This is a genomic window from Mycobacterium sp. DL, assembly GCF_039729195.1.
GTDB classification, from domain to species: domain Bacteria; phylum Actinomycetota; class Actinomycetes; order Mycobacteriales; family Mycobacteriaceae; genus Mycobacterium; species Mycobacterium hippocampi_A.
This window is the reverse complement of the sequence record NZ_CP155796.1, coordinates 2,681,327-2,912,012: the sequence shown is the minus strand read 5'-3', so window position 1 is coordinate 2,912,012 and position 230,686 is coordinate 2,681,327. Positions and strand designations below refer to the sequence as shown.

The following is a 230,686-nucleotide window of genomic DNA, read 5'->3' as shown; positions in this document are numbered from 1 at the left end:
ATGTAAATCGTGCGACCGGTCGAGCGCTTCTGCAGTTCGGACGCCAGCTTGACGCGCTGCGCCTCACCACCGGACAGGGTCGGTGCCGGCTGGCCCAGCCGGACGTACCCGAGCCCGACGTCGACCAGCGTCTGCAGGTAGCGGTGGATCGACGTGATCGGTGCGAAGAACTCGGCTGCCTCCTCGATGGACATGTCGAGCACCTCGGCGATGGTCTTGCCCTTGTAGTGCACCTCGAGGGTTTCGCGGTTGTAGCGCGCGCCCTGGCAGACCTCGCACGGCACATACACATCCGGAAGGAAGTTCATCTCGATCTTGATCGTGCCGTCACCGGAGCACGCCTCGCACCGGCCGCCCTTGACGTTGAAGGAGAACCGGCCGGGCTGATAGCCACGGACCTTGGCTTCGGTGGTCGCGGCGAACAGGGTGCGGATCTTGTCGAACACCCCGGTGTAGGTCGCCGGATTCGACCGCGGCGTCCTGCCGATGGGCGACTGATCGACCCGGACCAGCTTGTCGAGTTGGTCGACGCCGTTGACCCGGGTGTGGCGCCCCGGAACCTGACGGGCGCCGTTGAGTTTGTTCGCCAGCACCGATGCCAGGATGTCGTTGACCAGTGTCGACTTGCCCGAACCGGAGACGCCGGTCACGGCGGTCAGCAGTCCGAGCGGAAACGAGACGTCGATCTCGCGCAGGTTGTGCTCGCGCGCGCCCACCACCGTGAGCTGACGCTTCTTGTCGGCGACGCGGCGCAGCAGGGGCACCTCGATCTGCTCTTTGCCCGAGAGATATGCGCCGGTGATCGAATCCGGATTCTTCAGGAGGTCGGCATAGGTGCCGCTGTGAACGATCTGGCCACCGTGTTCGCCTGCGGCAGGGCCGATGTCGACTACCCAGTCTGCGTGGGCGATGGTGTCGAGATCGTGTTCGACGACGATGAGGGTGTTGCCGAGATCGCGTAGCCGCACCAGCGTGTCGATCAACCGGCGGTTGTCGCGCTGGTGCAGCCCGATCGACGGTTCATCGAGCACGTAGAGGACACCGACCAGGCCGGACCCGATCTGGGTCGCGAGCCTGATGCGTTGCGCCTCACCACCGGACAGCGTTCCGGCCGCACGGGACAGCGACAGGTACTCGAGCCCGACATCGAGCAGGAATCCGAGCCGCGACTGGATCTCTTTGAGGACCTGCCCGGCGATCGCCTGCTCCCGGCTACCCAGGGTGAGCGCATTGAGGAACTCCGCACACTCGGCGATCGACAGCGCGGAGACCTGCGCGATGGACTTCGGCCCGAAACTGCCCGCGGTCATCGTGACCGCCAGGATCTCCGGCTTGAGTCGGGTGCCGTCACATTCGGGACAGGGCACGTCGCGCATGAAACCCTCGAGACGCTCCTTGGTCTGCTCGGAGTCCGTCTGCTCCATCCGACGGTGCAGGAAGGCCATCACGCCTTCGAAGTCCGCGTAGTAGGACCGCGTCCTGCCGTAACGGTTCTTGTACCGCACGTGTACCTGCTCGTCGCAACCTTCGAGAATCGCCTTGCGCGCCTTGGCGGGAAGCTTCTTCCACGGGGTGTCGACGTCGAACCCCAATTGGTCACCCAGCCCGGACAGCATCCGGGTGAAGTACTCCGAGGTGTGCCCCATGGACCAGGGTGCGATGGCGCCTTCCGCCAGCGTCAGATCGGGGTCGGGCACCACGAGGTCGGGGTCGACCTCCTTCTTGATGCCCAGGCCGACACACTCCGGGCAGGCACCGTAGGGCGAGTTGAACGAGAACGACCGCGGCTCGAGATCGTCGACGGCCAGTGGGTGGCCGTTGGGGCAGGCGAGCTTCTCGGAGAATCGCTGCTCGCGGTGCGGATGGTCGTCGTCCCGATCGACGAACTCCAGGACCAGGATGCCGTCGGCGAGGTTCAGCGCTGTCTCCACCGAATCGGTGAGCCGCTGCTTGGAGCTCGCCTTGACGGTCAGGCGGTCCACGACCACCTCGATGTCGTGCTTCTCCTGCTTCTTCAGCTTCGGCGGGTCGGTCAGGGAGTGCACCACCCCGTCGACACGCACCCTGCTGTAGCCCTGGGTGTTGAGCTTCTCGAACAGATCGACGAACTCGCCCTTGCGGGTGCGGACCACCGGGGCGAGGACCTGGAATCGCAGGCCCTCGTCCATGGCGAGAACCTGGTCGACGATCTGCTGGGGCGTCTGGCGGGCGATCCGCTCTCCGCACACCGGGCAGTGCGGCGTCCCGGCCCTGGCATAGAGCAGACGCAGGTAGTCGTAGACCTCGGTGATGGTGCCCACGGTCGAGCGCGGGTTGCGGTTGGTGGACTTCTGGTCGATGGACACCGCGGGTGAGAGCCCCTCGATGAAGTCGACGTCGGGTTTGTCCATCTGCCCGAGGAACTGGCGCGCGTACGCCGACAACGACTCCACGTACCTCCGCTGGCCCTCAGCGAAGATCGTGTCGAACGCCAGCGACGACTTACCGGAGCCCGAGAGCCCGGTGAACACGATCATCGCGTCGCGCGGCAGGTCGAGGTCGACACCCCGCAGATTGTGCTCACGGGCACCCTTGACGATCAGGCGGTCAGCCAACGATGTCCCTTTCGAGTTCTTTCTGACGACACTCACGGAAGTCCAGCTTCGTGCGACAGACGCAGTACAGGCCCATGCTAAGTGCGCCCCCTGACAAGTTTGATCGACGGTCGCGTTACCACCCGGTCGCCGGTCAGTAACGTGGGTCACCATGACCGACGTCGAGGACAACTACACAGGTCACGTCGAACCCCGCGCAGCGGCTCGACGAACCCTTCCGGGTGCGTCGATCGTGAAGGTGTCCGTCGGACCTATGGACAACAACGCCTACCTCGTGACCTGTTCCCGGACCGGCGAGACTCTACTCATCGACGCGGCAAATGACTCCGCGGTGCTTCTGGATCTGATCGAGCAGTGCGCGCCGAAGCTGTCGCTGATCGTGACCAGCCACCAGCACCAGGACCATTGGATGGCGCTCTCGGAGGTCGCCGCCGCCACCGGCGCCCCCACCGCGGCCCACCGACTCGACGCCGGACCGCTGCCGGTGACCCCCGATCAGCTGCTGGCGGGCGGCGACACCATCAACGTCGGCGACCTGCGATTCGAGGTGATCCACCTGCGCGGCCACACGCCGGGCTCCGTAGCGCTCGCGTTGAGCGGACCGCCCACCGGAGACACGGTGCAGTTGTTCAGCGGTGACTGCCTGTTCCCCGGTGGTGTGGGCAAGACCTGGAAAGACGGCGACTTCGAACAACTCCTGGGTGATGTGTCCAGCCGGGTTTTCGACGTCTTCGCAGATCAGACAGTCGTGTATCCGGGGCACGGCGACGACACGACGCTCGGGACCGAACGCCCGCATCTGGGCGAATGGCGCGAGCGCGGTTGGTGACACAGGAGGTACGGGAAAAGAAGATGAGCAGCGATCAGTTCGACAAGGCGCAGAGCGGCGCCGGGTTCATCGCGGCGCTGGATCAGAGCGGCGGCAGCACGCCCAAGGCGTTGACGCTCTACGGCATCGCCGAGGACGCGTACTCCGACGATGCACAGATGTTCGACCTGGTGCACGAGATGCGGACCCGCATCATCACCAGTCCGAGTTTCGACGGCGATCGCATCCTCGGAGCGATCCTTTTCGAAGACACCATGGACCGCGAGATCGATGGGCGATCCACCCCGGACTATCTGTGGAATGTCCGGCAGATCGTGCCATTCCTCAAGGTCGACAAGGGCTTGGCCGACGAGCGGGACGGCGCTCAGCTCATGAAGCCGATCCCCAACCTCGACGAGCTGCTGTCACGGGCGCGTGACAAAGGTGTCTTCGGTACCAAGATGCGGTCCGTCATCAAGCTGCCGGGCGCCGGACTTAGCGCCGTCGTCGACCAGCAGTTCGCGATCGGTCGCCAGATTCTGGCCGCCGGCCTGATCCCGATCATCGAACCCGAGATCGACATCCACAGCCCGGAGAAGAGCAAAGCCGAGGAACAGCTCAAGAGTGCGCTGCTCGACGGCGTCGACAGTCTCGACGACGGTCAGTTCGTCATGCTGAAGCTCACACTCCCCGATGTCGACGATCTGTACCGGGAGCTTGTCGACCACCCCAAGGTGCTGCGTGTGGTGGCCTTGTCGGGCGGTTACGGACGCGACGAGGCCTGCGCGAAGCTCGCCAGGAACCACGGAGTGATCGCCAGCTTCTCGCGAGCACTCACCGAGGGGCTGACCGCACAGCAGAGCGACGACGAATTCAATGCGGCACTGGACACTGCGATCGGGAGCATCGCGAAGGCATCCCGCACGTGACAGCGGTGAACCCGGGCCGGCACCGTGCCGGCCCGGGTTCACCGGAACGTCTGCTCAGATCAGGACGTGTGCACGATCAACACGTCGGACTTGGATCGCCGTGCGACGTTCGCCGGGACCGAGCCGAGAAGCCGACCGGCGATCGTGCTCAAGCCGACGTTGCCGACGACGAGCAGATCTGCGCCCACTTCCTCGGCAAGATCGACGAGCGCATCCACGGGCGCCCCGACGACGGCCTTCTCCTCGATGTTCTCGGCACCGGCGGCCTTCGCCCGGTCCCGCGCCTCACGCAGGATCGCGTAGATCGGGGCATTACCCGACATCTTGTAGCCCTCGTCCTTGAGCACGTCAGCGGCACGCTGATCCTCGCTCTGCGGGAAGTACGCGGTCGCGACGATCACCTTCGCGTTGGCCCCGGCCGCGATCTGACCGGCGCGGTCGACGGCACGCAACGACGAATCCGACCCGTCCGTACCAACCACCACGGTTTGATAGGCGCCCATCGTTATCCTCCCAATGTCAGCTGCAACGCCACAGACCCTAACCCGGTATCCGGCGAACATGGGTGCGAATCACCACACCGGGATCGTATTAGCCCAGGATCAGGCCCCTGAGCACCGTCAACGTCACCATTCGCACTGCGACGTGACCCCGGGTACATCCCCCGGGCTCCGGTGATGCGGCCGTCAATTGCGCACTGCAACAACGGGATCATCACCCTTGCCCGCGACGGATCGGCCGTCCGACCTCCGGCCGCGCAGCGCTGTGCGAGAGCCGGTGTTCGGCCGACCATGCGGTTCCCCGCAGACGAGATCCTGCGGCACCGGCAGGGAGGCCGGCAACAGAGGTGGTCCCGGCTGCGCATCACCGAGCGGTGGAGCGGCGGGAACCGGAGTTGCGGGCGGGACCGGCACTTCCGCGATCATGGGAATCGGCACCGGACCCGGTTCCTCCAGTGCAGTCGCGCCGTGGACGACGTCGGCGACGGGTGCCGACGCGATTCGGCGAAAACTACTGTTGCACAACGCTGTTCAACGCGTTTGCCGCGTTGTTCAGAGGATCGCGATCACCCGGGGGCTGCGCCGCCGGGCCCTCACGCGTCCTTGTTGAGCACCCTGCGCGCGACGAACGTCGCTGCCTCGTTGACCATTCCGTTCCACGGGTAGGAGTAGTGGGCGAAATAGTTGAGGCCTCGGGAACAGTAGGGGTCGCCGTTGGCGCACAGGTCGATGCTCTTGTCCCCGTATTGAGGGCTTATCTCAGTGAGTGGACCGAGCAGCGGTTGGTCGCGCGCCGGGTTGGCGAACACCGCCACCGCGACAACGTGATTGACCATGGCGTCCGGCAGCGGCGCGGGTGTGAAGAACCAGATCTTGCGATTGCCGATGGTGATCAGGTCGATCACACCCGAACCCTGTGACATGCCGCCGAGCACGATCTTGGTGTCCGGGCAGACCTCCGCCACGTACTGCACATGCTTGTTGGCGTCCACTGCACCCGCCGAGGTCGACTTCGAGAAGTTCCAACTGGCCGGGTAATTGACCGCGTAGGTCGAGATCTTCTTTCCCAGCAGCTTCCATTTCAGCGAATCGATGAACGCCTTGCCGACGAAACCGACACCCGGCCGGTCGCTCGTTCCGCGGGCGAACACCACCTCGACGTCAGGGCACGAGTCTGCCGCTGCAACGGGTGCGCTCACCGTGGAGACGGCCAGAACTGAGGTCGTCACCACCGCAGCACTGAGCAAACGAACCACCTGGCATCTGCGCACCCGACAACGCTGACACATTCCAGCAAATGTGCACCCACAGGCGACGCAACGGTGATCGAACGGTTGCCGATTTGTGTTGCAACAGAACCGACACCGGCGTCAACGCCACGGATAATGCCTAACGCGCGACCTCTCGACTGTCGACGGAATCCAGCGGCGCGTCCCTGGTTTCACGCATGACCAGAATCGCTGTGAAGGTCAGGGAAGCGGCGATGAACAGGTACAGACCCACCCACCCGACGCCGTACTGCGTCGCCAGCCAGGTGGCGATGAACGGTGCCACGGCGGCACCGAGAATGCTCGCGACGTTGTAGGAGATTCCCGAACCTGTGTAGCGCACATTGGTCGGGAACAGTTCGGGCAACACAGCGCTCATCGGCGCAAAGGTGAAGCCCATCAGCGTCATCCCGATGATCAGGAAGATCAGCATGGTGCCATACGACGTGGTGCCGGAGCCCAGCAGCGGGCCGAACAACGCGCCGTAGGCCATGATGCCCGCAGTGACGACCAACAGCAGACGGCGGCGGCCGACACGATCGGCGAGCCACCCGGACAGCGGCAGCGTTCCGGCGAAGAACAACACGGCGATCAACTGCAGTTGCAGGAAGTCGACATAGCCGAAGCCGAGGCCGGTGCCATCCGGTGGTCGCTTCCCGGTACCGAAGCTCAGCGCCCACGTGGTCACGATGTAGAACATCGTGTAGGTCGCCAGCATCACGAAGGTGCCGATGATCAACTGACGCCAGCTGGAACGGAAGACCTGTGCCAGCGGGCTCTTCACTTTCTCTCCCCGGGCCACGGCGCGGCTGAACACCGGCGTCTCCATGATGCGCAGCCGCACATACAGACCGATGGCCACCATCACTGCGCTCAACAGGAACGGGATCCGCCAGCCCCAGGTCATGAACGCCCCGTCCAGATCGGGCTCCGCCGTGCGGTGCCCGAGCCAGAAGATGAGCACCAGGAACAGGCCGTTGGCCAGTAGGAAGCCGAAGGGCGCCCCGAGTTGCGGCCACATCGCGGCCCAGCCGCGTTTGCCGGGCCTGGCGGTCTCCGTGGCCAGCAGAGCTGCCCCACTCCATTCACCACCGAGTGCCAGGCCTTGTGAAAAGCGCAGGACGGCCAGGAGCGCAGGCGCGGCGACCCCGATCTGGGCGTAGGTCGGCAACAACCCGATGGCGAACGTCGCAATGCCCATCAACAGCAGCGATCCGACCAGCGTCGCCTTGCGTCCCACCCGGTCGCCGAAGTGACCGAACACGACCGAGCCGACCGGGCGCGCGACGAAGGCGAGACCGAAGGTGGCCAGCGAGGCCAGCAGCGCGGTCGTGGAATCGCTCTTGGGGAAGAAGAGATGCGGGAAGACCGTCACCGCTGCGGTGGCGTAGATGTAGAAGTCGTAGAACTCGATGGTGGTCCCCACCATCGACGCGACCACGATCCGTCGACGGGGAACCCCGTCGACCACATCGCCTTCGGTGACGTCACTACTCATCGTTGCGCCTCTCGCCTCGAATTCGGCAAAGGCACATCATGCCAGCGAGTGCCAGTGACGGGATTCGAACCCGCTATCCGGGAGTCGACACGGGGCTTCGGCCGCTACTTGTCGACGCCACCACAGCCAGCGCCGCGAGCACGCCGAAGGACAGGAAGAGCCAGCGCGCGGCGGTCGCATCACCGACGTCGGTGAGATTGACCACCACCCCGGCGAGAGCGGCCCCGAACGCCGCGGAGATCACTTGCACGGTGTTGATGGCGGCAGCGGCGGCCGGGCCTTCCGCAGGGTCGTCCACCTTGCTCATCGCCCACGCCGAAAGGTGCGGCCACGCGATTCCGATGCCCACGCCGGTGATCACCAGACCCGCCGCCCACAGCGCGACCAGACCGACTGACGCGTTCTCATGCTGGGTCAGCGCGCTGATCACCAGGCCGACCGCCATCACCACCGGCGCCACCGCGACGGTGCGGATGATCACCCGGTGACGGCTCAGGGATGCACTGCTGATCTCAGCGACGGTCCACCCGACCGCCAGGCCCGCGGCGAGGAACCCCGCCGCCAACGGTGTCAGGTGGGCAAGCCGCTGACCGAACAACGGCACGTACATGTCGACCATGGTGGCGGCCATCAGCACACCCAGCGTCGCGTAGATCCACTTCAACGGGCCCCTGCCGAACGCGCTGGGGGGCAACACCGAAGCGGTCAGCCGACGATCGACGACCACGAACAGCACCACCAGTCCGAGGCCCGCGGCCACCAGGAGGGCGGTCGCCCGACGGTCGTGCGGGATGCTCGCGACACTGACCAGCAGCGCGGCCGCGCCGAGGATGAGCAGTGACCACACCGGGATACGGATCGGGCCGGCAGGTGCCGACTCCGCGGTGTCACGGCGACTCGGCAGAGCGATCGGCACCAACGCCGACATCGCCGTGGTCATCACCACGAGGACACCGAATGCCCATCGCCACGAACCATATTGGGCGAACAGCCCGCCGGCGGTGGGCCCCACAAGCGTCCCGACACCCCACATCGCCGACACCAGGGCGGAAGCCTTCGTCCACAGCCAACTGGGCAGCGCGGTGTTGATCACCGCGTATCCCAGCCCGGCGAGCAGGCCTCCGGCCGCGCCCTGCACGGTGCGGCCGACCAGCAGCACCTCCATGCTCGGCGCGAGAGCACAGACCACACTCCCCACACCGAAAACGCTCAGGCCCAACTGATACGACCACCGCGGCCCGAGACGCATCAGGACCGAGTGCACCGTCGTCGCGGCCATCACCGACCCCACGAGGTACACCGTGGTCACCCAGGCGTAGAACCGCTGACCGCCGATGTCGGCGACCGCGCTGGGCATCAGGCTGATGGTCAGGAACTCGTTGGTCGCATAGAGCGCGACCCCACCGGCGAGCACCGCTGCGGCCCCGACATTGCGGGGACCGAGAAGCTCACGCCAGGTTCCGCCGGCAAGGTCCGCTGTGTCGGTCACGCACCAAACCGTAGGACCTCAACAGCGGTTGAGATCAAGTCATTTGAGTCCCGCGGCGTCCATGCCGCGGAGTTCCTTCTTCAAGTCGGCGATCTCGTCGCGGATCCGGGCGGCCAACTCGAACTGCAGATCCCGTGCGGCGGTCATCATCTGCGCGGTGAGGTCCTTGATGAGATCGGCCAACTCGGCACGCGGCATGGTGGTTGTGTCGCGGCCCTCGTAGATGCCCGCACTCACCGCCCGACCGGGTTCACCCTGAGCGCGACGGCCCCGCGACGCATTGCGACCCGATCCCCCGACATCGATCGTCTCGCTGTCGTCGGCTTCCCGGTACACCTGGTCCAGGATGTCGGCGATCTTCTTGCGAAGCGGCATCGGATCGAGCCCGTGTTCGAGGTTGTAGGCGACCTGCTTGGCCCGGCGCCGGTCCGTCTCGTCGATGGCCTCGCGCATCGAGTCGGTGATCTTGTCTGCGTACATGTGCACTTCGCCGGAGACGTTTCGCGCCGCCCGTCCGATCGTCTGGATCAGGCTGCGTGCCGATCGAAGGAAACCCTCCTTGTCGGCGTCGAGGATCGACACCAGCGACACCTCCGGCAGGTCGAGCCCCTCACGCAGCAGGTTGATGCCGACGAGCACGTCGTACTCCCCCAGCCGCAACTGTCTGAGCAGCTCCACGCGGCGCAGGGTGTCCACTTCGGAATGCAGGTACCGCACCCGGATACCCATCTCGAGCAGGTAGTCGGTCAGGTCCTCGGCCATCTTCTTGGTCAGTGTGGTGACCAGCACGCGTTCGTCGGCGGCGGTCCGCTTGCGGATCTCACCGATCAGGTCGTCGATCTGCCCCTTGGTCGGCTTGACGACGATCTGCGGATCGACGAGTCCGGTGGGCCGGATGACCTGCTCGACGAACTCGCCGCCCGACTGGCTCATCTCGTACGGTCCGGGGGTGGCCGACAGATAGACCGTCTGGCCGATCCGGTCGGCGAACTCCTCCCACGTCAGCGGCCGGTTGTCGACTGCCGACGGCAACCGGAAACCGAAATCCACGAGGTTGCGCTTACGCGACATGTCGCCCTCGTACATACCGCCGATCTGCGGCACCGTGACGTGCGACTCGTCGATCACCATCAGGAAGTCTTCGGGAAAGTAGTCGATCAGCGTTGCGGGGGCGGTACCGGGACCGCGTCCGTCGATGTGCCGCGAGTAGTTCTCGATGCCGGAGCAGAAGCCCACCTGACGCATCATCTCCACGTCGTAGTTGGTCCTCATCCGCAGCCGCTGGGCCTCGAGCAGCTTGCCCTGGTCCTCCAGTTCGGCCAGCCGGTCCTCCAACTCCTTCTCGATCGACGAGATCGCCTGCGCCATCCGTTCGGGACCGGCCACGTAATGGGTGGCCGGGAAGACCCGCAACGAATCGACTTTGCGGACGACGTCGCCGGTCAGCGGGTGCATGTAGTAGAGGGCTTCGATCTCGTCGCCGAAGTACTCGATGCGAACGGCGAGTTCCTCGTACGACGGGATGATCTCGACGGTGTCCCCTCGCACCCGGAACGATCCCCGGGTGAATGCCATGTCGTTGCGGTTGTACTGCACGTCGACCAGCAGGCGCAGCAGCGCGTCGCGGGGAACCTCGTCGCCCACATTGAGCTCCACCGAACGGTCCAGATAGGACTGCGGCGTGCCGAGGCCGTAGATGCAGGACACCGACGCCACCACCACCACGTCGCGACGGGACAGCAGACTGGAGGTCGCCGAATGGCGCAGCCGCTCGACATCGTCGTTGATCGAGCTGTCCTTCTCGATGTAGGTGTCGGTCTGGGCGATGTACGCCTCTGGCTGGTAGTAGTCGTAGTACGACACGAAGTACTCGACAGCGTTGTGCGGCAACATGTCCCGCAGCTCATTGGCCAACTGGGCGGCCAGGGTCTTGTTGGGCGCCATCACCAGCGTGGGACGTTGCAACTTCTCTATGAGCCACGCCGTGGTCGCGGATTTACCCGTGCCGGTGGCACCGAGCAACACCACATCCCGCTCGCCGGCGTTGATCCGTCTCTCGAGTTCGGCGATGGCGGCGGGCTGGTCGCCTGCCGGGTCGTACTCGCTGACCACCTCGAACTTGCCACCTGCGCGCACGATGTCGTCGACGGGGCGATGCTCCGAGTGCGCCAGCACCGGGTGTTCAGTCGCGAAAGCCATTTCACCAGGGTAGAACCTGACACCGACATGTTCTGTTCCGGCGATCGCCGCAGCGCCCCACCGGGGCCTATCCTGGTCGACATCCACCCTCCCAAGCACGAGACATTCGACCTCGCGGCCCGCACCAACACCGACCCGAAGGGGATCGTGCGGGCGGTGGACGTCTACACGGTCGAACCCTGGGGCCTCTACATGGGTCGGCCGACGCCGGGGCGAGCGCAGTTCCACTACATCGAGTCATGGCTGCTGCCGTCGCTGGGACTGCGCGCGACGGTGTTCCACTTCAACGCCGGCCACGAGCGCGAGCAGGACTTTTATCTCGACGTCGGGGATTACACACCGGGACCGGCGAGGTGGCGGGGTGAAGATCACTATCTCGACCTGGTCCTGCGCACCGGCATCGGAGTCCAGATCACCGACGTCGACGAACTCCTCACGGCGGTCCGGCACGGCCTGCTCAGCCCGGAGTGCGGCGAGCGGGCGATCTGCACCGCCGTCGCCACCGTCGACGCTCTGGCCAGGCACGATTACGATCTGAACCGCTGGCTGTCGGGCAACGGCATGGCCCTGACCTGGCGTGGGGCTTAGAATCCTGTGTTGTGAGTTCGAGCAGACGGATGCACGCAGCCTGCGCGGCCATCGGAGCCGCGGTGATGACGCTGGCCGCCGGGCAGGTTCTACCGGCGACCGCGTCGGCGGATCCGGAGACCCAACCCCAGATCGAGACCCCCGCACCTGACCAGGAGGTGCTGCACAACATCGTCTATCGAGCCCGGGTGGACGGGGTGTCGCGCGGCGCGACCGTCACCTATCGGGCCGAGGGTGACCAGCTGCAGATCGCGAACCCGACGATGGTGCCCGGCCGGGTGTTCGAGGCGAACACCGTGTTACCGGCCTCTCAGATCGCCAATGTCCGGGTGTCCATCGAGTGGCCGTACTCGGCCAATCTGCATTGCGAGATCCTTGTCAACGATGCCGTGGTCGCCCAGGCCGACGATTTCATCGCGCCGCGGGTGACACCGCAGCGCGACGACCCCGACTACGGCGCGCTGACCTGTGAGGCCCCGGTCAGCGGCATCACCAACACCGTGCCGGTGGATCCGGCCGCGCCCCCGCCTCCCGAAGGACAGCCGCCTGTCGAACCGGCCCCGCTGGTCGACGCGCCGCTGCCGCCGGCCTAACCTCCAGGAGCCCAGCCGGTCGCGTCCGCCCACTCCCACGCCCGGCGGTACGCGTCCAGAAACCACGGCTCTTTCGCCTCGGCGTACGCGCCGGTGTCGGCATGCCCAGCGGCGACCACCCGTTTCTTCAGCTCCAGATAGTCCGACCGGACAGCCGGGTTGGCGGTCAGCCAGTCGACGAACAGCAACCCGAACTGCTGTCCGGGCCAGCCTGCCACTCGCACTTGGACATTCGTCAGGCGGCCAGGGTCGGCCGAACAGTACAACCGCTTCCGCCACAGCGATTCGTCGGCCACGTGGTCGAATTCACCCACGGTGCTGCGCCCGTCCGGCTTGCCGACGTCGCGGTCGATAGCGGTGCTCACGTATCCCGCGCCGAACATCGAGTCGGCGAGCTCGTCGGCAACCTCGAGCGAGGCGACGGTGACCTGGATGTCGATCACGTCCTTGGCATCCAGCCCCGGTATCGCGGTGGAGCCGATGTGATCGATCCGCGAGGCTCGGTGCCCGCAGGCGGTCCTCAGCCGCGCCAGAATTCGCTGCGCGTCGTCAGGCCACCGCGGATCCGAGGGCACCAGGCGCGGCTCACGCTGCGCCGGCCGACCGGTGTGGAGGTTGTGTGCAAACGGCTGGATGCGCTCGTGCCACAGTGCGCGGGCGTTCTCGACGAGTTGCCCGGCGCTGCCGGAGTTGTCCAGCCAGACATCGGCCACCGCGCGGCGCTGTTCTTCGCTGGCCTGCGCGGCGATGCGCGCGCGTGCGTCCTGTTCGCTGAAGCCCCGGTGCTCGATGAGGCGCTGCACACGCAACTCCTCGTCGGCATGCACGATCACCACCAACGGGAACATCGGCGCCATCTGCGACTCGACGAGCAGCGGGATGTCCTCGATGATCACCGCCTCGTCGTGCGCAGCCGAGATCAGCTCCGAACGCCGCTGTCCCACAAGCGGATGCACGATGCCGTTCAGCGTCGCCCGTTTCTCGTCATCGCTGAAGGCGATCGCGGCCAGAGCCGGCCGGTTGAGAGCACCGTCCGGGAGCAGAATGTCGTCACCGAACGCTTCGACCAGGCTGGCAAGACCTTCGGTGCCGGGTTCGACCACCTCGCGGGCGATCACGTCCCCGTCCACGACGATGCCCCCGAGCTCACTGAACGTGGCGGACACCGTGGACTTGCCTGCTCCGATTCCTCCGGTCAACCCAATGCGCAGCACCCGGTCAGTCTGTCAGCGCCGGGAGGCCCGACGACAACGGCCCCGGCTCATGATGAGCCGGGGCCGTTGGTCGTTACGAACTAGGCGTTGCCTGCGAGCTTCTCCCGCAGCGCGGCAAGCTGAGCGTCGCTGGCCAGCGATCCACCCGAACTGGGCTCCTCGGAACGCGAGGAACCGTTCGAGACGGGCTTGGCAGCTTCCTCGGCCTCGGCAGCGGCGAACTTCTCCATCTGCGCGGTGTGCATCTTGTGGCGGCGCTCAGCCTCGGCGTACCGGGCCTCCCACTCGTCACGCTGCTTCTCGAAACCTTCGAGCCACTCGTTGGTGTCGGCGTCGAAGCCCTCGGGGAAGATGTAGTTGCCCGCGTCGTCGTAGCTGTCGGCCATGCCGTACTTCCACGCTTCGAACTCGTCGGTGTAGTCCTCGTTGGCCTGCTTGAGACTCAACGAGATACGGCGCCGCTCCAGGTCGATGTCGATGACCTTGACCATCGCGTCGTCACCGACCTGAACCACCTGGTCCGGGACCTCGACGTGACGCTCGGAGAGCTCGGAGATGTGCACCAGACCCTCGATGCCCTCTTCGACGCGGACGAACGCACCGAACGGAACCAGCTTGGTGACCTTGCCCGGCACGATCTGACCGATCGCGTGGGTGCGCGCGAAGTGGCGCCACGGATCTTCCTGAGTCGCCTTGAGCGACAACGACACCCGCTCGCGGTCCATGTCGACGTCGAGAACCTCGACGGTGACCTCGTCGCCGACCTGAACGACCTCGGACGGGTGGTCGATGTGCTTCCAGGACAGCTCGGAGACGTGCACCAGACCGTCGACGCCGCCGAGATCGACGAACGCGCCGAAGTTGACGATCGAGGACACCACACCCTTGCGGATCGCGCCCTTGGTCAGCTGGTTGAGGAACTCGCTGCGCACCTCGGACTGGGTCTGCTCCAGCCAGGCGCGGCGGGAGAGCACCACGTTGTTGCGGTTCTTGTCGAGCTCGATGATCTTGGCCTCGATCTCCTTGCCGATGTACGGCTGAAGATCGCGGACACGACGCATCTCCACCAGCGAAGCGGGCAGGAAGCCGCGCAGGCCGATGTCGAGGATGAGGCCGCCCTTGACGACCTCGATGACGGTGCCCTTGACGGCCTCGTCCTTTTCCTTGAGCTCTTCGATGGTGCCCCAGGCGCGCTCGTACTGTGCGCGCTTCTTGGACAGGATCAGGCGGCCTTCTTTGTCCTCTTTGGTGAGGACCAGAGCTTCGACTTCGTCGCCGACGGACACAACCTCATTGGGGTCGACGTCGTGCTTGATGGAGAGCTCGCGGGAAGGGATGACACCTTCGGTCTTGTAGCCGATGTCGAGCAAGACTTCATCACGGTCGACCTTGACGATGGTCCCCTCGACGATGTCGCCATCGTTGAAGTATTTGATGGTCTTGTCGATGGCAGCGAGAAAATCCTCAGCCGAGCCGATGTCGTTGACGGCTACTTGCGGCGAGGTGACGGAGGGACTTGGCATGTGGTGGGTTGCTCCGGACAGGTGTGCTCGTAGGGACAATTGATGTTTCTTGGTTTGTACCCGCGAATGGTGCGCACACAGGTACCCGTTGAGATTACTAGACCGGGTACATGCAGGACAAACCCGCCCCCGGCAGCCGCTAATCTGCTGAGGTGTCATACGCCGGCGCCCAGGTACCGCCCCATCAACTCCAGGCGCCGTTCGTGCGCCGCGTCCGCAAGGTCGGAGCACCACTCGGGGTGATCATCGCGCTCGGGACCATCGCCGGGCTCATCGTGATCGCGCTGACCGCATTCAATCCGGTCGGGACCGCGATCGGCTTCGTGCTCTCCAGCATCGCCATGACGGTGGTCGTGCTGGCCTACCTGTGGCTGGACAGGTGGGAACCCGAACCGCCACGCCTGCTCGTCTTCGCCTTCATCTGGGGTACGTCGGCAGCCGTCGTCCTCGCCGCTGTTCTGCAGATTTTTCTCGATGCCTGGCTCAGTCCCGCCATGGATGCCACGCAGTCCACCGGGGTGAGCCCGTTCACGCTGGTGGTCGGGGCTCCGCTCACCGAAGAGGCTGCCAAGGGCCTCTTCCTGCTCCTGATGATGACCGGCGTCCGCCGCAACGAGATGAACTCACTGACCGACTGCCTGGTCTACGCAGGACTGGTCGGGGCGGGCTTCGCCTGGCTGGAGGACATCCTCTACATCGCCAACGGCGAAACGTTGGCCGACTCTCTGTTCACCGCCGCGTTGCGCCTCATCATGGCCCCGTTCGCGCACTCACTGTTCACCACGCTGTTCGCCATCGGCGTGTGGTACGCGCTGCACAAACGCAGCGCTATGGCCAGGACCGGTTGCATCCTGCTCGGCTACGCCGGCGCTGTGGTGCTGCACGCCATGTGGAACGGCTCGTCGCTTCTGGGGGTCGAGGCGTACTTCGGTCTGTACGTGTTCTGGATGATGCCGATCTTCGGGCTCGCGATCGTGCTGGCTGTGCAGAGCCGACGGCGGGAGCAGCGCGTCGTCACCGCCAAGCTGCCCGGCATGGCCGCGGCGGGAGTGATCACGCCCAACGAGGCGACCTGGCTGGGGTCGATCCGGACACGGAAGCTCGCGGTGGCCGAGGCGACACGATTCGGGGGCAAGCCCGCCGGACAGTCGGTGAAGGCATTCGCGCACCAGGTTGTCGAATTGGCCTTCGTGCGCGACCGCATCGACCGCGGTTTCGGTGACCACCGTGTCGCGGCGCTGTTGAGCGAAGAGACCCACGGGGTGTACGCCGCACGGAGCGCGTCGCCCGCCCTGGCCCGGATGGCGGGATATCGGACGCCGGAAATCTGATCCCAGCGACCGTCCAGCATCGGCTCCTACCGTGCAGGCGTGATCCAACACCTCGTCGATTATGTGGGCATCGCGGCGCTGGCGGCATCGGGCGCCGTGGTCGGTGTTCGTAAGGGCTTCGACCTGTTCGGCATCGCCACCCTGGCCGTCCTGAGCGGCGTCGGTGGCGGGGTGTTGCGCGACCTGCTTCTCGACCTCGACCCACCGGCCTCGCTGCAGCATTGGCAAGAGATCAGCATCTGCCTGGCGATGTCGGTTCTGACCACGGTGTTCACCCGGGCGGTGATCAAGCTGAACACCCTCGTGCTCGTCCTCGACGCCGTCGGGATGGGATTCTTCGCTACCTCGGGTGCGGCGATATCGATCGACCACGGCGCGTCCTGGTTCGCTGCGATGGTGCTCGGCGTGGTGTCGGCTGTCGCGGGCAGCGTGATGCGCGACGTGGTCGCACGCGACGTCCCGATGGTGCTGGGGCCCGACGACATGTACGCCGCGCCGGCGATGCTCGGCTCGATGATCTACGTGACGGTCGACCACCACTACGGGTCGCAATCACTCGGTGTCGTCGCCGGCTCGCTGGTCGCCACGCTACTGCGGTTGGCCGCCATCCGATTCCACTGGAGGCTGCCCACCGCTCCCCGCGACCTCATCAATCATGTTCGCGCGCACGCGATCAGTCAGTGCGCCGCCGAGTCCCAGCTGCGGCCGTACCCGACGGAGACCTCCAGGGGCACATTCAGCGGGTAGGCGTTGCCCATGTGCTCTCGGACCAGCGCGTCGAGGGTGTCGCGTTCCCCGTCGGCGACCTCGAACAACAACTCGTCGTGCACCTGCAGCAGCATGCGAGACGTCAGCCCGGCGTCCTTGATGGCCTGGTCGACGTTGATCATCGCGACCTTGATGATGTCGGCGGCGCTGCCCTGGATCGGTGCGTTGAGCGCCGCGCGTTCGGCTGCCTCGCGGACATTGCGGTTGCTGCTGTCCAATTCGGGCAGGTAGCGCCGCCTGCCGAAGACAGTCGAGGTGTAGCCGTCCTTACGCGCCTGATCGACCACGTCGCGCAGATAGTCGCGCACTCCGCCGAACCGGTCGAAGTACGCGTCCATCTGCACCTTCGCCTCCTCGGTGGAGATCTTCAGCTGCGCGGCCAAACCGTAGGCGCTCAGCCCGTAGGCCAGGCCGTAGGACATCGCCTTCACCCGGCGCCGCAGCTCGGCGGTGACCTCGTCGATCGGTACCGAGAACGCGCGGGAGGCGACGAACGAGTGCAGGTCCTCGCCGGTGTTGAACGCTTCGATCAGCCCCGCATCCTGAGAGAGGTGCGCCATGATCCGCATCTCGATCTGGCTGTAATCGGCGGTCATCAGCTCCGAGTAACCCGCACCGACAACAAAAGCGTCCCTGATCCGCCGTCCCGCCTCGGTCCGGATCGGGATGTTCTGAAGGTTGGGTTCAGTGGAGGACAACCGGCCCGTGGCGGCGATCGTCTGGTTGAAGGTGGTGTGAATGCGCCCGTCGGAGGCCACCGCGTTGAGCAGCCCGTCGACGGTCACCTTCAACCGGGTGGCGTCACGATGGGCCAGCAGATGCTGCAGGAACGGATGCCCGGTCTTGTCGAACAGCGACTGCAGCGCGTCCGCGTCGGTCGTGTAACCGGTTTTGGTGCGCTTGGTCTTCGGCATCTCCAGTTCGTCGAACAACACCACCTGGAGTTGTTTCGGGGAACCGAGGTTGATCTGCTTGCCGATCACCGAGTACGCCGCCTCGGCGGCGTCGCGGATCTGGCCGGCGAACTCGCTCTGCAACTCCGAGAGCACTTCCAGATCCACGGCGATGCCCACCGTCTCCAGCTCCGCAAGCACCCGCTGCACGGGCAGTTCCATGCCGCCCAGGAGCGCAGAGGAATCGATCCGGGCCAGCTCCTCGTCGAGCGCGTCGGCGAGGTCCTTGACCGCGCCGGCGCGTAACAGCAACGTCTGCACCGCCTGGTCGTCGACGCCGTCACCGTCGTCGAGCAGTGAAAGCTGTTGCTGCTCAGGGTTATCGGCTCGGAGCTCGCGTTTGAGGTAACGCAGGGACAGGTCGTCGAGGGCGAAGCTGCGCTGGCCCGGGCGCACCAGGTAGGCGGCCAGCGCCGTGTCCGAGGTGACCCCGGCCAGCGTCCAGCCTCGTCCCTGCACGTCGTGCATCGCGAGTTTGGCCTCGTGCAGCACCTTCGGCGCTGCCGGGTCGGACAACCACGACGCCAGCGCGGCCTCATCGCCGGTATCCAGACTCGAGGTGTCGATGTAGCGGCCGTCGCCGTCGGCGGCGACGATGGCCACCGCGGTGGCGTCACTGTCGAAGGCGAGGTGGTTGCCCACCACTGCAAGCCCGAACCGGTGTCCCTGGCTGCGCTCCGCCAGCCACGCCGCCAGTGTTCCTGCTTCCAGTGCTCCACCACGGACGTCGAAGCCGTCCTCCACCTCAGGGTCCGTCGACGCCAGGGTGTCGAAGAGTCGGTCACGTAGCACCCGGAACTCGAGATCGTCGAACAGGCGGTGGATCTGGTCTCGATCCCATGGCTGCATCCGGAGCGTGTCGGGCGTCTGGGCCAACGGCACATCTTTGACGAGGTCGGTCAGCTCGCGGTTGAGCACAACACTGGACAGGTTCGCGCGCAGCGCATCACCGACTTTGCCCTTGACCTTGTCGACGTTGTCGACCAGTTCCTGCAGCGAGCCGTATTCCACGATCCACTTGGTCGCCGTCTTCTCCCCCACGCCGGGGATGCCCGGCAGGTTGTCGCTCGGGTCGCCACGCAAGGCGGCGAAGTCCGGGTACTGCGCCGGGGTCAGCCCGTACTTCTCCACCACGGCGTCGGGGGTGAATCGGGTGAGCTCACTGACGCCCTTGCGGGGGTAGAGCACGGTGACGTCGTCGCTGACCAGCTGCAGAGAGTCACGGTCGCCGGTGACCACCAACACCCGGTAACCCTCGTCGCGGGCCTGGGTGGCCAAGGTGGCAATCACATCGTCGGCTTCGAACCCGGCCTCGGCGAGCACCGTGATGCCCAGCGCGCCGAGCACCTCCTTCGTGATGTCGATCTGCCCGCGGAACTCGTCGGGTGTCGCGGACCGGCCCGCCTTGTACTCGGGATAACGCTCCAGCCGGAACGTCTGCCGGGACACATCGAAGGCTGCCGCGATGTGGCTGGGCTGCTCGTCGCGCAGGAGGTTGATCAGCATCGCGGTGAAGCCGTACACCGCGTTGGTGGTCAGGCCGCCCTGGGTCTTGAAGTTCTCGGCGGGTAGCGCATAGAAGGCACGGAAGGCCAACGAGTTGCCGTCCAGAAGCATCAGGGTGGGCTTGTCGCCGGCAGCCTTCTCGGCGGCAGTCGGATCCGATGCGGTCTTGGCTGGGCTCACGGCCTTCACTCTAGGCACCGGCAACGACACCCGGTCAGCCGCCGCCGATCATCTGTCGGGCACGTTCGCACAGCAGACGGGCTGCCGGACTCGCCATATCCCGACGCCAGGCCCACACCAATCGCCCCCGCAGTTCCGGTACCAGTTGAACCGAGCTCAGGTCGGCGCGCTGATGTGCCATCGACTGCGGCACGATCGCCACCCCGAGCCCGTGGCCCGCGAGTTCGGCCAACTCGAGCGGGCTGGTCGCTTCGAATGCGATCCGTGGACGTAAACCCGCTGCAGCACAGGCCGCGTCGAGGCGCGTGCGCAGACCCGTGCCGATGGGCAACACGATCAGCGGATGTTCGCACAAGGCGGTGAGTGTCAGTGTCTTTCGTCGGGCCAACGGGTGCCGCACCGCCACCGCGGCCGCTATCGCCTCGTCGGTGACCACGGCGTACTCCAGCGCAGGGGGCTCCTCGTCGACACCGATGGACACGATCGCGGCATCGAGACCACCGTCCTGCAGTTTGGCGAGCAGCACGTCGGAATTGTCTGTGCCCAGGGTGATTTCGATGTCCGGATAGTCGGAGTGGAAGTCGGCGATCAATCGGGTCACGTCGAAGGGATGCAGCGTCACCGTCCCGATCGCGACGGAACCGCGCACGAGACCGGCCACCTCGTCCACTGCCAGGCGGGCATCACGGACGGCGGCCAACGCAGCCCTGGCATGCGGCAGCAGGGCGCTACCTGCCTGGGTGAGTCGCACCTCGCGGCTGGCGCGGATCAGTAGCGGCTGCCCCACCGTCGCCTCCAGACGCCGGATCTGGGCACTCACTGCAGGCTGGGCGACCCGCTCACGCTGCGCAGCCCTGGTGAACCCGCCCTCCTCGACCACGGCGACGAAGTATTCGAGCTGTCGCAGTTCCATAAGCGCTGATTATAGATTTCAGCTCAAAGAAGTATTGGACTTATAGCTGATGCCTCGTCACAGTGGGAGAGGAAAGCACTCCCGACACCGAGAGGAGCTCCCGATGGCCACCTATGTCATGATCCCCGGAATGTGCCACGGCGCATGGTGTTTCGATGACCTGAGGGCATCACTCCAGAAAGCCGGCCACCACGTTCTGGCAGTCACACTGACCGGCGTGGCCGAGCGGTCGCACCTGTTGCCCGGCGCGGTGAACCTCGACACCCACATCGCCGACGTCCTGGCCGCCATCAACAACGACACCGCCGCAGGAGACGACCTCGTCCTCGTGGGCCACAGCTACGGCGGAATGGTGATCACCGGCGTCGCCGACCACATCCCCGACCGAGTCGACTCGCTGGTGTTCCTCGACGCGGTGGTGCCCCACGACGGTGAAGCCTGCTGGGACATCGTCAACGACGAGGAACGCCAGTGGCACGTCTCAGTGGACGACTCGGGATTCGGAGTACCGCCGATGCCGTTCTTCGACGACCGCGCGACGGCGCACCCGCTCGCGACGCTGCTGCAGCCACTGCGGTTGCGTCACGACCCGGGCCGGTTCCGCCGACGAATCTTCGTCTACGCGCTGGACTGGCCGGGTGAATCGCCGCTGCTGCCCTCCTATGACCGCGTCCGCTCGGATCCGAACTGGATCACCCATGAACTCGACGGCAAGCACAACCTGATGCGCGACCGCCCCGACGACGTGCTGCGCATCCTAGTCGACCTGGCCCGCTGAGCCAGACTGGAACACGTTTCAGTTTGGCCCGCGAACTGGGTACGCTGACCGCGTGTCAGCTTCCACACCCGCGGTCGACGGCTGGTTTGCCACCGACGGATCCGGCGCCCCCTATCTGCTCGGCGGCAAGTGCCACCAGTGCGGGACATTCGTGTTCCCACCGCGTGCCGACAACTGCCCCAACCCCGCCTGCGACGGCGACGAGCTCGCGCAGGTACCGCTGTCGCGCCGCGGCCGGTTGTGGAGTTATACAGAGAACCGGTACGCGCCTCCTCCGCCCTATCCGTCGCCGGATCCGTTCGAACCGTTCGCCGTGGCCGCCGTCGAGCTCGCCGACGAGGGGCTGATCGTGCTGGGCAAGGTCGTCGAAGGCACCCTCGCCGCCGACCTGAAGGTCGGCATGGAGATGGAACTGACGACCATGCCGCTCTACGTCGACGACGACGGTGTCGAGCGGATCGTCCACGCATGGGAGATTGCGAAATGAGCGCTGGCACTCCGGAACCGGTCTACATCTTGGGTGCGGGAATGCACCCCTGGGGCAAGTGGGGCCGCGACTTCACCGAGTACGGCGTCGTCGCGGCACGTGCCGCGCTGGCCGAGGCAGGACTGGACTGGCGCCAGATCCAGATGGTTGCGGGCGCGGACACGATCCGCAACGGCTACCCCGGCTTCGTCGCCGGGGCGACGTTCGCCCAGAAGCTGGGCTGGAACGGCGTGCCCGTCAGCTCGAGCTACGCGGCATGCGCCAGTGGATCGCAGGCACTCCAGAGTGCCCGCGCGCAGATCCTGGCCGGCTTCTGCGACGTCGCGCTCGTCATCGGCGCCGACACCACCCCCAAAGGCTTCTTCGCACCGGTCGGCGGTGAGCGCAAGAACGACCCCGACTGGCAGCGCTTCCACCTGATCGGCGCGACAAACACGGTGTACTTCGCCATGCTGGCGCGCCGCCGGATGGACCTCTACGGCGCCACGCTCGAGGATTTTGCCCAGGTGAAGGTCAAGAACGCGCGGCACGGTCTGGACAACCCGAATGCCCGCTACCGCAAGGAAGCCACCGTGGAGGACGTGCTGGCCAGCCCGGTGGTCTCCGACCCACTGCGACTACTCGACATCTGCGCGACCTCGGACGGCGCGGCCGCCTTGATCGTGGCCAGCAAGTCGTTCGCCGAGAAACATCTCGGCTCGGTGCAGGGGGTGCCGTCGGTGCGCGCGATCAGCACCGTGACCCCGCGCTACCCACAGCACCTCCCCGAGCTGCCTGACATCGCCACCGATTCGACGGCGGTCGTGACCGCGCCCGAGCGGGTCTTCAAGGACCAGATCCTCGACGCCGCCTACGCCGAGGCGGGCCTCGGCCCCGAGGATCTGAGCCTGGCCGAGGTCTACGACCTGTCGACCGCCCTGGAACTCGACTGGTACGAACACCTCGGGCTGTGCAACCGGGGCGAGGCCGAGCAGTTGTTGCGCAGCGGCGCGACAACGATCGGCGGCCGGATCCCGGTCAATGCCTCCGGCGGACTGGCGAGCTTCGGCGAAGCCATCCCGGCGCAGGCCATCGCGCAGGTGTGTGAACTGACCTGGCAGTTGAAGGGTCAGGCGACCGGCCGGCAGGTCGAAGGCGCCAAGGTGGGCATCACAGCCAACCAGGGCCTGTTCGGCCACGGCTCCTCGGTGATCGTCGCGCGGTAGCGCCCTACTCGACCACGTCGTAGATCCAGATCAGCGGGTTCTCCAGTTCGCCGGCGCGGTCCCACCGGTATCGACGAGCGATCCCCTGCCCGTCGTAGTTGGCCACGTACTCCAACAACGCCGGCCGGGTGAGTGCTCCGGAATCGATCCCCTTGAGCAGGATCGTCGCCAGGTCGTAGGCCTCGACGCTGTACGGGCCGGGCTGTTGAGCGAAGACGCTGCTGTACTCGTCGACGAACTCGGGCGTGGCAGGGCTGCACGGACAGGACAGCAACGCCCCGCTCGCGGCCGATTCCGCTTGTTCGACAAATGATTCGTTCTTGGCGCCGTCTGCCCCGACGAACGCGCCGCCGAAGCCGCCCTCGCGAAGCTGTCTGACCAACGTGGCGGCCACTGGGGAGTAACCGGCGAAGAAGACCGAATCCGGTGCAGCAGCATTGATTTGAGTGACGATCCCGGAGAAGTCCGTCGCGTCGGACCTGACCGCGATGTTGCATGCCGAGTCAGCCACCGCCCCAAGGGTTTCGCGTACCGAGGTGGCAAGCCCCAGACCGTAATCGGAACTGTCGTCGACGACGCAGACATTCCGGTATCCGAGAGTCTCGGACATGTAGCGGGCCACCGCCGGGCCCTGCACCCCATCGCCGGCCACCCCGCGGAAGAAGGTCCGCCAACCATTCTGAGCCAACGCCGGATCGGTTGCCGAGGGCGTCGCGGCGATCAGGCCGGCCCTGTCGAACACCTCACCGGCAGCCTGCGTCTCGGCCGAGGAGACCGGACCCACCACTCCGACGGTGTACGCGTCGTCGACGATCTGAGCGGCCAGGTCCCGAATCCTGTCCGGATCCCCCTCGGTATCGAAGGGCTTCAACTGCACCTGGCAGGCGGGGTTGGCCGCGTTGTGCTGGTCGACGGCCAGTTGAATGCCGTTCTGGACGTCGACGCCCAAGCCGGCGTCGGGCCCGTTGAGAGCACCTGCCATGGCGATCGACACCGGCGGACAGACGCTGTTTCCGTCGCCTGCCGGATTCGCAGGCTGCAGATCGTCGACCACATCGACCGGGGCGCCGTCACGATCGATCTGGACCCGCGCCGCGAACTCCAGGGGGCTCGACGACTCCCCCGGCTTCGGCGACGATCCGCCACACCCGCTGAGCCCGAATGCCATCAGCATTGCCGAACCGAGCGCAAGCGTGCCCAGACCCCCCCGACAGCGCAATTGTTCTCCTCCGACTCGGGATCACACGGCATCGGCCATGGCTCCGCGTAGAAGATAGCAACGCAGCACCCCGGCGCGTGCGGTTCAGCGACCGATGGCGGCGACCCGTTCGGACGGACCCGTCGTCCTCAGAAGTCGAAGTCGCCGTGTTGGCTGATCTCACGGTGGGTGTCGGGGACCTTGCCCGTCAACGCCGCGATCGCCAGCAGCACGAGCAGCGCCCCAAAGACCATCAGTAGCGTCATGGCTTCAGCATCTCGCTCATCAGCACAGCCCTGAAGTGGCAGCAGTGACAATCATCATCAATATCCCGCCAAGTGTTACCAGGAAGCTGGAAACACGATCGATACGTGCCGGACATCCAGAACCCGGCCACATGCTCCCGAACGCTATACAGTCGCCCGAAGCGAATCGACCGATTTTTTTGCGACGGAGGTGTTGCCTCAGTGGGCCGGTGTGCTCGTGTTGTCTCACAGGGCTTGCTGTTGCTCGTCGGCCTGATACTGGCGACCTTCCTGGGAGCAGGCGTCGCGGCGGCCCAGGACACCGAAATCGCCCCGGTGTCCGGGCGACTCGTCAACGAAGGCGAGCCGGTGTCGGGAGCAACGGTGCGCGCCCTCGACCCGGACGGCCAGGAAATCGGAACCACCACCTCCGATGACAACGGCCGCTGGAATGTCGAACTACCCCCGGGGCAGTACACCTTCGAGGTGGTCGCCGACAGCCTTCCCGAGGACGTGAGCGTGCAGGGGACGGTGACGCGGGAGGTGACCGCCGGCCGAACCAATACCGTGGTGTTCACGTTCGGCGAGGTCCGCACGTCGATCGAGACTCCGCTGTACGAGCGGGTCATCCGACTCACGATCGACGGCCTGCGCTTCGGTCTCGTGATCGCGGTCGCCGCGATCGGACTGAGTTTGATCTTCGGGACCACCGGGTTGACCAACTTCGCGCACGGTGAGCTCGTCACCCTGGGCGCGGTGTTCGCCTGGATCTTCAACGTGACCTTCGGGATGCCCCTGCTCGCGGCCGGCGTCTTGGCGATAGTCGCTGGGCTCGCCGTCGGCTGGCTGAGCAATGCCGGGGTCTGGCATCCGCTGCGAAAACGGCGTGTCGGTCTGATTCCGCAACTGGTGGTGTCCATCGGGTTGGCCATCGCGCTGCGGTATCTGATCCTGGCACTGTTCTCCGACCGGACTCAGGCCTTCGCCGGCTACGCTCCCAGCGCCGAGCGCAAGTGGGGGCCGATCGCCATCACCGACACCAACCTGTTGACCATCGCCATCAGCCTGGTGGTGCTGGTCGCGGTAGCCCTGATGCTGCAGAAGACCCCGATCGGCAAGGCCATGCGCGCGGTGTCGGACAACAAGGATCTGGCTGCCGCGTCGGGCATCAACGTCGAGCGGGTGATCATGTTCGTCTGGTGCCTTGGGGGCGCCTTGGCCGCACTGGGCGGTGTCCTGCTCGCATTGTCGGAGCTCGGAGGCCGGGTCCAGTGGGAGATGGGCTTCAAGCTGCTGCTGCTGATGTTCGCGGGCATCACCCTCGGCGGACTCGGCACCGCCTACGGTGCGCTACTGGGTTGCATCGTCGTCGGCCTCCTCGTGCAACTGTCCACGCTCGTCATCAACCCCGACCTCAAGTACGTCGGCGGGCTGCTCATCCTCATCCTCATCCTCGTCGTGCGACCCCAGGGAATTCTCGGCTCGCGGGAAAGGGTGGGGTGAGTCGTGGACCTCATCAGCGCTTTACAGATAGCGTTTGCCCAGCTCATCGGCCCGTCGGCGATCTTCTATGCGCTACTGGCCATCGGTTTGAACCTGCACTTCGGCTACACCGGGCTGCTGAACTTCGGCCAGATCGGGTTCGCCCTCCTCGGCGGCTACGGGGTCGGCATCATGACCGTCACCTACCAGCAGCCGCTCTGGGTCGGCATCATCGTCGGACTCCTCGCGGCGGGCCTGCTGGCGATCGTGCTGGGCATCCCGACCCTGCGACTGCGTGCCGACTACCTGGCGATCGCCACCATCGCCGCTGCCGAGGTGCTGCGGCTGATCTTCAGGTCCACCGCGTCCGACTCGGTCACCGGTTCGACCAACGGGCTCTACGGGTTCGCCGATGCGTTCACCCGCTTCAGCCCGTTCGATTCCAGTAAGCAGTACTCGATCCTCGGTGTCCGATTCGTCGGCGATGACGTGTGGTCGATGGTGGTCGGCTGGACACTGGTCCTCGTGCTGTGCGGGTTCGTGTATCTGCTGGCCCACAGCCCTTGGGGCCGGGTGCTGCGGGCCATCCGGGAGGACGAGGACGCAGCGCGCGCACTCGGCAAGAACGTCTTCGTCTACAAGCTCCAGGCGCTGGTGCTCGGCGGCGTGATCGGCGGCATGGGCGGGGTCTTCAACGCCCTGCAGACCAAGTCGATACACCCGGACTTCTATTCGACCGCGCAGACGTTCTACGCCTTCGGTGCGTTACTTCTCGGAGGTGCCGCAACGGTGTTCGGCCCGGTCGTCGGCGCCATGTTGTTCTGGTTCCTCCTCTCGATCCCGGACGCCCTCCTGCGCCAAGCGATCTCGGGGCCCGACCCACTCCTGCCCCTGACCGACGCTCAGGTGGGCGCGGTGCGTTTCATCCTGCTGGGGATCCTGATCGCGCTGCTGATGGTTTTCCGACCGCAGGGCCTACTGGGCCGAAAACGGGAGTTGCAGTTCGATGGTCGATAAGACGCCGATCTCTGCCGCCGAACGCGCCGCCCTGTTTGCGGCGACGTCGGCCGAGCCGGGATCCGCCAAGCCTGACCCGATCCTGGTGGTGGACGGGATCTCCCGCTCCTTCGGCGGTCTCAAAGCAGTCGACGTGGCTCATCTGGAGATCCAACGTGGCGCCATCACGGGACTCATCGGTCCCAACGGCGCCGGCAAGACGACGCTGTTCAACCTGCTGACCGGATTCGACCGGCCCGACACCGGGACCTGGAAGATCGACGGCACAGATCTGGGCAGGCAGCACCCTCACCAGGTAGCGCGGCACGGCATCGTGCGGACGTTTCAGCTGACCAAGGCGCTGGCCAGGATGTCGGTGCTCGACAATGTCCGGTTGGGCGCCCATCACCAAGCCGGCGAACGGATTCTCAACGCACTGCTGCGGGTGACCTGGCGCTCCCAGGAGGCACAGATCACCGAACGCGCCTACGAGATGCTGGCGCGGTTCAAGCTCGACGCCAAGGCCGAGGACATGGCGGGCTCCCTGTCGGGCGGGCAACGCAAGCTCCTCGAGATGGCCCGCGCACTGATGACCGATCCCAAGGTGGTCATGCTCGACGAGCCGATGGCCGGGGTGAATCCGGCACTGACCCAGAGCCTGCTCGAACACGTGAAATCGCTGCGCGACGAGGGAATGACGGTGGTGTTCGTCGAGCACGACATGGACGTCATCCGCGACATCAGCGACTGGGTGGTCGTGATGGCCCAAGGCGAGGTGATCGCCGAATCGGTGCCGGAGTCCCTTGCCGACAACGCGGCGGTGGTCGACGCGTATCTGGGCAGCCACCACGATCAGGTCCTGGAGTTCGACGCGGACGGCAATCCGGTCGGCGCGACCGCGGTGCTCGCCGAGCAACTCGAGCAGGCGGTGCTGGAAACGATCGAGACGGGCGGTGACAAGCCATGAGTGATTCGAGCGAATCCCCCTCAGCACCAGTAGAATTGACCCCGGCCGAGCTGGCGGCCACTCCCGAGCAGCACGCCAGGCTGGCGGAAGGCTCGTTGTTGCGCGCGGACCGCCTGGTGGCCGGTTACGTTCCCGAAGTCGACATCCTGCGTGGCTGTGACTTCTTCCTGCGCCAGGGTGAGATCGTCGGCATCATCGGCCCCAACGGCGCGGGCAAGTCCACCTTGCTCAAGGCACTGTTCGGGCTCATCCCGGTACGGTCGGGGTCGGTGACCCTGCGCGATGAGAACATCACCTCGGCGCCCGCCCACGTACTGGTGACCAAAGGGCTCGGCTACGTGCCGCAGAACCGTAATGTGTTCCCCTCCTTGACGATCGAGGAGAACCTGGAGATGGGCATCTACCTGCGCCGCGCGAAGTTCGCGGAGAGGTTCGAGGTCGTCAGCGAACTGTTCCCGTTGCTCGGTCAACGCCGCAAGGTCAAGGCCGGCGCACTGTCAGGCGGCGAACGCCAGATGGTGGCTGTCGGCCGGGCCCTGATGATGGAGCCGTCTGTGCTGCTGCTCGACGAGCCGTCGGCCGGATTGTCACCGATGTTCCAAGACGAAGTCTTCATCCGCTGCAAGCAGATCAACGCCGCAGGCGTCTCGATCATCATGGTCGAGCAGAACGCGCGGCGCTGCCTGCAGATCTGCGACCGGGGCTATGTGTTGGACCAGGGCACCAATGCCTACACCGACACCGGCGGCAATCTGATGAACGACCCCAAGGTCATCGAACTGTATCTGGGAACCCTGGCCGGCAGCCGCGAGATCTGACCGCGACTGCCGACCGGGAACTCAGGCCTGGTTGACGATGATGAAATCGTTGGTCTGCAGCGTGTTGTCCGGGCCGAACTCGAGGCTGCCGTACGAGGCGATGGACGGTTCACCGGCGGGGCCGAACGCCAATTCGCCTGTCACACCGTCGTAGTCGATGTCCTCACCCGCACGGATCCGGTCGCGGCAGTCGGCGAACGTCGTGCACTTGATGCCGTCCCGGGTCACGCCGATGATGTTGGCCGCGATGTCGACACCTGCCGTCGACTTGGCCTGCTCGGCAGCGAGTGCGGAGATGACCACCGCGTCGTAGGACTCACCGGCGTAGTTGAAGTCGATCAACGCGGGATCGGCTGCCTTGAGCCGGTTCTCGAAATCCGGACCGATGTCGGTGAGCGGAGTGGTGCCCTTCATCCCCGCCAGCAGCCCTGGCGCCACGCCCTCGCCCAGCGCGTTACCCATGTTTCCGTCGGTGCCGTAGACGAGCATCCCGTCGGACGGGCCGATTCCGACCTCGTGCATGCGGGTCAGGATCTTTGCGGTCTCCTCGAAACCGATGACCGCGACCGCGTCCGGATTGAACTCCCTGACCTGGTCGACCTCAGCGTTGAAGGACTGCGCGTTGGGGTCGTAGATGATCTTGGTGATCTGATCGGATGCGATGCCGGCCGCTTCGAGATCCTCGACCGTGTTGGCGGCCAGGCCGGTCCCGTACGGGTCGTTGAGCGCCATCACCGCCACGCGCTGCGCGCCGTCTTCGGTGATCAGCTGTGCGAGTGCCTGAGCCTGCAGCACATCGGTCGGTGCGGTGCGGAAGTACATGCCCTTGTCGGGATAGCAGACGAACTGATCCGAGGTGTTCGCCGGAGAGAACTGGACGACACCGGCGCTCGAGATCTTGTCGATCACCTTCAGCGACACCGCCGAGGACGCGGCGCCGATGATGGCGCTGACGCCTTCGCCGAGCTGGCGGTCCACCGTCACGTTGGCGGTGTCGGTGGTGGTGTCACCCGAGTCTCCGGTGACCAGTTGGACAGGCTGATCGAGTACGCCACCGGCCTCGTTGACCTCGTTGACGGCGACCTGCACGCCCGCCACCTCGGGCGGGCCGAGGAATGCCAGCGTTCCGGTCTCCGGCAGCAGGGTGCCGATCTTGAGTGGCGTGGTGACCGGAGCCGCACCCGGTGTCGCCTGGGCGGGTTCGCAGTCCGTGCTGACCACCTCGGCGGATTCCTCGGTCGTTGTGGTCTCTTCGCCCGCAGCGGTCTCCTCGCCCGAGTCACTCGAGCTCGAGCAGGCGGTCAGAGCTAGCGAGGCAATACCCACGGCGGCGACGGCGCGGGTGAGGGTCCGATGCTTCATCAAAAGGCTCCTGATGTGTCGATACCGATTGGGCGGCAAACGCCGCAATGGCGCAGACCGACCGTAACGGCTGCCGGATGGGCGCGAGCCCCGGGAAAGGGCTCGTGACCAATATGTGACCTCATGGAAAACAAATTAACCTGCGTGTAGCGAAGACGGGCCGCATTCGGCGACTACTCGGGGTCCAGCGTCTCCATCACGACCTCGGCGACCCGTTTCATCGTGGTCCGGCGATCCATCGCGGCGCGCTGAATCCACTTGAACGCTTCCGGTTCGGTCATTCCCTGCTTGGCCTGCAGCAGGCCCTTGGCGCGCTCGACCAACTTGCGGGTCTCCAGACGGTCGGACAGCGTCGCGACCTCTTTCTCCAGCTCGGCGATCTCGCTGAACCGGCTGACCGCCACCTCGATGGCGGGGATCAGGTCGTTGATGTTGAAGGGCTTGACCAGGTAGGCCATCGCTCCGGCGTCGCGGGCACGCTCCACGAGCTCGCGCTGGCTGAACGCGGTGAGGATGACGATCGGTGCGATCCGCTTGGCGGCGATCTCGGAGGCGGCATCGATACCGTCCCGTCGCGGCATCTTGACGTCCATGATCACCAGATCGGGTTTGAGCGCCACGGCCAGGTCCACAGCCTCCTGCCCGTCACCGGCCTCACCGACGATCTCGTAACCCTCTTCGCGCAGCATCTCGGCCAAGTCCATCCGGATGAGCGCCTCGTCCTCGGCGATGAGCACGCGGTGTGGCTTGACGACGTCTGTCGTTGACCCGGTCATGGGACACATTGTGGCGGTCCCAGGCCGGATGAGCGACCGCGGGGCCATCCTCTATGGTGGGAGGCCGCGCGCCCTCGTATCCCAACTGGCAGAGGAAACGGATTCAAAACCCGTCCAGTGTGAGTTCGAATCTCACCGAGGGCACCACAAACACTTCGGCACCCGGCGTCGGTCAACTCCACGGCAAGTCGAGCAAGACTCCGCCCGAGGACGCCGAATCGTGTAGCTCCATCCTGTCGACCTTGCCGTCGGGCGGGACGTCGAAGGGCAGATCGACCTCGATCGAGTCGCCCGGCCCGATCGGGCTCGTGTAGTCGTATCCGGTGTTGACATAGGCCTCGGCCTCGGAGTCGACGGCGAATTCGCGGCCTTCGGTATCGATGATCAACTGATCCTGTCCGGAGAACGCCGCCGGTTCGTCCCCGATGTTCGTGACCGTCACGGTGACCACGACGTAGAGGCCGTCCGCTGTCATGGTCATGTTCGGGTCGTCGGTCATGTCCTGCAGCGTCTTTGTCTGACCGATCTTCAGGATCTCGAACTCGAAGTTTCCGTCCCGGGCCGCGGACCCCGCGGGGGAAACGGTCGGGTCCGGCTGGGCGCTTGCCGCCGGGCGTGGTGAATCCTCGTCCTCCTGCGTGTCGCCCGCGATGAGAATTGCGGCGCAGCCGCCGAAGAAGACCAGGACCGCGAGTACGACGCCGAGAATGATCCAGCGCTTGTTCGACTTCTTGGGCGGCTGGTGTCCCGCCGCTCGGTCGGCCCATTGTGAACCGTCGAAGTAGCGTTGCCCCGGAGCGCCGGAAGGATCGGGATACCAGCCGGGTTCAGTCACAGAATTTCCCCATGCACGGAGGGTAGCCACTCCGGAGGACTGAAGCCCGAATAACTTTCGCGCCCAAAAGGGCCACCGGTCGCCCGGTGGCCCTTTTGTACCTCGATCAGTCGGAGGAGCCCGAAGAGCCCGAGGAGTCAGACGACGAGCCGGACTCACCGGAGCTGCCCGAATCACTGGTGCCGGCACCACGCGAACCGCCCCGGCCGCCCGGTGTCCCGCCATCACCACCGTCGCCACCCCGGCCCGTGCCGGCAGCGCTGCCACCGAATCCACCCGAACCGCCGTTACCACCGCGCTCGGCGCCGTCACCACCGTCGCCGCCGTCACCACCGGTGGCGTCGCCGTTGACACTCGTGCCCGAACCGCCGCGACCGCCGCGTGCTCCGCTTCCACTGGTTGCGTCCTCGTCGGTGGACGCCCCCTCGCCTCCGGACCCGCCTGAACTCTCCCCGGTGATCGTGGTGCTGGACCCGCCGCTACCACCACGACCCGGCTGGGCTCCGGCTCCGCCGTTGCCACCGTCGCCGCCGGTGCCGGACCCGACGGACAGGGCCCCGCCGCCGCTGCCGCCCGATCCGCCGGAGGAGGTCGCTGTGCCGCCGTCGCCGCCGTCGCCGCCCTGTGCGTCGATGATGCCGATCCCGCTGCCACCGGAACCACCGGAGCCGGCGGCCACATCGCCGTCGCCGCCGGATCCGCCGTCACCGCCAGAGGCGATGGCGCCCAATCCCGTTCCGCCGTTGCCGCCGGAGCCGCCGATGTCCTCGCCCTGGCCACCGGAACCGCCGTCGCCGCCGTCCGAGATACCGAGCGCGAACGCGTCACCGCCGTCACCGCCCGCGCCGCCGAGAGCACCGCCCTCGCCACCGGTGCCGCCGTTGCCCGATATTCCGATCACCGCGTCAGGCAGGAACGGGAACGTCGGAGTCAGCCCGCCGGTGGCGGCACCCGCACCGCCGGCGCCGCCGATGAAGCCGCCCTCACCGCCGGTGCCACCGTCACCGCCGGTTTGAATGTTGAGGGAGGTGATGTCGATGCCCAGCGCTTCGAGGTCGATGTCACCGAGGCCTGCCAGCAGGCTGCCCAGATCGATCTGATCACCGGCCAGTTCGAGCAAGCCGGACAGTTCGAACACGCCCTGTCCGCCGGTGCCGCCTGCGCCGCCGATGAATCCGCCGCTTCCGCCGTTGCCACCCTGGGCCTCGGTCGCGTCGATCAGGTCGGCGATCGAAGCGAAGTCGAAGTCGATGTCGTCACCGTTGATCAGCGCACCCAGGACCTGCTGGAGGGCTTCGTCGCTGAGCAGGTCGAACGGGTTGGCATGGTTACGGGTACCGCCGGTGCCGCCTGCGCCACCGACGAGATCGCCGGCACCGCCGTCGCCACCGTTGCCGGCGGTCGCGTGGCCGACGGGCAACGGCAGATCCTGGCTGAGACCGAACAACGACGAGGACAAGTTGGCCGCGGTGAGCGTGGTGCCACCCGTAGCCGCGCCGCCATCACCGCCCTGACCGCCGAACACGACGCCGGATTCGTCGGTGGCATTGCCTGCGCCCGCACCGCCGGTTCCGCCGACACCGGTGAGACTGCCGGTGCCCGAGCCGCCGTTACCGCCGCCACCGCCGAACAGGCCGGTGCCACCGGTGCCACCGCTGCCGCCGGTGGCCGTTCCCACGGGCACGCCATCGATGGTCAGGGTCGCGAGCCCCAGAAGCAGGCTGCCCGTCACGTCGGCGACACCGTCCGCCGTCGCCGCGCCGCCATCGCCGCCGCTACCGCCGGCCAACGCGCCGGCTCCACCGGTGGCCCCCGCGCCGCCGGTGCCGGTCTGCGTGCCGTCGCCGACACCGCCCGCCCCGCCTGCGCCGCCGAACAACTCGCCGTCACCACCGGCGCCACCCGCACCGCCGATCCCGACACCGTTGCCGCCGGTGCCGGAGGCGTTCACCGTGGACGGCAGAATATCCACCCCCACCAGGTCAGCGACCACATCGCCGATGACGTCGGGGAATTCGATCGTCGTCGAGGTGTTCCCCACCCCGTCGGCCGTGCCGGTGCCCCCGGTCCCGCCGGCGCCGCCGACGCCGAGGGAGCCCGCCGCGCCGCCGGTTCCGCCGCTGCCGCCGACGCCGAGGAGATTGCCGGAACCGGTACCCCCGCCGCCACCGGCGCCGCCGCTGCCCGCGACCGATCCGCTGTTCCCGCCGTCACCACCCGCGCCGCCGGTGCCTGCCACGCCGGCCGCGACGGAATCGGTGTCGCCGGTGCCGCCCGCGCCGCCCGCCCCGCCGCTGCCGGCATAACCCGCATCGCCGCCGTCTCCACCGGCTCCACCGTTGCCTGCGCCGGCGACGGACCCCGTCACCGTGGGGTTGTCGGTGGTGCTCTGCAGGGTGAAGCCGGAGAAGATGTTCCGCCGGGTGAACACCTCTGTGTAGGAACGGATCTCGGTGCTGCTGCCGAGGTTCTCCCCTGCGCCGCCGGCGCCACCTGAGCCGCCGTCGCCGATCAGTGATGTGCCTGTTCCACCAGCACCGCCCGCACCGCCGGTTGCGGCGTTGACGCCGGACACCGTGGTCGCATCCCCGCCCGCACCGCCGTCACCGGCGGTGCCGATCAGCGCGCTCGCATCGCCGCCAACCCCGCCCGCGCCGCCCGTGGCGGTGCCGGCAGTGACCGTGAACGTGGTCGTGTAGGTGTCTTCGCGCCGAGTGTCGAACAGACCGCCGCCGGTTCTCGTCCTCACCGTGGCACCGCCTTCGAGCTCACCGCCGGTGGAGTCGGCCGCACCGCCGGCGCCGCCGGCACCACCGTTGCCGAACAGTCCGGACAGCCCACCGGTGCCGCCGGAACCGCCTGTCGCATCGCCGGCCTCCGAGGTCGCCGAGCCGCCGGAACCGCCACTGCCGCCGTTGCCGAAGAGCCTGCCGCCCGCCCCGCCGGTGCCGCCCGCGGCACCCACCGCGGCGTCGTCCCCGCTGGTGGATGCGGACAATCCAGCCCCGCCGACCCCGCCGTCACCGAACAGTCCGGCGTCACCGCCGGTGCCGCCCATTCCATTGTTGACCGACAGCACCCCGGCACCGCCGACGCCGCCGTTGCCGATCAATCCTGCGCTGCCGCCCGCACCACCGAGTGCGCCGGCGCCACCGTTGCCCCAGAGCAGGCCACCGTTGCCACCGGCACAGTTGGCGGTGCAGTCCGGATCGAGGTCGAGGGCGTCGAGTCCATTGCCGATGAGGAAGCCGCCGGGCCCGAACAGTCGCAGGGCGCTGGCCTGATCGTCTACGGCGAGGGCGCTGTACTGCACCGAACCGGGACCCGTGCCAGCAAAAGGATCGCAGGACTGGCCGGCGGTCGGCATACAGGACACCACCTGGGTCTCCGTGTCAGCCTCGGCGGTGGCGACACCGACGGTGGCCATCGCCCCGGCGGCCATGGCAGCGCTGAACACTGCACCGCCGGCGAATCGCCGGGCCATGGTCCTCCGGTTCGCGCGCTCGAGTTCACGACGCCTGATGCGACCCCCTGAAGCCACCGTTTTCCCCTCTCAGAATGCGCAGAACCCGCGCCCGGCCGGACTGCCAGATCTGACGAAATTCCCCACTGAGGGCACGGTAGCAAAGCCTTAACACAAAACCTACGACTTTGCTGGAAAGTCATTCTTACGCCAATTTATTTGCGCCTGCGATAATTTGGGTACGTCCAGAACTGGCTGATACATCGCTGCTCAGGCGCTATATCGCGAAATATCCGGATCGTGGTGGGTTCGCGGCCTCCGCCGACTAGAGCGGCACAACGTGACAGCTGATTGCACATCTGACATGCGGAGTGCTCTCAGTAAAGATCAAGACGCCGATCCGCGAACAGGTCGACGTACTCCGAGACCTTCTTGTCCCGACTGCGCGCCAGATCGATGTCGGCAATCGCCGTGCCCACTCCCGGCCCGGCCTCGGCCACCACCCATCCATCGGCATTGACGATCGCCGTCCCCGAGGTCCACGGTTGGCCACGCTCGACGCCGGTGCGGTCACAAGCGGCGACGGCCACCCGATTGGTGCGCGCGGTCGACATCGCCGTGATCACCTCCCCTGGATGCTCCCCGTCAGGACGAGCAAACAAAGGCCAGTTCACCGGCGCGACGATCAACTCCGCCCCGGCGACCGCGACGAAGCGGGTCAGCTCAGCGAACTCCAGGTCGTAGCAGAGCATCACCGCGATCATGCCGTGGCGTGTCTGGAGCACTTCCGGTAGCCGGCAGCCGGCTGTGAAGATCAGCTTCTCCCGATCCCACAGATGGGTTTTGCGATACACGGCCAGCAGGCCACCGGAGTCGAGGACCGCGGCGCTGTTGTAGAGAACGCCATCCGGGCCGAGTTCGCAGAAGCCGAGAATCGCGATCGAATCAGCAACGGCCCCAGACCATAACGAGAATTCAGGGCTTTCAGGCTTCAACGCCACCGAGCGGGCTTCGTCGGCATCGGCGAGCATGTAGCCGGAGGTCGCCAATTCGGGCAGGGCGATGACATCAGCTCCTGCGGCCACCGCTTCGGTGATCGCCGAGGCGATGAGATCGGTGTTCGAAGCCAGGTCGCCGATGGCGGGATCAATTTGGCAGCAGGCGATGCGCGTCATTCGAGCAGGCTAACCGCGGTGGCGGCGATAGTCTTTGCCCGTGGTCAAGGTGCGTCCGGTATGCGTCCCCGACGTGGCGCTCGACGGCCACATGTGGTCACCGAGCCGGCACCGCGACGACCGCGTCGGCCGTCGCCTCAAGGTGCTCACCATCGCCGGTTGGATCGCGGCCGCAGTCTCGATCGGTTTCGGAGTGTTCCAGTTGGTGATGGGCGGGGCGCTGTGGTGGCTCGGTGCCGTCAACCTCGTCTGCGGGCTGATCTTCCTGGCCATTCCGCGCCTGTGCCGATTCGGTGAACTGGTCGCGCCGTTGACCTTCGTCACCTTCGCCTACCTGTCGGTCGGGTTCATCTGCTTCACCATCGGCACCGGATCAGGCCTGCAGTTCTACTTCCTCGTCGCGGCATCACTGGTGGTCCTGACGCTAGGCATCGAACGAATCCTGTTGGCCTCGGCGATCGTTGCCGTCGGCGTGATGATCACGATCGCTCTGGAATTGACGGTGCCCTACGACAGAGGGCTCGGACCGCCCTGGACCCTCACCGCCGGATTCGTCAGTGCCACCATCTCGTCTGCGGTGATGATCACTGCCACGATCTGGTACACGCTGCGCGAGATCGAGCGCGCGGAGGCGGCGATGGAAGCCGAGTACGAACGTTCCGAACAGTTGCTGGCCAACATCCTGCCGGCGACGATCGCCCATCGCCTCAAGGATCCGTCGCGCACCGTCATCGCCGACAAGTACGACGACGCGTCAATCCTGTTCGCCGACATCGCCGGATACACCAAACGCGCCAGCGATACCGCTCCGGCGGAGTTGGTCCGGTTCCTCGACCGCCTCTACACCGACCTCGACGCACTGGTCGATCGCCACGGTTTGGAGAAGGTGAAGACCAGCGGCGATTCCTACATGGTCGTCAGCGGGGTACCGACCCCGCGTGACGACCACGTGGAGGCACTGGCGGCGCTCGCCCTCGACATGGCCGAGGCCGTTGCCGACCTCAAAGACGCCGAGGGCCGCGACGTCCCGTTGCGCATCGGCATGGCGACCGGGCCGGTGGTTGCCGGTGTCGTCGGTGCGAAGAAATTCTTCTACGACGTCTGGGGTGACGCCGTCAACGTCGCATCTCGCATGGAGACGACCGACGTCGAGGGCCGAATCCAGGTGCCCCACAACGTCTATGAGCGGTTGAACCACTCATTCGTGCTCGAGGAGCGTGGCGACGTCGACATCAAGGGCAAAGGCGTCATGCACACCTGGTACCTGATCGGCCACCGGGCCGACGTGGGTGTCACACCTTCCGGTTCTCCGACTTGATCAGCCAGGCCAGCTTCTCCAAGCCATCGATCAGTTGGTGCAGGATGTCGGCGGTGCTCGGATCTTCGTCATCAACCGCGTCGTGCACCGCCCGCAGCGTGTCCACTACCGCGTAGATACGAGCCGTGATCAGATCGACGACGTCGGCGGTGGCGTGCTCGTAGGCGGGAAACTCCGGCAGCGAGGTGTTCCCGGCGACGGTGTCGGATCTACCGTCCGGCACCGCGTCGAGCGCGCGCATGCGCTCGGCAATGGTGTCACTCGCTTCGCGGGCGAAATCGACGACCTCGTCGAGTTGCAGGTGAAGATCGCGGAAGTTGGTGCCGACGACGTTCCAGTGTGCCTGCTTGCCCTGCAGATGCAGTTCGATCAGGTCCACCAGAACCCGCTGTAGAGCCGCACTGAGCTGCGGTGACGCCTGGAAGCCGGAGATCTCGGCGGCTGTCTTGCGTGCGTTCGTTGCTGTACCCATGTGTTGTCCAACGCCTCCTTATTTGGAATGAGTCCAGATTACTCTATGGTCGTCGTCACATCCTGCTTGTCCTGCCTTTCCAGCAGTCGGGCGTATCCCGCGCCCATTCCCAGCAGGATCAACCCCACGACGATGAACACCACCACCCGGAAGATGCCGTCCAGCGTGCCGAGGTCGAACAGGAACAGCTTGGCCATCGCCGCACCGACCAGGCCGAGTCCACCTCCGATCGGCACGGACCGGTCGGCGCGGGGAAGCCGTGCGGCGTAGCCGAACACCGCGGCCGCCATGACGATCCAGCAGATGGTAGCGGCCATGTGTCCGGCGTAGAAGCCCCTCTCACCGCCGATCAGTGTGCCCGCCGTGACGGTGAGTGACGTGACCGCATACACGATCACCGCCGCTGCGCCGACCCACAGCACCCGCTCCGAACTCCCCCACGACCACACGATCGTCACCGCGGATGCCGCCAGGAGGATGCTGGACACCAACGTGGAAACTCCCGAACCGGTGCCGATCTGGGTGGGTTCGAACAGGGTGACGAGAGGCGAGTAGCTCAGGTGGACGCCGGCGCCGATGATCGCAAACCCGATCGCCGCCCATCGGGCGACGTCATCGCGGCGCCCGGCCACCGCGACCACCACAGCCAGGGCCAGCAGCACAGGGCCCGCAATCCTGCCGTCGAACGCCACCGTCACCGCGATCAGTGCGGATACCGCCGACAGCGCTGCGAACACCTGGTGCACCACACCGGGAACGCCCGAAAAGCGTTCACCGACAAGCACGATCGCCAGAAGCGCCGCGGACAGTGCGGCGGCCATCAGGGCTGCTATCACGTGGTCCACTGCCAGTGCCGCGGACATCACCGGAAGCAGACCGACGCCGGTCAACAGTGCCATCGCGACCCGGTTGGTAGTGCGCGGCAGCAGAATCAGCGCAGACGCGAGCGCCATGAGCGCGGCGATGCCGCACGCCCCCGCGAGCCAGAGGTCCTCCCGGGAGTCGACATACCGGGCGACCAGTGCCACCAGCAACGGGAGGACCGCCGCCGAAATACGTGCGGCGTGCAGCCAGATCCAGTCCTTGCCGAGCTGCACCGGCACCGACACTGCAGACAGTGCCAGCATGAAACCGACCAGCAGCAAGGTGATCCCGTCGGTGACGACCGGCGCCAACCCGATGAGCGGCACCAGAACCAGCAGCCCGAGATGTTCCGAATCCCACCGGCGGGCCAACGTCAACCCGCCGCCGGCGATCGCCGCGGCGAGCACCAGACCCACCGGCGCGGACACCCACTCGTAGATCGTGGTCACAGCGACGACGTCCATGTAGGCAGCGGCGATGCCTGTGGCGGCCAACGCGATAGCTCCGACCCGTCCGCCGGGTCGCGCGTTGAGCCACCATGCGGTCCCTACCAACGCCGCGGCCAGCACAGCACCGGCAGCCACCCGGAACTCAGGTCGCAGAATACCGGCCTGCGCAGCGAGCACCAGCAACAGCACGACACCGATCAACGTCACGGCGACGCCGGCGACGGCGAGTAGCTTTCCGATCCAGCCCTCCGAGCGCTCACGCTTCGGCGGCGCCACCACAGGCTGGAGAGGCGGGCGGAATGGCGGGGGCGGGGGCGGATAGTAGGCCTGCGGGGGCTGCGGGTAAGGCGGCCAGTAGCCCGGCTGCGGTGGTGCCGGCACGTGCGGGCGTCCGGCGAGGATCCGGTCGAGTTCGGCCAGGTCGGTCGACACCCGGGCGAGCTGATGGGAGATCGCGGCGAAATCCGCGGAGAGCCGGGAGACGACGGCGGTGTGCGGTTCGGTCATGCCGCTATCGTCGCAGCGAAAGCCCGGACCGCGGATGAGTACAACTACTCGTCGAGGCCGTGTTCGATGGCGTAGCGAGCCAGTTCCACCCGATTCCCGATCTGCAGCTTGCGAAACGTCGCCTGCACATGGTTCTCCACCGTGCGGTGGCTCAGCGACAGACGCGTCGCGATCTGCTTGGCAGTCAGTCCCTTGGCGACATGCCGCAGCACCTCGGTCTCGCGCTCGGTCAGGCTGGGACCGGCCGATCCGGCGGAGTCCCGGGCGATCCGGCGGTACTCACCCAGCACCAGACCGGCCAGACCAGGCGTGAACACCGCACGCCCCTGCGCGGTGGCGCGGACCGCGTCGGCGAGCTCCTGTTTGGAGGCGCTCTTGACCAGATAGCCGAGAGCCCCCGCCTTGACCGCCTCGAGGACATCGTCGCGCTCGTCGGATGCGGAGAGCACCAGGATGCGCGAGGCCGGCGACACGGCAAGCACTTCCGCCGTCGCCTGCGCGCCATCGCCGTCGGCCAGCCGCATGTCCATCACCACCACTGCGGGCAGCACGACGGCCGCTCGCCGCTTTGCCGACCCGACACCGTCTGCGGTCGCCACCACGTCGAAGCCGTCGTCGGCCAGATCCCGGGCGACTGCCTCGCGCCAGATGGGATGGTCGTCGACCACCATCACGGTGGTCTGCTGCTCGCTCACCTCGGCGCCCCGCGCGGTACCGTCAACTCCCACTCCGTCCCGGCTCCGGGGCCGGTGCTCAGCTCGGCCCGACCACCCAACCAATTCATCCTTCCCACAATAGATTTTGATATTCCCACGCGTCCCTGACCCACCGCTTCGTCGAGCCGTCCGTCCGCGATCCCGACCCCGTCGTCGCGCACGCTGACGGTCACGCAGTCACCGAGATCCTCGAGCAGGACATACGCGTGGGCGCCGGGCCCGGCGTGCGCCTCGGCATTGTCGAGCGCGTTGCAGACCGCGGCGAAGAGTTCCTCGGCCACCGCCGCGTCGAGCAGAACCGGCTCGGCCGGGAGGCTGACCGATACCCGATCCGAGGCTCGGCGCCGCAGCAGCACCCCGATGTCGGCGCTCGCGCCGTCGGGCGATTTCACGTCGCCCGCACTGACCAGACGTCGCAGCGCGCGTTCCTGTTCGCCCGCCAGTTCGGCCAATCGTGCGGTTTCACCGCCGATTTCGCGTCCCCGCCGCGCCATCAGCGCCAGCACCTGGATCGCACCGTCGTGCACCTGCCGCGACAGCCGTTCCCGCTCCTCGAGCGACGCGGACAATCGGGCCGCCTGTTCCAGGTCGGCGTGCGCGCGCCGTGCCGTCTGGGCGGCCATCCCGACGGCGAGGCCGACGGCCAACTCGATGACGATGGTGGCGTTTCGGCCGAGGTCGATGTGCACGTAGCCCTTCAGTGCAGCGCTGGCCGCCATCACCGCCAGACCCGTGAGCATGCCGCCGATCGGTCCGAACAGGATCGCGGCCGAGATGGTGGCGTTGGTCGCCCAGAGGGTGGTCGGCCAGGACTGGTTGTCGGCAACCCACTGGTCGGAGGCGATGAGCTCGGTCGAGAGCACCAGCGCCAACACGACGACGATCTCGGCGACCACCCACGCGGGCCTGCGACCGAACCCCTGCAGATAGGCCACCGCACACGCCGCGCTCCAGCCGATCAGGACTGCGGACAGCAGCCAACCGGCCACCGGATGCTGCATATCCGGGTTGATCGCGAACTGGAATCCCAGCGCGTAGACGCAACTGAGCAGACGGAACACCTGAGCGGCCCGCCACAACGGTGTGGCCGGGTCGGGTGTTACATCACCTTGGAGAGAAACGCTTGTGTCCGTTCGTGTTGCGGGTTGCTCATCACCTCGACCGGGTCGCCACGCTCGACGACGACGCCGGCATCCATGAACACCACCTCGTCGGCGACCTCGCGCGCGAAGCCCATCTCATGGGTCACCACCACCATCGTCATGCCCTCGGAAGCAAGCTTCTTCATCACGGCGAGCACCTCACCCACCAATTCGGGATCCAGCGCCGAGGTGGGTTCGTCGAACAGCATGAGCTTCGGATCCATCGCCAGAGCGCGCGCGATCGCCACCCGTTGCTGCTGTCCGCCCGACAGCTGCGCCGGATAGGCCCCCGCCTTGTCGGCCATCCCCACCTGGTCCAGCAGGTCCTTGCCCCGCTCGACGGCTTCGCTCTTCTTGACGCCCTTCACGTTCAGCGGGGCCTCGATGATGTTGCCCAGTGCGGTCCGGTGCGGGAACAGATTGAAGTGCTGGAACACCATGCCGACCTCGCGGCGCTGCTTGGCGACATCACGTGGCTTCATCTCGTAGAGTTTGCTGCCGCGCTCGTTGTATCCGACCAGCCTGCCGTCGACGTAAAGCCTTCCCGCCGTGACGGTTTCCAGATGGTTGATGCAACGCAGGAACGTCGACTTGCCGGAGCCGGACGGTCCGACGAGCACCATCACCTCGCCTTCCTGCACCTCCAGCGTGATGCCCTTGAGCACCTTGAGCGCGCCGAAATCCTTGCACACGAGTTCGGCCTTGACCATCGGTCGGACGGCCGTCGTTTCTTCGGTCATTCGTGTGCCTCTCAGCCGGCCGGCGGTTGCTGCGCCAAAGCCAGCGCTTCGAGTTGTTTGGTGGTCAGTTTGCGCGACGCGCCCCGGGAGAAGTAGCGCTCCAGATAGAACTGTCCGACCATCAGGATGCTGGTGATCACCAGGTACCAGGTGGCCGCCACCAACAGCAGCGGGACCGGTTCGAAGGTGCGAGCGGCGATCTCCCGGGTCGCGATGCTGTACAGATCGAACGAGTACGGGACCGCGGTGACCAGCGACGTGGTCTTCAACAGGCTGATGACCTCGTTGCCGGTCGGCGGGATGATCACCCGCATCGCCTGCGGGAGCACCGTGCGCCGCATCGCCATCCCCCACGACATGCCCAGTGCCGTCGAGGCTTCCATCTGCCCTTCCGGAACCGACGTGATGCCGGCACGGATGATCTCGGCCATGTAGGCGGCTTCGTTGAGGGCCAGGCCGATGATCGCCAGCGCAAACGGTATCGACAGCGCCTGCAGGTCGAACTGGAACAGCGACGGCCCGAACGGCACACCCAACCGCAGGTTCTGGTAGATCGTCGGGAACAGTCCCCAGAACGCCAGTTGCACGTACACCGGGGTGCCGCGGAAGATCCACAGGAACACCCACGACACCGCACCCAGCACCGGGTTCGACGACAGGCGCATGATCGTCAGCACGACGCCGAGGACGATGCCGATGACCATCGAATAGACCGTCAACTGCAGCGTGTTGAACACCCCGAGCATGATTCGCTCGTTGAACAGGTACTCCCGGTAGGTCGACCACCCGTAGGCCGGGTTGGTCGCGGCGCCGTACAGGAACAGCCCCACCAGGACGACGATGGCGACCGCCGCCACCCAACGCCAGGGGTGGCGCAACGGGATGGCGTCGATGGCTTGTGGCGGCGTGCCGACATCAGTCATGTGTGTTGCCTCTGCTGAATCAGGAGACGGCGCCGTTGATCACCGGCTTGTCGATCATGCCCTCCTCGAGACCCCAGTTCGCGGCGATCTCCTGGTACTTGCCGGTCTCGATCAGGTGCTCGAGCGCCTGCAGCAGCGACTGGGCCAGCGGTGAGCCCTTCTCCACCGGCCAGCCGTAGGGCGCCGAGTCGAACACCTCGCCGGCCTGCTCGAGCTTGCCGTTGGTCTGCTTGATCGCATACAGCGTGACCGGCGAGTCCGCCGACATGGCGTCGGCCTGTCCGAGCACGACGGCATTGGTGGCCGCATCCTGGCTGTCGAACGGAACGATCTCGATCGCGGGCTGGCCGGCGTCGGTGCACTTCTGACTGCGCGCCGGCAGTTCGTCGGTCTCCTGGACCGTCGTCGCCTGCACCGCGACCTTCTTGCCGCACGCATTCTCCGGGTCTACGTCGCCGCCGGCCGGCTGGGCCCACAGCGTGCCCGCGGAGAAGTAGGTCACGAAGTCGACCTGCTCCTCGCGCTCCTTGCTGTCGGTGAACGACGACATGCCGACGTTGAAGGTTCCGCCCTGGATCGACGGAATGATCTTGGCGAAGTCCGCCTCCCGGTATTCGGGGGTCAGCCCCAGCGTCCCGGCGATGGCGTTCATCAGGTCGACGTCGAACCCGACGATCTTTCCGTCGGGATCCTTGAACTCGTTCGGGGCGTAGGGAATGTTCACGCCGATGATCAACGTCCCTGACGACTTGATGGCCTCTGGCACGGTGTTCGCGATCGCCTCGACCATCTCGGCGGGCGCGGCTTCCGTCGGGGCATCCGGGTCACTCGACTCCGAGCTGCTCGAACAGCCTGAAAGGGCCAGAGCGCCGGTGGCGGCAAACACGGCCGCGATCCGCCAGAGCTTGGTCCGACGGTCTTGGAATCCACCCAACACGTTTGTCTCTACTTTCTGCTTCGGGTCGCCTGGTCCTCCAGGCATCTCCAGCCAAGGACGTTAACGACCGATGACCCGACGTGCAGCGCCGGTAACGGAACATTAACGACCACGTAGAGACATCACAGCCGTACGGCAAAATCAGGCTCGCCGGTGATCTTGTGTGCAACACTTCGCGGATGGAAACCGCCGCTCCCCCAGGCATGTTGCAGCATCTGTGGAAGAACACGCTGTTTTCCGGGGTGCTCGCCGTGATCCTCGGGATCATGGTGCTGGCCTGGCCGGGGATCACCATCCTGGTCGCGGCCCTGTTCTTCGGCGCCTACCTGTTGATCATGGGTATCACGCAGGTCTTCTTCGCATTCAGCTTGCACGTCTCGGCAGGCGGTCGGGTGCTGCTGTTCGTCAGCGGTGCCGCCGCTCTGATCCTGGCCGTTCTGTGCTTCCGCAGCCTGCAGGAGTCGATCCTGCTGCTGGCCATCTGGATCGGTATCGGCTTCATCTTCCGCGGCGTCGCCACCGCGGTCTCGGCGATCAGCGATCCCACCCTCCCCGGCCGCGGCTGGGAGATCTTCATCGGTGTGATCAGCCTGATAGCCGGCGTGGTCCTGCTGGCCTCGCCGTTCGAATCGCTGGCGACCCTGACCATGGTCGTCGGCATCTGGCTCATCGTGATCGGCGTGTTCGAGATCGTGTCGGCCTTCGGTATCCGCAAGGCAAGCAAGAACATCACCGAGTTCAAGGAGAAAGTCTCAACGCCAGTGGCTGAATGAGGCCGAAAGTCCCTAGCGCCTGCGGCCGAAGAAGCTACTACACTGTGTCGTAGTTAGAATCGGGCGAGCTCTGGGAGTCGCGCATGGACGCACTGGATGTGTCGCGGTGGCAGTTCGGGATCACCACCGTCTACCACTTCATCTTCGTGCCACTCACGATCGGCCTGGCTCCGCTGATCGCCATCATGCAGACGGTGTGGGTGGTCACCGACAACCCGGCCTGGTACCGGCTCACCCGGTTCTTCGGCAAACTCTTCCTGATCAACTTCGCCATCGGCGTCGCCACCGGCATCGTGCAGGAGTTCCAGTTCGGCATGAACTGGAGCGAATACTCCCGATTCGTGGGCGACATCTTCGGCGCCCCTCTGGCCTTCGAAGGTCTGATCGCATTCTTCTTCGAGTCCACGTTCATCGGGCTGTGGATCTTCGGATGGAGCCGCCTACCGCGCCTGGTGCATCTGGCGTGCATCTGGATCGTCGCTTTCGGCGTCAACGCCTCGGCGTATTTCATCATCGCCGCGAACTCGTTCATGCAGCATCCCGTCGGAGCCAGGTTCAACCCGGAGTCCGGCCGGGCAGAACTCATCGACTTCGGCGCACTGTTGACCAACAACACCGCGATCTGGGCCTTCCTGCACGCGATCACAGCGTCGCTGCTGACCGCGGGCGCGTTCGTCGCCGGAATCTGCGCGTGGCTGATGGTGCGTTCCCACACGAGGTCAGAGGAGACCGAGGCGCGCACGATGTACCGCCCCGCAACGATTCTCGGGAGCTTCGTCGCGTTGATCGCCGCGGTCGGACTTGTCGCCACCGGCGACGTGCAGGGCAAGCTGATGTTCGTACAGCAGCCGATGAAGATGGCATCCGCGGAATCGTTGTGCCACACAGAAACCGACCCCAACTTCTCGATACTGACCGTCGGAACGCACAACAACTGCGACAGCATCACCCGTGTCATCGAGGTGCCCTACGTGCTGCCGTTCCTCGCCGAGAGCAGGTTCTCGGGGGTGACGCTGCAAGGTGTCGAGGACCTTCAACGGGAGGCCGAAGAGAAGTTCGGTCCCGGGAACTACCGCCCCAACCTCTTCGTCACCTATTGGGCGTTCCGCGTGATGATCGGGCTGCTGCTCGTCCCCGTGGCGTTCGCGATGTTGAGCCTCTGGCTGACCCGCCGGGGTCGGATACCTGACCAGCGCTGGTACGGGCGGTTGGGCATTCTCACCATTCCGACCCCGTTCCTGGCGAGCTCGGCCGGCTGGATATTCACCGAGATGGGCCGCCAGCCCTGGGTGGTGGTACCCAACCCGACCGGCGACCAGATGGTGCGAATGACGGTGCAGGACGGCGTGTCCAACCATTCCGCCGGAACGGTGCTGTTCTCCCTCGGGGTGTTCGCGTTGCTCTACGGCGCCCTCGCGGTGGTGTGGTTCTACCTGATGCGCCGCTATGTGACCGAAGGGCCGCAGGAACACGACTCGGAGCCGGCACCGCCGACACCCCCCGACAAGGACGACGTCGCACCACTGTCGTTCGCCTACTAGGAGATCGCCGTGCCACTGTACGAGCTGTGGTTCTACCTGATCGCCGTGCTGTTCCTCGGCTTCCTGGTGCTCGAGGGATTCGATTTCGGCGTGGGCATGTTGATGGCCCCGCTGGGCGCCAGCGGTGACGGTGATCCCGACGTTCGACGACGCGCGGTGCTCAACACGATCGGACCCGTCTGGGATGCCAACGAGGTGTGGCTCATCACCGCCGGCGCCGCGATGTTCGCAGCCTTCCCGAACTGGTACGCCTCGCTGTTCTCGGCGCTGTACCTGCCGCTGCTGGCGATACTTTTCGGCATGATCCTGCGCATCGTCGGCATCGAGTGGCGCGGCAAGATCAACGATCCCCAGTGGCGACGATGGGCCGATGTCGGCATTGCGCTCGGCTCGTGGCTACCGGCGATCCTGTGGGGCGTGGCGTTCGCGATCCTGTTGCGCGGCCTACCCCTGGACGCGGACGGGAATTCACTGGCAGGCATCGGTGACGTGCTCAGCCCCTACACCCTGCTCGGCGGACTGGCCACTGCCTCGCTGTTCGCGTTCTACGGATCGGTGTTCATCGCACTGAAGACCGCTGGGGTCATTCGCGATGACGCCTTCCGGTTCGGGCGGGCGCTGTCGATCCCGGTGACAGTCCTCGCCGGCGGGTTCGGGCTGTGGACCCAACTCGTCTACGGCAAGCCGTGGACGTGGCTCGCGCTGGGAGTGGCGGTGGTGGGGCTGTTGGCGTCGGTGGCACTGGTGTGGCGGGGCGCCCGCGAAGGCTGGGCTTTTGCGTCGATGGTCCTCGTGATCGCCGCGGTGGCCGTGTTGATCTTCGGCTCGATGTACCCGAACCTGTTGCCGTCGACGCTCAACCCCGAGTGGAACGTCACGATCGAGAACGGTTCGTCCACCCCGTACACGTTGCGGATCATGACGTGGGCGTCGCTCGCCCTGCTCCCGTTGGTCATCGGGTACCAGGCGTGGTCGTACTGGGTGTTCCGCAAGCGGATCAGCGCCGAGGAGATCCCGGAATCCATCGGATTGTCGAGGCGCCGGCCCTGACAGAGAACACGCGCGCCCCGATCGACCCGCGACTGTGGCGGGCATCAGCGGCGATGCGTCGGTTCCTGGTCGCCACCACGGTGTGCGGCGTCCTCACCGCGGCCTGCACCATAACGTCGGCGGTGGTGCTCGCCGCAGTCGTGGCCCGGGTGATCACCGACCCGACGTCACGCGAGTTCGACCAGCATGCCGTGCCGATCACAATCCTGTTGGTGCTGTACACCGTTCGCACGCTGGTGCTCTGGCTGCAGAACAGGCTCGCGCAGCGTGGGGCCAGTTCGGTGATCGCCGACCTCACCGACCGCGTACTGAGCACGGCCACCTCGCTGCCGCCGCGCGAACTCAAACGGCGCCGGGACGACGCCGCCATCGTCGTCACCCGTGGGCTGGACGGCCTGCGTCTGTACTTCACGACGTATGTCCCGTCGTTGTTCCTCGCCGCAATCCTCACCCCGGCAACCGCTGCGGTGATCGCACTGTACGACTGGCCGTCGGCCGTGATCGTGCTGATCGCGCTGCCGTTGATCCCGATCTTCATGGTGCTCATCGGGCTGGCGACCGCCGACCGGTCGGCGGCCGCGCTGGCGGCGATGTCGACACTGCAGTCCCGACTGCTCGATCTGGTCGCCGGACTGCCCACCTTGCGGGCTCTGGGGCGGGCGCAGGGTTCAGCTGTGCGCATCGCTGAACTCAGCGCGGCGCATCGTCGCTCGGCGATGGCCACGATGCGGATCGCGTTCCTGTCCGCACTGGTGCTCGAACTGCTCGCGACACTCGGGGTGGCGCTGGTCGCGGTCAGCGTCGGCATGCGACTGGTGTACGGCGAGATGACGCTGACGGTCGGCCTGACGGCGCTGCTGCTCGCCCCGGAGGTGTTCTGGCCGCTGCGCCGCGTGGGTGCGGCGTTTCACTCGGCGCAGGACGGAAAGACCGCGGTGGAAGCGGCTTTTCAGTTCGTCGACGCGGCGGCGGCCCCACCGTCCGGGACGCGCGAGGTGCGGGCACCGCTGACGGTGGAGATCGACGATCCGGACCTGACCGCCCGACCCGGCCGGGTCACCGTCCTGACGGGTCCGAACGGCATCGGCAAGTCCACGTTGTTGCAGGCCGTCCTCGGCCTGGGGCCGGGGCGAATCATCGTCAACGGTGTCGACGTGGCCGAACTGGACCTGCAGCGGTGGTGGTCACAGGTGGCGTGGCTGGCCCAGCGACCCGTACTCGTCCCCGGCACCGTCCTGGACAACCTCGAGTTGTTCGGCCCGCTGCCGGACCTGACGCAGGCCTGCCGGGATGCGGCCTTCGACGGTGTCATCGCCGAACTGCCCGACGGCCTGGACACCGAGATCGGCCGCGGCGGTGTAGGCCTGTCGCTGGGGCAGCGGCAGCGACTCGGACTCGCCCGGGTCCTCGGCTCGGCCGCACCGCTGCTCCTGCTCGACGAACCCACCGCGCATCTCGACCGCCCGACCGAGGATCGGGTGCTGGGAGCCATCAGCCGCCGCGCCGCCCGGGGCGCCACGGTGCTCATAGTCGGGCACCGTGACCCGGTGCTGGCGATCGGGGACGTCGTCGTAGCGATGGGGGCCGCCCATGTCCCGCAGTGAGTTTCGCGCGTGGACCCTTCTGCGACCGCGGTCATCGCGGGTGGCGCTGGCCGTCGCCTTCGGGGTGGGGTCGTTGGGCAGCGCGCTTGCGCTGGCCGGGGTCTCGGCGTGGCTGATCACCAGGGCCTGGGAGATGCCGCCGGTGCTTCACCTGACGGTCGCCGTGGTATGCGTACGCGCGTTGGGCATCTCCCGCGGTGTGCTGGGATACTGCGAGCGGTTGGCTTCGCACGACACCGCGTTACGCGCGGCGGGGTCTGCCCGCGAGCAGCTCTTCCTCCGCCTGGCCACCGGGCCGGAGGATGCCGTCATGCGACGGCACAGTGGTGATCTGGTGGCGCGCATCGGATCCAATGTCGACGAGTTGGCGGACGTCCTGGTGCGCGCCGTGGTTCCCGCCTGCGTCGCCGCGGTACTCGGTGTCGCAGCGGTCGCGGTGATCGCGGTGATCTCGCCCGCGGCCGCCGCTGTGCTGGCCTGCTGCCTGCTGATCGCGGGGGTGCTGGCCCCAGCAGTGTCGGCGCGGTCCGCCGCGGCCGCAGAACGCATTGCGGTCGAACATCATTCGCACCGGGACACCGCGGCGTTGGTTGCGCTCGAACATGCGCCGGAACTGCGGGTGAGCGGCAAGCTGTCCAGCGTGATCGCCGAAGCCGGTGAGGAACAGCGCCGCTGGGGACACGCCATCGATCGCGCCGCCGCGCCGGCGGCGATGGCGGCGGCGGCGCCCACCGCAGCCATGGCAGTCAGCGTGCTGGGCGCACTGCTCGCGGGCATCACCCTGTCGAACACCGTCGCACCGACCACCCTCGCGATCCTGATGCTGCTGCCGCTCTCGGCTTTCGAGGCCACCGCGGTCATGCCCGCTGCCGCCGTCGCTCTGACACGGGCCCGAATCGCCGCGCACCGCCTGATGGCGCTCACCGACGCCGGCGACGACGACGCCCGCCGTCCCGCCGTTGCGCCGCTGAACCTGCGCCCCGGGGACCGTGTCGCCGTCGTCGGCCCGAGCGGCTGCGGCAAAACCACGCTGCTGATGCACACCCCGGGGGTGTTCTTCGCCGAGGACGCACACCTGTTCTCCACGACGGTGCGCGACAACCTTCTGGTCGCCCGCGGTGATGCCACCGATGACGAACTGCGGCAGGCACTTCTGCGCAGCGGACTCGGTGGCTGGCTGGACGGGTTGCCCGAGGGGTTGTCCACGGTGCTCGTCGGTGGTGCTGCGGCGGTATCCGCAGGACAGCGCAGACGACTGCTGCTGGCCAGGGCACTGGTATCGACGGCGACGACGCTGCTCCTCGATGAGCCGACCGAGCACCTCGACGCCTCCGATGCCGACCAGATGATGATCGATCTGCTGACTCCCGGAGCGATGTTCTCCGCGGAGCGCACGGTGGTGGTGGCCACGCATCACCTGCCCGATGGGCTGCCCGACAAAACTGTCTGTACCACGGTGAACCCGGTTCGCTGCGGGTAATCTCACGTTCCATGAGCGAACCGCCGCAGCCTCCCCCGTACGGCGCGTACCCGGGCGGCTATCCGCCACCCCCGTCGCAGTACGGCCCGCAGTACGGCGGGTATCCGCCGCCCGCCCCGGCGGCACCGAAGAACGGCCTGGGCACGGCGTCACTGGTGGTCGCGATCATCTCGCTGTTCTCAGTTGTCGGCGGTGTCGTATTGGGCGTCGTGGCGGTGATCCTCGGATTCCTGGGCCGGGGCCGGGTCAAGCGCGGCGAAGCGAACAACGGCGGCATCGCGATGGCCGGCATCGTCCTCGGCGTGCTGAGCATCGTGGTGTCCGTCGTCGCGATCGCGATCGCGGTATGGGGCTTCAGGGAGGTCGGCGGCACCGACTACGTCGACTGCCTCAGCAGGGCCGGGTCGGATCAGCAGGCGATCGAGGCCTGCGCCGACGAATTCACCCAGCGGGTCGAGGACCAGTTCTCGCTGACGGTCACTCCTACGCCGTAGGGCGACCGGGAAAGTACTTCACGATCCCTTCCTGGACCACGGTGGCCAGCAACCGGCCGGAGCCGTCGAAGAAGTGCCCGCTGCCCAGCCCGCGGGAGTCTGCTGCAACCGGCGAGGTCGTCGAGTACAGCAGCCAATCGTCGAACCGGAACGGCCGGTGAAACCAGACGGAGTGGTTGGTGGTGACCGCGAAGATCCGGTCGTAGCCCCACGACAACCCGTGGGTGGTGATGATCGAGTCGAGCACCGTGGTGTCCGAGGAGTACACCAGGGCTGCCCCGTGGAGAACCGGATCGTCGGGCATGGCACCGCGGGCCTTCATCCAGACCCGGTTGTGGGCGAGGCGCTCCCCTTTGTCACGCATCACCCAGGCCGGGTCGTTGGTGTGGCGCCATTCGATCGGACGCAGTGCGTTGGCGAAGTGCGGCACCACATCCTCGTAGCCGCGCAGCAGATCGTCGATGGGCGGCAGGTTCTCGGGGTCGTCGAGCGGTGGCGCCTCGACGCCGTGCTCGAGTCCTCGGCCACCGGTCAGGTACGACACCATCGCCGAGGTCAGCAACTGCCCCTTCTGCATCACATCCACACGACGGTTGGCGAACCGGCGTTCGTCGCGCAACCGGACGACGTGGAACTCCAGGTCGAGTTCCGGGTCGCCGCCGGCGATGAAGTGCACGGACATCGCACTGGGCGGCAACGGGTTGTCCAGGCTTCGGCCGGCCGCGACGAAAGCCTGCGCCATCATCTGGCCACCGAAGGTACGGATGGGGTTCTTGCTCGGATGGGTGCCGAGGAACAGGCTGTCGTCGAGCCGGTCGAGTTGCAGAATCGCCAGCAGCTCGTCGAAGTCACTCACCGTCGGCTCGCTCCCGGGACTAGACGTCGTCCTCCCCGATGCGGTGGACGTGGATCAGATTCGTGGAGCCTACTGTGCCCGGAGGAGCGCCCGCGACGATGACCACCAGGTCGCCACGCCGGTAGCGCCCCATCTCCAGCATCGACTTGTCCACCTGGCGGATCATGCCGTCGGTGGTCTCGATGTGCGGAACGATGAAGGTCTCCGTGCCCCAGGTCAGCGCGAGCTGGCTGCGGACCTCGGGCAGCGCGGTGAACGCCAGCACCGGCAGCGGTGTGTGCAGCCGGGCGAGGCGGCGCACCGTGTCACCGGACTGGGTGAACGCGACCAGGGCTTTTGCGTCGAGCCGTTCGCCGATGTCACGCGCGGCATACGAGATGACGCCGCGCTTGGTGCGGGGCACGTGGGTCAGTGGCGGGGCTGCCACCGAGTTGTCCTCGACGGCCGAGATGATGCGGGCCATCGTCTTGACCGTCTCGAACGGGAACTTGCCCACCGAGGTCTCGCCCGAGAGCATCACGGCGTCGGCACCGTCGAGCACGGCGTTCGCGACGTCGGACGCCTCGGCGCGGGTCGGGCGGGAGTTCTCGATCATCGATTCCAGCATCTGGGTGGCGACGATGACGGGTTTTGCGTTCTCCCTTGCCATTTGGATGGCACGCTTCTGCACCAGCGGGACTTCCTCGAGAGGAAGCTCCACGCCCAGGTCACCGCGGGCGACCATGATCGCGTCGAAGGCCAGCACGATGGCCTCGAGATTGTCGATCGCCTCCGGCTTCTCGAGCTTGGCGATGACGGGCACGCGGCGGCCCACCCGGTCCATCACCTCGTGCACCAACTCCACGTCGGCGGGCGACCGCACGAACGACAAGGCGACCAGGTCGACACCGAGCCGCAGCGCGAACTCGAGATCGTCGATGTCCTTCTCCGAGAGTGCCGGGGCGGAGACGCTCATCCCGGGCAGCGACATGCCCTTGTTGTTGCTGACCTTGCCGCCCTCTGTGACCGAACACACCACGTCGTTGCCGTCGATGTGCTCCACCACGAGGCCCACGTTGCCGTCGTCGACCAGCACCCGGTCTCCCGGGGAGGCGTCCTGCGCCAGGCGCTTGTAGGTCGTCGACACCCGGTCGTGATTGCCCTCGAAGTCCTCGACGGTGATCCGCACCGTCTCACCGTTGGCCCAGACGACAGGTCCGTCGGCGAACCGGCCCAGCCTGATCTTGGGTCCCTGCAGGTCAGCAAGGATTCCGACGGCATGCCCGGTGACGTCGGAGGCTGCCCGGACCCGCTTGTAGTTCGACTCATGGTCGGCGTAGTCGCCGTGGCTGAAGTTCAGCCTGGCGACATCCATTCCGGACTCGACCAGCTTCCTGACCGCCTCTTCCGAGGCGGTCGCGGGGCCGAGCGTACAGACGATCTTTCCGCGTCTATTCACGGCTGTTGAGCATAGTCGTTAATCGATTCAGACGACGGCCAGCGGAAAGGCACCCGGCCTGACCGGCGCGGGAAGGTCGGACTCTCCCATCAGGAAACTGTCCACGGCATGTGCGGCGCTGCGGCCCTCCGCAATCGCCCACACGATCAGCGACGCACCGCGATGGGCGTCGCCACACACGAACACCCCGGGGGCGTCTGTCTGCCAGTCCTGACCACACGGCAGCGCACCGCGCCGGTTGAGCGTCAGCCCGAGTCCGTCCAGCAGCGGCATGTGGTCGACACCCTCGAATCCGATCGCCAACAGGGCCAACTCGCACGGAATCTCCAACGAGTCCCCGACGGGCACGATGTGGCGGCGGCCGGTGTCGTCGCGTTCGACCTTCACCTCGGCGATCTCCATCGCCCGCAGGTTGCCCTGCTCGTCGCCGATGAAGCGCTGCACCGCCACCTGGTACCGGCGGTCGCCGCCCTCGGCGTGGGCGGGCGACAGCCGGGTGCGCAGCACGATCGGCCACGTCGGCCACGGCGAGCGCGAGTCGTCGCGCAACTCCGGTGGTTCCGGGTTGTAGTCGAGTTGGGTCACCGACGCGGCGCCCTGCCGGTGGGCGGTGCCCAGACAGTCGGCACCGGTGTCACCGCCGCCGATGATCACGACGTGCTTGCCGGCGGCGCTGATCTCACTGGGACCGTCGCCTTCACATTCCTTGTTGGCGGGCACCAGGTGCTCCATCGCCAGGTGCACGCCGTTGAGGTGTCGTCCCTCCACGTCGTTGTCACGTGCGCGCAGCGCCCCGACGGCAAGAACCACCGCATCGTGCTGCGCCCGTAGCTGTTCGATGGTCAGGTCGACGCCCACCTCACAATCGGTGACAAAACGTGTTCCCTCGGCCCGCATCTGGGCGAGTCGCTGGTTCAGACCCGACTTCTCGAGCTTGTACTCGGGGATGCCGTAACGCATCAGTCCGCCGATCCGGTCGTCACGCTCGTAGACGGTGACGTCGTGGCCCGCGCGGGTGAGCTGCTGGGCTGCGGCCAGCCCGGCGGGGCCGGAGCCGACGACTGCCACGCGCTTGCCGGTGGAGATCGCCGCGGGCTGCGGTTCGATGAGGCCGTCCATCCACGCCTGGTCGACGATCGTCTGCTCGATGCGTTTGATCGTCACGCTGCCGCCGGTCTGCTCCTCGGCGATCGACAGCACACACGCGGCCTCACACGGCGCAGGGCACAACCGGCCGGTGAACTCCGGGAAGTTGTTCGTCGCGTGCAGCCGATCGCTGGCCGCGTCCCAGCGTCCCCGGCGGACCAGGTCGTTCCACTCCGGGATCAGGTTGCCCAGCGGGCAGCCGGCGGTTCCGGAGTGGCAGAAGGGAATTCCGCAGTCCATGCAGCGACGGGCCTGCTGGGACACCTCGCCGGCTCGCTGGTGCGGATCCTGCTGTTCGTACACCTCCCGCCAGTCGCCGACCCGTTCGTCGACAGGGCGCTTGGTGGCGTCGATGCGGTGTACCTCGAGAAACCCATGTGGATCAGCCACGGCTTGCCTCCATGATCGCTGCGTCGACGTCGCGGCCCTCGGCCTTGGCCATCCGGGTGGCCTGAAGCACCCGCTGGTAGTCGCGCGGCATGACCTTGGTGAACAGCGCACTGCGCCTCGGCCAGTCCGACAGCAACGACGTCGCCACCGTGCTGCCGGTGTAGCGGGCGTGCTGGGTGACCACCTCGCGCAACCACAGCAGGTCCTCGGGTTCGAGGCGCTGCAGTTCCACCATGTCGGCGTTGACCCGCTTGGAATCCAGGCCCAGAACGAACGCGATGCCGCCCGACATCCCTGCGGCCATGTTGCGGCCGACCTTGCCCAGCACCACGACCCGGCCGCCCGTCATGTACTCGCAGGCGTGATCGCCCACACCCTCCACCACGGCCAGTGCCCCGGAGTTGCGGGCGGCGAACCGCTCCCCCGCCTTCCCCCGCAGGTACACCTCGCCCGCGGTGGCGCCGTAGAGCAGCGTATTGCCGGCAATCACATTGTCCTCAGGCACGAAGAGCACGTCGTCTTGCGGTTTGACGATCACCCTCCCACCCGAAAGCCCCTTGCCCACATAGTCGTTGGCGTCACCGATGAGTTCCATCGTGACGCCCGGCGGGAGGAACGCGCCGATCGACTGGCCCGCGGAGCCCGTGAGGGTGACGTGGATGGTGTCATCCGGTAAGCCCTGGGCGCCGAAGCGCCGGGTGACCTCGCTCCCGAGAAGCGTCCCGACCGTGCGGTTGACGTTGCGGACGGGCAACTCGAGCCTCACCGGATGGGCGTCCTCGAGCGCTCCCTCGGCAAGCTGGATGAGGGTCCGATCGAGTGCGTGGTCAAGGCCGTGGTTCTGGTCCCGGACCCGCCTGCGCTGGGTCAGTTCGACACCGTGGGCATCGGTGGGTATCGCGAAGATCGGGCTCAGGTCCAGACCCTTGCTCTTCCAATGGGCCACCCCCATGTCGGTGTCCAGCATCTCGGCGTGTCCCACCGCTTCGTCGAGACTGCGGAACCCCAACTCGGACAGGTACTTGCGGATGTCCTCGGCGATGAACCGGAAGAAGTTCTCGACGAACTCCGGCTTGCCGTTGAACCGCGCCCTGAGTTCCGGATTCTGCGTCGCGACGCCCACCGGGCAGGTGTCGAGGTGGCAGACGCGCATCATGATGCAGCCCGCCACGACCAGTGGTGCGGTGGCGAACCCGTACTCCTCGGCACCGAGCAGTGCGGCGACGATGACGTCACGCGCCGTGCGCATTCCACCGTCGCACTGGACGGTGATCCGGTCACGCAGGCCATTGAGCACCAGGGTCTGCTGGGTGTCGGCCAGCCCGATCTCCCACGGCGCGCCGGCATGTTTGAGGCTGGTCAGCGGCGCTGCGCCGGTGCCGCCGTCGTACCCGGAGATGAGCACCACATCGGCGTGCGCCTTGGACACCCCCGCCGCGACCGTGCCGACCCCGACCGAGCTCACGAGCTTGACGTGGATGCGGGCATCGGAGTTGGCGTTCTTCAGGTCGTGGATCAACTGTGCGAGATCCTCGATCGAGTAGATGTCGTGGTGCGGCGGCGGGGAGATCAGTCCCACACCCGGAGTGGAGTGCCGGGTCTTGGCGATGTTGGGGTACACCTTGTAGCCCGGAAGCTGACCGCCCTCACCGGGTTTGGCGCCCTGGGCCATCTTGATCTGGATGTCGGTGGCGTTGACCAGGTAGTCGCTGGTCACTCCGAAACGCCCGGATGCCACCTGCTTGACCGCGCTGCGGCGCGTCGGGTCGTAGAGGCGGTCCACATCCTCCCCGCCTTCGCCGCTGTTGGATCGGCCACCGAGCGCGTTCATCGCGACGGCCATCGTCTCGTGCGCTTCGGCCGAGATCGACCCGTAGCTCATCGCCCCGGTGTTGAACCTCGTGACGATCGATTCGACCGACTCGACCTCCTCGAGGGGCACCGGCTCGCGCAGGTCCTTGCGGAAATCGAAGAGTCCGCGCAGTGCGCCGCCCTCGCGGGCGAGTCGGTTCACCTCATCCGAGTAGTTCTGGAAGACCTCGTAGCGACCGGTGCGCGTCGAATGCTGAAGCAGGAAAACCACTTCCGGGGTGAAGAGGTGTAGCTCGCCCTCACGCCGGAACGCGTACTCCCCTCCGACCTCCAGCCGCCGGTGCACCCGCTCGGTGGGGTTCTCCGGATAGGCACGGCGGTGACGGAGCTTGACCTCCTCGGCGATGACCTCGAGGCCGATTCCCCCGAGCTGGGTGGGCGTGCCGCTGAAGTACTCGTCGATGACGTCCCTGTTGATGCCCACCGCTTCGAAGGCCTGTGCGCCGGTGTAGGAGGCGACGGTGGAGATGCCCATCTTGCTCATCACCTTCATCACGCCCTTGCCGAGCGCTTTGAGGTAGTTGCGGACCGCGGTGGCCGCCTCGATGCCGGTGAGTTCCCCCTCGCGGATGAGATCCTCGATGGACTCGAAGGCCAGGTACGGGTTGACCGCGGCGGCGCCGAAGCCGATCAGCATGGCGATGTGGTGGACCTCTCGGGCATCACCCGACTCGACGACCAATGCCACCGCCGTGCGCTCTTTGGTGCGTACCAGGTGGTGGTGTATCGCCGACACGGCAAGCAGTGACGGAATCGGCGCTTTGGTGTGGTCGGAGTCGCGGTCCGAGATCACCAGTGTGCGCGCACCTTTGGCGATTGCCTCGCAAGCCCGCAGCCTGAGGTCCTCGAGAGCTTCGGACAGACCTTCACCGCCGCGTTCGACGTCGTAGAGAGCCCGCAGGACCGCAGTGCGCAGACCGGGCTGTTCTCCGTCGTCGTTGATGTGGACGATCTTGTTCAGTTCGTCGTTGTCCAGCACCGGCCAGCGCAGCATGATCTGGCGACATGACGCCGCAGTGGGTTCGAGCAGATTGTGCTCAGGACCCATGACCCGCGACATCGAGGTGACCACTTCCTCGCGGATCGCGTCCAACGGCGGGTTGGTCACCTGGGCGAAGAGTTCGACGAAGTAGTCGTAGAGAAGCTTGGAGCGCTGTGACAGCACCGCGGTGGGCGTGTCGGTCCCCATCGATCCCAATGGCTCGGCACCCGAGGCCGCCATCGGGGTGAGCAGGATGCGCAGGTCCTCCTCGGTGTAGCCGAACGCGACCTGGCGTCGGACCACCGACTCGTGGTTGGGCTGGACTCGGGCCCGATCGGGCAGCGTCTTGAGATCGAGAAGACCGGCGTGCAGCCATTCGCCGTACGGTTCGGCCTCGGCGAGTTGCTCTTTGACCTCGTCGTCGGAGACGATGCGGCCGGCTGCCGTGTCGATCAGGAACATCTTGCCCGGCTGCAACCGACCCTTGGCGACGACCTGCGCGGACGGCACATCCAGCACGCCGCTCTCGCTGGCCAGGATGATCCGGTCGTCGATCGTGCGCCACCACCGTCCCGGACGTAATCCGTTGCGATCCAGCACAGCTCCGACGAGTGTCCCGTCAGTGAAGGTGACACAGGCAGGCCCGTCCCAGGGCTCCATCAGCGAAGCGTGGAACTGCCAGAAGGCCCGCTCGGCGGGATCCATCGTGGTGTTGTTCTCCCACGCCTCGGGAATCATCATCAACACGGCATGGGGCAGGCTGCGGCCACCGAGATGCAGCAGCTCGAGAACCTCGTCGAACGAGGCCGAGTCAGAGGCCTTCGGCGTGCAGATGGGCGAAAGCCTGCTCATGTCACCAGGGATGCGGGCACTGCCGAGCATGGCTTCACGGGCGTGCATGCGGTTGCGATTGCCGCGCACGGTGTTGATCTCGCCGTTGTGCGCGACGAAGCGGAACGGGTGCGCCAGCGGCCAGGACGGGAAGGTGTTCGTCGAGAAGCGGCTGTGCACGATCGCGATGGCACTGACACAGCGGTCGTCGCGCAGGTCCGGAAAGTATTGGGGCAGCTGCATTGTCGTGAGCATGCCTTTGTAGACCATGGTGCGGGCCGACAGGGACGGGAAATAGACGCCGGTGCGCTCAGCACGCTTTCGCATCGGATACACACGGCGATCGAGATCCACACCACCGAGGTGGTGGCCGGGTGCTGCGACGAACAGCTGTGACATGTGCGGCATGCAGCCCAGCGCCGTCACGCCGACTTCAGCACCCTCGGGGTCGACGGGCACGTCGCGCCAGCCGAGCACCTCGAGCCCCTCCTCCGCGGCGATGGCCTCGACGGATTCACGTGCCGCCGTGCGGGCGACCTGATCCTGGGGCAGGTAGCAGGTGCCGGCAGCGAAGGTGTTGGTGCCGTCGGCCGCAGTAGGCGGCAGGTCGAAATCGACGACGTCGCGCAGCAGGTCGACAGGCAGCTGGATCAGGATGCCGGCCCCGTCGCCGCTGTTGGGTTCTGCGCCCGCTGCGCCGCGGTGTTCGAGGTGCTCGAGCGCGGTGAGACCGTCCGCGACGATCGAGTGCGAACGCCGACCCCGGATATCGGTGACCATGGCAACACCGCACGAGTCCGACTCGTTGTCGGGGTCGTACAAGCCTTGAGGTTCGGGCAATGCCGAAAAAAGCATGGACATGGGCCTCCGCAGTCCTGAAATTCCTTGTCAGGGACTGCACCGGCCCGTCGTGCGAGTGTATCAGCGCAGCGCGTTGGCTACCCGTCGAGAATCGTCGGGACCAGCGGGAATCCGGGCAGATTCCGGACAATCGTCCACGTCACCGTCGCGGCGATGATGACAACGAACGCCGGTGGGTTGAGCACCGGTTTCCCCTTGCTGCGCCTCACCAGCACCCAGGCCAACAGGAGCGGAAGCCCGACGAGGAGAAAGGCATTGTCGACCAGGGCGGCGGCCAGGTCACCGTGAAGGATGTCGTAGGTCATCCGCAACCCGCCGCAGGCAGGGCAAAGCAGGCCTGTCAGCGCCTGGAACGGACACGGCGGGAAGACGAAACTGGGGCTGTGTGGATTGCCGATCCCGATGTAGGCGAGGCTCCCCACCACCAGCGCTCCCGTGCCGAGGGCGCCGATCCGTTGGTTGGTGCTAAGTGCCATCACGGAGCGGGCGCCCGTCCGGATCCCGCACCTTGTCGGTGAGGATCAGAACGGCGTCGATGATGCCCCAGATGACCGCACCGATGCCGCAGGTGAGAATTCCGACGACGAGCTGGGCGATGCCCAGGCCCGTGTACCCGAGGTAGATGCGCCCGATACCGACCAGGCCGAGCAGCCCGAGCAGCTGCAGTAGTCCGGAGACCACCTTGGACTTCTCCGAGAAGGGTTCGCCGGTCATCGGATGCCGACCGTAGGGCGCCGAGGGGTCGGCGTAGGCGGGCGGGTATTGGCCTGGCGGCGGCCCATATTGCCCTGGTGGCGGCGGATACTGCCCGGGCGGGGGGAACTGGCCAGGCGGCGGGTATCCCTGCTGCTGCGATGGAGGCAAGTACGAATTGCCACCCTCGTTGCCACTGAACTGGGGCTCCGTCATGCGTCCAGCATGCCAGACCACCCACCCGTCAGAAAGGCGGCGGTTCGTAGGTGGCGGCAAGCCAGGCTTGATGGTCACGTTCGAGTTGGGCGTTGATCTCGAGACGTCGTTGACGTTCCCGTTTGATCCGCGCCGCGCGCTCCTGACCGCGAGTGCGTCGACGTTTTGGCATCTTCGCCCCTCGATCGGCCGACGACCCCGTCGGCATCGATGCCGCCACCGCCGCAGTGGGCTGAGCCAGGGCCGGGAACAGCGCCGCTCCGTGCGCCTCGGTGGTGTACGTGTGCCCGGTCGGCGCCGTCAACACAACGCTGCCATCGGGGCGCTGGGCATCACTCCACCCCGTCGGGCCCGTGTAGAACGTCTTCACGATGTGGTGGGTTCTACAGTATGCCTTGAGGTCAGAGGCGTGGGTCGCTCCGAAGGGCCACGGCATGGTGTGGTCGAGGTCGCAGTCCGCCACGGGTGCGTCACAACCCGGCCACCGGCATGTCAGGTCGCGCCACCGCACGAAATCGGCCAGCGCCGACGACGGCCGATAGCCCTTCTCCGGCTCGCTGCCGGGTGCAGCCACCGGTTTTATCGTCGCGCCGGTAGCGAGTTCGCGCACGGACTCAGCCGGCAGGATCCCGAATCCCGGCAGATAGCCAGGATCATCGCCAGTCCCGTCCACTGTGGCGCGCTCAGCCAAGACGTGGATTACCACGTCGGCTGCCGAATCCCGCAGTACCGACGCAGGGCATTCGGAGGATCCGCACCGGCAAACCAGCGAGCCTTCCTGGCGGCCCAGTGCTCCACACGCATCCGCACGCCGCTGCGAATTTGTGCGCGGGTCATTCGGGCACACCGAGTTGGCCAACACGTCCAGTCGCTTGTCCAGGGCCGACGCGTCCGCAGCGTTGAGGACGCCTCCGGCGAAGGCCATGCCGGGGACGTGCGGCGTGAGCTCGAAGTAGCGGTGGTCCTTGACCACCGGCGGAACCCGCACCGCAGCCTCGTCGAACTTCGCCACCCATAGGTCGAGCCGATCGCGCAGCTTGTTGTTGGACAGCCGCATCCACCCCGGCGCCCGCGCGGCCATCGCCTTATCAACCGCGACGAGCACAGCGTCATCGACATTGTCGGTACGCGCCATGATCGCCGACACCATCCGGTAATCGATGGCGCCGGTGATGAACACCGCAGCCACCTTCGGCAACCGCTCGTGTAACGCCACCGCGGCTTGCACCTGACCGCTCGCCCGCGCCCGACTGATGTTCTGTGCCGCCGACACCTCGGCCGCGACCGCGACGGTCGCATCACACAGCCACAGCTTCCGCGCGGCATAGTCGCGAGCCCGCTGGGCGTGCAGCGCCGCAACCGCCGCCAACCGCTGAGCAATTGCCACCGATTCCGCGCGAGCGGCAGCGCTCATCACGTCGATGAGCTCAGCCGCCGGACGATCTTCGAACATACATTCGATTATGAACTAGGGGTCGGACATTGGAGCCATGTCTCAAGACATCGGTGACAGTTTGTGTATCAGGACTTCGGTGACGGTTGTCTGGTTTTGGGGCGTGGGCCGCGGGGTCGGCCACGCCGCTGAGCACATACTCGGTCGCGTCGAGTTTCCAGCACGCATCGGGGCCGGGTAGACGAGCCGCCGCCATGCCGAGCGGGGCTTCTTCTTGGGCTCAAGGCGAGCCACGCCCGCCTCCCGGATGTGCGTCTTCTCGTGCACGCTGATCGGTACGTGGTCCAGGCCGGAGGCTTCCAGAGCGGCACGCACCGCCAGAGCGCGTTGTTTGGCTTCATCGCTCAACTTCGACGGGCTCGACTTCGGTCGTCGGGTCTTGGGTTCGAGCACCGCGGCGGCCCGTCGGTCGTGGCGCGCTTGCGCAACTCGTAGAACGACTTTCGGGAGAGTCCGTGCTCGGCGCAGAACGTCGAGACCGCCCCAGCGGCGCGTCATCAGGCCACTGCGAGATCGCCAGGCGCACGACAGGATCGATGGGCTCATTAACGGCCACCCCCAGAGCTTCTGCGCAGAAGACTTACCACCAAGTCCGCCCAAAGTGTCACCGATGTCCTTATGCAGAACTGTCACCGATGTCCAGACGCATCACACCAGACATTTTCAGTCAGCCGGGCCGGCCGAACCAAGCTCGAACCGAACGGTCCGATACCGTCTTACGCGGACGAATTCAGCGCTGCGCCCATCTCCCAGTTCGCCTCGGCGTCGCCGGGTTCCTGACGAAGCGGACTCAACACGAGATCAGTCGCACCAACGTCGAGATATCGCCGCAGCTGCCGAGATACCTGCTCCACCGTGCCGACCGCAGCCAGCTCAGCCGCCCTGGAGACTCCCTCGCGAGCGATCACTTTCTGATATGACGGGATGGTGTCGTAAAAGGCCAATTCGCTTTCCGCCCAAGCCCTGCCGGCATCTACATCATCGGTGACCAGCACCGGCACCATTGCAAAGGTGCGCGGGGCCGGGCGGCCGGCATCCGCGGCTGCTTTCGCGATCGTCGGCACGATGAACTCACCCACCGTGCGCGGTCCAGCCAGATACGGCAGCGTGCCATCGGCCAGCTCACCTGTGATCTGCAAAGCTTTGGGCCCCATGGCCGCTACGTAGATCGGGATCGGCGTGCCCCCTGCTACGGTAACCGGCCATTGCGGGCCCGAGCTGATCTGCTCACCCTGGAAGTCGACCACACCCGTGTCGAAGATCGACCGCAAAACCGTGAGGTGCTCGCGCAGCCGCTGGATGGTGTTCGTCCAAGAGGTACCGAATGCTGCCCGCTCGACATCGGGTGCTCCGAGACCCAACCCGAGACTGAAATTACCGTGGGTGGCAGCCTGAGCGGTCTGCGCCGCAGAGGAGATGAGCAGCGGATGACGGGGATTGATCGGCACCACCGACGTGCCCACACCGAGTCCCGGCACCGCCGCACCCACCAAGCCGGCCAGTGCGATTGCGTCGTGGTCGGCCATTTGCGGGACCCAGAGCTGTCGCACTCCGGCGGCATAGGCGCGGCGGGCTTGATCGATGGCGTCATCGACGCCGTTGACGGCGGAGGGATTTAGCTTGAGGACAACTCCAGTCGGCACTACTTGGCCAACCACCACCGACCGGTTGTTATTTCCGTCGATGTCGACTCAACCTACACACTGCTCATCTACTTGAGTGGACTATCGGTTGTGCAAATTCTGAGGATCACCCAAAGCGGCCCGAGGATGTCCGGATCAGCGGCCTCTACGGCGACGGAGCCACTGGCGCACTCTGCCGCCACTCTCGAATCTGCCTGTGTCGGAGGGAGACTCAGCGGGCACCGACGACTCGGCGGAGTCAGATCCGTCGAGCTCGTTCTCAACCTCAGCGTTCAATGCTTCGGCAACCGAGGCGCCCTCAACTGCGACCTGCTGTGGATCGACGACGTCTTCGACAACGCCGGCATCCGACTCGATTGACTCGCCCGCGTCGGCAATCTCCTCGAGCCCGGACTCCGCCGACTCGGCGTCGATCTCAGCGGCCAGCGCCTCCGCCACCGAGGCGCCCTCGACCGCAGCAACCGGATCGTCGGCATCACCCGTCTCGGCTTCAGTTACAGCTTCCTCGGATGCCTCCGTCTCGGCCCCGGCGTCGTCGTCCTCTACCGCCTCGGCATCGTCTCCGTCGGGCTCGGCCTCGACTTCGGCGGCCAGCTCCTCGGCTGCAGACTCGCCCGCAACCGCATCCTCATGCACAACAGACGCATCCTCGATGGCCTCAGCCACCTCGTCACCCTCAACCGAACCCAGACCTTCGGCCCCAGCTCCCGGCTCGCCGCCGTCTACTGCCTCGACATCGTCACCAACGGGATCGGAAACCTCAGGCTCGGCCTCGACTTCGGCGGCCAGGTCCTCGGCTGCAGACTCGCCCGCAATCGCATCCTCTTGCACGATAGCTGCGTCCTCGATGGCCCCAGCCACCTCGTGGCCCTCAACCGAACCCAGAGCTTCCGCCTCGGCACCCCCGACGGCCCCGGCCTCAACAACGGGCTCAGATACCTCAGGCTCAGCCTCGACCTCAGTCGCTGAATCTTCGGCCACCTCGACGCCCTCAACCGAACCCAGACCCTCGACCCCGGTTCCCGGCTCGCCGCCCTCCACCGCCTCGGCATCGCCTTCTGCGACCTCTGCCTCGCCATCGGCATCGACCGACTCAGCCTCGACCTCGGCCGCCAAGTCCTCAGCAGCAGACTCACCCTCAAGCGCATCCACATGCACAACCGACGCGTCCTCGACAGCCTCGGCCACCTCGACGCCCTCAACCGAACCCAGACCCTCGACCCCGGTTCCCGGCTCGCCGCCCTCCACCGCCTCGGCATCGCCTTCTGCGACCTCAGCGTCGTCATCAACAGTCTCGGCATCGGCATCGTCTACACCCGACTCAGACTCGACCTCCGCGGCCAACTCTTCGGCAGCAGACTCGCCCTCGACCGCATCCTCATGCACAACAGCCGCATCTTCGACAGCCTCAGCCACCTCGACGCCCTCAACCGAACCCAGACCCTCGGCCCCAGCTCCCGGCTCGTCGTCCTCTACCGCCTCGGCATCGTCAACACCAGGCCCAGACACCTCGGGCTCAGACTCGACTTCGGCGGCCAACTCCTCGGCAGCCGAGCCATCCTCGCTGGCATCGGCCGCCCCATCGCCTTCTGCGACCTCAGCGTCGTCAACAGCCTCAGCGCCGTCAACAGCCTCGGCATCGTCTAAACCGGGCTCAGCCTCGACCTCGGCGGCCAACTCCTCAGCAGCGGACTCGCCCTCGACCGCATCCTCATGCACAACAGACGCATCCTCGACAGCCTCGGCCACCTCGACGCCCTCAACCGAACCCAGGCCCTCGGCCCCAGCTCCCGGCTCGTCACCCTCCACCGCCTCGACACCCTCGGCGTCAGGCTCGGCGTCGACATCAGCCGCCAATTGTTTCGCGTCGGATCCACCCGCCACAGCAGCGTCGTGGACCACCGATGCTCCTGAGAATGTTCCAGCCATCTCGTCGCCCTCGACCGAACCCAGACCGCTGGAATCAACATCCGAACCGTCGAGCTCGTCAGCAGCCTCGTCCTCGGCGACTGCTTCGGCTTCCACCGACTCCGAGTCCTCCGTCGCAGCTTTGGTTTCGAGGCTCTCAGCCTCGACGTCCGCAGCGAGAGCCTCGGCTTCGATCCCGGCCGCAACCGCGTCGTCGTGGACCACCGACGCGCCGTCGACAGCGCCGGCGACTTCATCACCCTCAACCGAACCCAGGCCACCTGTATCGGCGGATTCCGCCTCCAGTTCAGCGGCCAGAGCTTCGGTCTCGGCGGCGTCGGCTACCGACTGCTCGTCGTCCTCTTCTGCAGCCTTGGCGGCCGCGACAACACCGGTCGTTGAGGCGGCGACCACCAGATCCTTGGCCAACTCCTCGACGACGCTGTCGTCGTCCGCATCAGCGGTTTGTTTGCCTCGCAGCGTCGCGGGATCCTCACGGCCCTTCGGCGCCGACATGACGTATACGACCGCGCCGATGAAAACGAACGTCGCCGTGAAAGCGTTGATTCGGATTCCTGCGAGCAGGGTGGCGGTATCGCTGCGCATCAGTTCGATCCAGAACCGCCCGACGCAGTAGCCCGCGACATACATCGCGAACAGCCGGCCGTGCCCGATCCGGAACTTGCGGTCGATGACGATCAGCGCCGCGAAAATCAGCAGGTTCCACAGCAACTCGTACAGGAAGGTGGGATGGACGACTTCGACCAATTGGCCGGTCGAGACCCCGTTGAGCGAGTCGAGCACGCCGTTGGCATTGCGGCGCTCGTAGATCTCCAGGCCCCATGGCACCGTCGTGGGACGGCCGTAGAGCTCCTGATTGAAGTAGTTTCCGAGACGACCGATCGCCTGGGCGAGAACGATTCCCGGCGCGATCGCGTCTCCGAATGCGGGTAGCGGTATCCCGTTCCGCCGGCAGGCGATCCAGGCACCGACGGCGCCCAGTGCGACAGCGCCCCAGATGCCGAGACCACCGTCCCAGATCCTCAGCGCCGCGGCGAAGCCTGCGCCGTCCTCCCCGAAGTAGGTGCGCCAGTCGGTGAGGACGTGATAGAGGCGGCCACCGATGAGTCCGAACGGCACCGCCCACAGGGCGACGTCGTAGATGACGCCGGGTTCACCTCCCCTGGCCACCCAGCGCCGGTCGCCGAGCACCAACGCGGCGATGATTCCGGCGACGATGCACAGGGCGTAGGCGCGCAGCGGCAGGGGCCCTAACTGCCAGACACCCTGCGCCGGACTCGGGATGTATGCCAGAACGGTCGTCGTCACGCAGTGATCCTCTGCCGCACTCCGTGGGCCAGTTCCTCGGTCAGTGACCGCAGAGCGGGGATACCGTCCTTGAGCGCGGACACCAGCGCCGAGCCGACGATGACTCCGTCGGCGTAGGCGCCGATCTCGGCTGCCTGCTCACGGGACCGCACCCCGAGGCCGACCCCGACCGGGATGTCGGAGATCTCCCTGACCCTGCTGACCAGCTCCGGCGCGGCGTTCGACACGGCGTCGCGCGCCCCGGTGACCCCCATCGTCGATGCTGCGTAGACGAACCCGCGGGACGCCTGCACGGTCTCGGCCAACCGCTGCGGAGTCGACGACGGCGCCACCAGGAAGATCCTGTCCAGGTCGTGCGCCTCAGAGGCCTCCAGCCACTGCTGCGCCTCATCCGGGATCAGATCCGGGGTGATCATCCCGAGTCCGCCCGCCGACGCGAGGTCACGGGCGAAAGAGTCGACGCCCTTGCGCAACACCAGGTTCCAGTACGTCATCACGACTGCGCGGCCACCGGCATTGCTGATCGCCTCGACCGCGCGCAACGTATCGCTCACCCGGACACCGCTGCTCAACGCCGCCTCCGTGGCCGCCGCAATGGTGGGTCCGTCCATCCCCGGATCGGAGTACGCGATACCGACCTCGACCAGATCGCATCCCGATTCGACGAGTGCGGTCATCGCCGAGATCGAGGTGTCCACATCGGGAAATCCGGTGGGCAGATACCCGATCAGCGCTGACCGCCCTTCGTCGCGACAGGAGTCGAAGAGACTCGCCAGCCGACTCACGGTGCGTCTCCGAGTAGGCCGAACCACTTGGCCGCCGTCTCGACGTCTTTGTCGCCGCGGCCAGAGAGGTTCACCAGGATGATCGAGCCAGGCCCTAGCTCCGAGCCGAGCTTCAGCGCTCCGGCAACGGCATGGGCAGACTCGATGGCCGGGATGATCCCCTCGGCACGACTCAACAGCGACAGTGCGTCCATCGCCTCGGTGTCGGTGATCGGTTCATAGCGGGCCCTACCCACGTCCTTGAGCAGCGCATGCTCGGGCCCGACCCCTGGATAGTCCAAACCCGCAGAGATCGAGTGGGATTCGACGGTCTGGCCGTCCTCGTCCTGCAGCAGATAGGAGTACGAACCCTGGAAAGCGCCCGGCGACCCTCCGGTGAATGTGGCTGCGTGCCTGCCGGTTTCGACGCCGTCGCCGGCCGCCTCGTAGCCGACCAGGCGCACTCCCGGGTCGTCGATGAACGCGTGGAAGATACCGATCGCGTTGGATCCGCCCCCCACACAGGCGACGACCGCCTCGGGCAACCGGCCCGCCTGATCCAGCATCTGTGCGCGGGCCTCGAGTCCGATCACCCGCTGGAAGTCGCGCACCATCATCGGGAACGGATGCGGCCCCGCCGCCGTACCGAAGCAGTAGTAGGTTTCGTCGGCGTTGGTCACCCAGTCCCGGAACGTCTCGTTGATCGCGTCCTTGAGGGTCTTGGATCCGGACTCGACCGGTACCACCGTCGCACCCAGCAGTCGCATCCGAGCCACGTTGAGCGCTTGGCGCGCGGTGTCGACCGCACCCATGTAGATCACACACTCCAGACCCAGCAGCGCACATGCCGTTGCCGAGGCCACCCCGTGCTGGCCTGCGCCTGTCTCGGCGATCACCCTGGTCTTGCCCATTTTGCGGGCCAGCAGGGCCTGACCGAGAACGTTGTTGATCTTGTGAGATCCGGTGTGGTTGAGGTCTTCTCGCTTCAGAAAGATCCGGGCCCCGCCGGCATGCTCGCTGAGTCGCTCGGCCTCGTACACCGGGGACGGACGCCCGGTGTAGTGCTTCTGCAGTCGATCCAGTTCATCGAGGAAGGTCTGGTCGCCGCGGGCTTTCTCATAGGCCGCGGTGACCTCCTCGATGACGGCCATCAGCGCCTCGGGGACATACCGGCCGCCGTACGCGCCGAAATGTCCCCGTGCGTCGGGGTCATGGGCGGTGGGTTCGGCCACGGCCGCACTGGCGCGCGGTAGTTCGGGGCCGGCGTGTTCGGCCACTTAACGTGAGGGTTTCGGGCAGGACGGATGGGTGCCTGCGGTGACCAGGTCCGCGACGGCGCTACGCGGGTCCCCGCTGGTGACCAGTCCCTCGCCGACGAGGACTGCGTCGGCGCCGGCACCGGCATAGGCCAGCAGGTCGGCGGTACCCCGAACCCCCGACTCGGCGATCCGGATGACGTTGCTCGGCAGACCCGGCGCGATCCGTGCGAAGCAGTCCCGGTCGACTTCGAGGGTCTTGAGGTCGCGCGCGTTCACACCGATCACCGAGGCGCCGGCCTGCAGTGCGCGGTCCGCCTCCTCCTCGGTGTGAACCTCGACGAGTGCCGTCATACCCAGCGACTCGGTGCGCTCGAGCAGCGACTCCAGCGCGGGTTGTTCGAGCGCCGCGACGATGAGCAACAGCATGTCGGCACCATGGGCCCGGGCCTCGTGGATCTGGTACGGCCAGATGATGAAGTCCTTGCGCAGCACCGGAATCGACACCGCGGCACGAACCGCGTCCAGGTCGTCGAGCGAGCCGTTGAAGCGACGCTGCTCGGTCAGCACGCTGATCACCCGAGCGCCACCGTCCTGGTAGGCGCGGGCGAGCTTCGCGGGGTCTGCAATCGACGCCAACTCGCCACGCGACGGGCTGGCCCGCTTCACCTCGGCGATGACCCCGATGCCCGGTGCGCGCATGGCGGTCATCACGTCGATCGGCTTGGGGGCGTTCTTGGCCCGCTCCTTGACCTCCGCCAGGCTCACAACGGCCTCGCGGGCAGCAACGTCGGCGCGGACTCCTTCGAGAATAGAGTCGAGGACGGTCGCCGAACCCATAGGTGTCGCTTCCCTTCCCCTTACGGCCGCTTGATTCCTAACGAAGGGTAGTCGCCACCACGCCACCGTCGATCACCGCCCCTTGTTGTCTGTGTTGGTCGGGTCCCGCCCCTCGTCGAGGGCATCCCAGATCATCCGCTCCGACATCGCGGTCGCCGGTTGATCGGTCTCCGTCGACGGACGACGGACGTAGCGCTGGGTGTCGGATCGACCCTTGGTCGACGACCGCATCAGCAGCACTGCACCCAGAAGCGACAGCGCTGCCGCCACCAGCGTGACGACGGCGCCACCATAGTGGCGCTCGGTGCCGAGCAGGTCGGCCACCGGCACCTCGGCCAGCTGAGCGGCTCGGACCCCGACGTCCACGGTCACCCACAGGCTGATCGCCAGGTACCCCATTCCGACGCTCGCCGCCGCCACCAGCACCGCCAGCGACCGCAACAACCACCCGCGCACGGCCAGCGCCGCGACCGCGGCCGCCGCCACCAGTAGTGCCAGGGGGATGAGCGCCGTCGACCACGTCGCTCCGGAGAGATCAGCCGATCTCGGATGCCCCAGTCCGTCGAACGAGCTGACCTTCACCCAGGTCAGCTGCGACGCCGCCCACAGGGCCGCCGCGGCGAGCGCCAGGGAGAGCTGAGCGACGCGGATCATGGTTCGCTCAACGTTTCGGCCGCCGCGATCGCACTCAACACCGCGCGGGCCTTGTTGGCCGCCTCGTTGTATTCGTAGGGACCGTTGGAATCGGCGACGACGCCGCCTCCGGCCTGTACATAGCCTGTGCCGTCGCGCATCAGGGCCGTTCGGATCGCGATCGCGAAGTCGGCATTGCCCGCGAAGTCGAGATACCCGAGGACACCGCCGTAGAGCCCGCGGCGGGTCTTCTCGACCTCCTCGATCAACTCCATCGCCCGAACCTTGGGGGCGCCGGACAGAGTCCCGGCTGGGAAGCACGCGGTCACGGCGTCCAGCGCAGTCCTGCCGTCGGCGAGCATTCCGGTCACCGTCGACACCAGGTGCATGACGTGGCTGTAGCGCTCGATGTGGCTGTAGTCCTCGACCCGGACCGTGCCCGGCGTGCAGACCCGCCCCAGATCGTTGCGTCCGAGGTCGACGAGCATCAGGTGCTCGGCGCGCTCCTTCTCGTCGGACAGCAACTCCTTCTCCAGGAGCACGTCCTCTTCCTCGCTCTCACCGCGCCACCTGGTACCGGCGATCGGGTGGGTGGTCGCGCGCCCTTCCTTGACGGTGACGAGCGCCTCGGGGCTGGAGCCGACGATCGAGAAGTCCAGTCCCCCTTCGTGATCGGGCACGTTGAGCAGATACATGTACGGGCTGGGGTTGGTGACCCGCAGCATCCGGTAGACGTCCAGCGGATCTGCGTCGGTGTCCATCTCGAAGCGCTGCGACGGCACCACCTGGAAGGCTTCACCAGCCTCGATGTCCCCGACGAGCTTGTCGACGATCGCGGTGTACTCCTCGACGGTGCGCTGGGACCGGTGCGTCGGTGCGGGGCGGCTGAACGTCGCCACCGTCGACTTGAGCGGTTCGGCCAGCGCGGCCGTCATCACGTCGAGCCTGGCCACCGCATCGTCGTATGCCCAGTCGACGCGGTCGTCGGTGCCGTTCCAGTTGACGGCGTTGGCGATCAACGTGATGGTGCCCTCGTGGTGGTCGACCGCCGCGATGTCGGTCGCCAGCAGCAGCAGCATGTCGGGCAGACCCAAGTCGTCGACGGTCAGTTCGGGCAGCCTCTCGAGGCGGCGCACCATGTCGTAGGCGAAGAACCCGACCAACCCGGACGACAGCGGCGGCAGACCCGGAAGCGCGGCGGTCTCCAGCAGCGTGAGCGTCGTCCGCAGCGCTTCGAGCGGGTCACCGCCGGCGGGCGCATCCTGCGGGGTGACACCCAGCCACACCGCCTGCCCGTCGCGCACCGTCAGCGCCGACGGCGCACCCGCCCCGATGAACGACCACCGTGACCACGACCGCCCGTTCTCCGCCGATTCGAGCAGGAACGTGCCCGGACGGTTCGCGGCCAGCTTGCGGTACGCCGAGAGCGGCGTCTCGCTGTCGGCCAGCACCTTGCGGACCACCGGGACGACGCGGTGCTCGGCGGCCAGCGCCCGGAAGTCCTCGCGCGAGGTGGTCAACAGCACGTGGCCATCCTCCCAGAAGTACCGTTGTGCCCATGACACAGGTCAAACCGGGTGATCAAGTGACGGACTTCGAACTACCAGACCAGACGGGCACCAAGAGGACGCTGACCGGACTGCTCGCCGACGGACCGATCGTGTTGTTCTTCTACCCCGCCGCGATGACACCCGGCTGCACCAAGGAGGCCTGCCACTTCCGCGATCTGGCTGGCGACTTCGCCGCCGTCGGTGCCAGCAGGGTGGGAATCAGTGCCGACTCGGTCGACAAGCAGGCGAAGTTCGCCGACCAGCAGAAGTTCGACTATCCCCTGCTCTCGGACACCGACGGCGTCGTGGCGACCCAGTTCGGGGTCAAGCGGGGCCTGCTCGGCAAGCTGATGCCGGTGAAGCGGACCACGTTCGTCATCGACACCGATCGCACCGTGCTCGAGGTCATCGCCAGCGAGTTCAGCATGGACACCCACGCCGACAAAGCGCTCGACGTGCTGCGACGGCGTTAAGCCTCGGGCGTCAGCAGCTGATCCGCGTCGAAGCACGTGTGGTCGCCGGTGTGGCACGCGCCGCCGACCTGATCGACCTCGAGCAGCACCGTGTCACCGTCACAGTCCAGCCGAACCGAGTGCACGTGCTGGGTGTGCCCCGACGTGGCACCCTTGATCCACTGCTCGCCGCGGGACCGCGAAAAATAGGTCGCCTCACGGGTTTCCAACGTCCGGGCCAGCGCGTCGTCGTCCATCCACGCGACCATCAGCACCTGACCGGTCGCGTGTTCCTGCACCACCGCCGTGAACAGACCGTCCGCGTTGCGTTTCAGCCGACCCGCAATCCTGCTGTCGAGAGTCACCTCTGCCCTCGGCTCTTCGCGCGAGCGCTCATCGCACCACGATCCCTTCGGCCGCCATCGCCGCCTTCACCTGGCCGATGGTCAGCTCCCGGAAGTGGAAGACGCTGGCCGCCAGGACGGCGTCAGCCCCTGCAACAACGGCCGGCGCAAAATCTTCCACCGCACCGGCGCCACCGCTGGCGATCACCGGCACCGTCACCGCGCCGCGCACGGCGCGAAGCATTCTCAGGTCGAAACCCGCCTTGGTGCCGTCGTAGTCCATCGAGTTGAGCAGTATCTCGCCGACGCCCAGTTCGGCTCCGCGGGCCGCCCACTCGACGGCATCGATGCCCGTGCCGCGGCGGCCGCCGTGGGTGGTCACCTCCCACCCCGAGGTGGTGGGCTCGGCGCCGTCCGGAACCGTGCGCGCGTCCACCGACAGCACGATGCACTGCGAGCCGAACTGCCGCGACAACTCCGAGAGCAACTCCGGGCGCGCGATCGCCGCGGTGTTGACCGCGACCTTGTCGGCACCGGCGCGCAACAGGACGTCGACATCGGCCACCGAGCGCACCCCACCACCGACGGTGAGGGGGATGAACACCTGCTCGGCGGTTCGCCGCACCACCTCGAGCATGGTGGCACGGCCCGACGAGGATGCGGTCACATCGAGGAAGGTCAGCTCGTCGGCACCCTCCGCGTCGTAGGCGGCAGCAAGCTCGACGGGATCACCTGCGTCACGCAGGTTCTCGAAGTTGACACCCTTGACCACCCGGCCGGCGTCGACGTCCAGGCACGGGATCACCCGGGTCGCGACGTCACCCGCCCGCTTCACAGGAAGTCCTTCGGGTCGCCGACGGATCGGACGATGTCGAGCATCTGCTCGTGCACGCCCGGCGCGGCCACCAGCGCGGAGGGTGAGGAGACCGTCCACGGCTCTCCCGCGAGGTCGGTGACCACCCCTCCGGCCGCGCGCACCAACGCCACACCTGCGACGTGGTCCCAGGCGTGATGGCCGAAACTGATGGCGCCGCCGAGCACTCCGGCGGCGACGTAGGCGAGGTCGATTCCCGTCGCGCCGTGCATCCGCAGCCGCGAACACTGCCGGCTCAGACCCTCGAGGACCGCGACCCGATACCGGCCCGGGTAGTGGCCACGGGATTCGATGTTGAAAGTGCCGATGCCGACGATGGAGTCCGAGAGCGCTGCGGTCTGCAGCGAGTCGAGCTCGTCACCGTTGCAGCGCACCGGCCCGTCGATGATCGCGGTGTAGCGCTGCGCCGTGAACGGCAACCACGTCAGCCCCAGCACCGGCTCACCGTCGGCCAGAAGACCCAGCAGGATGGCCGCCATCGGCAGGCCCGCGGCGTAGTTGAACGTGCCGTCGATCGGGTCGAGCACCCACACCAGCTCGGAGTCCAGCGGTTCCCCGCCGAACTCCTCGCCGTGCACGCCGATGCCGGTCAGCTTCGTCAGCTCGGCCACCACCCGGCGCTCGATGGCGAGGTCCACCTCGGTGGCGAAGTCGTTGCCCTTCTTGGCGACTGCGGAATCGGCGCGGTGCCCTGCGACGAACTGAGCCGATGCGGCGTCGAGTACCCCTGCCGCGGTGGCGAGCAGGTCGGCCAGCTGGTCCGGAGCCACTGTCACGTGGTGACCGCGGCCAGTGCCTGCGGCAACGTGAATCGCCCTGCGTACAGCGCCTTCCCGACGATGGCACCCTCGACGCCGCGGTCGGTCAGGGTGGCGATCGCCCGCAGGTCGTCCAGGCTCGACACCCCGCCGGAGGCGATGACCGGCGCCTCGGTCCGCTCGGTCACCTTGCTCAGCAGATCCAGGTTCGGTCCGTTGAGGGTGCCGTCCTTGGTGACGTCGGTGACGACGAAGCGCGAACATCCCTCGCGATCAAGACGTTCCAGAACCGGCCACAGGTCTCCCCCGTCGGTCTCCCAGCCGCGGCCCCGCAACCGGTGTTCACCGTCGGTGATCTTGACGTCGAGCCCGACAGCCACCCGTTCGCCGTGCTCGGCCACGACCTTGGCGCACCACGTCGGATTCTCCAACGCCGCCGTGCCCAGGTTCACGCGGGCACAGCCGGTGGCCAGCGCCGCCGCCAGCGACTCGTCGTCTCGGATGCCTCCCGACAGTTCCACCGCGACATCGAGTTTGCCGACCACCTCGGCAAGCAGTTCGCGATTGGAGCCGCGGCCGAACGCGGCATCGAGGTCCACCAGGTGGATCCACTCGGCGCCGTCGCGCTGCCAGGTCATCGCCGCGTCCAGAGCTGAGCCGTACTCGGTCTCGCTGCCGGCCTGTCCCTGCACCAGACGCACGGCGCGGCCGTCGACCACGTCGACGGCAGGTAACAGGATCAGGCGTGCGGACGCATTCGCTCCGGTCGGATTCACAGCGGTCAACTTAACGCCCCCACCCAGTTCGACAGCAACTCAGCGCCCGCGTCGCCGCTCTTCTCCGGATGGAACTGTGTTGCGGCCAGCGGTCCGTCCTCGACCGCGGCCAGGAACGGCACTTCGTGACTGGCCCAGGTCAGCAGAGCCTCCGGCGCACCCTCCCACTGCTGGGCGGCATAGGAGTGCACGAAGTAGAAACGGGTGTCGGGATCCATCCCCTTGAACAGCACACTGTCCGCCGGGGCGTCCACGACGTTCCACCCCATGTGCGGGATCACCGGGGCGTCCAACCGGACGACCGCTCCCGGCCACTGTCCGCAGCCGGTCGTCTCGACACCGAACTCGACTCCCCGGGCGAACAGGATCTGCATGCCCACACACACCCCCAGCACCGGTCGTCCGGCGGCCAATCGGTCGGCGATGATCTTCTCGCCGCCGATCTTCCGAAGACCGGTCATGCACGCCTCGTAGGCACCGACCCCGGGTACCACCAGCCCGTCGGCGGCCATGGCGGCCGACGGATCGGCGGTCACCTCCACATCGGCGCCGACGCGCTCGAGCGCGCGCTGGGCCGAGCGCAGGTTGCCCGACCCGTAGTCGAGAACGACGAGCTTGCGTGTCACAGCGTCCCTTTGGTGGACGGCACACCCGTCACCCGTGCGTCGTATTCGACGGCTTGGCGCAGCGCGCGGGCCACCGCCTTGTACTGGGCCTCGGTGATGTGGTGCGGATCCCGCCCGTAGAGGGTGCGCACGTGCAGCGCGATCCGGGCGTTGAACGCCAAGGATTCGAACACGTGCCGGTTCACGACGGTGTGGTACGGCGCCGAAGTGCCGGCGATGGTGAACTCGACCATGTAGTCGGGCTCACCGGTGTGGACGAAGTAGGGGCGGCCGGAGACGTCGACTGCGGCGTGTGCCAGCGTCTCGTCCATCGGGATGAATGCGTCCCCGAAGCGACGGATCCCCTTCTTGTCACCGAGTGCCTGACCCAGAGCCTGACCGAGCACGATCGCGGTGTCCTCGATGGTGTGGTGACCCTCGATGTCGATGTCGCCCAGGGCCTTCACCGTCAGGTCGAAACTGGCGTGGGTGCCCAGCGAGGTGAGCATGTGATCGAAGAACGGCACGCCGGTCTGCACGCTGACCACTCCGGTGCCGTCGAGGTCGAGTTCGACGACGATGTCGGATTCCTTGGTCTTGCGTTCGACTTTCGCGCGACGGGACGTGCGGACTGGTTCGCTCACGATGCTCCTATTCGGGCGCTGGCGGCCAGCAGCGCGTCATTCTCGTCGACCAGGCCGATGGTGGTGCGCAGGTAGCCGGGGATTCCGACGTCGCGGATCAGCACCCCGTCGTCCAGGTAGCGCTGCCAGGTGGCGGGTGCGTCGGCGAATCGGCCGAACATCACGAAGTTCGCATCACTGGGTATCACCCGGAAACCCAAGGTGGTCAATGCCTCTGACACCCTGTTGCGTTCCGCGATCAGGGTCGCGACACTGCCCAGGGTCTCGTCGGCATGGCGTAGCGCGGCGCGGGCGGCGGCCTGCGTCACCGCCGACAGGTGGTAGGGCAGGCGCACCAGCAGCATGGCGTCGATGACCGCGGGCGCGGCGATGAGGTAACCCAACCGACCGCCTGCGAAGGCGAACGCCTTGCTCATGGTGCGGGTCACGACCAGCTTGGCCGGGTGCTCGTCGAGCAGGCCGATGGCACTGGGTTGGGAGGAGAACTCGCCGTACGCCTCGTCGACGATCATGATGCCGCCGTCCATCGCTTCGAGCAGCAACCGCAGGTCGTCGATCGGAACGCTCTGGCCCGACGGGTTGTTCGGGCTGGCGAGGAACACGACGTCGGGGCGGTGCTCTTTGATGGCCTGCGCGGCGACCCCGACATCGAGGCTGAAGTCCTCGGCACGGTCGGCGGCCAGCCAGGCGGTCTGCGTGCCGTCGGAGATGATCGGGTGCATCGAGTACGACGGGACGAAACCGATCGCGCTGCGCCCGGGTCCGCCGAACGCCTGTAGCAGTTGCTGCAGGATCTCATTGGAACCGTTTGCCGCCCAGACATTCTCGACGCCGACGGGGGTTCCGGTCTGGGCTGTCAGGTAGCCGGCCAGATCGGTTCGCAGCGCCACCGCGTCGCGGTCGGGATAGCGGTGCAGTTCGCCGGCGATCGCCCGCACCGACACGGCGATGTCGTCGATCAGCGCCTGCGTCGGGGGGTGCGGATTCTCATTGGTGTTGAGCCGCACCGGGACCATCAATTGTGGTGCGCCGTAGGGTGATTTGCCGCGCAGATCGTCACGCAGCGGAAGATCGTCCAACGTCACCGTGTCACCGGCGCTCACGTCTCGAACCTCCGGCGCACAGCCTCGCCGTGGCTGGGCAGGTTCTCGGCTCGGGCGAGCGTGATCACATGGCCCGACACGTCTTTGAGCGCCGCCTCGGTGTAGTCGACGACGTGGATGCCGCGGAGGAACGTCTGGACCGACAGTCCGCTGGAGTGTCGGGCACACCCCGCGGTGGGCAGAACGTGATTGGACCCCGCGCAGTAGTCACCCAGGCTGACCGGCGACCAGGGTCCGACAAAAATCGCTCCGGCGGACCGGATCCGGCCTGCGACGGCGCTCGCGTTCTCCGTCTGGATCTCGAGGTGTTCTGCGGCGTAGGCGTTCACGGTGCGCACCCCGGCCTCGACGTCGTCGACCAGCACGACCGCCGACTGCTGCCCGCTCAGGGCGACCGTGACGCGCTCGCGGTGCACGGTCGTGTCCAACTGACGTGCCAGCTCGCGGTCGGTCGCGTCGGCCAACGTCGTGCTGTCGGTGACCAGCACGCTGGCGGCCAACTCGTCGTGCTCGGCCTGACTGATCAGATCCGCGGCGACGTGGACCGGGTCGGCGGTGTGGTCGGCAAGGATCGCGATCTCGGTGGGACCGGCTTCGGCGTCGATCCCGACCTGCGAGCGGCAGATCCGCTTGGCAGCGGTGACGTAGATGTTGCCGGGCCCGGTGATCATGTCCACCGGGGCCAGCTCGGTGCCGTCGGTGTCGGTGCCCCCGTACGCCAGCAGCGCGACCGCCTGCGCTCCGCCGACAGCCCACACCTCGGTGACGCCGAGCAGCGCGGCCGCAGCCAGGATCGTCGGGTGCGGCAGACCGCCGAAGTCCGCCTGCGGCGGGCTCGCGATCACCAACGAGTCGACACCGGCGGTCTGTGCGGGCACCACGTTCATCACGACGCTCGACGGGTACACGGCGTTGCCGCCCGGAACGTACAGCCCCACCCGCTCGACCGGAACCCAACGCTCGGTCACCGTGGCGCCCGGCGCCAACGTGGTCGTGGTGTCGGTCCGGCGTTGGTCGGCGTGCACAGCCCGGGCCCGTTCGATCGCCACCTCGAGCGCGGCTCGGACGTCGGAGTCGAGTTCGGTCAGCGCGGCGGTCAACCGTTCGGCGGGCACCCGAACCTGATCGGGCCGGACACCGTCGAAGGATGCTCCGTACTCGAGAGCGGCTTCGGCACCACGCTGCGCCACCGCCTCGACGATGGGCCTGACCTTGGGCACCATCACCTCGACGTCGGTGCCGCCGCGCGGCAGGGCGCCCCGCAGCCCGGCCGCAGACAGCGTGGTGCCACGCAGATCGATGCGCCGCAGGAGCCCTGGCGATACATTCACGCTGACCATTGTCCCAGAGCAGGCCAAATCGATTTGGAGGCGTCATGTCGGAGCTACCGCGGATGTTCCCGGAGTGGCTGGACAGGATCCAGATCAAGTACCTCAACCCGGTCCTCAAACCGTTCGGGGGCCGGGTGCCGGGGCTGTCCGTCATCAAACACCGAGGTCGCACGTCTGGTCGGCCCTACGAGACAGTGGTGACCGCATACCGCAAGAACAACGAGCTCGCGATCGTGCTCGGGCACGGCAAGACCGACTGGGCCAGGAACGTCCTCGCCGCCGGCGAGGCCGACGTGACGCTGTTCCGTGACGAAGTCCACATCGTCAACCCGAGGATCGTGCCCAACGGCGACGACGTCGTCGCGCTACCGGCGATGGCACGACGCCAGGCGAAGAGAATTGCGGTGTTCGTCGCGGACATCGCCTGACAGACTGGCGCGGTGACCTGGCAGATGTGGCTGGCCTTCTTCGGCGCGGCCATCGTGATCGCCGTGGCGCCGGGAGCCGGCGCGATCCAGTCGATGGCGACGGGTCTGACACACGGCGTCAAGCGCGGCTACTGGAACATCCTCGGGCTCGAGGTGGGTCTGATGCTGCAGCTGGCACTGGTCGCCACCGGGTTGGGTGCCGCGGTGGCCAGTTCGATGCTGGCGTTCACCGTGATCAAGTGGGTCGGAGTGGCCTACCTGCTGTACCTGGCGATCCGGCAGTGGCGGGCCGTCGCCGTCGACCTGACGGCACAGGTCGACGGAGCCGTGAGTACGGGGTACAGGTCGATGGTCGTCCGGGGCTTCCTGGTCAACGCCACCAATCCGAAATCCCTGCTGTTCTTCCTAGCCGTGATGCCGCAGTTCGTCGTCCCGACCTCGCCGCTGCTGCCGCAGTACCTGGCCATCGGGACGACCATGGTCGCGGTGGATCTGGTTGTCATGGGCCTCTACACCGGTCTGGCGGTGCGCCTGCTCACCTGGCTGCGGACGCCGCGCCAGCAGACCGCGCTGAACCGGGTGTTCTCCGGTTTGTTCGCCGCCGCCGCTCTGGTTCTGGTGTTCGTGCGCCGAGGTCCCGCCGCGGCCTGACTAGCTGCACAGCCCGGCGATGGCGTTGCCGGCGGCTTCCGCCTGCTCGAGCCGGCCGGCCTGCACCGGGTCGGTGTTGGGAACCCCCGCTGTCGCCGCTGCTCCGATGTCCATCAGGTGGTTGCCGAACGTGCGGATCTGCTCGGCGAGTTCACCAGGGGTCGCCGGATCCAGGCGGGCGAGCAGGTACTGCCCACCGTCGTAGAGAGCCACTCGCGCGTTGGCCGCGACCGCGAGGGCCCCGGCGATGTCGTCAGACCCGCCCGGCGGGTCGAGGTTGGTGTTCGTCGCAACGCCCGTGCGCACCGTCCCGAACGCCGCGCACGTCGCGTCCCGCGCGGCGCCGCGCTCCGCCTCGGTGTATTCGGGCGTCGCATCGGCCGACCGGATCAGCGCGACCACGGCCACCGCCAGCGCCAGGACCGCAACCACGAGTGTTGCGTAGAGCAGACCGTTGCGTGGTGACCGCTCGGTCACGTCAGAGATCCAATCCGAGGTCGAGCACCCGCACGGAGTGCGTGAGCGCGCCGACCGCCAGGTAGTCCACTCCCGTGCCCGCGTACTCCGCGGCACTGTGCAGCGACAGACCGCCCGACGATTCCAGCTTCGTCTCCGGGGAGCGTGCGTCGCGGCGTTGCACGGCGATCTGCGTCTGCCACACCGGAAAGTTGTCGAGCAGAACCAGTTCCACGCCCTCGCCGAGAACTTCGTCGAGTTGCTCGAGCGAATCGACCTCGACCTCGCACGGGAGATCCGGTGCCGCGGCGCGCACCTCGCGCAGGGCGGCCAGCACCGACCCTGCGGCGGCCACGTGGTTGTCCTTGATCAGTGCTGCGTCACCCAGGCCCATCCGGTGGTTGACACCGCCGCCCACCCGCACCGCGTACTTCTGCAGCGCGCGGAGTCCGGGCAGTGTCTTACGGGTGTCCCTGATCTGAGCCGAGGTGCCCGACACCGCTTCCACCCAGGCCGCCGTGGTGGTGGCGATGCCCGACAGGTGACACACCAGATTGAGCATCGTGCGCTCGGCGGTGAGCAGACCCCGGGTCGGGGCATGCACGGTCAGGGCCACTCCGCCGGCACCGAGTCGTGCGCCGTCCGGTTCGTGATGGTCGATGCGGTATCCGTCGACGCCGAGCAGCTCGTCGAGAACCATCAGCGCGAGGTCCACACCGGCGAGCACCCCCGGCTCCCTGGACACCACCGACGCGGTGGTCAGCGCGTCGACGGGCACTGTGGCCAGCGTGGTCACGTCGGGCCCGTAGCGCAGATCCTCGTCCAGTGCACGGGCGATGACCGCGCGGGCCTCGGTGAGCTCGACGTCGGTGAGTGTCATCTCGGTGAGTGCCATCAGCAACCCACCGCGCTGCGGGCCAGTCCGGCAGCGGCGCGCGGCACGCTGACCGCCTGCGCCGGATCCACATCAGGGAAGTCCGAACGATGATGGCAGCCGCGGGATTCTGTGCGTGCCGCTGCCGCCGCCGCGACGACGGTTGCGGTCGAGGTCAAGGCTGCATCCTCGAAATCGGTGCGAGATCCGATCTTTCGAAGACATGCCTGGTCCAGCAGATCGACCAGGTCCCGTAGTCCGTCGCCACTTCGCACGACCGATGCGTGCAGGCTCATGGCGCGTTGCAGGTCGGCGCGGGCCATCGCGGGGCGTACCGGGAGATCCGGAGTCACCGCCGGACGGGGGCCGGCATCCTGCGCGTGAGCCGCGGCGGAGTCACCGGCACGCCCGCCGACGACCAGTCCCTCGAGAAGGCTGTTGGAGGCCAGGCGGTTGGCGCCGTGCATCCCGGTCCGCGCCACCTCACCGGCCGCGAACAGTCCCACGAGGTCGGTGCGGCCGAAGACATCCGTCTGCACTCCGCCACAGCTGTAGTGGGCTCCGGGCACCACGGGGATCGGTTGGCGTGTCGGATCGATACCCGCCTGCCGGCAGGCCGCGGTGACTGTCGGGAACCGTCGGGCGAAGTCGGTGATCGACCGCGCATCGAGATACACGCAGGGATCACCGGTGGCGCTCATCCGCGCGTGGATCGCGCCGGCGACCACGTCGCGAGGCGCCAGGTCGCCCATCGGGTGCACCCCTTCGGTCACCGGATCCCCCAGAGCATCAACCAATTTCGCCCCCTCTCCGCGCAGAGCTTCGGTGATCAGCGGACGCCGCCCGCCACCGTGAACGTCGAACAGCATGGTCGGGTGGAACTGGACGAACTCCAGGTCGGTGACCGGCAGCCCGGCCCACATCGCCAGCGCGACACCGTCACCCGTTGAGCCCTCGGGGTTGGTGGTGGCCTGGTAGAGGTGCCCCAGGCCTCCGGTGGCGAGGATGACCGACGGCGCGTAAATGACCCCCGGGCCGTCGTCGCTGAGCACCAGCACCCCGGCGACGGCGTCGGACTCGACCAGCAGTTCCAGCGCCACATGGTTACGACGGACGTCGAGGTGGGTCGCAGCGTAGTCCAGCGCTCGCTGGACTTCGGCGCCCGTGGCGTCCCCGCCGGAGTGGATGATGCGTCGACGGGAATGCCCACCCTCGCGGGTCAGCGCCCACCGCCCCGGTGCCGCTTCGTCAAAATGTGCCCCGGCGGCGACCAATTCGGCCACGGCGCGGTAACCGTCGGCGACGATCGAGCGGACAGCGTCCGGATCGCACAGTCCCCCGCCCGCGGCCAGGGTGTCGGCGACGTGGGCCTCGATCGAGTCTCCGTCGTCATGAAAGGCGTCCGGCAGCACAACGGCGATCCCACCCTGTGCGTAGAACGTGGCGGTCTCACCGACTTTGCTCAGCAGCACCACTCTGCGTCCACGCCGGTGCGCGGCCAGCGCGGCGGCAAGTCCGGCGACGCCCGTGCCGATGACGACCACGTCGGCACGCTGCCTCCACATGCCGGCGCCGCCGCAGGATGGCGTCATTCGTCGCCGCCGGGCTGCCCGATCTCGATCATCCGCTGCACGCTGCGTCGGGCGGCCGCCGCCACATCCGGAGCCACCCGGACTTCGTCTGCGCCTTCGACCAGGCAACGCAGCAGCGCCGCCGGAGTGATCATCTTCATGTACTTGCACGAGGCGCGGTCGTTCACGGCCTGGAAGTCCACATCCGGTGCCGCACGCCGCAATTGGTGCAGCATGCCGACCTCGGTGGCCACCAGAACCTGACGCGCCCGGGTTTCGCGGGCGGCGTCGAGCATCCCGCCTGTGGACAGGATCTTGACCCGGTCAGCGGGGAAGGAACCTTCACCCGCGAGATAGAGAGCCGAAGTCGCGCAACCACATTCGGGGTGCACGAACAGTTCCGCGTCGGGGTGGGCGCGCGCCTGGTCGGCGAGTTCGTCACCGTTGATGCCCGCGTGCACATGGCACTCGCCCGCCCACACGTGAATGTTCTTGCGACCGGTGACCCTGCGGACATGCGCGCCCAGGAACTGGTCGGGGCAGAACAGCACTTCGCGGCCCTCGGGGATCGAGGCGACGACGTCGACGGCGTTGGACGACGTGCAGCAGATGTCGGTCTCCGCTTTGACCGCGGCGGTGGTGTTGACGTACGAGACGACAACGGCACCAGGGTATTCGGCTTTCCAGGCGCGCAGTTCCTCGGCGGAGATCGAGTCCGCCAGCGAGCATCCGGCACGCTGGTCCGGAATCAGCACCGTCTTCGCCGGCGACAGGATCTTCGCGGTCTCGGCCATGAAGTGCACCCCGCAGAACACGATCGTGCCCTCGGGGGCTTCGGCGGCGATACGCGAGAGTGCGAGCGAGTCGCCGACGTGGTCGGCGACATCCTGGATGGCCGGCAACTGATAGTTGTGCGCGAGCAGCGTCGCACCGCGAAGATCGACGAGGCGGCGCACCTCCGCGGCCCATTCCGCGTCGCCGTCGACTCCGGAGAATCCGCCCGGACCGTCAACGACCCGGTCGATCAGATGGTTCGTCGGCAACTGATCGATCACGGTCATCGCCGCCTCCTTCACTCCGTCGAGGTTTTCGACTTATAATCGAAAACATGGCCCATATTAGCACCGACCACGAGGTCTTGGCCGCCGTGTTCCAGGTGCGCCGCGCCGACCTGCCCAGCACCGATCGAAAAGCTGCACTTCACGTGCTGTTGTGGCAGCGTGCGCTCAGCCCCGAGCGCGGTAAGTGGTCATTGCCCGGCGGCCGGTTGGGCGTGGACGAGGACATGACGACCTCGGTCCGACGCCAACTCGCGGAGAAGGTGGACCTGCGCGAACTCGCCCATCTCGAGCAACTCGCCGTGTTCTCGGACCCGGACCGGGTTCCGCGCCGCCGCACCATCGCCTCGACATTCCTCGGCCTGGTGCCCTCCCCCGCCACGCCGGAACTGCCGTCGGACACCCGCTGGCACCCGGTCAGCGATCTGCCACCCATGGCGTTCGACCACGGCCCGATGGTCGAGCACGCGCACAACCGCCTCGTCGCCAAGCTGTCCTACACGAATATTGGATTCGCGCTGGCACCAGGTGAATTCGCGCTTTCGACGTTGCGTGACATCTACAGCGCGGCACTGGGCCACCCCGTCGATGCGACCAACCTGCAGCGCGTGCTGGAGCGTCGACAGGTGATCACCCGGACCGGCACCACCGCCCGATCGGGCCGCAGCGGCGGTCGACCGGCGGCGTTGTACCGATTCACCGAATCGCGCTATCGCGTCACCGACGAGTTTGCTGCCCTGCGCCCTCCCGGGTGAGTCGACTGGATTCTTAGTGCATCCTTAGGCAACAATGCCGAGATGGACTTGGGCAGTGTGGCGCGGTCGACCGGAGCCGAGTGGTTCGGTCAGGCTCCCCACCAGCCACTACAGCGCAGAGCGCGCCCGGTGGTTCCCGCCCACGACTCCTTCTATCAACCGCCGTCCGGGTTCGAGCACGCCCTCCCGGGAACCGTTCTGCGATCCCGTGATGTCGAGCTTGCGTTCCTGGGCTTCATCCCGCAGAAGTTCCACGCCACCCAGCTGCTCTATCGCACCACCGATCTCAACGGAGAGCCGCACGCCACCGTCACCACCGTCGTGGTCCCCACCGAGAAGGCGTCCTCTGGGCCGACACCCGTCGTCTCCTATCAGTGCGCCATCGATGCGGTGGCCGGGCGGTGCTTCCCGTCCTACGCGCTGCGGCGGGGCGCCAAGGCCCTCGGCGCGGTGGCGCAGTTCGAGTTCCTGCTGATCGTGGCGGCGCTTGCCGAAGGCTGGGCCGTGTCGGTTCCGGACCACGAAGGCCCGACCGGCATGTGGGGCGCCCCGTACGAACCCGGTTATCACGTGCTGGACGGGGTGCGCGCCGCGATCAATCACAACGCGCTGGGCCTGACGCCCGAATCGCCGATCGGGCTGTGGGGTTACTCAGGGGGCGGGCTGGCCTCGGCGTGGGCAGCGGAGGTGCAGGGCACCTACGCCCCGGAACTCAACGTCGTCGGTGCGGTGCTCGGGTCTCCGGTCGGCGACCTCGGCCACACGTTCAAACGCCTCAACGGCAGCATCTACTCGGCGCTGCCCGCCATGGTCGTCGCCGCGCTGACCCACATCTATCCCGAACTCGATCGCATCATCTCCGAACACGCCACCGACGAGGGCAAGGCGACGCTCGCCCGCATCGAGAAGATGACGACCGCTCACGCCATGCTGCGGCTCGCCGGTAAGGACATGGCCGATCTGATCGACCGGCCGCTCGAGGAGATCCTGCTGACCCCGGAGGTTCAGCACGTCTTCGACAGCATCAAGCTCGGAACCTGTGCGCCCAAGCCTCCGGTGTTGATCGTGCAGGCGGTGCACGACCGGATCATCTCCGTCGACGACATCGACGAGCTGACCGAGACCTACACCCGCGGCGGCGCGAGCGTCACCTATCACCGCGACATGCTCAGCGAGCACCTGCTGCTGCATCCGATGTCGGCGCCGATGACACTGCGCTGGCTCCGGGACCGATTCGCCGGGCGGCCGCTGCGGGCGCACATCGCGCGGACAAAATGGCCGACACTGCTCAATCCGTCGACCTACCGGGGAATGCTCACCCTCGGCGTGATCACGGTGAAGGTGATGACGGGGCGACGGGTGGAACGTCAGCCACTGTCGCAGTTCGATCAGTAGTCAGCACCGGGTACTCGACCGGCGGCCAGGCGCCGAGATCGTCGCGCGGAGTCGCCGTCGCGGCCAACAGGTAGACCAACGCCGCGACCCCGGCGGGGAACAACAGTGTCGCAGCGATCTGCAGCGGCGAGTGGCCGAAGAACACGGCGGGCGCTTCGACGACGTAGTGCACCCGGTTCTCCTCCGTCACCGGTGCCGCGGCCACGTCGATGGTCCCGTACCGAAGCCGGACGGCGAGAGCACCCACTCCGGCCGCGACCGCGGCTGCGGCCACCCCGCCGACGGCCAGTGCCGCGACCATCACCGGTCCGCGGTGAGCGCGCCACTGCCACACCAGAACTGCCGCGACCACAGCCACGACACCGAGCATGCCGATGACCAGGAACGCGGCCGCGAACCAATGGTCTGACTCGTTGCCCAGTGAGGCGGTGATCCGGTCTCCGGCCCGCGTCAACGCGACCACCCCGCGGATCGGCGGCGCCAGCCACGCCCACAGGGCTCCGACGAGCGCACCCACCAGGGTCAGTCCCGCGACGACGATCAACGCCGCGCGCCGCCGCGACACCGTCGGCTCGTTCACCGGTACAGCTCCAGGTCCTTCGAATCGACCAGACCGTGGCGCGAACATTTTGCCCACCACCCATCCGGACGGACCTGAACGATCATCCGACGACCGCATTCGGCGCAGAATCGGGGCGGCTCGAGACCGAGTTGGGCGGCCGTCGGCGACGTGCTGCCCGCCGGCCCACCGGTGTAGACGTTGTAGACACCGGCACCGACTGCCGCGGGCAGTTCGTGAACCATCACAAGCTGGCGTTCAGCGCCTTGATCGGCATCTGCAGGTCGTCGAGCAATTCCAGGTCCGCCTCGGCCGGTCGGCCGAGAGTGGTCAGGTAATTGCCGACGATGACGGCGTTGATACCGCCCAGGATCCCCTTCTTGGCACCCAGGTCACCCAGCGTGATCTCCCGGCCACCGGCGAAACGGAGCATCGTGCGCGGCAGCGCCAAGCGGAACGCCGCCACCGCCTTGAGCGCTTCGGACGCCGGCAGCACCTCCAGGTCCCCGAACGGGGTCCCCGGGCGCGGGTTGAGGAAGTTCAGCGGGACCTCATGCGGGTCGAGTTCGGCGAGGTTGGCCGCGAACTCCGCCCGCTGCTCCAGCGACTCCCCCATGCCCAGGATGCCGCCGCAGCACACCTCCATGCCCGCCTCGCGCACCATTTCCAGTGTGCCCCAACGCTCTTCCCAGGAATGAGTGGTGACAACGTTGGTGAAGTACGAGCGGGCGGTCTCGAGATTGTGGTTGTAGCGGTGCACGCCCATCGCCGCGAGCTGATCGACCTGCTGCTGATCGAGCATGCCCAGCGAGCAGGCGATCTGGATGTCGACCTCGTTGCGGATCGCCTCGATGCCTGCGGCGACCTGCGCCAGCAGGCGTTCATCCGGCCCGCGCACCGCCGCGACGATGCAGAATTCCGTCGCCCCGGTCTTGGCGGTCTGCTTGGCGGCTTCCACCAGGCTCGGGATGTCGAGCCAGGCGCTGCGCACCGGAGAGGCGAAAAGCCCTGACTGAGAACAGAAGTGGCAATCCTCCGGGCAACCGCCGGTCTTGAGGCTGATGATGCCCTCGACCTCGACGTCCGGTCCGCACCACGCCATCCGGACCTCGTGCGCCAGCGCCAACAGATCGTCGAGACGCTCGTCCGGCAGTTGCAGCACCTGCAGGGTCTGGTCCTGGTCGAGGCCCTCACCTCGTTCCAGCACCTGCTGTCGGGCCACCGCCAGGATGTCGCTCACTCGTCTGTCTCCTGTTCGTCTGCTCGTCGCGCAAGCGCTCATCGCCGCGTCTTGAACACCGTTCAGGTTAGGGTACTGGCGTGCAGCTCCACAAACGCGACGTGGTCGAGGCGGCGACAGCGCTCCTGGACAACTTCGGTATCGCCGACCTGTCGATGCGGCGACTGGCCCGCGAGCTCGCCGTCTCCCCCGGCGCGCTGTACTGGCATTTCGCCAACAAACAGGAGCTTCTCGGCGCGGTGGCCGATCGGATCCTGCAGCCGATCACCGACCAACCCGGTGACTGGCGGGCCCGCATCACCGGTGTCTGCGGGCAGTTGCGCGATGCCCTGCTGTCACACACCGACGGCGCCGAACTCGTGTCGGCCAGCTTCGCCGCAGGCCAGTCCGCGGTGATGGGCGACGTCCTGGCCCGGCTGAGCGCAGCGGCCGCCGAGGCGGGCGTGGCCGCGGCCAAGGCCGAACTGGCCGCCCGCACCGTCGTGTACTACGTTCTCGGCTTCACCGCCGACGAGCAGTCCCGGATGCAGTGGGACGCCGCGGGCGCCGACGTCGTCCAGACGGTCTGGACCGAGAACCCCAGCGCACGTTTCGCCTTCGGGCTCGAACTGCTGGTCGACGGGATCGCGGCACAGAGCCGCGCGCAGGTCTGAAGCGCGTCAACCGATCGGGTGCACGACCTTGGCGTTGCCATCCCAGTGCCGCAAACCTGTGATGCGGCCGGGGATCTCATGGCTCACCTGCGGCAGTGCCAATGCCTGGGGCAGCACGTCGGGGCTCAGCCGTCGGGCCAGCGTGACATGCGGGGTCCACGCCCCCGGTTCTGCGTGCACCAGCGGACCGTCGGGGGTCTGCGCCAGGCAGATCCGGTGCACCTCGGCGTGCAGTGCCAGCAGCTGCACCGACGGCACCACCAGGCGCACCAGGGTGATCGCGCGGCTGCCGAACAGCATCAGCGCCCCGATCCGACAGTCCAGCGGCAGCCGCGCCAGCACCGGGAGCAGCGCGGCGTCGACGGTGTCGTCCATCCGTTCGGCGACGGTGAGCGTGATGTGCGGGCGGTTGCTGGGCGACCGGTGCGCCGCCTGGCTGCGAATGCCGACGGCCATCAGGTCGGCCCAGATCTGTTGGACCGCCGATTCGGTCTCGCTGTCCAACAGCAGCTCGACGGAGTGGACCATCAGCCGACCAGGCTCTCGACCCACGACCGGTCGAAGGCTGCCGCGCTGATCGATTCGAACGCCTCGGCCGTCAGCAACCCGGCGCCGGCCGGCAGTACCGCCCGCAGCTGGGCCAGCCGGGACAGTGCCACCCGATTCTCCGACTCGGCCACACCTGGCTGGGCCGGCCACGCTCCGATGACCAGACCCGCGCTGTCGATCCTGCGGGTGGCCAGGGCCTCCAGGGTCAGGGCGGTGTGGTTGAGCGTGCCGAGCCCCGGCGCGACGACGGTCAATACGGGGGCCTCGAGATCGCCCGCAAGGTCGCGCAGCGTCAGCCCGTCCGCGCCTATCTCGACCAGTAGGCCCCCGGCGCCCTCGACGAGCGTCAGCCGACCCGGGCGGTCCACCGCGGTGACCATGTCCACCAGCGCCGCCCGGCCCGGCAGTTCGCCCCCCACCCGCTGAGCGGCGGCCAGAGGCGCCAACGGCTCGGGAAACCTTGCCAGAGAATGCAATTCGCCGACTCTCGACAACCGGGAGACCTCGGCGAGGTCATCGTCGCCGTCCCGGGTACCCGTCTGCACCGGTTTACACACCGCGACGTCGATACCGACCAGCCTCGCGTGGCACGCCAGAGCCGCGGTGGCGACGGTCTTGCCGACGCCGGTGTCGGTTCCGGTGACGACAAGAACGCTCACGCCGGCGACAGCACGTCGGAGAGCACGGTGCGGGCCAGTGCCATCTCTTCCTCGGTCAGCGACGCCCGTGCGGTCAATCGCAACCGCGATGTGCCGGCCGGGACGGTGGGTGGCCGGAAGCAGCCGACCCGAACGCCGCGCTCCAGGCAGGCCGCGGCGGCGGCCAGCGCCACCTCTGGTTCTCCGAGGATCACCGACACCACCGCCGAGGAGGGAACCTCGGCGACACCACACATCGACGCCAGCACCGCGGCGTTGTCCAGCACCCGAGGCGCCCGCCACGGCTCGTCGATGAGCACCTTCAGCGCAGCGTGCGCGGCGCCGACCGCTGCCGGAGCCAGGCCGGTGTCGAAGATGAACGGTCGGGCGGCGTCGATCAGGTGGTCACGGACCGCGCTCGGGCCCAGCACCACGCCGCCCTGGCTGCCGAGCGCCTTGGACAGCGTCGTCGTCATCACCACATCCGGGGCGCCCGCCAGGCCGACCTCGTTCAGCAGTCCCCGGCCGCCGTCGCCGCGCACGCCGAGCCCGTGGGCTTCGTCGACGATCAGCAACGCGCCATGCCGACGGCACACCTCGTGAAGCTCCCGCAGCGGGGCCAGATCACCGTCGGCCGAGAAGACCGAGTCGGTGACCACGACGGCACGCTCCTCGGAGCGGCCGCTCAGTGCCCCGTCGACCGCGGCGACGTCGCGGTGCGGAGTGACCGCCACCCGAGCCCGCGACAACCGGCACGCGTCGACCAGCGAGGCGTGGGTCAGCGCGTCCGACACCAACAGCGAACCGGGTCCGGACAGCGCCACCACCGCGCCGAGATTGGCGGTGTACCCCGATGAGAACACCAGAGCCGAGGCGGCGCCGACGAATCCGGCCAGGGCGTCCTCGAACGCCTCGTGCAGGTCGGTGTTGCCGGTGACCAGCCGGGACCCGGTGGATCCCGCACCCCAGGTGCGCAGCGCGGCCACGCCGGCATCGATGACCGCCGGATGTTGCGACAACCCCAGGTAGTCGTTGGAGGCCAGGTCCAGCTCGGCGCCGACGGGGGGTCGGCTGCGCAGGGAACGTCGGAGTCCGGCCGCGCGGCGCTGCGTCTCGACCTGATCGAGCCAGGCGAGGGGGGACAGACCGAGGCGGGTCACGCGGGCTCCTTCAAGCGGCGGGCCGACAATTGAACACCGTTCAGGTTAGAGCACGCGCGACGGCGACCATCCCGGAGGTGATCTGGTCGATCTCCGCGCGGGAGCAGATGTAGGGCGGCATGACGTAGACCAGGTTGCGGAACGGCCGGAGCCACACCCCGTGCTCGATGGCGGTCGGGGTGGCGATGCGCAGATCCACCGGGCGATCCAGCTCGAGCACGCCGATCGCGCCCAGGACCCGGACATCGGCCACGTTGCCCAGCGCGGCCGCGGGCGCCAGCCCCTCGGTCAGCCCGACCTCGATGTCGCGCACCTGTCCGCGCCAGTCACCGGTGAGCAGCAATTCCACCGATACGACGCTGACCGCACAGGCCAGCGCATTGGCCATGAACGTCGGCCCGTGCATGAGCGCGCCCGGCGGGTTGGCGCTGATGGTGTCCGCGACGTCGCGGGTGCACAACGTCGCGGCCAGGGTGAGGTAGCCGCCGGTGAGCGCCTTGCCGACACACATGATGTCGGGGCTGACAGCGGCGTGGTCGGCAGCGAACATCGCCCCGGTTCTGCCGAAGCCGGTGGCGATCTCGTCGAAGATCAACAGCACTCCGTGCTGATCGCAGGCCTCCCGCAGATCGACGAGGTAGCGCGGATCGTGGAACCGCATGCCGCCCGCTCCCTGCACAACGGGCTCGACGATCACCGCCGCAAGCTCATGGGCGTGCTCCGCGAGCTGCTCGGCGAAGGCCGCGCTGTAGGCCGGGTCGTAGTCCGACGGCGGTGGCGGGGCGAAGACCTGATCGGCCAGCAGCGAGTTCCGGCCGGTCCACAGCTCATGCATGCCGCCCTGCGGATCGCACACGCTCATCGGTGTGAACGTGTCGCCGTGGTAACCCCCGCGCCACGTCATCAACCTGCTCTTGGCGTCGCGACCGGTGCTGCGCCAGTACTGCAGCGCCATCTTGACCGCGACCTCAACCGAAACCGACCCGGAGTCGCTGAAGAACACCGTCTCCAGCCCGTCCGGTGTCACCTCCACCAGCAGCTGGGCCAGCCGAGCCGCCGGCTCGTGGGTCAACCCGCCGAACATGACATGGTTCATCGTCGCCAGCTGCCGCGTGACGGCGGCGTCGAGCATCGGGTGGCCGTGCCCGTGGACCGCGGTCCACCAGGAGGCCATCGCGTCGAGCACCTCGACCTGACGGCCCTGATAGATGAGAGTCAGCCAGGCACCATGCGCACCCACCGCGACGGTCGGGGCGAGGGAATCGGGGCCTATCGCGCTGTACGGATGCCAGATGTGGGCGGCATCGACAGCGCTGATCTCGGCAGGCGTCAACGCAGACACCTTCGGTAGATTAACCGTCGACCATGAACACCCTCGCCCCTGCCCGGCCGGTGTCCCGCACCGATATGGGCCCACCCCCGCCTGTCGCGACCCCTGTCATCGGGACGCGGACGTCGGGGTTCTACCGGCACGACCTCGACGGTCTGCGCGGTGTCGCGATCCTTCTGGTGGCGGTGTTCCACGTCTGGTTCGGGCGGGTGTCCGGCGGGGTCGACGTCTTCCTGGTGCTCTCCGGCTTCTTCTTCGGCGGACGACTGCTGCGCGGCGCGTTGACCCCGGGCGCCGCGCTGCGTCCGGTGCCCGAAGTGACCCGGCTGGTCCGCAGGTTGCTGCCGGCCCTGGTCGTGGTGCTGGCCGTGTCCGCGGTGCTGACGATCCTGATCCAGCCCGAGACCCGCTGGGAGACGTTCGCCGACCAGAGTCTGGCCAGCCTCGGGTACTACCAGAACTGGGAACTCGCACGCAGCGCTTCGGACTACCTGCGCGCGGGCGAGTCGGTCAGCCCGCTGCAGCACATCTGGTCGATGTCTGTCCAGGGCCAGTTCTACATCGCCTTCCTGGTGCTGATCCTGTTGTCGGCGTTCCTTTTCCGGCGAGTGCTGGGCAAGCGGATGCGGGTGGCGTTCGTCGTGGTGCTCGCCGCGCTGACCATCGCCTCGTTCGTCTACGCGATCATCGCGCACAACACCGACCAGGCCACCGCCTACTACAGCAGCTTCGCCCGTGCCTGGGAACTTCTGCTCGGCGCTCTTGTGGGTGCGGTGGTCCCCCACGTGCGTGCTCCGATGTGGCTGCGCACCATCGCCGCGGTGGTGGCGCTGGCGGCCATCCTGTCCTGTGGCGCGCTGATCGACGGGGTCACGGAGTTCCCCGGACCGTGGGCGCTGGTCCCGGTGGGTGCCACGTTGCTGTTCATCCTGTCGGCGGCCAACCGGCACGCCGATCCGCACACCCTGGGCCGGATCCCGGCACCGAACCGCCTGCTCGCGTCGGCACCGTTCGTGGCGCTCGGAGCCATGGCCTACTCGCTGTATCTGTGGCACTGGCCGCTGTTGATCTTCTACCTCGCCTACACCGGCCGCCAGGGCGTCGACTTCATCGAGGGCGCAACCGTGTTACTGGTGTCCGGTCTGCTGGCCTGGCTGACGACGCGATACGTCGAAGAGCCGCTGCGCGCCCGTAATTCGTCAGCAGCGGCGATCTCGGCGGTGCCTTCCGGATCGCCGGCGAGGCTGCGCACCCGGTTGCGCCGGCCGACGATCGTGCTGGGTTCGGTCGTCGCTCTTCTCGGGGTGGCCCTGACAGCGACGTCGTTCTCGTGGCGCGAGCACGTCACCGTGCTGCGGGACAACGGCAAGGAGCTCGCCGGGCTGTCCTCGCGGGATTATCCGGGCGCGCGCGCCCTGATCGACAACGTCCGGGTGCCCAAGCTGCCGATGCGGCCGACGGTGCTCGAGGCCGACGACGACATCCCACAGTCGACGATCGACGGATGTATCAGCGACTTCGACAACGCCACGGTGATCAACTGCGCCTATGGCGACGAATCGGCGACCCGCACCATCGCACTGGCCGGCGGCTCCCATGCCGAACACTGGATCACCGCGTTGGATCTGCTGGGACGACTGCACGGCTTCAAGGTCGTGACCTACCTCAAGATGGGCTGCCCGCTCACGACCGAGGAGACACCGCTGGTGATGGGTGACAACCGCAAGTATCCGAAATGCCGAGAATGGAACAAGCGGGTCATGCCCAGGATCATCGCCGACCGTCCCGACTACGTGTTCACGACCTCGACCCGCCCATGGAACATCAAGCCCGGCGATGTGATGCCCTCGAGCTACCTCGGCATCTGGCAGAAGCTGTCGGACAACGGAATTCCCATCCTCGCGATGCGGGACACCCCGTGGATGGTGCGCGACGGTGAGCCGTTCTTCCCTGCCGATTGCCTGGCCGACGGCGGAGATGCCACATCATGCGGGATCGAACGATCCGAAGTACTGTCGGATCACAACCCGACACTGGATTACGTCGCCGAATTTCCGCTGCTGCACCCGCTCGACATGAGCAATGCGGTGTGTCGACCTGATCATTGCCGAGTCGTGGAGGGAAATGTGTTGATGTATCACGATTCCCACCACATCTCGAGTACGTACATGCGCACCATGACCAATGAGCTGGGCCGGCAGATCGCCGCCATCACCGGTTGGTGGTCGGACTGATGCCACCGTCGGAACCGGGGTCCGTGCCCACCGTCTGGCCGGGCGCCTCCTACCCGCTCGGCGCCACCTACGACGGTGCCGGGACGAACTTCTCACTGTTCTCCGAAGTCGCCGACCGGGTCGAACTGTGCCTGATCGGAAAGGACGGCCGAGAGCATCGGATCGACCTCGACGAAGTCGACGGTTACGTCTGGCACTGCTACCTGCCGACGGTGACACCGGGGCAGCGCTACGGCTTCCGGGTGCACGGCCCCTGGAGTCCCTCGTCCGGTCACCGCTGCGACCCGAGCAAGCTGCTACTGGACCCGTACGGCAAGTCATTTCACGGCGAGTTCGACTTCACCCAGGCACTGTTCTCCTACGACCTGGACGCTGACGATCTGGCCAGCGGTGGCGTGCCGCCCCAGGTCGACTCCCTCGGCAGCACCATGACCAGCGTCGTGATCAACCCGTTCTTCCAGTGGGGCTCTGACCGCGCTCCCCGCACCCCGTATCACGAGACGGTGATCTACGAGGCTCATGTCAAAGGCATGACGCAGGTGCACCCCGGCATCCCCCAGGAACTGCGCGGCACCTATGCCGGCCTGGCGCACCCGGCGATCATCGATCACCTGAAGTCGTTGAACGTCACCGCAATCGAGTTGATGCCGGTCCATCAGTTCCTCCACGACCACAGGCTGTTGCAGCTGGACCTGCAAAACTACTGGGGCTACAACACCTTCGGCTTCTTCGCGCCGCACTCCCAGTACGCGGCGAACAAGCACGCCGGCGGCGCCGTAGCCGAGTTCAAGACGATGGTGCGCGCGTTCCACGAAGCAGGCATAGAGGTCATCCTCGACGTGGTGTACAACCACACCGCCGAAGGCAATCACCTCGGGCCGACGATCAACTTCCGCGGTATCGACAACGCCGCCTACTACCGACTGCTCGACGGCGACAACCGGTACTACAAGGATTTCACCGGTACCGGCAACAGCCTCAATGCCCGTCACCCCCACACGCTGCAGTTGATCATGGACTCGCTGCGGTACTGGGTGCTCGACATGCACGTCGACGGGTTCCGATTCGACCTCGCCGCGACGCTGGCCCGCGAGTTCTACGACGTGGACCGGTTGTCGGCGTTCTTCGATCTGGTTCAGCAGGACCCGGTGGTGAGCCAGGTCAAGCTCATCGCCGAACCGTGGGACATCGGCGAAGGCGGTTACCAGGTCGGGAACTTCCCAGGTTTGTGGACCGAATGGAACGGGAAGTATCGCGACACTGTGCGTGATTACTGGCGGGGCGAGCCCGCGACACTAGGCGAGTTCGCGTCCCGGCTGACCGGGTCGTCAGATCTCTACGAGGCGACGGGTCGACGCCCGAGCGCCAGCATCAACTTCGTCACCTGCCATGACGGTTTCACGCTGAATGACCTCGTGTCGTACAACGAGAAGCACAACGCAGCCAACGGCGAGGACAACCGCGACGGCGAGAGCCACAACCGGTCGTGGAACTGCGGCGTCGAGGGTCCCACCGACGACCCGCAGATCCTCGCTCTGCGCGGCAAGCAGATGCGCAACATCTTGGCCACGCTGATGCTGTCGCAGGGCACCCCGATGATCGCCCACGGCGATGAGATCGGCCGAACTCAACAGGGCAACAACAACGTCTACTGCCAGGACTCCGAACTGTCCTGGATGGACTGGTCGCTGTGCGAGACCAACGGCGACCTATTGGAGTTCACCCGCAAGGTGGTGAAGTTCCGCAAGACGCATCCGGTCTTCCGGCGGCGGCGGTTCTTCGAGGGAAAGCCGATCCGCACCGGCACCGAGGCCAGAGACATCGCCTGGCTCACCCCGGCAGGCAAGGAGATGGACCCCGAGGACTGGGAGACCGGCCTCGGCCAGTGTGTGGCGGTGTTCCTCAACGGACAGGCCATCCCGGCCCCCAACGAACGCGGCGAACGGGTTGTCGACGACTCCTTCCTGCTGTGCTTCAACTCTCACGACGAGGTCCAGGATTTTGTCGCGCCACGCAGCGACTACTACGCGAAGGAATGGACTGCCGATCTGGACACCGCGGACCCCACCGGCAGCACCGACTTCGTGGTGAGCGCCGGCGAGAAGATCTCGCTGCAGCCCCATTCGGTCCTCGTCCTACGCAAGACCGCCTGACATGAGAGTGACATCCACCTACCGACTGCAGATGCGCGGCCCGGCCAGCGGCGAGGCGTTCACCTTCGCCGACGCCGAGGAACTGGTCGACTATTTCGCCGAACTGGGCGTCTCGCATCTGTACCTGTCCCCTATCCTCACCGCATCCGAAGGCTCCAGCCACGGGTACGACGTGACCGACCCGACCACGGTGTCTGCCGAACTCGGTGGGCCCGAAGGCTTTCGGAGCCTCGCCGAGAAAGCGCGGGAGGCGGGACTGGGCATTGTCGTTGATATCGTGCCGAACCACGTCGGCGTCGACGTCCCCAAGCAGAACCGGTGGTGGTGGGATGTCCTGACCCACGGACGCGAGTCGTCGTTCTCCTCGTACTTCGACATCGACTGGGCGCTGGATCCCGACGGCCGGATCGTGTTGCCCGTTCTGGGTTCCGACGACGATGTCGCCGACTTGGTCGTCGACGGTGACGTGCTGCGACTCGGCGACCTGCAGTACCCGATCAGTCCGGGCACCGGCACCGGCACCGGGTCGGAAGTGCATGACCGGCAGCACTACAAGTTGATCGGCTGGCGCAACGGCATCTGCGGCTATCGGCGCTTCTTCTCGATCACGTCCCTGGCGGGCCTGCGACAGGAGGACCGGGAGGTCTTCGACGCCACCCACGCCGAGGTCGGTCGCTGGTTCGCCGAGAACCTGGTCGATGGAATACGAATCGACCACCCGGACGGATTATCGGATCCCGCAGGCTATCTGGCGTGGCTGCGGGAACTCACCGGACCGGACGCCTGGATCGTCATCGAGAAGATCCTCGCCGTCGACGAGCCGCTGGACCCCAGCCTGCCCGTGGCGGGCACCACCGGGTACGACGTGCTGCGCGAGACGGGCGGCCTCTTCGTCGATCCCACCGGCACCGAATCGCTCACCGGCTTGGTCGAGTCGGCCGGAGTCGACTATTCGGCCACCCCGGAGATCGCTCGCGGACTCAAGGTCGCGGCTGTCACCGACACGCTCGCAAGCGAACTGCGACGGCTGTGCCGGGCGATCGTTGCGGCGACCGGCCGCGACCACCCCCGGCTTCCCGACGCGGTGGCCGCGCTGCTGAGCCATATCGGCGTGTACCGGTCGGACTACCTGACGCTGCCGTCGGTGTTGCCCGTCGCGATAGGCGAAACCACCTCCCGGCATCCGGAACTTGCGGAACCGCTGTCGCTTCTCGTGGCGGCGCAGACCGTGGGATCCGAGGTGAGTGTGCGACTGCAGCAACTGTGTGGTGCCGCAACGGCGAAGGCGATGGAGGACTGCCTGTTCTACCGCGACGCCCGGTTGGTGTCGCTCAACGAAGTCGGAGGCGAGCCAGAGCATTTCGGCGTGAGCGCAGCGGAGTTCCACCAACGCGCCGCCGACCGCGCGGCACTGTGGCCGACGGCGATGGCCACGCTGACCACCCACGACACCAAACGCGGTGAGGACGTCCGCGCCCGCATCGGCGTGCTCTCACAGGTTCCGTCCCTGTGGGGCGAACTCGTGCAGGGCTGGGAGCGCATCGCCCCGTCACCCGACGCCGTCACCGGACTCTTCCTGTGGCAGAACATCTTCGGGGTCTGGCCCACCGACGGAACGGTGAGCGCGGAGCTTCGGGACAGACTGCACGGTTACACGGAGAAGGCGATTCGTGAGGCTGCGCTGCAGACCACGTGGAACGATCCCGACGAGCAGTTCGAGACTGCGGTACACACCTGGCTCGACTCGGTGCTCGACGGCCCCGTCGCCTCGGAGCTGACCGCCACGGTGTCCCGACTCGACCAGCACGCGCGCGGCGACGCCCTCGGCCAGAAACTCATCGCGCTCACCGCCCCCGGTGTGCCCGACGTCTATCAGGGCACCGAACTCTGGGAGGACAGCCTGGTCGATCCGGACAACAGGCGTCCCGTCGACTACCCGGCCCGTCGCGACGCGCTCGCCGCCATGGAGCACCCGAAGATCAGCGTCGTCCGCGCGGCGCTGCAACTGCGGCGCGAGCGACCCGACACGTTCCTCGCCGGTGGGTACCGACCGGTGCCCGCCGAGGGCACCGCCGCCGAGCACATCGTGTCGTTCCGGCGAGGTGACGACGTGATGGTCGTTGCCAGTCGGTGGACCGTCCGGCTGGCCGACAGCGGCTGGGATGACACCACTTTGACCGTGCCCGAAGGAGAATGGACCGACGTGCTGACCGGTATCACCCATCGTGGTCAGACCCCTGCCGCAGAGCTGTTCGGAGAGCTGCCCGTCGCGCTGCTGGTGCGCGCCGATGCCTGAGCACGAATTCGCGGTGTGGGCGCCGCGGCCCGATCGTGTCCGGCTCGACGTCGGCGGTCACCTGCACCAGATGACCCGCGGCGAGGACGGATGGTGGCGGGCTGTCGTTGATGCCGCCCCGGATGCCCGTTATGGATTCGTCGTCGATGACAACCCCAAGGTGCTGCCGGACCCGCGCTCCGCGCGACAGCCCGATGGTGTGCACGAACGGTCCCAGTTGTGGCGTCCGACCGACGATGCGTGGTCCGACGGTGACTGGCGCGGGCGCTCCATCGAGGGCGGCGTCATCTACGAACTGCACACCGGAACGTTCACCGCCGAAGGCACATTCGACGCGGCGATCGGTAAGCTCGACTATCTGGTCGACCTCGGGGTCGACTTCGTCGAGGTGATGCCGGTGAACGCATTCGGCGGCACCCACGGGTGGGGTTACGACGGCGTGCTCTGGTACGCCGTGCACGAAACCTACGGCGGACCCGACGGGCTCATCCGGCTGATCGACGCGTGCCACGCCCGGGGTCTCGGCGTGCTGATCGACGCGGTGTTCAACCACCTCGGCCCGTCGGGCAACTATCTGCCCGAGTTCGGGCCGTATATGTCCGCGGGGAGCAACCCGTGGGGCGAGTCGATCAACATCGCCGACGCCGACGCCGACGAGGTGCGCCGCTACATCCTGGACTGCGCGCTGCGGTGGATGCGTGACTTCCACGCCGACGGCTTGCGACTCGACGCCGTTCACGCCCTGGTCGACACCACGGCCTATCCCATCCTCGAGGAGCTCTCCGCCGAAACCGATTCTCTGGCAACAAAAGTCGGCCGACCCCTGTCCCTGGTCGCGGAGAGCGACATGAACGACCCGAAGCTGATCACCCCACGCGATCGCGGCGGCCTCGGCATGACCGCGCAGTGGGACGACGATATCCACCACGCGATCCACTCGGCCGTGTCCGGCGAACGCCAGGGCTACTACGGCGATTTCGGGTCGCTGGAGACGTTGGCTCAGACGTTGCAGCACGGGTACTTCCACGCGGGCACCTATTCGTCGTTCCGACGCCGACGGCACGGAAGAGCACTGGACACCGCCACGATCCCGGCAACCCGTCTGTTGGCGTACACGCTGACCCACGACCAGGTCGGCAACCGGGCGATCGGTGACCGGCCCTCGCAGAACCTGACCACCGGCCAGCTCGCGATCAAAGCGGCCCTCGTCCTGGGCTCTCCGTACACGGCGATGCTCTTCATGGGCGAGGAATGGGCGTCGTCGTCGCCGTTCCAGTTCTTCAGCTCGCACCCCGAACCCGAGTTGGCCAGGGCGACCGCGGAAGGGCGCAAGAACGAGTTCGCCGAACACGGCTGGGATGCCGATGAGATTCCCGACCCGCAGGATCCTGCGACTTTCCACCGGTCGAAGCTGAACTGGGACGAGATCGGCGACGGCGATCACGCGCGACTGCACGCGTTCTACCGGGCGTTGATCGCGCTGCGCCGGGACGAGCCGGAGTTGGCCGATCCGTGGCTGGATCACCTGCGGGTGGAGTTCGACGATCATCGCCGCTGGTTCGTGATGCACCGTGGCGCAGTGTCGGTCGTGTGCAATCTCGGAGAGCAGCCCGTGGAAGTCCCGGTCACCGGGGAAGTTGTGCTGGCCTGGGATGAGCCGCAGACAGTCGGTGATACCACTCGGCTGGCCGGGCATTCTGTCGCACTTCTCCGCGCTGCCAACTAGCTGTCCACAGGTTTCTGCCCTGTGGAGAACGCTAGGCCAACGATGAGCCATTGGTGCTGGCCCTGGACAGGGCCGGCGAGATCCCGCCGCCGGAGATGAGAACCCTTGATGCCATTCATCTTTCGGCGGCGCTCGCGGCACCTGATCTTCGAGCGCTCGTCACTTATGACGCCCGATTGTCTGACGCGGCAAGGAATGCCGGGATCACCATCGTTGACCCCCGCTAGCAGGAGCAACTGAGCAGCTCAGGTCAGATAGCGGTAGGTGGGCGAGCCCGGCTCGAGGAGTTCGACATGGCATTCGGAGGTCTGCATCCGTGCGACCAGCCCCTCCAGATCCGATGCCAACCCCATCTCGATGCCGACCAACGCCTCGCCGGTCTCGCGGTTGTTGCGCTTGACGTACTCGAACAGCGTGATGTCGTCGTTGGGGCCGAGAACCTCGTCGAGGAACCGGCGCAAGGCGCCCGGTTCCTGCGGGAAGTCGACGAGGAAGTAGTGCTTCAGCCCCAGATGAACCAGCGACCGTTCGAGGACCTCCCCGTAGCGGGAGACATCATTGTTGCCACCCGAGATCAGGCAGACCACGGTGGATCCGGGCTGGATGTCGGCATCGAGCAGTGCGGCCACCGACAACGCGCCCGCAGGCTCGGCGATGATGCCCTCGTTCTGATAGAGGTCGAGCATCGCAGTGCACACCGCACCTTCGTCGACGGTGGTGATCGACACCATGTCACCGGCGGCCGACAGGGCCGCGAACGGCAGGGCGCCCACCCGTGCGACCGCGGCGCCGTCGACGAACTGGTCGACGTGGTCGAGCGTCACCGGGGCTCCGTTGGCCAGAGCGGCCACCAGCGCGGCGGCCCCGGCGGGCTCGACACCGAGCACCGACGTCGTGGTGGTGCGCTCCGCCAGATAGGTGGTGACGCCGCTGATGCAGCCGCCGCCGCCGACCGGAACGACCACCAGATCGGGTTCGGCGCCGAGTTGCTCCAGGATCTCCACCGCGATGGTGCCCTGCCCGGCCATCGTCCGCAGATCGTTGTACGGCGGCACGAGCGTGGCGCCGGTGCGCGCGACGTCGTCGAGAGCTGCTTCGGCCGCCATGTCGTACGTCTTGCCGCCGACGATCAACTCGATGAACTCGCCGCCGTGATACCTGATCCGATTGCGCTTCTGCTTCGGCGTCTTGGCCGGAACGTACACACGTCCGTGGATGCCCATCGACCGGCACGCCAGCGCGAACCCCTGGGCATGGTTGCCTGCAGAGGAACACACCACCCCGGCAGCCTTCTCCTCGGGGCTGAGCTGCATCAGCAGGTTGTAGGCACCGCGCAGCTTGTACGAGCGCACCGCCTGCAGATCCTCGCGCTTGAGGTAGACCCGTGCACCGGTGATCTCGGACAGCCGATCGATGAGTTGCAGCGGCGTCTTGGACACCACGTCGGAGATCCGCCCGGCGGCCTCGTCGATGTCTGCGGCGCGCAACGGCGCCGCAGTACCGATTCGGGCACCATCACTCAGCTCAGCGGACACCGCACCATGGTGCCACCGCGCGGCTCAACAGCAAAAATGGATTCTGTGGACCCGTTGGCGCGCGGCGTTCGGACTGCCCCGCGGGTGCGCCGCCGGCGCCCGGGCCGATAGGTAGCCAGACTAGTGAGAATCGCCCGGCCATAATCGGTGTTTCGGGTGGCCGAAACTTGGCTTGCGAGCTATCGTCACTACATGACCACCGCCGAACAGTTCCGGGACGAAGCAACCCGTCCGGCCTCGACGGTCTCGATCGCCGGCGTCCCGTGGCCCGCCTACAAGGTGGTCGCCCTGGTGGTCGGCCTGCTGGTGTTCGCGGTGGTCGCCGTGGTGACCACCGCCGCGGCTCCCGCAGTGCTCAGCGGTGCCGGGGTCGGCGCGGTGGTATGGCTCGTTCTGGGCTTCGCCGCCTCCACTGACTGACTTTTCGCCTCGGGCGGCGCAGCCGCATTCTGATTCTGATCGCATCGCACGGGCCGTCGGCATGCTCAGCTGACGCTACCCGGAGGTGCTCAACCGCCCAGGCACCCTGGTCCCAGCAGCGCCTTGAGGTCGCCCATCAGGGCCGAGGACGGGGTCACCCGCAGCGACTGGTCCAACTCCAGCGTGGTGATGCGCTCACCGCTGATCAACCGCAGATGCACCTGCGCCGTCCCGGGATGACGTGCCAGCACCTGCTTGAGGGCGCTGACCTTGTCCACCGTGCACTGTCGCGTCGGCAGGCTCACCGCAACCGGCCGATTGACCTGGGCGCTCGAGAAGTCCGGCACCACGAGTTCGTTGGCGATCAGCGAAATGCGATCGTCGCGGATGGCCACCTTGGCACCGACCAGAACGACGACGTCATCGGCGATCTCGGCGCCGAACATCGAGTAGGTCTGCGGGAAGAACAACACCTCGATACCGCCGGTGAGATCCTCCAATTGCGCCGACGCCCAAGGCAATCCATTCTTGTTGACCCGGCGGTTCACCGAGGCGAGGATTCCGCCGATACGCACCTGGGTCTCGTTGGCGACGTCGCCGGCCAGGATCGCCGGGATCGCGGTGTCGACCTGGGCGGCCAGCAGATGGGCGATGCCGTTGAGCGGGTGACCTGACACGTAGAGCCCGAGCATCTCACGCTCGAGGGCGAGCTTGTGCTTGTCCTCCCACTCCTCGTCGGGAACCTTGATGGTGAACACCGCATCCCTGCCTGCGCCGTCGTCGGAGCCACCGCCGAACAGGTCGAATTGCCCGATCGCCTCGGCTTTCTTGGTGCCCAGCACCGAGTCGACGGCGTCGGTGTGCACGAGGAACAGACCTTTGCGCGGGTGTCCGAGCGAGTCGAAGGCCCCTGCCTTGACCAGCGACTCGGTCACCTTCTTGTTGCAGGCAGCGATATCGATCTTGTTCAGATAGTCCGAGAAGTCGGTGTACTTGCCCTTCTCGGTACGGGTGTTCACCAGTGAGGCAACAACGTTGGCGCCGACATTGCGTACCGCGCCGAGCCCGAAGCGGATGTCGGTTCCGACCGAGGCGAAGTTGTGCGCCGACTCGTTCACGTCCGGCGGCAGCACTGTGATGCCCAGGCGGCGGCAGTCGGCGAGGTAGATCGCGGCCTTGTCCTTGTCGTCACCGACGGAGGTGAGCAGGCCCGCCATGTACTCGGCCGGATAGTTGGCCTTCAGGTACGCCGTCCAGTACGACACCAGGCCGTAACCGGCGGCGTGCGACTTGTTGAACGCGTAGTCGGCGAACGGCAACACCGTGTCCCACAACGCCTTGACGGCCGCCGCCGAGAAACCGTTGGCCTTCATCCCTTCGGAGAAGCCCTCGAACTCCTTCTCCAGGACCTCGCGCTTCTTCTTGCCCATGGCTTTCCGCAGGATGTCGGCTCGGGCGAGCGAGTAGCCGGCGACCTTCTGTGCGATGCGCATGATCTGCTCTTGGTAGACGATCAGGCCGTAGGTCTCGGCGAGGATCTCCCGCAGCGGTTCCTCGAGTTCCGGGTGGATCGGCTTGATCGCCTGGCGGTTGTTCTTGCGGTCGGCGTAATCGTTGTGGGCGTTCATGCCCATCGGACCGGGACGGTAGAGCGCGATGACCGCAACGACGTCCTCGAAGCCGGTGGGCTGCATGCGGCGCAGCAGGTCACGCATCGGGCCACCGTCGAGTTGGAACACCCCGAGGGTGTCACCGCGCCCGAGCAGTTCGTACGCCGCCGGATCGTCGAGCGGCACCGTGTCCAGGTCCAGGTCGATGCCGCGGTTGGCCTTGATGTTCTCCAGGCAGTCACCGATGATCGTCAGGTTGCGCAGCCCCAGGAAGTCCATCTTGAGCAGGCCGATGGCCTCACACGACGGATAGTCCCAGCCGGTGATGACCGCGCCGTCCTGCGGGCGCCGCCACAGCGGGATCGAATCGATGAGCGGCTCGGAGCTCATGATCACCGCACAGGCATGCACACCGGCGTTGCGCACCAGCCCCTCGAGGCCGCGGGCTGTCTCGTAGATGGTCCGCACATCCGGATCGGTGTCGATCAGACCGCGCACCTCGGCGGCTTCCTTGTACCGCTCGTGGTTGGGGTCGGTGATCCCCGACAGCGGGATGTCCTTGGCCATGATGGGCGGCGGCAACGCCTTGGTGATCCGGTCGGCGATCGCGAACCCGGGTTGTCCGTAGTTGACGCGCGCCGAATCCTTGAGCGCCGCTTTGGTCTTGATGGTGCCGAAGGTGATGACCTGGGCGACCCGGTCACTGCCCCACTTGTTGGCGGCGTACCGCAGCATCTCTCCGCGGCGGCGGTCGTCGAAGTCGATGTCGATGTCGGGCATCGACACCCGCTCGGGATTGAGGAACCGTTCGAACAGCAGGCCGTACGGGATCGGGTCGATGTTGGTGATGCCCATGGCGTAGGCGACCAACGAGCCGGCGGCCGACCCTCGGCCCGGCCCCACCCGGATGTCGACCGATCGGGCGTAGTTGATCAGGTCGGCGACGATCAGGAAGTAGGACGGATAACCCTTCTCGCAGATCACCTTGATCTCGAAGTCGGCCCGGTCCGTGTACTCCTGCGGCACGCTGGCCGGGAACCGGCGCTCCAGCCCGGCGGCGACCTCGTGCCGCAGCCATGTCTCCTGTGTGTGCCCTTCGGGCACCGGGAAGATCGGCATCCGGTCGCGGGGCGCCCACACATCGGAGTAGGACTGCACCCGCTCGGCGATGAGCAGCGTCGAATCACAGGCTCCGGGCACGTTGTCGTCCCACAGCGCGCGCATCTCGGCGGCGGACTTGAGGAAGTAGCCGTCACCGTCGAACTTGAATCGGGTGGGATCCGACAGGGTCTTGCCGGTCTGCACGCACAGCAGCGCCTCGTGGTTGCGGGACGCATCGCGGGTGACGTAGTGGCAGTCGTTGGTCGCCAGCGGCGGGATGCCCAGTTTCCTCCCGACCTCGATGAGCCCCTCGCGGACCCGGCGTTCGATGTCGAGGCCGTGGTCCATCAGTTCCAGGAAGAAATTGTCCGGCCCGAAGATCTCCCGCCACTTGGCGGCAGCCTCCAGCGCCTCGCGCTCGTGGCCCAGGCGCAACCGGGTCTGCACCTCACCGGACGGGCAGCCGGTGGTGGCGATGATGCCCTCGGCGTGTTCGGCGATGATCTCGGCGTCCATGCGCGACCACTTGCCGAGCTGGCCCTCGAACGAGGCCAGCGAGGACAGCTTGAACAGATTGCGCAGCCCGGTGGCGTTCTCGGCGACCATCGTCATGTGGGTGTACGACCCGCTGCCGGAGACGTCGTCGCTCTTCTGGCCCGGGTCGCCCCACAGCACGCGCTTGGTCTCGAAGCGCGACGCCGGGGCGATGTAGGCCTCCACGCCGATGATCGGCTTGATGCCCACTTCGGTCGCCTTGGTGTAGAACTCGCTGGCGCCGAACATGTTTCCGTGATCGGTCATCCCCACGGCGGGCATGTCCAGCCGCTGGGCCTCGGCCAGCATCGGGCTGATCTTCGCGGCGCCATCCAGCATCGAGTACTCGGTGTGGTTGTGCAGGTGAACAAAAGACCCTGAGGACCGCAAGTCTGAACCGCTCATAGGGACGCCAGTCTATGACCGGCCACCGACAGCGCTCGGCGTGTCGGGGTGCGTGTCTCAGCCAGTTCGGTTCACGCGTCGACGGGAGCTGCGACACGCGCGCCCAGCAACCCGTTGTCGAACACATCCAGCAATTGCCTGGCAATCGCCGGAGACTCGCCGGCATCGACGAAGCCGGCGTGAAATCCCATGCCCCAGAACAATGCCGACAGCATGTCGGCCACGGCACGAGGGTCCATGTCGGGTGCCAATTCACCGTGGGCGATCGCCTGCACCACGATCGACTGGTAGAAACCGTGCACCGTGGCCACCACGGCGTCGGCCGCGTCGTGGCGGTGCCTGTCACGCTGGTGTTCGAGCCGCGCGGCCACCAGGAACCGCATGGTCGCCTCGTCGGTGCCCAGCAATTGCTGCATCGCCTCGATGAACACCGCCATCTGCTGCCGAAGCCCCACTTCGCGTTGCGCGGCGACCGCACATTCGGCTACCAGCGTGTAGGTCTGCCTGAGCAGGATCTCGTACACCTGCTCGCGGGTGGCGAAGTAATAGTGCAACGTAGGGCGGCTCACCCCCGCGCGGAGCGCGATCTGCTGGAACGTCGTTGCGCGGTAACCGCGTTCGGCGATGACCAGGCGGGCTGCGTCGAGGATGCGCAGACGCGTCGCCTCGGAGTCGGCGCCAACCGGGCGACCACGTCCTCGAACTCGGGACCGGTCCGCCGGCTCGCTGTCCACGAGCAAACGTTATGGCATTGCTGACAGTGGGTCAATCGGTAGTCTTGCAAATTTTTACACCGTTGACGGTTCGGTTCTGCGTCCGACACGCGCGCGACGCACCGCATCAACCGTGAACACCCCGAGCGCCAGCCAGATCAATCCGAACCCCAACCACCTCGCGGGCGGCATCGGTTCGTGGCCGACCAGGACCCCCCACGTCAACTGCATCGCCGGTGTCATGTAGAACAGCAGCCCCAGGGACACCATCGCCAGGCGCTGCGCAGCGGCGGCGAACAGCAACAGCGGCAGCGCCGTGAGCACACCCGCGAGAACCATCAGGACGACGTGCCCGATTCCGTGGCCGGTGAAGGTGCCCTCTCCCGTCACCTGCAGGAACCCCACATAGGCCAGCGCGAACGGGGCCGCGATCGCCGCTTCGATCCCGACGCTGACCCGCGGGTCGGTCGGCACCAACTTCTTGACCGCGCCGTAGAGGCCGAACGACAGCGCCAGGCCGAGGCCGATCACCGGCGGGGATCCCACGTTGACCGTCAGGACCACCACCGCGCTGACTGCGATCAGTAGCGCCACAAGCTGCCAGGCGTTCAACTTCTCCCGGAAGATCAGCAATCCGAGCGCGATCGACACCAGCGGGTTGATGAAGTAGCCGAGCGCGGCGTCGACGACGTGACCGTTGTTGACGGCGTAGACGTAGATCACCCAGTTGACCGAGATGAGTGCTGCCGCCGCGGTCAGCAGCAGCCAGACACGTCCGCTGATGGCCTTGAGGTCACCGAACCGTCTGACCGCGGCGACGACCACCAGCATGAGCAGGAAGCTCCAGATGATCCGGTGGGCCAGCACCTCGACCGCGCCCGCCGGCTTCAGCAGCGGGAAGAACGCCGGAAACAGCCCCCACATGCCGTAGGCGCCGACACCGAAGAGCAGCCCGGACCTCACCGGTGCTGATCGCGCAGTACGTCCAGCGCGTGCTGCAGGTCGGCCGGATACGGACTGGTGATCTCGACACGCCTCCCGTCAGCCGGATGAGCGAATGCCAGAGATCTGGCGTGAAGCCACTGCCGCTCCAGCTCAAGCCTTTTCGCCAGGGTTGGATCGGCACCGTAGGTGAGGTCACCGCAGCACGGGTGGTGCAGCGCGGCAAAATGGACCCGGATCTGGTGGGTGCGCCCGGTCTGCAGTTCGACGTCGAGCAGGCTTGCGGCCTGGTGGGCCTCCACCGTGTCGTAGTGGGTGATGCTGTTCCTCCCACCTTCGACGACGGCGAACTTCCAGTCGTGCCCACGGTGGCGGCCGATGGGCGCGTCGATGGTTCCGCTGCTCGGGTCGGGATGACCTTGAACCAGGGCGTGGTAGCGCTTCTCGACGGTGCGCTGTTTGAATGCCCGCTTGAGTACCGTGTACGCCCGCTCCGAGAGGGCGACGACCATCACTCCGGACGTGCCGACATCGAGTCGGTGCACGATCCCCTGGCGTTCGTGGATCCCCGAGGTGCTGATCCGGAAGCCCGCAGCTGCCAAGCCTCCGAGCACCGTCGGCCCGTGCCAGCCGACGGTGGCGTGCGCCGCCACCCCCGGGGGCTTGTCGACGGCGACGATGTCGTCGTCGGAGTACAGGATCGACATGCCCTCGATGTCGACCGGCGTGTTCTCCACCGCTGCGGGCGCCTCGGGTAGCCGCACTTCCAGCCACGCGCCCGCGGTCAGCTTGTCGGACTTGCCTGCACGGGCACCGTCGAGTTCGACTCCGCCGTCCTCGGCCAGCGCTGCGGCCGCGGTGCGCGACAGGCCGAGGAGCCGGGCCAGTCCGGCGTCGACACGCATGCCGGCGAGACCTTCGGGAACCGGCATGGAACGGGTGGTCATCTGTCTCCGGTTTCGGCGTCCGGCTTGCGCCTGCCATTGGTGTCGAAGTCGAAACCGAACAGCGACAGCACGACCAGCAGGATCGCCCCACCCACGACCGAGGGGTCGGCCACGTTGAACACCGGCCACCATCCGATGGACAGGAAGTCCACCACGTGGCCGCGCAGCGGCCCCGGTGAGCGGAAGAAGCGGTCCACGAGGTTGCCCATCGCGCCGCCGAGGATCATGCCGAGGCCGATCGCCCACCACGGGGACACCAGACGACGGCCCATCCAGATGATCCCGAACACCACCCCGGTCGCGACCAGGGTGAGCACCCAGGTGTAGCCGGTCGCCATCGAGAAGGCCGCCCCGGAGTTCCGAACCAATGTCCACGTCACGGTGTCGCCGATGATCGAGACCGGCTGACCGGGTGTCAGCAGCCGGACGGCCAGCACCTTGGTGACGATGTCGAGGACCAGAATCACCGCCGCGACAGTGAGCAGGAGGCGCAGCTGTCGCCGGGGCTTGGCCTCCGCCGGCTCGGCGGGCTCGCCACCGGTGGCGGGCTCGACCGGGCTCGATGATTCATCAGTCACGCCCCCATCCTCTCAAAGCATCGGTGGGGAACAATTCCACCCATGCCTCGTCTCGTCGTCATAGCCACCGGTGGGACGATCTCGACAAGCGCGGGCGCCGACGGCGTCAAACGTCCCTCCCGCACCGGAGCCGACCTCACGGAGGGCTTGGACGTCGAGGTCATCGATGTGATGTCGGTGGACAGCTCGCAACTCACCCCACCTGATTGGGACCGGATCGCCGCCGCCGTGCGCTCGGTGGCCGCCGACGCCGACGGCATCGTCGTCACGCACGGCACCGACACGATGGAAGAGACAGCGCTGTGGCTCGAGCTCACCTATGACGGCGCGACGCCCGTCATCCTGACCGGCGCCCAACGCAGCGCCGACGCACCCGACTCCGATGGACCGTCGAACCTACGTGAAGCGCTCGCCGTCGCGGCCGACCTGCGCGCCCGCGACGTCGGTGTGGCCGTGAGCTTCGCCGGCGCGGTGTTCGAGCCCCTCGGCCTGCACAAGGTGGCCACCGCCGACCTCCAGGGCTTCGTCGGCCGCCCTCTGGGGCCGGTGAAGGACCGGCCCTTCCTGGGCGAACTCGCAGCCGCCGACGCACCTCGGGTGGACATCGTCGTCGCCTACCCGGGCGCCGACACCGTCGCACTCGACGCCTTCGTCGCCGCCGGCGCCCGCGGCATCGTGCTGGAGGCGCTGGGTTCGGGCAACGCCGGAACCGCCCTCATCGACGGGGTGGGTCGACACCGACGCAACGGGGTTGCGGTCGCGGTGTCGACGCGCGTGCCCGATGGCCGGGTCAGCCCCGGTTACGGGCCGGGACGCGCTCTGAAGGACACCGGCGCGTTCGTCGTGCCGCGGCTTCGGCCCCCGCAGGCGCGGGTGCTGCTGATGGCCGCCCTGGCCGCAGATCTGCCCGCCGAGGACGTCTTCCAGCGCTGGGGCTGAACCTCCACTACGGCGTGCTCTGGTGACGGGCGATCTCCTCCACGAAGTCCGGCCAGTCCAGACTGTCCACCGGGTTGGCGTGGGTCACCTCGGGGTCGGCGGCCGCGAAAGTGCGCACCGGCCCGGGTCCGGTGGCCCGGGTCTCGAAGCGCACCGTCATGACGCCGTGTCCGGCGCCCTGGATCCATCCGTGACCGTGGAAGGTGTGGACGACATCGTCACCGACCCGCCATGCCGGCAGCACCGGGTCGCCATCGGCCGGCGGTTGCGATGACCCGGTGTGTGACACCTCTTCGGTGGCCATCAGCTCCAGATCGGGGAACAGCGACTCCTGTTGGACGTCGGAGAGACCGGAGAAGCCGACGCCGACGAGGCGGATGGGACCGATCTCCACCGGATCGAGGAGGAGTCGGCGGGCGGTGGCATTCAGCGTCGCGGCGTCGGTGGTCGCATAAGGCAGCGTCGCCGACCTGGTCAGCGTGCTCATATCGGACTTCTTCATCTTGACGATGACGGTTCGGGCGCCGCGGCCGTCCTTGAGCAGCCGCCGGTGAGCATGCTCGCCGATGGGCACCGCCGCCTCGCGCAGCTGATCGAGCGTGATCAGGTCCGTGGCGAACGTGGACTCGGCACTGATCTGCTTGGCCGGCGAATTCTCGGCGACCGGACGATCGTCGATCCCGCGCGCCAACCGGTGAAGCGCCGGTCCGACCGTCGGCCCCAGGATGTTCGCGACCTCCGAGTGCGACAGCGCCGCGAAACCGCCGATGGTGTCGATGCCCAGGCGGTGCAGCTTCTCCTCGGCCACCGGCCCGATACCCCACAGCTTGCGGACCGGCAGACCGTCGAGCAGCGGGTGTTCCTGATCGCGGGCGATGACGGTGATGCCGTCGGGTTTGGCCAGGCCCGAAGCGATCTTGGCGATCTGCTTGCCCGATCCCGCGCCGACGGACGCGACGAGCCCGGTGACCGCTGCCACCTCGGCGCGGAGTGCTTCGCAGAACGACGCCACCTCCGACGCCGATGCCCCGGCCAGTTCGAGGGGTTCGCCGAACGCTTCGTCGAACGACAGCTGTTCGAGGACCGGCACCCTGGTGCGTACGGTCTCGAAGACCCGGCGGCTGGCCAGTCCGTAAACGACGCCGCGCGGCGGCAGCACCACCGCGCCCGCCCCGACCAACCGGCGCGCCTGATGCATCGGCATCGCCGACCGGGCACCGAAGACCCGGGCCTGATAGCTGGCACCTGCCACCACGCCGCGTCCGCCCAGACCGCCGACGAGCACCGGCCGCCCCCGCAGGGTGGGCCGGGTCAGCTGCTCGACAGATGCGAAGAACGCATCCATGTCCAGGTGCAGCACCCATCGCGCGGCCACACTCGCCGATGCTAGGCGGTGCGGGGCTAGCGTGACCTGCATGGCACACACCCCGAACGCCGAGGCGTCCGACGTTCCGATCCGGGACACCTCGATCCGGCTCGGACAATTCCTCAAACTGGCGGGCCTCATCGATTCGGGGGCCGACGCGAAGTCCGTGATCGCCGACGGTCTGGTCAGCGTCAACGGTGACGTCGACACCCGGCGCGGCAGGCAGCTCCGCCCCGGCGATGTGGTGGTGTACTCCGGCCGGGGTGCCCGCGTCACCGACGGCTGAGTCACGCCTTGGAGATCGCCACCCGCACGCCGTCACCGATTGTCGTGCCCTCGGCAGGATCGCCGAACTCGAAGCTCGTCGCCAGGATTTCGCCCGCGATCAGATCGCGGTGGGTGCGCGCCCACGCCTCTTGCTCCGCGGGCACCGACATCACCACCGAAATCCGGTCGGACACCTCGAGTCCCGTCGTCTTCCGCAGCTCCTGCAGCTCACGGATGCGATCCTTGGCCCAGCCTTCGGCCTCCAGTTCGGGGGTGACGGTCCCGTCCAGCACCACCAGACCCGCTCCGTCAGCCAGCGCAGCCGTCCAGTCGGGGTCGGCCGCGACGAGTTTGGCGCTGAACTCCTCGGGCTGCAGCACCGCCGGGCCCGCGGTGAGCGTGCCGTCTGCGTTGAGGACCCCCTGCCCAGCCTTCACTGCCTTGATCGCCGCCTGGACGTCCTTGCCGATACGGGGCCCTGCGACCCGCGCGTTCACGGCGAGCTCGAAGCGCCCGTGCGCGTCGATGTCGTCGCTGAGCTCAACCGATTTCACGTTGAGTTCGTCGGCGATCAGATCTCGATAGGGCTCGAGCCGCTGCGGATCATCAACAGCCACAGTCAGTTTCGCCAGGGGCAGGCGAACCCGCAGTTTCTTGGCCTTGCGCAGTGAGGATCCCGTCGAGGCCACCTCGCGCACCAGGTCCATGTCGGCCACCAGTTCGGGGTCGGCAGGCAGCGAGCCGGCCTCGGGCCAGTCGGTCAGGTGAACCGACCGCTCGCCGGTGAGCCCGCGCCAGATCACCTCGGAGATCAGCGGGAGCAGCGGCGCGGCCAGTCGGCTGGTCACCTCGAGCACGGTGTGCAGCGTGTCGATAGCGTCGGGATCCTCCTCCCAGAACCGCGAACGTGACCGCCGCACATACCAGTTCGTCAGCGCCTCGGTGAACTGGCGCAGCTGGTCACACGCAACGGAGATGTCGCAGGTGTCCAGCGACAGGGTCAGGCTGTCGCGCAGGGCGGCAAGCTTGGCCAGGATGTAGCGGTCCAGCACATGGGCGGAGTCGGTGCGCCAGACACCCTTCTTCGGTGCGTACAGGGTCAGGAACGTGTACGAGTTCCACAGCGGCAGCAGCACCTGCCGCACCCCTTCGCGGATGCCCTGCTCGGTGACCACGAGGTTGCCGCCCCGCAGGATCGGCGAGGCCATCAGGAACCAGCGCATCGCATCGGAGCCGTCCCGGTCGAACACCTCGGTGACGTCGGGGTAGTTGCGCAGCGACTTGCTCATCTTCTGCCCGTCGTTGCCCAGCACGATGCCGTGCGACACGCAGGTCCGGAAAGCCGGCTTGTCGAACAGTGCGGTCGCCAGGATGTGCAGCGTGTAGAACCAGCCGCGGGTCTGTCCGATGTACTCGACGATGAAGTCGCCCGGGAAGTGCGCCTCCACCGCCCCACCAGCGGCCTCTTCCCCCGAGCCGTCGAACCATTCCCGATTCTCGAACGGGTAGTGCACCTGGGCGTAGGGCATCGACCCGGAGTCGAACCACACGTCGAGCACGTCCTCGATCCGCCGCATCGTCGATGCGCCGGTCGGGTCGTCGGGGTTCGGCCGGGTCAGTTCGTCGATGTACGGCCGGTGCAGGTTGTCCGGCCGTACCCCGAAGTCGCGCTCCAGCTCGTCGAGGCTGCCGTACACATCGATGCGCGGATAGGCCGGATCGTCTGACTTCCACACCGGAATCGGGGTGCCCCAGTAACGGTTTCGCGAGATGGACCAGTCGCGCGCGCCCTGCAGCCACTTACCGAACTGCCCGTCCTTGACGTGGTCGGGGTACCAGGTGATCTCCTGGTTGAGCTCCACCATGCGGTCGCGGATCTTGGTGACCCTGATGAACCAGGACGACACCGCCCGATAGATCAACGGGTTCCGGCAGCGCCAGCAGTGTGGGTAGGAGTGCTCGTAGCTGTCGTGGCGCACCAACACCGCGCCGTTGGCCTGCGCGGCCCGACTCTGGTTCTTCAGATCGCGGATGATCTGCGGGTTGGCGTCGAACACGTGCTGGCCCGAATAGTCGGGAACGGTGGCGTCGAACCGCCCTCTGGCGTCAACCGGGGTGACGGCCTCGATGTCGGCGGCCTGCGCGGTCTCCATGTCGTCCTCGCCGTAGGCAGGTGCCATGTGCACCAGGCCGGTTCCATCCTCGGTGCTGACGAAGTCCGCAGGCAGCACCTGGAAGGCGTTGGGCGAATCCATGAAGTACGGGAACGGGGGAACGTAGTGGACGCCGAGCAAGTCCCGGCCCGCGAGGGAGGCCACGACCTGCGGCTCCTCCCCCAGTTCGCGGGCGTAGGCACCGAGGCGGGCCGCAGCCAACACGTAGCGACGCCCGTCGGGCGCGGCGACGACGACGTACTCGACCCCGGGGTTGACCGCGACGGCCTGGTTGGACGGCAGTGTCCACGGAGTCGTCGTCCAGATGAGCAGATACGCGCCCACAAGATCGACTGCGCCGTCGACGGGGCCCCGGTCGATGCGGAAGCCCACGGTCAGAGCCGGGTCCTGACGGCTCTGGTAGACGTCGTCGTCCATCCGCAGTTCGTGGCTCGACAGCGGCGTCTCGTCGTTCCAGCAGTACGGCAGTACCCGGTTGCCCTCGTAGGCCAGGTCCTTGTCCCACAGCTCCTTGAACGCCCAGATCACCGACTCCATGAAGCCGAGATCAAATGTCTTGTAGTCGTTGTCGAAGTCGACCCAGCGTGCCTGACGAGTGACATAGGAGCGCCACTCGTCGGCGTACTTGAGCACCGATTCCCGGCAGGCGTCGTTGAACTTCTCGATGCCCATCTGCTCGATCTGGGCCTTGTCGGTGATGCCGAGTTGGCGCTGCACCTCCAATTCGGCCGGTAGTCCGTGGGTGTCCCATCCGAAGCGGCGTTCGACCTTGTATCCGCGCATGGTGCGGTAGCGCGGCACGATGTCCTTGACGTACCCCGTGAGCAGATGCCCGTAGTGCGGCAGCCCGTTGGCGAAGGGCGGCCCGTCGTAGAACACGTACTCGGGTGCGCCGTCGCGGCGTTCGATGCTCGCGCGGAAGGTGTCGTCGCCCGCCCAGTACTCGAGAACGTCGACTTCGAGGGCAGGGAATCTGGGTGCCCCGGCGGCAGGCTTCGGGTAGGCGGTCACGTGCGTGTCTCCTGTGCCAGATGTCGTTCAGGCACGGGGACGACGTCGCGCCGGTGCGCGAGAGCCGCGGTACCACCCCGCTTGCGCACCTGAGATGCGCCGCTCGTAGTGAGGCGATGACGGGCCCGCCCGTTCGGTTCTACTGGGCGTCGCGGGCCCGAAACCACCGGCCGCAGCGCTGTTCTTCCGAAAGCTCCCCGGTGATGGCCGGATCGACGCTTGTGGCCCGAAGTCTAGCGGGCCTACCGGTCAGGCCGGAATCACAGTGGCGCAGCCGCGTCCGACGTGATCTCGATCAGGGCGAGCGGGAACTGCTCGGCCAACTCCTCGATGCTGTAGGCGTCGAATCTGGTGGCGTCGTAGCGCCAGTCGAGCCGGAGCTGCCCGCCTGCACGGCGCACCCGCAGTTCGAGCAGGTGACTTCCGGCGGCATCGTCGACGTCGGCCGCCACATTCAACAGCACTTCGGCCGTGGCGGTCGGCGTGCCCGGCGCCGCAGCAAGCGCGGTGTGGGCGCCCTGGAGCATCTCGGTGGGGCCCATCGCGGGAACGTCGGAGCAGATCAACGACACGGTGTGGAACAGCCACCGGTGCTCGCCTGTGACATCGACGGCCACCGCACCTTCGCCGCGGGCCCGGCCGATCGCCCGGCCGAGCGCAGCGAGAAGCACCTCGTCACCACTGACGCCCAGCCATTCAGCGGCGCCGTCGAGTTCCTCTGCCAATTCGCTCGTCGGCGGCAGACTCACAATCTCGAATCGCGACTCGGCGCATTCTGCGGCGGGGTGATCAACCACCTGCAGCGTTGCCGGAACCGAATTGACCAAGGGCCTGACCTCGTCGGCCATGTAAGGAGCGACCATGCGGCTAACCGTACAGCGAATGTCCCAGAATTGGGAGACCAGTCCCAAAACCGTGACGGCTGTGTCAATAAAGGTCGTGTCTTCTGTTTGCCGGCAGGGGCTGCCCTTGTGCGGGAATTCGGTTTATTGTGTCCTGGTGCCACGTACCGACGAGAACGGCAGACAACTGAAGGCCCTGCTCGATTACCTCCTCGACGGAGAGATCGATGCCAAGGACCTGTTCGACGCTCTCGGCGTGTCCAGCAGCACCTACTACCGGCGGATCAAGGAGAGCGACTACCCGAACGCCGAGGAGCTGCGCCGGGTGGCCGATCGCTTCGATCTGAGCTACCCCGACCTGCAGATCCAGTTCGGGTTGATGAGCCGTCAAGAAGTGTGGAACTACGTACGCGCGGCCGAGTCGGTCGAGTCCGGGGTGGCGACCCTGCAGCAGACCACCGTCAAGGCACCCGTGCAGCACAGGCCCAAGCTGTCCGAGCTGACACCCCGTCTCGACGCGCCACCCCTCTAGGAACACCGCATGGCTCTGGCAACACTCATCGCGATCACACTTCTGTGCATCGTGTGGAGTCTGTGGATTCGGCGTGTCACCTGGTCGTGCCGCTGGGAGGTCGCCGCCACCCTCAACATCGCGCTCCAGGGAGTGGCGGTGCTGCTGATGTCGCCGCTGGCCTCGGAGACCCTCGGCGTCTGGCTGCACTCCCTGACCGGGAAGTGGAACCTCGAGGACTACCTCGGTCACGACGCCTACATCGTGGCCGCCTCCGCCGTCGTCTACAACGCTCTGGGCCGGCTCGAACACGACCACGCGATGCACCGCCGGTTCAAGCAGTTCGTCGAACGGCCCGCCACCGTGTGCATTCCGCTGCTGCTGGCGGCGTTCTGGCTCGGCAACGGCGCCGCGATCTACCGCCCCGACTTCTTCGACGTGCCCACCGACCTCTGGCTCAACGCCTACTGGTTGCTGCTCTGCGGCATGCTGATCTACCTGCTCGGATACGGATCACGAGCCCTACTGGTCCTGCGCGCCGATCCGCGGTCCCGACAGATCGCCAACATCTATCTCGTGGCGTGCGCGATGGGCATCCTGGCGTGCGTCGTGCGCATCGTCACCGCGTTCGTCCCGCCGTTGCAGACCGTTCAGGGCAGCACGGTGGTGTGGGTCTTCGCCTGTGCCTGTGGCGCCGGCTTCGCGCTGACCTCGGCGTACTCGTGGCGGATCAGGACAAAATGGTTCAGCCGTACACCCAGCTGAACCGCTGATCAGACACTTTGTCTCAGATCGCCGTCCGGGTGAGATCGGTGAACGGCGAGCCGAACTCCCGCACCGCCCGGTAACCGTTCTTGCGGGCCTGCGTCGCTCCCCGGCGGATCAACGCCGCGGTCGCGACGAAACCCGCCTGGTCGGTGACGACCAGAGGCGTCAGCAGCCGGTTGTGGACGTAACCGAAGCCCAGTCCGCTCTGCGGGTCGGCCCACCCCAGTGACCCGCCGAGCCCCACATGTCCGAACCCGGGCAGCACCCCGGGAAACGGCAGTCCGTGATACCCGAGATGGAATGCCAGCGGCATGACCATGGTGTGGTCGGGTCGCAGGCTCGGCCGCCCGACCAGGGCAGCGGCCGTCTCGCTCGACAGGTACTGCGTGCCGTCGATGCGCCCGCCGTTGGCGATGGCGCCGTACATGCGCGCCAGCGCACGGGCGGTCGCCACGCCGTTGGCCGCGGGAATCTCGCTGTCGAGCATCGGGGTGTCGCCCTGCACGAAGGCCTTGACCCCGGGGAAGTACATCGCGCCGAAGCCGGCGGAGAACGGCAGCGCGGCCAACCGGGGTGCCACCAGGTTGAAGAACGGATTCTGCAGAGCACTCTGCGGACCGATGATCTGGGCGGCGTGCGTCGGCGCCTGGGCGGGAGGCCGGCCGAGATGCAATCCGTCGGTGTTCAGCGGCGCAGCGACCTCGGTGCGGATCAGTTCACGCATCCCCTTGCCGGTGACCCCGCGCGCCAACCCGGACAGCAGCCACCCGAAGGTCAACGCGTGGTAGGCGGGCCGTCCGTGAAGCCAGCTGAGGGGTGCCGCGGCGAGCCGTTCCTCCATCCGCAGGTGATCCATCAGATCACCCTTGACCGCCCCGTTGAGCTGCGACAGACCTGCCCGGTGACGCAACGCGTCACGCACGGTGATCTTCGACTTGCCGTTCGCACCGAAGGCGGGCCAGTACTCGGCGACAGGCGCGTCGTAGTCGATCAGGCCACGGTCGGCCAGTCGGTGGATGACCGTCGCCGCCACCCCCTTGGTCGCCGAGAACACCATGGTGCCGGTGTCGGCGTTCCAGTGGCGCTGACCCTTGCGGTCCGACCAGCCGGTCCAGATGTCGACGACAGGCTCGCCGTCGAGGTACACCGAGAGGGCTCCGCCGCCCAGCCGGCGCCACGGGAACATCTGCGCGAAGGCACGCACGGCGCAGAGGAAGTTCTCGTCGGCGGCGCCCTGGACTCCGCGCGGCAGGGCTGCGCCGTCGACACCGTGTGGGAGCGCCGCGCTGCGTTCCCAGTCATTGACTGCGGTCACAATGATTTGAATTTACTCCGGCACGCGGCAAAGAAACCGGGAGTTACCGATTCGTTAACCGACGACCTTCGAAGGGTTGTCCGCGGCGTCGAGGATCTGCTGCGCAGCAAGCGTCGGAGTCAGTTCGCCGTCGCGCACCTGACGCTCGACATCGGCGCGGATCTCGCGCACCCCGGGGCTGGAGAGCACCCGGTCGAGGACCGTGTCGCGGACCATCGACCACGTCCATTCCACCTGCTGCCGACGCCGACGGGCGTCGAACTCACCTGCCTCGGTGAGCACGTCACGATGCCGGAGCACCGTCTCCCAGAGCTCCGTCAACCCCGACCCGTGGAGCGCACTCATCGTCAGAACCGGTGGCCGCCAGAGAGTCTCACGCGGATAGATCAGACGGATCGCGCCTGCCAGCTCCCGTGCGGCGGCCTTCGCCTCCACGGCGTGCTCACCGTCGGCCTTGTTCACCACGACGATGTCGGCGAGTTCGAGCACGCCCTTCTTGATTCCCTGCAACTGGTCGCCGGTCCGCGCGAGGGTGAGGAACACGAACGTGTCCACCATGTTGGCAACCGCCACCTCGGACTGGCCGACTCCCACCGTCTCCACCAGGATCACGTCGTAACCGGCGGCCTCCAGCAACACGATCGTCTCGCGTGTCGCCCTCGCGACGCCGCCGAGGGTCCCCGAGGTCGGCGAGGGGCGGATGTAGGCGTCGTCGTGAACGGCCAACCGTGCCATCCGCGTCTTGTCGCCGAGGATCGAGCCGCCGGTGCGGGTCGACGACGGATCGACCGCGAGCACCGCAACCCGGTGCCCCTGCTCGATGAGGTACATCCCGAGCGCCTCGATGCTGGTCGACTTGCCCACCCCGGGCACGCCCGTGATGCCTACGTGTAGCGCGCTGCCGGCATCCTTAATCAGCTCCAGCAGGAGTTCCTGGGCCTGCTGGCGGTGATCTGCCCGTGTGGACTCGACCAGCGTGATCGCCCTCGCCAGCGCCGAACGGTCCCCCTCCCGGACCGCTGCCGCCACCTCACCGATCGGTTGGCTCATCTAGTTGAGCGTGTAACCGAGGCGTTCGGCGAGCTTGCCCAGTAGCCCGATCGCCGCATCGGCGATGACGGTGCCCGGCGGGAAGATCGCCGTCGCGCCCGCGGCGTACAACTCGTCGAAATCACCCGGGGGGATCACACCGCCGACCACGATCATGATGTCGGGTCTGTTGACCTCGGCGAGAGCGTCCCGCAGCGCCGGCACCAGCGTCAGGTGCCCGGCCGCCAATGAGGACACCCCGACGACGTGCACGTCGTTGTCGGCCGCCTGCCGGGCCACCTCCTCCGGCGTCGAGAACAGCGAACCGACGTCGACGTCGAAACCGATGTCCGCGAAGGCCGTCGCGATCACCTTCTGCCCGCGGTCGTGCCCGTCCTGCCCCATCTTGGCCACCAGGATCCTGGGTCGCCGGCCGTCGGCCTCGGCGAACTTCTCGACGAGTTCGGTCGCACCGCTGACATTGCTGGCCATGCCCACCTCGTCTCGGTACACCCCGGCGATCGTCCGGATCTCTGCCTGGTGGCGCCCGTAGACCTTCTCCAGCGCATCGGAGATCTCCCCCACCGTCGCCTTGGCGCGCGCCGCGGCGATCGCCAACGCCAGCAGGTTGTTGCCCAGCCCGTCCTCACCGGCCGGACCGGAAGCGGCTGCCGCACGGGTCAATTCGGCCAGCGCCGCCTGCGTCGCGGCATCGTCGCGGTCGGCCCGCAGGGCTTCGAGCTTGGCGATCTGCTCGGCACGCACCCGGCTGTTCTCGACCTTGAGCACCTCGATCTCGTGGTCCTCGTCGACCTGGTACTTGTTCACCCCGATCACCGTCTGCTGTCCGGAGTCGATCCGCGCCTGGGTGCGCGCGGCGGCCTCCTCGATGCGCAGCTTCGGTATGCCCGCGTCGATGGCCTGGGCCATGCCACCGTGTTCGGCGATCTCCTTGATGTGTGCGCGTGCCCGCTCCGCCAACCGGTAGGTCAGCCACTCCACGTAGTACGAGCCGCCCCACGGGTCGATCGGCCGGGTGGTGCCCGATTCCTGCTGCAGCAGCAACTGGGTGTTGCGCGCGATGCGAGCCGAGAAATCGGTCGGCAGCGCCAGCGCCTCGTCGAGCGCGTTGGTGTGCAGCGACTGAGTGTGGCCCTGGGTCGCGGCCATCGCCTCGACGCAGGTCCGTGCGACGTTGTTGAACGCGTCCTGAGCCGTCAGCGACCATCCCGAGGTCTGCGAATGGGTGCGCAATGACCTGGATTTTGGGCTTTGGGTTCCGAATTCACCGACCAGTTCGCTCCACAGAAGCCGGCCGGCCCGCAGCTTGGCGACCTCCATGAAGAAGTTCATCCCGATGCCCCAGAAGAACGACAGCCGCGGGGCGAACTTGTCGATGTCCAGGCCGGCGTCCAGACCCGCCTTGAGGTATTCGACCCCGTCGGCGAGCGTGTAGCCCAACTCCAGATCGGCTGTCGCACCGGCCTCCTGGATGTGGTATCCGGAGATGGAGATCGAGTTGTACTTCGGCATCTTCACGCTGGTGTATCCGAAGATGTCGGAGATGATCCGCATCGACGGCTTCGGCGGGTAGATGTAGGTGTTGCGGACCATGAACTCTTTGAGGATGTCGTTCTGGATCGTGCCCGCGAGCTTCTCCGGTGCCACGCCCTGCTCCTCGGCGGCCGCGACGTACAACGCCAGGATCGGCAGCACCGCACCGTTCATCGTCATCGACACCGAGACGGCGGACAGGTCGATCCCGTCGAACAACTGGCGCATGTCGAGGATCGAATCGATGGCCACGCCGGCCATCCCGACATCGCCGGCCACGCGCGGGTGGTCCGAGTCGTAGCCGCGGTGGGTGGCGAGGTCGAAAGCCACCGACAGGCCCTTCTGACCGGCGGCCAGGTTGCGCCGGTAGAACGCGTTGGATTCAGCGGCGGTCGAGAACCCCGCGTACTGGCGGATCGTCCAGGGCTGGTTGACGTACATCGTCGGGTACGGCCCGCGCACGTACGGCGGCTCGCCGGGCAGGCTGCCCAGTGGATACCCCTCGGCGACGACCTCGTCGCGATCGGCCGCGATGTAGACGGGTTTGACATCGATGCCCTCGGGAGTGGCCCAGTCGAGTTGGTCGGGGGTGTATCCGTGGGCGGCAGCGGCCGCCGACACCTGCTCGACGACGTCCGCCGGTGTCGGTGCTGTCACTTCCCGCTCGGCGTGAAGCGGTATGTCGGCGAAGCTACCGATCGCACCGGCCTCGGAGGTCGCAGCCGGCTTGCCGGCGACATCGGACGCGGTCATCTCAGGCCCCCAATCGGGTCAGCAGGTCCGACAGCGCCTCGACCGCATCGATCTTGGCGGTCAGGTAGCCGTCGGGTTTCGACTCGGCGGTGGCGACGGATTTCTCAGGACCGGCAAGCAGAATGTGCCCCACCCCGGCCCGCCGGGCCGCATCAACCGCCGCCGAGACCTCGTCTGCGTAGCGCGCGTCGGTGCCGCAGATCACCGCGATCTCGGCGCCGCCGGCGTCGGAGACTGCGCCCGCGATCCCGTCGGCGTCGAGCGGTCCCGGATTGATCGCCTCGATACCTCCGGAAGCCAGCAGGTTCGAGGCGAACGAGGTACGAACGTTGTGCTCGGCGAGCGGACCCAGCGGCAGCAGCAGCGCCGCGGGACGGGCCCCCGCCGTTTCCAGGTGGGCATCCGAACGATTCCGCAACATCTCGAAGCCTGACGCGTATCGCTGCACCGACGGCAACGACTCCCCTTGTGGCAGTGGCACTTCGGCCAGGTTCGGATATTCGTTGACGCCGGTCAGCGCGGTCCGCCGATGCGCGATGTCGGCCCTGCGATTCGCGGCGACCTGGGAGATCTGCCCGACGACATGGTCCTCGGCGGCCTGGAATCCGCCCAGGGCCTCGACCTCCCGGAAATGCCCCCAGGCCTGCTCGGCGAGTTCGCGGGTGAGGTCCTCGACGAACCACGATCCGCCGGACGGGTCCAGGACGCGGCCGATGTGGGATTCCTCCAGGAGCAGCAACTGGGTGTTGCGGGCGATACGTCGCGCGAAACTGCGCGCGGTGCCGGGGAATCCCCCGGGGATCGCGGCGTCGAACGGGTGCACCATCACGGTGTCGGCACCACCGACGCCCGCCGAGAACGCCGCCACCGTGGTGCGCAGCATGTTCACCCACGGATCACGCTGGGTCATCATGGCCAGTGAGGTGGTCGCGTGCACGGTCGCCGCACCTGCCGTCGGCGCCCCCAGCACATCAGCCACCCGGGCCCAGAGTTGCCGCGCGGCACGCAGTTTCGCGATGGTCATGAACTGGTCGTCGTCGGCGGCGAACCGGAAGCTGATCTGGCCGAGTGCGGTTGCGACCGGCAGACCGGCATCAACCAGCAGGCGCAGGTAGGCCACGCCCGCCGCGACGGCGGCGCCGAGTTCCCAGGATGCGTTGGCGCCGAGGTTGTGGAATGCGGGCCCGTCGACGGTGATCGCCCGGACGTGCCCGTCGTAGCCGGTGAGGCGCTGCGCGGTCGCGACGACCTCATCGAGATCGGGCGCGGACCGTCCGGCCATCGGAGCGGTCAGCGGGTCGGCCCCGAGGTCCACCGACAGCCGCGACTGTTGATCGTCGTCGAGTCCGCTCAGCATCGTGAGCAGCACGTCGGCCGCGGCACCGTGGTCTGCACCGTCTCCGGTGATGTCCAGGACCACCGGCACCAGGTCGAGGAAGACGCCGTCGAGCAGGCGTTCCAACTCCGCCGGGGCTACCGAATCCTCGCCGCCACCGACCCGCAGCACCAGGGCGCTGACGCCCTCGGTCAGCCCCAGCAACACCTGGCCGTTGCCGTCGACCGCGGTCGACGGACCGGAGGGAAACGTCTCGGCGACCTTCCAGCCCGACTTCACGTCCCGTAGAGCGTCCCCACCGCGGACGAAAGGCCAGCGACCCGGCAGCTCAGGCTCCGCGATCTCGTCCGCACCGGTGTACAGCGGCCGGATCGGGAAGCCGTCGTAGGTCTTCGAATCCAGTAGCCGCTCCGGTTGCGCGGGTAGATCGGCGAGATCTCGCCGGGTGGTCTTGGTCAGCACGCCCGCCACGGCGGAACGCCATCGGTCGAGGTCGGCATCGACTACACCCGCGGCAGCGCCGGCACTGGGTTTCTGCACAGCCATCAGGCTAAATGATGACCCGTGCGGCAGCGTGGCCCGGTCGGGCACATCTTCGCCGCCCGCACGCCTGTCCGACCGAGGGTGTTCGCTCTCGCCCCGTACTGTTGGTAAACGTGAAATCCGTCGTCAGCACGCTGCGCACGATCCGTGCGGCGACGCTCGCCACGCTGCGGACGGTGCCCCCACGCCGCTTTGCGGCCATCACGACGGCGATTGTGATCCTCGTCGCAGTTGCAGTGCTGGTGCCGCTCCCGACCGCCGTGCAGATGCGCGACTGGGCGACCTCGGTGGGTCCGTGGTTCCCGCTGGCCTTTCTTGCCGCGCACATCGTCATCACGATCTTCCCGTTCCCGCGCACCATGTTCACCCTCGCCGCCGGCCTGCTCTTCGGCCCGTACCTGGGTGTCCCGCTGGCCGTGCTGGCCAGCACCGTCAGTGCCGTGGCGGCGCTTCTGCTGATACGCGCGGCGGGGTGGCGTCTGGACCGGCTCGTCGAGCACCCGCGCCTGGACGCGGTGAACGGCAGGCTCGCCGAGCGGGGCTGGCCGACCGTCCTGTCGATGCGGATGATCCCGGCCGTGCCGTTCTCCGTGCTGAACTACGCGGCGGGATCGTCGGCGGTCCGGGTGCTGCCCTACACGTTGGCCACCGTCGCCGGTCTGCTGCCGGGCACCGCCGCGGTCGTCATCCTCGGTGATGCGCTCACGGGCAACGTCAGCCCGCTGCTGTTCCTGGTCTCCCTGTGCACAGCCAGTGTCGGCGTGGCCGGACTGGTCTACGAGATCCGCAAGAACAGGCACCGGCACCACAGCACCGCCGACGACCGGCCGAGCGAACCGTCGGAAACGCCGATCACCGCCGGGTGACCGACGGGCCTCGTGCAGTCATCGCCGCGTACAGGGCGAGGAACGACGACGCCGCGACCAGTCCGGGGCTGAAGTCTCTGGCCTTGATGTGAAACCCGACGGCCAGCACGAAGTAGACCGTCAGCATGAAGGTGGTGAGGCGGGCCAGCGCCGGGAACCGGTACACCGACAGCAGTCCGATGGCGGACGCCACTTTGACGAACGGGATTATCGGCCGCAGTTCCGGTGCCAGACCGACGTCGTCGAAGGCCTTCTCGATCGGCGCGATCGGCACGGCGCATGCCACCGCGTCGCCGACCTGCAGAGCGCCGAGCACCGCATAGGTTCTCGGTGAGGTCAGCGCGTTCACTGTTCCGGCGAGCCGTGACGGGGCGCCGGCGCGCTCGGCTTCGAGTAGTCCGTCGCGTCGGGTTGTGACTGCTGCGTCAGCGGCGGGTACTGGCGTGGACCGTCGAGTCCGGCGACCGGGGTACGTGCCTCGGCCACCGCCTCGGCGACTGCCTGTGCGATCTCCGGGTCGGTCTGGGTGTTGAACCAGTCGGCGACCTCTTCCGAATCGTCCTCCGGCTTCGGCAGGTTCTCCTCGACCGGCGACGGCGTGTAGCGGAACACCCCGTCCTCGCCCGGGGCGCCCAACATCTTGGTGAACCCCTGCAGGGCGGTGCCGAAATCGCTGGGGACCAGCCAGACCTTGTTCGCCTCGCCCTGCGCCATCTGCGGCAAGGTCTGCAGGTACTGATAGGCCAGCATCTCCGGAGTCGGGCGACCGGCCTTGATGGCGGCGAACGTCTTCTCGATCGCCTTGGCCTGCCCCTGAGCCTGTAGGTAGGACGCCGCACGTTCACCCTGGGCCCGCAGCATGCGGGACTGCCGGTCTGCCTCGGCGGTGAGGATGGCTGCCTGCTTGGCGCCCTCGGCCGCCAGGATCTGGGACTGCTTCTGTCCCTCCGCCTGCTTGATCGACGCCTCCCGGTGACCCTCCGCGGTCAGGATCATCGCGCGCTTCTCACGGTCGGCGCGCATCTGCTTCTCCATCGAGTCCTGGATCGACGGCGGCGGGTCGATGCTGCGCAGTTCGACTCGAGCCACCCTCAGGCCCCACCTGTTGGTGGCCTCGTCGAGCACCCCGCGGAGCTGGCCGTTGATGGAGTCACGCGAGGTCAGCGTCTGCTCCAGCGTCATGCCGCCCACCACGTTGCGCAGCGTGGTGGTGGTCAACTGCTCCACACCGACGATGTAGTTGCTGATCTGATACACCGCGGCCTGCGGATTGGTCACCTGGAAGTAGACGACGGTGTCGATGTTGACGGTCAAGTTGTCCTCGGTGATCACCGGCTGCGGCGGGAACGACACCACGCGCTCACGGAGATCGACGCGCGCCCGGATCTTGTCGATGAACGGCAGCAGCAGCGTCAACTGTCCCGACACCGTCTTGCTGTAGCGACCCAGCCGTTCGATCACCGCGGCCTCGGCCTGGGGCACCAATGCCACCGACTTCGCCACCACGATCACGGCGAACACCACCAAAACGGCCAGCAGAACCAAACCTGCGACAGCACCGTCCATTACGGCTCCTTCTTCTAGACGATCTTGGAGACGACCGCGGTGGCACCGTCGATGTGCACCACCGTCACCTGATCGCCCGACTCGTAGACATCGCTCTCGTTGTAGGGCCTGGCAGTCCAGACCTCACCGTCGAGCTTGACCTGACCTTCGTGGCGCGCGACCCGATCGAGGACGAGCGCGCTCTTGCCCTCCAGTGCCTTGGCCGGGTCGAGCAGACCCTTGCCGGACTGCACCCGCCGCTTCAACGCCGGGCGCACCCCGGCCAGCAGCAGGACCGAGACGACGAGGAACACCAGACCGTCGGCCCAGATCGGCCACGCGAACAGCCAGCTCGAGCCGGCCGCGGCCAGTGCCCCGCCGCTGAGCATCAGCAGGAAGAGGTCACCGGTGAGCGCCTCGGCGCCGGCGAGGGCCAATGCGGCGATCAGCCAGATCAGCGAGACGGGCATACACCGAGCCTACGCGGCGACACCTCCACCGGCGGGAAACAACGACAGGTAGCTACTACACTGCCTGCATCATGTGGTGTCCCAGTGTTTCGTTGTCGGTGTGGGCCAATGCCTGGCTCGCCGGCGTCGCCGCGCCCGACGACGTGTTGGATGCGTTATCCCTATGGACTCCACGACATTCGGTCACCGCCTACGACTCGGCTGCCGCCGACCGCACCGGCTTGCCCTGGCCGGATCTGGACGACGCCGGGGCCGTGTCGCTGTTGCAGACGATGCGCACCGCCGCCCGGTCGGCCGGCTCGCAGCCCGCGATCGAGCTGGTGCTACCGGTCCCCGGGGACGTGCGGGGACTCCCCCCGGGCACCCAGTTCGGCCGTGACGCCGTCACCGCGGGCGAGGCGATCATCGTGGGATCGCCGGACACCGCGGTCGGGATGGTGCCCGATTTCGAATACCCCGAATCCTCCGACATCGACGACGACTTCGAGTTCGAGTTGGAAACCGAACTGTCCGCATTGTCGTGGACGGTGTTCTCGCTGCCCGATACGCCGACCCCCGAGCACCGTGACCTCGGCGAGGCGGAGTACACGCTGCGGGATGCCGTGCGCGCCGCGGCCGACGCTCTCGGAGCGCTGCGCGCAGGTGCCCCGGGAGGCGAGATCGCCGATCCGCGCCGACTGGTCGAGCAGGTGCTCGAATCCACCCAGGTGCACCGGATCCCCGATCACGCACCGCCGCGGGCAGTACGGGTGCTGGAGAACGCGGCACATGTCGACGCGATCATCACGGTGAGTTCAGGACTGATCCCGAGCGGACTGCAGAGCTCCTCAGAGGTTCAGCTCGCCAGCGACGCACTGCGTCCGCTGACCTCGGTGGTGCGCTCGGCGCGACTGGCGGCGATCAGTGCCATCCTTCAATCCGCTTGGCGCGGTTAGGGTCAGCTCGAGCACGCCGGGGTGCAGAGCGCGCCGTTGACGGTGCAGCCGTAGCCGGGCACGGCTCCGACTCCCCCGACCCTGGCTGCCGGACGACCCAGGCGGAGTTCGTCGACGAGGTCGAGCGCCAGCTGCGCGAAGCGGGGCTGTGCATTGGGCGTCAGGGCCCGCGCGAAGGCGATCCCGGCGGCGGCGGCCTGCTCGGCGAGTTCGTTGTCGAGGTCCCAGACGACCTCGATGTGGTCGGCGACGAAACCCACCGGACACACGATGACCGCCTCGGTGCCCGCTCGGGCCAGGGCCTCCAGGTGGTCCCCGACGTCGGGCTCCAGCCACGGCACCTGCGGTGGACCGGACCGCGATTGCCACACCTGGTCGTACTCGGGGTACCCGGCGGCGGCGGCAACCAGCGCGGAGGTGTACCCGACCTGGCGCTCATAGAGGTCGGGCCCGCACCGCGACGCGGCGCGTACCGGGATCGAATGCGCGGTGAACACCAGACGGGCACCGCCGCGTCGGTCCGCCGGCAACGTCGCGGCTGCGTCCCCGACGGCGTCGGCGAACATCTGCACCAGCAGCGGGTGATCGAAGTACTGCCGTAATTTGGTCAACTCGGACGCATCGGGACCCGCCGACGTGCGGCCGCGCACGATGTCCTCCTGATACTGGGTGCAACCGGAGTAGCCGCCCCAGGCCGAGGTCGAGAAGACAGCGGCATGTCGAATACCGTCGTCCCGCATGCGCGCAACGGTGTCCTCGATGAAGGGATCCCAGTTGCGATTGCCGAAGTACACCGGCAGTTTTTCGCCCCGCTTGGCCAGTTCCGTCTCGATCGCGGCGATCAGGTCGCGGTTGATGCCGTTGATCGGCGACACGCCGCCGAAGTGAAGGTAGTGCTCGGCGACCGACGCCAGGCGCTCTCGAGGGATCCCCCGTCCCCGAGTGACGTTCTCGAGAAACGGCATGACCTGCTCGGGACCTTCCGGGCCCCCGAAGGACAGCAGCAGCAGAGCGTCGAAGTCCATTACAGGAGCTGGGTGCTCGCCCCGCCGTCGGCGTAGATGATGGTGCCTGTTGTCGCCGGGAGCCAGTCGGACATCAGTGCACACACCGTCTTCGCCACCGGCGTGGGATCTTTCATGTTCCAGCCCAGCGGCGCGCGCTGGTCCCAGCCCTCTTCGAGCAGTTGCATCTGGGCGCCTGCCTCATCCCCCAGCGCACCGCCGACGATCGCGCTCATCGCCAGCGTCCGGATCGGGCCTGCTGCGACGAGATTCGAGCGCACGCCGACCTTGCCCGCCTCGCGGGCCACGAACCGGTTGACCGATTCGAGTGCGCTCTTGGCCACCGTCATCCAGTTGTAGGCGGGCATCGCGCGCGTCGGATCGAAGTCCATGCCGACGATGCCGCCGCCCGGGTTCATGATCGGCAGAACGGCTTTGGCGAGCGAGGCGTAGGAGAACGCCGAGATGTGGATGCCCTTGGCGACGTCGTCGTAGGGCGCGTCGAAGAACGGGTTGACGCCCATCCCGGTCTGCGGCATGAAGCCGATCGAGTGCACGACACCGTCGAGCTTGTTGCCTTCGCCGATCACCTCGGAGACCCGATCGGCGAGTGTGGCGAGGTGCTTCTCGTCCTGCACGTCGAGCTCCAGCAGCGGCGGTTTGGCCGGCAGCCGGTCGAGGATGCGCTCGATCAGCCGCATCCGGTTGAACCCGGTGCAGATCACCTCCGCGCCGGCCTCCTGAGCCACCTTCGCGATGTGGAACGCGATCGACGAGTCGGTGATGATCCCCGTGACGAGGATCCGCTTGCCTTGAAGAAATGTCACAGTGAGAACTCCTCGTTGTCTTAGTGGCCCATGCCCATACCGCCGTCGACCGGGATCACGGCGCCGGCGATGTAGCTTGCGTCCTCAGACGCCAGGAAGCTGACTGCGCCGGCGACCTCGGCGGCGGTGCCCACACGCTTCGCGGGGATGAAGTCGAGGGCGCCCGCCTGAATCCGCTCATCCAGTGCGCGGGTCATCTCGGTGTCGATGTAGCCGGGGGCGACGACGTTCGCGGTCACACCGGCCTTGGACAGCTCGCGGGAGATCGAGCGGGCCATCCCGATCAGACCGGCCTTGGCGGCCGCGTAGTTGGCCTGGTTCCCGATGCCCCACATGCCGGACACCGAACCGATGAAGATGATGCGGCCGAACCTCTTGCGCTGCATGCTGCGAGACGCGCGCTGCGCCACCCGGAACGCGCCGGTGAGGTTGGCGTCGATGACGTTCTCGAAGCGCTCCTCGGTCATCCGCATCAGGAACGCGTCCTGGGAGATGCCGGCGTTGGACACCAGGACCTCGACCGGTCCCTGGTGTTCCTCGACCTCTTTGAAGGCACGATCGACGGCTTCGCTGTCGGTGACGTCGCAGACCACGCCGAAAAGCCCCTCCGGGGCGCCGGAGCCACGGTGGGTGACAGCCACCTTGTGTCCATCGGCGGCAAGGCGTTGCGCGATCGCCAGGCCGATACCGCGGTTACCTCCGGTCACCAGCACCGAACGGGACACGAACGCGGGTCGTCGACTCGTGGTTTCCGCAGCGGTATCGGCAGGGCTCTCTGTCGCAGCGTCCGCAGTCATGCCCGCCAACTTAACGCCTGGTGTTCGATCTTAAGAAATCGCCTTACCGCGGGTTGCAGCGCCGCGACACGGACAGACAACCTAGTTGGGCAGGCGGCGGTTGATCAGCAGCGCACCCAGCGCAGCGACGGCGAGTACCAGAGAGCCGAGGCGCAGCCAACCCACGCTGGCGTCTCCCTTGACGGTCTCGTAGCCGATCTGCTCCTGCAGGTTGCTGAACACTTCCTTGAGCTGCTCGAGGCTGGACGCCGTGAACGCCTCACCACCGGAGAGGTCCGCGATCCTCGCCAGCATCTCATCGTCCACCGGGACCGGCTGACGCTGTTCGTTGATCTCGACGTAGCCGTAGGGCGTTCCGAACGACACCGTCGAGATCGGCACTCCCTGGTCTTTCGCGGTCCGCGCCGCAGTGTAGGCGCCCTTGGGATTGTCCGGATTGGACGGGACGGTCTCCTTGCCGTCGGACATCAGCACGATGCGTGCCGGAGGGGGCTCGTCACCGCCACCGATCACCGCTCCCACCGTCGCGACGGCCTGCAACGCCGTGAAGATGCCCTCACCGGTCGCGGTGCGGTCGGCCAGTTGCAGCTTGTCGATCGCGGTCTTCGTCGATTCCCGGTTCGTCGTCGGCGAGACCAGAACCGTGGCCGTGCCGGCATAGGCGATCAGACCGAGGTTGATGCCCGGGGTCAATTGGTCGGCGAACTGCTTGGCCGCTTCCTGAGCGGCCGCCAGCCGGTTCGGAGCGACATCGGTGGCGCGCATCGACTGCGACACGTCGACCACCAGCATCACGACGGCACGATTGCGCGGAATGCGGACGTCGTTCGTCGGACCGGCCATCGCGATGGTCAGCAGCACCATCGACAGGACCATCAGGGTGGTCGGAAGGTGGCGCCAACGACTGGGTCGCTTCGGGGCCACGCTCTCCAGCAGTTCCATGTTGGCGAACCGCAGCATCCGCTTCTGGCGGGCCATCTGAACGACGACGTAGAGCCCGACCAGTCCGAGGATGACCAGGATGAAAAGGAAGAACCACGGGTGTTCGAAGCCCGACAGAGACATCGGCCCGAGCAACGGTAAAGTCATGTCCTACTTATCATTTCGTGTCGATTCGTGCGCTCACTGGCGCCATCTGCTCTTCGCGCAAGCGCTCATCGCCGCCTTCTGCTCTTCGCGCAAGCGCTCATCGCCGCCTTCTGCTCTTCGCGCAAGCGCTCATCGCCCGGCCAGGGCACCGCGGCGCCTGCTCGCGACGAACCTCACCACGTCGGCGATCCAGTCCCGGTCGGTACGCAGCGTCAGCAAGGGTGCGTCGCAGCGCCTCAGGGTGCGAGCCACATCCGCGCGGTGCGCAGCGGCGGCCTTTTCGAAATCGGTGCGCAGCTGCTCGTCGATCGTGAACTCCCGGGTGCGACCCGTCTCGGTGTCCTGCAGGATCACGTCCCCGACAGCGGGCAGTTCGACGTCGCGCGGATCGAGGATCTCGACACCGAGCACTTCGTGTCGCCCGGCGATGGCGCGTAGCGGGCGCATCCAATTGATCGGTCCGAGGAAGTCGCTGATGATGACCGCCATGCCGCGGCGACGTTCCGGCCTGCGCAAGCCGTCGATGGCCGCGGCCAGATCCCCGCGGACACCCACCGGAGCCCGGGGGGTGGTCGCGATCGCGCGGAGCAGTTCCTGCTCGTGCATGCGCCCCGACAATGCCGGCACCCGGCGGGTGGTCTCACCGTTGGAGATGATCGCGCCCAGCCGATTTCCGCCGCCGCTGTTCAGGAACGCGATCGCCGCCGCAGCGGCCACGGCCAGATCTCGCTTCTCGCATCCAGCGGTGCCGAAGTCCAGGCTGGCTGACACATCGACCACCAGCCAGGTCTCCAGTTCACGGTCGGCGATCATCTGGCGCACGTGCGGCGCCATGGTCCTGGCCGTCACCGACCAGTCCATCCGGCGCACGTCGTCGCCGGGCTGGTAGACCCGCGACTCCCCCGGCTCGGAACCGGGGCCGGGGAGCAACCCGAGATGATCTCCGTGCAGCACACCGTCGAGCTTTCGGCGCACCGTCAGTTCCAGCTTGCGCAACGCGGCCGTCAACGCGGGATCACGGATCTCCCCGCGTTGCAACGACGGCAGATCCAGGGTGCGGCCGGAACTCGGCGGCGTGGCAGGAGAAGTCACTTAGCCGGGGCTCAGCGTCCGCTGCCCGCGGCTGCGCCGGCGGGCACCACAGGCGGCACCGAATGACCCTGCTGCGGAATGGCGTTCACCTGAGGGAGCGCCACCGTCTGCATGATTCGATTGACGACGGTATCCGAGGAGACCTCGTCGGCCAGCGCGTCATAGGTCAGCACCAGGCGGTGTCGCAGCACATCGGGAATGACCTCGACCACGTCCTGCGGGATGACGTAGTCGCGGCCGCGCACCAGCGCGAGTGCCCGGGACGCGGCGATGATGCCCAGCGAGGCGCGCGGCGAAGCGCCGTAGGCGATCCACGCCTTGGCGTCGGGCATGCCGAACTTCTCGGGTTCCCGGGTGGCGGTCACGATGCGAACCACATAGTCGACCAACGCATGGTGGACGAAGTTGTTCGCAGCAACCTCCTGCAGACGCAGCAGGTCGCCGGTGTCGAGGATCGCCTTGGGCTCCGGCGGCTTGACGCCCATCCGGTAGATGATCTCGCGCTCTTCCTCGGGCGTGGGGTAGTCGACGTTCAGCTTGAACAGGAAGCGGTCCCGCTGGGCCTCCGGTAGCTGGTAGACACCCTCCTGCTCGATCGGGTTCTGGGTCGCCATCACCAGGAACGGGCTCGGCAGCGGGAACGTCCGTCCGCCGATGGAGATCTTGCGCTCGGCCATCACCTCGAGCAGTGCCGACTGGACCTTGGCCGGCGCGCGGTTGATCTCGTCGGCGAGCAGGAAGTTGACCACCACCGGGCCGAGCTCGATGTCGAACTCCTCCTTGCCCTGCCGGTAGATCCGGGTGCCCACGATGTCGGTGGGGACCAGGTCGGGGGTGAACTGGATGCGGGCGAAGGTGCCGCCGACGACCTTGGCGAACGTCTCCACGGCCAGCGTCTTGGCCACGCCCGGCACACCTTCGAGCAGCACGTGTCCCTTGGCCAGCAGTCCGACCAGCATCCGCTCGACGAGCAGATCCTGCCCGACGATGATGCGCTTGACCTCGAAGATCGCCCGCTCCAGGGTGTGCACTTCGTGCTGCAGACCGCCGTTGGACTGCGCGGAGCCCGACTGGGCGGAATTCGGGGCGGCGTGCGCACCGGCTGAGTAGCCGGATGCCGGGGCCTGCCCGGGATATCCTCCAGCGCCCTGCGGCGGCCCACTCGGTGAGGTCATCAATATTCCTTCCACATGCGCAGTGCAACGCTGGTCTGTGCGGCGCGGGCCCGTTCTGGCCGCGCGCTCGTCGTCAACTATTCCAGGCGCCTCGGAATCCGTCGATGTTGCCCGGGGTGAGCGGCGCTGAGCGCCGACATTCACCAGTGGTACTCAGGTTTAACTCAGGCCACACTCAGGATTCGATAATGCGCTGCACGGTCGGCTGCAAGCCGGACATGCGGACCTTGCTGACAACCACCCTGTCGGCGGTGCCGCCGGATTCCAGCATCTGACCGTTACCGAGGTAGATCGCGACGTGCTGGCTGCCGCCGGGACCCCAGAACAGGAGATCGCCCCGCTTGGCCTGCTGCACCGGGACGCGGCGGCCGGTGTTGAACTGATCGCCCGAGTACTTCGGAATCAGCACACCGACCCCGGCGAATGAGTACTGCGTGAAGCCCGAGCAGTCGAAGCCCACGGTGTTTGCGCCACGCTCCACACCGAGGCTGGGGCCGGTCGGCTTACCGCCGCCCCACGAATAGGGCGTACCGAGTCGCGCACCCCCTCGCCGGATCACGTGCTCGACGGCCGCGGGGCCACGCACGCTGCCGGGCGCGACGCTGGGAGCGTCCGGGGGCACGAGGCCAAGGCTCTGCAGGAACTTCCGTCCCATCCCCATGGTGGCCTGGGTGGCCTGGGCGGTGACCGCCAGCGAGGCGTTGGCGATGGCGAGCGCGTCACCGGGCGCGCCCGCGCTGGGCCGCATCGGCAGCAGCGGATCCCACTGGCCTCCGGCGGGTTGCGCGGTTGCCGGTGCCACCAACCCCAGCAGCAGCGTCCCGGCGGTCACCAGGACGACGATTATGCGGCGCAGCGCGATCACCACTCGATCATTCGGGTCACGAACGGGGTCATGCCGCTGGTGCGCACCGGCGAGATCTTGACCACCGAACCGGTGTACGGCGCCTCGAGCATCTGCCCTTCGCCGAGGTACATCGCGACGTGCTGACTGGCGTTGGGTCCGTAGAAGATCATGTCGCCGCGGCGCATCTGCGACGACGGGACCTTGCGGCCCGCGTTGTACTGCGAACCGGAGTAATGGTCCAGCTTGATGCCGACTCCGGCGAACATGTAGAGCATCAGGCCCGAGCAGTCGAAGCCGACGGTGCCTGCACCCTGATTGATGCCGCGACTGGGCCCGGCGGCGTTGCCACCGCCCCACGAATAGGGCACGCCCATCTGCGACATCCCGCGTCGGATGACGAACTCGGTTGCCTGCGGGCCGTTGGCGATCGGGATCGCGCCGTTGGTGATGCCCGATGGGGTGGGCAACAACCCGATGCTCTGCAGGAACTTGCGGCCCAGGTTGGCGGTGATCTCCACCGATGTGGTGATGATCTTGAGCACGGCGTTGATGATCTGGATCGGGTCGCCGCTGACGAATGCACTCGGAATCTGGGGCAGCGTCATGTCCCAGGCCGTCCCGCGGTTACCGGTGCTGGGGTCGACGTCCCAATCGGCGTCGGAGCGTCCCGGTTCGGCCCGCCCGCTGGGCGCTGCGGCGGGCGCCTGGGCAGCCGAGGGGGCACGGCCGGCGGGGGCCTGACCGGCGGATGCGGCCGGGGCGGCCAGGGAGCGGGCCTGCGCCAACTTCGCCTGGGCATCAGAACGTTCGGCGGCCAGCCGGTCGAGCTCGACCTGCTGGGCCTGGAAAGTCTCCTGGGCCTCGGTCAGCGCCGCCACCGCGGTCTGCTGGCTGGACTCGGCGGCGACCACCGCTTCATCGGCCCGCTGCTTTGCCAGCCTGGCGGACGACTCCTTGTTCACCTGCTCGGTCCGCGCGCGCTGCAGGTTGGCCATCACCTGCTGGGAACTCAGCGACAGCGTCTGACCCGCGGCCGCGGTGTCGAGGATGTCCACCGGATCCGACGCGCTGAGATACGAACTGGACGGCCCGTTGACGTACATCGCGGCGGCGAACCTGTCGAAGCGCTTCTGGGCTGCCTCGATAGCGGTGTTCGCTTCCTTGACGAGCTGCGCACTGGAATCGACCTCGAGTTGCGCAGCTGCGGCGGCGTCGCGAGCGGTCTTCACATCGAGGATCGCCTTGTTGACGCTCTCCTGCTGGGTCTGGATCGCCGCACCGAGGTTCTGCAACTTCTGATTGACGTTGGCGACGGCCGTCACCAACGTCGCGAGGCTGTCCTGGTTGGCGGGCTGCGCCTGGGCGAGGCTGGGCGTGGTCAGCACCATGCCGAACGCCAGGGATACCGCGCACAGCCGCGAAGCGGAGGCGCCGGCAGGGATGCGTCTCATCGGACTCAAGGTCTCCTCAGGCTCCACGCGAGCGTGTCGGCACATTCTCAAGCGCCCTGGAAACAGAAGTCACATAAAGCACATCCGCAACAACAGGCACCTTTTGCACCGTACGTCACAACAGACGCTGAGGAAACTTTAGTAACAAATTACAACAATGTAATTGCGAATGGTGTTATCAAACAGTGATGTTTGAATTTGCGCTGGAAGAGTCAACCCCTCAATCGGAGCTGATGGACGCTGCGTCCGATACCTCTGTCCGTTTGCCGCGGTTCTGCAATACACGGGTGGCAATGGCGCCGATTGCGACCACTAAGACCAGCACAATCGTGAATGGCGTCCAGGGAAAGTGGGTCGCCGTCAACTCGCCGAGGAAATTCTCCGAAGATTGCACTGGATCACCGGTCTTGGCCACGTCCTGGCCGGCTTCCAGCGTCACCCGATCGAACTCCGGGCTGTAGGTTCCGGCGAAGGACGGACTCAACGTGAGCACCGTCGACCCCGGGTTCGCCTCACCCACCTCGGTGGCGATGTCGCGCAACGGCATCTCGATCGGCGGGTTGACGTCGATGACGACGATCTTCAGGTCGATACCTTCGTCACGGGCGTTCTCGACGACCTGTCGCAACGCAGGCACGTCCGCCTGACGGGCGGGCGGCACGCTGACACCGTCGTCGGCCACGTCGGCCTTGACCTGCTCCATGTCGACCCCCGGCGGAATGTAGGCCGGAAAGAACGGGACCTGGAGAGGGATCGAGTGCGGTCCGGTCACAGCAGCACGGTACGCGACGACGGCCCGGCATCGGCCGCGGCGACACGAATTTTTCCACCGCGGGCAGCCATCCGGGTGGCACCGTCCGCGCGAGAGGACAAGACTGGAATGTGACGACCCAAATACCGACCTTGTCTTGCAGGACAAGCGTACTGTTAAGATTACGAGCGCCGCTGACACAGCCCGTCGCGGCGATGATCAAGCCGGGAGTTGATGTGAGCAGCAAGAATTCGTCCCTGAACTCGTTCGAAGCGCACGACACGCTCGAGGTCGGTGACAACAGCTATGAGATCTATCGACTCGACGCGGTCCCCGGAACCGAGAAGCTCCCCTACAGCCTCAAGGTTCTCGCCGAGAACCTGCTGCGCACCGAAGACGGCGCGAACATCACCAAAGACCACATCGAGGCGATCGCGAACTGGGATCCATCCGCCGATCCGAGCGTCGAGATCCAGTTCACCCCCGCCCGTGTGGTGATGCAGGACTTCACGGGTGTGCCCTGCATCGTGGACCTTGCGACGATGCGCGAAGCCGTCGGCGAACTGGGCGGCGACGCCGAGAAGGTCAACCCGCTGGCTCCTGCCGAGTTGGTCATCGACCACTCGGTGATCGTGGACGTCTTCGGCAACGCGGGAGCCTTCGAGCGCAACGTCGAGATCGAGTACGGCCGCAACGGTGAGCGCTATCAGTTCCTGCGCTGGGGCCAGGGCGCATTCGACGACTTCAAGGTGGTGCCGCCCGGCACCGGCATCGTGCACCAGGTCAACATCGAGTACCTCGCCCGGACCGTGATGGTGCGTGACGGTGTCGCCTACCCCGACACCTGCGTCGGCACCGACAGCCACACCACCATGGTCAACGGCCTCGGGGTGCTGGGCTGGGGTGTGGGCGGCATCGAGGCCGAGGCCGCGATGCTCGGCCAACCCGTGTCGATGCTGATCCCTCGCGTCGTCGGGTTCAAGCTGACCGGCGAGATCAAGCCCGGCGTCACCGCCACCGACGTGGTGCTCACCGTGACCGAGATGCTGCGCAAGCACGGCGTGGTTGGCAAGTTCGTCGAGTTCTACGGTGACGGAGTCGCCGAGGTGCCGCTGGCTAACCGCGCCACCCTCGGCAACATGAGCCCTGAATTCGGTTCCACCGCAGCCATGTTCCCCATCGACGACGTCACCATCGACTACCTGCGGCTGACCGGCCGCACCGAGGAGCAGCTCGCCCTCGTCGAGGCCTACGCCAAAGTGCAGGGCATGTGGCACAACCCGGAGAAGGAGCCCGTCTTCTCCGAGTACCTCGAACTCGACCTCGGTGACGTGGTGCCGTCGATCGCCGGACCCAAGCGTCCCCAGGACCGCATTCAGCTGTCCGACGCGAAGACCGCCTTCCGCAAGGACATCCACAACTACGTCGAAGAGAATCACCCCGCGGAATGCTCCAAGCTCGACGAGGCCGTCGACGAGTCTTTCCCCGCCAGCGATTCGGTTTCGCTGTCCTTCGCCGATGATGACGCGATCGATGTCGTGCACTCCGCGGCGAACGGCTCACAGGGCAGGCCCAGCAAGCCCATCACGGTGAAGTCCGACGAGCAGGGCGAGTTCGTCCTCGACCACGGTGCGGTCGTCGTCGCGGCGATCACCTCGTGCACCAACACCTCCAACCCTTCGGTGATGCTCGGCGCTGCGCTGCTTGCCAAGAAGGCCGTCGACAGGGGCCTGACGACCAAGCCGTGGGTCAAGACGTCGATGGCGCCGGGCTCCCAGGTGGTCAGCGACTACTACGACAAGGCCGGCGTGTGGCCCTACCTGGAGAAGCTGGGCTTCTTCCTGGTGGGCTACGGCTGCACCACGTGCATCGGCAACACCGGCCCGCTGCCCGAGGCCATCTCCAAGGCCATCAACGACAACGATCTGTCGGTGACCGCGGTGTTGTCGGGCAACCGAAACTTCGAGGGTCGCATCTCCCCCGACGTGAAGATGAACTACCTGGCGTCACCGCCGCTGGTGATCGCCTATGCCCTGGCCGGCACCATGGACTTCGACTTCGAAGTCGACCCGCTCGGACAGGACGACGACGGCAACGACGTCTTCCTCAAGGACATCTGGCCGTCGCCGAAGGAGATCTCCGACGTCATCGCGAGCTCGATCAACCAGAAGATGTTCTCCGACAGCTACGCCGACGTCTTCCAGGGCGATGAGCGCTGGCGGTCGTTGCCGACACCGGACGGCAAGACCTTCGACTGGGATCCGAAGTCGACGTACGTGCGCAAGCCCCCGTACTTCGAGGGCATGCCCGCCGACCCCGACCCGGTCAGCGACATCAGCGGCGCCAGAGTGCTTGCGCTGCTGGGCGATTCAGTCACCACCGACCACATCAGCCCGGCAGGGAACATCAAGCAGGGTACGCCGGCGGCGGAGTACCTCGAGGCCAACGGCGTGGACCGCAAGGACTACAACTCCTACGGTTCGCGACGCGGCAACCACGAGGTGATGATCCGGGGCACGTTCGCCAACATCCGACTGAAGAACCAACTGCTCGACGACGTCTCCGGTGGCTACACCCGCGACTTCACCCAGGATGATGCGCCGCAGGCGTTCATCTATGACGCGGCCCAGAACTACGCCGCGCAGGGAACGCCACTCGTGGTGCTCGGCGGCAAGGAGTATGGATCAGGCTCCTCCAGGGACTGGGCGGCCAAGGGCACCAGCCTGTTGGGTGTGCGTGCGGTGATCACCGAATCGTTCGAGCGGATCCACCGCTCGAACCTGATCGGTATGGGTGTCATCCCGCTGCAGTTCCCCCAGGGCGAGTCCGCATCGAGTCTCAAACTGGACGGCACCGAGGTCTACGACATCACCGGAATCGAGGAACTCAACAACGGGAAGACGCCGAAGACGGTCAAGGTGAAGGCCACCAAGACCGATGGTTCGGCGATCGAGTTCGACGCGGTGGTCCGCATCGACACTCCCGGCGAGGCCGACTACTACCGCAACGGCGGCATCCTGCAGTACGTGCTGCGCAATATGTTGAAGTCCTGACAGGTGCCCCGGGTCACCGACGATCACCTGGCGGCGCGCCGTCGCCAGATTCTCGACGGCGCCCGGCGGTGCTTCGCCGAGCACGGGTACGACAGGGCCACCGTGCGACGCCTGGAGCAGACGATCGGGCTCTCGCGCGGCGCGATCTTCCACCATTTCCGCGACAAGGACACGCTGTTCTTCGAACTGGCGCGTGAAGATGCGGAACGAATGGCGGATGTCGCGACGCGCGAGGGTCTGATCCAGGTGATGCGCGAAATGCTGGCCGCGCCGGAGCAATTCGACTGGCTGGCCACCAGGCTGGAGATCGCCCGCAAGCTACGCAACGACCCGGCGTTCAGCCGTGGGTGGGCCGAGCGCTCTGCCGAGTTGTCGGCGGCCACCACGGAACGCCTACGGCGCCAGAAGCAGGCCGGGAGGCTGCGCGGTGACGTGCCCGACGAGGTGCTGCGCACCTACCTCGAGTTGGTACTCGACGGCCTGGTGGCCCGACTCGCCTCGGGCGACGACCCGGAAAAACTCGGCGCCGTACTCGATCTCGTCGAGGCATCGGTCCGGCAGCAGTAGGTGTCACCGCCGCCCGCGGTGATTGGGTCCGCCCCGGCTGCGCATGGCCGTACCGGATTCGCGAAGCATGCTGTGCACCGAACCGTACGAACGACCCGTTGATGCCGCCAGTGACCTGATGCTCGCGCCGCGCTCGTACTCATTGCGGAGCTCGCTGACCAACTGATCCCTGGTCGTGCTGTCCATCTTCATCGAGACCTCCCGCGTCTGGTTCCACGGCGGATACCCACCGTCGGAACCGTTGACACGCGATCACGCCAGCTCGATGAGGTCCCGGTAGTCATCGGACCAGAAGTCCTCGGTGCCGTCGGGCAGCAACACAACCCGCTGCGGATCCAGCGCCTCCGCAGCGCCCGGGTCGTGAGTGACCAGCACCACCGCCCCCTGGTAGCTGCGCAGCGCGTCGAGAACCTGTTCCCGTGAGGCGGGGTCGAGGTTGTTGGTGGGCTCGTCGAGCAGCAACACGTTCGCTTTCGACGCGACCAGGCCGGCGAGTGCCAGTCGCGTCTTCTCGCCGCCGGAAAGCGTGCCCGCAGGCTGGTCGAGCTGCGCACCGGTGAACATGAACGCACCCAACAGACCGCGGAGATCCTGCTCACCGGTGTCGGGGGCCGCGTGGCGGATGTTCTCCCAGACCGAAGCCAACCCGTCGATCGTGTCGTGTTCCTGTGCGAAGTATCCGAGCTTGAGGCCATGACCGGGCTCGATCATCCCCGCATCGGGCAACTCGGTTCCCGCGAGGATTCGCAGCAGCGTGGTCTTGCCCGCACCGTTGAGACCGAGGATGACCACCCGCGATCCCTTGTCGATCGCCAGGTCGACGCCCGTGAAGACCTCCAGAGAGCCGAACACCTTGGTCAGGCCCTTGCCGACCAACGGGGTGCGGCCGCACACCGTGGGCGTGGGGAACCTGATCCTGGCAACCTTGTCGGCCACCCGCTCGTCGTCGAGCTCGGACATCATGCGCTCGGCACGCTTCAGCATGTTCTGCGCGGCAACGGCTTTGGTGGCTTTGGCGCCCATCTTGGCCGCCTGGGTGCGCAGCGCGGAGGCCTTCTTCTCGGCGTTGGCGCGCTCCCGGCGCCGGCGTTGCTCATCGGTGGCACGGGCATCGAGGTATTTCTGCCAACCCATGTTGTAGACGTCGGCTTCGCCGCGCACCGCGTCGAGGAACCACACCCGGTTCACGACATCGGCGAGCAGGTCCACGTCGTGACTGATCACCACAAGACCACCGGTGTGGTTCTGCAAAAACGTCCGCAACCACCCGATGGAGTCGGCATCGAGGTGGTTGGTGGGCTCGTCGAGGAGCAGCGTGGTGTCAGACCCCGAACCGGTGTCGGACGCGGCGAACAGGATGCGGCTCAGTTCGACCCGGCGACGCTGACCGCCGGACAGCGTCCGCAGCGGCTGGGTCAGAATCCGCTCCGGCAAACCGAGGCTGGCGCAGATCCGCCCGGCTTCACTCTCCGCGGCGTAGCCCCCCAGGGCGGCGAACCGCTCTTCGAGGACCCCGTAGCGCTGGATCGCCTTGTCGCGGGTGGCGTCGTCGGCCACCTCGGCCATCAGCACCTGCTGCTTCTCCAGATCGGTGAGCAGAGTGTCCAGCCCGCGTGCGGAGAGCACCCGGTCGCGGGCCAGCATGTCGAGGTCACCCTCTCGGGGGTCCTGCGGCAGGTAGCCGACCTCACCGGTACGGGTGACGGTGCCCGCGTAGGGCTCGCCTTCTCCCGCCAGAATGCGCATCGTGGTGGTCTTGCCTGCGCCGTTGCGGCCCACCAGTCCGATCCGATCGCCGGGCTGAACGCGCAGCGCGGCGCCCTCCACCGACAGCAGCGTGCGCGCCCCGGCGCGGACCTCCAGGTCCGTTGCGGTGATCACGCTTGTCCACCTACCTACTTGTCGTCTGTGAAAACCGCGGGGCGCTTCTGAGCGCGCGCTGCGACCGCTTCTTCGAAGTTGCTGGTGAGCAAACGAATGTAGAGCTGTCCCAGACCCTCGGCCTGCATGTGCCCTTCCAGGCTAGTGGCGTCCAGTCCACTCCACAGCGTGCGTTTGGTCAACTCGATACCCGGTCGGGAGAACGAGGCGACCCTCGCCGCCATCTCGAAGCAAACGTCGAGCAGATCGTCACCGGGCACCGCTCGGGACACCAACCCGATCCGCGCGGCCTCCTCGGCGGCCACATCCCGCCCGGTCAGCATCATCTCGAACGCCCGGGACGTGCCGATCGCGCGCGGTAACAGGAAGGACAGGCCGAGTTCGCTGGCCGTCAGACCGTTGTTGATTCCCGCCGCCCGGAAGTAGGCGTCGCTGGATGCGACCCTGATGTCACAGGCCAGCGCCAGGCACAGACCTCCACCGATGGCCGCACCGTTGACCGCCGCGATGACCGGCTGGTGCATCTTGCGCAACGCCAGAATGACGTCGTCGAGCACTTCCATCGAGCGCAGGGCGAACGTCGGCTTGGTCAGGCCATCGACGTGGGGCACCGAGCCGGCCGACTTGTGGTCGGCGCCGGAGGAGAAACCCCGTCCCGCCCCGGTGAGCACGATGGCCCGCACCGAGTTGTCGACGTTCAATTCGTCGAGAACCCTCTTCAGCGGCACCATCACGTCGAACGCCATCGAGTTCATCCGCTCCGGGCGGTTGAGCGTCACCAACGCGACGTGCGGATGAGGCCGGTCCACCAGAACCAACTGCGCAGGATGATCGTGAGCCGTCACGCCTGCACGGTATCCGGCGGCGGGTGCGGTGCTACGCCTGGCTGGGCGCCTCGCCGTCGTCCTGAGAGGCGACCGCGGCGTCGATGTCGAACTCCTTGATCTTCTGCACCAGGTCCTCCAGCGCTGCCGGCGGGAGGGCTCCGGCCTGGTTGAACACCAGTTTGCCCTTCTTGAACGCCATCAGCGTGGGAATGGAGCGGATATCGGCCGCGGCCGCGAGCTGCTGCTCGGCCTCGGTGTCGACCTTGGCATGGACGACGTCGGGGTGCTTGTCGGCCGAAGCCGAGAAGGTCGGGGCGAATTGCCGGCACGGCCCGCACCAGGACGCCCAGAAATCAACCAGCACGATCTCGTTGTCGTTGATCGTGTCGTTGAACTTGTCAGCGGTGAGATCTTGAGTAGCCACGAGAGAGTCAACGCTTCGTCGTGGTGCGGTGTTCCCCGCGACCGGAGCACATCACAGGGAGTAGGCCTTCACCCAGTCGACCTTCATCTCGGCCTGGAACGGAGCCGTCGGGCTCGGATCTCCCGTCCACGGGTTGCCGACTGCGAGGTTGAGGATCAGGTAGTGATCCCACTCTCCCGAGAACGGTGTCCAGTCGCCGCCCAGCGCCTCGTACTGGGCCTGCGTCACGCGCCCGACCTCGACGCCGTCGACGTGCCAGATGATGCGGTCGGAGTACCAGTCCATGCCGTACTCGTGGAAGTCCTGCGACAGGTCCACCCCCAGGTCCGCACCGATGTGGTGCAGCTTGACGTCGACGGTGTTGTTCGCCTCCGACGGTCCGTGGATGTTGCCGGTCCACCATCTGCGTGATGCCGGGGTGCCCATGCCCGGTATCTCGACGATGTCGATCTCCCCCTGGCGCGGCCAGTCGTACTCATGGCCGGGCTCGAGACCGACCGACCAGAACGCCGGCAACGTGCCCTGGGTGACGGGCATCTGGATGCGGGCCACCACGCGGGTGCCGACGCCTATCGACTGCTTACCGAACGTGACCACGCGCGCGGACGTGTAGTTGTTCGGCGCGCCCAGACCATCCGGGGCGGCTTCCCGACGGGCCTCGATGACCAGGTTGCCCTCTGCGTCGACGTAGACGTTGTCACCATCGGTGTAGTACTGGTTCTCCCCCGCGGACTGACCCCAGCGTCCGGTGTGCAGGCCCCAGTACGTCAGCGCCTCCTCCATGCTCGAGAAATTCGTTTCCCACAGCAACGGGGGTTGACCGGGATTCGACGGCTGGGTCGGATTGCCCGGTTGCGGGATCACGACGTCTCGGTAGATCCGGGATCGCACACCCAGCCACCAGTTCGCGATGAACTTGGGCACCTCCGCGCCGCCGTCGTCGACACCGAGCTTCGAGCTGCGGATACCGACGGAGTACAGCCAATCGCGCACCATCGACGTGAACGTCACCCTGGTGCTCGTCGCCGCGGCGATCAGCGCCGTGTCGATCTCCTCTGCCGCCGAGGTCATCGCGTTGGAGGTGATCGCGTTGGTGGTGACCGTGGCGGTGGCGAGCGCAGCTGGCGCCGCCTCGGTTGATCGCACCGTGACCGGGGCCGCGCGGTCTTCCGTCACCCTGACGGACTCCGAGGCCCTCTTGGCATCACGCTCTTTGACCGCGACGACTGCGGGCGGTCCGTCGTCCTCGTCGACTACGGGTGGGGACGCGTCCGAGTCGGTGTCCTCGTCGGTCTCCTCGGTGGTGTCGTCGACGTCGTCGGTGGTGACGTCGACGTCTCCGGTGGTGTCGTCGGAGGGTTCGCCCACGTCGGAGGACTCGGTGTCGTCGGGGTCGCCTGCTGCGTGGTCCATCCCTTCGGACGTCGCCCTGTCGCCGTCGGCTTCACGCGTCGACTCGCGCGAGTCGCGCTTGGACACAGTCGATCTCGATCCGGAGTTCGTTTCCGAGGACGTCGAGGGCCCAGCAGCGGCGGTGTCCGCGGGACTCGCGGATGCGATCGACGCTGCGGTCATGACCGCGGCGCCCAATCCGGCAGCCACTACCCCACTGGCGAACCAGTATTTGCCACTGGCTACGCGGGAATCACTGCGACGACCATTACTCATCTGCATATCCATTTCTTCTGCTGGTAATCAGAAGGGAAAGCGAACATGAATTTCGACATCAGGCCAGCACAACATCTGAGCGAACACACCAATTCACGCCTGATGATGACGGATACCAACCGTCACCGCCACCATCAGTGATTCACGGTCTTCGGTGGCCCCCTCCTCGCTCAGCGTGACGCCTGCAGCAAACGTTAGCCAATCCAAACCAAACACGCTCGTTTTCGCAGAAATAGGCTTGCCAACGAAGAACAAATACCCTGTGAAATACCGTGGAGCGAATGTGGACGTGCACGATTGTGGCCTATTCAGCGCAAGACTACTAGTTTGCTGTATTCATGTGAATGGAACGCGCCCGAATACAGCATCGGTTGCTGTCAACAGTTTTCGGACATCACCACTCGCACAATGCCGCATTGTCAAAATTGCCAGAAGTCGCAGAAGCAACACACGGCCTTGTCGCGCGACCGTGAGTCCGGGACGTCTTGTCCAGTGTCTTCGGTGTCGGCGTGATCGGTGTCGGCGTCCTCGCTGTTGGTGCTGCGCGGCCCTTCGGACTCCGTCGACTCTGCATCTGGATCTCGCTGCGGTTCCGATTGGACCGCCCGAGTCAGCCTTTGGCACAGCGGCTCTCGACAAATTCTGGGACTCACGTACCGAGCGGACGTCGAATTCCCGGTTCCGGCAGCCGGCACTACACCGGCCATTCAGCGTTTGCCGAATCGATGCAAAAACACCGCTGTCCCTCTAGGTCACCGCGCGGTCGGCGCCGGTCAACAGCGCCGCTTGCCGCTTGGGCCACCAGCACAGCTCCAGTGCCAACGCGGTCAGGTAGAGGGCAGAGGCGACGGCACTGCCCCACGATCCGAAAACGGCGTCCCAGACTGCCGCCACGACCGCGCCGACAAGAACGACGCCGAGAATCCAGCGCCACGGCCGGCCCGCTGCTGCCGCGGCGTGCAATCCCCGGACGTAGTCGACGGCCGGCTGGGCGAGTCGCTCGTTTCCGACCGGTTCGCCCCGGCGGACAGCCCGAACGACCTGGACCCGCTCATCACCGGTGAGTTGCTCGGCCGCCGGCCAGTACCGCACCATCCGGCGCGAAGTCCAGACGCCGGAGACGGCGCCGACGACCACGAAGACGATCGCTCCGACAACTGGGACGCCCGAGTCCAGCCAGGCCATCGCACCCAGGCAGGTCCCCAACGCACCGCCGATCACCAACGCCCGGCGAACGCACCCGCCACGCCAAACGAACGCCGGAACCGCCAGCACACGTTGATTGTGAGCGGTGACCGGCCCGACCGGGACTCAGACGGTGAAACCGAGGGCCCTGAGTTGCTCGCGCCCGTCATCGGTGATCTTGTCCGGACCCCACGGTGGATTCCACACCCAGTTGATCTTGATCTCGTTCACCAGGCCGGCACCCACCAGAGCGCTGCGGGACTGATCCTCGATGACGTCGGTCAACGGACACGCCGCAGACGTGAGGGTCATGTTGATCAGTGCCACCGGACCGGTGTCGCCGTCCTCCACGTCCACGCCGTAGACCAGGCCGAGGTCGACGACGTTGATCCCGAGTTCGGGGTCGACGACATCGCGCATGGCCTCCTCGATGTCGGCGAGCAGTTCGTCGTTTGGTACTGCCGTATCACTCATCAGTTCTCCTCATGACCGTTCGACGTGTGGGCCTCCGCCAGCGCGGCCTTGAACGCTGTCCAACCCAGTAATGCACACTTCACCCGTGCCGGGTACTTCGAGACGCCGGCGAACGCCACCCCGTCGCCCAGCACATCCTCGTCACCCGCGACCCTGCCGCGTGAGGACACCATCTCCGAGAAGGCCGCGATCGTCTCGAGCGCGTCACCGACGCTCTGTCCGATCACCTGATCGGTCAGCACCGAGGTTGATGCCTGACTGATCGAACAGCCCTGACCGTCGTAGGAGATGTCGGTGACCGTCTCCCCGTCCTCGGACAGCGCCACCCGCAGCGTGACCTCGTCACCACAGGTGGGGTTGACGTGGTGGACCTGTGCGGCGAAAGGTTCGCGCAGTCCGCGATGGTGCGGATGCTTGTAGTGGTCCAGGATGACTTCCTGGTAGATCTGCTCGAGCCGCATCGTCAGTCGCGACCGAAGAACTCGACGGCACGGCGGACCCCGGCGATCAGCCGATCGACCTCGTCGGCGGTGTTGTAGACCGCAAAGGACGCGCGAGCCGACGCGGCGATCCCGAACCGCCGGTGCAGCGGCCACGCACAGTGGTGACCGACGCGGACCGCCACCCCGTCATCGTCGAGAACCTGCCCGACGTCGTGCGCGTGCACACCGTCGACGACAAACGACACCGGCGAACCGCGATCCTGCATGGAGGTGGGTCCGATGATCCGGACACCCTCGATACCCGACAACCCGGTCAGCGCGGCAGCGACCAAGTCGGCCTCGTGCTGCTGCACCGCAGCCATCCCGATGTCCTGCAGGTACCGGGCGGCCGCACCGAGGCCGACGACCTGAGAGGTCATCGGAGTTCCCGCCTCGAACCGCTGCGGTGCCGGCGCGTAGGTGGTGGACTCCATCGTCACGGTCTCGATCATCGACCCGCCGGTCAAGAACGGCGGCAGCTCGTTGAGGAGCTCGCCGCGGCCGTACAACACGCCGATACCGTTGGGGCCCAGCATCTTGTGGCCGGAGAACGCCGCGAAATCGACATCCAGATCGTGGAAATCAACCGGCTGATGCGGCACCGACTGGCACGCATCGAGCAACGTCAGTGCGCCGACGGCCTTGGCCCGCGCCACCAGTTCGGCCACCGGAGCGACGGCGCCGGTGACGTTCGAGTGATGGCTGAAGGCAACCAGCTTCACCCGGTCATCGAGGTCGAGCGAGTCGAGGTCGATGCGTCCGTCGTCGGTGACGCCGAACCAGCGCAATTCCGCGCCCGTCCGCCGGCAGAGCTCCTGCCACGGGATCAGGTTCGCGTGGTGCTCGAGCTCGGTCGTGACGATCACATCACCGGGACCGACCGCTGATGCGAATCGCTCGTCGCCGATGGCGTACGACACGAGATTGATGGCCTCGGTGGCGTTCTTGGTGAACACCAGCTCATCCGGGTGGGCACCGACGAAGGCCGCGGTGTCGGCGCGGCCCTGCTCGTAGGCGTCGGTGGCCTCCTCCATCAGCTGGTGGGCTCCGCGGTGCACCGCACCGTTCGACGTGACGAGGAAGTCACGCTCGGCGTCGAGCACCTGCACGGGGCGCTGCGAGGTCGCACCGGAATCCAGATATGCCAGTTGGCAGCCGCCGCGCATCACCCGATCCAGAATGGGGAAGTCCGACCGGATCCGGGCGATCTCCGTCCGTTCCAGGGGGCCGCTGACGGTCGTCGTCATCTCTGGGGGTCCCTCCTACGAGGCCGGTGCGGCCTGCGTGAAGCGCTCGTAGCCGTTCTCTTCGAGTTCGTCGGCCAACTCCGGACCACCGGACTGGATGATCCGTCCGCCGAAGAACACGTGCACGAACTGGGGCTGGATGTACCGCAGGATGCGGGTGTAGTGGGTGATCAGCACGACGCCGCCGTGCTCGGTCTCGGCGTAGCGGTTGACACCCTCGCTGACGACCCGCAGCGCGTCGACGTCCAGACCCGAGTCGGTCTCGTCGAGGATGGCGATCTTCGGCTTGAGCAGGCCCAACTGCAGGATCTCGTGGCGCTTCTTCTCGCCGCCGGAGAACCCTTCATTGACGCTGCGCTCGCTGAACGACGGATCGATGTCGAGGTCGCTCATCGCGCCCTTGACCTCTTTGACCCAGTGCCGGAGCTTGGGAGCCTCACCGCGGACCGCGGTCGCGGCGGTCCGCAGGAAGTTCGACATCGACACGCCCGGCACCTCGATGGGGTACTGCATCGCGAGGAACAACCCCGCTCGAGCCCGCTCGTCGATGCTCATCTCCAGCACGTCCTGGCCGTCCAGCGTGATGGATCCGGAGGTGACGGTGTACTTCGGATGGCCTGCGATCGCGTACGACAACGTCGACTTACCAGATCCGTTGGGACCCATCACCGCATGGGTCTCCCCCGACTTCACGGTGAGGTTGACGCCCTTGAGGATCTCGATGTCGGCACCGCCCTCGGCGGAGACGACGGAGGCATGCAGGTCTTTGACTTCAAGTGTGGTCATGTCAGCTGTTTCTCGATTCGGTGATCGCTAGTTCTCTCTCGATGGCTTCGGTGAGGCGCTCGCGGACGGAGGGCACGGCGATCTTGGCGATGATCTCGCCGAAGAAGCCACGAACCACCAGGCGACGGGCCTGCGGCTCAGGGATACCGCGAGCGCGCAGATAGAAGAGCTGCTCGTCGTCGAAGCGCCCTGTGGCACTTGCGTGTCCGGCGCCGGCGATCTCGCCGGTCTCGATCTCCAGGTTCGGCACCGAGTCGGCACGGGCCCCATCGGTGAGCACCAGGTTGCGGTTGACCTCGAATGTGTCGGTGCCGGTCGCCTCGGCGCGAATCAGCACGTCGCCGATCCACACGGTGTGCGCATCGGGTAGCGCAGAGTCCGGATCACCCTGCAGCGCACCCTTGTACAGCACATCGGACTTGCAGTTGGGGTGGGCGTGGTCGACCAGCAGTCTCGACTCGAAGAACTGACCGTCGTCGGCGAAGTACGTGCCGAGGAGCTTCGCGTCACCCCCGGGGGCGGTGAAACGCACTGTCGCCGAGGTCCGCACGACGTCGCCGCCGAGCGTGACGTTGACGTGTCCGAGCACCGAGTCCTTGCCGAGGCGGGCATGGTGCGCACTCACGTGCACCATGTCGTCGGCCCAGTCGGCGATCCAGATCACCCCGAGCCCCGCCGAGTCACCGACGATGATCTCGACGTTGTCGGCATAGGTCCCGCTGCCACGCAGATCCACGACGACGATGGCCCGCGCCATTTCTTCGACCCGGATCTGCAGGTGGCCGTAGGCCACCGCGCCTTCGCCCGGGCCGGTGACGGTGACCTCGATGGGTTCGGCCACCTCGGTCTCGCGCGGCACCGTGATCACCGTCGCGGAGGTGAACGACGAGAATGCCTGCGCGGCAACGCGGTCGGTGGGAACACCACCCTGGCCCAGTCGTTCGTCGTCCCGTTGCACTGTCTGCACGGTGACACCCGGGCGTTCGACGACCTCGATCTGTGCCTCGCCGGTGGCGGGTGCGGAGCCGTCGTGCAGACCGCGAAGCCGCTTGAGCGGGGTGAACCGCCACAGCTCGTCGCGGCCACCGGGTACCTCGAAGGCGTCGACGTCGAAGGAGGCGAACAGCTCGCCCTTGTTCTTGACGATCCCTTCGGCCGCCTCGGTGAGATTCGTGTTCACCACTAGCCGACCGCGCCTTCCATCTGCAGCTCGATCAGCCGATTGAGCTCGAGCGCGTACTCCATCGGCAGTTCCTTGGCGATCGGCTCGACGAATCCACGCACCACCATCGCCATCGCCTCGTCCTCGGTCAGACCGCGGCACATCAGGTAGAACAGCTGATCGGCACTGACCTTCGACACCGTCGCCTCGTGACCCATCGTGACGTCGTCCTCACGGATGTCAACGTACGGATAGGTATCGGAGCGACTGATCGTATCGACCAGCAGCGCATCACATTTGACGCTGGAGCGGGAGCCGTGGGCACCCTTGTTGATCTGGACCAGGCCACGGTAGGACGCGCGGCCACCGCCGCGGGCCACCGACTTCGACACGATGTTGGACGACGTGTTGGGCGCCAGGTGCAGCATCTTGGCGCCGGTGTCCTGGTGCTGGCCCTCACCGGCGAATGCCACCGAGAGCACCTCGCCCTTGGCATGCTCACCGGTCATCCAGACCGCCGGGTACTTCATGGTGACCTTGGAACCGATGTTGCCGTCGACCCACTCCATGGTGGCCCCCGCTTCGGCGCGGGCCCGCTTGGTGACCAGGTTGTAGACGTTGTTCGACCAGTTCTGGATGGTCGTGTAGCGGCAGCGTCCGCCGGGCTTGACGATGATCTCCACGACCGCGGAGTGCAGCGAGTCGCTCTTGTAGATCGGCGCGGTGCAACCCTCGACGTAGTGCACGTAGGCGTCCTCGTCGACGATGATCAGCGTCCGCTCGAACTGGCCCATGTTCTCGGTGTTGATCCGGAAGTAGGCCTGCAGCGGGATGTCGACGTGCACCCCCTTGGGCACGTAGATGAAGGACCCACCGGACCACACCGCGGTGTTCAGCGCGGAGAACTTGTTGTCACCGGCCGGGATGACCGTGCCGAAGTACTCCTTGAAGATCTCCGGGTGTTCCTTCAGCGCGGTATCGGTGTCGAGGAAGATGACGCCGAGCGCCTCGAGATCCTCGCGGATGGAGTGATAGACCACCTCGGACTCGTACTGGGCAGCCACCCCGGAGACCAGTCGCTGCTTCTCCGCCTCGGGGATGCCGAGCCTGTCGTAGGTGTTCTTGATCTCGGCGGGCAGGTCATCCCACGTGGCGGCCTGCTTCTCGCTGGAGCGCACGAAGTACTTGATGTTGTCGAAGTGGATGCCCTCGAGGTCGGAACCCCAGTTCGGCATCGGCTTCTTGCCGAAGGTGCGCAGCGCCTTGAGCCGGATGTCGAGCATCCACTCGGGCTCGCTCTTCTTCATGGAGATGTCGCGCACGACCGCCTCGGACAATCCGCGCTGTGCACTGGCGCCCGCGACATCGGAGTCGGACCAGCCGTAGCCGTACTTGCCCAAGGAGGCAATGGTCTCCTCCTGGGTGAGCGGCGTCTCCGGTGTGAGTGTCATGACGACACACTCCTTTTGCTCTTGTGGTGGCTCCGGCTCGGGCTGTGCCGGAGGTGTTTCTGCTGTTGCCTGCGGCTAAGCCTTGGCCGCGGACAGTGGAACATGGGTGGTGCAGGCGCAGTCACCGTTGACGATGGTCGCCAGCCGCTGAACGTGCGTACCCAGAATCTCGGCCATCGCCTGCTGCTCGGCCTCACAGAGCTCCGGGAATTCCTGGGCCACGTGTGATACCGGGCAGTGATGCTGACAGATCTGTACACCCCGAACAGGCCCGCCCACCTGGGTCGTGGTGGTGGCATAACCTGCGTCGGTCAGCGCGCCCGCGATCCGGTCTGCAGCGGCCTCGACCTCGTCGCCGGTTTCAGCGCCGGTCACCGGCTCGACTCCGGCGAGGATGGCGTCGATGCGGCCACGCGCGAACGTCCGGATGGCTTCGTCACCGCCGAGCTCACGCAGTTGGCGCATCGCCGCAGAGGCGAGATCGTCGTAGGTGTGCTCGAGTTTGGCCCGGCCCTCGGCGGTGAGCTGGTAGCGCTTCGCCGGCCGTCCCCGACCCTCCTGCTGCCACGCCGCGGGGGCGTTGGCTTTCGCGTCCCCGGCGTCGATGAGCGCGTCGAGGTGCCTGCGCACGCCTGCGGCGGACAGGCCGAGACGCTCGCCGATGCTGCCTGCGGTGACGGGGCCCGACTCCAGCAGGAGCCGGATGATCGTGGTCCGGGTGTCTCCGTCAGCGTGCGCGGACTGCGGTGCAGTCGGGTGCGCAGCTTGAGGACCGAATTTCACAACACCAGTGTGACGCAATTCCGGAATCGGGTCCAGCAAGGGCACCCTTATCCAGCGCTGTCATGTTACTCACACCGAGTTGCCCCGGATTGACGGGAATATCCGCCCGCTACGCTACTTTTTGTGGCAGCCCGCCTACGTTCCCTGAGCACCTCGATCGCCGGTTGGCACGGTGATGAGCGAACGGTCGGCAGTCCACTCAACGACGCCGAGCTCATGGCGATGCGCCGGACACGTCTTTTCGGCGCGACCGGCACCGTGCTGATGGCCCTCGGCGCGCTCGGTGCCGGTGCGCGCCCCGTCGTCCAGGACCCGACATTCGGGGTTCGGCTGCTCAATCTGCCGTCGCGCATCCAGACAGTGTCGCTGACGATGACCACCACGGGCGCGGTGATGATGACGCTGGCGTGGCTGATGCTGGGGCGGTTCGCGCTCGGCAAGCGCAAGATGACCCGCAGCGATCTCGACCGCACGCTGCTGCTGTGGGCTCTGCCGCTGCTGATCGCGCCGCCGATGTACAGCAAGGACGTCTACTCCTATCTTGCGCAGAGCGAGATCTCACTGCAGGGCAACGACCCGTACCTCGTCGGCCCGGCCCCCGGACTCGGCCTCGACCATGTCTTCACCCTCTCGGTGCCCAGCCTGTGGCGCGAGACCCCAGCGCCCTACGGTCCGCTGTTCCTGTGGATCGGGCGCGGCATCTCGGCTTTGACCGGTGAGAACATCGTCGAAGCGGTTCTGTTCCACCGGGTCATGGTGCTGCTGGGGGTCGGGATGATCGTGTGGGCCACCCCCCGGTTGGCCCGGCGCTGCGGTGTGGCCGAGGTGAGCGCTCTCTGGCTGGGCCCGGCCAATCCGCTGCTGTTCATGCACCTTGTCGCCGGTATCCACAACGAGGCACTGATGCTCGGGTTGATGTTGGCCGGAACCGAGTTCGCGCTGCGCGGCATCGATGCTGCGGCGCCGCTCATCCCGCGTCCGCTGACCTGGCCACGGGACCGCACCCAGTGGGGCCGGTGGTATCCGATGGCGATGCTGCTGACGGGCGCCGTGCTGATCACCATGTCGTCACAGGTCAAGCTCCCGGGGCTGTTGGCCCTGGGGTTCGTCGCAATGGCCCTCGCCTGCCGCTGGGGCGGCACCGTCAAAGCGTTCTTCATCGCGGGCGGGTCACTGGCTGCGGTGTCCCTGGCGGTGATGGCGGCGATCGGCTGGGCCAGCGGGCTGGGTTTCGGCTGGCTGTTCACCCTCGGCACCGCCAACGTCGTCCGAAGCTGGATGTCCCCGCCGACTCTGTTGGCGCTGGGCACCGGTCAGGTCGGCATCCTGCTCGGCCTCGGCGACCACACGACAGCGGTGCTGGCGCTGACCCGTGCGATCGGCGTCAGCCTGATCGCGATGATCGTCACCTGGCTGCTGTTCGCCGTGCTCCGCGGCCGATTGCACCCCGTCGGCGGTCTCGGGGTGGCCCTCGGCGCCACCGTCCTGCTGTTCCCCGTTGTGCAGCCGTGGTACCTGCTCTGGGCGATCATCCCGCTCGCCGCGTGGGCGACCCGGCCGGGATTCCGCGCGACGGCGATCGCCGCCACCCTGCTGGTCGGGATCTTCGGCCCGACAGCGAACGGCGACCGATTCGCGCTGTTCCAGATCGTGATGGCAACGCTGGCCAGCCTGGTGATCGTGCTCGTCCTGGTCGCGCTGACGTACCGGCGTCTGCCCTGGCGCCCGATTCCCGAACCCCCGGTGGATCCACCCCCGCCACCGGAGCCACCCAGTGTCCGGTCCGACGCCTACGCTGAGTCTCCGTGACCTCCCGTTCCGGTGCTGCAGTCCCGGTACTCCTGCGTGGAGTGAGCAAGCGGTACGGATCGATGAACGCGGTTTCGGAGCTGGATCTCGACGTCCAGGCCGCCGAGGTGTTCGCGCTGCTGGGACCCAACGGCGCCGGCAAGACGACAACTGTGGAGATGTGTGAGGGCTTCCTCAAGCCCGACGGCGGCAAGATCGAGATACTCGGTCTCGACCCTGTCACCGACAACAAAGCGTTGCGGGCCCGCATCGGGGTGATGCTGCAGGGCGGTGGCGCGTATCCGGCGGCACGAGCGGGCGAGATGCTCAATCTGGTCGCTTCGTACTCCGCCGATCCGCTCGACCCGCAGTGGCTGCTCGACACACTCGGGCTGACGGACTCCGTCCGCACCACGTATCGACGGCTGTCCGGCGGGCAACAGCAGCGTCTGTCGCTGGCCTGCGCCGTGGTCGGCCGTCCCGAGCTGGTGTTCCTCGACGAGCCCACCGCCGGCATGGATGCACACGCACGAATCGTGGTGTGGGAGTTGATCGACGCGCTCCGACGCGACGGAGTGACGGTGGTGCTGACGACACACCAGCTGGCCGAGGCCGAGGAGCTCGCCGACCGGATCCTGATCATCGATCGTGGCGTGGCGGTCGCCACCGGGACCCCGGCGGAACTGATGCGCAGCGGCGCAGAGAACCAGCTGCGGTTCCGGGCGCCTCGGATGCTGGATCTGAGCCTGCTGGTCTCAGCCCTGCCCGAGAGTTACCGGGCGGTCGAGACCAGCCCGGGTGAGTATCTCGTCGAGGGGCACATCGATCCGCAGGTGCTCGCCACGGTGACCGCATGGTGTGCCCGACTCGATGTCCTGGCCACCGACATGCGCGTCGAACAGCGCAGCCTCGAGGACGTGTTCCTCGAACTGACGGGCCGGGAGTTGCGATCATGAGCAACCGCTTCGCACCGGGGACGTTCACCCCCGACCCGCGCCCGGCCGCCGTTCCGCAGATGCTGAACGCGCAGTTCGGACTCGAGGTGCGCCTTCTGCTGCGCAACGGTGAGCAGCTTCTGCTCACGATGTTCATCCCGATCACGTTGCTGGTGGGACTCACGCTGCTGCCGCTGGGTTCTTTCGGGGACAACCGGGCGGCGACGTTCGTCCCGGCGATCATGGCGCTGGCCGTGATCTCCACCGCGTTCACCGGGCAGGCGATCGCGGTGGCCTTCGACCGCCGCTACGGCGCGCTCAAGAGGCTGGGGGCGACCGCCCTGCCCGTCTGGGGCATCGTCGCCGGAAAGTCGCTCGCGGTCGTCGCCGTGGTGTTCCTGCAGTCGATCCTGTTCGGCGCCATCGGTTTTGCGCTGGGATGGCGCCCCCCGATCGCCGGACTCGTCCTGGGCGCCGCCATCATCGCGCTCGGCACCGCGGTGTTCGCCGCGATCGGTCTGTTGCTGGGCGGCACCCTGCGTGCCGAGATAGTCCTGGCGATCGCCAACCTGCTGTGGTTCGTGTTCGCCGCCCTGGGCGCCCTCACGTTGGAAGGCGGCCTGGTTCCGTCCGGGCTGCAATGGGTGGCGCGGTTGACACCGTCGGGGGCGCTCACCGAGGCGCTGTCCCAGGCGATGATCCTGTCAGTGGACTGGTTCGGCTTGGCCGTGCTCGCGGTGTGGGGCGTCGTCGCCGGTCTGGGCGCGCTGCGCTGGTTCCGATTCACCTGACGCGGTCAACTGCGGCAGCAGGTACTCCAGCTGCCCGACCTCTTCGACGTTGTGCTTGACCCAGGCGTGGGCTTTGTGGTCGGGAAACCGCCTGCGGATCAGCCGGTTGATCGGACCCAGCAGCGGTGAGCGGGCGCCGAGATCCATCACGGTGACGTAGTGTGCGCCGTCGTCGCCGGCCGACCAGGTGTGTTCGAGCTGGAACACCGGGATCCCGGCCATGCGAAGCACGAGCCGGATACCGGTCCGGTCGAGCTTCTCGACCCTGGCGACCTCGTCGCTCAGATACTCGGGCCTGGCGCCGAACGCCTCGACCATGTGGAAGCGCGCGCCTTCGGCAGCCCCGCCGGTGGGCGCCGGACGCCACAGCTCCCAGCGGATGTGGTCGACCGGATGCCACGCGTGGTACCGGTCGACGGTCTTGCCGCCGTAGATCATCGTGTCGCCGAGGTGGCGGAACCAGTCGAGCAGCATCGCCGGCGTCACGCCCGCGAGCGGACGATGGTCGATCGTGATCCGGCGACGGCCGTGCGGCCTCTCGGTGAACTCCACGGTGGCGGTGTCGACCGACCGCAGCGGATACAGGACCGGAAGCGACGGGGTGTACATTTCTCCTCCTTCAAGATACGTTTTCGTATCTTATTGACCATGACGGTACGGTGGTGAAATAAGATACGCAAGAGTTTCTAAAGAGAATCGAGTGATGTTGGCCACCACCAGACGACGCGGCGGGGAACTCGACGCGGCCATTCGGTCGGCGGTGCTCGACCTGCTCGCCGCGCACGGCCCCGATGGAGTCACGATGGAGGCAGTCGCGGTGGCAGCGCACACCAGCAAGCCCGTGCTGTACCGGCGGTGGCCCGATCGGCGGGCACTGCTGCGGGACACGCTGATCGGCATCGCCGCCTCCTCGATCCCTACCCACGACACAGGCAGCTTCCGCAGTGACATGCTCGCCGTGTTGCGCGGCTGGGCCGACCTGTTCGACGGGGACACCGGGCCGTTGATGCGGTCGATCGTGATGGCGGTGGGAGCCGATCCGGAACTGGCGGCGACGTTTCACACCGACGTGATCGGCTCGCGGAAGGTCGAGATGAACGCGCTCATCGTGCGCGGCATCCACCGTGGTGAGGTCCGCCCCGACGTCCCCGTCGACATCGTGCGGGAACTCGGCCAGAGCGTGCTGTGGCACCGGCTGCTGGTCAGCGGCGACCCCATCACCGACGGGTTGGTGGTGCAGATCGTCGACGACATTCTGGCGCGGGTGGTGAAGCCGTGAGCTGCCCCTACTACGGGGCGTAGTTAGGCAGCCTCTACGATCGGAAGGTGCCCGTCGGACGACTCTTCCTCCGGCTCGTCGATCTGCTTCCGGAACCGAGCCTGCGAGTTCAGCGGATAGTCGCCGCGGCCGTGGTCCTGACCCAGGGCGGAATCGCCGTCACCGGTGCGATCGTGCGGGTCACCGCCTCCGGACTCGGGTGCCCGACCTGGCCGCAGTGCTTCCCCGGCAGCTTCACACCGGTCCCGCATGCGGAGGTGCCCGGTGTGCATCAGGCCGTCGAGTTCGGCAACCGCCTGCTGACCTTCCTGGTGGTGCTCACCGCCGCAGCCGCGGTGGTCGTCCTCATCCGCGCCCGCCGCCGGCGCGAGGTACTCGTCTACGCCTGGTTGATGCCGGCGTCGACGGTGGTCCAGGCCGTGATCGGCGGCATCACCGTGTTGACGGGGCTGCTGTGGTGGACAGTGGCCATCCATCTACTCGCATCGATGACGATGGTGTGGGTCGCGACGCTGCTGTTCGTCAAAGTCGGCGAGCCCGACAGCGGGGTGCCGACGGCCCGGGTGCCCAAGCCTCTGCGGCAGCTGACCGTGCTCTGCGGGGTCGCCCTGTCCGCGGTCCTGGTGACGGGCACCATGGTCACCGGCGCGGGTCCGCACGCCGGGGACAAGAGCCTGGACAGACCCGTGCCGCGGCTGCAGATCGAGATCACGACGCTGGTGCACATGCACTCGTCGCTGCTGGTCGCCTACCTGTCGCTGCTGGTGGCCCTCGGGTTCGCTCTGCTGGCCGTGCGCGCACCGAAGCCGGTGCTGACCCGACTCGGCGTCGTGGTGGCGGTGGCGGCGGCCCAGGGACTCCTCGGCACGGTGCAGTACTTCAACGACGTGCCCGCCGCGTTGGTGGCCATGCATGTGGCGGGCGCGGCGGTCTGCACGGCGGCCACCGCGGCGCTATGGGCGTCGATGAGAGAACGGGCCGAGCCCGAACCGGTCGAGAGCCGCCTCCACACCTAGGGCGAACTGCCGCTGGCAGCGCCGGCGTTCGGTCGGGTCGAGCTGACGCCAACCCAGAGATGGTTCGACCAGTTCCAATTCCAGCACCCGGGGCGCGTCGGCGCCCCCGAGGACGTCGACACGCGCATAAAGAAGGTCGGTGGTGTCGATGTCCAGGTGGGCGGCCGCCGCGGCCAGCGTCGCATGGCCCACGTCCCACAGCTCAAAATCCGGGTCGGCGGGCTCGAGTCGTTCTTCGGCGTAGGTGCCCGACGCGTCGAACCTCGGGGCGCTGCCCGGCGGCGGCAGGATCGGCCCCTTGGTGAAGGCGTGCGACGGACGTCCGGACAGGAACACCAGCGCGGTCTCACCGTCGGCGACGCGCGGATCGTAAGGCTGTACCAGAACTGTCTGCCCGCCTGCTTGCAGCGACGCGGCATGGGCAGCCGCCTGCGTGGCGTTCGAGAACCGCAGCGCCCCAACCGAACCCGCTCCCACCGCAGGCTTGACGACGACCTCGCCAGCAGGGATGCGCACCCGCTCCCCCGGGGCGAAGAAGCTGCTCGGCACCGTCGGCAGGCCCGCCGCGGCGAGGTCGGCGAGGTACCGTTTGTCGGTGTTCCAGGCGATGACCGAGGGAGCGTTCAACAGGCGCGGCACCCGGCGGGCCCACTCCAGGAATTCGTCGAGTCGGTCGATGTAGTCCCAGGTCGCACGCAGGATCACCAGATCCGAATCGAGTGTCGCCGGATCGTCCCACGACAACCAGCGGGCATGCAGGCCGCGTCCGCGCAGCGCCTGCACGAGGCCGGCATCGTCGCCGTCGCCGTCGGGAAGGGCGGCGCACCCGGCGAGCACGATCCGGGGATGGAAGACGTCGGGGCGGGCATGCTTCATGACCCGATCGACTCTACCCAGGAAGCCGACTTCACCGAGGAGGCAAGATGGTCAGCATGTACGCCATCGAAGTCGCCGAGACCGGCGGGCCCGAAGTCCTGTCCTATGTCGAACACCCGCAACCCTCACCGGGTCCCGGACAGATACTGATCAAGGCCGAGGCCGTCGGCGTGAACTTCATCGACACCTACTTCCGGTCCGGCCTGTACCCGCGCGAGGTTCCGTTCGTCGTGGGCACCGAGGTCTGCGGAACCATCGAGGCGGTCGGAGAGGACGTGGCCGCGCTCACCGTGGGCGACCGGGTGGTGACCGCACAAGGGTTCGGCGCCTACGCCGAATACTGTTTGGCGCCAGCTGATTTTGTCGCCTACGTGCCTGAGGGAGTGGCCCCGGACGTGGCAGCGTCGGCGCTCCTCAAAGGGATGACGGCCCACTACCTGATCAAGTCGACCTACCCGGTGCAGCAGGGTGACACCGTGCTGATGCATGCCGGTGCTGGCGGGGTGGGGCTGATCCTCACCCAGTGGGCGACCAGCCTCGCCGCATCGGTCATCACGACGGTGTCCACCCCCGACAAGGCCGAGTTGTCCCGGCAGGCGGGCGCAGTCGCCGTGCTCGACTACCCCGACGATCCGCAATCCTTCGGCGATCAGATCCGTGAGTTGACCGAGGGCAACGGCGTCGCCGCGGTGTACGACGGCGTGGGCGCGTCGACGTTCGACGCCAGCCTGGCCAGTCTGGCCGTGCGCGGCACGCTGGCTCTGTTCGGCGCGGCCAGCGGTCCGGTGCCGCCGTTCGACCCGCAGCGCCTCAACGCTGCGGGCTCGGTGTTTTTGACCCGACCGAACCTGGCACACCACACCCGCACAGCGGATGAATTCTCCTGGCGGGCCGGCGAACTGCTCACCGCGATCGCCGACGGCACACTGACCGTCACGGTGAGCAACCGGTACGAGCTCCGCGACGCCGAGCAGGCCCACCGCGATCTGCAGGGGCGAAAGACCGTCGGCTCGGTGGTGCTGATCCCCTAGCTGACGCGTTCGCCCCTCGACGGCGACGTTCTACCCTGGTCAGCGTGGCCGAGGACCTGATCGTGACGCGCACCCTGGTGGTGCCCGCGTCCGATCTCAGCGAACGCTTCTCCAGGTCCTCCGGCCCTGGAGGGCAGGGCGTGAACACCGCCGACAGCCGGGTAGAGCTGTCGTTCGACCTCGCCCGCTCGTCCTCGGTGCCGGAGTGGTTGCGCGACCGGATGCTCGCCAGGCTGGGCAATCGTCTCATCGACGGCGTGCTGGTCGTGACGGCCAGCGAGCATCGCGCCCAACTCCAGAACCGCATCGCCGCCCGCGAGCGCATGGCCCGCGTCCTTCGGGCAGCGGCCGCCGCGCCACCGCCGGTGCGTCGGCCCACCAAACCCACACGAGGGTCGAAAGAGCAACGGATCGCGGACAAGAAGCGGCGGGGCCGCGACAAGATGGGACGCCGGGGCGTCTGGGACCGGGATTAGACCGAGAGCAGGGTGGGCAGCGCCAGAGCCGAGTCCACGGCCAGCGCGCAGAACACCACGGCGAGGTAGTTGTTCGACTGCAGGAACAGCCTCAGTGGTTTCACCGGCTCGCCCCGGCGCACGCCTGCATACAACTGGTGGGCCATCACCAGGAACCAGGTGCCTGCCACGATCGCCACCGCCGCATAGAGCCAGCCTGTGGTCAGCGCCAAAGCCAGCGTCGCCACGACGGTGAGCCAGGTGTAGATCAGAATCTGCTTGGTGACCTGCTGCTCGGTGGCCACAGCCGGGAGCATCGGCACGCCTGCGGCTTTGTAGTCCTCTTTGTAACGCATGGCCAGCGCCCAGGTGTGCGGAGGCGTCCAGAAGAAGATGATCAGGAACATCACCAACGCGGGCCACTGGATCGTGCCGGTCACCGCGGACCAGCCGATCATCACCGGCATGCAGCCCGCCGCTCCACCCCACACCACGTTCTGCGAGGTGCGCCGCTTGAGCAGCAGCGTGTACACCAGCACATAGAAGGCGATGGTGGCGCCCGCAAGATGGGCGGAGAGCAGGTTGGTCGTCCACCACAACCAGAAGAACGACCCGACCGACAGCGCCAGCCCGAACACCAGCGCGTGGCTTCTGGGCACCGTCGCGCGGGCCAGCGGCCGGCGCTCGGTGCGCTTCATCATCTTGTCGATGTCGGCGTCGGCAACGCAGTTCAGCGTGTTGGCGCCTGCGGCCGCGAGCAGTCCGCCGACCAGGGTGTTGAGGATCAACAATGGGTCCACGGTGCCGCGGTCGGCGAGCAGCATGGCCGGGATGGTGGTGACGAGAAGCAACTCGATGACACGAGGCTTGGTCAGCGCGATGTAGCCGAGAATCACGGTGCGGAAGCGGTTCGAGGAGCCCGCCGCCCCACCGGCTGGATCGCCGACGAGGTGGCCTTCGCGAATCCTCACGCAACCAACTCCTCAACGACAGCGTGCGCCACCCCGGGCATCTACTACACACGATGGTAGACCGCAGGCGTCGATCCCCGTAATTGCAGGGGTCGGATCCCGACAAGTGCAGGGATGAGCTCTGCGTTGCCGAGGCGTTCCCCGTTAGGGTGGTTGATGCGGACCGACACGCCCCACCCAACCTAGGAGTGCGCCTCGTGACCACGCTGGAAGAGATCACTTCCCTCACCCGACCGAACCATCCGGATGACTGGACGGACCTGGATACGCAGTCAGTCGACACTGTTCGGGTGCTGGCCGCCGACGCCGTGCAGAAAGTCGGCAACGGCCATCCCGGCACGGCGATGAGCCTGGCTCCCCTGGCCTACACACTCTTCCAACGTCAGATGCGCCACGACCCCGGTGACGTGCACTGGCTGGGGCGCGACCGGTTCATCCTGTCCTGTGGTCATTCCAGCCTCACCGTCTATCTGCAGCTGTATCTGGGTGGCTTCGGGCTCGAGCTGTCCGACATCGAAGCCTTGCGGACCTGGAAGTCCAAGACGCCGGGCCACCCCGAGTTCCGGCACACCGCCGGTGTGGAGATCACCACCGGCCCGCTCGGCCAGGGCCTCGCGTCGGCCGTGGGGATGGCGATGGCGGCGCGCTACGAGCGTGGCCTGTTCGATCCGGATGCCGCGCCGGGCACCAGCCCCTTCGACCACTTCATCTACGTGATCGCCTCCGACGGCGACATCGAGGAGGGCGTCACCAGCGAGGCTTCGTCGCTGGCCGGCACCCAGCAACTCGGCAACCTCATCGTGTTCTACGACAAGAACCAGATCTCCATCGAGCACGACACCGACATCGCGCTCTCCGAGGACGTCGCGGCCCGCTACCGGGCCTACGGCTGGCACGTCCAGGAAGTGGAAGGCGGCGAGAACGTCGCCGGCATCGAAGAAGCCATCGAAGCGGCCAAGAAGGTCACCGACAAGCCGTCGTTCATCGCGCTCCGGACCATCATCGGTTATCCCGCCCCGACGAAGATGAACACCGGCGGGGTGCACGGCTCCGCCTTGGGCGACGACGAGGTCGCGGCCACCAAGAAGGTGCTCGGCTTCGACCCGGACAAGACGTTCGAGGTGCGCGACGAGGTCATCGAGCACACCCGCAAGCTGGTCGATCGCGGTCGCGAGGCCCACGAGAAGTGGCAGCCCGAATTCGATGCGTGGGCCGAGCGCGAACCCGAGCGCAAGAAGCTGCTCGACCGCCTGCTGGCGCAGGAACTCCCCGACGGCTGGGACGCCGACCTCACGTACTGGGAGCCGGGATCAAAAGCCGTTGCGACCCGCGCAGCCTTCGGCCAGGTGCTCAACGACGTGGCGCCGAACCTGCCCGAGCTGTGGGGCGGCTCCGCCGACCTCGCGGGCAGCAACAACACCACCATCAAGGGCGTCAAGTCCTTTGGTCCGCCGTCGATTTCGACCGAGGACTTCACCGCCGACTGGTACGGACGGGTGCTGCACTTCGGTATCCGCGAGCATGCGATGGGCTCGATTCTGTCGGGCATCGTGCTGCACGGTCCGACCCGGGCGTTCGGCGGGACGTTCCTGCAGTTCTCCGACTACATGCGTCCGGCGGTGCGACTGGCGTCGCTGATGGACATCGACACCATCTACATCTGGACCCACGACTCGATCGGCCTCGGCGAGGACGGACCCACCCACCAGCCGATCGAGCATCTGGCCGCGTTGCGGGCGATCCCGAACCTCTCGGTCGTTCGCCCGGGTGACCCCAACGAGACCGCCTATGCGTGGCGCAGCATCATCGCCCGCGGCAACGGCAGCGGGCCGGTCGGGTTCATCCTGACCCGCCAGGGGGTACCCGTGCTGGAAGGCACCGACGCCGACGGTGTGGCACGGGGCGGCTACGTTCTCGGCGGCGGCTCACCCGCCGACGACGCCGACGTGATCCTCATCGCGACCGGCTCTGAATTGCAGTTGGCGGTTGAGGCCCGAAACACTCTGCGGGACAAGAACATCTCTGCGTACGTCGTTTCGATGCCATGCGTGGAGTGGTTCGAGTCGCAGCCCAAGGAGTACCGCGACAGCGTGCTGCCCCCGAGAGTCTCGGCGAGGGTTGCCATCGAGGCCGCGGTGGCGCAGAGCTGGTACAAGCTCGTCGGCGACACCGGCGAGATCATCTCGATCGAGCACTACGGCGAGTCTGCCGACGACAAGACGTTGTTCCGCGAGTTCGGCTTCACCCCAGAGGCTGTGGTGGCTGCCGCAGAGCGCACGATCGCCAACTAGAACTGAGGAAATCGACATGACCCAGAACCAGAATCTGGCCGCACTGGCCGCCGCAGGCGTATCGGTGTGGCTCGACGACCTGTCCCGCGACCGGCTGCAGACCGGCAATCTACAGGAGCTGATCGATACCAAGTCGGTGGTCGGCGTGACGACCAACCCGTCGATCTTCCAGGCCGCCCTGTCGAAGGGTGATGCCTACGACGCCCAGGTCAAGGAGCTCGCCGAACGGGGCGCCGACGTCGACGCGACGATCCGTACGGTCACCACCGACGATGTCCGCAACGCCTGCGACGTGCTGGCCAAGCAGTACGAGCTTTCCGGCGGGATCGACGGACGGGTCTCCATCGAGGTCGACCCGCGGCTCGCCCACGACACCGACAAGACGATCCTGCAGGCCATCGAGCTCTGGAAGATCGTCGACCGGCCCAACCTGCTGATCAAGATCCCCGCCACCGAGGCAGGACTGCCGGCGATCACTGCCGTCATTGCCGAGGGAATCTCGGTGAACGTGACGCTGATCTTCTCGGTGGAACGCCATCGACTGGTGATGGACGCCTATCTCGCCGGGTTGGAGAAGGCGAAGGAGGCCGGCCACGACGTATCGCGGATCCATTCCGTCGCATCATTTTTCGTCTCGCGGGTGGACACGGAGATCGACGCCCGGCTCGAGAAGATCGGCAGCCAGGACGCACTGGCACTCCGCGGCAAGGCTGGTGTCGCCAACGCGCGGTTGGCCTATGCCGCCTACGAGGAGGTGTTCCTCGGCGGTGATCGATTCGCCCCCCTCAAGGCCGACGGCGCCCGGGTCCAGCGACCACTGTGGGCCTCGACCGGCGTGAAGAACCCGGACTACTCGGACACGCTCTACGTCACCGAGTTGGTCGCCCCCAACACCGTCAACACCATGCCCGAGAAGACCATGGATGCCGTCGCCGACCACGGAGTGATCACCGGAGACACGGTGACCGGGCGCGCGGCGGAGTCTCAGGACATCTTCGACCAGCTCTCCGCGATCGGCATCGACCTCACCGACGTGTTCCTGGTGCTGGAGAACGAGGGCGTCGAGAAGTTCGAGAAGTCCTGGCAGGAGTTGCTCGAGGCCACCCAGGGCCAGCTCGAAGACAAGAAGTCCTGAGACGACCGATGGGTGACAGCAGCACCGGCTCCGACACCTGGGTGAATCCGCTGCGCGACAAGCGGGACAAGCGAATGCCGCGCATCGCCGGACCGTGCGGGGTGGTGATCTTCGGTGTGACGGGCGATCTCGCCCGCAAGAAACTGATGCCGGCAATCTACGACCTGGCCAACCGCGGCCTGCTGTCCCCCAGCTTCTCGCTCATCGGCTTCGCACGCCGGGACTGGGCGGACGAAGACTTCGCCGAGGTCGTCTACGACGCGGTGAAGCAGCACGCGCGCACGCCGTTCCGTCAGGAGGTGTGGGACCGGCTGGCGGAGGGGTTCCGGTTCGTGCAGGGCACTTTTGACGACGACAAGGCGTTCGAGCAGCTCAGTGAGACCCTGAACAAGCTTGACGCCGAGCGGGGCACCGGCGGCAATCACGCGTTCTACCTTTCGATTCCGCCGAAGGCGTTCCCGCAGGTGCTCCAGCAGCTGTCCAAATCCGGACTGGCCAAGAAGACGGACGGCTCCTGGAGCCGGGTGATCATCGAGAAGCCCTTCGGCCACGACCTGTCCAGCGCCGAGGATCTTAACACCTTGGTGAACAGCGTCTTTCCCGAGTCGTCGGTGTTCCGCATCGATCACTACCTGGGCAAGGAGACCGTCCAGAACATCTTGGCGCTGCGCTTCGCCAATCAATTGTTCGAGCCGGTCTGGAATGCCCACTACGTCGACCACGTCCAGATCACGATGGCCGAGGACATCGGGCTGGGCGGCCGCGGCGGCTACTACGATGGCGTCGGCGCGGCCCGCGACGTGATCCAGAACCATCTCCTGCAGTTGCTGGCGCTGACGGCGATGGAAGAACCGGTGAGCTTTCACCCGTCGGAGTTGCAGGCCGAGAAGATCAAGGTGCTTTCGGCGACCCAACTCGCCGAGCCGCTGGACCTCAACACCTCGCGGGGCCAATACGCCGCCGGTTGGCAGGGCGGCGAGAAGGTCGTCGGCCTTCTCGATGAGGAGGGATTCTCCAAGACCTCGACCACGGAGACCTTCGCAGCGATCACGGTTGATATCGACACTCGCCGCTGGGCCGGCGTGCCGTTCTATCTGCGTACCGGTAAGCGGTTGGGGCGCAGGGTGACCGAGATCGCGTTGATCTTCAAACGCGCGCCTCATCTGCCGTTCGACGCGACCATGACCGAGGAACTCGGGAAGAACGCGCTGGTGATCCGGGTGCAGCCTGACGAAGGCATCACTCTGCGATTCGGCTCCAAGATTCCGGGCAACAAAATGGAGGTCCGCGATGTCAGCATGGACTTCTCCTACGGCTCAGCCTTCGCCGAGGACTCCCCCGAGGCCTACGAACGCCTGATCCTCGACGTGCTGCTCGGTGAGCCCTCGCTGTTCCCGCTCAACGCGGAGGTGGAGTTGGCCTGGAAGATCCTGGATCCCGCACTGGAGTACTGGTCGTCGCACGGCACGCCAGACGCATATGAATCAGGAACCTGGGGCCCCGCCTCGGCATTCGAGATGCTGCAACGGTCGGGCCGCGAATGGAGAAGGCCATGATCGTCGATCTGCCGGACAGCACCACCGACGTCATCAACAAGAAGATCGTCGCACTCCGCGAGGAAGGCGGTGCCATCACGCTCGGTCGCGTCCTGACGTTGGTCATCGCACCGGATAGTGAAGCGCTGCTGGAAGATTCGATAGAGGCCGCCAACGCTGCCAGCCGGGAGCACCCGTGTCGGGTGATCGTCGTGACTCCTGGTGACCGCCTTGCCGACAAGGCCCGTCTCGATGCGCAATTGCGCGTCGGCAGGGATGCCGGAGCCAACGAGGTCGTCGTGCTACGACTGTCCGGCCCACTGGCCAAGCACGCGAGCAGTGTCGTGATGCCGTTTCTGCTGCCTGACACCCCTGTCGTGACGTGGTGGCCCGATGTCGCGCCCCGGGTACCCGCCGACGATCCCCTGGGCAAGTTGGCGATCCGCCGGATCACGGATGCGACCAACGGCGCTGACCCACTGGAGTGCATCAAGAGCCGGCTCAAGGGGTACACCTCGGGTGACACCGACCTGGCGTGGAGCCGGATCACCTACTGGCGAGCGCTGCTGACGTCGGCGCTGGATCAGGCGCCACACGAACCGGTCACCTCGGCGGTGGTGTCGGGGCTGAAGACCGAACCCGCACTGGACATCCTGGCAGGCTGGCTGGCAAGTCGCATCGACGGCCAGGTGCAACGCGCCGTCGGCGAGCTCAAGGTCGAACTGGTCCGTCCCACCGAGACCATCACCCTCAGTCGCCCACAGGAGGGCATCACTGCCACGATCACCCGCACGGCCAAGCCGGACGCACTTGTTCCGTTGGCGCGCAGGGAAACCCGGGAGTGCTTGGCCGAGGACATGCGCCGACTCGACCCCGACGAGATTTACCACGAAGCGCTGGGAGGCATCGACAAGGTGGTCTACATATGAGTCCGATCGTCGAAACCTACTCCGACCCTGCCGAGTTGGCGAAGGCGACCGGCGACCGTCTGGTCGGCACGATCATCGACGCGATTGCCGCGCGAGGTGAAGCGGCCGTCGTGCTGACCGGCGGCGGAACCGGTATCGCGCTGCTGGAGCGGGTCCGTGAGCGCAGCGACGAGATCAACTGGGACAGGGTGCACGTGTACTGGGGCGACGAACGTTTCGTCCCCGCCGACGACGACGAGCGCAACGACAAGCAGGCCCGTGAAGCGTTGCTGGATCACATCGGGATTCCGGCCACCAATGTGCACGCGATGGCGGCGACTGACGGCGAGTTCGGCGACGACCTCGACGCGGCCGCGCAGGGATACGCCCAACTGCTGGACGAGAGCTTCGAAGCCGGACCGGAATTCGACGTGCACTTGCTGGGCATGGGGGGCGAGGGCCATATCAACTCGTTGTTCCCCGACACTGCGGCCGTCCAGGAGACCGAACGGCTGGTGGTCGGAGTGACGGACTCGCCGAAACCACCGCCGCGCCGCATCACGCTGACGCTGCCCGCGATCCGGCGGTCACGGGAAGTCTGGCTGGTGGTCTCCGGGGCAGCCAAGGCCGAGGCGGTAGCCGCGGCGATCGGCGGCGCCAAGCCGGTGGACATCCCCGCGGCGGGTGCGATCGGCAGCGAGTCGACGGTGTGGCTTCTCGACGAAGAAGCGGCTTCCAAGCTCTGAGGCTGCGCGCAAACTGTCGCCGGAATTGCATTCCAGCATCGAAAGTACGACTAGACGCCTGCTGGAATGCAATTCCGGCGAATGGCTCAATCGACTTCTGAGCTACCGAATAGACATTGGCGATAATTAGCGGATATCCACTCCTCACCGGTCGTGCGACGCCTGAAACGGATCCGCTTGCCAATCCGGATTCGGGCCATGACGTCGTTCGAACACCTCCAAACTGGGTGGACAGCGCCATCATCGCCGTTCCCACGGTGCGATGAATTTTTGGTGTTCTACTCCCAGGGAACAATCAGCCGTGCAACGATGGGCGGCGAACGGTCGCGACAGCAAATGTTTTAACGGTCGATCGCGATTCCCGATGAGGAGAAACGGATGAGTCGGCAATTGGCTTCGCGGGTACGCGGCGCATTGACCCGGACCGCTGTGGCTGTAGCGTTTGTCGGTCTGGCCGCGTCGGGTGCGACCGCGCCGGCGGCCGCCACACCTCCGCCGCCCCCGAATCCCGATTCCGGTGTTCCGACCAGCCCGGATGACCCCAGATGTGCGGCGATGCCCGAGGTCGCTGCGTGCTTGGGCGGTCCTTACGACGTTCCCACCGGCCCCGCAGATCCCGGGTGCATCAGCCAGCCCGCCAACCCCGTGTGCGCAGGCGGCCCGTACGCCCTGCCGACTCCGCCGCCGCCTGCCGCACCACCGATACCAGCACCGCCGATCGCACCACCACCCATCGCACCACCACCCATCGCGGCTCCCCCGATCGCACCGCCACCCATCGCAGCACCCCCGATCGCACCGCCACCGATGATGGCCCCGCCGGCGATGCCGGTGACTCCACCGATGCCGGTGACCCCGCCGATGCCCTCGGTGGGCACGGGTATGCCCGGCCAGATCTGACTCGGGCTCCGGGGCTCAGTCGGTTCGACTCAGCCGACGACGATGACATGCAGCGTGCGGGGTCCGTGCACGCCTTCGACCCGGTCCAGCTCGATGTCACTGGTCGCACTGGGGCCGCTGATCCACGTCAACGGCCTGGTGTGCAGACCTGAATCCATCAGTCGCGCTACCGCATTCGGGACATCGTCGACGATCTGCTCGGCATGCACGACGCACACGTGCACGTCAGGAACCAGGCTCAGCGCCCGCCGTCCCTGACCGGCACCATGGTCGAGCACGATGGTTCCGGTGTTCGCGATCGCCACCGCCGCCGTGGTGACCACAGCGTCGACGCGGTCGAGGTCGTGGCTGGTCAGCCCGACGTCGTCGACCCACCGGGCGCTGGTCGGCCACGCGGCCCGCACCGCCGAATCGGCGACCACTCGCCCGTACCCCTGCAGCACCGCCTCGATCGCACCTCCGGTGCCCGTCACGTGAACGCGTTCGACGCGGGCCCGGTAGTCGGCCACCCGCTCCACAAACCGTCCGACGACGTCGAGGTCGCCGGTGCCGACCGCACGCCCGTAGACCCACGGCACCGTCGGCACCGCAGGCCGGTCGGCCAGCGCGTCTCGGAGGCGTCCGAGGATCTCGGCTCGGGCATCACTCATCGCGACCCCCGTCGGTGCGCGTCCACCAGGACCGGAACGACTCGGTCGGCGGCACCGGCGCATCGCGGGCATCCGACCAGGCGCGAGCCGGCCAGGGCAGCGAGTGCAGAGTCTGCTTGGCGCCCAGGAGCCTGCTACGCAACACTTTTCCGCTGACACCAGCGGCTGCCTCCGCAGCCTCGAGCCTGCGGTGATCGGCGAACAGCCAGCCCGCGGCCTTCATGGCCAGCTGCTCCCCCGACGGCACGCCCCCACGATTCTCGTCAACCACCCGGGTGCGCAGGTGCACCAGCATTGCCGGAATGTCGATGCGCACCGGGCAGACGTCAAAGCAGGCCCCGCACAGACTCGAGGCGAAGGGCAACGACTTGTCGACGTCGCTGCCGGTGCCGCGCAACTGCGGGGTCAGCACGGCCCCGATCGGCCCCGGATACACCGAACCGTACGAGTGACCACCGGCGCGTTCGTAGACCGGGCAGACGTTCAGGCACGCCGAACACCGGATGCACCGCAGCGCGGAGCGGCCCTGCGGGTCGGCCAGCACCCGGGTACGTCCGTTGTCCAGCAGCACGATGTGCACGTTGCGAGGACCGTCCCCGGCTGCCGGCCCGGTCCAGATCGAGGTGTACGGGTTCTCCCGCTCGCCGGTACTGCTGCGCGGTAAGACCTGGAGGAACACCTCCAGGTCGCGCCACGACGGCAGGACCTTCTCGATCCCGACGACCGAGATCAAGGTTTCCGGCAGTGTCAGGCACATCCGGCCGTTTCCCTCGGACTCGACCACCACCAGGCTGCCGGTGTCGGCGATCGCGAAGTTGGCGCCCGACACCGCCACCCTGGCTCGCAGGAACTTCTCCCGCAGATGCAGCCGGGCGGCTTCGGCAAGCCGTCGGGGATCATCGCTCAGATCGTCGGGAGCCGGGCGCCCGACCTTGCCCATCTCCCGCAGGAAGATCTCCCGCACCTCGGCCCGGTTTCGGTGTATCGCCGGCACCAGGATGTGGCTGGGCCAGTCGTCACCGAGCTGGACGATGAGCTCGGCCAGGTCGGTCTCCCAGGCGTTGATGCCCGCGGCGGCCAGTGCCTCGTTGAGCTCGATCTCCTGGGTGGCCATCGACTTGACCTTGACGACCTCAGAGGCGCCGGCGGCACGCACCAGGTCGACGACGATGCGGTTGGCCTCCTCGGCATCACGCGCCCAGTGCACCGTCGCCCCTGCCGCGGTCGCATTGGCCTCGAACGTCTCGAGGTGCTCGTCGAGCCGGTGCAGCGCCGCGTCCTTGATGGCCTCGGCGGCAAGTCGCAGCTCCTCCCAGTTGTCGAGTTCGCCGACGACGGCGGCACGCTTGTCCCGGATGATGCCGGTGGCGCGGGTCAGGTTGCCACGCAGCACCGAATCCTTCAACGCCACGCGGGCGGCACTCTGGAACGTGGGCATCCCGAGGAACGCGTTGGTGACCCCGACGTGGGGATGCCCGGTCACGCCGGGCCGTCCCCGGTGGCGGCGAGGATCTCGGCCAGATGCATCACCCGCATGCCGCTGCGCTCCCGGGAGAGCAGGCCGCCGATGTGCGCGAGGCACGAATTATCGCCGGCAACAAGCACTTCCGCTCCGGTTTCGCGCGCGGCTCGCGCTTTGTCGGACCCCATCGCCACCGAGGTGTCGGCGTTTTTCATCGCGAACGTCCCACCGAACCCGCAGCACTGGTCGGACCCGGGCAGGTCGACGAGATCGATGCCGCGCACCGCCTCGAGGAGCTTCAACGGGCGATCGCCCACCCGCAACATACGCAGCGAGTGACAGGTCGGATGGTAGGTGACACGGTGCGGAAAGTAGGCGCCCACATCGGTGACCCCGAGGATGTCGACCAGGAACTCCGAGAGCTCGTACACCCTGGGCGTCAGCGCCGCGACGTCGTCCTGCAGCCGCCGGTCTCCGGACCGTGCCGCGATCCCCCGGTGCTGGTGACGGACCGAGGCGACGCAGGATCCCGACGGCGCGACGATGGCGTCGTATCCGCCGAAGGCAGCGACGAAGGTGCGCACCGCCGACAGCGCCTCGTCGGCGTAGCCGGTGTTGGTGCACATCTGCCCGCAGCAGGTCTGCTCGACCGGGAAGTAAACCTCGCATCCCAGTCGACGCAGGAGCCGCACAACGGCTTTCGGCGTCTCAGGCCACATCACGCCGTTGAAGCACGTGGCAAAAAGAGCAACCCTGCGACACCTCATCAAGGGGGAACATAGTCGACTCCCCTGTGGCACACGTCATACTGGCCGACATGGCAGACAAAGGTGACAGACCAGCAGTCCGGACCGGCGGCGAGCGGATCAGGAAGCTCGCGCAGGCGGCGCTGAACGCCGACGTCACCGTCGAGCAGGTCGACACCATTCTCGAGGGCCTCGGCGAAACGCTCGACGACCTCAACCATTCGACCCGCAACCTCGACGCCACCCTCGAGCGGTTCAACGACACGATCAACCAGATCAACGAGTTGGCGCCCCGGCTGCACTCGGTGGTCGACCGGATGGAGGGCATCGTCGTCCGCGTCGAGCGGATCGTCGACGTCGGGGAATCGATGATCTCCCCCCTGGCCGCCACCGAGCAGGTGGTGCGCGGCGCAGTCAACAAAGTGCGTCGCACTGCCGGGCTTTGACAGCTCCGACGCCACCGCCACCGGTCGCCGACGGCACCGGCCTGCCGTGGGATGTGACCGTCACCGATGCCGTCGCAACGATCGGCGACGCGCGCCGACGCCACGGCGACACCTTCGCCGTGCACAGCGGTGACGACCGCTACCTCTTCACGTTCTCCCCCACCGGCGTCGAATCGTTCTACGCACTGCCCGAGCAGGCGGCCAGCAAGGGCGTTGCGGATTTCCTGATGCTGCGCCGCAAGCTCCCCGAAGAGCTCTTCGACGGACGCCGGACGTTGCCCACCGGGCTGTTCCGCCGCGACGATGTGACCTCCTACCTGGACAACCTCGCCTGGGCACTCGAACTGACGGGTGCCGAACTCGGTCCAGAGGGAACGGTGGACCTGTTCGACCTGACCCGCCGACTGGGTCACCGGATGGGTCTGGCCTCGTGGGCGGGCCGGGGGTGCGCGCAGGGTGATGCGTTCGAGCGGCTGGTGCGGGCTTTCGACGCTCTGGACGGCTCCGACGCCTTTGTGCACCCCGACGCCATGGCCCAGGTCGCCGCCACGGGCAAACGCGTCGAACGCGCCGCGCTCGACGACATCACCGACATCGTCGAACTCGCCCTTCCGGCAGCTGAATCCGACGACGGACTGTTTGCACGGATCGTGGACGCGTGGTCGGGTGAACCGGACCATATCCGGGTCCGCGGTATCGCCCTCGATGTCGCCCTCATCCACATCGCGTCGATGTCGAACCTGATGGCCGCGCTCGGCTGGGCGCTGGTCGACGTCATCGGGCGTCCCGCCGAGCGGGACCGCATCGCGGGCGGAGACACCGCGCGGGCACAGCAGTGCGCGCTGGAGAGCATCAGGCTGGCACAGCGGTCGATCATGGCCCGGACGGTGTTGACGCCGGTCGAACTGGCCACCGACGAGGCCACCTACCTGGTGCCTGCGGGCTGGACGATCGCCACCCTGCTGCCGCTGCTGAACACCTCGGCCGCACCCGGTCTGGACCTGTGGCGTCCCGATCGGTGGCGTGGCCACCGGTTGCAGGAACAGAGCGGGTTGCTCTCACCGGTGCTGGTCACCGCGTTCGGGCACGGCAGACATTCCTGTCCCGCGCAGCCGTTCTCGTTGGCAGCGATGACCACGGCGATGACCTACCTGCTGAGCCGTTACGAGATGACGCCGCGGTGGGGTGATCATCCGCGGCCGGTGCCCGCGCAGATCGGCGGGGTCGCTCGAGCCGCCGAACCGTGCCCTATCCGCTATTGCGCAACGCGGTAGCCAATCCGCTCATGGTCAACAGGATGCCGCGCTGCACCAACTCATCCTCGTCGCCGGAGCGGAACCGGCGTAGCAACTCGACCTGCAGGTGGTTCAGCGGTTCGAGGTAGGGAAAGCGGTTGAACACCGACCGTGCGAGCGACGGGTTGTCCGCGAGCAGGTCGTCCTGTCCGGTGATCAGCTTGTGCATGCGGATCGTGCGGGCGTGCTCGTCGACGATCTTGTCGAACACCCGGTGCCGCAGCGCCTCGTCCTCGACCAGTTCCGCGTAGTGCGCGGCCAGACCGAGATCGGATTTCGCCAGCACCTGCGCCATGTTCGACAGCACCGTGGCGAAGAACGGCCAGCGCCGGTACAGGTCCTGCAGGACCTCGAGCCGGCCGTCCTCTTCGGAGATCCACTCCTCGAATGCGGTCCCCGTGCCGTACCAGCCGGGCAGCATCACCCTCGACTGGCTCCACGCGAGCACCCACGGGATGGCCCGCAGATCCGAGATCGACGTGGTCGGCTTGCGCGACGCCGGCCGGCTGCCGATGTTGAGGGCACCGATCTCACTGACCGGAGTCGATGCCTTGAAGTACTCGACGAATCCCGGTGTCTCGTGCACGAGTTCGGAGTACGCCCGCTGTGCCCGCGCAGCCAGGTCGTCGAGCACCTCGTAGGCCGGTTCGGCGGTGTCGCCGAGTCCCTCCACGTCGAGCAGCGTCGCTTCCAGGGTGGCGGCAAGCAGGGTCTCGAGGTTGCGGTGGGCGATCCGGGGTTCGGCGTACTTCGCGGCGATCACCTCCCCCTGTTCGGTGATCCGCAGCGATCCCTGCACCGCGCCGGGCGGCTGCGCGAGGATCGCGTCGTAGCTCGGGCCGCCGCCGCGGCCCACCGTGCCGCCGCGGCCGTGGAACAGCCGCAGCCTGATGCCGGTTTTGCGGGCCGACTCGACCAGGTCGAGTTCGGCGCGGTAGAGCGCCCAGTTCGCCGCCAGATACCCGCCGTCCTTGTTGGAATCCGAGTAACCGAGCATGACCTCCTGGCTGTCGCCGCGGGTGGCGACGACCGCCCGGTACAGCGGAAGGTCAAGGGCCGCTTCCAGAACCGCGGAGCCTCGCTGCAGGTCGTCGATGGTCTCGAACAACGGCACGATCCCGACCGGCGCGTAGGGATGGTCCGACGACGCGTCGAGCAGGCCGGCCTCCTTGAGCAGCAGTGCGGCTTCGAGCATGTCGGAAACCGACTGGCACATCGAGATGATGTAGTTCGGAACGGCCTGCGGCCCGAAGACATGCACCGCCCGCGCGGCCGCGGTGACGATGTCGAGTTCCTTGCGCGCCAACTCGGACAGATCGGCATCCGGCCCGGTCAGCGGCCGCCGGGTGGCCAATTCACCGGCCAGCAACTCGACTCGCTCCGACTCACCGAGCGAGGCGTAGTCGGGATGCACCCCGGCCCATGCCAGCAGTTCGGCCACCACTTCCTCATGGACGTCGGAGTTCTGCCGCAGGTCCAGACCAGAAAGGTGGAAGCCGAAGACACGCACTGCTTCTCGTAGTCGAGTCAACCGGTCGTCGGCCAGCACCGCGCTGCCGTTGGCACGCAGTGACGCGTCGACGGCGTCGAGGTCGGCCAACAGCTCACCCGGAGTCGGGTAGGGCTCCAGACCGAGGTCGAGTTGGTGCTCGGGTTGCCCGTCGAGGATCTGTTGCGCCGTGGCGGTCAGCCGGGCGTGTATCACCCGCAGTGCGCGGCGGTAGGGCTCATCGGCGCGGGCGGGCTCGTGGCAGGCCTCTGCCAGCGCCGTCAGTTCGTCGCTGATGTGAACCAGCCGCAGCGACATCGACAGCTCCTCCTCGAGCTTGGTGAGCTCGACGAAGTAGTGCGCCAGGGCGGTGTAGGCGGCACGACCGGTGGCCAGCCTGACGACGTCGGCGGTCACGTTGGGGTTGCCGTCGCGGTCACCGCCGATCCACGATCCCGGTCGCAGGATCGGTTCTTCGAGTAGCTCGGTGTCCGGCCAACGCGCCTGGAAGGCTGCCCGCACCTCGGCGTTGACCTGCGGGATCACCTCGAAGAACGCCGCAGCGTAGTACCGCAGTCCCGTCTCGATCTCGTCCTGGATCTTCAGCCGCGACAGCCGGATCAGCGCCGTCTGCCACAGCGTGAGGATGTGGCGGCGCAGCTCACGCTCGACTTCTCGGCCGTCTTCGGTCTTGGCATGCCCGTGCAGGCGCAGGCGCATCAGTTCGGTGATGCGGTGCTGGGTGTCGAACACCGTGCGCCGACGGGTCTCGGTCGGATGCGCGGTGATCACCGGCGAGACCAGCGCGCCGACCAGGGCGTCGGCGACAGTGTCCGAATCCAGTTCCGCGGTATCGAGTTTCAGGTAGGTGGCGGCCAGGCTGCTGTCCTGTGGCGGCGCGCCTGCCTTCTCGTGGACCGCCCGGCGGCGCTCGCGGTGGATGTCCTCGGCCACGTTGGCCAGCAGCGCGAAGTGGGTGAACGCCCGGATCACCGGGATGGCCTGCCGAACGTCGATGCCGTCGAACAGCGTGGCCAGCTCAGCGCGGTCGATCTCCGAGCGACGGACCCGGAAGGACTCCACCCGCGCGCGTTCGACGAGGTCAAAAACCGCGTCACCGTTCTGCTCGCGGACGGTATCGCCCAGGATCGCGCCGAGCAGCCGGATGTCCTCACGCATCGGTTCGGTGGCTTCTCGGCCCACCTGGGTGCGTTGCACCGCGCCGATCGGCTCGAGGGCAGTGTCCGACGTCGCGTCGGAGAGCTCAGTCATGTGTTCAAGTATCGAGTGCGAGCTGTTCGAGCGCAGGGTGAGGCACCTGGGAGGTGACTCAGCCGTATTTGATCTGCAGCGCCATGCCGACGATGGAGACGACCCAGATACCGGTGACGAACAGCGTCAACCTGTCGAGGTTCTTCTCGACCACCGTGGAGCCGGAGAGGCTGGACTGCACACCGCCGCCGAACAGGCTGGACAGGCCGCCACCCTTGGCACGATGCAGCAGGACCAAGAGCACAACCAGCACACTGGTCACGACCAGGATTATCTGCAGGGCCAATTCCATGGCCGCCAGACTACAGGGCGCGGGCGGCGCCTCCGGGCCTCGGGTTAGGGAAGAGGTCCACCCGCCGCTATGGCCGAAAGCGTGGCGAATTGCTCGCCGTCCAGCGACGCGCCGCCGACCAGAGCACCGTCGACATCGGTCTGACCGACGATCTCGCCGACGTTCTTGGCGTTGACCGATCCGCCGTAGAGCACCCGCACCCCCGCAGCGATGTCGATGGACGCCAGCGCCGCGAGCTCCGTGCGGATGGCCTCGCACACCTCCTGGGCATCGGCCGCGCTGGCGACGCGGCCCGTGCCGATCGCCCACACGGGTTCGTAGGCGATGACGGACCGACCGATCTGTTCGGACGACAGGCCCGCCAGCGAGCCGCGCAGCTGATTGACGTTGTACTCGACGTGGTTGCCGGCTTCCCGGACATCGAGGTGCTCGCCGATGCAGATGATCGGGGTCAGTCCGTGCTTGAAGGCCGCCACCGCTTTGGCGGCGACCAACGCGTCGTCCTCGTTGTGGTAGGTGCGTCGTTCCGAATGCCCCACCACGGCGAAGGTGCATCCGAGCTTCGCCAGGAACGCACCGCTGATCTCACCGGTGTAGGCGCCGGAATCGTGTTGGGAGACGTCCTGGGCACCGTAGGTGAGCCGCAGCTTGTCACCGTCGACCAGCGTCTGCACACTCCGCAGATCGGTGAACGGCGGGATGACCGTGACGTCGACCTTGTCGAAGTACTTGTCCGGCAACGAGAAAGCGATCTTCTGCACCAGGGCGATCGCCTCGAAATGATTGAGGTTCATCTTCCAGTTGCCGGCGATCAGCGGCTTACGCGACACGAAAGTCTCCTAGTTCAGAACATCGATACCGGGCAGGTCCTTGCCCTCAAGGTATTCCAGTGACGCGCCCCCACCGGTGGAAATGTGGGAAAAGCCGTCGTCGGGCAGGCCGAGTTGGCGCACGGCCGCCGCCGAGTCGCCGCCGCCGACGACGCTGAACGCGCCTTTGCCGGTGGCCGCGATGATCGCCTCGGCCACTCCCTTGGTGCCGGCTGCGAACGCGGGGAACTCGAAGACCCCCATCGGACCGTTCCAGAAGATCGTCCTGGCGTTGGACAGCAGCGCGCTGAACCGCTTCACCGACTCCGGCCCGACATCCAGGCCCATCTTGCCGTCCGGAATCTGGTCGGCGGACACGGTCTCGGCCGGCGAATCGGCCGCGAACTTCTCCGCCACCACGATGTCCACCGGGAGGTGCAGCACGTCACCGTAGGTGTCCAGCAGCTTGCGGCAGGTGTCGATCATGCTCTCTTCGAGCAGTGACCCGCCTACCGAAAGACCTTGGGCAGCAAGAAATGTGAAGCACATGCCACCGCCGATGACCAGGCTGTCGGCCTTGGTGGCCAGACTCTCGATCACCGCCAGCTTGTCGGACACCTTCGATCCGCCCAGCACAACCGCATAGGGCTTCTCGCCCGCGTCGGTCAGCTGCTCGAGCACCTTGATCTCAGTGGCCACCAGCGTGCCGGCGTAGTGCGGCAGCAATCCAGCGACGTCGTAGACCGAGGCCTGCTTGCGGTGCACGACCCCGAAACCATCGGAGACGAACGCACCGTCGTCGCCCACCAGCTCGACGAGGGCCCGGGCCAGGCCCGCGCGTTCGGCGTCGTCCTTGCTGGTCTCGCGGGCGTCGAAGCGGATGTTCTCCAGCAGCAAGACGTCGCCGTCGGTGAGACCCTCGGCACGGGCGAGTGCGTCCGACCCCACGACGTCTCCGGCCAGTTGGACGTGGCGGCCGAGCTTCTCCCCCAGCGCTGCGGCCACCGGGGCGAGCGAGAACCTGGGGTCCGGCTCACCCTTGGGCCTGCCGAGGTGCGCGGCGACGACGACCTTCGCTCCGGCGTCGCTCAGCGCCTTGAGCGTCGGCACCGAGGCGGTGATGCGGCCCGGGTCGGTGATCGAGCCGTCCTCGTCCAGTGGCACGTTCAGGTCGGAGCGCACCAACACGCCCCGCCCCGAAACTCCCTCGGCCAGAAGGTCTTCGAGCGACTTGATGCCCATCGGATCTACCTGATTCCCCGTCGCTTCGCTCGCCCTCAGAGTGACTTGCCGACCAGGCCGACCAGGTCGACCAGGCGGTTGGAGTAGCCCCACTCGTTGTCGTACCAGGAGACGACCTTGGCCTGGTTGTCGATGACCTTGGTCAGACCCGAGTCGAAGATCGAGCTGTGCGGATCGGTGACGATGTCACTCGAGACGATCGGCGCATCGTAGTACTTCAGGATGCCTTTGAGTTTGCCCTCGGCGGCTGCCTTCATCGCGGCGTTGATCTCCTCGGCGGACCCGGCCTTGGTCAGCTCCACCGTCAGGTCGGTGCACGAACCGGTGGGGATCGGCACCCGCAGCGCGTAGCCGTCGAGCTTGCCCTTCAGCTCCGGCATCACCAGACCGATGGCCTTGGCGGCGCCCGTGGAGGTCGGCACGATGTTCAGAGCGGCGGCGCGCGCGCGACGCAGGTCGCTGTGCGGGCCGTCCTGCAGGTTCTGATCCTGGGTGTAGGCGTGGACCGTGGTCATCAGGCCGCGGACGATGCCGAACTCGTCGTGGAGCACCTTGGCCATCGGCCCGAGGCAGTTCGTGGTGCACGACGCGTTGGAGATGATGTTCTGGCTGCCGTCGTACTTGTCGTCGTTGACGCCGAGCACGATGGTGATGTCGGGGTCGGTGGCCGGCGCGGAGATGATGACCTTCTTGGCGCCCGCGTCGAGGTGGCCCTTCGCCTTGGCGGCGTTGGTGAAGATGCCCGTCGATTCGACCACGACGTCGACACCGAGGTCACCCCACGGCAGTTCGGACGGTCCGGCCTTGATCTCGAGCGCCTTGATCTTGACGTCGCCGACGACGATGGTGTCCTCGCCTTCGAGGCTGACGTCATAGGGCAACCGGCCCAGGATGGAGTCGAACTTCAGGAGGTGGGCCAGCGAGGCGTTGTCGGTGAGGTCGTTGACCGCCACGATCTCGATGTCGGTGTTCTTTCCTGCCGCCTTCTGCGCGTCCAGGGCGCGGAAGAAGTTGCGCCCGATGCGGCCGAAGCCGTTCACGCCTACCCGGATCGTCACGTCTCTCTCCTCTGTATCGGTTGAACTGCACCGTTCGGTCACCTACATCTTCAGCACCGCTCGGCGCCCAGCCTAGTGCTTGTCCTTCTCGCTGCGCGCGGCCTGTCCCCGCCGATGTCAGAGCATTCCCAGGCTCTGGTCGACGTAGGGATTTCCCAACCATTTGCGGCGCATTTGCTGCAGCGTGCCCGCCGCCTCCAGTTCGGCCTGAGCCACCCGCAACCTGCCGGCGAGCGCCTGGTCGGCCGTTGCGACCGCAATCGCGATGTCCTCCACGCTCAGACCACGCTGGACCACCTCGACTCCGGGCGACGCTTTGACCAGTTCGGTGAGCACGGGCGCGAGCTTCATCACCACGTCGCAGTCGCCGGTGGCGAGGTCGGAGATCGCCGTGCCGATGGCGCTGTAGTCGTAGACACGCACCTGCGCCGCCTTGCCGTCGGCGACGAGTCGCTCGGCGATCTGCTCGCTGGTGTTGCCGCGTTGCACACCGATCGTCAGGCCGACCAGGTCGTCGGTGGAGTGCACGTGCGGTAGTCGGCCGGTGTCGACGGCGATGGATTGTCCCGAGATCAGGTACGGCGGAAGAAACGTCGCTCGGCGTTCGCGCGCAGACGTCACGGTGGTGCCCGCGGCGACGCAGTCGTACTCACCGGCCGCCAACCGGTCGAAGATGCCGTCGAAACCGTCGCCGTCCGACCCGTCGACACCCGCGTAGGCGACGAATTCGACAGGTTCGCCGAGCGTCTCTGCCAGTGCCGTCATCAACTCGATGTCGAGGCCGGTGTCACCGGGCATCGCATTGAACGGCGGGTCCGGATAGGCGACGCCGACCAACACGTCAGGCGTCTTCCAGCAGATCCGGGGTCACTGCCGACTCGGTGTCGGGGATGTTGTCCTGCTTGGCCTTGCGGTCGGCCATCGACAGCAGGCGCCGAATTCGTCCGGCCACAGCGTCTTTGGTCATCGGCGGATCTGCCAGCCGTCCCAGTTCCTCGAGCGAGGCCTGCCGATGAGCGACCCGGAGACTGCCCGCGGCGGCCAGGTGGTCGGGCACCGTGTCGCCGAGGATCTCGAGCGCGCGTTCGACACGCGCGGCGGCCGCCACGGCCGCCCGCGCCGACCGTCTCAGGTTGGCGTCGTCGAAGTTGGCCAGCCGGTTGGCCGTCGCCCGCACCTCGCGGCGCATCCGCCGCTCCTCCCAGGTGAGCCTGGTGTCCTGGGCGCCCATCCGAGTGAGCAGCGCACCGATGGCCTCGCCGTCGCGGACCACCACCCGGTCGCTGCCGCGGACCTCGCGCGCCTTGGCACTGACGCCGAGGCGCCGGGCCGCACCCACGAGGGCCAGGGCAGCCTCGGGTCCCGGGCAGCTGATCTCCAGTGCCGAGGACCGGCCCGGCTCGGTCAGCGAGCCGTGGGCCAAAAACGCTCCGCGCCAAGCGGCCTCGGCGTCGGCGACACTTCCGCCGACGACCTGGGCGGGCAGGCCGCGCACCGGCCGCCCCCGCAGGTCGAGCAGACCGGTCTGGCGCGCGAGCGCTTCTCCGTCCTTGGCGACCCGCACCACGTATCGCGTGCTCTTGCGGATACCGCTCGCGGACAGCACGTGAACCACCGCGTTGTAGCCGTAGAGGTCGTAGATGTCCTTGCGCAGCCTGCGCGCGATGATCCCGAGGTCGACCTCGGCCTCGACCACCACCCGCCCGGACACGATGTGCAGACCGCCGGCGAAACGCAGCAAGGAGGCCACCTCGGCGCGACGTGCGCTCACTGAATTGACCACCAGCCGGCTGAGCTCATCTTTGACCTCGGCTGTCATCGCCACGGGTGGTCACCTCTCGGTCCGTTCACTGTCGGTGCGGGCAGAACCGGCGGCGTCGCCTGGGTCGTGCCGGTTGTCGCCGCGCCGCGCCTTCGAACCCCCTCCAACGCCGCGGCCAGCCTCGCCGGGTCATGTAAAGGTGTACCAGGTCTGGAAACGTCAGCAAACTCAACGTGGGCATCGAGGATTCGGGCGGTGCGGCGCAACTGCTCCCGCTCACGGTCGCTGGGCACGCTGTCGGAATCGACGATGATGTCGTGGACGGTGAACTGCGGTGCGTGCTGCGCCAGGACGTGGATGTGGCGCTCCACCGAGAAGCCCGCCGTCTCCCCCGGCTCGGCCACCAGGTTGAGCACCAGAGCCCGTCGCGCCGAGGTGGCCTGCAGGGCCGCGGCCAACTGCGGCACCAGGACGTGCGGGATGACGCTGGTGAACCACGAACCCGGCCCGAGCACGATCAGGTCGGCGTTCATGATGGCATCGACCGCCTGCCGGGTGGCTGGTGGATCGCTGGGCAGTAGCCGGACCCGGCGCACCTTGCCCACCGTGGTGGCGATGGCCACCTGGCCACGGATCGCGCGGCTGACCCGCGGGTCGGATTCCAGCCCGACGACGTCGGCTTCGATGCTGAGTCCGACCGGGCTCATCGGCAACACCCGGCCCTTGACACCCAGGACGCGGCCCAGTTCATCCAGCGCCGCCACCGGGTCGACGAGCACCTCGTTGAGTCCGGCCAGCATCAGATTGCCGATCGGATGACCCGCCAGGGCGCCGCTACCACCGAATCGATGTTGGATGATCGTCGCCCACAATCTGCCTTGCGGGCTGTCGGAAGCCAACGCCGCCAACGCCATTCGCAGGTCACCCGGTGGTACCACGTCCAGTTCGCTGCGCAGTCGGCCGGAGGACCCGCCGTCGTCGGCGACGGTGACGACAGCGGTGACGTGCGAGGTGAGCCGGCGCGCCGCCGACAGGGTCGCATAAAGACCGTGACCGCCGCCGAGCGCAACGATGCGAGCACTCATTCGCGACCCAGATCCCGGTGCAGGACCCGCACCGTCAACGTCGCGCCGTCCTGCAACCGCGCCGCCAGCGCCTCGGCCATCGCCACACTGCGATGCTTGCCGCCGGTGCATCCGATAGCGACGGTCATGTAGCGCTTCCCCTCCCGGCGGTAGCCGTCGATCACGACGTCCAACAGCTGATGGTAGGAGTCGAGGAACTCGACGGCACCAGGTTGGCCGAGGACGTAGTCACGGACTCCCGGGTGCTGCCCGGTGTGCGGTCGCAGCTCGTCGACCCAGTGTGGGTTCGGCAGGAAGCGGACGTCCATCACGGTGTCGGCGTCCATCGGCAACCCGTACTTGTATCCGAAGGACTCCACGGTGACGCTGGTGTCTGCGATCGCCTCACCGCCGAAGGCGCGTTCGATGCTCTCCCGAAGCGCAGGCACAGACAGCGCCGAGGTGTCGATGACCAGATCGGCGACTGCCCGCACCGGTGCCAGCATGGTCCGTTCGGCCGCGATGCCTTCGGCCAGAGTCTGGTTGCCCTGCAACGGATGACTGCGCCGGTTCTGCTCGTAGCGCCGAACCAGGATGTCGTCGGAGGCCTCGAGGAAGAGCACCTGCGGGGTGATGTTCCGGGTCGCCAGATCCTTTCGCACCCAGTCCAGGTCGCCGGTGAAACCCCGGGATCGCACGTCCATCACCACAGCGAGCTGAGTGATGCGCGAACCCGCGGCAAGCCCCAGTTCAACCATCCGCGCGATCAGTTCCGGCGGCAGGTTGTCGGCGACGTACCAACCGAGATCCTCGAGCACCTTGGCAGCGGTACCCCGGCCCGCACCCGAAAGACCCGTCACGAGCACCACGTCGATGCCGTTGGATTCGAGGGCCCCCTCGTCGCCGGCACCGCCGCGCAGTTCCTCGTTCGTTTCCTGCTCAGTCATCCCAACACCCTGCTCTGATCATCGTCGATAACCTCGGCGGGCGCTTCCGAATCGGCCGCGGAGTCGGATACCGGCACCCCCAAGGCCTCCAGGACCGCGCGTGCCGTCGCGGCGCCGATCCCTGGGACCGCGGTGATCTCGTCGATACTGGCCTGTTTGAGCCTGGCCAGCGAGCCGAAGTGGGTGACCAGGGCCTTGCGGCGGTGCTCACCGAGTCCACGCACCGAATCCAGCGCCGAGGCGGTCATTCGCTTGGACCGCTTGCTGCGGTGGTAACTGATCGCGAAGCGGTGGGCCTCGTCACGAACTCGCTGCAGGAGATACAGCCCGTCGCTGTTGCGGGGCATGATCAGCGGGTCTGGATCTGATGCCACCCACACCTCTTCCAACCGTTTCGCCAGCCCGATCACCGCGACGTCGGTGATGCCGAGGTCCTCGAGCACCGCCGCAGCGGCATTGACCTGCGGAGCACCGCCGTCGACAACGAAGAGGTTGGGCGGGTACGCGAACTTCCGCGACTTGCCTTCCGCCGACAACTCCGTGGGGTGCTGCATGTCGTGCACATGGCGATGAAAACGCCGCCGCGTCACCTCTGCGATCGATGCGACATCGTCGGAGCGACCGTCACCCGCGGCCTCCCTGATCGCATAGTGCCGGTAGTCGGATTTGCGGGGCAACCCGTCCTCGAACACCACCAACGACGCCACCACGTCGGTGCCCTGCACATGACTGATGTCGACACACTCGATGCGCAGCGGAGCGTCCGCGAGCCCCAGCGCATCTTGAATGCTCTGCAGCGCAGCACTTCTGGCATTGAAGTCACCTGCGCGTTTGAGCTTGTGCTGGGTGAGTGCGCCTTCCGCGTTGCGCTTCACCGTCTCGGCGAGCGCCCGCTTGTCTCCACGTTGCGGCACCCGAAGTGACACCCGCGAGCCGCGTAGCTGCGCCAGCCAGGTCTCGAGTTGTTCGGCATTGCCGGGCAGTACCGGGACCAGCACCTGTCGGGGCACCGGGTTGGTCGCCTCGTCCACACCGACGGCGCCGGCATCACTCAGCTCGGCCTGATCGCCGTAGAACTGGGTGACGAACTGCTCGACGAGATACTCCAGGGTGGATTCCCCCGGCTCACCGGACTTTTCGATGACCCATCCGCGCTGGCCACGAACACGACCGCCACGGACGTGGAAGACCTGGACCGCCGCCTCCAGTTCGTCGTCGGCGAACGCGACCACATCGGCATCGGTGCCGTCGCCGAACACCACGGCCTGTTTCTCCATGGCCCGGCGCAGCGCGCCGATGTCGTCGCGCAATCGCGCGGCCCGCTCGAAGTCCAACTCCGCGGACGCGGTGTTCATCTGCTGTTCCATCTCCCGGACCAGCTTGTCGGTCTTGCCGGCGAGGAAATCGCAGAAGTCGAGCACGATCTGCCTGTGCTCCTGCGCGCTGACCCGACCGATGCACGGCGCCGCGCACTTGTCGATGTAGCCGAGCAGGCACGGTCGATCAATCTGATTGTGCCGCTTGAACACTCCAGCCGAACAGGTGCGGGCGGGAAACACCCGGGTCAGCAGGTCGAGGGTCTCGCGGATGGCCCAGGCATGCGAGTACGGGCCGAAGTAGCGCACTCCTTTGCGCCGCGGGCCGCGGTACACCATCAACCGGGGATACTCCTCGTTGAGGGTGACCGCCAGCACCGGATACGACTTGTCGTCGCGGTAGCGGATGTTGAACCGCGGGTCGAATTCCTTGATCCAGTTGTACTCGAGTTGCAGCGCCTCGACCTCGGTGCTGACCACCGTCCACTCCACCCCTGCGGCGGTCGTCACCATCTGTCGGGTGCGCGGCGCGAGGCCGGCGAGGTCGGCGAAGTAGGAGTTCAGCCGGCTGCGCAGGCTCTTCGCCTTGCCGACGTAGATGACCCGGCCGTGCACGTCGCGGAAGCGGTAGACCCCCGGTTCGACGGGAATCGACCCGGGGGCAGGTCGGTACGTCGATGGATCAGGCACGCAACCCAGGTTACTGCCGTGTCCCGACGGGGTAGACGGACTACCGTGACTGTGATGCGGTTCTGGCCCGCTCGCAGGATGACGGCGGCACTTCTGGGAATGTCACTGGTGCTTGCCGGTTGCGGCAGCGAGCAGAACGCCGCCCCGGCACCCGCGGGTCCATGCGACATCGTCGCCAACGGAACGCCCGTATCAGGATCGGGGTCGACGTCGGAGCCGAGAGACACCTCCGCCGCGCCCGAAGCCGCGACCGGATTCCGCAGCGACATGACGGCCGTGCACACCACGCGGTATGCCGTTGCCACTGCCAATCCGGTGGCCACGCAGGCAGCTTGCGAAGTGCTACGCGACGGCGGCACCGCGGCAGATGCGCTCGTGACCGCCCAGGCCGTGCTCGGACTGGTGGAACCGCAGTCATCGGGACTCGGGGGCGGCGGGTTCCTGCTCTACTACGACGCGGCCTCGGGATCGGTTCAGGCCTACGACGGCCGCGAGGTCGCCCCGGCGGCGGCGACCGAGAACTATCTGCGATGGATCTCCGACACCGACAGGACCGAACCGAAACCCGACACCCGGGCCTCGGGACGCTCGATCGGGGTGCCCGGCATCGTGCGGATGCTGTCCGAAGTCCACGCCGAACACGGCAAGACGGCGTGGCGCGACCTGTTCGCCCCCGCCGTGACACTCGCCGACGACGGCTTCGACATCAGCCCGCGGCTGGCAGCGGCCATCGCCGATGCGGCGCCTGAACTTCGCCTCGACGAGAACGCCGCCTCCTACTTCCTCGAGCAGGGCGGGACGCCGAAGACCACGGACACTGTGCTCACCAACCCCGCATATGCAAAGACGTTGGGCGCCATCGCCGCCGACCCGGAGTCCTTCTACACCGGAGAGATCGCCGGCAACATCGTCGCCGCCGCGGCGGACCCCTCCGGAGGCCGCACCCCGAGCCTGATGACCGTCGAGGATCTGGCCGACTACACCGTGAAAACCCGTGACCCGCTGTGCACCGGGTATCGCGGCAAGGAGATCTGCGGCATGCCGCCTCCCTCCTCGGGCGGCATGGCCGTGGCCGCCACCCTCGGCATGCTCGAGCGTTTCCCGATGAACGAACACAAACCCACCGAGGTCGACCTCAACGGCGGGCGCCCGACGGTGATGGGGGTGCATCTGGTCTCCGAAGCAGAGCGGTTGGCCTACGCCGATCGTGACCGCTATGTCGCCGACACCGACTTCGTGCCCCTACCGGGCGGGACGCCGAACACGCTGCTGGGCAGCGACTACCTGGCGGGACGCGCGGCGCTGATCTCACAGGACAGCACGATGGGCACCGCAGAACCGGGTGAATTCGGCCCTCCCACCGCTCCGGTGCCGCCGGTTCCCGAGCACGGCACCAGCCACATCAGCGTGATCGACGAACAGGGCAACGCGGCGTCGCTGACCACGACCATCGAGTCGGCGTTCGGCTCGTTCCACATGGTCGACGGCTTCCTGCTCAACAATCAGCTCACCGATTTCTCCGCCGAACCCGTCGGTCCGGACGGCGTGCCGGTGGCCAACCGTCTGGAACCGGGGAAACGGCCGCGTAGCACGATGGCGCCCACCCTGATTTTCGAGCCTCACACCGCCGGAGCGCGAGGAGCTCTGTATGCCGTCACCGGCTCACCCGGCGGTTCGACGATCATCCAGTTCGTCGTCAAAACCGTTGTCGGGATGCTCGACTGGGGCCTGGACCCCCAGCAGGCGGTCTCGATGGTCGATTTCGGCGCTGCCAACTCACCGAAGACCAACGTCGGCGGGGAGCACCCGGTGATCGACCCGTCGGACAACGGCGACCACGATCCGCTGGTCCGGGGGCTGCGCGCCCTCGGTCACGACGTGGCCATCGCCGATCAGTCCAGCGGGCTGTCGGCCATCGTCCGTGACGGATCCGGGTGGGTGGGTGGCGCTGATCCCCGCCGCGAAGGTGCGGTCATGGGCGATGTGAATTGATATCGGGTTTGTACCGCTCCAGCACGGTCCGGACCCGATCCATCGATTCGACGGCACGCCGCTTGTCGACCGCCTGGATCGCCATCACGGCGATGTACTCGTCGTCAGGCAGGTCCAGTCGCGCCCAGCGCGCCCCGGGATGAAACGACACCCCCAGCACGTCACTCCACGGAAACAGCTTGTAGCCGAACAGGTTACGTACCGCGACCCCGGAGGCCCCGATCCGCAGTCGCGGTCGCGCGAACAGACATACGAAGCCGGCGATGACCGCTCCGACCAACGCGATGGCCACCTGGTCGTAGGTGCGGAAGACCACTCCTGTCGAGGACGCCTTGAGCAGGACACCCACGACGACGTGCGAGGCCAGGATCACCAGCGCTGCACCGTAGGCGAAGATCGGCGTCAGATGAGGCTTGACCTCGAGGTCCCAATCGCCGCCGCTCATGGTTTCAACTGGCGCAGGGTGATCGCCGTCGACAGCGCCGCAGCGGCCGCCTGAGCACCCTTGTCCTCAGCCGACGTGGGCAGCCCGGCTCGATCGAGGGCCTGGTGTTCGGTGTTGGTGGTGAGCACCCCGTTGGCGACGGGCGTGGAGGAATCCAGTGACACCCGGGTCAGCCCCTGTGTGACTGCGTCACACACGTAGTCGAAATGTGGTGTCTCACCACGGATCACCACGCCGAGCGCGACCACCGCATCGTGGGTCGCAGCCAGCGCCTGCGCGACCACCGGGATCTCGATCGCACCGAGCACCCGGACCACCGTCGGGTCGCTGATGCCGGCGTCTGCCGCGGTCCTTTTTGCGCCGTCGAGCAGCGCGTCGCAGATGGTCTCGTGCCACGTGCTGGCCACGATGCCCAACGAGATGTCGGACGCGTCGATCGCGGGTAACTCGGGGACGCCCGCCGCAGGACTCATACCGCGCCGCCGAACTCGCCCGGGACTGCTTCGTCGTAGTCCTCGAGGCCGACGAGGTCATGGCCCATCCGGTCCCGCTTGGTCATCAGATACCGGATGTTCTCGGCATTGGCGCGCACCGGCAGCGGCACCCGCTCGATGATGTGCAGGCCGTAGCCGTCCAGGCCGACCCGCTTGGCCGGGTTGTTGGTCAGAAGTCGCATCGACCGCACACCGAGGTCGACGAGGATCTGTGCGCCGATCCCGTAGTCGCGGGCGTCGGCGGGCAGCCCCAGCTTCAGGTTGGCGTCGACGGTGTCGTCACCGGCGTCCTGGAGTTGGTAGGCCTGCAGCTTGTGCATCAGCCCGATGCCCCGTCCTTCATGGCCGCGCATGTAGAGCACGACGCCGCGGCCCTCGCGGGCCACCATCGCCAGTGCCGCGTCCAGTTGGGGACCGCAGTCGCACCGGCGGGAACCGAAGACGTCACCGGTGAGGCACTCGGAGTGCACCCGCACCAGGACGTCGTGGCCGTCGCCGTGCGGGCCGGCGATGTCACCCCGGACCAGGGCGACGTGCTCGACTTCGTCGTAGATGCTGGTGTAGCCGACTGCGCGGAACTCTCCGTGGCGGGTCGGGATCCGCGCCTCGGCGATGCGCTCGATGTGCTTCTCGTGTTTGCGCCGCCACTCGATGAGGTCGGCGATCGAGATCAGGGCGAGGCCGTGCTCGTCGGCGAAGATCCGCAGTTCGTCGGTCTGCGCCATGTCCCCTTCGTCTTTTTGGCTGACGATCTCGCAGATCGCCCCGGCGGGCTGCAGGCCGGCCAGTCGGGCCAGGTCGACCGCAGCCTCGGTGTGGCCGGGGCGGCGCAGCACGCCGCCGTCCTTGGCCCGCAACGGCACCACGTGACCGGGCTTGGTGAACTCGTTGACCGTGCTGTTCGGATCCGCCAGCAGCCGCATCGTCGTCGCCCGGTCTGACGCCGAGATACCGGTTCCGACACCGCTTTTGGCATCAACGGTGACTGTGTAGGCGGTGCCGTGCTTGTCCTGGTTGACGGCGTACATCGGCAGCAGGCCGAGTCGGTCGCAGATGTCACCGTCGAGCGGCACGCACAGGTATCCCGAGGTGTAGCGCACCATGAACGCCACCAGTTCGGGGGTGGCCTTCTCGGCGGCGAAGATCAGGTCGCCTTCGTTCTCGCGATCCTCGTCGTCGATGACGACCACGGCCTTACCCGCGGCGATGTCGGCCAATGCGCGCTCGACCGAATCCAGCCTCGTCATCCTCACCACCTTGCCGGTTCCGGCGCCGAAGCCCGCGGAACACCTCAGTCAACGTCTCTCAGTATGAACCACGAGTAGACGCCGGTTATTGCCCGCCGGTCAGGTGAGGATGTCAGGAGCCCGTGGACCCTCAGGCCGGGTACGACAGAGTGAACGTCGTCGCCAGCCCCTTCGAGTCCGTGACCGTGATGTAGATCGTGTCAGAGGGGCCGTTCTGGAAGAAGAGGTCATTCCCGCCATTCGACTTATATGTCACGGTCCGACTACTGGTCCTCGAACCGCCCAATGGATCCGTGAGGTCGACTGGAAGAGAGAAGCTGACAGACCCATTCGACGCAGAGTAGGACCAGGTCAGGCCATCCCCGTCGGGGTCGTTCACCGTCACGCCGGTCCAGACCTCGGTCTTGCCCGGGGTGGGCGTGATGTTCAAACCCTTGGTGGTCAGCGTCGGCGCCCGGTTCGGCGTAACGGTCACGTTGGCCACTGTCAGTGATCCGCCGTCGGCGTTGGTCCCCACGATCGAGAAGCTCGTCTCCGAGGTGCCGGTGTAGGCGTAGGTGCCGTCTGCGTTGACTGTCACCCCTGCAGGGGCGCCTGCTCCCAGGCTGTACGTCAACAGTCCGGACAGCGCCGACGGGATCGACAAACCACCTGTCACTCCCCCGGCGACGGCCGTGTTGTCGTAGTCGATATTCAACTCGCGGGTCAGCAGGCCGATGAGCGTGGACGCTTCTCCGCCGAAGCCGTCGGTGACATATATCCGGAAGCTGTCGTCGATGGTCCCCAGGATCGGGTCGCCACCGTTCAGGGACGGGATGTAGGTCCACTTGCCGTCGTCGTCGATGACGACCATGCCGCCGCTTTCGAGGATGACCGACTGGCCGCCTCCGTATCCCGTCACGCTGTACTGCAGCTCGTCGCCGTCGGGGTCGGTGCCGAGCACGGATCCGGTCGCGATTCCCGTGGCGAGGTCGGGGATCGCTGTTCCGACGGGTAAGACCAGGGGCGCACTGTTGGGGGCCACGAGGTGAACCGTGACGGTGCTGATGGCGAAGCCGCCGTTGGCATCGGTTGCGGTGATCGTGATCAAGTCGCCGATGCCGAGAAAGTCGAGTCTCGCGGCTTGGATCGCGGCATCCGACGGGGTGTAGGTGAAGGTGCCGTTGCCGTCCTCGTCATAGCTGACCTCGACGCTGGTCCCCAGCAGCGACGAGACGGCGAAACCGGTGAACGTCAGCGGGGTGCCGTCGGGATCGGTGGCCGCGAAGGTGCCCAGCATCTGCTGGGTATCGGGATCGGTGCTGACGATGGTCGCCTCCTGGGTGAAAACCGGGAAGCCGTTGATCACCGAACCGGACGTCACGTCGATCGTCATCGAGACCGCGTGCATTCCGAGCGGATGGTTGCGCCAGCCGCCGTAGTCGTCGATCTTGATCGTGAAGGAGTCGTCGATCGCGCCGAGCGTCAGCGGATTGTTCGCGGTGTAGATGTACTGGAAGCCGCCCAGCAACGAGCTGCCGATGATCTGCACGTTGCCGTTGGCAGGCCCGTTCTCCAGCGTGATGTTGACCGGGTCGCCGTCCTCGTCGTTGCCGATCAGCGTGCCGGTCACCACCCCGAGAGCCCGAATGGTGTTGGTCACCTGGGCGGTGGGCGCGTGATGGTTGGTGCCCAGATCCTCGAACCGGGTCCACGCCGCGATGGTCACCAACAGCAGCGGGATGGTGAGCAGCGGAGCCGTCGGGATGGAGATCACCGTCGCGGCCGCCGCGGCGATGAACACCACCGCGGCCACCTCGGTGTTGGTGACGCCGGCGATCTCCGGGTACTGCGGCAGGAAGTCCCAGGGCGACTTCTCGTCGACCTCGGGCTCGGCCAGTGTTTCGACGAGTGCGGTCTGCTGGGGCGCCACTGTGTCGTCGGGTTCTGTGGTGATCGACGAGGACTCGAGGTCGGTGGGGGGCGAATTCATCGACATGGCGTCGACCGGTTCGGGCTCAGTGTTCCTCAGCGCTGCTTTTGACGTGGGTGCGCCGGAGGACTGCGTCGGCTCAGGGCTGGCGTCGTCGCCCTCGACCGGTGGCGGCTCCGATTCGTCGATCTCATCGTCGTCCGCCTCCTCGGCGTCTTCGTCGAGATCGTCGTCTCCTTCGTCTTCTTCGCCGAGATCGTCTTCGTCGAGATCCTCAGCATCGTCGTCGGCATCACCGTCGTCGTCGGCATCACCGTCTTCGGACTCGGCGTCGCCGATCCCAGCGTCGTTGTCGCCGTCCGGATCGCCCTTCGGACCGGCATCGGTTTTTGTGCCGGCATCAGTGGAGGCGGAAGACCCCTCGGTGGCGTCGGCCGACGCTGTGGCAATCCCCGGCGACGCAACTGCCAGTCCCAGGAACGCAAGAACCGCTAAGCGCTTAGCCTGCTTGTTTCGGTTCGCTGAAATCTTCCGATGGTTCGCCACAAAGAACTCCTCGCCTGGTCACACTGGACTAGCAGAGGAGATTACGTCACCGTCAATTGCCCGTCGTCGTTTTCTGAAAGATTGCTGCATTCGGCGTGTCGCGGATTCAGCAAAGTGTGACACGTGTGAATCGAGTGGCCGCGGTGTCTCACGGGAACGGTAAACCCACCGGCTGCAAGGGCGCCGGATCTACTCGTTGCTGGAGCCGTCTTTCGCCGCCATCAACCGCTCGACGTATTTGGCGATGACGTCCACTTCGAGGTTCACCGGAGTGCCGACCTCGGCGCGGCCCAGCGTGGTCAGATCCAGCGTCGTCGGAATCAACGACACCTCGAACCAATCCGGTCCGAGCCCGGACACTGTCAGAGAAACGCCGTCGACGGTGATCGATCCCTTCTGTACGACGTAGCGGGACAGCGGCACCGGCAGCGCGATGCGAACCACGGTCCAATGCTCCGACGGCGTGCGGGAGACCACATGGCCGGTTCCATCGACGTGCCCCTGCACGATGTGGCCGCCCAGCCTGCTGCTGATCGCCGCCGCCCTCTCCAGGTTCACCCGGGTTCCGACATCGAGGACGCGCAGGCTCGAGCGGTTCAGTGTCTCGTCCATCACATCGGCGGAGAACGAGCCGTCGGCGAGTACATCGACCACGGTCAGACACACACCGTTGACCGCGATGGAGTCCCCGTGCCCGGCGTCCGACGTCACGATCGGCCCGCGGATGACCAGTCGGGCCGAGTCGCCGAGATCTTCCCTGCCGACGACTTCACCCAATTCTTCGACGATTCCGGTGAACACGGTGTCCAGCCTAGAACGTGCCTCTGCGCCCGAGCCGTCGAGAGGCATCGAAACTCCTGATCAGAAGCCATGATTGCTCGGGCGGCCGGAACCCGGGCAGCACGTACCCGCGCGCGCACCCACTACGATGCAGGCATGCAGACCCGCCTTCTGGCGATCCTCGCCGCCCTGATCGCCGTCGTCGCCCTCGTTGCAGGGTGTTCCGGATCGTCGTCCGAGGACTCCACCGCCGAACTCCCCGACCCCGCCACGCTGCTGTCGGAGTCCAGCGAGACCACCAAGGGCCAGACCAGCGCTCACCTCACCCTCACGGTGCAGGGCCAGATCGCCGAACTCCCAGTCGAATCCCTCGAGGGTGACCTCACGCAGGCACCCGCCGTGGCCGCCAAGGGAACCGCCGACATCGTCTTCCTCGGCCAGCGCCTCGAAGGTGTCGAGTTCGTGGTCTCTGACGGCGACCTCTACGCAGCCATCACCTCCGGCGGCAGCCTCTCGAACTTCGGGCCGGCCTCCGACATCTACGACGTCGCGGCGATCCTGAACCCCGGTGTGGGTCTGGCCAATGTGCTGACGAACTTCTCCGACGCCACCGCCGACGGGCGCGAGACCATCGAGGGTGTGGAGACCGTGCGGGTGACCGGCAGCGTCACCGCCGATGCCGTCAACAAGATCGCCCCGCAGATCGGAGCGACGGGTCCGGTGCCCGGCACGGCGTGGATCGCCGAGGGCGGCGACCACGAGCTGATGCAGGCCCGGCTGGAGCCGAGCCCCGGCAACAGCGTCACGATGACGCTGTCCAAGTGGGGCGAGCCGGTCACCGTCGACCGACCCGCGCCCTGATGCACCGTTCGTCCCCGGCGGACACCACCGCGCCGGCGGTGAAACCGGGTCAGACCAATCGCAACATCGCGATCAGCGCGGGCAGTCTCGCGGTCGTCCTGGGTGCACTCGACACCTACGTCGTCGTCACGATCATGACCGACATCATGCGCGACGTCGGTATCGGTGTGAATCAGATCCAACGGGTCACGCCGATCATCACCGGCTACCTGCTCGGTTACATCGCGGCGATGCCGCTGCTGGGGCGCGCCTCGGACCGCTTCGGCCGCAAGATGCTGATCCAGGTCAGCCTCGTCGGCTTCGCAGTCGGTTCGGTGGTCACGGCCATGTCCACCGACCTCACCATCCTGGTGCTGGGTCGCATCATCCAGGGCACCGCCAGCGGGGCGCTGCTCCCGGTGACGCTGGCCCTGGCCGCCGACCTGTGGGCTGCCCGCAACCGCGCCGCCGTGCTCGGCGGGGTGGGCGCCGCTCAAGAGCTGGGCAGCGTACTCGGACCGATCTACGGAATCACCCTGGTCTGGCTGTTCGGGCATTGGCAGTCCGTGTTCTGGGTCAACGTCCCATTGGCGGTGATCGCCATGGTGATGATCCACTTCAGCCTGCCGAGTCGGCAGAAGACCGACGATCCCCAGAAGGTCGATGTGGTGGGCGGCCTGCTCCTGGCCGTCGCGCTGGGCTTGGCGGTGATCGGGCTCTACAACCCTGCGCCGGACGGGCGAACGGTGCTGCCCAGCTGGGGTCCGCCGGTCCTGATCGCCGCCGCCGTGGCGATCGTGGCGTTCTTCGTCTGGGAGAAATTCGCGCGCACCCGCCTGCTTGAACCGGCGGGCGTGCACTTCAGGCCGTTCCTGGCGGCTCTGGGAGCGTCTTTGTGCGCGGGGGCGGCACTGATGGTCACGTTGGTCAACGTCGAACTGTTCGGTCAGGGCGTCCTCGGCCAGGACCAGAACGAGGCCGCATTCCTGCTACTGCGCTTTCTGGTGGCGCTACCGGTCGGCGCGCTGCTCGGCGGCTGGCTCGCCGCGAGGATCGGCGACCGGATCGTCGCCTTCGCCGGCCTGATGATCGCTGCCGGCGGCTACCTGCTGATCTCGAAGTGGCCGGTGGATCTGCTCGCGGCCCGACATGACCTCGGTGTGGTGAGCCTGCCGACGCTGGATACCGACCTGGCGATCGCAGGGCTCGGCCTGGGCCTGGTCATCGGCCCGCTGACATCGGCGACACTGCGGGTGGTCCCCGCTGCCCAGCACGGCATCGCGTCGGCCGCGGTGGTCGTGTCCCGGATGATCGGCATGCTGATCGGCATCGCGGCGCTGAGCGCCTGGGGGCTCTATCGGTTCAACCAGCATCTGGCGAGCCTGCCCGCGAGCAAAGGCGGCAACAGCCTCGCCGAGCGACTGTCAGCGGAGGCCGGCCGGATCCGGGAGGCCTACGTGCTGCAGTACGGCGAGATCTTCTCGATCACGGCCGTGGTCTGCGTCGTGGGTGCGGTGTTGGGTCTGCTGATCAGTGCGCGCGGCGAGCAGGCTGAGGAACCCGACGTGTCGGGTGAACCTCAGCAGCGCTCGAGCCCGCGTCCCATGAGCTGAGGCTCGTCGGTGGGTCCGGCCTCGTCGGAGGTCAGACCCCGCCACGCGTCGAGGACCACGGTCTTGAGGCTGTTCGGGGTGAGCGGACCGGCGCTGAGCCAGTCCTGCAGGGCAGTCATGGTGGTGTTCCTTTGTTCGTGCTCACCGAGGGCAACTCTTCGGTGAAAGCGCGATATTCCCGCGGGCGGCGATGGCCCGGGCTTCTGCGCCCAGTCTACCGAGCGAACTGTCCGGATTCGCCTGCTGCCGCGCCGGGTACGCACTGTGAAGCCGGACACGGAAACAGGAGATGAACATGCGGAAACAATTGGATGACAAGCAAATAGCGTTCCTCGTGGCCACCGAGGGGGTCGAACAGGTGGAGCTGACCGAGCCGTGGCGTGCTGTCGAGGAAGCCGGTGGCCGCCCGGAGCTGATCTCCACCGAAGTCGGCAAGGTGCAGGCGTTCAACCATCTGACCGCCGCCGACACCTTCGACGCGGAGAAGTCAGCAGATGACGCCGAGGTGAGGGACTACGCCGGTCTGGTTCTGCCCGGCGGTGTGGCCAATCCGGACAATCTGCGGATGAACACAGCTGCGGTGGCCTTCATCAAGAGCTTCTTCGAGGCCGGCAAGCCGGTTGCGGTGATCTGTCACGGTCCGTGGCCCCTCATCGAGGCCGACGCGGTGCGTGACCGATCGATCACCTCGTGGCCAAGCGTGCAGACCGACCTGCGCAACGCCGGGGCGCGCTGGGTGGACCAAGAGGTCGTCGAGTGCACCGACGGACCCAACACCTTGGTCTCCAGTCGCAACCCCGACGATCTACCGGCGTTCTGCGACGCACTGGTGCAGGTGTTCGCCCGCGCGTGATGAGACCGCTCTAGGCGGGCTTGAGGCTGAGCAGCACGTCGGGGCCCAGCGGCTCCATGCCGTCGAAGCGCCATTTCTGCGCGTGGGCGATGCTGAGCACCCCGACGTCGTCGACCGCAGTGATGGGTCCTCCCAACAGGATCGGCGCCACATAGGCCAGGATCCGGTCGATGGCTCCGACACGCAGGAAGGCGCCGGCGAGCGTCGGCCCCCCTTCCAGCAGCACATCGGTGCGGTCCGAGAGCGCCTTGATCACCTCATGGGGATCACGGGTGCGGATCACCATGGTTCGCGAGTCGTCGTTCAAAATCTTTGCGTCCGGCGATATCTCGCGCTCGCCGACGACCACGCGCAAGGGTTGCCTGTCGGCGAGGCTCCCGTCGGGCAGCCGGGCGGTCAACTTCGGGTCGTCGACGAAGACCGTGCCGGTACCGACCACGATCGCATCCGCGGCGGCGCGTCGGCGATGGACGTCGGCGCGGGCGGTCTCGCTGGTGATCCACTGACTCGTGCCATCGGCGGCAGCGCTGCGCCCGTCGACGCTGGTCGCGAACTTCCATGTTACGTGGGGCATTCCGGTGCGCTGCTTGTGCAGCCACTCCCTCAACGGCCCTCCGGCTACGGCATCGGACAACACCCCGGCCGTGACGTCGACACCGGCTGCCGCCAGCCGCGCGGCGCCGCCGGCCGCCTCCGGATTGGGATCGGGCACGCCGTACGCGACGGCCGAGATCCCCGCTTCGACAAGCGCATCAACGCACGGCGGAGTGCGTCCGAAATGGTTGCACGGTTCCAGGGTGACGACCGCGGTACCGCCGGCGGCACGTCCGCCGGCCCGACGCAGCGCCAGCACCTCGGCATGCGGGCCACCGGCCGGTGCGGTGGCCCCGACGCCGGCCACCTCACCGTCACGGTCCAGAATGACCGCTCCCACAGGAGGATTCGGGTACGTCCGCCCCTTGACCCGGTCAGCCTGCTCAATGGCCGCCCGCATCGCGGCGTCGAGATTCATAGGGTCAGGTGTGTGGACGCGTCCGCGGCCCGCCGGCGCAGTGCCACCACCGCAGCCGCGGGATCCTCAGCGCTGTAGACGGCCGAGCCGGCGACGAAGCAGTCGACTCCGGCCTCGGCCGCTTCCTCGATGGTGTCGTCGTTGATGCCTCCGTCGATCTCGACGATCACGGTCAACTCCCCCGAATCGACGAGTCGGCGCAGAGTGCCGACCTTCGGCAGGACCTCGCGGATGAACTTCTGACCGCCGAAACCCGGCTCCACCGACATGATCAACGCGGTGTCGAAGTTCCGGAGAATCTCCAGATACGGTTCCACCGGCGTGCCCGGCTTGATCGCCAGGCCCGCCTTGGCGCCGGCGGCGCGGATGTCACGGGCGACCCCCACAGGGTTGTCGGTGGCCTCGGCATGGAACGTGACGTTGTAGGCACCCGCCTCCGCATACGGCGGCGCCCAGCGTCCGGGATCGTCGATCATCAGGTGACAGTCCATCGGAATGTCGGTCACCTTCAGCAGAGATTCCACCACCGGAAGACCCAGGGTCAGGTTGGGGACGAAGTGGTTGTCCATCACGTCGACGTGCAACCAGTCGGCGCCGTGCACCGCTGCCGTCTCATCGGCCAACCGAGCGAAGTCGGCAGCCAGTATCGACGGCGCGATCAGGGGGGCTGAACCTGCTCCTGGCACGGCACGCATGGACGTCAGCCTACTTGCAGAGCCGCCGCGAACATCGCGTCGGTGCCGTGCCGGTGCGGCCACAGCTGAACGTACGGGCCGGCTCCGAGCCTGTCGGCCGGTTCGAACAGCGGCCGGGCATCGAGCGCCTGCACCGGATGGCGGCGCAGGGCGTCGGCGACGACGCCGACCGTTTCGACCAGGTGTGGCGAGCAGGTCGCATAGAGCACCACACCACCCGGTCGGGTCAGACCGATAGCGGCGGCCAGCAGTTCTCTCTGCAGCTTCGCCAACTGCGGCACATCACCGGGCTGACGGCGCCATCGCGCTTCCGGTCGCCGGCGCAACGCCCCCAGCCCGGTACACGGAGCATCAACGAGCACCCGGTCGAAACCCGGCTGCAGCCCCGACTCCCGACCATCGACCCGCACCACCTCCACGGGCAGGCCCGCGGTGTTCTCCGCGACGAGGTCGGCTCGGCGCGGCGCCGGTTCCACTGCGGTGACGCTGACGCCCTCGACGCCGGTGGCCTGCCCGATTGCCGCCAACAGCGCTGTCTTGCCGCCCGGGCCCGCACACAGGTCCAGCCATCGCCCGTCGTCGGCGCCGGCAAGTGGCGCCAGCGTCAACGCGCGCGCCACCAACTGACTTCCCTCGTCCTGGACCAGCGCCATGCCGGCGCGCACCGCCGCGAGCGAACCGGGGTCACCGCCGCCGAGATACACCGCGTAGGGCGAGTACCGGCCGACGGTGCCGTGGACCTGCTCGGCGAGTTCGGCTCCGGTCAACGCCGTCGGCCGGGCCGCGAGGTGCACGTCGGGGCGGGCGTCGTCACTGGCCAGCAGTGCAGACAAGTCCCCCGCGTCGGCGCCAAGGGCATCGGCGAATGCCTGGGCGATCCATCGCGGATGGGCATTTACGAACGCCAGATGGCCCACCGGATCGGTCGTCACGGGTGGGGCCAGCTCGTCGACCCAATCACTTTCGGCACGCCGGGCGATCGTGCGCAGCACACCGTTGACGAATCCTGCTCGCGCGGTGTCGAATTCGATGCCGGCCTGCTCCACCGTCGTCGACACCGCGGCGTGCTGCTCAACGCGGGTCCGCAGCAGCTGGTAGGTACCCAGCCGGAGCAGATCGAGCAGCACCGGGTCGATCCTGTCGATGGGACGACCGGCCGCGCGTGCGATGACCGCGTCCAGCAGACCCCGGGTTCGGCAGGTGCCGTAGGTCAGCTCTGTCGCGAAAGCCGCGTCGCGGCCGTGGATCCCACGTTCCCGCAGGATGGCCGGCAGCGCCAGGTTGGCGTAGGCATCCCGCTCGGAGACCGCTCGGAGTACGTCGAACGCCGCCCGGCGGGCCGGGTCGAGTTCCTGGCGCCGGGGTGGGCGGCGCTTGCCGGGGCGGGTCATACCGCGCGGTCGCTCTCGGAGAGCCGTGCACCGCGCGCCCAGTCGCCCGCGTCCATCGGTTTCTTTCCCGGCGGCTGGATCCGGTCGAGCAGGATCGGCTGCGAGCCGGTGCCCACCCGCACCCCGTCGCGGGCAGCGCGAATCTGGCCCGGCTCCAACACTTCCTGCGAATCGGCCTCGACCGTGACCGGTCCCACCTTGACCCGAAGATCACCGATCATCGTCCACGCCCCCGGCTGAGGCGTCACGGAGCGGATCCGGCGCTCGACGACGTGCGCAGGCAGATCCCACCGGATTCTGGCCTCATCGACGGTGATCTTGGGCGCGACGGTGACACCGTCCGCAGGCTGCGGCACTGCGGTCAGGATTCCGTCGGCGATGCCGTCGAGCGTGGATTCCAGCAGGGCTGAGCCCGAAACCGCCAGCCGCCCCAGGAGGTCACCCGCGGTGTCGGTGGGGCGGATCGTCTCGGTGACCACACCGTAGACCGGTCCCGAATCCAGACTGCGCTCGATCTGGAAGGTGGTGGCACCCGTCACCGAATCGCCCGCGGCGATGGACGCCTGAACCGGCGCCGCGCCCCGCCATGCCGGCAGCAGCGAGAAATGCAGGTTGATCCAGCCGTTGGCCGGCACCGCCAGCAGCTCGTCACCCAGCAGTGCCCCGTAGGCAACGACGGCGCAGCAGTCCGGCGCCAATTCGGCCAGCTCGGCGACGAACTCGGATGAGTTTGGGCGCGCGGGGCGCAACAGCGGAATGTTGTGCTCCAGCGCGAGCTGTGCCACCGGCGACGGCGCGGAGCGCCCGCGTCGCCCGGCGGCGGCATCGGGTCGGGTCAACACCGCGATGACATCGTGGCGACTCGACTCGAGGAGCCGACGCAAGGACGGAAGGGCCGGCTCCGGGGTGCCGGCGAAGACAACTCGCACCGAGTCAGTGTAGGGACGCGTTAGCGCGGGGTCTGGTAGTACTCCCGTTCAGACACCCCGACCAGCGGCGCGACGAACATCCACGGGATCGTCGTGAGTGACCGGTTCAGCGTCGCGACCGCGTCGTTGTAGTACTGCCGGGCGAAGGCCAGCTTGTTCTCGGTGTCGGCCAGGTTCTCCTGCAGATTCAGGAAGTTGTTCGACGAGTTGAGCTGCGGATAGGACTGCCCCAGCGCCAACAGCGGAACCAGCGCGGTGTCGAGATCCTTCTCGGCGGCGCTGCGCTGGGCGATCGACGACCCGGTCGTCGCGGCCGCCAGCGCCGCTCGGGCATTGGTGACGTGGTCCAGCACTCCCTTCTCGTGGGTGGCGAAGGTCTGCACCGTGTGCACAAGGCTCGGAATGAGAGACGCCCGGCGGGTGAGCTCGACGTCGATGCCGGAGAGCGCTTCGGCGACCCGCACGTCGGCAGCACGAATCTTGTTGTAGCCGACCACAAATCCGATCAGGACAAGGACCGCCAGGATCAGTACCACGATCAACAGGAATTTCACCATGACCCGCCTCCTCCGCCGCCACCGCCACCGCCGCCACCACCACCGCCACCGCCGCCTCCCCCGCCCCCTGATGAGGAGGACTGCGACGCGGTGTAGGCGCCGATCGACGACGACAGGGCGGATTCGAAACTGTCGAAGTCAGCACCACTCGAGCCCCCGGCAAATCCCCACCCTCCTGATGAACTCGAAGAGCTGTACCAATCCGGCTGCGGGGCAGCGGTATGGGTGTATGCCTCGTACTTCTTGGCCCACAACGCTGCGGCACCCGCGGCGACGGCGAACGGCACGTATGCGGTGTACAGGTCTTTCCTGGCGCCGAAGTCGAACCGGGCCTCGGCAGAGTCGGTGGCCAGCATGCGGTGGAAGCCCCCTGCGCGGGACCACAGCTCGCGCCCGGTCGCGGTGCGCCGGGTCCCGACGCCGGGGTTCCACGATCCGACCGAGCACACGAAGAACGCGGCACACGGGAGGACCCACATCGTCGAGGGGAAGCCCCATCGGAAGCCCGCGCAGATCATCAGCACAAAAGCCGCGCCGTTGGCGGCACGAACCCAGAGTTCCTTGTTGCGCTTGACCATCAGCTGCTCATCGAGGGCCCACTTCTGCACCGCTTTGGCCATGTCGGTCTTGGCCTTGCTGAGCCGCTCCCCCGACTTGACCGTCTTCTTCGCCTCGAACTCCCTGCCGGCGCCCTTGACCTTCAGCGCCATGGCGACGGCCGTGCTGACCGGATCGATGTCGGCCCAGCCTCTGTCGGCGATCCCCCGGACGTTCCACTGTTTGTCGTTGACCTGTTGCAGGGTGATGAGTTTGCGTTCGGCGAGATAGAACAACGTGGCGGTGAGCCCGTTCTTCGGAACGGCCTCGGTGCGGATGTACTCGGTCTGTACCGGGCCCAATCCGGGCGGGGGCGCGTACTGCAGCGGAAAGCCCGGCGACCGCTCGAGCGTCTTGCGGTACCACAGCGACCCGCCGAGTCCGAAGAGCACGGTGAGCGCGCCCACCCAGATCACGCCGGTGACCGATTGCCCCAGCACCCCATCCCAGGCGAACGGCCATGGAGATTCCTGCCGCTGTGGGGTCGGGACATCGACGCCTGCGCGCAGCGTGACCGGTGTGCGGGGTCCCAGGGACGCCGCGGACAGGGTCACCGTGTTGCCACTGACCGTCAGGTTGTCGCAGGGCCGACCGATGCCCAGGCCGACCGAGCACTGCGCGCTGCCGACCGCCGCGGGCAAGGTGACGCGGATGTCGGCCCGGGTGATGGTGTTGTTCCAGGACGGGGCGATGACGTTCCAGAAGAGGACCGACGGCGAAGCGGGCTGCGACGGCGAGGAACCGGCGCCTTCGGCGGATGTCGCGAACTGCTTGTCCGCTGCGGTGTCACCCGGGTCGAGGACGCCGGGGATGGTGTACCGGATCTCGAACACATGGCTGCCGGGGCTCAGGGTGCGATCCGGGTCGCCGATCTTGGCCACCCGGAACCGCTGATCGTCCTCCCACAACATCTGGTAGGGCACCGGCCCGCCGTCGAGCAGGACGGAGTTCACCGCCGGTTCCTGACGCACTCGCGGGTCGTTCTGGTTGACGACGTCCCAGTACCGGAAGATGCCGCGGCGGCCGCTGGGGAACTCCGTGGTGATGGTCTCCACGGCGGTCATATCGCCTGCGTCGTCCACCACGATGTCGACGTCGTAGTCGGTGATCACCACCGGGTCGTAGGGGACGGAGCCGGAGGACTCGCTGCCTCCGTGGAAGATCACGGGCCACAGCACCATGAACCCCAGGACGAGCAGCCCGAGCACGAGGAGCAGCGACGCGGCCAGCAACCTGCCCAGACGCTCCATTCCACCTCCTGTCGGTGCGATCAAGATCACCCTATGTGCAACGGGTCGATCTGCACACGGACCGGCTCCTGGTCGTGGCGGGCGCTCTGGATCGCCGCTGCCTTGCGCAGCGACGCGGCCAGCGCCAGTCCACCCTCACGCGAGACCCTGACCAGCATCCTGCTGACCGGCAGCTCGGCCGACACCCCGGGCGGTCTGCGGGCCCCGACCGGGAGCTCGACCGGCCCGATGCGCTCACCGGTCTGCGGGAGCTCGGCGGCATCCAGCAGCGCCGTCACCGCGGCCGCGGCTCCGTCGACTGCCGCCATGTGAACTGCCGGCGGCAGACCGACCTCCTCGCGGGAGTCGAGTTCGACCCGCGCGTGGCCTATCGGATCCCACCGGATGAGTGACTGCACCGTGGGTATCGCGGATTCTGCGACCACCACGACCACGCCCCCGTCGGCGCGGCTGCGCACCAGCGCGGCTGCGGCCATCCAACGCCGCAGCGTGTCTTCGGCGGCGCGGAGGTCCTGTCGGCCCAGCAGGGCCCAACTGTCCAGAAGCAGAGCTGCGCCGTACCCGCCCTCGGCGAGCGGCTCGACGCCCGGTGTGGCGACCACCACCGCGGGCCGGTGCGGCACGGCGTCCACCACCCCGTCGCCGCCCGAGGTGATCACCGTCGCGCCGGGGAATGCCCGACCCAACTCCTCGGCGGTCCGGCGGGCACCGACGACGACGGCACGCACCGCGTCGGAACCGCACTTCGTGCAGCGCAAGGCCGGCTCGTCGCGGCCGCACCATCGGCAGACCGCGCCGGGAGCGTCGCGGCCGGGCAGTGACAACGGCCCGGTGCAGTGCCGGCACCGTGCGACGGCCCGGCACCGGCCGCAGGCAAGCGCCGGAACGTAGCCGCGCCGGGGCACCTGCACCAGCACCGGTGCGCCGCCGGCGAGGGCAGCGCGTGCCGCATCCAGCGCCACCGAGGGAAGCCGTGCGGAGCGCGCGGCAGGGTCACGTTCCTGCGCGAACGCGCTGTCCTCCAGGGCGACCACCCGGGGCGCCCGCAACCGCAGCGCCTGACGTGGTGCTGCCAGGTCGTGCGCCCAGCCGCTTCGAACCAGTGCCTGCGCCTCGGCGGTGCGCGCATAGCCACCGATGAGCGCAGCGCAGCGCACCTGATGAGCACGCAGCATGGCCACCTCGCGGGCATGCGGGTACGGCGCACGCGGCTCGGCCAGTGAATCGTCGCCGTCATCCCACATCATCACCAGGCCCAGCTTCGCGACAGGGGCAAAAACGGCGCTGCGCGTGCCGATCACCAGCCGTGCGTCCCCCCGGAGCACCGACAGCCACCGCCGGTAGCGTTCAGCGGGGCCCAGGCCCGCCGACAACGCCACCACCCTCGACTCGTCGACCGTGCTGACAGCAGCGGCCCTGAGTCGATCCACATCGCGTTGGTCGGGGACCACCGCGAGCACGCCGCGACCCGAGTTCACGGTCACCGCGGCGGCCTCGGCCATCCGCAGGGCCCACGACTCCCTCGGCAGCGCCTGCCACACCGCTCGCGCCGCGCGGAGGTCGGCAAGCGCCGCCATGAACTGCGCACCACCGCTGTAGACGGACCAGCCGGAGATGTCGATCGGTTCGGTTGCGCTCGGGAGCGGCTCGAGGGGTGACGGCGCCTTCTTCTCCACGTTGGCGTGTCGAGGTGGAACGGCCAGTCGTAGCACGTCGGCGCGGGTACCGGCGTACCTCGCGGCCACGGCATCCACCAGGCGCAGCACCTCATGGGTGAGCACCCGCTCGGCCGAGACCACCTTGTCCAGCCAGCCGAGCTTGCCGACATGATCTGTGTCCGAGCGCCTTTCGAGAACAAAGGCATCGACGAGCCGGCCGTGGAACCGTACCCGGACGCGCACCCCCGGCTGGACATCGTCGGATTGTTCCGCCGACACCAGGTAGTCGAACTCTCGGTCCAGGTGCGGGACCGAGAGCATGGGCAGCACGCGAGCGACCGGTTCATGCTCGGCGGCCTGCCGGGTAGTCGTCACTCCGCAGGTCTAGCAGATGGTCCTGACGACCGGCCGAAGAAGAATCCGGCGGTGATCAACAGCAGCGAGGCGGCGTACACCCACCAGATGGGCACCGCCAGCGCTTCAGAGCTATTCGGGTCCAGCACGAACTTCCCGATGCCGATCATCGCGTCCGAGACGGCGAAGCAGCCCGCACCCAGGGCCGTCCACGGGGTCGGGAGATCGGCGAGCAACGCCGCGCATACCATCGCGCCCAGGACCGCGATGTACAGCGTGACCGGCACCGCCATCCCTTCGGCGACCAGTCGCGGCCAGAACCACACCAGCAGTGCGATGCAGGCGGCGATCATCACCGTGACCCCTGCGACGCGACCGGGTGTGGCGACGGCCAGCGGTGCCAGCGCCGCCAGGAAGCACAGATGGGCAACCAGGAACGCCGCCAACCCCAGCACGAACGACGGTTCCCACCAGGGCATCGCGAGCAGAAAGTCACCTGCGGCCGAGAAGATCAGAGCGCCGACCAGCCATCGACGCTCCCGCGGGACGGGGTGGGTCAGTGCCGCGGCGGCCAGGAGCACCGCGGCCAGCGCCTTCACCGCGGGTTGCAATCCGAACCGACCGGTCAACTCCGATCCGATCGGAACCTGCGTCGCTGTGACGATGAGGAACAGTCCGTATCCGGCTGCGACGACCGCGGCCGCCAGCCACAGGGCACGTCCGCGAAACTCCGGGGTGGTGCGGCGGTCGGTCGAGGTCATCGTCAGAACGTACTAAACAGCCGGGCGGCGGAATCACGAACACCGGCGCATCTCGCGCGAAAATCGACGTCACCAGCGGATATCGCACTCTGATAGGTTCTTTCACAATGGCTGCACCTCGACGTCGCCGGCAAACCGACACCGTCCGCGTCGCGACACTCGATGTGCAGCACAGCAACAGGCGATCGGCGGTCATCGTCGGACCTGTGCGACTGCCTGCGATCGAGGATCTCACCCGACGTTTCGCGGCGCTCGCCGCTGTCGGTCCGATGGCACGGGTGGGGCTGCAGCCCTCGACCTCGAGCACCCGGTGGCGTTATGCGCCGGAATCGGTCCACCAAGCCGTGACCGAGACCGTCCTGCCCGACGGTGCCGACCCCACCACCCTGCTGGCGACCCTGCGCCAGGGCCCGCCGGGGGGCATCCGGGTGCTGACCGCAGGCGACTACCTGGCTATCGACTTCAGCCACGGCCTGGGCGAGATCCCGTTGCTGCACACGATCATCGACGTGTTGTTCGGCTGTGCCGATCCGGCCGATCGAAGTCTCTGGGCCCCCTTCCATCGGCCGGTCTCACCGCTGCTCGTCGCCGGCGTCCGAGCCCTCGGCCTGGGCCCACACAGGCTGCTGCCGTTGTGGCGTCAGCGTCGCCGCGACGTCGACGCAGCGCCGGCCACCCAGGCGCCGGACACGGTCGCCATCATCGCGTCCCCTGCCACCCGCATCGCCCGCATCTCAGGTGCCGAGCTCGCCGAGACACGCGCGCAACGGGATTCGGCACTGCCCGGGGTCAGCCTGTTCGCCATCCACACCCACGCGCTCTACGAGGCATTCCTCGACGCGGGGTTCGACGTTGCCCCCACGGTGACGCTGCCGTTCGACGTCCGCCGGTATCTGCCGCGCGGATATGACACGCTGGCATCCTTCACGGCCGGCCTGGATTTCGAACTGGATCGCCAGGCGGGTCCTGGTCTGCTGCAGGCGCAGATGACCGCGGCCAATTCGACGGCGCGTCCCGTCGCCAACCTGATCGCCGGAACCGTCAAGACGCGGTTGGCGTTACGTTCGGGCCGCAGCGCCGAGTGGACCGTGCCCGACCGACCGCAACTGCGTATTCTGCACTCCGGCATCGGTACCGTTCCCCGTTCGGGCCAGTGGCCGTTCACCGACCCCGCCGAGGCCCGGCTCCTGGTCGCCAGCGATCCGACCGGACCCTGCGGCGTGACGGTCACGACGTCGACGGTCCTCGGCGCCGTCTGGCTCACCGCGCATTTCCACGATTCCCTGTTCGACGCGGACAGAATCGGGAGGGCACTGAACTCCGTGGCGGAGCGGACACGTTCTCTCATCGGCGCGTCGTCGCACCCCTGATCGACGGCGTCAGCCAGGCGCGTTCTCCTGGTTGATGCTTCGGAACACGAGCGTCTCACCGTCTTCGTAGAACACCGTCCAGTTCGGCGAGGCACGCAGCGCGTCCTGCACGATGTCGATCGCCTCGGGTCGATAGTCGCCGTAGTAGCGCACCGCCTTGTTCGACTGCTCGCTGAACATCACATACGCCATGTAGGCGTCTCGAGTGGCGTTGTCGTTGAGCGTCTTCAGATCTTCCTCGCTGGGAAAACTCGCCTTGAGTTCCGGCAGGTTCGGATCTCGGCCGTCCCACAGGTCATAACTGACCGGCTCATCAAAATACGGGTTGTGCAACGTCAACTCGGCGTAGTCGGCGTTGAGCCTGGTCGGCAAGCCACCCAATCGCAGCATCACCAGACGGGTCCTCAGATCCGCGTCCACTGTGAGCTCTTCCATCAGGGCGATCTGCGCGCGGGTCTCAAAAACCATGGGCCACAACGCGACATAGCCGTGCAGCCCGGCCAGCGACACACCCGTCAGCCCGAGAACGGCCGCGGTCCGTGCCAGCACCCGCTGCACGCGGCCCCCGACGCCGTCCACGGCGGCGACCACCGCGGGCGCGATGAGAATCGCGCAGCCGAGCAGTGAGTAGAGGTACACCCGGAAGATCGCCTCGCCACCGTAGCTCTGCCCGAGAAGCAGACCGAAAGAGCTGAACGCCACGATGCCGAGCGCGAACATCGGCTTCTTCCGCCGCCACATCCAGAACGCGCAGCCGAGCGCGGTCAGCACGACGGTGACGGACAACCCCCGCACCACAGCAGAGGTGAAGTCCTTCGCGGGCAGTCCGGACGTCAGGATGTTGCTGGTGGCATTGCTGATCGGCGTGCCACCGGACAACAGGCCGTAGGGCAGGACGGCTTCGAGGTTCAGCAACAGGTAGGCGCACGCGATCGCCGCCATGGCCAACGCGATCCACCGCGGCCGCGCGCGCTTGAACAGGCACAGCAGGCAGGCCACAGCCACCGCCCAGAACGGTGTCAGTTGGTGGGTCGGGACGGTCGCGGCGAACACCACGATGCTGAGCACACCGCATGCCGGGCTGCGCGGAGATGCCAGCAGCAGTGCCAGCATCCCGAACGACAGCACCAGGGCCCACGCCTGCGGCGCGAAGTAGTCCTGTGCCACCCAGTTGGTGATCTCGGCGATGAACGCCGCGGTCACCGCCGTGCGCCTGGACCGACCGATGACCCGGGCAGCGGTGTACACCGCCAGCGCGATGAGGACGTGCATGACGGGAGCGAAGAAGTGCGCGACGGTGATCGGCTCGATCCCGGTGATGTCGCAGAACCACGCCCAGGTCACGAAGAACGCCGACCACTGGGCGTAGATGTCGGTGCCGTCCGGGGTGATCCGCCCGTTGAGCATGATGTAGTCGACGACTGCCAGGTGCTTGTACGTCCAGTCGTAGAGCGGGACCTCGGTCGCCGCCACCGTGGTCACCCGAGCCACGACGATGGCCGCCGCCACCGCGCCGGCCGCGGGTAACAACTGGCGATTTCGCACAGCGACCAACAGCGCCGCACTGCACAACACGATGCACACGGCCAGCAGCGGGCCCGTCCCGGAGAACAGCAGGCCGTAGTAGCTCGCGTCCACCCCCGGCAGGCCGGGAACAGCGACCACCCACAACACGACGGCCAACCCACTCAGAGACAGCGAGAGATACTGTCGGACAGTGGATTTGTCGGCTGTGCCGATGATGGTCCGCATCCGCCACAGACGGGCACCGTCGAGCACGGTGCTGCCGGTGCGGTAATACCAGTACGCGCTGCTGCCCGCCACGGCCATCACCTGCACCCAGAGGATGTCAGGCGGACTCCAGCGATAGGACCACATCGCGGTGATCGCCACCAGGGTGATGATCGCCGCGCCCAGCACCGGGACCGTGGACAGCAGCGCCCGCCGCGGAATCCGCACCCATGTCAGTACCGCTGCGCCCGGCCCGATCGTGATGAACACCGCGAGGCTGATCGCGCGCAACCCGGCGGGCAGGTTCATCAACGCGACCGCGCCGGCCACTGCGCCCACCGCAGCGAGGTCCGCCATGCGCACCGTCCCGAATGGAACCCGGTACCGCGCCCGCGGAACGTCGACCGCGATGGTCGGCGCAGTGTCGCCGACGGGCGGTTGCAGCGTGACTGTCATCGCCGCCGGGCCGTGGAGGCGGTGCGGGTGAGTTTCCTTCTTCCGTGCCACAGCGCCCTGGGTCCGCCCAGCACGGCCAGCACCTCGGTTCGGCCGACCGACGTCGGCACCTCGTCGCGAAAGTCTTCGGGAGGAGCCATGATTGCGCCATAGTCGACGCCGGCGCGCAGCGACGATCGGAACTGTCGCCGGATCACCCTGGCCGCCAACCGCCGATGCGACCGGTCCAGGGTCACCTTCGTCAACCAGGCGCCCAGGCCGAGACCATAGCCACGCGCTTGGGCGAGCAGCGCGTCGTTGTCACTGCGATGGCGGTGCCAGACGATCGCCGACGGTTCGGTGGCCAGTTCGTCGCCTGCGGTGAGCACCCGGAAGAACAGGTCGAGATCCTCACCGCCCTGCGCGGCCGTGCCCGCTCCGAGCGCTTCGTCGAAGCCCCCGAGTTCGACGATGCGGTCCCGTTTGACCGCGAAGTTCGCTCCCGTTCCGAGGCGACCGACCTGGAACGGGAACAGCGGTTGGTCGGGTGGCGGCGCAGCCATGCTGAACAACCGCGGCTGCAGCGACCCGGCCCACGAAACCCGCTGATCGAAGTAGTTCTGTGCCGGGGTGCGCAGTTCGCCACTGGGGACCAGACCGGACACGCACGAGACCCTCGGGGTACGCGCGAAACCGCGGACGATTCCGCGCAGCCACTGGCGGTCGACGAACACATCGTCGTCGGTGAATGCCACCAGATCGTGGCGAGCCGCGCGAAGACCGGTGTTCCTGGCGGTCGACAACCCGGGGATCGGCTCGGCAACCCTGCGTACCCGGCTGTCGCCGAGTTCTGCGACCACTCGGGCCGTGGCGTCGCTGCTCGCCGCGTTGTCGACGACGACCACTTCGTAGTCGGGGTAGTCCAGTGCCCGTATCGATTTCAGCGCGTCAGCCAGCTGGTCCGGTCGATCTCTGGTGCACACCACCACCGACACCGACGGCAATCGGCAATGTCGTTCGGGTTCATCCCGCGTCGAATCAGCCGGAACCTGGACTCGTACCCGGCCATCGACGATGGATGCCTCGACGAAGGCTACGGGTTGCAGCCGGTGGCGCATCAGTACGCGTGCCTTCTGATAACCGTCGGCATCGCCGGCGACGAACTCCACCGCACCGTCGAGGTCGGGGGTCCAGTCGTCGAGGTCGAGCATGCCGATCCAACGGGCGTGCGGCCAGGTCGGCTGTGCCTGCGATGGCATGGCGGGGTCGAGAACAGCAGATCTGGTCACAGCGCCGTCACCCTCACCCAATCCACAAGCATCGTCGAGGGATTCGGCGTGGAGGCGTCCGGGGGGCCCGGCCAGTTGCCGCCCACCGCGAGATTCAGCAGCAGGAAGAACGGGGCGTCGAAAACCCAGCGACTGTCCGCCGCCAGATCCGCAGGGGTGACGGTCAACAGCGTGAGCCCGTCGACTCCGGTGACGATGCGGCCCGGTGTGCGTTCCACCCAGTAGGTGTGGAACTCGCCTGCCAGCGGAGAGGGCGCCGGTCCCGCTGTGGAGACTTCCTGGCCGCGGGGCGATCCTTGCCGCGGGGCGTGGATGCCGGTGTGGTACTCGGTGGCGTAGTTCAGCGTCTCGATGACGTCGATCTCGCCGGCAGCCGGCCATCCGACCTGATCGATGTTGCTGCCCAGCAGCCAGAATGCCGGATGCAGGCCGGTGCCCGCAGGCAGCGCGATCCGCGCTTCGGCACGCCCCGACGTGAACTCCATACTCCCCTGTGTCGTGATCCGCGCGGAGGTGATCACGTCCTGGGCGTCCCCGCGGGCGGTGATCGCCAGATGGCCCGCTCCGTCGAGGCTGACATTGGCCGGGCTGTCGGTGTAGATCTGCAGTTCGTTGTTGCCCCAACCGCCGCCGCCGGTCTCGTACCGCCACTGCGACGACGGCAGCGCCCCGGCCGGGCCGTTGAACTCGTCTTCGAAGAGGATGCGCGCTCCGGTCGGCTCGGCTCGGCTCAGCGACGTCGGAACCGTGCATCCGCACACGGCGATGACGCAGGCCAGCAGGGCGCCCTGACGCAGCAGTCGACGAGACCTAGTGATGTTCACCGTGATTCCTCGAGCAGTTCCGGCGATGCCGCCGTCGTGGTGGGACGGGTCCGGAGCCCGGCGGTGCCCAGAGCGATCACCGCGGCGAGGATGCCGTAGATGGCCATCCGCTGGGATCCGCCCGCTCCGAAGAGATCGTGCTGGCCCAGGTACGCGAAGTACCCGACGAGACTGATCATTCCGGCGACCACCGCGACGCCCCGACGTTCCGCGGACAGTTCCGACGTCGTTCCCAGGGCGATGAAGAGCACGCTCACCGCGCCCAGCGTGAGGAAAACCGCGGTGGCAGTGAGGTTCCACGGGTAGTCGACCTGCTGGGTGATCACCCCGGTTGCGGCCAGGGCGAAACCCGCCGCCAACAGTAGGATGGCGTGTCCTCGGTCGGTCACCCGCTGCGCGAGGAAACTCGCGGCGACGTACGCAACAGCCAGGCCTGTCAGCACCAACGCGACGTTCATCACGTGGTACAGGTCGCTGCAGGGCCAGTTGCCCTCAGGTCCGCAGAACGCAGATCCCAGCGGGCCCAACAGGTCTTCGCGATAGCCGTAGTAGCCGCGCCACGACGCCGACACCAGCCATTCTGCGACGAAGTAGATCACCGGTACCAGCGCCACCCACCCTGTGATCCGGGCATCACGGAGTAATCGGACGATCCCCGCCACTATGCGCCTCCCCGTTGTTGCGCCGTCTGAACCAGGCCCACGAGGTAGCCGGTCGTGGTGACCAGCAGTCCTGCTCCCAGCGCCAGCACCCTGGCCGGCTTCCGGCGCGCGTGCCAGACACCCGCGGGCAGCGTTCTCGTCGTATACGTCCGTTCGCTGTGCAGCGACGAGCGCTGGCCGCAGAGCCTGGTCAACATCGCCTTGCTGCGACCTTCGTGGTAGCAGCGCCGAATGAAGTAGGACAACGTCATCCGGTCGCGGGGCACCGAATGGGACACCGCGAAATCGGTGTGGCGGATGATGCGCGCCTGCGCGTCGCGCCGGGTGAGTTCGATGCCCATCATCGTCTCCTCGCAGCCGGTCGGTACGGCACCGGTCCGACCGAGCTGCTCGGCGAACCCGCCGATGTCGGTCAGGTCCGCACGCCGCACCGCCATGGCCGCACCGATCGGATTACGAATCGGCGAGCCGTTCGGGGGCAGACCGCGGTAATCGCATCCGACGACCCACCCGAACTCCGGGGGAAACCATCCGGGCTCGGATCCGGCGTGCCATGCGGGGTGGACTGCGCCGCCGAGCGCGGTGACCGCGGTGTCGAAGAATGCGGTCCTCACGCCGTCGAGCGCCGCCGGGCGCAGGACTGCGTCGTCGTCGAGGAACACGACGACGTCACCGGAGGCCACCCGCAGGCCGGTGTTGCGGGCACCGGACAGGCCCCGCGCGAATTCGTTCTGCACCAGTGACACTCGGTGTCCGCAGGTCGACGACAGGTCGCGGTACAACAGTTCGTTTCCGTCGACGACGACGATCATCTCGTCGGCCGGGCTCAATTGGTCGAGCACCGCCTCGATGGCGAGGTCGAGCCCCTGTCGGCGTTCCGCGGTGTAGCAGCAGATCACCACGCTCACCGACACTGCCGCTGCGACCGGCTCGTTCAGCGCTGTGGCGTGGGTCGTCACGGCGACCAACCGGCCGCAGCGACCGCACGGAGGGCTCGGTGCTCACGCCGCTCGCGACTGATCGTGCGCAACACCCGCATGCCGTCGGTGACCGCGTTGAGATTGCTGCGCCCGTAGATTCGCCTGCCTTCGAAGCTGGCCACCTCCCGGATCAGCCAGCCGCTCCTGGCGGCACGCACGTTGATCACTGTCTCGATCTCGAAGCCGTCACCCCACTGAGGCTCGGCGCAGTCGATCTCCGGCAGGTCCAGACAACTCAGGTTCCGGCGCCAGAAAGCGTTGTAGCCGTAGCACAGATCGCTGAACTCGGTCTGGAAGATGCGATTCACCAGCCAGTTCAGCCCTTTGTTGCCCATCCTCCGGAAGTGGGTGATGTCATCGCTTCCCCCGCCGCGAGAGAACCGGCTGCCCTTGGCCAGGTCGGCGCCACCGACCAGCACGTCGACGAACAGCGGGATCTCCGCCGGATCGGTGGAGCCGTCACCGTCGATCATGACGATGATGTCGCCGGTTGCGGCGCGGAAGCCGCAGGCCAACGCATTGCCCTTGCCGTTGCGGGTCTGCTCGATGACGGTGGCGTTCGGCCACAGCCGGCGCGCGACATCGGCGGTGCCGTCGTGTGAGCCACCGTCGATGACGATCACCTCGTCGACCGGCGGCATCCGCTGTGCGACGTAGGGCAGATTGCGGGCCTCGTTGCGGGTAGGCAGAACGACGGTGACCGTGGGTCGACCAGCGTGTTCGCTGTGTGGCACCCCTGCGGCCGACACCACGGTGTCCGGCGCAACCGAGGCGTGTCGGGAGGGGTCGTCGATGTCGTGCAGAAAGTTGCTGATATTTGATTCGAGCTGCACATCGGTTTCACGGGCAATGTCGGTCAAGACACGAAACTCCTTGTCTAAGTCGGTTTTTAAGTGCCCATGGCGACGGAACACGTGAGGGGCCGGGGTCAACTGCTGCAGACCTGGCCTTAACTAGGCGGGACTTTATCGAAAATGCACCGGTGTGTGGCGACTACCCCCGCACCCTATGACCATAGTCACATCTTTGGGTAGCCTAACCAAATTTCATCATCATCAGTATCCTCATCCCAGCGGTCACCACGACCTCCCTCGACGACCTCCCTCGACCGCGTGCCGGGCAACGCCGGACGCGCCATCAGCCCTCCCTAGGAACTTGATCCATGCCGACGACAGGCAGTACCGACGCCCCGAGCACCCCACAAACGGCCTCTCCGGCCGAGCAACTGGGTGTCGCGGCGGGGTCGTCGGGCACCGCCGTCACCGGTACCGCATGGCCCGCCGCGCAACTGACGGACGCCCACCCGGCGCCACAACGCCGGCCGCAGGCCGGTGGACTCAGCATCGACATCGCCGCGGTCATGACCTCGAGTGCCGCCACCGGCATCCTCGGGTTCGTGTTCTGGACGGTGGCAGCCCGGGGTTACGACACCGCCGAGGTGGGCCGGGCGTCGGCCATCATCTCCTCCGCGACGCTCATTGCGATCCTGGCCAATTTCAGCCTCGGTAGCCTCTACGAACGCTTCCTGCCGCTGGCGGGAGCGCGCACCCAGCGCCTGGTGCGTACCGGAACCGCTCTGGTGATCCTCGCCGCGATCCTGTTCGGAGCGGTCTTTGCCCTGGTCGGCCCGCGCGCGCTGTTCCCGCACCTGGTCGAGGCGATGCTGTTCCCGGCATTTGTTGCGGTGCTTGCGATCTACACACTCCAGGACCAGATCCTGATCGGACTGGGCCGTGCCCGCACGATCGCGGTGAAGAACATCTCCCAGTCCACTGCCAAGCTGATCGCGGTCGCCGCCCTCATCCCGGTCGCCACCGGTGCCGCGATCGTGTGGTCATGGGTATTGCCCGCAGCGGTCATCACGGCGATCATCGCGGGGTTCGTCATCCGTCGCGAGACCAGTGGCCGCACCGGTGCTCGCACTCTGCCCCCGCAGCGCGAACTGTTCCAGTTCTTCGCGAGCTCGTATGCGATCAACGCCATCAACGTGATCGTGCCCCTGCTGGTGCCGTTGATCGTGGTGGCCCGGCTCGGGACCGAGATGAACGCCTACTTCTCGATGTGCTGGCTGGTGGTCAACACCCTCGGCGCGTTGATCGTGGCCACCGCCGCGCCGTTCATCGCCACCGCGTCCACTCCGGGCGCCGACGTGCGCTCCTGCACAGTGCGATTCGTCCTGCTGTGCGGCGGCGCGTCACTGGCCGGTTGTGTCACGTTGGTAGTCGCCGCACCGTTCATCCTCGGGATACTGGGACCGCAGTACGCCGAGAACGGCACAACGCTGATCCGGATCATGGCCCTCGTCCTTCCGGCGGTGGCGCTGACAACCATCTACACCGCACTGGCGCGGCTGCAGCGCAGGCTCCGACTGGCGGTCACCTCGCAGATCCTGCTCGGATTCCTGGTCGTCGGCGGAGTCATCGTGACCATCCCGCACTGGGGCATCAACGCCGTGGGCTACACCTACCTGGCGGCTGAACTGCTGATCACCCTGATCGTTCTCGTCCCCACCATCGTTCTGCTGCGCAAGGTCGCGGCCACACCCAGCGGACAGACTCTCGACAGCCCTGTGGTGCGAGCGGCACGGCCGGATCTGTCCCGGGTCGACAACATCGAGCACACCTCCGTCAGCCAGCGGTTCGACGAGATCTGCGCCCTCAAAACCGCACATGTCGCGCTGCGCACCGACGACGCTGTGGTGACCTACGGCGCGCTCAGACAAGCTGCCGCCGGCTGGACCACAGCGCTGCGGGACCGCGACGAACCCGCGGCCGCGCTGGCCCTGGTCGGAGACCTCGACCCGCATACCGCCGCCGTGATCCTCGGCAGCTTCGCGGCCGGATCCCCGCTGGTCCCGCTGGACCCTGCGCTACCCCACGACCGGATGATGCACGTCTTCGCCGCACTCCGGGAGCAGGGATACCGCCTCGACACCGTCGTCGTCGGTGATGCGAGCAGCTCGCTGGCAGCGGAACTGGGAGAACACCATTCGGTGTGGCCGGCCGACCGGCCGCTGCGCACACCGACCGGATCGACAGTCCCGACCCCGCTCGGCGTGCAATCAGTGACCAGTATCCAATTCACATCGGGGTCGTCGGGTGAACCGAAGGCGGTGTTGCACACCAACGGAACATGGCTCAGCGACTGGGTGCTCCACCGGGACAGATTCGGCATCGTCGAGAACAGCCGAGTGGCCCTCTGCATGCCGGTGAGCTTCGCCGCCGGACTCAACGTTCTGGTTGGGTCCCTGCTGTCGGGCGCCGAGATCATCACGATCGATCCGCGCAACTGCACACCCGACGCGGCGATCCGGCGCCTTGCCGACGCCGACATCGTGATGTGCACGCCGTCGTTCCTCCAGTCGCTGTGCGAGGCCGCGGGCGCCCGCACCCTCGATCGGATCCAGCGGATCGTCACCACCGGGGAACCGGTGTACAGCAACGTCTTCCGCAGCGCCCGCACAATGGCACCAAACGCAGTGCTGACCAACTGGGCCGGGTCGTCGGAGACTCTCGGAATCGCCCACTACGACATCTGGCCCACCGACGAGATACCTTCGGGCGTGATCCCGGCCGGCATTGCCGCACCGCACAAGCGACTCGCCATCGATGATCAGGGCCGGCTGACGGTCACGTCGCCGTACCTCGCCGCGGGCTACCTCAAGCCGCAGAGTGCGACCACGGCCTTCATCGAGAACCCGGATGGCAGCAGGACATTCGTCACCAATGACCGCGCCCGAATCACCGACGACGGCGAACTGGTGGTGCTCGGCCGGATGGACGCCGCGGTGAAGATCCGCGGTTACCTGGTGGAGCCGGCCGAGGTCGAGGCCGCCCTGCTCGACTGCCCCGGTATCCGCGAAGCCCTCGTGGTGGCCGGATCGGCCGAGGCACCGGTGCTGACCGCCTACGTCGCACCCGCACCGGGAATCCGAAGCCCGGCCGTCGCCGACGTCCGCGCTCAACTGCACACCCGGCTGCCCGCCTGGATGGTTCCCACACACGTCGTGATGCTGGAATCCCTGCCCCGCAACGAACGTGGAAAGGTCGACCGCGGGGCGCTGCCCGCACCGGTCCGCGGACCGATCGACCCGCCACACGCAGGATTGGAGGCCGGGGTCGCCGCCGCCTGGGCCCAGGTGCTGCGCCTCGACGCGGTGGGGCGCAACGAGAACTTCTATGCCCTGGGCGGGGATTCGCTCAATGTCCAGCAGATGATCAGGGTCATCGGCGACGAGCTCGGCGTGCAGCCGGCACCGTCGGACCTCGCAGGCGCACCGACAGTGGCGCAGTTCGCCGAGATCATCGCAGCGCGCCGCGCGGGGTCGTCGACGGCACCCACCGGCCGGATCACACCCACGACGGTGCTTCTGCGGCCGCCGTCCCAGGCCACGCGCGACACGGTGTTCTGCTTCGCCGGCGCCGGGGCATCAGCCCTGTCGTTCGTTCCGTTGGCCGACCGCCTCGACCCGGACACCGCGGTGGTGGCATTTCAGGCGCAGGGCCTGGAGAACCGGGCGTTCCCGGACTGGACGATCGGCCGCGCGGCGCGGCGTCACCTCGAGGATCTGCTCTCGCTGCAGCCTCAGGGTCCCTACACGCTGATCGGGCATTCCCTCGGGGCATTCATCGCGATCGATGTCGCGAACCGACTTCAAGCACTCGGCCACCACGTCGAGCTGGTCACGATGCTCGATCCGTTCCTGCCACCGCGTACCGTGCGCGCGGCTCGACGGACGCTGCCGGGGGTGGCGTCGACCCTGCTCGAAGAGTCCCCGGCCGACCCTTTTGTACTGTGGCGACATCGACTGTGGCTGCCGCTGGCCGGAATCACCGACGGCACGCCTCAACAGAAGGTCGAGGCCCTGCGCGAAGTCGGGGTGCGGGTCGGCCGACTGCACCGGCCACAGCGTTATGACGGACGAACCCTGTTGGTGCTCAGCAGTTTCAATCTCGACGACGAACGGGTGTGGCCGCAGGTGCTCACCGGAGAGCTCACCACACAGCGGGTCAACTGCGATCACGATTCCGTGGTCCGCGAACCTCACGTCGCACGCATCGTCGACATGATCACCGCGGCGCGGTCTCAGCGCTGATCCACTGCCGCCAGCAGTACTTCGCCCATCACGGCGTGGTGATCGGATCCGGGCAGGTCGACCCGTTCGAAGGACAGCGGGGTGCCACCGCGGGTCAGGATCCTGTCGATCGCCAGCACTGCCGGATACCACTTGTCCGCCGGATAGGTGGCGACGATGCCCGCACCCAGGTAGTCGGCGGAGTCGATGAGGTCCAGGCCGTCCCTGCCGCCGGCATCGAGTAGATTGCGGTACCTCTCGTGGTCGTACGTCGAGTTGAAATCAGCGCCGACGATCAGCGGACGCCGATCCGCCTCCAGGATGGCCGCGATCCGATCGAGTTCGAGAGCCCAGCGCCACGCCGGTTCCGGGTATGGGGGCAACGGATGCAGGGCGTAGACCACGAACGGGGTGGCGCCGGGGACGACGACGGTCGCCCGGAGGTTGTTGTGCTGCAGGCCGGGGAGGAGTTCGGTGTCGCGGAGGGGGTAGCGGGCGTAGATGCCCTCTCCCCCGCCGCCTTCCCGCGGCCGCAAATAGGAGAACGGCAGAGCGCGCTCCAGACCCGCCGCGGCCAGCCCGTCGACGGCCTCTGGGGTGAGCTCGGCGACGGTGAGCACGTCGACCCGGTCGCTGCGGACCCGGCTGACCAAGGCCTGGGGGTCGGCTTCGCCCAGCCGGATATTCGCCTGCAGCAGTTTGATTTTCGGCACATCGGCGGCTGCGGCGGGTGCACCGCCGAGAAAGAGCGGCAGCTGCGCGGACACCCCGACAACCACCACGATCAGCGCCGCCAGCGCCGCCGGCCAGAACCGGGCCGCCGCCGACACCGCAGCCGCGAACACTGCGAGCACGACGAACAGTGGGCTGAACGACGCCAACAGGGTCACCACCGTGCTGACCGGGCCGAGGAAGTGCACACCAACCCCGATGCCTGCACAGATCGTCGCAACCAGGCCGACGATACGCAGGATCATACGGAGCGGCGCGCGCTCCGGTTTGTGTGTCTCAGCCGCAGACCGCGACGATCCGTCGATCACAACGGAGGAACATCGGCTTGTCCGGTTCGGGTCACGCCGACAACGGTAATGGACCCGAGTCGGCGATGCTGATGACCCGGCGGGCCGCCCGCAGCGCCGCCCGGGCCCGCACTCCCGCCGGTGCCCGCCACTGGATCGGCGCCTCGATGCTGACCGGCACCGGCGGCAACGCCCGCAACATGGCGACGATGTCGATACCTCCCTCACCCGGGAACAACCGCGCGTTGCGGCCCTGGAACCGAAGTTCGTCGATCGACGTCGGCCGCGGGAGGAGTCCGTCGCAAATCTGTACGTACCTGATCCATTCCGTCGACAGCGCCGCAAGATCTGCAGTGGTGGCCAATGCACGGTCGTAGTGGATGGCGTCGACGAGGATGCCGACCTCGCGTCCGGTGCACCGCCGCACGATCGACGCGGCGTCGGCGAGGTCGCCGACATCGGTCCACGGCATGGGTTCGAGATTCGGGATCAAGCCGAATTCTGCTGCGAAAGAACTCAGTTCGGCGAGATTGTCGGCCAATCTGGAGTGATCGGGATCGTTCCCGGTCACCAGCACCTGCGTCGCACCGAGATACGCCCCGGTCTCCAGGAAGGAGCCGAAGTCGTCTCGCACCACGGTGTCGGGCCGAAGCCGCAGGACTTCGATGTCGAGCACGAACAGGCCGCTCTCGTCGAGGCGCCGCCGGGTTTCGCGGATCATCGGCGTCCTGCCGATGGTCGGGCGTAGCGGCTCCTCTTCGGTGGCGCGGATGAGCCGCAGCCCGACACCGTCGTAGCCGGCTTCCGCGGCACAGGCGACCAGCTCCGGTGGACTGAGCTCCAGAACCGTCAGCGGGGCAAGGGAAATCGGCCGCCTGGGGACCCGACCGCTGGCCGGCTCGGGATGGCGTCGCAGTAGCCTCAACGCAGGTCCTTTCGGCGATCGAGCGAGATGGTGGCAGTGGCCTCCATTGTCCGGGAATCACCGCCGGCGTGGGGGGCTACCTCCGCCGACGTCATCCGCATACGCGGTGGTGCGTACGGTGTGTGCCATGCCCCTGGATGACATCCTGCAGAAGGTGCTCGAGGTTGTTCCGTTCCAGCTGACCACCGATGGCGGTCCGCAGGAGGCGCGCCGACGCTTCGGTGACCTCCCCCGCCAGTCGGTACACCCCGACGTGACGGTGGCCGACCGCAGCGTCGACGGTCCGGACGGGCCGATTCCCGTGCGGGTGTACCACCCGCCGACGCAGGAATCCGTACTGCCGGTGGTGGTCTTCATCCACGGCGGCGGCTGGTCGGTCGGCGATCTGGACACCTACGACGGAATCGCCCGGATGCACGCGGTCGGCGCCGAAGCCGTGGTCGTCTCGATCGACTACCGACTGGCACCGGAGCACCCGTTCCCCGCCGCGGTCGACGATGTGTGGGCCGCCACCCGATGGGTGGCCCGTCACGCCGACCAGATCGGCGGCGACCCGGACCGCCTGGCCGTGGCGGGTGACTCCGCCGGCGGGAACCTGGCCGCAGTGGTGGCTCAGTTGGCACGCGACGCCGAAATCGCCATGAGGTTTCAGCTGCTCTGGTACCCGTCGACGACGTTCGACACGACTCTGCCCTCCTTTACCGAGAACGCCGACGCACCGATCCTGACCCTCGCCGCGTGCAAGGGCTTCAGCCGCTGGTATGTGGGTGACACCGACATGTCGGCGCCACCCGCCACCATGGTGCCCGCGCGGGGCGATCTGTCGGATCTGCCCGCGGCCTACATCGCGGTCGCCGGTCACGATCCGCTGCGCGACGACGGCATCCGCTACGCCGAACTCCTTGCCGCTGCCGCGGTGCCGGTCGAACTGCACCACGCCGAGACACTCGTGCACGGGTACGTCGCCTACGCCGGCGTGGTGCCCGCAGCGACCGAGGCCACCGAACGCGGGCTGAGTGCGTTGCGCGCCGCGCTGACGTGACCTGGCGCTTCCCGATCGACGACTACGAGTTCGTGTCCTGACCGTTCGGGCTGTCCGCCGCCGGTGGATGGTCGTCGGTCTCGGAGTTGCGATCCTCACCGAGCGCCGGCTCCAGCGCGACGCTCTGTGAGCGCAGCGCGCCGGAGCGCTTCGGCGAATCGGACTCGGTGTACTCCAGATGCACCACCGCGCCCACTGCCCGGCGCAGGCCCGGGGGTCCCTCCACGCGCAGGAACTCGCCGATCCGTCCGGCGCGGTAGCGCAGCGGCGAACCGAGGAACTCTCCGAGTACCACTCCACTGCCGAGGGCCAGTGCCACCGCGGCCGCGGCGACCAACTGCCTCAGGCCGTCACCGACGTCCTCGTCGGAGGCCAGGTAGAAGACCGCCCGGAAAACCGCCAGACCGGGCAGCATCGGCATGATGCCGGCGGTCGCGGTCACCAGCGCGGGCGCTTGCCGCCGGATCGAGATCAACGTCGCCAGGATCCCGACCCCCACCGCGGCGATCCCGCTGGCGACCACCTGCCCGAAACCTGCCTGGCTCAGAGCGAGAAGCACCGACTCGGCCACACCCGCGGCGATCCCGGCGATGACGACCGATCGCAGCGGCGCGTAGCTCGCCACGGTCAGAGACGCTCCCGCCAGCGCGGCGCCGATCACGGCGAGCGCAATGGGAAGCGGCTGATTCGGCGTGATGAAGGTCTCGGTGGCGTCGACGTGCAGCTCGATAGTGACGCCGAGAAGCTCCGCGACCTGCAGGCCGGCGAGGATGCCGACGACGATTCCGGCGGTCAGGAACACCGCCTCGCCCAGCCGGGTGACGGCGGTCAGCATGTATCCGGTCACGGCGTCCTGCATGGCGCCGACCAGTGTCATACCCGCCAGCAGCATCACGATCCCCGTGGCCACCAGCGCGGTCGGCCCCTGCCCGGCGAAATAGTAGGCCGCGACCGCCACCAGGGTCGCGATCATCGCGCCGACCACGTGCTGGAAGAAGAACGGCGTCCGGATCCGGTTCAGTATCCGCCCCGCCCGGTCGATCATCGCGGCGGTGACGGCGGCCAGCACACAGGTGAGCCAGTTGCCGCCGAACAGCATCGCGATGCCCAGCGCGAACCCCGCCCACCCGGCGGTGGCCACCCAGCGGGGATACGGGTGTGGCCGCTCGGTCACCTCGTCCATGGCTTCGTGAGCCTCGTCCACGGTGACGCCACCGGAGGTGATCCGCCCCACCAGCCGGTCGAGTTCGGCCACCCGGGTGTAGTCGGTCGACCGGGCCTCCACGGACCGCACGATGGTGACCGGTGGGCTGTCCGCCGTCGGCGGGGCCGATACGAAGACGGTGGTGACGAAGACGTCGACGACAACATCGGTGAGGCGATAGGCCCGCGCCACGTCCTGTGCGGTGGCGACGACGTCTGCGGTGCCCGAACCCGATGACAGCATCACCTCGGCGAGCCGGATCGTCAGGTCGAGAACCTTGCGGGTGTGCAGGTCACCCAGAGCATTCTGGGAGCGGCTGCGCTGACCGGCGAGCGGCGCGGGATCGCGCCGCCCCCGGAGAGCATTCTGCAGCCCGCGGCTCAAGCGGGCAGTGCCCTGTGTTCGATCTCGCGCCATTGCCCAGCAGGGTACCGACGCCCCGGAGGGCGCTCCCTGAAAGCTCCGCCTAGACGGCGCTCTTGAGGTCGTCGACCTTGTTCAACTGCTCCCACGGCAGCTCGATGTCGGTGCGCCCGAAGTGCCCGTAGGCCGCCGTCGGAGCGTAGATCGGGCGCAGCAGGTCGAGGTCGCGGACGATCGCGCCGGGCCGCAGGTCAAAAACCTCACCGATGGCCTTCTCGATCTTGAGCGGGTCCACGGTCTCCGAGCCGAACGTCTCGACGAACAGGCCGACCGGGGCCGCCTTGCCGATCGCGTAGGCGATCTGCACCTCGACGCGCTCGGCGAGGCCGGCCGCAACGACGTTCTTGGCCACCCAGCGCATCGCGTACGCCGCCGAGCGGTCGACCTTGGACGGATCCTTGCCGGAGAAGGCGCCGCCTCCGTGGCGGGCCCATCCGCCGTAGGTGTCGACGATGATCTTGCGGCCGGTCAGGCCCGCATCACCCATCGGGCCGCCGAGGACGAACTTGCCGGTCGGGTTGACGAGCAGCCGCGGCGAGGAGGTGTCCAGCGTCGGGTGGCCCAGTTCGGCGAGGACCGTGTCGATGACGTGCTGCTTGATGTCCGGCGCCAGTTGAGCGTCGAGGTCGATGCCCTCGGCGTGCTGGGTGGAGAGCACCACGGTGTCGAGCCGCACCGGCGTGGTGCCGTCGTACTGCACGGTGACCTGCGTCTTGCCGTCCGGTCGCAGATAGCCCAGCGTGCCGTTCTTGCGGACCTCGCTCAGCTTGCGCGACAGCCGGTGCGCCAATGCGATCGGCAGCGGCATCAGTTCCGGGGTGTCGGCGATCGCGTAGCCGAACATCAGGCCCTGGTCACCGGCGCCCTGGGAGTCCAGCGGGTCGGCGGCACCTTCCACGCGGGTCTCGTGCGCGGTGTCGACGCCCTGGGCGATATCGGGCGACTGCGCGCCGATGCCGATGTTCACCCCGCAGGTGAGACCGTCGAAACCCTTGTCGGAATGGTCGTAGCCGATCTCGAGGATGCGCTCCCGGACGGTCTTGGTGATGTCGGCGAACGCGCTCTTGGCAGTCGTCGTCACCTCACCGACGACGTGCACCTGACCCGTCGTCACCAGCGTCTCCACCGCGACACGCGATTTGGGATCATCGGCGAGCAAGGCGTCGAGCACCGAGTCGCTGATGGCGTCGCAGATCTTGTCAGGGTGCCCCTCGGTCACCGACTCACTGGTAAACAGCCGAGCTTCACTCACGGTCGATCCCTTCCACTCAAGCCGGACTTGAGATGATCAGTCGGTCAACTTAATACATCGCGCGATGGTCCCGCCCCGTGCAGCTCCACCGCGTGCGCCCTTTGCACCCAAGCGGGTGCCTCTGCGGCGCGCAACCCTTACCCGCAGGTTGCCGACAGGCGCGGCCTACCCGTCACTGGTGCGCAGGAAAGCCGCGATCGCGTCCACAATACGGCTGGCGATCAGTGTCTTCGAACCGTGCTCCATCGCCGCCTCGGTTCCGTCGGCCGACAGCAGCCAGCCATCGTTGTGATCGACCTCGAACGCGCGGTTGTCGCCGACTGCGTTGACGACGAGTAGATCGCAACCTTTGCGCTTGAGCTTGGCGCGGGCGTGGAACAACACGTCGCCGTTCGCGTCGCCTGTCTCCGCCGCAAAGCCCACGATGGCTTTCATGTTCGGCAGCTGCCCGTCGGTGCGCGCGCGGACCGCTCCGGCGAGGACGTCGTCGTTGCGGACCAGTTCGATGGTGGGGTCGCCTGCAGCGTCGGGACCCTTCTTGATCTTGTTGGTCGCCAGGTGCGCCGGGCGGAAGTCGGCGACAGCGGCCGCCATGACCAGGACGTTCACGTCGGGGGCGTGTTTGGAGACGGCATCACGCAACTGGGCGGCCGAACCCACATGGACGACGTCGACGCCGGCGGGATCGATCAGACCGGCGGTGTTGCCGGCGATCAGTGTCACCTCGGCGCCGCGCTGGGCCATCACCCGCGCCATGGCAAAACCCTGCTTGCCCGAGCTTCGATTACCGATGAACCGCACGGGATCGATCGGTTCGCGGGTGCCGCCGGCGGTGACCAGAACCTTGACCCCCGCCAGGTCGTAGGGCAACGCGTCGCCGCGGTCGAGGAGCAGATGAGCCAGCGTGCTGATCTCTTCGGCTTCAGGCAGTCGGCCTGCGCCGGTGTCGGCGCCCGTCAACCGGCCCGACGCCGGCTCCATCACGATCGAGCCGCGACGGCGCAGCGTGGCGACATTGTCGACGGTCGCCGGATGAAGCCACATCTCGGTGTGCATGGCCGGGGCGAACAGCACCGGACACCGTGCCGTCAGCAGGGTTGCGGTGAGCAGATCATCGGCGCGCCCGGCGACGGCGCGGGCCAGCAGGTCCGCGGTGGCCGGCGCGACGACGACGAGGTCGGCGGACTGGCCTATCCGCACGTGCGGGACCTCGTGGACGTCTTCGAAAACGCCGGCGCGCACCGGGTTTCCGGACAGAGCCTCGAAGGTGGCTGCACCGATGAACCGCAACGCGGACTCGGTGGGAACAACACGAACAGAGTGCCCGGCCTCGGTGAGCTGCCGAACGACGGTGGCTGCCTTGTACGCGGCAATACCGCCGGCGACGCCGACGATGATCCGCTTGCGTTCGGTCATAAGTCCTCGCCCGAGAATCTCATCGCCAGGCGGAGCCGGTCGCTACTCGCCGCCCTCGGTGTGCTCGAGCAGGTCGCCGTGGATCTCGCGCATCGCGATCGACAGCGGCTTCTCCTGCAGTCCGGGCTCGACCAGCGGGCCGACGTACTCCAGGATCCCGTCACCGAGCTGGTTGTAGTAGTCGTTGATCTGGCGCGCGCGCTTGGCGGCGTAGATCACCAGCGCGTACTTGCTCGACGCACGATCCAACAGCTCGTCGATGGGCGGATTGGTGATGCCCAGCGGCGTGTCGTAGGCGCTGGCGGCAGACGGATCGATGTCCACGGGTGCCAGCCGCGTGTCGGCGTGCGGGGTGCTCACGTAAAAGATCTCCTGGCGGTTATTGATGCATATCTGATGAGTGCGGAACGGCGATCAATGCTGATCACGCGGCACCGGCGGGTGGGCCACCAGCAAGGATACCAATTCTGCGCACGCATACTCCAATTGACTGTTGACGACAACCTCGTCGAAGTCGCCCTGAGCGGCCAGCTCGGCTCTGGCGGTCTGCAATCTGCGGGCCATCACGTCGGCGGACTCGGTGCCGCGGCCGGCCAGTCGGCTCTCCAACGCCTCCCAGCTGGGTGGCGCCAGGAACACCGTCATGGCCTCCGGCATCGCCAGCTTGACGGCGCGCGCGCCGGCCAGATCCACCTCGATCAGTACCGGCCGACCGGCTGCCGCAGCCGCTCGCACCGGCGCGGCGGGAGTCCCTGAGCGATGCAGGCCGCCGTGGATCTCCGCCCATTCGAGCAGCTCACCGCCGTCCACGAGCTGCTGGAAACGATCCTCGGTCACGAAGGTGTAGTCGACGCCGTCGACCTCGCCGGGGCGGGGGGCGCGTGTCGTCACCGACACGCTGAAGTAGAGGTCGGGAAGCCGTTCGCGCAGACAGCGCACGACAGTGGACTTCCCGACGGCGGAGGGGCCGGACAGTACGACGACACGTGTCATAACCGTCCGACCCCTCGGCCGGCGTTCACGGGTTACCTAGTCGCTGGTGAAGTCGAACTTCTCCAGCAGAGCCTTGCGCTGACGATCACCCAGGCCGCGCAGACGGCGCGTCGGGGCGATCTCGAGCTCTGTCATGATCTCCTGCGCTTTGACCTTGCCGACCTTGGGCAGGGCTTCCAGCAGTGCGGAGACCTTCATCTTGCCCAAGACCTCATCGGTCTCGGCATCCTTGAGAACCTGCTTGAGGTTGGTGCCGCCGCGCTTGAGCCGGTCCTTGAGTTCAGCACGTGCTCGACGAGCGGCAGCAGCCTTCTCCAACGCTGCCGCGCGCTGTTCGTCGGTCAACTGGGGAAGGGCCACGGGTTTCCTCCGTCTCTCACCATCATCTGTTTTGTCTCGGCTGGTCCGAGAACCAGCCAGCGTGCACGACCGTACCCACGCAGGCTGACGAAAGCTAACCCCACCCCCCGGTTACCGGGTCAAAAGCCCAGCGTGTAGCGCGCGCCGAGAGGTTCAGTGGCGGATGCGCCACCAGCGATCGCGCCACCCGGACAACCGGTGGTACGACTAAATCGCCTGCGTATCGCAGGTATTGCCGAGGTTTCAGCGACGTCGACGCCTCGTAGGGGTCATCCGGAGGCGGCGCATCCCGTTCCGGAGGCCCGCATCGGGAGAAATTTTCGCTGGTCACCGCGCTTCGGGCGTGTCGCGACTGCCACGGCGACACCCACCCGCCGCCGCTCGGCGATCCTCACCGCGTGTCGGTGTTCAGGTGAATCACGGCGTCGCGCATCCGCTCAGCAGCGCCGCGCAGGGCCGCGACGTCGGGTCCGGCACCCAGGACCTCCCGAGACACCGCGGGCAGCAGCTGTCCCGGAAGCGCCCCACCGAGCCCTCTCAGCGCGTCGGGGCGGCCCCCCTGGGCGCCGACTCCGGGGACCAGTACCGGCCCGTTCAGGGCGCTCACGTCGGGCGGGTCGGTGAGCGTGGCACCGACGACAACGCCGACCAGCCCCGGCCGTTCCGTGTTGACCGCAGCCGCGGCGTCGACCATGGACTGGGCGACGGTGAGTCCTCCCGATTGGGCGCGCTGCACGGAGGCTCCTTCCGGGTTCGACGTCGCGGCCAACACGAACACCCCACGGCCGTGCTGGTGCGCCTTGTCCAGCAGCGGCTGCAGCGACCCGAAGCCCAGATAGGGCGAGGCGGTCACCGCGTCGGCAGCCAACGGCGAGTCACCCGCCCAGGCCTGGGCGTAGGCGGCCATCGTCGAACCGATGTCGCCACGCTTGGCATCGGCGAGCACCAGCACACCGGAGTCCCGCAGCGCGGCGATGGTGTGCTCGAGCACGGCGAATCCCGCCGACCCGTACGCCTCGAAAAACGCCACCTGGGGTTTGACGACGGCAAAGCCCTCGTACGCGGCCACACAGATATCACTGAAGCGCGCCAGCCCCTGCGGGTCGGTGGTCAGCCCCCACGCGGTCAGCAGTTCGGGATGGGGATCGATACCCAGGCACAACGGACCCCGTTGCGCCATCGCGGAGGACAGGCGGTGACCGAACCCGCCCACGGTCAGGAGCCCAACGTGCTGTGAAGTTCCTGCAGCGACATCACGCCGATGTCGCCGCGGATGCCGGCCTCGATCCCCTGGACCGCCGCGGAGGCGCCCTGCACGGTGGTCACGCACGGGATGTTCATCGAGACCGCCGCCGAGCGGATCTCGTACCCGTCGATGCGGGGTCCGGAGTTGCCGTACGGCGTGTTGATCACCATGTCGATCTCCCCCGCCCGGATCGCGTCGACGGCCGACAGCGCGGGCCGGTCCGGACTTGGAGACTCGAAATGCTTCCGCACTTCGTCACACGGAATCCCGTTGCGCCGCAGCATCTCCGCGGTTCCTGCGGTGGCCAGCACCCGGAAGCCGAGATCGGCGAGGCGTTTGACGGGGAACACCAGCGAGCGTTTGTCCCGGTTGGCCACCGAGACGAACACCGTGCCCCGCACCGGCAGCGAACCGTAGGCGGCGGTCTGACTCTTGGCGAACGCGCTACCGAAGTCGCGGTCGATGCCCATCACCTCGCCGGTCGACTTCATCTCCGGGCCCAGCAGCGAATCGATCTGGCTGCCATCGGCCTTACGGAACCGGTGGAACGGCAGCACAGCCTCCTTGACGGCGACCGGGGCGTTGCGCGGAGTGTTGCCGCCGTCGCCGGTGCGCGCCAGCACCCCCTCCTCACGCAGTTGGGCGATGGTGGCGCCCAGCATGATCCGCGCGCAGGCTTTGGCCAGCGGCACTGCGGTGGCCTTGGAGACGAACGGCACGGTGCGACTCGCCCGCGGGTTGGCCTCCAGGACGTAGAGCACGTCGTCCTTGAGGGCGTACTGCACATTGAGCAGTCCGACCACTCCGACACCGAAGGCGATGGCCTCGGTGGCACGTCGGACGGCCTCGATGTCACTGCGGCCCAACGTCACCGGCGGCAGCGCGCACGCCGAGTCGCCGGAGTGGATGCCCGCCTCCTCGATGTGTTCCATCACGCCGCCGATGTAGACCTCGGTGCCGTCGCAGAGGGCATCGACGTCGATCTCGATCGCGTCCTCCAGGAACCGGTCGACCAGCACCGGGTGCTCGGGAGACAGTTCGGTGGCGCGGGTGATGTAGCCCTCGAGGGTCTCGTCGTCGTAGACGATCTCCATACCGCGCCCGCCGAGCACGTAGGACGGTCGCACCAGCACCGGGTAGCCGATGTCGGCGGCGATCTTGCGGGCCTGGTCGAAGCTGGTCGCCATGCCGAACTTCGGTGCGGGCAGACCGGCGTTGGTGAGCACCTCGCCGAAGCGACCGCGGTCCTCGGCCAGGTCGATCGCCTCGGGTTTGGTGCCGACGATCGGCACCCCGGCTTTCTCCAGACGTTCGGCCAGACCCAGCGGGGTCTGACCTCCGAGTTGCACGATCACGCCGACCACGCCGGGTCCGCCGCGTCCGGACTCCTGTTCGGCGTAGTAGATCTCCAGGACGTCTTCGAAGGTCAGCGGTTCGAAGTAGAGCCGGTCAGCGGTGTCGTAATCGGTGGACACGGTTTCGGGATTGCAGTTGACCATCACCGTCTCGAACCCGGCCTGGCTCAACGTCGTCGCGGCGTGCACGCAGCTGTAGTCGAACTCGATGCCCTGCCCGATGCGGTTGGGTCCCGACCCGAGGATCAGGACCTTCGGCCGCTCAGCCTGCGGCGCGACCTCGGTTTCCGCGGCGGGATCCAGCTCATAGCTGCTGTAGTGATACGGGGTCTTGGCCTCGAACTCCGCGGCACACGTATCGACGGTCTTGAACACCGGGTGGATTCCCAGCCGCTGCCGTAGCGACCGCACACCCATCTCGCCGGCCAATTCCGGTCGCAGCGCGGCGATCTGGCGGTCGGACAGACCGTGGTGCTTGCTGCGGCGCAGCAGTCCGGCTTCGAGCACCGGTGCGTCGATCACCTCGGTGCGCAGCTCGACCAGACCCGCGATCTGCTCGACGAACCAGGGGTCGACCCCGGAGGCTTGTGCCACCGTCTCGACGGTGCCACCCAGCCGTAACGCGTACTCGATGTCGTAGAGCCGACCGTCGGTGGGGGTGCGCAGCCGCTCCAGGACCTCGTCCAGGGTCCCCTCGACCTCTGCACCTGTCCAGAATCCGGCCCGCTTGGTCTCGAGGGACCGCATCACCTTGCCGAGGGCCTCGATGAAGTTGCGACCCAACGACATCGCCTCCCCCACCGATTTCATCGTGGTGGTCAGCGTCGTGTCGGCGCCGGGGAACTTCTCGAACGCGAACCGCGGCGCCTTGACCACCACGTAGTCCAGCGTCGGTTCGAAACAGGCGGGGGTTTCCTTGGTGATGTCGTTGACGATCTCGTCGAGCGTGTAGCCGATGGCGAGCTTGGCGGCGATCTTGGCGATCGGGAACCCGGTGGCCTTGGAC

At 67.1% G+C, this 230,686-nt stretch carries 202 protein-coding genes, 1 tRNA gene and 1 pseudogene (2 of these 204 cut by a window edge); 62 read left to right on the top strand and 142 right to left on the bottom strand.

Annotation, left to right across the window (positions count from 1 at the left end; genetic code table 11):
* On the bottom strand, nucleotides 1-2,594 hold the 5' portion of the coding sequence (gene uvrA / locus ABDC78_RS13960) for an excinuclease ABC subunit UvrA (protein WP_178359335.1). Its footprint begins 307 nt before the window's first position; the window shows 2,594 of its 2,901 coding nt (coding positions 1-2,594); its start codon is at nucleotides 2,592-2,594; its stop codon lies off the left edge, out of view.
* 151 nt (nucleotides 2,595-2,745) lie between these two features.
* Between uvrA and ABDC78_RS13955 the strand changes: the two genes are divergently transcribed.
* Entirely contained in the window at nucleotides 2,746-3,423 is a 678-nt protein-coding gene (locus ABDC78_RS13955) for an MBL fold metallo-hydrolase (RefSeq protein ID WP_178359281.1), read from the top strand.
* A 23-nt stretch (nucleotides 3,424-3,446) separates the two neighbouring features.
* Nucleotides 3,447-4,331, top strand: coding sequence for a fructose bisphosphate aldolase (locus ABDC78_RS13950; RefSeq protein ID WP_178359280.1), 885 nt, complete (start codon nucleotides 3,447-3,449; stop codon nucleotides 4,329-4,331).
* 59 nt (nucleotides 4,332-4,390) lie between these two features.
* Here ABDC78_RS13950 and ABDC78_RS13945 read toward each other — a convergent pair whose 3' ends face one another.
* The 5 genes from ABDC78_RS13945 to uvrB form a co-directional block, all read right to left on the bottom strand.
* Nucleotides 4,391-4,834: a universal stress protein gene (locus tag ABDC78_RS13945; protein WP_178359279.1), complete on the bottom strand. Its 444-nt coding sequence runs from the start codon at nucleotides 4,832-4,834 to the stop codon at nucleotides 4,391-4,393.
* A 590-nt stretch (nucleotides 4,835-5,424) separates the two neighbouring features.
* Nucleotides 5,425-6,063 (bottom strand): cutinase family protein, encoded by a 639-nt coding sequence (locus ABDC78_RS13940; protein ID WP_347133509.1) that lies wholly within the window; start codon nucleotides 6,061-6,063, stop codon nucleotides 5,425-5,427.
* Between the two features lie 157 nt (nucleotides 6,064-6,220).
* Nucleotides 6,221-7,597: an MFS transporter gene (locus tag ABDC78_RS13935; RefSeq protein WP_178359277.1), complete on the bottom strand. Its 1,377-nt coding sequence runs from the start codon at nucleotides 7,595-7,597 to the stop codon at nucleotides 6,221-6,223.
* Nucleotides 7,598-7,670: 73 nt separating this feature from the next.
* Nucleotides 7,671-9,086: an MFS transporter gene (locus ABDC78_RS13930; protein ID WP_178359276.1), complete on the bottom strand. Its 1,416-nt coding sequence runs from the start codon at nucleotides 9,084-9,086 to the stop codon at nucleotides 7,671-7,673.
* Nucleotides 9,087-9,125: 39 nt separating this feature from the next.
* Nucleotides 9,126-11,285 carry an excinuclease ABC subunit UvrB gene (gene uvrB / locus ABDC78_RS13925; protein WP_178359275.1) on the bottom strand — a complete coding sequence of 720 codons (2,160 nt, stop codon included), beginning with the start codon at nucleotides 11,283-11,285 and terminating at the stop codon, nucleotides 9,126-9,128.
* 81 nt (nucleotides 11,286-11,366) lie between these two features.
* Here uvrB and ABDC78_RS13920 point away from each other — a divergent pair, with 81 nt between their 5' ends.
* Nucleotides 11,367-11,873, top strand: coding sequence for a DUF402 domain-containing protein (locus ABDC78_RS13920; RefSeq protein ID WP_178359334.1), 507 nt, complete (start codon nucleotides 11,367-11,369; stop codon nucleotides 11,871-11,873).
* Between the two features lie 29 nt (nucleotides 11,874-11,902).
* Nucleotides 11,903-12,466 carry a hypothetical protein gene (locus ABDC78_RS13915; protein ID WP_178359333.1) on the top strand — a complete coding sequence of 188 codons (564 nt, stop codon included), beginning with the start codon at nucleotides 11,903-11,905 and terminating at the stop codon, nucleotides 12,464-12,466.
* On the opposite strand, the gene coaE is transcribed toward ABDC78_RS13915, so the two are convergent.
* Nucleotides 12,463-13,680: a dephospho-CoA kinase gene (gene coaE / locus ABDC78_RS13910; RefSeq protein WP_178359274.1), complete on the bottom strand. Its 1,218-nt coding sequence runs from the start codon at nucleotides 13,678-13,680 to the stop codon at nucleotides 12,463-12,465. The genes ABDC78_RS13915 and coaE overlap by 4 nt on opposite strands.
* An 80-nt stretch (nucleotides 13,681-13,760) precedes the next feature.
* Nucleotides 13,761-15,203: a 30S ribosomal protein S1 gene (rpsA, locus tag ABDC78_RS13905; protein WP_178359273.1), complete on the bottom strand. Its 1,443-nt coding sequence runs from the start codon at nucleotides 15,201-15,203 to the stop codon at nucleotides 13,761-13,763.
* Between the two features lie 152 nt (nucleotides 15,204-15,355).
* On the opposite strand from rpsA, the gene ABDC78_RS13900 reads away from it, so the two are divergent.
* Together ABDC78_RS13900 and ABDC78_RS13895 are read left to right on the top strand one after the other, a co-directional pair.
* A complete protein-coding gene (locus ABDC78_RS13900) occupies nucleotides 15,356-16,534 on the top strand; it encodes a PrsW family intramembrane metalloprotease (protein ID WP_178359272.1) in 1,179 nt (392 codons plus the stop codon).
* 39 nt (nucleotides 16,535-16,573) lie between these two features.
* Nucleotides 16,574-17,281: a trimeric intracellular cation channel family protein gene (locus tag ABDC78_RS13895; RefSeq protein ID WP_178359271.1), complete on the top strand. Its 708-nt coding sequence runs from the start codon at nucleotides 16,574-16,576 to the stop codon at nucleotides 17,279-17,281.
* Here ABDC78_RS13895 and polA read toward each other — a convergent pair.
* A complete protein-coding gene (gene polA, locus ABDC78_RS13890; RefSeq protein ID WP_256736117.1) occupies nucleotides 17,212-19,872 on the bottom strand; it encodes a DNA polymerase I in 2,661 nt (886 codons plus the stop codon). The genes ABDC78_RS13895 and polA overlap by 70 nt on opposite strands.
* Before the next feature lie 103 nt (nucleotides 19,873-19,975).
* Complete coding sequence (locus ABDC78_RS13885) at nucleotides 19,976-20,854, bottom strand: LysR family transcriptional regulator (protein ID WP_178359269.1); 879 nt, start codon at nucleotides 20,852-20,854, stop codon at nucleotides 19,976-19,978.
* A gap of 103 nt (nucleotides 20,855-20,957) precedes the next feature.
* Between ABDC78_RS13885 and ABDC78_RS13880 the strand changes: the two genes are divergently transcribed.
* The 3 genes from ABDC78_RS13880 to ABDC78_RS13870 are packed head-to-tail and all read left to right on the top strand — an operon-like array spanning nucleotide 20,958 to nucleotide 23,324.
* The gene (locus tag ABDC78_RS13880; protein WP_178359268.1) at nucleotides 20,958-21,632 is read left to right on the top strand and encodes an alpha/beta fold hydrolase; all 675 of its coding nucleotides are present in this window, start codon (nucleotides 20,958-20,960) and stop codon (nucleotides 21,630-21,632) included.
* A gap of 52 nt (nucleotides 21,633-21,684) precedes the next feature.
* A complete protein-coding gene (locus ABDC78_RS13875) occupies nucleotides 21,685-22,119 on the top strand; it encodes an OB-fold domain-containing protein (RefSeq protein WP_178359267.1) in 435 nt (144 codons plus the stop codon).
* Nucleotides 22,116-23,324: a lipid-transfer protein gene (locus ABDC78_RS13870; RefSeq protein ID WP_178359266.1), complete on the top strand. Its 1,209-nt coding sequence runs from the start codon at nucleotides 22,116-22,118 to the stop codon at nucleotides 23,322-23,324. The genes ABDC78_RS13875 and ABDC78_RS13870 overlap by 4 nt, the downstream gene beginning before the upstream one ends.
* A gap of 4 nt (nucleotides 23,325-23,328) precedes the next feature.
* Here the strand turns inward: ABDC78_RS13870 and ABDC78_RS13865 are convergent, their stop codons facing one another.
* Nucleotides 23,329-24,498, bottom strand: a complete 1,170-nt coding sequence (locus ABDC78_RS13865) for a branched-chain amino acid ABC transporter substrate-binding protein (RefSeq protein ID WP_178359332.1) — start codon at nucleotides 24,496-24,498, stop codon at nucleotides 23,329-23,331.
* A 545-nt stretch (nucleotides 24,499-25,043) separates the two neighbouring features.
* Between ABDC78_RS13865 and ABDC78_RS13860 the strand changes: the two genes are divergently transcribed.
* From ABDC78_RS13860 to ABDC78_RS13845, 4 genes are read left to right on the top strand one after another with little or no spacing between them, the layout of a single operon-like run.
* A complete protein-coding gene (locus tag ABDC78_RS13860) occupies nucleotides 25,044-26,270 on the top strand; it encodes a branched-chain amino acid ABC transporter permease (RefSeq protein WP_347133508.1) in 1,227 nt (408 codons plus the stop codon).
* 3 nt (nucleotides 26,271-26,273) lie between these two features.
* Nucleotides 26,274-27,266: a branched-chain amino acid ABC transporter permease gene (locus ABDC78_RS13855; protein ID WP_178359265.1), complete on the top strand. Its 993-nt coding sequence runs from the start codon at nucleotides 26,274-26,276 to the stop codon at nucleotides 27,264-27,266.
* The gene (locus ABDC78_RS13850) at nucleotides 27,256-28,212 is read left to right on the top strand and encodes an ABC transporter ATP-binding protein (RefSeq protein ID WP_178359264.1); all 957 of its coding nucleotides are present in this window, start codon (nucleotides 27,256-27,258) and stop codon (nucleotides 28,210-28,212) included. Before ABDC78_RS13855 ends, ABDC78_RS13850 begins: the two co-directional genes overlap by 11 nt.
* Nucleotides 28,209-29,030 (top strand): ABC transporter ATP-binding protein, encoded by an 822-nt coding sequence (locus ABDC78_RS13845; protein ID WP_178359263.1) that lies wholly within the window; start codon nucleotides 28,209-28,211, stop codon nucleotides 29,028-29,030. The genes ABDC78_RS13850 and ABDC78_RS13845 overlap by 4 nt, the downstream gene beginning before the upstream one ends.
* Before the next feature lie 21 nt (nucleotides 29,031-29,051).
* Here the strand turns inward: ABDC78_RS13845 and ABDC78_RS13840 are convergent, their stop codons facing one another.
* Entirely contained in the window at nucleotides 29,052-30,392 is a 1,341-nt protein-coding gene (locus tag ABDC78_RS13840; RefSeq protein ID WP_178359262.1) for an ABC transporter substrate-binding protein, read from the bottom strand.
* 173 nt (nucleotides 30,393-30,565) lie between these two features.
* On the bottom strand, nucleotides 30,566-31,168 hold the full coding sequence (locus ABDC78_RS13835; protein WP_178359261.1) for an ANTAR domain-containing response regulator: 603 nt from the start codon (nucleotides 31,166-31,168) through the stop codon (nucleotides 30,566-30,568).
* Between the two features lie 70 nt (nucleotides 31,169-31,238).
* Between ABDC78_RS13835 and ABDC78_RS13830 the strand changes: the two genes are divergently transcribed.
* Nucleotides 31,239-31,315 (top strand) — tRNA-Leu (locus tag ABDC78_RS13830).
* Between the two features lie 25 nt (nucleotides 31,316-31,340).
* Here ABDC78_RS13830 and ABDC78_RS13825 read toward each other — a convergent pair.
* The 3 genes from ABDC78_RS13825 to ABDC78_RS13815 form a co-directional block, all read right to left on the bottom strand.
* Nucleotides 31,341-32,003 (bottom strand): DUF4352 domain-containing protein, encoded by a 663-nt coding sequence (locus tag ABDC78_RS13825; protein ID WP_218620784.1) that lies wholly within the window; start codon nucleotides 32,001-32,003, stop codon nucleotides 31,341-31,343.
* Nucleotides 32,004-32,109: 106 nt separating this feature from the next.
* A complete protein-coding gene (locus ABDC78_RS13820; RefSeq protein ID WP_306172919.1) occupies nucleotides 32,110-35,487 on the bottom strand; it encodes a hypothetical protein in 3,378 nt (1,125 codons plus the stop codon).
* A 356-nt stretch (nucleotides 35,488-35,843) separates the two neighbouring features.
* On the bottom strand, nucleotides 35,844-36,641 hold the full coding sequence (locus tag ABDC78_RS13815) for a nitrilase-related carbon-nitrogen hydrolase (protein ID WP_178359260.1): 798 nt from the start codon (nucleotides 36,639-36,641) through the stop codon (nucleotides 35,844-35,846).
* A 91-nt stretch (nucleotides 36,642-36,732) separates the two neighbouring features.
* Between ABDC78_RS13815 and ABDC78_RS13810 the strand changes: the two genes are divergently transcribed.
* Nucleotides 36,733-37,959 carry an adenylate/guanylate cyclase domain-containing protein gene (locus tag ABDC78_RS13810; RefSeq protein ID WP_178359329.1) on the top strand — a complete coding sequence of 409 codons (1,227 nt, stop codon included), beginning with the start codon at nucleotides 36,733-36,735 and terminating at the stop codon, nucleotides 37,957-37,959.
* On the opposite strand, the gene ABDC78_RS13805 is transcribed toward ABDC78_RS13810, so the two are convergent.
* The 7 genes from ABDC78_RS13805 to ABDC78_RS13775 are packed head-to-tail and all read right to left on the bottom strand — an operon-like array spanning nucleotide 37,934 to nucleotide 44,709.
* A complete protein-coding gene (locus ABDC78_RS13805) occupies nucleotides 37,934-38,431 on the bottom strand; it encodes a DNA starvation/stationary phase protection protein (protein WP_178359259.1) in 498 nt (165 codons plus the stop codon). The genes ABDC78_RS13810 and ABDC78_RS13805 overlap by 26 nt on opposite strands.
* 38 nt (nucleotides 38,432-38,469) lie before the next feature.
* Nucleotides 38,470-40,251 carry a DUF2339 domain-containing protein gene (locus tag ABDC78_RS13800; RefSeq protein ID WP_178359258.1) on the bottom strand — a complete coding sequence of 594 codons (1,782 nt, stop codon included), beginning with the start codon at nucleotides 40,249-40,251 and terminating at the stop codon, nucleotides 38,470-38,472.
* A gap of 44 nt (nucleotides 40,252-40,295) precedes the next feature.
* Nucleotides 40,296-40,922, bottom strand: coding sequence for a response regulator transcription factor (locus ABDC78_RS13795; protein ID WP_178359328.1), 627 nt, complete (start codon nucleotides 40,920-40,922; stop codon nucleotides 40,296-40,298).
* Between the two features lie 20 nt (nucleotides 40,923-40,942).
* Nucleotides 40,943-42,046 (bottom strand): ATP-binding protein, encoded by a 1,104-nt coding sequence (locus ABDC78_RS13790; protein ID WP_178359257.1) that lies wholly within the window; start codon nucleotides 42,044-42,046, stop codon nucleotides 40,943-40,945.
* A gap of 20 nt (nucleotides 42,047-42,066) precedes the next feature.
* On the bottom strand, nucleotides 42,067-42,819 hold the full coding sequence (locus tag ABDC78_RS13785; RefSeq protein ID WP_178359327.1) for an amino acid ABC transporter ATP-binding protein: 753 nt from the start codon (nucleotides 42,817-42,819) through the stop codon (nucleotides 42,067-42,069).
* A gap of 41 nt (nucleotides 42,820-42,860) precedes the next feature.
* Nucleotides 42,861-43,772: an amino acid ABC transporter permease gene (locus tag ABDC78_RS13780; RefSeq protein WP_178359256.1), complete on the bottom strand. Its 912-nt coding sequence runs from the start codon at nucleotides 43,770-43,772 to the stop codon at nucleotides 42,861-42,863.
* A gap of 19 nt (nucleotides 43,773-43,791) precedes the next feature.
* Nucleotides 43,792-44,709: an ABC transporter substrate-binding protein gene (locus ABDC78_RS13775; RefSeq protein ID WP_178359255.1), complete on the bottom strand. Its 918-nt coding sequence runs from the start codon at nucleotides 44,707-44,709 to the stop codon at nucleotides 43,792-43,794.
* A 179-nt stretch (nucleotides 44,710-44,888) separates the two neighbouring features.
* Here ABDC78_RS13775 and ABDC78_RS13770 point away from each other — a divergent pair, with 179 nt between their 5' ends.
* From ABDC78_RS13770 to ABDC78_RS13745, 6 genes are all read left to right on the top strand, one after another.
* Nucleotides 44,889-45,482: an HdeD family acid-resistance protein gene (locus ABDC78_RS13770; RefSeq protein WP_178359254.1), complete on the top strand. Its 594-nt coding sequence runs from the start codon at nucleotides 44,889-44,891 to the stop codon at nucleotides 45,480-45,482.
* Nucleotides 45,483-45,565: 83 nt separating this feature from the next.
* Entirely contained in the window at nucleotides 45,566-47,023 is a 1,458-nt protein-coding gene (locus ABDC78_RS13765; protein WP_178359253.1) for a cytochrome ubiquinol oxidase subunit I, read from the top strand.
* 9 nt (nucleotides 47,024-47,032) lie between these two features.
* On the top strand, nucleotides 47,033-48,073 hold the full coding sequence (gene cydB / locus ABDC78_RS13760) for a cytochrome d ubiquinol oxidase subunit II (protein WP_178359252.1): 1,041 nt from the start codon (nucleotides 47,033-47,035) through the stop codon (nucleotides 48,071-48,073).
* Nucleotides 48,074-48,126: 53 nt separating this feature from the next.
* Complete coding sequence (gene cydD, locus ABDC78_RS13755) at nucleotides 48,127-49,677, top strand: thiol reductant ABC exporter subunit CydD (protein ID WP_178359251.1); 1,551 nt, start codon at nucleotides 48,127-48,129, stop codon at nucleotides 49,675-49,677.
* Nucleotides 49,664-51,157, top strand: coding sequence for an ATP-binding cassette domain-containing protein (locus tag ABDC78_RS13750; RefSeq protein WP_178359250.1), 1,494 nt, complete (start codon nucleotides 49,664-49,666; stop codon nucleotides 51,155-51,157). Before cydD ends, ABDC78_RS13750 begins: the two co-directional genes overlap by 14 nt.
* An 11-nt stretch (nucleotides 51,158-51,168) precedes the next feature.
* The gene (locus tag ABDC78_RS13745; RefSeq protein WP_178359249.1) at nucleotides 51,169-51,651 is read left to right on the top strand and encodes a DUF4190 domain-containing protein; all 483 of its coding nucleotides are present in this window, start codon (nucleotides 51,169-51,171) and stop codon (nucleotides 51,649-51,651) included.
* On the opposite strand, the gene ABDC78_RS13740 is transcribed toward ABDC78_RS13745, so the two are convergent.
* From ABDC78_RS13740 to ABDC78_RS13670, 15 genes and pseudogenes are all read right to left on the bottom strand, one after another.
* Complete coding sequence (locus tag ABDC78_RS13740; RefSeq protein ID WP_178359248.1) at nucleotides 51,641-52,507, bottom strand: acyl-CoA thioesterase II; 867 nt, start codon at nucleotides 52,505-52,507, stop codon at nucleotides 51,641-51,643. The genes ABDC78_RS13745 and ABDC78_RS13740 overlap by 11 nt on opposite strands.
* A 19-nt stretch (nucleotides 52,508-52,526) precedes the next feature.
* A complete protein-coding gene (pyk, locus tag ABDC78_RS13735) occupies nucleotides 52,527-53,945 on the bottom strand; it encodes a pyruvate kinase (protein ID WP_178359247.1) in 1,419 nt (472 codons plus the stop codon).
* A gap of 27 nt (nucleotides 53,946-53,972) precedes the next feature.
* Nucleotides 53,973-55,481: a glutamate synthase subunit beta gene (locus tag ABDC78_RS13730; RefSeq protein ID WP_178359246.1), complete on the bottom strand. Its 1,509-nt coding sequence runs from the start codon at nucleotides 55,479-55,481 to the stop codon at nucleotides 53,973-53,975.
* On the bottom strand, nucleotides 55,474-60,021 hold the full coding sequence (gene gltB, locus ABDC78_RS13725; protein ID WP_178359326.1) for a glutamate synthase large subunit: 4,548 nt from the start codon (nucleotides 60,019-60,021) through the stop codon (nucleotides 55,474-55,476). Before gltB ends, ABDC78_RS13730 begins: the two co-directional genes overlap by 8 nt.
* A gap of 83 nt (nucleotides 60,022-60,104) precedes the next feature.
* Nucleotides 60,105-60,503: a DUF2752 domain-containing protein gene (locus ABDC78_RS13720; RefSeq protein WP_178359245.1), complete on the bottom strand. Its 399-nt coding sequence runs from the start codon at nucleotides 60,501-60,503 to the stop codon at nucleotides 60,105-60,107.
* Nucleotides 60,493-60,936: a TM2 domain-containing protein gene (locus ABDC78_RS13715; RefSeq protein ID WP_178359244.1), complete on the bottom strand. Its 444-nt coding sequence runs from the start codon at nucleotides 60,934-60,936 to the stop codon at nucleotides 60,493-60,495. The genes ABDC78_RS13720 and ABDC78_RS13715 overlap by 11 nt, the downstream gene beginning before the upstream one ends.
* A 28-nt stretch (nucleotides 60,937-60,964) precedes the next feature.
* On the bottom strand, nucleotides 60,965-62,389 hold the full coding sequence (locus tag ABDC78_RS13710; protein ID WP_178359243.1) for an HNH endonuclease signature motif containing protein: 1,425 nt from the start codon (nucleotides 62,387-62,389) through the stop codon (nucleotides 60,965-60,967).
* A gap of 124 nt (nucleotides 62,390-62,513) precedes the next feature.
* Nucleotides 62,514-62,817: pseudogene (locus ABDC78_RS13705) on the bottom strand (IS481 family transposase); the annotation flags it as partial.
* A gap of 288 nt (nucleotides 62,818-63,105) precedes the next feature.
* On the bottom strand, nucleotides 63,106-64,032 hold the full coding sequence (locus tag ABDC78_RS13700; protein ID WP_178359325.1) for an LLM class F420-dependent oxidoreductase: 927 nt from the start codon (nucleotides 64,030-64,032) through the stop codon (nucleotides 63,106-63,108).
* A gap of 135 nt (nucleotides 64,033-64,167) precedes the next feature.
* Nucleotides 64,168-67,269 carry a prolipoprotein diacylglyceryl transferase gene (gene lgt / locus ABDC78_RS13695; RefSeq protein WP_178359242.1) on the bottom strand — a complete coding sequence of 1,034 codons (3,102 nt, stop codon included), beginning with the start codon at nucleotides 67,267-67,269 and terminating at the stop codon, nucleotides 64,168-64,170.
* The gene (gene trpA / locus ABDC78_RS13690) at nucleotides 67,266-68,054 is read right to left on the bottom strand and encodes a tryptophan synthase subunit alpha (protein ID WP_178359241.1); all 789 of its coding nucleotides are present in this window, start codon (nucleotides 68,052-68,054) and stop codon (nucleotides 67,266-67,268) included. Before trpA ends, lgt begins: the two co-directional genes overlap by 4 nt.
* Nucleotides 68,051-69,310, bottom strand: coding sequence for a tryptophan synthase subunit beta (gene trpB, locus ABDC78_RS13685; RefSeq protein WP_178359240.1), 1,260 nt, complete (start codon nucleotides 69,308-69,310; stop codon nucleotides 68,051-68,053). Before trpB ends, trpA begins: the two co-directional genes overlap by 4 nt.
* Entirely contained in the window at nucleotides 69,311-70,129 is an 819-nt protein-coding gene (gene trpC / locus ABDC78_RS13680; protein WP_178359239.1) for an indole-3-glycerol phosphate synthase TrpC, read from the bottom strand.
* A gap of 72 nt (nucleotides 70,130-70,201) precedes the next feature.
* Nucleotides 70,202-70,783, bottom strand: coding sequence for a TIGR02234 family membrane protein (locus ABDC78_RS13675; protein WP_178359238.1), 582 nt, complete (start codon nucleotides 70,781-70,783; stop codon nucleotides 70,202-70,204).
* Nucleotides 70,780-72,288 (bottom strand): anthranilate synthase component I, encoded by a 1,509-nt coding sequence (locus tag ABDC78_RS13670; RefSeq protein ID WP_178359237.1) that lies wholly within the window; start codon nucleotides 72,286-72,288, stop codon nucleotides 70,780-70,782. The genes ABDC78_RS13675 and ABDC78_RS13670 overlap by 4 nt, the downstream gene beginning before the upstream one ends.
* A 32-nt stretch (nucleotides 72,289-72,320) precedes the next feature.
* On the opposite strand from ABDC78_RS13670, the gene ABDC78_RS13665 reads away from it, so the two are divergent.
* Nucleotides 72,321-72,785, top strand: coding sequence for a peroxiredoxin (locus ABDC78_RS13665; RefSeq protein WP_178359236.1), 465 nt, complete (start codon nucleotides 72,321-72,323; stop codon nucleotides 72,783-72,785).
* Here ABDC78_RS13665 and hisI read toward each other — a convergent pair.
* From hisI to hisD, 8 genes are read right to left on the bottom strand one after another with little or no spacing between them, the layout of a single operon-like run.
* Nucleotides 72,782-73,129 (bottom strand): phosphoribosyl-AMP cyclohydrolase, encoded by a 348-nt coding sequence (gene hisI / locus ABDC78_RS13660; RefSeq protein ID WP_178359235.1) that lies wholly within the window; start codon nucleotides 73,127-73,129, stop codon nucleotides 72,782-72,784. The two genes, ABDC78_RS13665 and hisI, sit on opposite strands and share 4 nt — an antisense overlap.
* 28 nt (nucleotides 73,130-73,157) lie before the next feature.
* On the bottom strand, nucleotides 73,158-73,943 hold the full coding sequence (gene hisF / locus ABDC78_RS13655; RefSeq protein ID WP_178359234.1) for an imidazole glycerol phosphate synthase subunit HisF: 786 nt from the start codon (nucleotides 73,941-73,943) through the stop codon (nucleotides 73,158-73,160).
* The gene (locus ABDC78_RS13650) at nucleotides 73,940-74,758 is read right to left on the bottom strand and encodes an inositol monophosphatase family protein (RefSeq protein ID WP_178359233.1); all 819 of its coding nucleotides are present in this window, start codon (nucleotides 74,756-74,758) and stop codon (nucleotides 73,940-73,942) included. Before ABDC78_RS13650 ends, hisF begins: the two co-directional genes overlap by 4 nt.
* Nucleotides 74,755-75,483 carry a bifunctional 1-(5-phosphoribosyl)-5-((5-phosphoribosylamino)methylideneamino)imidazole-4-carboxamide isomerase/phosphoribosylanthranilate isomerase PriA gene (gene priA / locus ABDC78_RS13645; protein ID WP_347133507.1) on the bottom strand — a complete coding sequence of 243 codons (729 nt, stop codon included), beginning with the start codon at nucleotides 75,481-75,483 and terminating at the stop codon, nucleotides 74,755-74,757. Before priA ends, ABDC78_RS13650 begins: the two co-directional genes overlap by 4 nt.
* A 38-nt stretch (nucleotides 75,484-75,521) precedes the next feature.
* On the bottom strand, nucleotides 75,522-76,142 hold the full coding sequence (gene hisH / locus ABDC78_RS13640; RefSeq protein WP_178359231.1) for an imidazole glycerol phosphate synthase subunit HisH: 621 nt from the start codon (nucleotides 76,140-76,142) through the stop codon (nucleotides 75,522-75,524).
* On the bottom strand, nucleotides 76,139-76,765 hold the full coding sequence (hisB, locus tag ABDC78_RS13635) for an imidazoleglycerol-phosphate dehydratase HisB (RefSeq protein WP_178359230.1): 627 nt from the start codon (nucleotides 76,763-76,765) through the stop codon (nucleotides 76,139-76,141). The genes hisH and hisB overlap by 4 nt, the downstream gene beginning before the upstream one ends.
* The gene (locus ABDC78_RS13630; RefSeq protein WP_178359229.1) at nucleotides 76,762-77,868 is read right to left on the bottom strand and encodes a histidinol-phosphate transaminase; all 1,107 of its coding nucleotides are present in this window, start codon (nucleotides 77,866-77,868) and stop codon (nucleotides 76,762-76,764) included. Before ABDC78_RS13630 ends, hisB begins: the two co-directional genes overlap by 4 nt.
* Entirely contained in the window at nucleotides 77,865-79,208 is a 1,344-nt protein-coding gene (gene hisD, locus ABDC78_RS13625; RefSeq protein WP_178359228.1) for a histidinol dehydrogenase, read from the bottom strand. The genes ABDC78_RS13630 and hisD overlap by 4 nt, the downstream gene beginning before the upstream one ends.
* A 35-nt stretch (nucleotides 79,209-79,243) precedes the next feature.
* Between hisD and ABDC78_RS13620 the strand changes: the two genes are divergently transcribed.
* Both ABDC78_RS13620 and ABDC78_RS13615 read left to right on the top strand, forming a co-directional pair.
* The gene (locus tag ABDC78_RS13620; protein ID WP_178359227.1) at nucleotides 79,244-79,627 is read left to right on the top strand and encodes a nitroreductase family deazaflavin-dependent oxidoreductase; all 384 of its coding nucleotides are present in this window, start codon (nucleotides 79,244-79,246) and stop codon (nucleotides 79,625-79,627) included.
* Nucleotides 79,628-79,639: 12 nt separating this feature from the next.
* On the top strand, nucleotides 79,640-80,278 hold the full coding sequence (locus tag ABDC78_RS13615; RefSeq protein ID WP_178359226.1) for a LysE family transporter: 639 nt from the start codon (nucleotides 79,640-79,642) through the stop codon (nucleotides 80,276-80,278).
* Here the strand turns inward: ABDC78_RS13615 and ABDC78_RS13610 are convergent, their stop codons facing one another.
* Genes ABDC78_RS13610 through nadA form a run of 4 tightly spaced genes read right to left on the bottom strand, consistent with a single transcriptional unit; the run spans nucleotide 80,279 to nucleotide 84,240 of the window.
* Nucleotides 80,279-80,755, bottom strand: coding sequence for a hypothetical protein (locus ABDC78_RS13610; RefSeq protein ID WP_347133458.1), 477 nt, complete (start codon nucleotides 80,753-80,755; stop codon nucleotides 80,279-80,281).
* Between the two features lies 1 nt (nucleotide 80,756).
* Nucleotides 80,757-81,614: a carboxylating nicotinate-nucleotide diphosphorylase gene (nadC, locus tag ABDC78_RS13605; protein ID WP_178359323.1), complete on the bottom strand. Its 858-nt coding sequence runs from the start codon at nucleotides 81,612-81,614 to the stop codon at nucleotides 80,757-80,759.
* A 14-nt stretch (nucleotides 81,615-81,628) separates the two neighbouring features.
* Nucleotides 81,629-83,200, bottom strand: coding sequence for an L-aspartate oxidase (locus tag ABDC78_RS13600; RefSeq protein WP_178359225.1), 1,572 nt, complete (start codon nucleotides 83,198-83,200; stop codon nucleotides 81,629-81,631).
* The gene (gene nadA, locus ABDC78_RS13595) at nucleotides 83,197-84,240 is read right to left on the bottom strand and encodes a quinolinate synthase NadA (protein WP_178359224.1); all 1,044 of its coding nucleotides are present in this window, start codon (nucleotides 84,238-84,240) and stop codon (nucleotides 83,197-83,199) included. The genes ABDC78_RS13600 and nadA overlap by 4 nt, the downstream gene beginning before the upstream one ends.
* A gap of 47 nt (nucleotides 84,241-84,287) precedes the next feature.
* Between nadA and ABDC78_RS13590 the strand changes: the two genes are divergently transcribed.
* Both ABDC78_RS13590 and ABDC78_RS13585 read left to right on the top strand, forming a co-directional pair.
* Nucleotides 84,288-84,992: an NUDIX domain-containing protein gene (locus ABDC78_RS13590; RefSeq protein WP_178359223.1), complete on the top strand. Its 705-nt coding sequence runs from the start codon at nucleotides 84,288-84,290 to the stop codon at nucleotides 84,990-84,992.
* A gap of 42 nt (nucleotides 84,993-85,034) precedes the next feature.
* Nucleotides 85,035-86,387 carry a lipase family protein gene (locus ABDC78_RS13585; RefSeq protein WP_178359222.1) on the top strand — a complete coding sequence of 451 codons (1,353 nt, stop codon included), beginning with the start codon at nucleotides 85,035-85,037 and terminating at the stop codon, nucleotides 86,385-86,387.
* On the opposite strand, the gene ABDC78_RS13580 is transcribed toward ABDC78_RS13585, so the two are convergent.
* The 3 genes from ABDC78_RS13580 to bioB are packed head-to-tail and all read right to left on the bottom strand — an operon-like array spanning nucleotide 86,323 to nucleotide 88,186.
* Complete coding sequence (locus ABDC78_RS13580) at nucleotides 86,323-87,015, bottom strand: DUF2567 domain-containing protein (RefSeq protein WP_178359221.1); 693 nt, start codon at nucleotides 87,013-87,015, stop codon at nucleotides 86,323-86,325. The two genes, ABDC78_RS13585 and ABDC78_RS13580, sit on opposite strands and share 65 nt — an antisense overlap.
* A complete protein-coding gene (locus tag ABDC78_RS13575; protein WP_178359220.1) occupies nucleotides 86,964-87,191 on the bottom strand; it encodes a hypothetical protein in 228 nt (75 codons plus the stop codon). The genes ABDC78_RS13580 and ABDC78_RS13575 overlap by 52 nt, the downstream gene beginning before the upstream one ends.
* Nucleotides 87,191-88,186, bottom strand: a complete 996-nt coding sequence (gene bioB, locus ABDC78_RS13570) for a biotin synthase BioB (protein WP_178359219.1) — start codon at nucleotides 88,184-88,186, stop codon at nucleotides 87,191-87,193. The genes ABDC78_RS13575 and bioB overlap by 1 nt, the downstream gene beginning before the upstream one ends.
* Before the next feature lie 80 nt (nucleotides 88,187-88,266).
* Between bioB and ABDC78_RS13565 the strand changes: the two genes are divergently transcribed.
* Complete coding sequence (locus ABDC78_RS13565) at nucleotides 88,267-88,839, top strand: TetR/AcrR family transcriptional regulator C-terminal domain-containing protein (protein ID WP_178359218.1); 573 nt, start codon at nucleotides 88,267-88,269, stop codon at nucleotides 88,837-88,839.
* A 6-nt stretch (nucleotides 88,840-88,845) separates the two neighbouring features.
* On the opposite strand, the gene ABDC78_RS13560 is transcribed toward ABDC78_RS13565, so the two are convergent.
* The 4 genes from ABDC78_RS13560 to ABDC78_RS13545 are packed head-to-tail and all read right to left on the bottom strand — an operon-like array spanning nucleotide 88,846 to nucleotide 92,528.
* Nucleotides 88,846-89,367 (bottom strand): 2'-5' RNA ligase family protein, encoded by a 522-nt coding sequence (locus ABDC78_RS13560; RefSeq protein ID WP_178359217.1) that lies wholly within the window; start codon nucleotides 89,365-89,367, stop codon nucleotides 88,846-88,848.
* Nucleotides 89,367-90,047, bottom strand: coding sequence for a dethiobiotin synthase (gene bioD, locus ABDC78_RS13555; protein ID WP_178359216.1), 681 nt, complete (start codon nucleotides 90,045-90,047; stop codon nucleotides 89,367-89,369). Before bioD ends, ABDC78_RS13560 begins: the two co-directional genes overlap by 1 nt.
* Nucleotides 90,044-91,186 (bottom strand): 8-amino-7-oxononanoate synthase, encoded by a 1,143-nt coding sequence (locus tag ABDC78_RS13550; protein ID WP_178359215.1) that lies wholly within the window; start codon nucleotides 91,184-91,186, stop codon nucleotides 90,044-90,046. Before ABDC78_RS13550 ends, bioD begins: the two co-directional genes overlap by 4 nt.
* A gap of 40 nt (nucleotides 91,187-91,226) precedes the next feature.
* On the bottom strand, nucleotides 91,227-92,528 hold the full coding sequence (locus ABDC78_RS13545; RefSeq protein ID WP_178359214.1) for an adenosylmethionine--8-amino-7-oxononanoate transaminase: 1,302 nt from the start codon (nucleotides 92,526-92,528) through the stop codon (nucleotides 91,227-91,229).
* 23 nt (nucleotides 92,529-92,551) lie between these two features.
* On the opposite strand from ABDC78_RS13545, the gene ABDC78_RS13540 reads away from it, so the two are divergent.
* Genes ABDC78_RS13540 through ABDC78_RS13520 form a run of 5 tightly spaced genes read left to right on the top strand, consistent with a single transcriptional unit; the run spans nucleotide 92,552 to nucleotide 101,152 of the window.
* On the top strand, nucleotides 92,552-94,750 hold the full coding sequence (locus tag ABDC78_RS13540; RefSeq protein ID WP_178359213.1) for an acyltransferase family protein: 2,199 nt from the start codon (nucleotides 92,552-92,554) through the stop codon (nucleotides 94,748-94,750).
* Complete coding sequence (gene glgX / locus ABDC78_RS13535) at nucleotides 94,750-96,903, top strand: glycogen debranching protein GlgX (protein ID WP_178359212.1); 2,154 nt, start codon at nucleotides 94,750-94,752, stop codon at nucleotides 96,901-96,903. Before ABDC78_RS13540 ends, glgX begins: the two co-directional genes overlap by 1 nt.
* A gap of 1 nt (nucleotide 96,904) precedes the next feature.
* Nucleotides 96,905-99,199: a malto-oligosyltrehalose synthase gene (treY, locus tag ABDC78_RS13530; RefSeq protein ID WP_178359211.1), complete on the top strand. Its 2,295-nt coding sequence runs from the start codon at nucleotides 96,905-96,907 to the stop codon at nucleotides 99,197-99,199.
* Nucleotides 99,192-100,925, top strand: a complete 1,734-nt coding sequence (gene treZ, locus ABDC78_RS13525) for a malto-oligosyltrehalose trehalohydrolase (protein WP_178359210.1) — start codon at nucleotides 99,192-99,194, stop codon at nucleotides 100,923-100,925. Before treY ends, treZ begins: the two co-directional genes overlap by 8 nt.
* A 53-nt stretch (nucleotides 100,926-100,978) precedes the next feature.
* On the top strand, nucleotides 100,979-101,152 hold the full coding sequence (locus ABDC78_RS13520) for a hypothetical protein (protein ID WP_178359209.1): 174 nt from the start codon (nucleotides 100,979-100,981) through the stop codon (nucleotides 101,150-101,152).
* A gap of 18 nt (nucleotides 101,153-101,170) precedes the next feature.
* Here the strand turns inward: ABDC78_RS13520 and ilvA are convergent, their stop codons facing one another.
* Nucleotides 101,171-102,460, bottom strand: a complete 1,290-nt coding sequence (gene ilvA, locus ABDC78_RS13515; protein ID WP_178359208.1) for a threonine ammonia-lyase IlvA — start codon at nucleotides 102,458-102,460, stop codon at nucleotides 101,171-101,173.
* 192 nt (nucleotides 102,461-102,652) lie between these two features.
* Between ilvA and ABDC78_RS13510 the strand changes: the two genes are divergently transcribed.
* Nucleotides 102,653-102,880 carry a hypothetical protein gene (locus ABDC78_RS13510; RefSeq protein WP_178359207.1) on the top strand — a complete coding sequence of 76 codons (228 nt, stop codon included), beginning with the start codon at nucleotides 102,653-102,655 and terminating at the stop codon, nucleotides 102,878-102,880.
* A gap of 89 nt (nucleotides 102,881-102,969) precedes the next feature.
* On the opposite strand, the gene dnaE is transcribed toward ABDC78_RS13510, so the two are convergent.
* The 5 genes from dnaE to lspA all read right to left on the bottom strand — a co-directional run bounded on the left by dnaE (nucleotide 102,970) and on the right by lspA (nucleotide 109,710).
* Complete coding sequence (gene dnaE, locus ABDC78_RS13505) at nucleotides 102,970-106,530, bottom strand: DNA polymerase III subunit alpha (RefSeq protein WP_178359206.1); 3,561 nt, start codon at nucleotides 106,528-106,530, stop codon at nucleotides 102,970-102,972.
* A gap of 71 nt (nucleotides 106,531-106,601) precedes the next feature.
* Complete coding sequence (locus ABDC78_RS13500) at nucleotides 106,602-107,264, bottom strand: TetR/AcrR family transcriptional regulator (RefSeq protein WP_178359205.1); 663 nt, start codon at nucleotides 107,262-107,264, stop codon at nucleotides 106,602-106,604.
* A 54-nt stretch (nucleotides 107,265-107,318) separates the two neighbouring features.
* The gene (gene rarD, locus ABDC78_RS13495) at nucleotides 107,319-108,206 is read right to left on the bottom strand and encodes an EamA family transporter RarD (RefSeq protein WP_178359204.1); all 888 of its coding nucleotides are present in this window, start codon (nucleotides 108,204-108,206) and stop codon (nucleotides 107,319-107,321) included.
* Complete coding sequence (locus ABDC78_RS13490; protein ID WP_178359203.1) at nucleotides 108,203-109,132, bottom strand: RluA family pseudouridine synthase; 930 nt, start codon at nucleotides 109,130-109,132, stop codon at nucleotides 108,203-108,205. Before ABDC78_RS13490 ends, rarD begins: the two co-directional genes overlap by 4 nt.
* Nucleotides 109,129-109,710 (bottom strand): signal peptidase II, encoded by a 582-nt coding sequence (lspA, locus tag ABDC78_RS13485; protein WP_178359202.1) that lies wholly within the window; start codon nucleotides 109,708-109,710, stop codon nucleotides 109,129-109,131. The genes ABDC78_RS13490 and lspA overlap by 4 nt, the downstream gene beginning before the upstream one ends.
* 42 nt (nucleotides 109,711-109,752) lie before the next feature.
* Here lspA and ABDC78_RS13480 point away from each other — a divergent pair, with 42 nt between their 5' ends.
* Nucleotides 109,753-110,649, top strand: a complete 897-nt coding sequence (locus ABDC78_RS13480) for an asparaginase (protein WP_178359201.1) — start codon at nucleotides 109,753-109,755, stop codon at nucleotides 110,647-110,649.
* Between the two features lie 7 nt (nucleotides 110,650-110,656).
* Here ABDC78_RS13480 and ABDC78_RS13475 read toward each other — a convergent pair whose 3' ends face one another.
* Nucleotides 110,657-112,024 carry a DNA polymerase IV gene (locus ABDC78_RS13475; protein WP_178359200.1) on the bottom strand — a complete coding sequence of 456 codons (1,368 nt, stop codon included), beginning with the start codon at nucleotides 112,022-112,024 and terminating at the stop codon, nucleotides 110,657-110,659.
* A gap of 40 nt (nucleotides 112,025-112,064) precedes the next feature.
* Between ABDC78_RS13475 and ABDC78_RS13470 the strand changes: the two genes are divergently transcribed.
* Nucleotides 112,065-112,301 (top strand): RNA-binding S4 domain-containing protein, encoded by a 237-nt coding sequence (locus ABDC78_RS13470; RefSeq protein ID WP_178359199.1) that lies wholly within the window; start codon nucleotides 112,065-112,067, stop codon nucleotides 112,299-112,301.
* Between the two features lies 1 nt (nucleotide 112,302).
* Here ABDC78_RS13470 and ileS read toward each other — a convergent pair whose 3' ends face one another.
* Nucleotides 112,303-115,467, bottom strand: a complete 3,165-nt coding sequence (gene ileS / locus ABDC78_RS13465; protein ID WP_178359198.1) for an isoleucine--tRNA ligase — start codon at nucleotides 115,465-115,467, stop codon at nucleotides 112,303-112,305.
* A gap of 260 nt (nucleotides 115,468-115,727) precedes the next feature.
* Complete coding sequence (locus tag ABDC78_RS13460) at nucleotides 115,728-116,330, bottom strand: hypothetical protein (protein ID WP_178359197.1); 603 nt, start codon at nucleotides 116,328-116,330, stop codon at nucleotides 115,728-115,730.
* Between the two features lie 136 nt (nucleotides 116,331-116,466).
* On the opposite strand from ABDC78_RS13460, the gene ABDC78_RS13455 reads away from it, so the two are divergent.
* Nucleotides 116,467-116,841, top strand: a complete 375-nt coding sequence (locus ABDC78_RS13455; RefSeq protein WP_178359196.1) for a helix-turn-helix transcriptional regulator — start codon at nucleotides 116,467-116,469, stop codon at nucleotides 116,839-116,841.
* A 9-nt stretch (nucleotides 116,842-116,850) separates the two neighbouring features.
* Nucleotides 116,851-117,585: a hypothetical protein gene (locus tag ABDC78_RS13450; RefSeq protein ID WP_178359195.1), complete on the top strand. Its 735-nt coding sequence runs from the start codon at nucleotides 116,851-116,853 to the stop codon at nucleotides 117,583-117,585.
* 22 nt (nucleotides 117,586-117,607) lie between these two features.
* Here ABDC78_RS13450 and ABDC78_RS13445 read toward each other — a convergent pair whose 3' ends face one another.
* Genes ABDC78_RS13445 through mutA form a run of 4 tightly spaced genes read right to left on the bottom strand, consistent with a single transcriptional unit; the run spans nucleotide 117,608 to nucleotide 124,121 of the window.
* Complete coding sequence (locus ABDC78_RS13445) at nucleotides 117,608-118,903, bottom strand: serine hydrolase domain-containing protein (protein ID WP_178359194.1); 1,296 nt, start codon at nucleotides 118,901-118,903, stop codon at nucleotides 117,608-117,610.
* Nucleotides 118,904-118,957: 54 nt separating this feature from the next.
* The gene (gene meaB, locus ABDC78_RS13440) at nucleotides 118,958-119,953 is read right to left on the bottom strand and encodes a methylmalonyl Co-A mutase-associated GTPase MeaB (RefSeq protein ID WP_178359193.1); all 996 of its coding nucleotides are present in this window, start codon (nucleotides 119,951-119,953) and stop codon (nucleotides 118,958-118,960) included.
* Entirely contained in the window at nucleotides 119,954-122,239 is a 2,286-nt protein-coding gene (gene scpA, locus ABDC78_RS13435; RefSeq protein WP_178359192.1) for a methylmalonyl-CoA mutase, read from the bottom strand.
* 1 nt (nucleotide 122,240) lies between these two features.
* Nucleotides 122,241-124,121 carry a methylmalonyl-CoA mutase small subunit gene (mutA, locus tag ABDC78_RS13430; RefSeq protein WP_178359191.1) on the bottom strand — a complete coding sequence of 627 codons (1,881 nt, stop codon included), beginning with the start codon at nucleotides 124,119-124,121 and terminating at the stop codon, nucleotides 122,241-122,243.
* Between the two features lie 110 nt (nucleotides 124,122-124,231).
* Here mutA and ABDC78_RS13425 point away from each other — a divergent pair, with 110 nt between their 5' ends.
* Entirely contained in the window at nucleotides 124,232-124,984 is a 753-nt protein-coding gene (locus tag ABDC78_RS13425; RefSeq protein ID WP_178359190.1) for a TVP38/TMEM64 family protein, read from the top strand.
* Here the strand turns inward: ABDC78_RS13425 and ABDC78_RS13420 are convergent.
* The 3 genes from ABDC78_RS13420 to ABDC78_RS13410 are packed head-to-tail and all read right to left on the bottom strand — an operon-like array spanning nucleotide 124,971 to nucleotide 126,999.
* Entirely contained in the window at nucleotides 124,971-125,333 is a 363-nt protein-coding gene (locus ABDC78_RS13420) for a DoxX family protein (RefSeq protein ID WP_178359189.1), read from the bottom strand. The two genes, ABDC78_RS13425 and ABDC78_RS13420, sit on opposite strands and share 14 nt — an antisense overlap.
* Nucleotides 125,330-126,550, bottom strand: coding sequence for an SPFH domain-containing protein (locus ABDC78_RS13415; protein WP_178359188.1), 1,221 nt, complete (start codon nucleotides 126,548-126,550; stop codon nucleotides 125,330-125,332). Before ABDC78_RS13415 ends, ABDC78_RS13420 begins: the two co-directional genes overlap by 4 nt.
* 14 nt (nucleotides 126,551-126,564) lie before the next feature.
* Nucleotides 126,565-126,999 (bottom strand): NfeD family protein, encoded by a 435-nt coding sequence (locus tag ABDC78_RS13410; protein ID WP_178359187.1) that lies wholly within the window; start codon nucleotides 126,997-126,999, stop codon nucleotides 126,565-126,567.
* A 71-nt stretch (nucleotides 127,000-127,070) separates the two neighbouring features.
* Here ABDC78_RS13410 and ABDC78_RS13405 point away from each other — a divergent pair, with 71 nt between their 5' ends.
* Nucleotides 127,071-127,934, top strand: coding sequence for a hypothetical protein (locus ABDC78_RS13405; RefSeq protein ID WP_178359186.1), 864 nt, complete (start codon nucleotides 127,071-127,073; stop codon nucleotides 127,932-127,934).
* Between the two features lie 2 nt (nucleotides 127,935-127,936).
* On the opposite strand, the gene ABDC78_RS13400 is transcribed toward ABDC78_RS13405, so the two are convergent.
* The 9 genes from ABDC78_RS13400 to ABDC78_RS13360 all read right to left on the bottom strand — a co-directional run bounded on the left by ABDC78_RS13400 (nucleotide 127,937) and on the right by ABDC78_RS13360 (nucleotide 136,988).
* A complete protein-coding gene (locus ABDC78_RS13400; RefSeq protein WP_178359185.1) occupies nucleotides 127,937-128,959 on the bottom strand; it encodes a ferrochelatase in 1,023 nt (340 codons plus the stop codon).
* Nucleotides 128,959-129,765 carry an NADH-dependent enoyl-ACP reductase InhA gene (inhA, locus tag ABDC78_RS13395; RefSeq protein ID WP_178359184.1) on the bottom strand — a complete coding sequence of 269 codons (807 nt, stop codon included), beginning with the start codon at nucleotides 129,763-129,765 and terminating at the stop codon, nucleotides 128,959-128,961. The genes ABDC78_RS13400 and inhA overlap by 1 nt, the downstream gene beginning before the upstream one ends.
* Nucleotides 129,766-129,785: 20 nt before the next feature.
* Nucleotides 129,786-130,562 carry a 3-oxoacyl-ACP reductase FabG1 gene (gene fabG1 / locus ABDC78_RS13390; protein ID WP_178359183.1) on the bottom strand — a complete coding sequence of 259 codons (777 nt, stop codon included), beginning with the start codon at nucleotides 130,560-130,562 and terminating at the stop codon, nucleotides 129,786-129,788.
* Nucleotides 130,563-130,643: 81 nt separating this feature from the next.
* Nucleotides 130,644-131,651, bottom strand: coding sequence for a VWA domain-containing protein (locus ABDC78_RS13385; protein WP_178359182.1), 1,008 nt, complete (start codon nucleotides 131,649-131,651; stop codon nucleotides 130,644-130,646).
* Between the two features lie 129 nt (nucleotides 131,652-131,780).
* Nucleotides 131,781-132,704 carry a DUF58 domain-containing protein gene (locus tag ABDC78_RS13380; protein ID WP_347133506.1) on the bottom strand — a complete coding sequence of 308 codons (924 nt, stop codon included), beginning with the start codon at nucleotides 132,702-132,704 and terminating at the stop codon, nucleotides 131,781-131,783.
* A gap of 50 nt (nucleotides 132,705-132,754) precedes the next feature.
* Nucleotides 132,755-133,918, bottom strand: a complete 1,164-nt coding sequence (locus ABDC78_RS13375) for a MoxR family ATPase (RefSeq protein ID WP_178359181.1) — start codon at nucleotides 133,916-133,918, stop codon at nucleotides 132,755-132,757.
* A 175-nt stretch (nucleotides 133,919-134,093) separates the two neighbouring features.
* The gene (gene ripB, locus ABDC78_RS13370; RefSeq protein WP_178359321.1) at nucleotides 134,094-134,780 is read right to left on the bottom strand and encodes an NlpC/P60 family peptidoglycan endopeptidase RipB; all 687 of its coding nucleotides are present in this window, start codon (nucleotides 134,778-134,780) and stop codon (nucleotides 134,094-134,096) included.
* Nucleotides 134,780-136,216: an NlpC/P60 family peptidoglycan endopeptidase RipA gene (gene ripA / locus ABDC78_RS13365; protein ID WP_178359180.1), complete on the bottom strand. Its 1,437-nt coding sequence runs from the start codon at nucleotides 136,214-136,216 to the stop codon at nucleotides 134,780-134,782. Before ripA ends, ripB begins: the two co-directional genes overlap by 1 nt.
* 220 nt (nucleotides 136,217-136,436) lie before the next feature.
* A complete protein-coding gene (locus ABDC78_RS13360; RefSeq protein ID WP_178359179.1) occupies nucleotides 136,437-136,988 on the bottom strand; it encodes a DUF6676 family protein in 552 nt (183 codons plus the stop codon).
* A 194-nt stretch (nucleotides 136,989-137,182) separates the two neighbouring features.
* Here ABDC78_RS13360 and acnA point away from each other — a divergent pair, with 194 nt between their 5' ends.
* Both acnA and ABDC78_RS13350 read left to right on the top strand, forming a co-directional pair.
* Nucleotides 137,183-140,020 carry an aconitate hydratase AcnA gene (acnA, locus tag ABDC78_RS13355; protein WP_178359178.1) on the top strand — a complete coding sequence of 946 codons (2,838 nt, stop codon included), beginning with the start codon at nucleotides 137,183-137,185 and terminating at the stop codon, nucleotides 140,018-140,020.
* A gap of 3 nt (nucleotides 140,021-140,023) precedes the next feature.
* Nucleotides 140,024-140,587, top strand: a complete 564-nt coding sequence (locus ABDC78_RS13350) for a TetR/AcrR family transcriptional regulator (RefSeq protein ID WP_178359177.1) — start codon at nucleotides 140,024-140,026, stop codon at nucleotides 140,585-140,587.
* 3 nt (nucleotides 140,588-140,590) lie between these two features.
* On the opposite strand, the gene ABDC78_RS13345 is transcribed toward ABDC78_RS13350, so the two are convergent.
* From ABDC78_RS13345 to ABDC78_RS13285, 13 genes are all read right to left on the bottom strand, one after another.
* Nucleotides 140,591-140,779 (bottom strand): helix-turn-helix domain-containing protein, encoded by a 189-nt coding sequence (locus tag ABDC78_RS13345; protein WP_256736103.1) that lies wholly within the window; start codon nucleotides 140,777-140,779, stop codon nucleotides 140,591-140,593.
* Between the two features lie 60 nt (nucleotides 140,780-140,839).
* The gene (locus tag ABDC78_RS13340; protein WP_178359176.1) at nucleotides 140,840-142,468 is read right to left on the bottom strand and encodes an ABC-F family ATP-binding cassette domain-containing protein; all 1,629 of its coding nucleotides are present in this window, start codon (nucleotides 142,466-142,468) and stop codon (nucleotides 140,840-140,842) included.
* 14 nt (nucleotides 142,469-142,482) lie between these two features.
* Nucleotides 142,483-143,313, bottom strand: a complete 831-nt coding sequence (locus ABDC78_RS13335) for an enoyl-CoA hydratase (RefSeq protein ID WP_178359175.1) — start codon at nucleotides 143,311-143,313, stop codon at nucleotides 142,483-142,485.
* 31 nt (nucleotides 143,314-143,344) lie between these two features.
* Nucleotides 143,345-143,719, bottom strand: a complete 375-nt coding sequence (gene trxA / locus ABDC78_RS13330) for a thioredoxin (RefSeq protein WP_178359174.1) — start codon at nucleotides 143,717-143,719, stop codon at nucleotides 143,345-143,347.
* Nucleotides 143,720-143,770: 51 nt separating this feature from the next.
* Nucleotides 143,771-145,198 carry a glycoside hydrolase family 16 protein gene (locus tag ABDC78_RS13325; RefSeq protein WP_347133457.1) on the bottom strand — a complete coding sequence of 476 codons (1,428 nt, stop codon included), beginning with the start codon at nucleotides 145,196-145,198 and terminating at the stop codon, nucleotides 143,771-143,773.
* A 936-nt stretch (nucleotides 145,199-146,134) separates the two neighbouring features.
* Nucleotides 146,135-146,662, bottom strand: coding sequence for a hypothetical protein (locus ABDC78_RS13320; protein ID WP_178359173.1), 528 nt, complete (start codon nucleotides 146,660-146,662; stop codon nucleotides 146,135-146,137).
* 36 nt (nucleotides 146,663-146,698) lie between these two features.
* Nucleotides 146,699-147,046 (bottom strand): metal-sulfur cluster assembly factor, encoded by a 348-nt coding sequence (locus ABDC78_RS13315; protein WP_178359172.1) that lies wholly within the window; start codon nucleotides 147,044-147,046, stop codon nucleotides 146,699-146,701.
* The gene (gene sufU, locus ABDC78_RS13310) at nucleotides 147,046-147,513 is read right to left on the bottom strand and encodes a Fe-S cluster assembly sulfur transfer protein SufU (RefSeq protein ID WP_347133505.1); all 468 of its coding nucleotides are present in this window, start codon (nucleotides 147,511-147,513) and stop codon (nucleotides 147,046-147,048) included. Before sufU ends, ABDC78_RS13315 begins: the two co-directional genes overlap by 1 nt.
* Nucleotides 147,510-148,775 carry a cysteine desulfurase gene (locus ABDC78_RS13305; RefSeq protein ID WP_178359170.1) on the bottom strand — a complete coding sequence of 422 codons (1,266 nt, stop codon included), beginning with the start codon at nucleotides 148,773-148,775 and terminating at the stop codon, nucleotides 147,510-147,512. Before ABDC78_RS13305 ends, sufU begins: the two co-directional genes overlap by 4 nt.
* Before the next feature lie 15 nt (nucleotides 148,776-148,790).
* A complete protein-coding gene (sufC, locus tag ABDC78_RS13300) occupies nucleotides 148,791-149,561 on the bottom strand; it encodes a Fe-S cluster assembly ATPase SufC (protein WP_178359169.1) in 771 nt (256 codons plus the stop codon).
* Nucleotide 149,562: 1 nt separating this feature from the next.
* The gene (gene sufD / locus ABDC78_RS13295; protein ID WP_178359168.1) at nucleotides 149,563-150,741 is read right to left on the bottom strand and encodes a Fe-S cluster assembly protein SufD; all 1,179 of its coding nucleotides are present in this window, start codon (nucleotides 150,739-150,741) and stop codon (nucleotides 149,563-149,565) included.
* 2 nt (nucleotides 150,742-150,743) lie between these two features.
* The gene (sufB, locus tag ABDC78_RS13290) at nucleotides 150,744-152,174 is read right to left on the bottom strand and encodes a Fe-S cluster assembly protein SufB (RefSeq protein WP_178359167.1); all 1,431 of its coding nucleotides are present in this window, start codon (nucleotides 152,172-152,174) and stop codon (nucleotides 150,744-150,746) included.
* A gap of 75 nt (nucleotides 152,175-152,249) precedes the next feature.
* Complete coding sequence (locus ABDC78_RS13285; protein WP_347133504.1) at nucleotides 152,250-152,984, bottom strand: metalloregulator ArsR/SmtB family transcription factor; 735 nt, start codon at nucleotides 152,982-152,984, stop codon at nucleotides 152,250-152,252.
* Between the two features lie 96 nt (nucleotides 152,985-153,080).
* Between ABDC78_RS13285 and mptB the strand changes: the two genes are divergently transcribed.
* The 3 genes from mptB (at nucleotide 153,081) to ABDC78_RS13270 (ending at nucleotide 156,471) form a co-directional block, all read left to right on the top strand.
* Nucleotides 153,081-154,766: a polyprenol phosphomannose-dependent alpha 1,6 mannosyltransferase MptB gene (gene mptB, locus ABDC78_RS13280; protein WP_178359166.1), complete on the top strand. Its 1,686-nt coding sequence runs from the start codon at nucleotides 153,081-153,083 to the stop codon at nucleotides 154,764-154,766.
* 62 nt (nucleotides 154,767-154,828) lie between these two features.
* Nucleotides 154,829-155,701: an ABC transporter ATP-binding protein gene (locus tag ABDC78_RS13275; RefSeq protein ID WP_218620799.1), complete on the top strand. Its 873-nt coding sequence runs from the start codon at nucleotides 154,829-154,831 to the stop codon at nucleotides 155,699-155,701.
* A complete protein-coding gene (locus ABDC78_RS13270) occupies nucleotides 155,698-156,471 on the top strand; it encodes an ABC transporter permease (protein WP_178359164.1) in 774 nt (257 codons plus the stop codon). The genes ABDC78_RS13275 and ABDC78_RS13270 overlap by 4 nt, the downstream gene beginning before the upstream one ends.
* Here the strand turns inward: ABDC78_RS13270 and ABDC78_RS13265 are convergent.
* Nucleotides 156,385-157,080, bottom strand: a complete 696-nt coding sequence (locus ABDC78_RS13265; RefSeq protein WP_178359163.1) for a hypothetical protein — start codon at nucleotides 157,078-157,080, stop codon at nucleotides 156,385-156,387. The genes ABDC78_RS13270 and ABDC78_RS13265 overlap by 87 nt on opposite strands.
* 94 nt (nucleotides 157,081-157,174) lie before the next feature.
* On the opposite strand from ABDC78_RS13265, the gene ABDC78_RS13260 reads away from it, so the two are divergent.
* Both ABDC78_RS13260 and ABDC78_RS13255 read left to right on the top strand, forming a co-directional pair.
* Nucleotides 157,175-157,750, top strand: a complete 576-nt coding sequence (locus ABDC78_RS13260) for a TetR/AcrR family transcriptional regulator (RefSeq protein ID WP_178359162.1) — start codon at nucleotides 157,175-157,177, stop codon at nucleotides 157,748-157,750.
* Between the two features lie 47 nt (nucleotides 157,751-157,797).
* On the top strand, nucleotides 157,798-158,766 hold the full coding sequence (locus ABDC78_RS13255) for a heme A synthase (protein ID WP_178359161.1): 969 nt from the start codon (nucleotides 157,798-157,800) through the stop codon (nucleotides 158,764-158,766).
* On the opposite strand, the gene ABDC78_RS13250 is transcribed toward ABDC78_RS13255, so the two are convergent.
* The gene (locus ABDC78_RS13250; protein WP_178359160.1) at nucleotides 158,704-159,642 is read right to left on the bottom strand and encodes a hypothetical protein; all 939 of its coding nucleotides are present in this window, start codon (nucleotides 159,640-159,642) and stop codon (nucleotides 158,704-158,706) included. The two genes, ABDC78_RS13255 and ABDC78_RS13250, sit on opposite strands and share 63 nt — an antisense overlap.
* 56 nt (nucleotides 159,643-159,698) lie before the next feature.
* Between ABDC78_RS13250 and ABDC78_RS13245 the strand changes: the two genes are divergently transcribed.
* Both ABDC78_RS13245 and arfB read left to right on the top strand, forming a co-directional pair.
* Entirely contained in the window at nucleotides 159,699-160,673 is a 975-nt protein-coding gene (locus ABDC78_RS13245; protein WP_178359318.1) for a quinone oxidoreductase, read from the top strand.
* 44 nt (nucleotides 160,674-160,717) lie between these two features.
* Nucleotides 160,718-161,149 (top strand): alternative ribosome rescue aminoacyl-tRNA hydrolase ArfB, encoded by a 432-nt coding sequence (gene arfB, locus ABDC78_RS13240; protein WP_178359159.1) that lies wholly within the window; start codon nucleotides 160,718-160,720, stop codon nucleotides 161,147-161,149.
* On the opposite strand, the gene ABDC78_RS13235 is transcribed toward arfB, so the two are convergent.
* Complete coding sequence (locus ABDC78_RS13235; RefSeq protein WP_347133503.1) at nucleotides 161,146-162,024, bottom strand: heme o synthase; 879 nt, start codon at nucleotides 162,022-162,024, stop codon at nucleotides 161,146-161,148. The two genes, arfB and ABDC78_RS13235, sit on opposite strands and share 4 nt — an antisense overlap.
* Nucleotides 162,025-162,296: 272 nt before the next feature.
* On the opposite strand from ABDC78_RS13235, the gene tkt reads away from it, so the two are divergent.
* The 5 genes from tkt to pgl are packed head-to-tail and all read left to right on the top strand — an operon-like array spanning nucleotide 162,297 to nucleotide 168,714.
* Nucleotides 162,297-164,390, top strand: coding sequence for a transketolase (gene tkt / locus ABDC78_RS13230; RefSeq protein WP_178359157.1), 2,094 nt, complete (start codon nucleotides 162,297-162,299; stop codon nucleotides 164,388-164,390).
* Between the two features lie 16 nt (nucleotides 164,391-164,406).
* The gene (gene tal, locus ABDC78_RS13225; RefSeq protein ID WP_178359156.1) at nucleotides 164,407-165,525 is read left to right on the top strand and encodes a transaldolase; all 1,119 of its coding nucleotides are present in this window, start codon (nucleotides 164,407-164,409) and stop codon (nucleotides 165,523-165,525) included.
* An 8-nt stretch (nucleotides 165,526-165,533) separates the two neighbouring features.
* Entirely contained in the window at nucleotides 165,534-167,081 is a 1,548-nt protein-coding gene (gene zwf, locus ABDC78_RS13220) for a glucose-6-phosphate dehydrogenase (protein WP_178359155.1), read from the top strand.
* The gene (gene opcA, locus ABDC78_RS13215) at nucleotides 167,078-167,989 is read left to right on the top strand and encodes a glucose-6-phosphate dehydrogenase assembly protein OpcA (RefSeq protein WP_178359154.1); all 912 of its coding nucleotides are present in this window, start codon (nucleotides 167,078-167,080) and stop codon (nucleotides 167,987-167,989) included. Before zwf ends, opcA begins: the two co-directional genes overlap by 4 nt.
* The gene (gene pgl / locus ABDC78_RS13210) at nucleotides 167,986-168,714 is read left to right on the top strand and encodes a 6-phosphogluconolactonase (RefSeq protein ID WP_178359153.1); all 729 of its coding nucleotides are present in this window, start codon (nucleotides 167,986-167,988) and stop codon (nucleotides 168,712-168,714) included. The genes opcA and pgl overlap by 4 nt, the downstream gene beginning before the upstream one ends.
* Before the next feature lie 587 nt (nucleotides 168,715-169,301).
* Here pgl and ABDC78_RS13205 read toward each other — a convergent pair.
* Genes ABDC78_RS13205 through ABDC78_RS13190 form a run of 4 tightly spaced genes read right to left on the bottom strand, consistent with a single transcriptional unit; the run spans nucleotide 169,302 to nucleotide 172,493 of the window.
* Nucleotides 169,302-169,592 (bottom strand): hypothetical protein, encoded by a 291-nt coding sequence (locus tag ABDC78_RS13205; protein WP_178359152.1) that lies wholly within the window; start codon nucleotides 169,590-169,592, stop codon nucleotides 169,302-169,304.
* Between the two features lie 51 nt (nucleotides 169,593-169,643).
* Nucleotides 169,644-170,264 carry a lactate utilization protein C gene (locus tag ABDC78_RS13200; protein WP_178359151.1) on the bottom strand — a complete coding sequence of 207 codons (621 nt, stop codon included), beginning with the start codon at nucleotides 170,262-170,264 and terminating at the stop codon, nucleotides 169,644-169,646.
* Nucleotides 170,257-171,702 (bottom strand): lactate utilization protein B, encoded by a 1,446-nt coding sequence (locus tag ABDC78_RS13195; RefSeq protein WP_218620793.1) that lies wholly within the window; start codon nucleotides 171,700-171,702, stop codon nucleotides 170,257-170,259. The genes ABDC78_RS13200 and ABDC78_RS13195 overlap by 8 nt, the downstream gene beginning before the upstream one ends.
* A gap of 41 nt (nucleotides 171,703-171,743) precedes the next feature.
* Nucleotides 171,744-172,493, bottom strand: coding sequence for a (Fe-S)-binding protein (locus tag ABDC78_RS13190; protein WP_178359149.1), 750 nt, complete (start codon nucleotides 172,491-172,493; stop codon nucleotides 171,744-171,746).
* Nucleotides 172,494-172,543: 50 nt separating this feature from the next.
* On the opposite strand from ABDC78_RS13190, the gene ABDC78_RS13185 reads away from it, so the two are divergent.
* The gene (locus ABDC78_RS13185) at nucleotides 172,544-172,918 is read left to right on the top strand and encodes an ATPase (RefSeq protein WP_178359148.1); all 375 of its coding nucleotides are present in this window, start codon (nucleotides 172,544-172,546) and stop codon (nucleotides 172,916-172,918) included.
* Nucleotides 172,915-174,192 (top strand): cytochrome P450, encoded by a 1,278-nt coding sequence (locus ABDC78_RS13180; RefSeq protein WP_178359147.1) that lies wholly within the window; start codon nucleotides 172,915-172,917, stop codon nucleotides 174,190-174,192. Before ABDC78_RS13185 ends, ABDC78_RS13180 begins: the two co-directional genes overlap by 4 nt.
* Here the strand turns inward: ABDC78_RS13180 and ppc are convergent.
* The 10 genes from ppc to uvrC all read right to left on the bottom strand — a co-directional run bounded on the left by ppc (nucleotide 174,167) and on the right by uvrC (nucleotide 186,154).
* A complete protein-coding gene (gene ppc, locus ABDC78_RS13175; RefSeq protein ID WP_178359146.1) occupies nucleotides 174,167-176,974 on the bottom strand; it encodes a phosphoenolpyruvate carboxylase in 2,808 nt (935 codons plus the stop codon). The genes ABDC78_RS13180 and ppc overlap by 26 nt on opposite strands.
* A gap of 58 nt (nucleotides 176,975-177,032) precedes the next feature.
* Nucleotides 177,033-177,266 carry a preprotein translocase subunit SecG gene (secG, locus tag ABDC78_RS13170; RefSeq protein ID WP_178359145.1) on the bottom strand — a complete coding sequence of 78 codons (234 nt, stop codon included), beginning with the start codon at nucleotides 177,264-177,266 and terminating at the stop codon, nucleotides 177,033-177,035.
* A 44-nt stretch (nucleotides 177,267-177,310) separates the two neighbouring features.
* Nucleotides 177,311-178,096, bottom strand: coding sequence for a triose-phosphate isomerase (gene tpiA, locus ABDC78_RS13165; protein ID WP_178359144.1), 786 nt, complete (start codon nucleotides 178,094-178,096; stop codon nucleotides 177,311-177,313).
* A 9-nt stretch (nucleotides 178,097-178,105) separates the two neighbouring features.
* On the bottom strand, nucleotides 178,106-179,317 hold the full coding sequence (locus ABDC78_RS13160; RefSeq protein ID WP_178359143.1) for a phosphoglycerate kinase: 1,212 nt from the start codon (nucleotides 179,315-179,317) through the stop codon (nucleotides 178,106-178,108).
* Between the two features lie 35 nt (nucleotides 179,318-179,352).
* Nucleotides 179,353-180,375, bottom strand: coding sequence for a type I glyceraldehyde-3-phosphate dehydrogenase (gap, locus tag ABDC78_RS13155; protein WP_178359142.1), 1,023 nt, complete (start codon nucleotides 180,373-180,375; stop codon nucleotides 179,353-179,355).
* 117 nt (nucleotides 180,376-180,492) lie between these two features.
* Nucleotides 180,493-181,173: an ABC transporter substrate-binding protein gene (locus ABDC78_RS13150; protein ID WP_218620791.1), complete on the bottom strand. Its 681-nt coding sequence runs from the start codon at nucleotides 181,171-181,173 to the stop codon at nucleotides 180,493-180,495.
* 43 nt (nucleotides 181,174-181,216) lie between these two features.
* Nucleotides 181,217-182,194, bottom strand: a complete 978-nt coding sequence (gene whiA, locus ABDC78_RS13145) for a DNA-binding protein WhiA (RefSeq protein ID WP_178359316.1) — start codon at nucleotides 182,192-182,194, stop codon at nucleotides 181,217-181,219.
* Nucleotides 182,191-183,222, bottom strand: a complete 1,032-nt coding sequence (gene yvcK / locus ABDC78_RS13140; RefSeq protein WP_178359141.1) for a uridine diphosphate-N-acetylglucosamine-binding protein YvcK — start codon at nucleotides 183,220-183,222, stop codon at nucleotides 182,191-182,193. Before yvcK ends, whiA begins: the two co-directional genes overlap by 4 nt.
* Nucleotides 183,219-184,148, bottom strand: a complete 930-nt coding sequence (rapZ, locus tag ABDC78_RS13135) for an RNase adapter RapZ (protein WP_178359140.1) — start codon at nucleotides 184,146-184,148, stop codon at nucleotides 183,219-183,221. Before rapZ ends, yvcK begins: the two co-directional genes overlap by 4 nt.
* Nucleotides 184,145-186,154 carry an excinuclease ABC subunit UvrC gene (gene uvrC / locus ABDC78_RS13130; RefSeq protein ID WP_178359139.1) on the bottom strand — a complete coding sequence of 670 codons (2,010 nt, stop codon included), beginning with the start codon at nucleotides 186,152-186,154 and terminating at the stop codon, nucleotides 184,145-184,147. Before uvrC ends, rapZ begins: the two co-directional genes overlap by 4 nt.
* Nucleotides 186,155-186,208: 54 nt before the next feature.
* Here uvrC and ABDC78_RS13125 point away from each other — a divergent pair, with 54 nt between their 5' ends.
* Nucleotides 186,209-188,146 carry a gamma-glutamyltransferase family protein gene (locus ABDC78_RS13125; RefSeq protein ID WP_178359138.1) on the top strand — a complete coding sequence of 646 codons (1,938 nt, stop codon included), beginning with the start codon at nucleotides 186,209-186,211 and terminating at the stop codon, nucleotides 188,144-188,146.
* Here ABDC78_RS13125 and ABDC78_RS13120 read toward each other — a convergent pair.
* The 5 genes from ABDC78_RS13120 to ABDC78_RS13100 all read right to left on the bottom strand — a co-directional run bounded on the left by ABDC78_RS13120 (nucleotide 188,127) and on the right by ABDC78_RS13100 (nucleotide 193,591).
* On the bottom strand, nucleotides 188,127-188,591 hold the full coding sequence (locus ABDC78_RS13120) for a PH domain-containing protein (RefSeq protein ID WP_178359137.1): 465 nt from the start codon (nucleotides 188,589-188,591) through the stop codon (nucleotides 188,127-188,129). The genes ABDC78_RS13125 and ABDC78_RS13120 overlap by 20 nt on opposite strands.
* The gene (ribH, locus tag ABDC78_RS13115) at nucleotides 188,588-189,064 is read right to left on the bottom strand and encodes a 6,7-dimethyl-8-ribityllumazine synthase (RefSeq protein ID WP_178359136.1); all 477 of its coding nucleotides are present in this window, start codon (nucleotides 189,062-189,064) and stop codon (nucleotides 188,588-188,590) included. Before ribH ends, ABDC78_RS13120 begins: the two co-directional genes overlap by 4 nt.
* Entirely contained in the window at nucleotides 189,061-190,332 is a 1,272-nt protein-coding gene (locus ABDC78_RS13110; protein ID WP_178359135.1) for a bifunctional 3,4-dihydroxy-2-butanone-4-phosphate synthase/GTP cyclohydrolase II, read from the bottom strand. The genes ribH and ABDC78_RS13110 overlap by 4 nt, the downstream gene beginning before the upstream one ends.
* 130 nt (nucleotides 190,333-190,462) lie before the next feature.
* Nucleotides 190,463-192,790 carry a hypothetical protein gene (locus ABDC78_RS13105; protein WP_178359134.1) on the bottom strand — a complete coding sequence of 776 codons (2,328 nt, stop codon included), beginning with the start codon at nucleotides 192,788-192,790 and terminating at the stop codon, nucleotides 190,463-190,465.
* Between the two features lie 189 nt (nucleotides 192,791-192,979).
* Complete coding sequence (locus ABDC78_RS13100) at nucleotides 192,980-193,591, bottom strand: riboflavin synthase (RefSeq protein ID WP_178359315.1); 612 nt, start codon at nucleotides 193,589-193,591, stop codon at nucleotides 192,980-192,982.
* Nucleotides 193,592-193,726: 135 nt separating this feature from the next.
* Here ABDC78_RS13100 and ABDC78_RS13095 point away from each other — a divergent pair, with 135 nt between their 5' ends.
* Complete coding sequence (locus ABDC78_RS13095) at nucleotides 193,727-194,431, top strand: LppX_LprAFG lipoprotein (RefSeq protein WP_178359133.1); 705 nt, start codon at nucleotides 193,727-193,729, stop codon at nucleotides 194,429-194,431.
* The gene (locus tag ABDC78_RS13090) at nucleotides 194,431-196,023 is read left to right on the top strand and encodes an MFS transporter (protein WP_178359132.1); all 1,593 of its coding nucleotides are present in this window, start codon (nucleotides 194,431-194,433) and stop codon (nucleotides 196,021-196,023) included. The genes ABDC78_RS13095 and ABDC78_RS13090 overlap by 1 nt, the downstream gene beginning before the upstream one ends.
* On the opposite strand, the gene ABDC78_RS13085 is transcribed toward ABDC78_RS13090, so the two are convergent.
* Nucleotides 195,990-196,142, bottom strand: coding sequence for a hypothetical protein (locus ABDC78_RS13085; protein WP_178359131.1), 153 nt, complete (start codon nucleotides 196,140-196,142; stop codon nucleotides 195,990-195,992). The genes ABDC78_RS13090 and ABDC78_RS13085 overlap by 34 nt on opposite strands.
* Nucleotides 196,143-196,318: 176 nt before the next feature.
* Here ABDC78_RS13085 and ABDC78_RS13080 point away from each other — a divergent pair, with 176 nt between their 5' ends.
* The gene (locus ABDC78_RS13080) at nucleotides 196,319-196,876 is read left to right on the top strand and encodes a type 1 glutamine amidotransferase domain-containing protein (protein WP_178359130.1); all 558 of its coding nucleotides are present in this window, start codon (nucleotides 196,319-196,321) and stop codon (nucleotides 196,874-196,876) included.
* A 10-nt stretch (nucleotides 196,877-196,886) separates the two neighbouring features.
* Here ABDC78_RS13080 and ribD read toward each other — a convergent pair whose 3' ends face one another.
* From ribD to ABDC78_RS13040, 8 genes are read right to left on the bottom strand one after another with little or no spacing between them, the layout of a single operon-like run.
* Nucleotides 196,887-197,888: a bifunctional diaminohydroxyphosphoribosylaminopyrimidine deaminase/5-amino-6-(5-phosphoribosylamino)uracil reductase RibD gene (gene ribD, locus ABDC78_RS13075; RefSeq protein ID WP_178359129.1), complete on the bottom strand. Its 1,002-nt coding sequence runs from the start codon at nucleotides 197,886-197,888 to the stop codon at nucleotides 196,887-196,889.
* The gene (gene rpe, locus ABDC78_RS13070) at nucleotides 197,885-198,583 is read right to left on the bottom strand and encodes a ribulose-phosphate 3-epimerase (RefSeq protein WP_178359128.1); all 699 of its coding nucleotides are present in this window, start codon (nucleotides 198,581-198,583) and stop codon (nucleotides 197,885-197,887) included. Before rpe ends, ribD begins: the two co-directional genes overlap by 4 nt.
* 5 nt (nucleotides 198,584-198,588) lie before the next feature.
* On the bottom strand, nucleotides 198,589-199,974 hold the full coding sequence (locus tag ABDC78_RS13065; RefSeq protein ID WP_178359127.1) for a transcription antitermination factor NusB: 1,386 nt from the start codon (nucleotides 199,972-199,974) through the stop codon (nucleotides 198,589-198,591).
* On the bottom strand, nucleotides 199,971-200,903 hold the full coding sequence (gene fmt, locus ABDC78_RS13060; protein WP_178359126.1) for a methionyl-tRNA formyltransferase: 933 nt from the start codon (nucleotides 200,901-200,903) through the stop codon (nucleotides 199,971-199,973). The genes ABDC78_RS13065 and fmt overlap by 4 nt, the downstream gene beginning before the upstream one ends.
* Nucleotides 200,904-200,923: 20 nt before the next feature.
* On the bottom strand, nucleotides 200,924-201,460 hold the full coding sequence (locus tag ABDC78_RS13055; protein ID WP_347133456.1) for a LemA family protein: 537 nt from the start codon (nucleotides 201,458-201,460) through the stop codon (nucleotides 200,924-200,926).
* The gene (locus ABDC78_RS13050) at nucleotides 201,454-203,307 is read right to left on the bottom strand and encodes a DUF2207 domain-containing protein (RefSeq protein ID WP_347133455.1); all 1,854 of its coding nucleotides are present in this window, start codon (nucleotides 203,305-203,307) and stop codon (nucleotides 201,454-201,456) included. Before ABDC78_RS13050 ends, ABDC78_RS13055 begins: the two co-directional genes overlap by 7 nt.
* Before the next feature lie 26 nt (nucleotides 203,308-203,333).
* Nucleotides 203,334-205,340 carry a primosomal protein N' gene (locus tag ABDC78_RS13045; protein ID WP_347133454.1) on the bottom strand — a complete coding sequence of 669 codons (2,007 nt, stop codon included), beginning with the start codon at nucleotides 205,338-205,340 and terminating at the stop codon, nucleotides 203,334-203,336.
* Nucleotides 205,337-206,080: a lysoplasmalogenase gene (locus ABDC78_RS13040; protein WP_178358519.1), complete on the bottom strand. Its 744-nt coding sequence runs from the start codon at nucleotides 206,078-206,080 to the stop codon at nucleotides 205,337-205,339. Before ABDC78_RS13040 ends, ABDC78_RS13045 begins: the two co-directional genes overlap by 4 nt.
* Before the next feature lie 107 nt (nucleotides 206,081-206,187).
* Between ABDC78_RS13040 and ABDC78_RS13035 the strand changes: the two genes are divergently transcribed.
* Nucleotides 206,188-207,450, top strand: coding sequence for a hypothetical protein (locus ABDC78_RS13035; protein WP_178358518.1), 1,263 nt, complete (start codon nucleotides 206,188-206,190; stop codon nucleotides 207,448-207,450).
* Between the two features lie 9 nt (nucleotides 207,451-207,459).
* On the opposite strand, the gene ABDC78_RS13030 is transcribed toward ABDC78_RS13035, so the two are convergent.
* Genes ABDC78_RS13030 through ABDC78_RS13005 form a run of 6 tightly spaced genes read right to left on the bottom strand, consistent with a single transcriptional unit; the run spans nucleotide 207,460 to nucleotide 214,123 of the window.
* A complete protein-coding gene (locus ABDC78_RS13030) occupies nucleotides 207,460-209,688 on the bottom strand; it encodes a hypothetical protein (protein ID WP_347133453.1) in 2,229 nt (742 codons plus the stop codon).
* Nucleotides 209,634-210,905 (bottom strand): glycosyltransferase, encoded by a 1,272-nt coding sequence (locus ABDC78_RS13025; RefSeq protein WP_347133452.1) that lies wholly within the window; start codon nucleotides 210,903-210,905, stop codon nucleotides 209,634-209,636. Before ABDC78_RS13025 ends, ABDC78_RS13030 begins: the two co-directional genes overlap by 55 nt.
* A complete protein-coding gene (locus ABDC78_RS13020) occupies nucleotides 210,902-211,723 on the bottom strand; it encodes a glycoside hydrolase family 16 protein (RefSeq protein ID WP_178358533.1) in 822 nt (273 codons plus the stop codon). Before ABDC78_RS13020 ends, ABDC78_RS13025 begins: the two co-directional genes overlap by 4 nt.
* A gap of 2 nt (nucleotides 211,724-211,725) precedes the next feature.
* Nucleotides 211,726-212,391 (bottom strand): hypothetical protein, encoded by a 666-nt coding sequence (locus ABDC78_RS13015; protein ID WP_178358517.1) that lies wholly within the window; start codon nucleotides 212,389-212,391, stop codon nucleotides 211,726-211,728.
* Nucleotides 212,391-213,350: a glycosyltransferase family 2 protein gene (locus tag ABDC78_RS13010; RefSeq protein WP_178358516.1), complete on the bottom strand. Its 960-nt coding sequence runs from the start codon at nucleotides 213,348-213,350 to the stop codon at nucleotides 212,391-212,393. The genes ABDC78_RS13015 and ABDC78_RS13010 overlap by 1 nt, the downstream gene beginning before the upstream one ends.
* On the bottom strand, nucleotides 213,347-214,123 hold the full coding sequence (locus ABDC78_RS13005; protein ID WP_347133502.1) for a glycosyltransferase family 2 protein: 777 nt from the start codon (nucleotides 214,121-214,123) through the stop codon (nucleotides 213,347-213,349). Before ABDC78_RS13005 ends, ABDC78_RS13010 begins: the two co-directional genes overlap by 4 nt.
* A gap of 410 nt (nucleotides 214,124-214,533) precedes the next feature.
* On the opposite strand from ABDC78_RS13005, the gene ABDC78_RS13000 reads away from it, so the two are divergent.
* Nucleotides 214,534-218,466: an alpha/beta fold hydrolase gene (locus ABDC78_RS13000; protein WP_256736022.1), complete on the top strand. Its 3,933-nt coding sequence runs from the start codon at nucleotides 214,534-214,536 to the stop codon at nucleotides 218,464-218,466.
* On the opposite strand, the gene ABDC78_RS12995 is transcribed toward ABDC78_RS13000, so the two are convergent.
* A complete protein-coding gene (locus ABDC78_RS12995; RefSeq protein ID WP_178358514.1) occupies nucleotides 218,457-219,422 on the bottom strand; it encodes an endonuclease/exonuclease/phosphatase family protein in 966 nt (321 codons plus the stop codon). The two genes, ABDC78_RS13000 and ABDC78_RS12995, sit on opposite strands and share 10 nt — an antisense overlap.
* A gap of 94 nt (nucleotides 219,423-219,516) precedes the next feature.
* Entirely contained in the window at nucleotides 219,517-220,389 is an 873-nt protein-coding gene (locus tag ABDC78_RS12990; protein ID WP_178358513.1) for a sugar phosphate isomerase/epimerase, read from the bottom strand.
* 127 nt (nucleotides 220,390-220,516) lie between these two features.
* Here ABDC78_RS12990 and ABDC78_RS12985 point away from each other — a divergent pair, with 127 nt between their 5' ends.
* The gene (locus ABDC78_RS12985; RefSeq protein WP_178358512.1) at nucleotides 220,517-221,431 is read left to right on the top strand and encodes an alpha/beta hydrolase; all 915 of its coding nucleotides are present in this window, start codon (nucleotides 220,517-220,519) and stop codon (nucleotides 221,429-221,431) included.
* Nucleotides 221,432-221,453: 22 nt separating this feature from the next.
* On the opposite strand, the gene ABDC78_RS12980 is transcribed toward ABDC78_RS12985, so the two are convergent.
* From ABDC78_RS12980 to carB, 8 genes are all read right to left on the bottom strand, one after another.
* Nucleotides 221,454-223,052: a threonine/serine exporter family protein gene (locus ABDC78_RS12980; RefSeq protein ID WP_178358511.1), complete on the bottom strand. Its 1,599-nt coding sequence runs from the start codon at nucleotides 223,050-223,052 to the stop codon at nucleotides 221,454-221,456.
* Nucleotides 223,053-223,101: 49 nt separating this feature from the next.
* Complete coding sequence (metK, locus tag ABDC78_RS12975; protein ID WP_178358510.1) at nucleotides 223,102-224,310, bottom strand: methionine adenosyltransferase; 1,209 nt, start codon at nucleotides 224,308-224,310, stop codon at nucleotides 223,102-223,104.
* Nucleotides 224,311-224,475: 165 nt separating this feature from the next.
* A complete protein-coding gene (coaBC, locus tag ABDC78_RS12970) occupies nucleotides 224,476-225,726 on the bottom strand; it encodes a bifunctional phosphopantothenoylcysteine decarboxylase/phosphopantothenate--cysteine ligase CoaBC (RefSeq protein WP_178358509.1) in 1,251 nt (416 codons plus the stop codon).
* A gap of 42 nt (nucleotides 225,727-225,768) precedes the next feature.
* Nucleotides 225,769-226,086 carry a DNA-directed RNA polymerase subunit omega gene (gene rpoZ, locus ABDC78_RS12965; protein WP_178358508.1) on the bottom strand — a complete coding sequence of 106 codons (318 nt, stop codon included), beginning with the start codon at nucleotides 226,084-226,086 and terminating at the stop codon, nucleotides 225,769-225,771.
* A 54-nt stretch (nucleotides 226,087-226,140) separates the two neighbouring features.
* Nucleotides 226,141-226,719 carry a guanylate kinase gene (gmk, locus tag ABDC78_RS12960; RefSeq protein ID WP_178358507.1) on the bottom strand — a complete coding sequence of 193 codons (579 nt, stop codon included), beginning with the start codon at nucleotides 226,717-226,719 and terminating at the stop codon, nucleotides 226,141-226,143.
* 36 nt (nucleotides 226,720-226,755) lie between these two features.
* Entirely contained in the window at nucleotides 226,756-227,079 is a 324-nt protein-coding gene (gene mihF, locus ABDC78_RS12955; RefSeq protein WP_067811067.1) for an integration host factor, actinobacterial type, read from the bottom strand.
* A 391-nt stretch (nucleotides 227,080-227,470) separates the two neighbouring features.
* Nucleotides 227,471-228,292: an orotidine-5'-phosphate decarboxylase gene (pyrF, locus tag ABDC78_RS12950; protein WP_178358506.1), complete on the bottom strand. Its 822-nt coding sequence runs from the start codon at nucleotides 228,290-228,292 to the stop codon at nucleotides 227,471-227,473.
* Between the two features lie 2 nt (nucleotides 228,293-228,294).
* Nucleotides 228,295-230,686, bottom strand: partial view of a carbamoyl-phosphate synthase large subunit gene (gene carB, locus ABDC78_RS12945; protein WP_178358505.1) — the 3' portion only. Its footprint extends 947 nt past the window's final position; the window shows 2,392 of its 3,339 coding nt (coding positions 948-3,339); its start codon lies beyond the right edge, outside the window; the stop codon is at nucleotides 228,295-228,297.

Bases quoted from the DNA above. Each gene is read 5' to 3' on its own strand.
- ABDC78_RS13915 (WP_178359333.1), top strand. From the start codon at position 11,903: ATGCACGCAGCCTGCGCGGCCATCGGAGCCGCGGTGATGACGCTGGCC.
- ABDC78_RS13945 (WP_178359279.1), bottom strand. From the start codon at position 4,834: ATGGGCGCCTATCAAACCGTGGTGGTTGGTACGGACGGGTCGGATTCG.
- ABDC78_RS13185 (WP_178359148.1), top strand. From the start codon at position 172,544: ATGGCAGACAAAGGTGACAGACCAGCAGTCCGGACCGGCGGCGAGCGG.
- ABDC78_RS13305 (WP_178359170.1), bottom strand. From the start codon at position 148,775: ATGACGACGACCGTCAGCGGCCCCCTGGAACGGACGGAGATCGCCCGG.
- ABDC78_RS13880 (WP_178359268.1), top strand. From the start codon at position 20,958: ATGGCCACCTATGTCATGATCCCCGGAATGTGCCACGGCGCATGGTGT.
- fabG1 (WP_178359183.1), bottom strand. From the start codon at position 130,562: ATGACTGCGGACGCTGCGACAGAGAGCCCTGCCGATACCGCTGCGGAA.
- ABDC78_RS13190 (WP_178359149.1), bottom strand. From the start codon at position 172,493: ATGAGGTGTCGCAGGGTTGCTCTTTTTGCCACGTGCTTCAACGGCGTG.
- cydD (WP_178359251.1), top strand. From the start codon at position 48,127: ATGCGTCGGTTCCTGGTCGCCACCACGGTGTGCGGCGTCCTCACCGCG.
- ABDC78_RS13120 (WP_178359137.1), bottom strand. From the start codon at position 188,591: ATGAGCGGCGGCGATTGGGACCTCGAGGTCAAGCCTCATCTGACGCCG.
- glgX (WP_178359212.1), top strand. From the start codon at position 94,750: ATGCCACCGTCGGAACCGGGGTCCGTGCCCACCGTCTGGCCGGGCGCC.
- ribD (WP_178359129.1), bottom strand. From the start codon at position 197,888: ATGAATCTCGACGCCGCGATGCGGGCGGCCATTGAGCAGGCTGACCGG.
- treZ (WP_178359210.1), top strand. From the start codon at position 99,192: ATGCCTGAGCACGAATTCGCGGTGTGGGCGCCGCGGCCCGATCGTGTC.
- polA (WP_256736117.1), bottom strand. From the start codon at position 19,872: ATGCTTCTGGACGGCAACTCGTTGGCCTTCCGTGCCTTCTATGCGCTA.
- ABDC78_RS13770 (WP_178359254.1), top strand. From the start codon at position 44,889: ATGGAAACCGCCGCTCCCCCAGGCATGTTGCAGCATCTGTGGAAGAAC.
- secG (WP_178359145.1), bottom strand. From the start codon at position 177,266: ATGGAATTGGCCCTGCAGATAATCCTGGTCGTGACCAGTGTGCTGGTT.
- ABDC78_RS13710 (WP_178359243.1), bottom strand. From the start codon at position 62,389: ATGTTCGAAGATCGTCCGGCGGCTGAGCTCATCGACGTGATGAGCGCT.
- treY (WP_178359211.1), top strand. From the start codon at position 96,905: ATGAGAGTGACATCCACCTACCGACTGCAGATGCGCGGCCCGGCCAGC.
- rapZ (WP_178359140.1), bottom strand. From the start codon at position 184,148: ATGACTGAGCAGGAAACGAACGAGGAACTGCGCGGCGGTGCCGGCGAC.
- ribH (WP_178359136.1), bottom strand. From the start codon at position 189,064: ATGAGTCCTGCGGCGGGCGTCCCCGAGTTACCCGCGATCGACGCGTCC.
- ABDC78_RS13195 (WP_218620793.1), bottom strand. From the start codon at position 171,702: ATGCCCACGTTCCAGAGTGCCGCCCGCGTGGCGTTGAAGGATTCGGTG.
- mutA (WP_178359191.1), bottom strand. From the start codon at position 124,121: ATGGCTGTGCAGAAACCCAGTGCCGGCGCTGCCGCGGGTGTAGTCGAT.
- ABDC78_RS13590 (WP_178359223.1), top strand. From the start codon at position 84,288: ATGGCCCATATTAGCACCGACCACGAGGTCTTGGCCGCCGTGTTCCAG.
- uvrB (WP_178359275.1), bottom strand. From the start codon at position 11,285: ATGGCTTTCGCGACTGAACACCCGGTGCTGGCGCACTCGGAGCATCGC.
- ABDC78_RS13160 (WP_178359143.1), bottom strand. From the start codon at position 179,317: ATGGGCATCAAGTCGCTCGAAGACCTTCTGGCCGAGGGAGTTTCGGGG.
- ABDC78_RS13050 (WP_347133455.1), bottom strand. From the start codon at position 203,307: ATGGAGCGTCTGGGCAGGTTGCTGGCCGCGTCGCTGCTCCTCGTGCTC.
- tal (WP_178359156.1), top strand. From the start codon at position 164,407: ATGACCCAGAACCAGAATCTGGCCGCACTGGCCGCCGCAGGCGTATCG.
- ABDC78_RS13845 (WP_178359263.1), top strand. From the start codon at position 28,209: ATGAGTGATTCGAGCGAATCCCCCTCAGCACCAGTAGAATTGACCCCG.
- ABDC78_RS13815 (WP_178359260.1), bottom strand. From the start codon at position 36,641: ATGACGCGCATCGCCTGCTGCCAAATTGATCCCGCCATCGGCGACCTG.
- nadC (WP_178359323.1), bottom strand. From the start codon at position 81,614: ATGACACTCACCGACGTCGAGCTCACCGAGGCCCGCGCGGTCATCGCC.
- ABDC78_RS13275 (WP_218620799.1), top strand. From the start codon at position 154,829: ATGAACGCGGTTTCGGAGCTGGATCTCGACGTCCAGGCCGCCGAGGTG.
- ABDC78_RS13085 (WP_178359131.1), bottom strand. From the start codon at position 196,142: ATGACTGCCCTGCAGGACTGGCTCAGCGCCGGTCCGCTCACCCCGAAC.
- ABDC78_RS13265 (WP_178359163.1), bottom strand. From the start codon at position 157,080: ATGTACACCCCGTCGCTTCCGGTCCTGTATCCGCTGCGGTCGGTCGAC.
- meaB (WP_178359193.1), bottom strand. From the start codon at position 119,953: ATGAGCCAACCGATCGGTGAGGTGGCGGCAGCGGTCCGGGAGGGGGAC.
- ABDC78_RS13585 (WP_178359222.1), top strand. From the start codon at position 85,035: ATGGACTTGGGCAGTGTGGCGCGGTCGACCGGAGCCGAGTGGTTCGGT.
- nadA (WP_178359224.1), bottom strand. From the start codon at position 84,240: ATGACCGTGATCGATCAGTTGCCGACGAACCATCTGATCGACCGGGTC.
- sufB (WP_178359167.1), bottom strand. From the start codon at position 152,174: ATGACACTCACACCGGAGACGCCGCTCACCCAGGAGGAGACCATTGCC.
- ABDC78_RS13540 (WP_178359213.1), top strand. From the start codon at position 92,552: ATGAACACCCTCGCCCCTGCCCGGCCGGTGTCCCGCACCGATATGGGC.
- ABDC78_RS13745 (WP_178359249.1), top strand. From the start codon at position 51,169: ATGAGCGAACCGCCGCAGCCTCCCCCGTACGGCGCGTACCCGGGCGGC.
- ABDC78_RS13850 (WP_178359264.1), top strand. From the start codon at position 27,256: ATGGTCGATAAGACGCCGATCTCTGCCGCCGAACGCGCCGCCCTGTTT.
- ABDC78_RS13460 (WP_178359197.1), bottom strand. From the start codon at position 116,330: ATGGTCGCTCCTTACATGGCCGACGAGGTCAGGCCCTTGGTCAATTCG.
- ABDC78_RS13750 (WP_178359250.1), top strand. From the start codon at position 49,664: ATGTCCCGCAGTGAGTTTCGCGCGTGGACCCTTCTGCGACCGCGGTCA.
- ABDC78_RS13560 (WP_178359217.1), bottom strand. From the start codon at position 89,367: ATGGTCCACTCCGTCGAGCTGCTGTTGGACAGCGAGACCGAATCGGCG.
- ABDC78_RS13785 (WP_178359327.1), bottom strand. From the start codon at position 42,819: ATGGTCAAGGCCGAACTCGTGTGCAAGGATTTCGGCGCGCTCAAGGTG.
- ABDC78_RS13665 (WP_178359236.1), top strand. From the start codon at position 72,321: ATGACACAGGTCAAACCGGGTGATCAAGTGACGGACTTCGAACTACCA.
- ABDC78_RS13865 (WP_178359332.1), bottom strand. From the start codon at position 24,498: ATGCTGATGGCATTCGGGCTCAGCGGGTGTGGCGGATCGTCGCCGAAG.
- ABDC78_RS13110 (WP_178359135.1), bottom strand. From the start codon at position 190,332: ATGACGAGGCTGGATTCGGTCGAGCGCGCATTGGCCGACATCGCCGCG.
- whiA (WP_178359316.1), bottom strand. From the start codon at position 182,194: ATGACAGCCGAGGTCAAAGATGAGCTCAGCCGGCTGGTGGTCAATTCA.
- ripA (WP_178359180.1), bottom strand. From the start codon at position 136,216: ATGAGACGCATCCCTGCCGGCGCCTCCGCTTCGCGGCTGTGCGCGGTA.
- ABDC78_RS13955 (WP_178359281.1), top strand. From the start codon at position 2,746: ATGACCGACGTCGAGGACAACTACACAGGTCACGTCGAACCCCGCGCA.
- ABDC78_RS13400 (WP_178359185.1), bottom strand. From the start codon at position 128,959: ATGGACTTCGACGCTCTGCTGCTGCTGTCCTTCGGGGGCCCGGAAGGT.
- ABDC78_RS13245 (WP_178359318.1), top strand. From the start codon at position 159,699: ATGTACGCCATCGAAGTCGCCGAGACCGGCGGGCCCGAAGTCCTGTCC.
- zwf (WP_178359155.1), top strand. From the start codon at position 165,534: ATGGGTGACAGCAGCACCGGCTCCGACACCTGGGTGAATCCGCTGCGC.
- sufC (WP_178359169.1), bottom strand. From the start codon at position 149,561: ATGACCACACTTGAAGTCAAAGACCTGCATGCCTCCGTCGTCTCCGCC.
- ABDC78_RS13765 (WP_178359253.1), top strand. From the start codon at position 45,566: ATGGACGCACTGGATGTGTCGCGGTGGCAGTTCGGGATCACCACCGTC.
- ABDC78_RS13675 (WP_178359238.1), bottom strand. From the start codon at position 70,783: ATGATCCGCGTCGCTCAGCTCTCCCTGGCGCTCGCCGCGGCGGCCCTG.
- ABDC78_RS13150 (WP_218620791.1), bottom strand. From the start codon at position 181,173: ATGCCCGGTGACACCGGCCTCGACATCGAGTTGATGACGGCACTGGCA.
- ABDC78_RS13385 (WP_178359182.1), bottom strand. From the start codon at position 131,651: ATGACTTTACCGTTGCTCGGGCCGATGTCTCTGTCGGGCTTCGAACAC.
- opcA (WP_178359154.1), top strand. From the start codon at position 167,078: ATGATCGTCGATCTGCCGGACAGCACCACCGACGTCATCAACAAGAAG.
- ABDC78_RS13055 (WP_347133456.1), bottom strand. From the start codon at position 201,460: ATGGTGAAATTCCTGTTGATCGTGGTACTGATCCTGGCGGTCCTTGTC.
- ABDC78_RS13720 (WP_178359245.1), bottom strand. From the start codon at position 60,503: ATGGCACTTAGCACCAACCAACGGATCGGCGCCCTCGGCACGGGAGCG.
- ABDC78_RS13835 (WP_178359261.1), bottom strand. From the start codon at position 31,168: ATGACCGGGTCAACGACAGACGTCGTCAAGCCACACCGCGTGCTCATC.
- ABDC78_RS13415 (WP_178359188.1), bottom strand. From the start codon at position 126,550: ATGGACGGTGCTGTCGCAGGTTTGGTTCTGCTGGCCGTTTTGGTGGTG.
- ABDC78_RS12985 (WP_178358512.1), top strand. From the start codon at position 220,517: ATGCCCCTGGATGACATCCTGCAGAAGGTGCTCGAGGTTGTTCCGTTC.
- pgl (WP_178359153.1), top strand. From the start codon at position 167,986: ATGAGTCCGATCGTCGAAACCTACTCCGACCCTGCCGAGTTGGCGAAG.
- coaBC (WP_178358509.1), bottom strand. From the start codon at position 225,726: ATGACCGAACGCAAGCGGATCATCGTCGGCGTCGCCGGCGGTATTGCC.
- ABDC78_RS13805 (WP_178359259.1), bottom strand. From the start codon at position 38,431: ATGGGTACAGCAACGAACGCACGCAAGACAGCCGCCGAGATCTCCGGC.
- ABDC78_RS13065 (WP_178359127.1), bottom strand. From the start codon at position 199,974: ATGACCCGCCCCGGCAAGCGCCGCCCACCCCGGCGCCAGGAACTCGAC.
- ABDC78_RS13935 (WP_178359277.1), bottom strand. From the start codon at position 7,597: ATGAGTAGTGACGTCACCGAAGGCGATGTGGTCGACGGGGTTCCCCGT.
- ABDC78_RS13450 (WP_178359195.1), top strand. From the start codon at position 116,851: ATGGCTCTGGCAACACTCATCGCGATCACACTTCTGTGCATCGTGTGG.
- ABDC78_RS13885 (WP_178359269.1), bottom strand. From the start codon at position 20,854: ATGGAACTGCGACAGCTCGAATACTTCGTCGCCGTGGTCGAGGAGGGC.
- ABDC78_RS13715 (WP_178359244.1), bottom strand. From the start codon at position 60,936: ATGACGGAGCCCCAGTTCAGTGGCAACGAGGGTGGCAATTCGTACTTG.
- ABDC78_RS13000 (WP_256736022.1), top strand. From the start codon at position 214,534: ATGCCGACGACAGGCAGTACCGACGCCCCGAGCACCCCACAAACGGCC.
- ABDC78_RS13620 (WP_178359227.1), top strand. From the start codon at position 79,244: ATGTCGGAGCTACCGCGGATGTTCCCGGAGTGGCTGGACAGGATCCAG.
- ABDC78_RS13090 (WP_178359132.1), top strand. From the start codon at position 194,431: ATGCACCGTTCGTCCCCGGCGGACACCACCGCGCCGGCGGTGAAACCG.
- ABDC78_RS13580 (WP_178359221.1), bottom strand. From the start codon at position 87,015: ATGTTCGCGCCACGGTCTGGTCGATTCGAAGGACCTGGAGCTGTACCG.
- ABDC78_RS13800 (WP_178359258.1), bottom strand. From the start codon at position 40,251: ATGACCGAACCGCACACCGCCGTCGTCTCCCGGCTCTCCGCGGATTTC.
- ABDC78_RS12995 (WP_178358514.1), bottom strand. From the start codon at position 219,422: ATGATCCTGCGTATCGTCGGCCTGGTTGCGACGATCTGTGCAGGCATC.
- ABDC78_RS13510 (WP_178359207.1), top strand. From the start codon at position 102,653: ATGACCACCGCCGAACAGTTCCGGGACGAAGCAACCCGTCCGGCCTCG.
- gmk (WP_178358507.1), bottom strand. From the start codon at position 226,719: ATGACACGTGTCGTCGTACTGTCCGGCCCCTCCGCCGTCGGGAAGTCC.
- ABDC78_RS13490 (WP_178359203.1), bottom strand. From the start codon at position 109,132: ATGACCACCCGTTCCATGCCGGTTCCCGAAGGTCTCGCCGGCATGCGT.
- ABDC78_RS13410 (WP_178359187.1), bottom strand. From the start codon at position 126,999: ATGCCCGTCTCGCTGATCTGGCTGATCGCCGCATTGGCCCTCGCCGGC.
- ABDC78_RS13575 (WP_178359220.1), bottom strand. From the start codon at position 87,191: ATGGTTCACGAACTGCCCGCGGCAGTCGGTGCCGGTGTCTACAACGTC.
- gltB (WP_178359326.1), bottom strand. From the start codon at position 60,021: ATGCTTTTTTCGGCATTGCCCGAACCTCAAGGCTTGTACGACCCCGAC.
- dnaE (WP_178359206.1), bottom strand. From the start codon at position 106,530: ATGAGCGGTTCAGACTTGCGGTCCTCAGGGTCTTTTGTTCACCTGCAC.
- ABDC78_RS13200 (WP_178359151.1), bottom strand. From the start codon at position 170,264: ATGAGTGATGCCCGAGCCGAGATCCTCGGACGCCTCCGAGACGCGCTG.
- rpe (WP_178359128.1), bottom strand. From the start codon at position 198,583: ATGCGTGCCGTGCCAGGAGCAGGTTCAGCCCCCCTGATCGCGCCGTCG.
- ABDC78_RS13840 (WP_178359262.1), bottom strand. From the start codon at position 30,392: ATGAAGCATCGGACCCTCACCCGCGCCGTCGCCGCCGTGGGTATTGCC.
- ppc (WP_178359146.1), bottom strand. From the start codon at position 176,974: ATGACTGAGCTCTCCGACGCGACGTCGGACACTGCCCTCGAGCCGATC.
- ABDC78_RS13870 (WP_178359266.1), top strand. From the start codon at position 22,116: ATGAGCGCTGGCACTCCGGAACCGGTCTACATCTTGGGTGCGGGAATG.
- ABDC78_RS13250 (WP_178359160.1), bottom strand. From the start codon at position 159,642: ATGAAGCATGCCCGCCCCGACGTCTTCCATCCCCGGATCGTGCTCGCC.
- ABDC78_RS13780 (WP_178359256.1), bottom strand. From the start codon at position 43,772: ATGACTGATGTCGGCACGCCGCCACAAGCCATCGACGCCATCCCGTTG.
- scpA (WP_178359192.1), bottom strand. From the start codon at position 122,239: ATGACCGCGTCCGATGTCGCCGGCAAGCCGGCTGCGACCTCCGAGGCC.
- ABDC78_RS13795 (WP_178359328.1), bottom strand. From the start codon at position 40,922: ATGGTGGTCGACGACCATCCCATCTGGCGCGAGGCAGTCGCCCGGGAT.
- ABDC78_RS13950 (WP_178359280.1), top strand. From the start codon at position 3,447: ATGAGCAGCGATCAGTTCGACAAGGCGCAGAGCGGCGCCGGGTTCATC.
- ABDC78_RS13820 (WP_306172919.1), bottom strand. From the start codon at position 35,487: ATGGCCCGGCGATTCGCCGGCGGTGCAGTGTTCAGCGCTGCCATGGCC.
- ABDC78_RS13125 (WP_178359138.1), top strand. From the start codon at position 186,209: ATGCGGTTCTGGCCCGCTCGCAGGATGACGGCGGCACTTCTGGGAATG.
- trpC (WP_178359239.1), bottom strand. From the start codon at position 70,129: ATGGGTTCGGCGACCGTCCTCGACTCTATTCTCGAAGGAGTCCGCGCC.
- rpsA (WP_178359273.1), bottom strand. From the start codon at position 15,203: ATGCCAAGTCCCTCCGTCACCTCGCCGCAAGTAGCCGTCAACGACATC.
- ABDC78_RS13375 (WP_178359181.1), bottom strand. From the start codon at position 133,918: ATGACCTCACCGAGTGGGCCGCCGCAGGGCGCTGGAGGATATCCCGGG.
- hisD (WP_178359228.1), bottom strand. From the start codon at position 79,208: ATGGTCAGCGTGAATGTATCGCCAGGGCTCCTGCGGCGCATCGATCTG.
- ABDC78_RS13600 (WP_178359225.1), bottom strand. From the start codon at position 83,200: ATGACGCCATCCTGCGGCGGCGCCGGCATGTGGAGGCAGCGTGCCGAC.
- ABDC78_RS13035 (WP_178358518.1), top strand. From the start codon at position 206,188: ATGGCTGCACCTCGACGTCGCCGGCAAACCGACACCGTCCGCGTCGCG.
- ABDC78_RS13405 (WP_178359186.1), top strand. From the start codon at position 127,071: ATGTGGTGTCCCAGTGTTTCGTTGTCGGTGTGGGCCAATGCCTGGCTC.
- ABDC78_RS13270 (WP_178359164.1), top strand. From the start codon at position 155,698: ATGAGCAACCGCTTCGCACCGGGGACGTTCACCCCCGACCCGCGCCCG.
- ABDC78_RS13260 (WP_178359162.1), top strand. From the start codon at position 157,175: ATGTTGGCCACCACCAGACGACGCGGCGGGGAACTCGACGCGGCCATT.
- ABDC78_RS13080 (WP_178359130.1), top strand. From the start codon at position 196,319: ATGCGGAAACAATTGGATGACAAGCAAATAGCGTTCCTCGTGGCCACC.
- ABDC78_RS13810 (WP_178359329.1), top strand. From the start codon at position 36,733: ATGTGGTCACCGAGCCGGCACCGCGACGACCGCGTCGGCCGTCGCCTC.
- ABDC78_RS13345 (WP_256736103.1), bottom strand. From the start codon at position 140,779: ATGAAGATGGACAGCACGACCAGGGATCAGTTGGTCAGCGAGCTCCGC.
- ABDC78_RS13315 (WP_178359172.1), bottom strand. From the start codon at position 147,046: ATGAGTGATACGGCAGTACCAAACGACGAACTGCTCGCCGACATCGAG.
- ABDC78_RS13470 (WP_178359199.1), top strand. From the start codon at position 112,065: ATGGCACACACCCCGAACGCCGAGGCGTCCGACGTTCCGATCCGGGAC.
- ABDC78_RS13095 (WP_178359133.1), top strand. From the start codon at position 193,727: ATGCAGACCCGCCTTCTGGCGATCCTCGCCGCCCTGATCGCCGTCGTC.
- ABDC78_RS13040 (WP_178358519.1), bottom strand. From the start codon at position 206,080: ATGACCTCGACCGACCGCCGCACCACCCCGGAGTTTCGCGGACGTGCC.
- acnA (WP_178359178.1), top strand. From the start codon at position 137,183: ATGATCAAGCCGGGAGTTGATGTGAGCAGCAAGAATTCGTCCCTGAAC.
- ABDC78_RS12980 (WP_178358511.1), bottom strand. From the start codon at position 223,052: ATGGCGCGAGATCGAACACAGGGCACTGCCCGCTTGAGCCGCGGGCTG.
- ABDC78_RS13480 (WP_178359201.1), top strand. From the start codon at position 109,753: ATGCCTCGTCTCGTCGTCATAGCCACCGGTGGGACGATCTCGACAAGC.
- yvcK (WP_178359141.1), bottom strand. From the start codon at position 183,222: ATGAGTGCTCGCATCGTTGCGCTCGGCGGCGGTCACGGTCTTTATGCG.